Below are 229554 nucleotides of genomic sequence, written 5' to 3' on the forward strand. Positions count from 1 at the left end.
CTCGTCCGTCAGAGTTGCCAAGACAGCGTGCAGGCGCCCGGTATCAGTCACGCCCAGAAGCGTTTGCAGGGAGGCGAGCAGCCGGCTTTCCGGCAGAAAACAGTGCCCTTGGTCGGCGGCTTCCTGAAGCACGTGGAGGCAGGCCGCCCGCAGACGCATTTCCGCATCCGGCGCAATGCCCAGATTGACCGCAATCCCGTCGGCCGTTTTGAAACCCACCCCGTAGATGTCCCGCGCAAGCTGGTAGGGATTTTCGATGACGGTCTGAATCGCACGCGCGCCATACTGCCTGTATATCTTGGCGGCATAGTGGGTCGAGACGCCGTGCGACTGTAAAAACAGCATCACGTCTTTGATAGCGCGCTGCGCCTCCCAGGCCTGTGCAATCAGCTCAACGCGCTTGCGGCCGATGCCGGGCACTTCGCCCAGACGGTGGATGTCGGTCTCGATGACCTGCAATGTGGCTTCCCGGAAGTGGGCAACGATGCGCCGGGCCGTGACGGGGCCGATTCCTCTGATGAGACCGGAACCCAGGTATTTCTCGATGCCGGCCAGCGTTGCCGGCTGGGTGACTTCATGCTGGGTCGCTTTGAATTGCGGGCCGTGCGTGGGATGGGTCGTCCAGAACCCGGACAAACGGAGCGTCGCCCCTGGCGACAGTGCCGGGAAGTACCCGACCACCGTCACGGCCTCGCGCTCACTGTTCACCCGGAGGCGCAGCACCGTGTAGCCCGTTTCCGGGTTGGCGTAGGTCACACGCTCGACGGCGCCAACGAGAGCCGAAGGCGGCCGGGAGTTGTTCATCATGGGAGGTCAACCCAGATGTCGCCCTGTTCAACGGTCGCGGGAAAGGTCGCCAGCCCCTTGGGCGCCAACGGGTTGCTGGTACATTCGCCCGTCGCCACATCGAATGACCAGTGGTGCCACGGACAGGTCACTTCCGTCCCGATCAGCACCCCTTCATGCAACGACGCCCCCATGTGCGGACACCCTGCCTCGCTGGCATGAATGCTGCCATGGCAGTTGTAGATGACCACCTTGTGCGACGCCAACGCAAACAGACGCATCTGCCCCGGACGAACTTCCGTCAGTGCAGCAACTTTGATACGTGGCATGGATGAACTCCCGGAAAAAACCCCAAAAACGACAACGCCCCGGTTGCCCGAGACGTTGTTGAACAGATGTTTCCCAAAACAGGACAAGTCGTGTCGCCTTCCATCACCAGTTGACCACCAACTAGTTACAGGCAGAATCGGGGCAGATGCGGTCAGCCGGAACGCCGGGATGAAAGATGAAAATCAGACGCTTGTCGCCGGGAATTTCCTGCCCCTGACCATAGTCATTCCAGAGCGAAGCATTGTTGGTAATGTTGCCGTCCGCCGGCGCATTGCGCAACCCGGAGTAGCACAACCCAATGTAACGCGCGCCTGGCGCAATGGGGCTGTTGTGAACCTGGTAGTCAATGTTCCAGGTCGGCTGCTGCGAAGGATTGGAAAAGCCAAACCATGGCATGCCCGAATCGTTCTCCCACTTGACGGCATTCCCGCCGGGCGCTTCGTAGAACATGCCATCCTTTGGGTAGCGCCCCCGGTTGGTCTGGGCAAATATCTCCAGCGATGACCCAATGGCGCGGGCCGTGGACTGAAACCAGCCACGACGGGCGGCGTCCCGTGCCACGATGAGGTTGGGCACCGCAATGGCCGTGATAATCCCCAAAATGGCGACGACGATGATGAGCTCAATCATTGTGAAACCACGCTGCGCACGGTAAGGCATCCGACGACGGAACCCCAGCGAAAAGGTACTCGACATAACTTCTCCCCTTCCCTTTGACGAAAACCAGAGGTGGCAGTGGGCGCTCCCGACCGGGTCATGGGAGCAGAGTTGCCTTAAGTGATGAACATTGGCACGATGTGCTTTCTGCAAACCTGGATCCAAAATAACGGAAGCCTCCTGCTCCGGCAGTCCGGCGCATCTGCGACGAAAGACTCTAACTCTTTGGTCAAGAGAAGCTTATGCCAGAGGTGGCACATCGTGGACGGAAAGTGGGAGCACCAGAAAAAGCCCGGCACGTGGTTTTCCGGTGACGGATTTTTGTTACCACATTGTGGAAAGCTGACACGTTTTGTCAGCTTTCCCGGTCATGCTTCAGGGAAGGAAGGCACGCCGGTGGAGGGCTTGCCCTCTCCCGCCAGGATACTGCTATGAGATGTCCGCGCTGTTTTTATGAAGTACCGGTGGATGCCGAGCAGTGCCCGAAGTGCAAGCTGGCGACGCCCAAAGTACAGCAGGCCGGCGTCAGCACTGGCCTTGCCGGCAAATACGCCGCGCCCCAAGTCAAGGCAAAAACAGCCGCCGGCAAGACCGCCAAGCTCACCAAGGGCAAGACCGGCGCTCTGGCACAGGCTGAAGCCAAACCGGAACTCCCCCTCCCACAATGGCAGATCATCGCCCTGGTCAGCGGGGTGCTGCTCATTTCCGCCCTGCTTGGCTATGGAGTGGGTGAATACCGCTTCTGGCACACGCCCGCCCCAACGGAACAGCTCGGTGCGCTTCACCTCGTCGAGCGGGCGCCGGCCAGCGGAGGCGGAAACATCGGCGAAGCCATCACCGCCCACCTGACCCGCCTCGTCGAAGAGAAAAAACTTGAGCAGGTGGAAGGGTGGGAGGTCGAGTGCCAGGGCGCGAAGTGCCGGGTGACGTACACCATCAAACTCGTCAACCAGAAGGAGCCACAGGTGGCGGTCTGGGAAGTTGATCTCGAAAACCGGAAAATATCGCCTCAAAATGGCTGGGCCATTGATTTGACCAGGTAAGTCCACCACTGATTTCACTTCACACCCAAACGATGCCATCCATGCCAACCTCCTGCCCCGCCAAACCCCGCCAGGTCCTGCTCTACGACGGACTGTGCGGCTTCTGTAACTGGGCCGTCAGGTTCGTCATCACCCACGACACCCAAGGCACGATGTACTTTGCCGCCCTCCAGAGTGAATATGGCAACCAGGTCATCGCTCGCCACCCGTGGCTGGCCACGGTGGACTCGGTGGTGCTCGTCGAAACCATGGATGACGGGGCTGAACAGGTTTTCGTCCGCTCGACGGCCGCACTGCGGATTGCCGCCTACCTTGGCGGATGGTGGCGCTGGCTGACGCTGGGCTACGTCCTGCCCGGATTTCTTCGGGACTGGCTCTACGATGCCTTTGCCCGTGTGCGCTACCGGCTGTTCGGGCAGTATGAGACCTGCCTCGTTCCTTCGCCGGACATCCGCGCGCGTTTTCTCGAAGTGTCACCGTAAGTTCTCCCGTGATTTGCACTCCACTTGCCGCCCCAACCCCGGATGACCTGCTGGCGGCCCTGCCGGTGGCAGCCGCTGCGGCGGACTGGCTGGAACTGCGCCTCGATGCCCTGCACGACCTTCCGGTCGAGGCGGTGCTCCGGGCGCTCCACCACGTCCTGCCCCGTCGCCCCCGGCCGGTCGTGGTCACCTTTCGCCCCCGCGAACAGGGCGGCTTCCGGGACCTCTCCCCCGCCGACCGCCTGCGGTTCTGGCACACCGCCCTGACGACACCAGCCGAAGCCTTCGACCTTGAAACCGATCTCATCGCGCAGCTTCTGCCGACTTATCCGCCCAACCATCCGGTGTGGGCGCGGGTCGTGGTTTCCCACCACGACTTTCAGGCGACCCCGGCTGACATCCACGCCTTCGCCAAGGCACATTTCCCTCCCTTTGCCGGCACGGTCAAACTGGCGGTCAACGTCAACCAACCGGATGACGTATGTCGCCTGTTTGACTGGCTGACCGGGACGCCTTCCACCTGGCAGAAAATCCCGGTCGGCATGGGCGGGCTGGGTGTTTTGACGCGCATTCTCGGCCCGGCCTACGGCGCGCGCTGGACCTACAGCACGGGCCACGACGGCCGGGCCGTGGCTCCGGGACAACTCACCGCCACCGAACTCCGCGAAACCTTCCGTCTGCCCTCCCTCGACCGCCACACCACCGTGGCCGGGCTTCTGGGTTGCCCCGTCGCACATTCCCTTTCCAAAGACCTGCACAACGCCGCCTTTGCCCACCTTGGACTCAATTGGGTCTATGTCCCCGTTGAAGTCTCCCCGGACAACCTCGCGCCGTTTTTACGCGACGCCATCCACCCCCGCACCCGGCGTCTTCCCTGGACGGTTGGGGGCTACAGCGTCACCCTGCCCCACAAGATCGCCATCCTTCCCTACCTTGACCGGCTCACGGCAACCGCAGCGCGTGTCGGTGCGGTCAACACCATCCTGGTTTCCGGGCAGGAACTCATCGGCGACAATACGGATGTGGCTGGGGCAATGCGTCCGTTGCAGCAGCGGTTTGCTCTGGCCGGAGAGCCGGTTGCCGTTCTGGGCGCCGGTGGTGCGGCCCAGGCGGTCGTCAGTGGACTCGTCGGGGCTGGCGCCCAAGTCACCGTGTTTGCCCGCCATCCCGACCGCGCGTGTGACCTTGGCAACCGCTTTGCCGTCCCCATCGCGCCGCTGGACGATTTCCACGGACGGCGGTTTGTGGGACTCGTCAACACCACCCCGGTCGGCATGGCCGGCTATGCCGAAGGTGCCTGTCCGGTACCCCCAGAGCGGCTGGCAGGGCTGGCCTGGGTCTATGACCTCATCTACCGCCCACGACAGACCCCTCTTTTGCAGGCCGCCAGCCAGCAGGGCCTGGCCACGCTCGACGGGCTTCCCATGCTCGTGGCGCAGGCAGCGGAACAACTTGCCTGCTGGACCGGCCAGGACATTCCCGAAAGCGTACTCTTTGCCGCCGCCGAACGGGCGCTCGCCGACTTCAAGGCAGCAGGCTTCAAGTCAGCGCCTTGACCATCTTGAGGGCATCGTCGCCATCGGCGTAATAGCGTGTCAGGCGCTGGGTCACGCTGTATCCGGCGGTGGTGTAGAGCTGGCAGGCCGCAGCATTCGTGGCGTGGACTTCAAGGTGGACAATCATTATGCCACGGCGCCGGAACCCATGCTCGGCGGCTTCCAGCAGGCGGCGCGCATGTCCCTGGCGACGTGCTTCCGGTGCGACGCCAACGGCAATGATGTGTCCGCTGCCCAGCAGTTGCCCCCGTCCACGCCCCAGCGAAGCGTCACGGTCCACCAGTCCGACGAGAAAGCCCACCAGGCGACGCTGTGCATCCAGCGCCTTGTAGGACACTGAATCCGGTGAATCGAGCAGAACGCGGAAGGTCGCCAGGTCGTAGGTCTCGCGTTCAGGAAAACACCGCCGGTTGAGTTCCCAGCAGGCATAGGCGTCCAGCAGGTTCAGGGGCAGGACATCCACCGGTTCCATAGCCCATCAAGCCAGCCCATAGGCAGCCATGGTGGTGGGCGTTTCCCAGGCACGCACGAGCGTCACCTGATAGTGCGGCGTGTTGATGCGATTGGCGACCTGGTGAAACACGAAGGCGGCAATGTTTTCCGTCGAAGGGTTGAGTTCCTGGTCAAAGGGCGGCAGTTCGTTGAGGTGCTTGTGGTCAAGATAGCGCATCACTTCCTCGGTCGCTTCCCGCACGGCCCGAAAGTCAACGAGGATATGGTTCTCGTCGAGTTTTTCCCCCCGGACAAACACCTGAATCCGCCAGTTGTGTCCGTGTACGGATTCGCCCTGTCCCCGGTAGTGGCGCAGGGCATGGGCGGCCGAGAATTGGGTTTCGACCATCACCTCGTAAACATGCTTGCTCATAGCCAGTTCCGAAGCGGACAGCGCTCCGTGTGCGCCTGGTTTCCGTCGGGCGCCACGCCCCCCAGTGATGCTAAGTGGCACTCATCACCAGGTCGCGCCCCAGCGTGAAGGTGGGCTTGCGCCGGGCCTTGATCTGGCGGGCGGCGCTCTGCGTCAGTGCCGTCACCAGCATCGGGAGGGCAATGGTGGGATCGCAGTAAGTCGTTACGCTCCGTAGTTCCTTGGCGGCCCGGCTCCAGTTGTCAGCATCCTCGACCGGATGCCACATGGCGCCGCTCTCCAGCGTCACCTGCACGACGTACTTCAGCGGTCGCAGACGGGCATTGACGACCGTCCCGGTGGCCTGGGCCTGGCGCACGAAATCACTGCAGAGGCTGGAGCCAAAGTACAGCCCGCCGACATTGGTTGACCCCACCAGAATGTGGGCCATTTCCACCACGTCCTGAATGACATCGAACAGAAACGGCGACTTGCGGTCAATCCGTCCGGCGGCGATGCCGCGCACCAGCGGCGAGGTCGTCACGCCGGGACAAAACACCGGGACGCGCGCCTTGTACGCCGCCGTCAAAATGCCATCTTCGCTGGCAATCTCGGCCAGTTCGTGGCCGAGAAGGTTCAAAAACTCGCGGGTGGCGTATGGGCGCGTCATGTCCTGCATGTTGACGAAGCTGCGCAGCCACTCATCGGCTTCCCGCACCTCTTCTTCACTCAACAGCGTGTCGTACAGCCGGGCGATGCCATGCGACTGAAGCTCGCTTGGCGCCGTCAGCGGTGAGCCCTGGTAGTGCTGGCGTCCGAGCGATTCATGCACGTCGTGAAAGGCGGTCAGACCGTCAGTGATGACCACATCCACGTACCGGTTGCGAATCAGCCAGGCAATGAGCCGCCGCATCCCGGCCGGAATCAGCGGGCCACTCAGCCCCAGCACGATGGTGCAGGTGTCATCGAGCATGTTGAGCCAGATATTGTGGGCAATGGCCAGATTGCGGGCCTGAAAAGAAGTCGCCTCAAACTTGGCCAACAGCCCGGCAACGCTTCGGTCACGATCAATTTCGATGGGGTCGGTGGGGCGCTTCAAGTAAGGCGATGCTTTCGCTTTTTTGCTCATGATCTCTCGTTTCGTACGCCAGAGCGTGAGTTCGGCGCGCCGGCTTTCTCAACGTCAATACAGGCCACATCATCACCACCGCCGGAGTCCGCTCAGAAAAGCCGACGCGCGCGTTTCGGTTCAGCTCAGATAGGTATAGCAGGACACATAGCTTTCATACTGCCGGCACAACTCGTTGGCGCGTTCAGCCGAGAGTCGCCCACGCTTGACCTGCTCGGCCGCCAGTTCGCCAAAACCTTCCTGGAGCGCCGACCGCTCGTAACGCGCCGTCTCAACCGCCTCGCCCAGGGTTCCGCCCGGCACAACCTTCGTAATGAGGTAGCCTTCATCTTCAATCACGATGTGCGCCTCATTGAGTGCCCCGAACAGGTTGTGTCCACTCCCCATGACCTCCTGATAGGCCCCGACGAGAAACACGCCCAGAAAATACGGTTCTCCTTTGAAGGGATGGAGTTCGAGTGTTTCCTTGATGTCTTTCAGGTCCACGAACTTGTCAATCACCCCATCCGAATCGCAGGTAATGTCCACCAGTGTCGCCAATTCGGTCGGAGTCTTGTCCAGTTTGTGGAGTGGCATAATCGGAAACAGTTGATTGATGGCCCAGCTATCGGGCAGCGAACGGAAGATGGAAAAGTTGCACAGATACTTTGCGGCCAGCATCTGCCGCAGTTCCTCGTATTCCTCCATCATGCTTTTGTCGTTCTGGGCATACTTGGCCGTCCGTTCACAAACCTCCCAGAAAAGAATTTCTCCTTTGGCCCGGTCTTCCAGGGAAATCAGCCCCAGGTTGAACAGTGTGTAAAGTTCATCCTTGTGCTCGATGGCGTCGTGGTAGTACTCGGAATAATTTTTCGAGTTGATGCCCATGCACAGGTCCTTGAGTTCCACGATAACCTGGGGATCGTTGTCATCCACTTTGACAGCTTCGTACTCTCCCACCACCGTTTCGATTTCCGCCCGGATGTTGGCCACGAGCACGGCATGGTAGGAGGTCAGCATTCGTCCCGATTCCGTAATGATGTTCGGTTCCGGTACGTCTTCGTCCTCGCACACGCTCTTGATGGTATAGACGACATCGTTGGCAAATTCCTGCACGGTGTAGTTGGCCGAGGATTCCGAACTCGTCCGGCTGCCGTCATAGTCCACACCAAGTCCGCCGCCGACATCCATGTACTCAATGTTGATTTTCATGGCCCGAATCTTGGCATAGACCCGCGCGGCTTCCTTGATGGCGTTCTTGACCCGCTTGATGCTCGTGATCTGGGAACCGATGTGGAAGTGGAGCAGACGCAGCGAATCCACCATTTCGTGTTCGCGCAGCACGCGAATGACTTCCAGAATTTCGCTCGTCGTCAAACCGAACTTGGCTGATTCACCGCCGGATTTTTCCCACCGGCCGCTCCCTTTCGAATAGAGCTTGACGCGAATGCCAAGCAGCGGCGAAACACCGATTTCCTGCGCCAACTGGATGACGGTTTCCAGCTCACCGATTTTCTCGATGACGATGACGACATTTTTCCCCAGTTCCGTCCCCAGCAACGCCAGACGGATGTAACTTTCGTCCTTGAAGCCGTTGCAAATCATCAGGGAATCGGCCGATTGCTCATTGGCCAGCGCCGCATAGAGTTCCGGCTTGCTGCCGACTTCAATCCCGAAGTCGTAGCGCCGGCCGGCGCGCAGAAACTCCTCGACAACTTCCCGCCGGGGGTTGACCTTCATCGGAAACACGCCATAGTACCGCCCCTTGTAGTCGAACTCGCGGATGGCGCTCCGAAAGGCCCCGGTCAGTTTTTTCATCTGGTTGACGAGAATCTGGGGAAAACGCAGGAGCAGGGGGGCATGAATGCGGCGGCGCTGGAGGTCTTCCAGGATCTCCATGAGGTCGGCCCCACGGCGGTCATACTCGCTGGGATGCACGACCAGATGGCCTTTTTTGTTGATGCTGAAATATCCGGCGCCCCAGTTTTCAATGCCATAGGTCTGTGCGACCTCCTCGAGCTTTGCTTTCATTACCTGCCCTCGTGGCCTGGAATCACGTCTTTGGACAACGACGCAAACAAGCCCGTGAATGTAGCAAACACGACGTGCAGCGTCAAAAAAAAGTCCATCCCGGTCAATCGCACCCAAAGCCAGTCATTTCAAGGACATGGCCGTTGTTTTCAGGGTCTCTGCCGCCGCTGCCGTGCGCGTGCGTCCCGGGGTGTCTTTACATTCCACAGACTGGCTGACTATACTTCCGGGCTGCTTTTTCCGGCTGCCGGAGTGGTGGAATGGTAGACGCGCCGGACTCAAAATCCGGTGGGGGCAACCCCGTGAGAGTTCGAGTCTCTCCTCCGGCACTGTTTTCCCGCCACAGCCTGCTCACTGGGTCCCCCGGTCATGCACTCCGGGGCGCGTGGGCAGCCGTTCCGTTGCTCACTGGCAACGAACCCGGCCCGCTCTCCGCTGGACCGGCCTCCGGTGTCGCCACGCTGTCGAGGCGCTCGGCTACCGGCGACAGCCACGCCTGCACACTCTGGAACAGCCGCCGCACGGGGCTTTCCGCCGGACGCAGACGCGCGCCATTGACCACTGACCGCCCCGGAGCCTGTGCTGAAGCACCTGCCGGGCGTTTTTCTGCACGCCGGGAGGCGACACCACTCACCAGGTCTTCGAGCGCCGCCTGTATCCCGGCCCCGCCGTCGGCAATGACATTCCAGCCCGGCTGATAGTAGGACGCCACGCCTTCAAGCATCTGAATCAGGCGAAAGGCATAAGCCAGGTCTTCCGGCAGCAGAAACCGCACCCGGCTGCGCTCGACGGCCTCGCCGACGGCAGCAATGCGGTTTTTGGTATTCGATTGCAGGACGTTGATCTGGCCAATCTCGGCAATGGCAGCCCGGGCCTGGTCACGCGGCGTGTCGGGGGAGACAAGTCCCAGCCGGTAAAACCCTTCCACCACTTCGTCAGTGCGGCCGCGCAGGGCGGCACGCACCAGATCGGCCAGCGCCTGCCGGGTTTCCGCGCGGAGCGTCTGCACCATGCCAAAGTCGAGCAGCGCCAGGCGTCCGTCCGGCAGCACCAGAAAGTTCCCCGGATGCGGATCGGCATGGTAGTAGCCCTCACACAGAATCATGTAGGCATACATGTGCACCAGACGGTCGAGCAGACGCCGGGGCTGGCGGACAATCCGCCGCACGGCCTCCACATCGGCAATCCGGCAGCCATCCACAAACTCCAGCGCCAGCACCCGCGGCGTACACAGTTCGTCAATTGTCTCCGGCACGACGACATCGGGAAACGGCGCCAGTATCTCCCGCAAACGGATGGCATGCCGGCGCTCGGCGGCAAAGTCAGCCTCTTCCCGAAACCCGGCTTCAAAGCGTCCCACAACGGTCAAGATGTCTTCCCAGATGGGCGTTCCCGACACCCGGCGCAATGCGCCCGCCATCCGCCGGATCAGCTCGAAATCGGTTTCCAGCAACTGGAGCGTGTCCGGTTTGAGAAACTTGACGACGATTTCACGCCCACGCCACTGCGCCCGGTGAACCTGCCCGATGCTGGCCGTTGCCAGCGGTTCCGGGTCAAAACGCTCGAACAGTTCCGACAGCACGCGCCCGTACTCACGTTCGAGAAAGGGTTTCACCAGGTGGATGGGCACCGGGCGGACAGCATCCTGAAGCCGGGCCAGTTCAGCGGCGTACGGCGGCGGCAGGGTGTCCGTACGGACGCCGACGACCTGCCCTACCTTGATGAACACAATGCCCAACTGCTCCAGCGCCTCACGTAACCGGCGCGCCGCGCGGGCTTGGCGTGCCGCGCGGGACCCAAGGGGCAGGAAACTCACCAGCCAGGCGAGAAAAAAGGGCAGCAGAACCCGGAAAATGGTGACGAAACGACGAAACAGGTGTGTTGACATACCACGGATGCACTCCGGCGCGACGCAGCCCAGGAGCCTCATCGGCAAGCTTCAGCCGGGGGATAGACCAACTACTGATCACAGCCTAGCCCATGACGCCGGAAATTGACGCTGCCGGAAGCCGTCCGGCCAAAAAACGAATGAAATTCGTCACCAGCCCGGTGTAAAAACCTGTTTACGGTGTCACTTCCCACTTCACCAAGGACTTACGTTTATGAGCAACCCCCTCCTGTCCCTCTCCTCGCATTCACTTCCTGATCTTGACTCGCAACCGGACGGGAAATCGCGCATGACGCGCGTCGTGAGCATGTATTTCAACCGGGCGGCCGACATCCTGAACCTGGACCCCAACTACCGGCTCATTTTGGGTCTGCCCGGCCGGGAACTGGCCGTCAACCTGCCGGTCGAGATGGATTCGGGAGAAATCCAGATTTTCCCCGGCTACCGCGTGCAGCATCACGTCGCCATGGGGCCGATGCACGGCGGATTGCGCTACCGTCCTGACCTGACCCTCGATGACCTGCGCGCTCTGGCGCTCTGGGCCACCCTCACCTCCGCCGTTGCTGATGTGCCCTTTGGCGGCTCGATGGGGGGCATCATTTGTGATCCCAACCAACTCTCCATTCACGAACTCGAACGTCTGACCCGCCGGTATGTCGTTGAAATTCTCGACATCATCGGCACCGAGCGGGACATTCTGGCGCCGGATTTCAGTACCGATCAGCAGGTCATGGCGTGGATCATGGACACCTATTCGATGCATGCGCGCCAGACCGTCACGGCCATCGTTACCGGCAAACCACTCGAACTGGGCGGCTCCCACGGCTCGCACGAATCCGTCGGCTACGGCGTCTGGTGTCTGCTTGATGCCACATTCAAGCACCTGGGCAACAAACCGGTCCCACCACGGGTTGCCATCCAGGGGGCCGGACGCCGTGGCGGTTCAGCCGCCAAGCTGCTTCACCAGGCCGGCTACAAGGTCATTGCAATTACTGATTCCGGCGGCGGTGTCTATCATCCCGACGGCCTCGATGTCCCGGATGTGCTGGAATACTTCGCCCACAACGGCTCACTGGCCGGTTACACCGAAGCCGACACCCTCACCGACGAAGAACTGCTCACCATCGACTGCGATGTGCTCGTCCCGGCTTACCTGCAAAACCAGATCACGGCCAAAAACGCCTACAAACTCCGCTGCCGTATCCTGTGTGAAGCCGCGTACGGGGCCAGCACGGTCGAGGCCAGCCAAATCCTTGACGACTCGGACATTTACGTTATCCCGGCGATTATGGGCGAATCCGGCGGCACCATCGTGCGGTACTTCGAGTGGGTGCAGAACCGGATTGGCTTCCGCTGGCGGCGGCACGTCGTCCTGGAGCGTCTCCGCGACAAAGTCACGGCGATGTACCACAATGTCGTCAAGGCGGCCGAGACCTACGGCGTGAACCTGCGGGATGCCAGCTATCTCGTGGGCGTCCAGCACATGGGGCGCGACCTGGCGCTGCGCGGCATCTATGCCTGATGTCCTCGCCCAGTGGATGGCGCGGCTGGCGGGCCAGCGCGTCCTGGACATCGGCTGTGGACGCAACAAAACCCCCGGCGCGCTGGGGATGGATGCCAACCCCCACGCGGACGCCGATCTGGTTCACAACCTCGATGACGTGCCCTACCCCTTTCCCGCGCACGCCTTCGATGCCGTCATCGGGCGGCACGTCATCGAGCACGTTCAATCACCGCTGGCGGTCATCATTGAACTGCACCGCATCGTGCGTCCCGGCGGCTGGGTTCTGCTCGTGGCCCCCCACTGGACGAATCCCGACTTTGCCACCGATCTGACCCACCGCAACCATCTCAACAGTTATTCCTTTCGCAACCTGACCGTCGGGCAGGAAGTGTTTGACTTCTACGCCCCGGTGCGCTTTCGTCAGCGCCCGCCCTACGTTACGCTTCTGAACCTGTGGCGCGCCTGTGGACTGGAATGGCTCGTCAATCTGGATCGTCGCCATCCCCGCTGGCGCTTCCTGCGGCGTTTCTGGGAACAGTATCTGAATGCCCTCGTCCGGGGGAAAGAAGTCTATTTTGAACTCGAAGTCGTCAAACCGGACGGCGCTCCACCTGCACCATGAACCACCTTCCATCCGCGCCCACTCTTCGTGACCTTGCGGCTGCCTTTGGCTACACGGTGGAGGGCGCAGCCGACGCGGCCGGGACCGTCATCACGGGCGTGGCCGGCCTCGACGAAGCCGGGCCCACAGAGCTTACCTTTCTGTCGAACCCACGCTACGCGGCCAAAGCCCGGACAACACGCGCCGCCGCGATCATCGTCAGTCAGGGTGTTGCCACGGAAGGGCTGCCCTGCCCGGTCGTCCGTGCACCGGACGCCTACCTGGCCTTTGCCCGGATGGCTGGCTGGTTTTACCGGCCGCCGCGGCCTTCGTCGGGCATTCATCCCACGGCGATCATCGCGCCTTCGGCGCAGTTGGGAGCGGAAGTGTCTGTTGGCCCCTACGTGGTTGTCGGTGAAAACGTCGTCCTGGGCGACCGGGTCCGGCTTTTCGCCCACACGGTCATTTATGACGGCGCCCGCATCGGCGACGACTCGGTGCTTCATGCCCACGTCGTCATCCGGGAACAGGTCGAACTCGGCTGCCGGGTTATCGTCCACAACCACGTCACCATCGGCTGTGATGGTTTCGGTTACGCGAAGCGCCCGGATGGAAGCTGGGAAAAAATCCCGCAGGCCGGGCGCGTCATCGTTGAAGACGACGTGGAAATCGGCGCCGGTACACAGATTGACCGTCCCAGCGTGGGGGAAACCCGCATCCGGCGCGGCGCCAAGCTCGACAACCTCGTGCAGATTGGTCACGCCGTCGAAGTTGGGGAAGACACCCTGCTGTGCGCCCAGGTTGGGATTGCCGGCAGCGCCACGATTGGCTCACGGGTCATCCTCGCCGGGCAGGTTGGCGTCGCCGGCCACCTGACAATTGGCGACGGCGTTACGGCACTGGCCCAGAGCGGCATTCCGAACGATGTCCCGGCCGGGCAACAGGTCGCCGGCTACCCGGCGGTGGACCGCCGGCAGTGGCTGCGCGTCTCGGCGGCTCAGGCGCGACTTCCCGACCTGCTCAAACAGGTCCAGCATCTCGAAGCCCGCCTGAAGGCACTCGAACTGGCAGCGCGCGAAAATGAAACTTCCCGGAAAGGATAGCCCATGATGACACCCCATCGTTTCCACTTCCAAAAATATGGCATCGCGTTGTTGGCGGCGCTTGTGCTGCTTGTAACGACACTGCCCGGCCGCGCTGCCGCACCGGTGGCCTTTACCAGCGCCTACACCGACCTCAATCTGCGCTGCCGTTACGACAACACAGGGGCTTCAGAAGGCAGTGACGCGCCGATGTACTGCACCGGTTATGGCAACTATCGCCTCAAGGTGAGTTTCAGCGCCTTCGCAGCCGATATTTTTGTCGAATCGCGCAACCGGAGCTTTTCGCGTCTGCTTGCCGAGGGGCAGGCCCCCGGCTACACCCGCGAAAAAGGGCGCAAAGCCGAGTGGCGACTGGCCGATGGCAAACCCTTTGCCGTGATTTTGCGGGCCTTCACGTACCGCACCGGCCCCGATGATGCGCCGGATTTTTCCCGCAAGGTTGGCGAACGGCTGGCTATCAAGGGGCTGGCGGGCTTCGAGCACATTGATTTCACCGTGGACGCCCGTACAACACCCAACGCCAACGTCCGCGCCCGGCAGCTTGCCGATGACGGCTATTCTGCTGTTGGGAGAGCAGGTGTGTCGTGGTGAAACGAGCTTGGGAGCGCGGGCGTCCCGCCCGCGGGGATCTGTGAGCCGTTTCACGCGGGCGGGACGCCCGCGCTCCCAGGTGGCCCGTCGCGGCGCGATAATGGGGATGTCAACCCAGCGGTGTGGGGTTGGGGACGCGGGATGATTCAATTCAACCGTCGCTACGCGACGGGGGCGCTCGGGGGCGACGTGATCCGTGGGTTGAAAACCCACGGCTAAATTCATCCGTCGCTACGCGACGGGGGGATGTCAACCTGGTGGTGTGGTGGTTGCCCGTACGCGACGATGGGGGATGTGTGGGATGCCCGTGCCGTGGTGCAGAAACCCACGGCCGTGGAGGCCATTGGTCATTCGTTGGTCGTTACAACCGCATTTTTGCCGCTACGCGGCAAAAATTCCGTGGGTTGAAACCCATCGTGGGTGAACCCACGATCCGTGGGTTAAAACCCACGGCTAAATTCAGTTGCCGCTACGCGGCAGAAATGCGTTGCAGCCCACGACCAACGGCCCACGTCCACGGGTTTCCGTCCTACGGCGTAGGTATCCCAAAATCCACATCGTTATGTGCGGGCAATCACGACACCGCCGGGTTGAAATCCTCCCGCGTCGCGTCAGCGACGGTTGAATTTAGCCCGGCGTTTCAACGCCGGGGTACGGGTTTCAACCCACGGATCACGGTTGCCCACACACCCCCATGCGGGCGGGACGCCCGCGCTCCCAGCCTCGTCGCGTCAGCGACGGTTGAATTTAGCCCGGCGTTTCAACGCCGGGGTACGGGTTTCAACCCACGGATCACGGTTGCCCACACACCCCCATGCGGGCGGGACGCCCGCGCTCCCAGCCTCGTCGCGTCAGCGACGATTGAATACCATTCGTTAGAGTTCAGGCAGACAAAATGCCCACACCCCTGCCAAGGTGCAGGCGGGACGCCCGCGCTCCCTGGGGAAGCACCCATGCGTAAGGATCGCCGTTCATCATCTGCGCGCCGTGGATGGCAGGGTTGCCTGCTGGTTGTTGGCCTGCTCGGTCTGGCTGCGGCCTCACTCTGGCTGCTGTGGCATTTCCGTGACCGGCTCATTCCCGGACCGCCGCCGCTGGCCGGAAAACTGCTGCACATCCACGCCATTGACGTTGGCCAGGGCGACAGCTACCTCATCGTCACGCCGGAGAAGAAAACCATCCTCATTGACGCCGGGCCAGCCGAAGCCGGGTCAAAGGTGGTGGCATTTTTACGACAGCAGGGTATCGCCGAACTCGACCTCGTCATCGCCACCCACCCCCACGCCGACCACATCGGCGGCATGGGCTACGTTCTGGAAAGCGTCAAGGTCAAGAACTTCCTCGACAGCGGACAGGAACACACCACGCTGACCTACCGCCGCATGCTCGAAGCCGTCAAAAAGCACGTCGGGCGGCTCACGGTGGCGCAAGCCGGGCAGAAGTTCAACCTCGACAACGGCATCACCCTCTCCGTGCTCGGGCCACGGCAACCCTGGCTGCAAAATGTTTCCGGCAGCGACCTCAATGCCAACTCCGTCGTCGTACGGCTCGACTACGGACAGTTTTCCATGCTCCTGACTGGCGACGCCGAAGACGAAACCGAAGACCGGCTCATTGCCGACGGTGCACCGCTCCAGGTCACGGCGCTCAAGGTAGCCCACCACGGCTCCCGGCATTCGACCAGGGAGCGCTTCCTGCGCGCCGCCAAACCCTCCGTAGCCATCATTTCCTGTGGCGCGACGAACCGCTACGGCCACCCCACCCAGGCGACACTCGACCGCCTGCGCCGCCTCGATGTCGCGCTCTATCGTACCGACCTGCACGGTGACATCACCCTGACTACCAACGGGCAGGAACATCGCGTGACAACCACCCGTCAGGTGGCGGCAAATGAACTCTGGCGCGGACGCCAGCCCGATACCGCCAACGATTCCGGCGACGAAATGCCCCGCCGCCGCGCCGGGTAACAAACCCGGCCCCTGTGTTGCTACGGCGTATCTGCCGGACGGAGCCTGTCAAGGGCCAGGCGCGCCGGAGCAAAGTCCGGGTCCAGGCGCAGTGCGGCCTCAAAATGGCGCTCCGCTTCGTCCGTCCGGCCCTGCCGGAGCAGCACTGCCCCCAGGTTGAACCGAATCGTCGGCGTATCCACACCCAAATCCAGCGCCTCGCGCAGGAGGCTTTCGGCTTCGGCCGGCTGACCAAGGTTTACATAGGCGATGGCGCAGCTCGTCAGCGTCGGGGCATCCCGCGGCCCGTAGCGCCGCGCCTCGGCAATCTGTTCCAGGGCGTGGGCGGTGTCACCCTGCAGGGCAAGCGTCCGGGCATAAAGGGCGTGTACCAGCCCCCAGTCGGCGTCAGTCGGCACGACTTCCGGCGGTTTGGCAGCAACCATCTGACCCAACCTTGCATGGGCAGCTTCGATGCGTCCTTCACGCAGGTCGAGTTGTGCCAACCCCAGCAGCGCCAGAAAGAAGTTCGGCACGCGCGCCAGTGCCTGTTCATAGTAAGCACGCGCCTGTGCCGGGTCAGTCGTCTGCCAGGCGTGGGCCAGCGACGTGTAGGGCAATGGATGCTGCGGATCGGTTTCCAGAAAACGTGTGAACAGCCGCCAGTCGCTTTGCCAGTCGAGGTTGCGCCGACTCGTCCCGTAGGCATAACCGATGAACAACACCAGCGCCATGCCCACACTGACGCCGACCCGCCAGGCGGCTGCCGGCTGCTGGCTGGTCATTCCACCCAGTCTGACCAGCACCCAAGCGACGGCAATCGCATAAGCCACAGACGGCACATACAGCCAGCGTTCTCCAAGGGGCGTCCACAGTGGCGCAATGATGTTGCTCACCAGTGCCAGCGTGATGAACCAGAAGCCCACCGCAAAGGTCAGCAGCGGAAAACGTCGCACGGCCGCCACCGCCCCCACGACCAGACCAAGCGTGACCAATCCGCCAAGCCCTGTGCGCCAGCTCCAGACCGGTGTCAGCGCCAGATTGTGCGCGTCGTACCAGGGCTTGAGGGGAAACCCCAGAAACACCAGCCGATACCATTCCAGGGAAACGCCTGCCATGGTGACGAGCCGTTCCCAAAGCGTTTGGGCATACATGGGATTGCCCGACAGCGCCCCGGTTGGCTGAAACCCCTGCTGGCTCACGAGGCGCAACCCGGCATAAGGCAACCACGGAATCACCAGCCAGAAGAAAGGGCGCGTCGTGGCCCACCATGCCGGCCAGCCTGCGCGCCAGAGACGATGCCGCGCGCGCAATACCTCTGCCAGCCACAGCGCCGCCGGCAGCACGACCATGTTTTCCTTCGACAGCATCGCCGCCAGATAGCCCGCCGCCGCCAGGGCGCGCCACCATCCGGCACGCTCCGTATCCCAGCGCGCCTGCACCCAGCCCCACCACATCAGCCCGCCAAAGCACATCCCCAGCAACTCAGCCCGCCCGACGACATTCGCCACGGCCTCGGTGTGTACGGGATGCACGGCAAACACCAGCGCCGCCAGCAGCGCCAGCCAGGGCGCTGCGTGGTAGCACCGCAGCAGCCACCACACCCAGACCGTGTTGGCGGCGTGGAGGATAAGGTTGGTCAGGTGATAGCCGACCGGACGCAGCCCCCACAGGGCATAGTCCACCGCCAGAGTAGTTACCAACAGGGGACGGTAATTGTTGCCGCCGTCCTGCTGGTGATCCCAGTAGCCGGCCAAAAACAGGCGTGGCACATCGGCCAGCGACCGGATGGTAGGGTTGTTGACGATGATGGGCGTGTCGTCATACGTAAACCCATTGCCCAGGGTGTTGGCATAGACCAGCCCGGCCAGCCCAACGGCCAGCAGCCACGGCCAGTGCCGATATGCGGCAAACTTCTGGATGTTCACCATGAAAACTGTCGGACGAAGCCGCGCCGAATGAATGCGCCGATACGGATTGCTGTCCGCCCCTGGCGCAAACTAGGCTTCACTTTTGTTCTCCGCTTTGAAACAAGTGGCTCCGTCGAAGAAAACGAAGAAACCATGAAGCCTGTCATCTGCACCTTCTGCAACTCTGAAATCTACACCTACGTCGGCCCCGAACCGGTCGAACTCAAGGCCGCCCACTTCAAGCCGACCCGTCCGGGCTGGGCCGCACCCAAGCCGGGCGATCCGATGTACTGCCCGGTCTGCGGCAGCCGGTTCGTCGGCGTTTCCGTACAGAACAAGCAGCTTCGCATGGTGGTCAGCTCCGAGTATGCCGGTTCAGGCAACGTCGGCAAGCTGTAGGCGGCCCCCGGACTGCTGCACTTTCCCTTCGCGCGTCAGCTTCACGAGATGTGCCTGTACCGACCGTGCGGCCAGCGGGTGCAGCGCCGCCGGCGTGTCGGCATACACCACGGCCACCAGATCGGCGACCGTCGTCGCCCCGGAACGCAGTGCAGCCAGAATGGACTCTTCCCGCTGCTGGCGATGGGTCAGGTAAGCCGCCAGAACTGCCTGCGGCTCGCCCAGCGCCGGCCCGTGACCGCCCGCAATGAGCTGCACCGGCAACGACTGAAGCCGCCGCAGCGAAGCGAGGTATGCCGCCATATCGCCCTCATCAGGATCAATGAGCACGCTGCCCAGCCCCACCACCATGTCGCCGCTGAGCAGTGTGCCGGTCGTTTCCTCGAAAAAGCACAGATGGCCCGGCGCATGACCCGGCGTAAACACTGCGCGCAGCCGCCAGCCGGGCCAGCCCGGCGGCGTGGTGCTCCACCTTCCCATGGCCGGCGACGCCGGGATGAACTGCCCGTCGCCGTCGGCCAGCCACTGTGAAACCTGTACCTTGCCTTCCAGCAGCCGGGCAGTGATGGGATGGGCGGCAACCGGCACATTCCAGCGCCGGCTCAAGTGGGCGGCTCCTCCAACGTGATCGGGATGGTGATGGGTCAGCCAGATGGCCGTCACCCGCGCACCACATTGTTCGGCCAACCACGTCAGATGGGCATCGAGGCGTGCCTGCTCTTCGGGGTAGGGTGAAGCCGGATCAATGACGACCAGTTCCCGGTCGCCCACCAGGTAGCAGTTCGTATGCGTGGCCGGCGGCAGGGTCGGCGTACGAACCGGAAAGGTGACGATCCCCGGCGCCAGTTCGATAAAAGCTGGCGGCTCGCCATGAGCGGCAGGATGATCATGTAGCAACTCGCGCAGACGCTGGAAATCCTCCCGCCCGGCAAAACCTTCGGTCGTCCAGCGCAGCAGGCTGCGGACGCTGTGCAGGGTTGGCGGCACAAGCCGCACCGCGCCCTGCGCCCAGGCGGCCATGGCTTCCGCTGGCGTCACCCACTGTCCGTCCACCATTTCATCGGGCCAGAGTTCGGGTTCGTCCGCGCCGTCGAGCCGGCTGACGAAAAACGTGGTGTCGTAGCGGCGCGGGACACCCACCGGCGTCACCCATCGCCCGCCCGGGATGAGGCGGCGCGCGTCAATTTCGACGGCAAAACGCGCACACACTTCGGCAAAGGTCAGGCGGCCGGCCATCAGGTCGGCGCGTACGGCCAGCCGCGTTTCGGGCGCAGTCAACCGGCTTTCGGCCAGCAGGATGCCCGCTTCCTCGAAGACCTCGCGCACCGCACATGCACACTGGGCGGCGTGTTCCGGGTCGGTGGCGTGGCGTACGGGTACCTGTTCGTCTTCCGGGTCGCGGCGACCACCCAGAAAGGCGTGGTAGCCGCCGAGAAAGGGCGCAGCCTGGGCGCGCCGGGCCCAGAAAAAGCGCCAGTCGCCGGCTTCATTCCGGCGCAGTAGGATCACAGCCGATGCGTACTTGGGAACAACAGAAGTCATGGTGAATCAGAGGGCGCCGGTGTGGCCGCAACGTTCACAATACACGCTTGGGGCGCACCACGTCACGTATTGTTGGTTGTGGTTGTTGCTGGTTGGGCTGTGGGGAGGCTGCCTGTGGGCGCTGCCGGCCGGTGCCAGGCCGCTTCCGGCCGGGCTGTTTGTGTCGGATGAGCCGCTGACGGTGGCTGTTCTGCCGCCCGACATCGCCGACGACGTGGGCGGTGTTACGTCGGAAGGGCTGCTGGCGGCGCTGGAGCAGGCTTTGGCACGGGAAGGGCTGGAAGTAGTGCCACGCGCACAGGTGTTTGCGGCAGTCCCAGCCGGCAGGCCGCTGGATTTCAACCCGACCTGTACGGCGGCGCAGGCGCTTGGGGCGCGGGTGGGCAGCGAAGGCTACGTGCTTGTGCGGCTGCGGCGGGGCGAACGCAGCCTTTCCGACCGGCAAACCATAGTGGGCGGGACGCTGCATCTGTTCGCGGTGGAAACCCGTACGGGGCAGCTTGTCGCCAGCGAGCATGTGGATTTCATCGAGGGAAAAGAAGGGTTTTTGCCGGCGGTGGCAGCAGGCATCGAAGCGGCGGCGCAGCGTTTTGCAGCGGACTGGCGGCGGGTGCGGGGACAGACGCCGGGGATGGGGTGTGCGGCGGGCGGGGATGGTGCCGACGAGGTGCTTGACTTGCGGGACGGGGTGTTGCCGCCCGGCGTGACCGCGCCGGTGCCACTGGTGCGGGCGCGCCCGGAGCCGACCGGACTGGCGCGGGCGGCGGGTGTCACGGCGACGGTAATGGTTGAAGTGTGTGTTGGCCGGGACGGGCAGGTGCGGGAGGTGGCAGTGGTGCGTTGGGCAGGGTACGGGCTGGAAGCGGCGGTGGAGAAGGCGTTGCGGGCGGTGCGCTTCCGGCCGGCCTTGCGGCAGGGGAAACCTGTCGCGGCGTGGTTTGTGGCCGCGTTCAACTTTCGGTCATCGCCTGCGGATGACCGGTAGTGTGGAGGGGGTTATGGCCAACACATACAGTTCGTTGTTCTACCACGTTGTTTTCAGCACAAAGCAGCGGACGAAGTTCATTCGGCCGGAAATTGAGCAGCGTGTTTGGGCTTACTTGGGGGGTGTGGCGTCCCGGCAGGGGGCAAAGGCAGTACAGATTGGGGGTGTGGAGGATCATGTTCACGTGCTGCTGATGGCGCCGCCGACAGTTTCGCCGGCGGAGCTTGTCAGGCGGATCAAGGGGGATTCGTCGCGCTGGATACACGAGGTGTTTCCGGAGTTGCGGAACTTTGGTTGGCAGGACGGGTATGGGGTGTTTTCGGTGAGCAGGTCGAATGTGCCGCAGGTGGTGAAATACATTCAGAACCAGCGTGAGCATCACCGGGTGCAGACGTTTCAGGAGGAATATCTGTTGTTTTTGAAGAAGCACCAGGTGGCGTACGACGAGCGGTATCTGTGGGGGTGAGGAACAACCTGGGAGCGCGGGCGTCCCGCCCGCATCCTGGGAGCGCGGGCGTCCCGCCCGCATGAATCCAATGGATGGCATTTCAACCGTCGCTGACGCGACGGGGGGGGTTGGGGGGCGTCTGCGATCCGTGGGTTGAAACCCACGGCTAAATTCAATCGTCGCTACGCGACGATGGGGATTCCACCAGCGATGGGTGGTTGCCCGGATGCAATGATGCGGATTTTGGGATACCTACGCCGTGGGGCGGAAACCCATTGGGACGTGGGACGAAAACCCGTGGACGTGGAACGGAAACCCGTGGGACATGGGACGGAAACCCATGGGCCGTGGGTCGTTGGTTGTGGGTTGCAACCGCATTTTTGCCGCGTAGCGGCAACGGAATTTTGCCGTGGGTTTCAACCCACGGATCACGGTCGCCCCCAATCATTTTCCGTCGCGTCAGCGACGGTTGAATTCCACTGTGAATGCTAATCCGTTGTGTATCCGTACGGTGACGCCCACATTCCTGTGTGTGGGGGATGCCCGTGTTGTTTGGTGATATTCAACCGCGATCCGTGGGTTGAACCCATACCCCGGCGTTGAAACGCCGGGCTAAATTCAACCGTCGCTGACGCGACGGGGGGGGTTGGGGGGCGTCTGCGATCCGTGGGTTGAAACCCACGGCTAAATTCAATCGTCGCTACGCGACGATGGGGATTCCACCAGCGATGGGTGGTTGCCCGGATGCAATGATGCGGATTTTGGGATACCTACGCCGTGGGGCGGAAACCCATTGGGACGTGGGACGAAAACCCGTGGACGTGGAACGGAAACCCGTGGGACATGGGACGGAAACCCACGGGCCGTGGGTCGTTGGTTGTAGGTTACAACCGCATTTTTGCCGCGTAGCGGCAACGGAATTTAGCCGTGGGTTCAACCCACGGATCGTGGGTTCACCCACGATAGGTTTCAACCCACGGAATTTTTGCCGCGTAGCGGCAAATGAATTTTGCCGTGGGTTTCAACCCACGGATCACGGTCGCCCACCAATCATTTTCCGTCGCGTCAGCGACGGTTGAATACAACCCTTGTGATGTGAACGGAATGGCCACCGGAAACACCCCTTGGGTTGATTCCACCCGCACGAATCCCCGACGGACGGCATTCATCCGTCGCTGACGCGACGGGAACCAATTGGGGCGACGTGATCCGTGGGTTGAAACCCACGGCAAAAATCAACCGTCGCTGACGCGACGGGGGCATTGGGGGCATCGCGATCCGTGGGTTGAAACCCACGGCTAAATTCAATCGTCGCTACGCGACGATGGGGATTCCACCAGCGATGGGTGGTTGCCCGGATGCAATGATGCGGATTTTGGGATACCTACGCCGTGGGGCGGAAACCCATTGGGACGTGGGACGAAAACCCGTGGACGTGGAACGGAAACCCGTGGGACGTGGGACGGAAACCCATGGGCCGTGGGTCGTTGGTTGTGGGTTGCAACCGCATTTTTGCCGCGTAGCGGCAACGGAATTTAGCCGTGGGTTCAACCCACGGATCGTGGGTTCACCCGCGATGGGTTTCAACCCACGGCAAAAATCAACCGTCGCTGACGCGACGGGGGCATTGGGGGCATCGCGATCCGTGGGTTGAAACCCACGGCTAAATTCAATCGTCGCTACGCGACGATGGGGATTCCACCAACGATGGGGGGTTGCCCGGATGCAATGATGCGGATTTTGGGATACCTACGCCGTGGGGCGGAAACCCATTGGGACGTGGGACGAAAACCCGTGGCCGTGGGCCGTTGGTTGTAGGTTGCAACCGCATTTTTGCCGCGTAGCGGCAAATGAATTTTGCCGTGGGTTTCAACCCACGGATCACGGTCGCCCCCAATCATTTTCCGTCGCGTCAGCGACGGTTGAATTCCACCGTGAATGCTAATCCGTTGTGTATCCGTACGGTGGCGCCCACATTCCTGTGTGTGGGGGAGATGCCCGTGTTGTTTGGTGATATTCAACCGCGATCCGTGGGTTCACCCACGATGGGTTTCAACCCACGGAATTTTTGCCGCGTAGCGGCAACGGAATTTCGCCGTGGGTTTCAACCCACGGATCACGGTCGCCCCCAATCATTTTCCGTCGCGTCAGCGACGGATGAATCATCACGTGACAAACCCACCACATCGCCGGGTTGGAATCCCCCCTCGTCGCGTAGCGACGGAACTGGAACGCGGGCAAGATGCCCGCGCTCCCAGGGGAAAAAAGAGGGGCGGGTTGAAAACCCGCCCCTCCATCATTTCACCCGTTACGTACGGGCGGGATGATCACCCCGCCCGTACTGAGTGTGGTTACGGTACCCACTTGCCGATGACCGGTCGGTCAGTCGGCACACCGTAGTTCACCGTCAGGTTCGCCGGACCAGCCGAGTTGCTGTTCCGCAGGAAGAACGTCCCCGTACGGAACACCCCGATGGTCGTCACACCATCGCCATCCCAGTCGCCAGCCACCGCCACATCGTTCGGGTTGCCGAAGAAGAACTGGAGGTCAGGCGCACCGGACGAGTTCGTGTTGCGCAGCGCGAAGAACCCAACGCTCGCCCGGTACAGACCAATGGTCGTCACACCATCACCGTCCCAGTCGCCTACGATGGGCGTATCGGTCGGCAGCGCGTAGTTGATGATGATGTCCGCCGGGCCGGATATGTTGCTGTTGCGCAGCAGGAAGACCCCTGCCCGGAACAGACCCACGGTCGTCGAGCCATTGCCATCCCAGTCGCCCGCAATCGGAATGTCTCCCGGCTGCGTGCCGTCAATCGCAAAGGCTGGCACCGTCGCAAAGCCCGCCGAGTTGCTGTTGCGCAGGAAGAACTGACCGTTCCGGAAGATGCCGATGGTCGTGACGCCGTCCGCATCCCAGTCGCCCGAAAGCGGCACGTCATTCGCCGTACCATAGAAGAAGTCGGTATCGGCATTGCCGGAGGTGTTCGAGAAGCGCAGGTAGAAGAAGCCGTTCGACGGACGGAACATACCCACCGTGTCCGGACCGCTGTCCGGCGCCTGCGAGACCGTCACCGTCTGCGACGGCGCACCCTGCGTCGTCACCGTGATGGTGGCCTGCCGCGCCGCACCGCTGTTGCGGCCGACCGAGAAGGCAACCGTACCCGTCGGGCCACCCGACGCGCCACCCGTGATGACCAGCCACGGCGCACTGCTCGTCGCCGTGTAGGTGCATCCCGAAGAGGTCGTCACCGTGAACTGACCCGTGCCGCCCGTCACCGGAAGCGAAGTGCCTGTCGCCGTGCCGAGCGTCAGCGTGCAGGTACCCGCCTGCGTGATGGTGATGTTCTGCCCGGCTACCGTGACCGTCGCCGAGCGTGGCGAACCCGTGTTTGCCGCCACCGTGAAGTTCACCGTGCTCGAACCGGAACCGCTCAACGGACTGGCCGAAATCCAGGTCGGGAGACTCGTAGTCGGGATCGTCCAGGAGCAACCAGAACCGGTCGTAATCTGGAACTGACCCGTGCCGCCAGCCACAGGGAAGCTCGCCGGCACGGCCGTCGCCGTGTACGTGCAGCCCGAATCCGGACCCTGGGTGAATTCGAAGATGATGGTCCTCAATTCTGGCGGCGTGACGGTTTCACTCGGCAGCGTCACCGTCACCGAACCCGGCCGGTTCGCCCCTGTGTTGTTGGGGGAGAGATTCACCACGATGTCCACAAAGCCCGGATTCGTGCTGCGCGGCACCGCCCCCACGATGGTGACAAACGGCGAGTTCGTCGTGATCGTCGGGGTGAGGTTGCACAGCGAAACCGCGCTGCGGGTCATCGTGGCAATGACCATCTGGCCACCGGCCGGGTTCATTGCACCCAGGGGGATGGGGGGAGGCGGCGGGCCGGGCGGCGGAACCGGCGGGCCGGGCGGCGGAATCTGCGGGAAGGGAATCGGCTGGGAGGGCGGGAAGCTCGGCTGGACCAGCCCGTAGGAGCAGCCCGAACCGTTCTGCAACGCCGCGACACCGGGCCACCGGATGTCGAGGTTCAGCCCGTTGGGAGTGCCGGCACCGTCATTCTGGAAGTCGGCGCGCACCGACTCGAAGGTGTTGAACAGACCGCCAATGTAGGCCCGCCGCCGATCCGGATCGAGCGTGATGGTGTTCACCGTCATTCTCGTATCGGTGTAACGGAGACCGAAGGGTGGTGTCTGGTTGAAGGGCAGGTTGGGATAGTAGCTGATTTCTGAAGTAGCTCCTGGTGGTAGTGGTGGCGGTGGTGGCGTCAGGCCGCTACCAACTCCCGGGAAGGCACTGCCCGGGGCAAAAATGGAAGCCAGCGATCCCAGAGGAAGCACAGGCGGCGGGAACCCGCCAAACCCGGCCGCCAGGGCCACAGCATAGGGGCCAGGCTGGAAGACCAATGGCGCATTGGGGTTCTGCCCAACGCCCGGCGGCACCGCCAGCCATGTGGACAGAAAGGTTGCCTGTGGGACAGACGGGTTGTAAGGCGGCGCCGGGGGTGGCGGCAGGAAGGGGTTCAGGGCATCACCAAACTCCCCGTTGACACCCGTCCGGTGGACGCGCGCCCGCGTCCGGTTGTTGATGTAACCGATACCATCGGTTCCGGCAAGGTTCCGCGGCCCGATAAGGAACGGCCCGCCAATGATGGGCCTGTCATCTGACTTGACAACAATCGTCCGCACTGTTGCAAGAGGATCAAGGTTGACACCAAACGGAAACCGCAAACCGAAAATATCATATTCTGGTTGCTGACCTGGTGGCTGACTGCGGCGCCCCCCTAGGAAAGTGTTATCCAGTCGCCCGTTGTCTCCAAGCAATCGGGTAAAGGCCACACACACGGTGGGGGTTCCACTGCTGCCACCAGGATTGACAATGCTCCGGAACTGTCCGCCGATGAGAATCTTCCCAGCGTTGCTGCCAAGGGACTGCCGCGCCAAGGCAAAAACTTCACCGCCACGGCCGTTGGAGGTAGCACCTTGGTTTGGCCCCGTGGGTGGATCTGTCGGCTGAGGGGGAAGGAAAGCGTTTGGCGGCACAAAGCCGGAAGTACCCGTAGCGAAGTTTGCTCCAGCTTGGGCAAAGCTCGTATCCAGCGTACCATCACTATTGAAGCGGGCAATGTTGTAGCGGTCAACGTTATTGGCACGTGCAAACAATCCGCCAACCACAACCTTGCCATCCGGTTGCAGCAGAATGGCATTGACCCGCGCCCGGTTGTAAGCCACGAGTGGAATACCTTGGAAGGTAGCATTGCGCGCAATGCCTGTAACTACTGCCCCACCCGGATTGCCACAGAGCAGGTAGTCACCTACGCCGGGAATCGAGAAAGATGAATCGCCAAAGGTCGGGTCCAGCGAACCGGTTGACGTGAGACGGGCAATCCCACCGCGCGGCACTTCGTTGTAGCACTTGAACTCCCCGCCGATGAGCACCTTGCCGTCCGGCTGGAGTACAATGGCATTCACGCGGCCTTCGTTGGGGTTGTACTTCTCACCAGTGCCAGGGACGGGACTGGGGTTACTAGTACCGGGGTAAACCGGCGGGGCACCACAAGTACCGACCGGCAACGGCTGGATGCGCTCGGGGTCAACTGTAGTGAAACCAACGCCGGGTGCGCCAAAGCCGGTCGGACCGCCCTTGCGGATGGATGTGTAGCCCGGCGGCGGGTTGGGATCATCCTGCCCCACCTAGAAGAGCGGATCGATATTTCCGTTACTCATCAACCGCACCAGATTGTTCCACGGCACAAAGCCCGGACCGTCGGAAACCTGGTTGAACTGCCCGCCGACGTAAATCCGGCCCTGTGGGTCAATGGCAATGGCACGGATAGAGGCTGGGTCAGTCCGATCCACGCGCCGGAAGCCCATGTTAGGGGTACGGTTGATATCTTCCGACGGGTCAACAAAGGCACCATTGTCAATATCGTTACGGACAAGATAGCCCGCAACATTCCTGAACCGTGCGACAACTTGTACGTCACCACAGGGTGAGATGCGGTACAGCTCGGCTATATTTCCTAGTCCCGGGTCAGCATCAGTACCAGGATCGGGTCCAACATCTCCACCGATGTACAGGTTACCATTACCATCAATGGCTGAGGCATAGAACTGAGTGGGACCCAGTTGCAGCGTAAGATTCGCCAAGAGATCCAAAGATGGCAAACCTGTTGGGGTTGGTGGGTTGTAGTTGGAGTTGAAAGTCGCTACCAACTTCTCGCCATTGGAGTTGAGCAAATCCCCGCCAAACAGCGCCCCGTTGGTACTGTTGGCGGCCATGGCCCGCACCACCGCCGGGTTCGGCGGGAAGAAGGGCGAGGCCGTGCCAAGAGTGCCTAGATAAGCACCCGTCGTCACACTCAGGGCGGCATCACCAAAAGCGGTGGCGGTTTCCTGCCCGCCAGCGTGCAGCAAGGCTGTCCCGGTCACAAAGTTCGGCGGTCCAGCCGTCAGCACCAGCGCCCGCACCGGGTTGGGAATGAGCCCCCCTGATACGGACCCCACCGGCCCGGTCACGCCAAGGAAACCATCAAACCCGGCCACCCGGGCGCGCGGAACCGGTGCGCCGCCAAAGCCAAAAGCATTGCTGAACTCCCCGCCTGCATAAATAAGACTCGGAGCCAGTGTGTTGTTCACCGCCAAGGCATTGACCGGAGCATCAAAACCAGAGAAGAAGTTGCCAAAAAACAGTCCTGCGGGATCAGCTGCCCCAGTCAGATCAAAAAGGGTTACATTTCGGGTGTTGTTGAGATTCACAAGCCCACCCGAACTCTGGGTAAAGGCCCCCCCGACAACCACTCCCGGATTCCCAAACCCGGTGTCGTTGACATACTTGATAGCCCGGACAGGACCGCCGACACTGGCCTGAAAGAATGGAGCAGTCTGCGGCCCCCAGAAGAAAGTGTTGTCAAGAGTGCCCGTCGGGTTGAGGCGGGTGAAGAAGGGACGGGTGTCCAGCGGCGGTGCCGGTGGCGGTGGCTGGATGAAAGCGCCACTCCCCAATCCGACGTAAATGCGGTTAGCGGGATCTGTTTCCACCGCCAGTACCGGACCGGTAATGGCCATCGTCGTGTTGATGTTGTTGTTGAAGGCACCGTCAGCCATACCGGACGGCATTAACCGGAACAGCCGGGGCGCTGTCTCACGGCCGACCACGATGCGGTCCAGCGAATCCACGGCCAGGGCATTGATGGGGCCGGGGTCAGGATTGCCACCCGTCGTAGGTCCTTGAAATGCGGGTGGGGGCACAAAAGTCGTGTCTATCGTGCCGTTCGGATTCAACCGCATGATGTGGCGGTACACCGTCGTCGTATTCGGCACCCGGTACTCGAAATTGCCGGCAACGATGAACTTATTGGCGTTGATGCCTAGATTCTGCACCGCAATGGCGCGGATTTCACCTTTCCTGGCAACAATTCTTTGGAGTGTCCGCTGGATGCCGATCTTGTTAATCAAGGCAGTCGGATCAGTCAACAAGGTTGGCCTTGGATCGTTGTAGCCGGAGGCTGGATTGCCATACCCAAAACTCCGGTCGGTGCTACCCGGCCCGGCACCCAGACCTAAGATTGCAGGGGGATTGTTACCTGGTGGGCATTGCCCATACGCGGTTCCGCCGGCGCCAAAGACCAGCAGCACCGCCCACGCAAGCAGCCATCGGAAGGATGGCGCTCTAAGATGCTGATGAGAGATCATTGTGTCCTCCTCATAGAAACTTCTGCTGGTTGACTGAAGTACGGCTGCGCACGATACGCACACCGCGAAGCGATGTCAACCGAATGGTTTACTCGAATACCAGTCTTCATGTGCACGACTACGAACTGGTAGCCCCAAAAAATTTCCGCCAACGCTAGCCCTTCTGACATGTGCGCGTCAAGCCAGGCGTTGTGCCGGTCACGTTTGCTCCGAAGCGTTATGCCTTTGCCGGAACCATAAGGCCACTCACCTCCTCGAAGATTTCTACCCCGTGATCAGCGGTCACGTGGCGACCGCCCTCCGGTGCGGTTGAGTACCGGAGGGGCACAACGCCGCCAACTGGCCGGTTGTATCCCTGTCCACACGACACCCCCGGCGCGACGCCGGAAAGGAAGAGGGGCGCCGACGGACAGACCGGACGCGCTCCTAGCCAGCCGCGCGCTGCGGTTCGGCTGGAGAGCCAGTTCCACCTTGTGCCGGTATTGAATAGGTGGGACTGCCTGAAAAAGCAAAGGCAGCCAAAAAGCTTCACAGGACAATGTTATAGAAAGCACAACACGAGACTCCAGAAACAGCGCTGGACGGCAAAGCGGGTTTGCAATCCGAAGCTGACGACCTGGCCAACCTGGCGCCGCCCATCAGGATGCGGAGACGTTGTTGCATAGTTTCAAGATGACTCTGGGCGGCACTCTATTACAGCGTTTGCGGGCGTGTCAAAGGTTTTCTTGGCGGGTGTTACCGTGGGGTAACGCTGCGTGGGAGCGCGGGCATCCTGCCCGCGTGGGCGTTGGGCATCGCACGATCCGGGGGTTGGAATCCGTTACGGGTTTGAACCTACGTTATGTTCAGGCGTCGCTACGCGACGCGGGACGATTGGGGGGAACATCCTCCCCCGGCGTTGAAACGCCGGGCTAAATTCAACCGTCGCTACGCGACGGGCCTGGGAGCGCGGGCGTCCCGCCCGCACAAATCCCCAACGGATGGCATTCAACCGTCGCTGACGCGACGGGGGATGGCGGGGGCGCTGCGACCCGTGGGTTAAAACCCATCGTGGGTGAACCCACGATCCGTGGGTTGAAACCCACGGCTAAATTCATTTGCCGCTACGCGGCAAAAATTAGGTATCCTAAAATCCGCATTGTTGTGTGCGGGCAATCACGACACCGCCGGGTTGAAATCCTCCCTCGTCGCGTAGCGACGGCTGATTTTAGCCGTGGGTTTCAACCCACGGATCACGTCGCCCCAATTGGTTCCCGTCGCGTAGCGACGGATGAATGCCATCCGTTGGGGATTTGTGCGGGCGGGACGCCCGCGCTCCCAGGGGTTCCGGTGGCCATTCCGTTCACATCACAAGGGTTGTATTCAACCGTCGCTGACGCGACGGGGGGATGGGGATCGCCCATGATCCGTGGGTTGAAACCCACGGCTAAAATCAATCGTCGCTACGCGACGAGGCGGGTTTCAATTCGGCGATGTGGGTTGGGGTCACGGGATGATTCAACCGTCGCTACGCGACGGGCCTGGGAGCGCGGGCGTCCCGCCCGCATAAATCCAACGGATGGCATTTCAACCGTCGCTGACGCGACGGGGGGGGTTGGGGGGCGTCTGCGATCCGTGGGTTAAAACCCATCGTGGGTGAACCCACGATCCGTGGGTTGAAACCCACGGCTAAATTCATTTGCCGCTACGCGGCAAAAATTAGGTATCCTAAAATCCGCATTGTTGTGTGCGGGCAATCACGACACCGCCGGGTTGAAATCCTCCCTCGTCGCGTAGCGACGGCTGATTTTAGCCGTGGGTTTCAACCCACGGATCACGTCGCCCCAATTGGTTCCCGTCGCGTAGCGACGGATGAATGCCATCCGTCGGGGATTCATGCGGGCGGGACGCCCGTACTACCAAGCTTGCGGGCGGGACGCCCGCGCTCCCAGGGAAGGTGCCCGCGTTCCCTGGTGCTACGTGGCAACAACGGCCACCAACACCTCCCCCTGCGCGCCGCCTACCGCCAAACGCACACCGTCGCTGCGCCACGCCAGATATGCCACGCCGCCAGCCACGTCATACCGCCCCACCGGCGACACCGTCCGGCCGGGCTTCTCCGGCGGACGCCACACCAACACCCCATCCTCCGCCCCCGACGCCAACACTCCCCCATCAGGACAGTACGCCAGCGCCGTCACCAGCCCGCTGTGCCCTTCCAACACAATTGGCGTCGAACCCGCCGGCCCGTCTCCGGCAAAATCCCACAGCGTGACCGCCGCCCCACCACCCGTCGCCAGAAACCGCCCCGCCGGATGCCACGCCAACTCCCGCACCTTCACCATGTAGCCCGACATCACCAGGTCCTCTCCGGTCGTCACATCCCAGACGTGCACCGTGGCGTCCTGATCGCCCGCCACCAGATACCGCCCCTGCGGCTGCCACCGTACCGCCAGATGCGAACGCTTCCAGGCAAAGACTTCCGCCGGCAGGTCAGCGCCCGGCGTCCAGACCGTCAGCAGCCCATAACACGCCGTCACCAGACACCGGCGCTGCGGATGCCAGTGCAGGTCGGCAATCGTACTCGTGTGGCGCAGATGCTCACTGATGAGGTCGCCCGTGGGCGTCCAGAAACGCAGGACCTTGCCGGCCGCCGAAGCGAGCATCGCCGGCGCGCCATCCTGGTAAGGTGGACTCCACGCCACCCGCTCCACCCACGCCGCACCCGCCGGCAGGCTCGCCCGCTGGTCGCCGGTCGTTGGCTCCCACAGGCACACCTGCCGGTCCTGCCCGCCGGTGGCGAGTACCGTGCCGTCCGCTGACCAGCTTAGCGTCATGCCGCCCGTCCGGTGCGCCGCGCATGACCAGCGCTGCTCCCCGGTTGCGCCGTCCCAGACCGTCAGCGTCCCGGCCGCCGACAGGGCCGCCAGATGCCCGCCATCCGGCGCCCATTCCAGCGCCACGACGCCATCATCCAGCACCGCCTGCCAGTCCACTTCAAGCTGGCGGGTCGCCCCTTTCAGAAACGCGGCAATCGAAGGCAAACGCACGGCAGCCGCCTCCCCCCTGCAACGAAACTACGACGAAACCAGACACGACCGGAAGCCGGCTTCCAGCGCGGCGCGGTCAAGATGCCGCCCGATGAACACCAGCGCGTTGTGGCGCGGCTCGGCGCCCCACGGGCGGTCGGGGCGTCCGTCAAACACCATGTGGACGCCCTGAAAGACAAACCGGCGCGGGTCGCCGGCAAGGCTGAGGATGCCCTTCATGCGGAAGATGTCCGGGCCCTGCGTCTGAAGCAGCTCCCCAATCCAGGCATTCAGCCGCTTGGGGTCAAGGTCGCCCGGCAGATTGATGCCGACGGAAGTCACCTCGGCGTCGTGTTCGTGGTCGGGCTTGTAGGCGCGGCTGTGGAGCGGAGCGACTTCCCTGCCTCCCTGCCGCAGCACGGCTGCAAACTCTTCAGGATGATGCTGGGTCAACAGTACGTAATGCCCGGTCTGGGGTACGTCCAGCGTCAGGCGCGTCGGGCCGTCGGCAGCCAGGCGAAGCTGCCGCAGCCGGGGTTCGGGCGTCAGGCGGTGGCCGGTCGTCACCGGCTCCGGTTCTTCGGAAAACAGGACGATGGCCCGGTCGGTCAGCGCCGCCAGCGGGTCGTCCGCACCTTCCGGGGCCGGCAGAAACAGCAGGTCAAGCGTCGGGTCGGGGCCGGGCTGTAACTCCAGCGTCGCCTCGCCGGCCGTAAGCGCGTAGAGGCCGCCGTACTCGAAGGGATACTCCGGCTCCAGAAACTGCGGGTCCACGGCCAGCGCGCGGTCGAGGTCAAACGCGCCGATGTCCAGCAGGGCTTCGACGGGGGCGTTTGCCTGCTGTGTACGCCGGATGTTCGCCGTGGCGTTCATGGCGCGGATGCGCTGTTCGAGGCGCTCCAGCGTGGCGGCGTCCACGAGGTCGGTCTTGTTGATGAGGATGACATCGGCAAAGGCAATCTGTTCCTGGACTTCGCTGGTGTCAAAGTGTTCCCAGACGTGTTTGGCATCCACGAGCGTCACAATGCCGTCAAGACGGGTCTGACGCTGGATTTCCTCATCCACGAAGAAGGTCTGCGCCACGGGGCCCGGATCGGCCAGTCCCGTCGTTTCCACGAGGATGTAGTCAAACTTGTGGCGGCGCTTCATCAGGCTGCCCAGAATCCGAATCAGATCGCCCCGGACGGTGCAGCAGATGCAGCCATTGTTCATCTCGAAGATTTCCTCTTCGGCTTCGATGACCAGCTCGTGGTCCACCCCGATTTCCCCGAACTCATTTTCGATGACGGCAATGCGCTTGCCGTGCTGTTCGGAGAGCAGCCGGTTGAGCAGGGTCGTTTTCCCGGCGCCCAGAAAACCGGTCAGCACCGTGACCGGGACGCGCTGCGGCGCGGCAGGTGTGCCAGCCGACGACATACGTGAGTTCCTCCCTGGATGGATTTCCGGCACAGCCGGAGTGCAATCGCGTGAATTTCTGGAACGGCCGGCTTTGCCAGCCGTCCCAAAGTTGGGTAAAGTGCGGCACAGCCTGACTGTAGTTAGGAATAATCCTGGTCGCAACCTGGCGCGGTGCAGCCTGATGTTGAACGGCAACCCAGCCATGTCTCTGCTTCAGATACGTCAACTGCGTGTGCAGTATCCGGGTCCTGATGGCGAGCCGCCGACGCCGGTGCTGGACATCCCCGACTGGGGCGTAGCCGCCGGCGAACAGGTCGCGCTGGTGGGCGCCAGCGGTTCGGGCAAGACGACGCTGCTCCACGTCGTGGCGGGCATTGTCCTGCCGGACAGCGGCGAAGTACGGCTGGGCGATACGGACATCACGCGCCTCAACGAAGCCAGCCGTGACCGTTTCCGCGCCGCCAACATCGGGTACATCTTCCAGCAGGTGCACCTGCTGCCGGCCTTTACGGCGCTGGAAAACGTCCTGCTGGGGATGACGTTTGCCGACAACCGCGCCGGTACAGCCGAAGCGCTGGCGTTGCTCGAAAGCGTCGGGCTGCGGGAGCGGGCGCGGTACTTTCCCCGGCAACTCTCGGCCGGGCAGCAGCAGCGCGTCGGGATTGCGCGGGCGCTGGCGAACCGGCCCCGGCTGGTGCTGGCCGATGAGCCGACCAGTGCGCTTGATGCGCGCCACCGCGATGCCGTCATTGACCTGATGCAGCGCCTGTGCCAGGACATCGGCGCGGCGCTCATCGTGGTCACGCACGACGAAGCCGTGGCGCGCCGGTTCCCAACGACAATCCGCCTGGCCGACATCAATCACGTCCACTGAGGCGCACCAATGCACACTCTGACGGTCATCTACCGCAACCTGCGCCAACGCTGGCTTTCCACGGGTCTGACCGCCCTTTCCATCGGGCTGGGGGTGGCGCTGGTCACGGCCATTACGGCGCTGCGCCAGCAGGCGCAGGCGAATTTTGACAATGTGGCGGCGTCGTACGAACTCGTCGTCGGAGCCAAGGGGTCGCCGTTGCAGCTTGTGCTCAACACGGTGTTCCACCTGGATGTGCCGGTGGGCAACCTGCCATACAGCTACTACCGCAAGCTCAAGGCCGATGACCGCGTGGCCTACGCCATACCGCTGGCGCTGGGGGATAACTACCGGGGCTTCCGGCTGGTCGGCACGGAACCGGAATACTTCAATCTCGTGCGGCTCAAGGACGGGCAACCGGTTGCGGTGGCGCAGGGGCGTCCGTTTGCGGCTGACTACGAGGCGGTGATTGGCAGCGTGGTCGTGCGGGAAACCGGGCTGGGGCTGGGGCAGACCTTTGTGGCGCGGCATGGCGTCGAAGACACGGCGGCCGCTGAGGAACACGAAGACGCGCCGTTTACCGTCGTGGGCATCCTGCGCGAAACCGGTACGCCGCTGGACCGGGTGATTTTCATTTCGCTGGGCAGCGTGGATGAAATTCACCAGGAAAGCCGCGACAAGGGCGGGAAAAGCCTGCTCGAACAGCTCGAAGCCCTGCCGGCGGAACCGTCCGGCAGCCCGCCGGAAGACAGGCCAGAAGACAGGAACGATCACGATCACCATCATCACCACCGCAAGAAGCCGGCCGCGCCGCCGGTTGGCGATACACCGGGCGGCGACAAACCTGCCCTGCCGGGCCAGACAGCGCCAAACCAGACCGTGGCGAACCCAGCCGGCACGTCAGCGCCGGACATAGATGAAGTGACGGCGATCATCGTCAAGCTGCGCTCGCCGGGTTATCTGTTTCTGATGCACCGTGAAATCAACAAGGGCAAGGACGCTCAGGCGGCGCTGCCGGGCGTCGAGGTGCAGAAGCTGTTTACCATCGTAGGGACGGTTGACCGGGCGTTGCTTTTGATGTCGGTGCTGGTTGTGGTCGTGGCGGCGGTTTCGGTACTTGTGGCGATTTACAACTCACTGGCCGAGAGGCGGCGGGAAGTGGCCGTGCTGCGGGCGCTGGGGGCGCACCGGCGGACGGTTTTCGGCTGGCTGGTCTGGGAAGCGGCCATGACGGCGGCGCTGGGCGGCGTGGTGGGCGTGCTCATGGGGCACGCCCTGCTGGCGGTGGCGGGCAGCAGTTTGAAGTTCCTGAGCGGGCTGCCGCTTGATCCGTGGCGCTGGACGCGGCTGGAAGTCGGGCCGGCGTGGCTGACGGCTTACGTGCCATTTGAGGTGGCGGTCATTGCCGGGACGTTGGTGTTGGGAGCGGTGATGGGGCTGCTGCCGGCGGCGCTGGCGTACCGGACGAATGTGGCGCGGCATTTGAGCGAGTGAAGGTGGGCATCACCTGGGAGCGCGGGCATCTTGCCCGCAAGCCTGGGAGCGCGGGCGTCCCGCCCGCATGAATCCCCGACGGATGGCATTCATCCGTCGCTGACGCGACGGGAACCAATTGGGGGGCGACACGATCCGTGGGTTGAAACCCATCGTGGGTGAACCCACGATCCGTGGGTTGAAACCCACGGCTAAATTCCGTTGCCGCTACGCGGCAAAAATGCGGTTGCAACCCACAATCAACGACCCACGGGTCTCCGATGGCCCACGGCCACGGGTCTCCGCCCCATGGCACGGGTATCCGACGCCTCCCGTCGTCGCGTAGCGACGGATGAATTTTGCCGTGGGTTTCAACCCACGGATTGGGGCAACCCCATCCACCCGTCGCGTCAGCGACGGTTGAATCATTGCGTGACCAACCCACCACGTCGCCGGGTTGTCCCCATCGCGTAGGGAAACGCACCGCATCGGCCCGCGTCGCGTAGCGACGATTGAATTTTGCCGTGGGTTCAACCCACGGATTGTGTGATGCCCAATGTCCACGTGGGCGGGACGCCCACGCCTTACATTCACCCGTCGCTACGCGACGGAAACCAAATTGGGGGGCGCGGCGGTCCGTGGGTTGAAACCCATCGTGGGTGAACCCACGATCCGTGGGTTAAGACCCACGGCTAAATTCAGTTGCCGCTATGCGGCAGAAATGCGGTTGCAGCCCACGACCAACGGCCCACGTCCACGGGTTTCCGTCCCACGGCGTAGGTATCCCAAAATCCACATCGTTATGTGCGGGCAATCACGACACCGCCGGGTTGAAATCCTCCCCCGTCGCGTAGCGACGATTGAATTTAGCCCGGCGTTTCAACGCCGGGGTACAGGTTTCAACCCACGGATCACGGACGCCCCAATGCCCCCCCGTCGCGTAGCGACGGTTGAATATCACCAAACCACACGGGCATCTCCCACACACGGGAATGCGAATGCCACCTTACGGATACACAACGGATCAACATCCACGGTGGAATTCAACCGTCGCTGACGCGACGGAAAATGATTGGGGGGCGACCTTGATCCGTGGGTTAAAACCCACGGCTAAATTCAGTTCCCGCTACGCGACAGAAATGCGGTTGCAGCCCACGACCAACGGCCCACGTCCACGGGTTTCCGTCCCACGGCGTAGGTATCCCAAAATCCACATCGTTATGTGCGGGCAATCACGACACCGCCGGGTTGAAATCCTCCCGCGTCGCGTCAGCGACGGTTGAATTTAGCCCGGCGTTTCAACGCCGGGGTACGGGTTTCAACCCACGGATCACGGACGCCCCCATGCCCCCCCGTCGCGTAGCGACGATTGAATTTAGCCCGGCGTTTCAACGCCGGGGTACGGGTTTCAACCCACGGATCACGGACGCCCCAATGCCCCCCCGTCGCGTAGCGACGATTGAATTTAGCCGTGGGTTTCAACCCACGGATCGCGAGGACCCCATATCGGTTCCCGTCGCGTCAGCGACGGTTGAAATTAGGATGCGGGCGGGACGCCCGCGCTCCCAGGCTTGCGGGCGGGACGCCCGCATTCCAATGTCGCGCCAGGCATTGATGCCGGAAAGCGCACAGGCCGGTGTTCCCTGCCCTGGAAACACCGTGTCGCCCACCAGCCAGAAGTCGGGCAGGCCCACATCACGCGAACCAATCCCGAACAGGTTGCTGTTCCACAGGGTCGTCCGCAAACCGCCCACCATGCCCTGCGCGCGGCCCGTATAGCGCGCAAACGTGCGCGGCGTCCCCGGCAACGCACACTCGATGCCTTCCCGAAGATTCGGAAACACCCGCTCCGCTGCCGTCAGCAGCCGCTCCACCACGGCCGCCCGCCGCGCTGCATAGTCTTCCGGCGACAACTCCCACCACGGGGATACTTCCGTGTGGGTGGAAAGATTCAGTGTCCGGCGACCTGGCGGGGCGCTGGCGCGATCATCCACTTCGCTCAAACTGAGAAAGGCGCTGTTGCCGTCGTCAAAGGGCGCGCCGTATTCCAAAAGCACCTGGTGGTTGAGCGGCGTATCGTTGGGAATGACCTCCGCCCGGACGCCCAGATAGAGCGTAAATGCCCCCCAGCCCACGCCAGCCTTGTTCAGAGGACGCTTCAGCCGGCGCGACACATCCGCCGCCACCAGCGAGGACACGTTCCAGATGGGCAGGTTGGCCACCACCCGCGGCGCATGCACGGTCAGCCCCCGGTCAGTCTCCACCGTGTAGCCGCCACCCGCAGCCGGAGTGATGCGTGTCACCCGCTGGCGCAGCCGAAGTACGCCGCCCAGCTCACGGAACGCTGCCACATGCGCCTTGATAAAGCTCTTCATGCCGCCGCGCGCGCGCCGGATGCCGTGGCGGTAAATGTCCAGCCCGGCCGCGCCGTTCAGAAAAGGCGCCCGCGCCGCTGTTTCCTGCACCGTGATGAGCAGCAGCCCGTCAAGAAAAGCCCGCAGCGGGGCATGGTCAGCCAGCCGGTAGCGCCGCAGCACGTCTTCCACGGTCGAAAACAGGTAGGGCGCTGCGCGGAGAAAATCCGGCGAAACCAGACGCAGGTTGGCGACGACATCACGCCAGTGGCGCAGCGGCAGCACCGGCCGTTTGGCCGTCGCCGTCCAGAGCGTGTCGGCCGTCCGGTCCACAAGCTGCCAGAAGGCGCGCAGCCGCTCCGCCTCTTCGGGCGTCCGGGCAAAGCGCACCACGCGCTCATGCGCCCAAATTTCAGGATTGTGCGCGATGTGAACACAGCGGTCGGGCAGGTGCACATCCACCTGTTCGATGAGGGTGCTTTCGGGCAGCGGCCGTCCAAGCCGGTTGAACACCTGCGTGTGGAGGCCAACCGGGTCAAGGCCCATCAGCACCGTTGCGCCCACATCGAAGTTGTAGCCCTTGTGGAAAAAGTACCCGGCGCAGCCGCCGGCCTTGTCGTGGGCTTCAAGCAGCAGTGTCCGGTAGCCGTCGTGCTGGAGCAACAGGGCAGCCGTCAAACCAGCCACGCCAGCACCAATGACCACCACATCGAAGGTTGTTTCGGCTAAGGGACGCATCACCAGGCATCATAGGGAGGGCGATGCACTCGTGGGAAGCTCACCTGCCAGTTGAGTCCCCGGACGCACTGGCGCCGGCGCACGTAACAGCTCCAGCGCCTGCCGCTGCACTTCCGGGTCGCTGCCAAAGCCGGCCAGCCAGTGGGCCTCCGGCTCGCGTCGCCACCAGGAAAGCTGGCGTTTGGCGTAGTGGCGGGTGTCGGTTTTCATCTGCTCGACGGCCGAGACGTACGTACGCTCACCCCGCAGGTACTCGATGAACCGCCGGTAGCCATGCGCCTGGAAAGCTTCGGCGGCGGGCGGGACGCCGGCCGCCAGCAGCCGGCGGATTTCATCGAGCAGACCGGCAGCCACCATGGCTTCGACGCGGGCATTGATGCGGGCATAGAGTTCGGCGCGCGGCGGCGACAGCACCAGCAGCCGCATGCGCGCCACAAAGGGCGGCGGCGACGCAAGCTGCCGTTGCCGTTGGGACAGGGGCGTGCGCGTGCACAGGAAAAACTCCAGCGCCCGCATGGTGCGCGACCAGTCGTTGGGTTGCAGGCGCGCCGCCGTCGCCGGGTCAAGCCGCCGGAGCATGCGGTGCAGCCATGGCGCGCCACGACGGGCGCGGATGGCATGCAGACGGGCGCGCAGCCGCAGGTCGGTCGGGTCGTCTTCGGCAAAGAGGCGGCCGCGCAGGGCGTCGAAGTAGAGGCCTGTGCCGCCGACGAACACGGCCGTGCGTCCACGGGCTTCGATGTCGGCCAGACAGGCCGTGGCTTCGCGGGCGTAACGGCCGGCGGTGTAGTGCTCGGCCGGGTCGGCAACGTCAATCAGGTGGTGCGGCACGGCCGCGCGCAGCGCCGGCGGCACCTTGGCCGTGGCCACGTCCAGGCCGCGATAGACCTGAATGGAATCGAGGTTGATGATTTCTCCGTCCAGCGCCCGGGCCACAGCCAGCCCCAGGTCACTTTTCCCGGAGCAGGTTGGCCCGACGATGACCGGAATGGGGCGCGGGGTCATCCGTGGCGGCGGCGTATGTCACCGCGCCGCACTTCGGCAATCTCATCATCGGTGCTGCGCCGGCGTGGGCCGCGCCGTTCATCCACTTCACTGATACCGGAAGCACGCCGGACCAGGTGAATGGCGCGGTCACGGGTTTTTTTGGTTTCGCGCCGGCCATCCTCCCACTGGATTTCGATGGCGCCGTCGGGGCCGGGCGTGATGATGCGGACAACCTCACCGTACTGCATGCCATGCCCGGCGGCAAAGGAGACTTCATCGCCGATTCGGTACTCAAAATTCTGATGCTGCGCCATGGCGCGTAATCCTCGCTTGAAACGGACATCGCGCCGCCCCGGGGTTTCCGTCACAGACGGCCGTCCGGGACGGAAGCCGCGCGGCGGCAGGTGTGGATTGTAGCGCAATCTTGTCGGCGTGGCGCAGCCGGGCTATAGTCCGGGTCGCATTGGTCGCGGGTTATTCTGCGGAGGGTTGGCAGAATGGCTAATGCACCGGTCTTGAAAACCGGCGTCCGAAAGGACATGTGGGTTCGAGTCCCATGCCCTCCGCCATCTCCATCCCAATCTGCATCATTCGCCGCACGGATGCCGTCGCCCCAGAATTCGGACAACGACGAAGCGGTTCAGCGCGCCCGGATGCTGACGGCGGCCGGGCTGGCACTGGGGCTGCCGATGACCATGCTGGGTTCGTTTCTGGTGGGCTACTGGCTGGACCGCCAGTTTCAGACGGCACCGCTGTGGTTCTTTCTGCTTGGGATCGCCGGGCTGGTCAGCAGCGCCCGGCTGCTCTACCGCCTGTGGGAGCAGCTCCGGTAAGTCGCCCGCTCAGCGTCCTGCCGGCCAGAGCCACCACAGCAGCGCCAGCAGCACCAGCAGCGCCAGCGTGGCCAGCGCCACGTCCAGCCAGCGGTCCTGACGGGCAGCGCGCGCGCGGGCTTCAGCGTAGGGAATGCGCGTAAACGACACCATTGTGTAGAGCGGCAGAAACCGGTCGCCCAGCAGGTTCGAGAGGGCATATTCGAGACGCCGCCGCATCAGAAACCACGGCGAGGCCACCTTGGCGCGCATTTCCAGGTAGTTTTCGTAGGCGAGTTCGGCCAGGGCATCGGTGTTGATCTTGCGCTGCTGCTGGTAGTCCAGAAAGGCTGCGCTGGTGTCGCCGTTGTGCCGGCGGAGGCATTCATCCAGCACAAAGCAGTCTTCAAACGAGGCGTTCATGCCCTGCCCGTAAAACGGCACGACGGCATGGGCCGCATCGCCGACGAGCACGACGCGCCCGGCGTACTGCCAGGGAAAGCAGCGGATGGTCACCATCGAGCCGGTCGGGTTGTGCTGGAAGTCTTCCACCAGCGTCGGCATCAGGGGCGTGACATCGGGGAAGTGGCGATCGAAAAAGCGCCGGATGGCATCTTCATCGGTCAGGCTGGCAAAGCTTTCCGCGCCTTCGTATGCCAGAAACAGCGTGCAGGTAAACGAGCCATCCAGATTGGGCAGCGCAATGAGCATGAAGTCCTGGCGGGGCCAGATGTGCAGGTAGTTTTTCTCCAGCGCATGCTGGCCGCCAGGCAGGGCCGGGATGGTCAGTTCCTTGTAGCCGTGCGGGAGAAACGTCTGGGCATAGTCATAGCGGTCGGTGCGCTGAAGCGCCTGGCGGACGGCCGAAAAGGCCCCATCGGCGCCAACCACCGTCCGGGCGCTCACCTGACGGACGGCGCGCGTCCGGGTATCTTCAATCTCCAGCGTCATGGAAGAAAGGTTCAGCCCCGTGCAGCGCGACTGGAAGTGGATTTCCAGGTTGGGCCAGTGGGCAGCGGCATCGAGCAGGGCGCAGTTCAACTGGTGACGCGAAATGGAGAAGATGGTTTCTTCCGGCGTGCGTCCGTAGGGCTGGAACGTCAGCTCACCCTGCGGGCTATGGATCATGCGCCCACGCATAGGGATGGTCAGCGGATGGATGACCGGAGCGAGGCCAAGGGCTTCGAGGGCATGCAGCCCGCGCCGCGACAGCGCCAGATTGATGGAACGGCCGCGCGGTACGGGATGCGTCCGCATATCCGGCAGGCGTTCGTAGAGGGTGACGCGATTGCCCTGACGGGCAAGATACAGCGCCACCAGCGTTCCGGCCAGTCCGGCACCGCACACCGTGAAGCTGGGCGCAACCATCAGTTCGTCAGACATCGGGTAAAAACAGGCTCACAAAGGGGTTTGACATTCGGGGTTGGGTTTCCAACAATCAAGCCTGGCCGCACCACAGCTTTCAAGCACAAGTGACGCACGCCCAGGCAACCAGGCAGACCACAATGAAACAGTGTCCGGCATGTGGGCAAGAATATGAAGACAATGTGACCTTTTGCCCGGTGGACGGCAAGGGTCTCATTCCGCTGCTCATTGACGGCAAGTACCGCATCGAGAAAAAAATCGGTGAAGGCGGCATGGGGCAGGTCTATCGCGCCATCCACGTCGAGATTGGGACGCCGTTTGCCGTCAAGGTGCTGCACGCCCAGTTCGGCGAGGATGAAAAAGCCGTCGAGCGTTTCCGGCGCGAGGCGCAGGCCGCTGCCCAGATTCGCCATCCCAATGCGGTCAGCGTTACGGACTTCGGTGTGACGAAAGACTCCAACCTGGTGTACTTCGTCATGGAATACCTCGAAGGCGAGTCCCTGGGGGAACGGCTGCGGGAAACGCATGCGCTGCCGCTGGAAGACATCTACTTCATCTATTCCTGTGTGTGCTCCGCGCTGCACGCGGCGCATCTCAAAGGCATCGTTCACCGGGATGTCAAGCCGGACAACATCTTTCTGCTGCTTGATGAGGAGCGGAATATCAAGGATGTCAAGGTGCTCGACTTTGGCATTGCCAAGCTCAAGCGCCAGGACAAAAACACCCTGACGGCTTCCGGGACGGTCATCGGGACGCCCGATTACATGTCGCCGGAACAGTGCCAGGGCATCGAGCTGGATGCGCGCTCGGACATCTACAGTCTGGGGGTCATCCTCTATGAACTGTTCACTGGACGGGTTCCCTTCCAGAGCGAAAGCGCCATGACCACGCTCATGGCGCATGTCTCCCAGCCGCCACCGCCGCCAGTCACCATCAACCCTGCCGTACCACCCAGCATCAACCGTCTCATTCTGCGCACTCTGGCGAAGCAGCCCCATGAGCGGCCGGAGACCGCCCTGCACCTGCTCAGCGAACTCGAACAGGCATTGCAGGAAGCCGGGGCGAAGTTGGGCACGGCTTCACTGACGAATCTGCTCAAAGTCCAGCGCCACGCCAGCCGCAGCACTCTGGGCGATGGCAAAGGGTCCACGACCGACCTGGGTGAGAGAGCACCGACCACCAACCGTACGCTGGCGCTGTCGGGGTCGAATATCGCTGCCGAGCGGGCGACGGTGGAAAGCCAGCGGACGACGGGATCGAGCCGCAAGAGCACCTCCGAGCCGGGAGGTGAAACGCGGACGTATGTCACGGTGGATGGCAAGCCGGCTGCGGCCTCCAAGCCATGGCTTCCCCTTGCCGCTGCGGTGGGACTGGTGGTGGTCGGGCTGGTCGCCGGTGGCGGGTGGTATCTTTCCCAGCGCGCAGCCACGACCGGGCAGGGGGCCACAGGCGCTGCCAGCCCCAAACCGCCACCGGCGCCACCGGCGCCACTGGGAATGGTCTATATCCCCGGCGGGACGTTCACCATGGGCAACAACGCCAGCGCCGACGACTTTGAAAAGCCGGAGCACGAACGTCAGATCGCCCCGTTCTTCATGGACCGCACGGAAGTCACCAACGAGCAGTACGCCCGGTTTGTCCAGGAAACCGGACACCCGCCGCCACCCAACTGGAAAGGCGAGAAAACCTTTCCGCCAGGGACGGCCAAACTGCCCGTTGCTGAAGTGAGTTGGGAAGACGCCCAGGCCTTTGCCAAGTGGGCCGGCAAGCGTTTGCCCACGGAAGCCGAATGGGAGTATGCCGCACGGGGCACTGACCGCCGGCTCTACCCGTGGGGGATGGAGTTTGACCCGGCAAAGCTCAACGCCGGCCGGGATGTCAGCCAGCTCAAGGACCAGCGCCGCCAGGTGGGAAGTTTTCCGGGCGAAAGCCCCTTCGGACTGCTGGATATGGCCGGCAACGTGGCGGAGTGGACGGACAGCGGCTATGACCTCTATCCCGGCAGTCAGGCGGTCATCAAACCGCAGTTCCAGCCGCTCAAGATCATTCGCGGCGGCTGCTTTGCCGATGATGCCCGCAAAACCATGGTGACACGCCGCCTGATGAATGAGCGCACATTCCGCGATCTTTCAACCGGCTTCCGCTGTGCCAAGGACGCTCCGCCGGTCAAGGCACCCGCCACGCCGTAGCGCGGTGGACAGGTTTCACTTCCCTCGCACCATCCACATCGGTCATGCCGCGCCTGAAACTGACGGTCGAGTATGACGGCACGGAGTACGCCGGCTGGCAGGCGCAGGCGAATGCCCGCAGCATTCAGGCCGTGCTGGCGGCCGCTTTTACGCCCCTGCTGGGCCAGCCGGCGCAGCTCCACGCGGCCGGGCGGACGGATGCCGGAGTGCACGCCCTGGGGCAGGTTGTCCACACGGATGTCCATCAGGTGCGCGCGCCCGACACCTGGCGCGCGGCGCTCAACGCCCACCTGCCGCCGGACATCCGGGTGCGGCAGGTTGCGGTGGTCGGCGCTGATTTTCACGCCCGGAAATCGGCCCGGGGCAAGCTCTACCATTACGCCTTCTGGTGCGGACGGGTGGAAAGCACGCGGTGGCGGCGCTACAGCCTGCATGTTCCCCAGCCGCTTGACTGGGAAGCGATGCGGGAAGCGGCGCAGCACTTCGTCGGACGCCACGACTTTGCGCCCTTCAGCGTCGCTGACCGGACGGTACAGACCACGGTGCGCACCATCCGCCGGGTGACGTGGCATGGGGACTTCGCCCCGGAAGTCCCGGACGGGGATGGCTCCGGCAACGCTTCCTTCAGCCCGCCGGAGCTGCTGGCCGTGGCGTTTTACGGAGACGGATTTCTGCGGTATCAGGTCCGGCGCATGGTAGGCACGCTGCTGGCCGTAGGCCAGGGCAGGCTGCCGGCGGCGGCGGTGGCCGGGATACTTTGTGGAGCAAAGGAGTTTGCCGCAGCCGCCACCGCGCCAGCCCAAGGCTTGACGCTCATGCAGGTTGATTACTAGTATTCGCAGCGCTTTTTTGCATACCCGCACCGGCGTTCAGACGCCGTACTTTACCGGTCGGTTTCATCCAGCGAAGTTCTGAATGCACGAATTGGAAACCCTCATTGAACCCGGCTCGCCGGACGCTTTTCTGCTGCGCCAACTCGACCCCAACCGCCTGCCCAAACACGTGGCCATCATCATGGATGGCAACGGACGCTGGGCGAACCGGCAGGGCAAGGCCCGCATTGCCGGCCACCCGGCCGGCGTCGAAGCCGTGCGGGCGACGGTGGAAAACTGCGCCCGGCTGGGCATTCCTACCCTGACGCTCTACGCCTTTTCTTCGGAGAACTGGCGGCGGCCGCGGGTTGAAGTCACGATGCTGATGCGCCTGCTGCAACAGTGCCTTCGGCGCGAAGTGCCGCTGCTGAACCGCAACGGCGTGCGCCTGCGGTTCATCGGACGGCTGGAAGCGTTGTCGGCGGAGATTCGGAAAGCCCTTGACTATGCCGTGACCGCCACGGCGCACAACCAGCGGATGACGCTGAACGTTGCCTTCAACTATGGCGGGCGGGCCGAGATTGTGGATGCCCTGCGCAGCGTGGTGCGCGAGTTTATGGGGCTGGGGCGGCCGCTCGACACGCTGACCGAAGCCGACGTGGCCCGCCATCTCTACACGGACAGCGACCCCGACCTGCTCATTCGTACCAGCGGGGAAATGCGCCTGAGCAACTTTCTGCTGTGGCAGATGGCCTACACGGAAATCTTCGTGACCGATACCCTGTGGCCGGATTTCAACCGCACCCACCTGCTCGAAGCCCTCGTAGCCTATCAGCGCCGGCAGCGCCGGTTTGGCGGCGTTGAAACGGTTGGCGTTCCCGTGTCGGCGCTGGCATAGTGCAGGTGTGACCGACCTGAACGCCCAGCCTTACCACCGTATCCAGACCGAACAGGGTCGCTACTACTTTGCCGCCGGCCTGGCGTTGATGCTGTCGAGTGTGGCGTTTCGCCTTGGCGCGCCGGCCGCCGGAGTGACGCTGCTGGCCGCCTTTCCGCTGCTGCTCGTGCTGGCCCGCTATGAAGTGCTTGTCTTTGACGGAACGCACCTGCGGCGGCGTGGGCCCTACGCCTGGTGGCAGGCCCGGATGCTGGGCGGGACGACTTCCCTGCCCCTTGCCCAGCTTGAGTTGAGCATCACCGAGGTCGTCCATCTGCCGCTGACGCTGGCGCGGTACCGGTTTCGGACGATTCTCGTCGGCAACGGATTTGAAGCCGTGTTGTTCTCGAACACGGCTGGGTACGCGCCGTTCGTGACGGCCGTGTTTTCGGCTGTGGATGAGTCCAAGCTCGACTTTCATTCCCGTGCCTGGCTGCAATACGGCGCGCCGCCCCCGCTGACCGCAATAGCCGACGCCTTGGATGACCAGCATCTGGCGCAGTTTCCGGCGGTGCTGCTCCGCCGTACGGCCAACCACTTCACCCTGACCGGCCGCCTGCGGCTGGCGCAACGCTACTTCCGGCAGGCTTATGGGCGCGACCGTGGCAACCCGCATCTGCTGTGTGAAATGGGCTACTTTTTCCGCCGCTTTGCGCTGGCCGAGCATCCGCGCTGGCAACTCCGCGCAGCGGCCTGCCTGCGGCTGGCCGCCCGGTTGGCGCGGCATGAGCCGCATCTGCTGGAGCGCATCGGCGAGGCCTACTGCGAACTGTTTGACTTTGCGCGCGCCGAGCGGTGTTTTCGGAAGGCGTTGGAGCTGAACCGGCAGCTTTTTCGGGCCTATGCGGGTCTGGCCGAGCTGGCCTTTCGGGACGGACAACTGGCGCGGGTGGCGCACTTTTACTATGCGGCAGCGCACAGCACCAGCGACCCGGCCCTGCGGCGCCGGGCGCAGAGTGAGGCGCGTTATTACGAGCGGTTGAGTCAGGACGATGACTACCTCGAAGCGGAAGTGCGCCGCATCACATGGCTGCACCACATCCGCCAGATGCGCACCATGGCCGGCGGCATTTTTTTCGTGGCCTGGCTGGTCGTCGGCTTGACAGGCGCACGCTTCCCGGATGTGCAGGACATCGGGCTGGCGCTGATGGGGTCATCCGGGCTGGCGTGGCTTGGGCTTTCCTGCAGCCTGCACTGGCAACGGCGGCGGTCGGCGCTCCCGGAAACCGTCACTTGAGCGACAGCGGCGCCCCTCACCCAGTGGGCAGTGCAGCCCGCGCGTAGCAGGCGGTTAAAGTCTTTGCATCACAGGTCACACCGGCGGCAAGCCGGGCCGCCAACCGGGGTGCCGCGACGGGCGCCAGCCAGGGCGGTGGCGCGATCCGTGGCAGGTCGCCCACGAAAGCAGACACATTGCTATCGTCGAGCAGCGCCAGGGCGTCGCCGGTCAGAAGCCGTGGGCAGTCTTTCGGAACGTGGCGGAAAAGCTGCTCCAGGACGGTATGGACCTCTCCGGTCAGGGCAGCGGTGAGAGTCCGGGGTTCGGCGTCAGGCCCGGCGGAAAAAGCCTGCCCGTGGACTTCGCGCCGGTGGGAGACATTGAGCACCACGACCGTCGTTGGCTGCTGAAGCGGCAGGACGGCATCGGCGAGAACTTCCAGCGTAGTGGCCGTGGCAATGGGGCAGTTGAGCGGCTGCGCCAGTCCCTTGACGGCTGCCAGTCCGACGCGAATGCCGGTGAAGCTTCCCGGACCGATGAGCGCGCCGAGGGCGGCCAAATCCTTCGGGCGCAGGCCCGTACGTTCAAGCAGGTAGGCAATGTCGGCAACCACCCGGTGGGCGCTGGGGTGCAGGCTGCGGACGCCCCATTGCGCCTGGAGTTCATGTCCGCGCAGAAGGGCCAGACTCAGGCGCGGCGAAGCCGTGTCCACGACGAGCCACCAGCTTGTGGGCGTCAGCGCCACACCAGCCGCGGTCTCCACAGGTGGGGCATCCGGGGGCGGGGCATCCGGCGTCATGCACCGGCCGCTTTGACGACCGGCGACGGCCGCCAGCGCAGAACGGGCTGCCGCGCCGCAGCAGTTTCATCGAGCCGGCGCAGCCGCGCCAGATGGGGCGCGGTTTTGACGACTTCCGGGTTTTCCCTGCATTCCTGGGCAATGGCGCGCATGGAGGCGATGAACAAATCGAGTTCAGCGCGGCTTTCGCTTTCGGTCGGCTCGACCATAATCGCGCCCGGCGCAACGAGGGGGAACGACATCGTCGGCGGATGAAAGCCGTAGTCAATGAGCCGCTTGGCGATGTCGCCGTTGCGTACGCCGTGGGCCTGCTGCCGCCGGTCATTGAAGACGACCTCGTGGAGGACGGGGCCCTCGAACGGCACTTCGTAGTCGTCCTGAAGGTGGTGCTTGATGTAGTTGGCATTGAGGACGGCCGTTTCCGTGGCGGCCCGCAGCCCTTCCGCTCCCAGGGCGCGGATGTAGGCCAGCGCGCGCACCATCATGCCGAAGTTGCCATAGTACGCCTTGACGCGCCCAATCGAGTGGGGGCGGTCGTTGTCAAACACCACGGTCTGGTCATCCACCCGGCGCAGGGTCGGACAGGGCAGGTATGGCTCCAGCTCACGGTTGACGGCGACGGGGCCGCATCCGGGGCCGCCGCCGCCGTGTGGCGTGGAAAAGGTCTTGTGCAGGTTCAGGTGCATGACATCCACGCCCATGTCGCCGGGGCGCGCAATGCCAACCAGGGCGTTCATGTTCGCGCCGTCCATATAGACAAAGCCGCCACGGGCGTGGATGAGTTCGCAGGCTTTGGCAATGTCTTCTTCAAACAGCCCCAGGGTGTTCGGGTTGGTGATCATCAGCCCGGCGACTTCATCGGTCATCGCTTTGTCGAGCGCCGCCAAATCAAGCAGGCCGTTCTTCCTGGAGATAAGTGTGATGACCTTGTAGCCACACATCACGGCACTGGCCGGGTTGGTGCCGTGGGCGGCGTCGGGAATGAGGACGTACCGGCGGGCGTCGCCGCGCGCGGTCAGCGCTGCGCGAATCATCATCATGCCGGTGAGTTCGCCGTGCGCGCCGGCCGTGGGTTGCAGGGAAACCGCAGCCAGACCCGTGATTTCACAGAGGGCTTCTTCGAGCTGCTTCATCAGCAGAAGATTGCCGCGAACCGTCGCTTCCGGGGCGAGGGGATGCGACCGGGCAAAGCCGGGCAGTCGCGCCGCCCACTCGTTGATTTTCGGGTTGTACTTCATCGTACACGAGCCGAGCGGAAACATGCCGGTATCCGTGCCGTAGTTCCAGGTCGAAAGCCGCGTGTAGTGCCGGACGACTTCAGGCTCGGTCAGTTCAGGCAGCTCGGAGAGGTCATCCTGCCGCAGCAGGTGGGACGGAACCAGTGCAGAGGGCGCTACTTCGGGAACGTCGCTCGGCGGCAGGTGGTAGGCGCGGCTGCCGGGACGGGAGTTTTCAAAGATGAGGTTTTCGTTCTGGCTGATGTGCGGACGGGCTTTCTGGATGCGGGGTGTTGTGGGAAGCGCCATTGGAAGCAGAATGTTCGGGCGAACCTTTGAACTTTGAAATCGTCTGCGCGGCGGGGGCGGCACAGAGTGAGTATCCTAACCGAAAGCTTCCGGGCTTTTCCACCACGGACAGTCGCCGGGTTGGCGTCCGGTTGGGGCGAAGACCGGCGTTTCAGGGTGTGGGGACGCGGGGAAACAGGCGGAAAAACCCTTCGACATCCCACCGGTACTCGCCCGACCGCGCCGGCATCGGCGGCTCTTCCGGCCGTGGCACTGCCTGTTGGGCCAAACGGGCAAAGGTCTTGGCATCAAAACGGTACAGCAGGAGACCGGAGGTCATGACGCCTTGGGCGCCAGACAGTTCACGTCCCCAACTGGCATCCAGAGGGCGTAAAAACAGGAGCACAACGTTGTACTCTGACGTGGGGTAGCGGGAGACATCGGCGGCAATTGCCGCGAGGGACGGGGCGTAATAGACCCGTTTGCCCGCCAGTGCCAGCAGGTGGGGCGGATCGGTCGGGATTTCAAAATCCGGCGAAAACACAATGTCAGAAGGTGTGACGGCCTGCCGGACGGCATTGCCCAGCGGTTCGATGATGGGTGCCGGTTCTGGAAAGAGCGCCCGGAAACCCAGGTGAACCGGAAGGATGTATGCCAGTGCCGCCGTCAGCAGTACAGCCGCCACACCCATCCGCCGGCGCGCACAGGCTGACCACCGGGGCGCAAGGACGGTCAGGAGCGTGACCGGCAGCAGGACAAACGGCACGACGGCGATGACCAGCGAGAATTTGAGGGCGCTGAAGTCGTGAATGGCCGAGTGGTTGCGCAGGGCATAGACCTGCAGAAAGCATGGCACAGTGAGAAGCGCCATGGTCCAGACGGACAATGCCACACCGGGCAGCGGCGCCTGGTTGCGGGCAGCCTGCCGCCACCACCAGCCGCCCAGCAGCAGACAGCCGGCCAGCGCCACAAAGGACAGCGCGGGGCCGGCAGTGCCAAACTGCGCCGGGATGTATTCCCCCCAGAAGATGGCGTTGAAACGCGCCGTAAAATCGGCGTTGACATCCGTTGCGCCAATGCGTTCGAGAAAACGCTCCTTCAGGCGCGGCAGCATGCCCAGGAAGGCGAGCTGGACGAAAAACAGGCTCAGGGCCAGCAACCCGCCAGCGCCAAACTGGAGACTGCGCCACCACCAGGCTTTGACACTCGACCACGGCGGAGGGATGTCGCCGGTGGCCAGCCGTTTCACATAGGCAACGCCCACGAGGCACACGAACAGCCAGTCACAGGCGAGGCCCCAGGCCATCGTCAACGCCTGCCACCAGTTGCTGCTGGCACGGGCAGAAGGGTAGGCGTCACGGATGGCTTCCAGCAGGATGAACAGGACGTAAGGCAGCAGTACGGCCTGGTCGGCGAAATAAACGTTCTGGTGCCAGTAGAGCGCGCCGGGCAGCAGCAACTCCAGTGTCGGCGGCACGGTGGCCAGCAGGGTGGACGTGCCCCGGTCAAGGCCCAACCGGCGCAGCACAAGCAGGCTCAGGCCGCCGAGCGCCACGGCAATGAGGCCGTGGTTGATGAGATTCCAACTCATGAGGCTGCTGACCGTTGGCGCGCCCTCGCTGACCAGACTGTAGGCGTAGGCGGTCAGGACGAAACCCGGTGGGTATGACACATAGGGGTTGCGGCTCAGCAGGGTCGGAAACTCAACGGACCGGGGCTCATTGAGCAGGGCAAACCGCAGCGCCCAGGGCCCCTCGGCATGCCAGGCGCGGGCAAACCGCAGTGTGTTGGCCGTAAGCCACTGATGGTGCTCGAAGCTCAGCTTTCCAAACCAGGGGCGACGCGCCTGTACCGTATAGGCAAACAGGCCCACGGTGAAACCAAGCAGCACGAGGCAGGCGGCCAGCGATTTCGGGTGCAGGGTCAACCAGGACTTACGCAGCATGGCGGCATGGTGACACTGCCCCCTCAGCCCGACAAGGCGGTGGCCGGCAAGGTGGGGGGGAGGTGGCCCCACCGCCCACCACCGGCCGCAACCCGCCGCCGTCAGATGAACAACGGCGCCATCACCAGTGTGATCGTGGCCAGCAGCTTGATGAGCACGTGCAGGGAGGGTCCTGCCGTGTCCTTGAATGGATCGCCCACGGTATCGCCCACCACCGCCGCCTTGTGGGCATCGCTCCGTTTGCCGCCGTGCGCGCCGGTTTCGATGTACTTCTTGGCGTTATCCCACGCGCCGCCGCCGTTGTTCAGGAACAACGCCATCAGGATGCCCACAATCGTCCCGATAAGCAGCAACCCGCCGACGACTTCTGCGCCGGTGGCGCTGTTCGCGGTCATCCCCTGGGACAAATACACCTGGCGAAACACAATCCCGACGATGATCGGCGTCAGGACGACCAATGCGCCCGGCAGCACCATCTGCTTGAGCGCGCCGCGCGTCACGATGTCCACGCAGTGACCGTAATCCGGCTTGCTCGTCCCTTTCATAATGCCCGGATTGCTCCTGAACTGCCGCCGCACTTCCGTGATGACATCCTGCGCTACGGCTCCAACGGCCTTGATCGCCAGCGAAGCAAACAGCATCACCAGCATGGCCCCCACCATCCCGCCGATGAAGACTTCCGGCTTGGCAAGGTCAATCCGCTCCAGCGTCGGGCCGTAGGTAAACGGCCAGTAGCTGCGGACTTCATCCATGTAGGCCGAAAACAGCAGGAAGGCCGCCAGGGCCGCCGAACCCACGGCGTACCCCTTCGTCAGCGCCTTCGTGGTGTTGCCGACGGCATCCAGGCGGTCTGTCTTTTCACGCACTTCATCCGGCTGTTCCGACATTTCAACAATCCCGCCGGCGTTGTCGGTGATGGGCCCAAAGGTATCCATGGCCAGGATGTAACCGGCCGTACCCAGCATACCCATCGTGGCAGCGGCCGTCCCGAACAGCCCGGCCTTGGCAAAGCCCGAATTCATGCCCAGGTAGTAGGAAGTCAGCACGGCAATCGCAATCACCACGACCGGAATCGCCGTGGACTCCAACCCGACGGCAATCCCCATGATGACGTTCGTCGCCGGACCGGTCTGCGAGGCATCGGCAATGGACCTCACCGGACGGTAGCGATACTCCGTGTAATACTGCGTGATGAACACAAAGGCCAGCGAAGTCAGGATGCCCACGACGCCACATGCAAAGAAACTCAGGTAGGCATTGGGCGCGGCGGTGCTGGCCAGCAACCACTTCGACGCCACGAAAAACCCGGCCGTCGCCAGCAGGCAGGTGACGTAAAAGCCCCGGTTGAGCGCCTTCATCGGGTCGGATTTTTCATCCGTACGCACGACCATCACCCCGACGATGGAAGCCAGCAATCCAAACGCCCCCACCACCAGCGGGTAGAGCAACACGCCAAGCTGCTGCGACTTCTCGAAGGCCGTTGCGTTGGCGGCAAACAGGGACGACGCCAGAATGAGTGCGCCGATGTTTTCCGCCGCCATGGATTCAAACAAATCCGCGCCACGGCCGGCGCAGTCGCCCACGTTGTCGCCCACCAGATCGGCGATGACCGCCGGATTACGCGGGTCATCTTCGGGAATCCCGGCTTCGACCTTGCCCACCAGGTCCGCGCCCACATCCGCGGCCTTGGTGTAGATACCCCCGCCCAACTGCGCAAAGAGCGCCACAAAGGATGCCCCAAAGCCGTAACCGGCAATCAGCAGCGGGATTTTGCTCATTTCCGTAATCTTGAGCAGGCTGACAATGGCAAAGAGACCGGCAACACCCAGCAGCGACAGCGCCACGACGAGCAGGCCGGCGACGGCGCCCCCGCGCAGGGCCGCCTGCAAAGCGCCGTTGAGCGAGGTCAGGGCCGCCGAGGCCGTACGGATGTTCGTCCGAATGGAAATCCACATGCCGATGTAGCCCGACGCCACCGAACAGGCAGCCCCCAACAGGAAGGAAATCACCGTCACGAGCGCCAGCGTGCGCGGGTCCTTCACCGGGTCGTTGATACCTGGTGTTCGGACAAAGGCGTACAGGATGAAAATCAGCGCCGCCAGCGCCACGGCCAGATAGGCAATCGTCGTGTTTTGACGCCGCAAGAAGGCTTCCGCCCCTTCCTTGATGGCATCGGAAATCTTCCGCATCGCCTCCGTGCCGGTTTCGAGCGCCAGCACGTTCCTGGCCAGAAACGCGGCAAACCCCAGCGCGACGATGATGAGTCCAAAAATGACGGCATACTCCATAGATTGACCAAACCCCCAGAGCACGGCGCGCCGACCACCGGGCGCCGTACCAGTTTCGTTCACGAATCGAGAAGCAACGAACAAAACGTCAACTTTATAACGTTTTACAGACACACTTCAACCGGATGCGGGACAAAGGGAAACGCCGGCAGACGGATTGGGAAGGCGCTTACTTCACGGCCGGGTGGCTTGCCGGCCGGGGGCTGAGCCACATGGCCGCCACGAGGGTGAGCAGGTAGGGCAGGGCGAGGAAGAACTGGTAGGGAATGGTGTCCAGTCCCAGGGCCTGCAGGCGGAACTGGAAGGCGCTGGACGCGCCGAAAGCGAGTGCAGCCAGGCTGACGCCGACCGGATGGCGTCGCCCGACAATCACCATGGCCAGGGCAATGAACCCCCGGCCGGCGGTCATGCCTTCGACGAACGTGTTGGAAAGCCCCAGCGCCAGGTAGCCCCCGGCCAGACCGCAGGTGAGTCCACTGAACAGCAGCGCGCTCCAGCGCAGCCGCGCCACACTCAACCCCACGCTGGCCGCAGCGGCGGGATGTTCACCGGCGGCGCGCAGGCCGAGGCCATGGGAGGTGCGGAACAGCCAGTACCAGGTGGCAACGATCAGAACAAGCGCCAGAATGGGCACGCTCCACAGCGGCAGGGTTGGCACCACGAAGGCAGCGTTGGAGTCGCCGACGAGTTCCCGCCGCGCCACGGCCGTTGCGCCGAGGGCAAAGATGTTGAGGGCGGTGCCGACGAGCAGGGCATCACAGCCCAGGTTGACGGACAGCAGGGCAAAGGCGGCCGTCATGGCCAGCCCTCCCAGGACGGACGCCCCTAATCCAAGCCACGGGCCAAACCGGGTGTCAGCCGTCGTGGCGCACACGGCAACGCCGGTAAACGCTGCCACCAGCATGACGCCTTCGATGCCGATGTTGACGACACCCGCCCGTTCGGAGACGGCCTCGCCAAGCGCCGCCAGCAGCAGCGGTGTCGCCAGGGTCAGCGTTGTCAGCATCAGGCCGGTGAGGATGTCAGTCATGGCTTCTCAAAACATGGACTCCCAACCCGGCGCAGGACGCACCGACGCTTGCCAACCCGCAGCCGGTCATGGCTTACCCAGTGATTCCAACCGTTTCAGCCAGGTATCGAAATGCGGGCAGACAGCCCGAATGGCCGCGATGCCAATCCGGTGCAACAGCGTCGGGCCGTCTGAAGTTTCCCTGTAGTCAGCTATCAGAGCAGACAAGCGCGCCTTGGGATGCGTGGTCTGACCGTCGTTGATGAGTTCCGTCCCGCCAGCCCGCGACCGGATGGCATGCAGCCTGTTCGCCAGCTTGGCCTGCCCGAAATAGTCGGCAACGGTTTCAGGGTCGCTGAAGAGCCAGGCTTCAAATTCGTGCAGCGCCAGAAACGGAATAAACCTTTGATGGTTGATCGCTTGTGCAAAGCTGGCTTCCAACCGGGCAACTTTTTGCTGCGCCGAACCAGCCCCCTGTGCTGCCTGCTGTCCCGGAAAGCCCTTCGGCAGCCCGTAGTAATCAAGCATGGTCGTCACCCAGGCATCAGAATCTCTGAGCAAGCGCCGAAGGTCTCCCAGAATCTGTTGCCAACCCACCGCGCCGCCGCGAAATCCGCTTCCGGCAGGTAAACGTTTTGTCCACAAAACGACGGGATGGGCAACATGTACGCCGTATGACGCCAAGTGTGGCGTCAGTACCCGTTTGACAAAAATTTCTTCGCTTTGCCCTTCAACCAGCATCAGCAGCCGGGTCATGGACGCCCCCCCAGGACGTTCTTCTCCCACAACTCACCCAGGCTGTACGCTTCCAGCCAATCCCTGAGCCTGTCTTTGTTGAGTCGGTTGAAAGTCGTTTTCAGCCCGTCATGCTCGGCGACGATGACCTGCTCCGGCGCAAAGTGGTTGAGCAGGGTCACAGACTGCGTCGCCAGCAACACCTGTGACCGCCTGGAAGCCGCTTCCAGCATCTCGGCCAGCATCCGAATGGCAAAGGGATGCAGACCGAGTTCCGGCTCGTCGAGCAAAATCAGCGCCGGCGGTGAAGGCTGGAGCAGCAATGTCGCCAGACAGATGAAACGGAGCGTACCGTCCGAGAGGGAATAGGCGTCGAAGTACGCCGCCGAGCCTTTTTGACGCCACTCCAGCTTGATCTTCTTCTCGTTGAGCCGCGAGGGTGCCAGTGCAAAGCCTTCAAAAAACGGCGCGACGAGACGGATATACTCCTCGATCTGCCGGAAATGACGCGGATGCTTTTCCTGCAACCAGTACAGGTATGCCGGCAGGTTGGCCGCATCAGGACGCAAAAACCGGTTGTCTTCCAGGTCGGCCATCTGTTTTGCCGGTGAGCTGTCCGAGGTATCGTGAAAGTGATAGACGACGAGATTCCGTACCTTGGGGAAAACGAACCTGGGAATCTGGTTCTTGTAGGCGCCAGCCGCTTCTTCAAGCTGGCTTTCCTTGTGACCAACAGCGATTGGCTCACCATACGTCCAGTAGCCACTGTATTCGACGCGCTCGGACTCAAAGATGAGCGTGTCCTGGACCGCCTTGAGTTTGAAGCCGTAGGCATTTTTATCGAAGGTAAAGTCCAGCGACAGCGCCGGTGTGGTTTTTCGGCCGTGGTGCAGGAAACGATCCGGCTCACCGGCGACATACAGTTGCAGGTTGCGTGAGAGCACCCGCTCCAGCAACCGGAAGACGCCAATCAGGTTGGATTTTCCTGAACCATTCGCGCCAATGATGATGTCGAGGTCGGTGAAGGTCAGCTCGGCATCGGCAATAGACTTGAAACCGGCAATCCTGAGTTGGCGCAAGGTACGCATCGCAAGCCCCCAGCCATTCCATCATGGAAAGAAAAAAAGTGGCATCGAAAGGTTTTCCGATGCCACAAAGCCAGACTGGTAAAGCTCACCCACGAGCTATTCTAGTGCGGCACGTTACCGACATGTTGCCGACAGGTAAAAGTTTCCCAATCGCCCCGAACACGCCCCCTGAACGCGCTCCCTGAACATGCTACGGCTGCCGGTCACCGGGCTTGGGCGGCTCCGTACCTGAACGGGTTTCACTACCCGGACGGGTCTCGCTGCGGGAACGAGTTTCGCCAGCCGAACGGGTCTCACTGCCGGGACGCGGCCGCGGCTTGACTTCCATTGCCACCGGCCTGGCTTCGGAGGTTTTGGTTTCCGGCCCGGACTCGCCCTCTGCTGCCTTGGGCGTCGGCCTGGGCGACGTGGCCGCCGTGGGCGCGGGAGAAGCCGCCGGCGCGGTCGCGGAGGCTGGCGATGCCGCGAAACCGCTCATGCTCCGCGCCATGCCGGTCGCTACGGCTTCAAAGGCCAGAATGCCGCTCGTCAGGCTGGCATTGACAAACTGCGCCGTCAGCGTTGGCAGTTCGGCCACACCCTTTTCCTGTACGGTCTCCAGTCCGTTGAGCACGGCGGCGTAGCCGTGGCGGGCATGGTTGAGGAAGTCTTCCGAAGCGGCAGCCACCATGCGAAACCACAGTTGCAGCCCCTCGCTGAAGGTCAGCTTTTCAAACTGGGTGGCAATATCAAGCCGCTTTGCCGCCGGCAATGTCACCGTGAGGTCTTTCTGAACCTGAGCGCAACAGGCCAACCGCCGTCCGGCCGCCAGGTCGCCAGGGTCGAACCAGCGCCGCTCCTTGGCGTCCGGTTCGGACAGGGCCGCCGCCATGGACGCATCCACACGGATTTCACAGGTCTGACAAATGCCGTGGCCGCCACAGAAATGAAGCAACGGCTGGCCGGACTGCTGGGCGGCACTCAGTAAAGTCGTGCCGGGCGCGACTTCAACTTTCTGCCCGGACGGCTGAAACGTTACGGTCGGCATAAGGTCTTTCTCGCCAAAAGTTCAGGAATATACCGGGGACAGACAGGGAGCGGCAGAGCCTTCTCCACCCCGGAAGCCTACCCCAGACACCAGACGGTTTGGAAGCCGTGAAATCAGTGAAACTTCCTGCTAGAACATTGCGCGCTGCGCCATCGGCGGCAGGTTTCACCCGACACAGCCCCCGGGGCGGCCCTTCACACCCCATTCGCAACACGATGCCATGCCACACGACCTACCCAAAGCCTACGAACCCAAACACATCGAACAGAAGTGGTATCCGTTCTGGGAGCAGGGCGGATACTTCCAGCCCCAGGGAACGGGCCAGCCGTTCTGTATTGTCATCCCGCCGCCCAATGTTACCGGCTCGCTTCACATGGGGCACGCCCTTCAGCACGCCCTGATGGACGTGCTGATCCGCTGGCGACGGATGCAGGGCCGGTGCACGCTCTGGCTGCCGGGCACCGACCACGCCGGCATCGCCACACAGATGGTTGTGGAAAAACAGCTTGCCGCCGAAGGTATCAAGCGGACCGACCTGACCCGCGCCGGGTTTGAAGCCCGCGTCTGGGACTGGAAAGCCGAGTCCGGCGGCACCATCCAGCGCCAGATGCGCCTGGAGGGCGTCAGTGTGGACTGGTCGCGGGAGCGGTTCACCCTCGATGAGGGTCTCAGTCAGGCCGTGCGCGAAGTCTTCGTGCGGCTGTATGAGGAAGGCCGCATCTACCGTGGTGCCTACATGGTCAACTGGTCGCCAAAGCTTCAAACGGCCGTTTCCGATCTCGAAGTCGAAATGAAGGAGGTTCGGGGCAAGCTCTATCACTTGGCCTACCCGGTCATCGGACGGGAGGAAACAATCATCGTCGCCACGACCCGCCCGGAAACGATGCTGGGCGATACGGCCGTTGCGGTCCACCCGGCCGATGACCGCTACCGGCATCTCATCGGGCAGCGCGTCCGGCTGCCCATCGTGGGGCGCGACATTCCAATCATTGCCGATGAAGCCGTGGAAATCGGCTTTGGCACCGGAGCCGTCAAAGTCACCCCGGCCCATGACCCCAACGACTTCGAGCTGAGCAAGCGCCACGGGCTGGAATTCATCGTCGTCATCGGGAAAGACGGCACAATGACTGAAGCCGCCGGAGCCGGCTTCGCCGGTCTTGACCGCTTCAAGGCGCGCGAAAAGGTCATCCAGCAGCTTGCCGAACTCGGCGCGCTGGTCAAGGTCGAGGACTACACGCACAACGTCGGACACTGCCAGCGTTCCGGCGTTCCCATCGAGCCGCTCGTCTCCGAACAGTGGTTTCTCGATGTCAAGCCGCTGGCCGAAAAGGCCATTGTCGCCGTGCGCGAAGGACGCACGCGGTTTATCCCCAGTTCGTGGGAGAAGGTGTACTTCGACTGGATGGAAAACATCCGCCCGTGGTGCATCTCGCGCCAACTGTGGTGGGGGCATCGCATTCCGGCGTGGTATGCGCCGGACGGCCGCCTAGCCGTGGCGCGTTCGGAAGCGGAAGCGCGTCATCAGCTTGGTTTGCCCGATGACGCACCTATGACGCAGGACGAGGACGTTCTGGACACGTGGTTTTCTTCAGCCCTGTGGGCTTTTTCGACCTTCGGCTGGACGGGCGATCCGGCGCGCGACGCCGCCAACCCCGACCTGCAACGCTTCACCCCAACCGATGTGCTCGTCACCGGCTTTGACATCATCTTTTTCTGGGTGGCGCGCATGATGATGATGAGCCTGCACTTCACCGGCGATGTGCCCTTTCGCTGCGTCTTCGTCACCGGGTTGGTCCGCGATGCCCAGGGACAGAAAATGTCCAAGACCAAGGGCAATGTCGTGGACCCGCTCGAAGTCTTTGAGAAATACGGCACCGATGCCGTACGGTTTTCGCTCGTCTCGGCCGTGACCGGTGCCAACGACATCAAGCTCCAGGAAAGCAAGATGGAGGCGGCGCGCAACTTCGCCAACAAAATCTGGAACGCCGCCCGCTTCACGCTCGGCAACCTGCCCGACCCGGCCGCGCCCCTGCCCCGCCCGGAAGACAAGCCCGGACTGGCCGACCGCTGGATGCAGTCGCGTCTGACGCGCGTCACGGCTGAAGTCACCGAGGCGCTGGAAAACTTCCGCTTCCATGACGCCACTCTGACGCTTTACAAGTTCTTCTGGAACGACTTTTGCGACTGGTACATCGAACTGGTCAAACCCGTCGTCTCGGCGGCTGAGGACACACCGGAGCGAACGGCTGCCCGCGCCCGTCTGGCCGCAACGCTGGAACATGCCCTGCGGCTGCTGCATCCGTTCATGCCCTTCATCACCGAGGAACTCTGGCAGCAGGTGAGCCGCTATGTCTGGGCGGACGGCGAGCGGCCGTCCAGCCTGTGCATGGCTCCCTATCCAAAGGCCGCCGTTGCCGACCTTGACCTGGAAGCCGAACGGCAGATGGAAGCCGTCATCAACCTGATCAGCCGCGTCCGAAACATCCGTGCCGAAATGAACCTGCCACCGAGCGCCCAAGTCGAGGTGCACTTTGCCGCTGATGCTTCCCTGAGCCAACTGCTGCTTGCGCAAAAGCCAGCTATCCTGCGGCTGGCCCGCGCCACGGCCGTCGTCGCCCACGACGAACTGCCCGATCTGGGCTTCTGTGCGCGCAGCGTCACGCCGGAAGGCGTCCGGCTCGCACTGCCGCTGGCCGGACTCGTGGATGCCCAGACCGAACGCGCGCGCCTCGAAAAGGAAATCGCCAAACACGAAAAGGCGCTGCATCAGCTTCTGGAAGTGGTCAACCGGCCCGGCTTTGCTGAACGCGCCGCCCCGGAAGTCGTGGCGGAAAAGCAGGAACAACGGCTGGCGCTCGAAAACCAGCTTGCGGCCCTGCGGGAAACCCTCGCCACCTTTGGCTGAAAAGACCGTCAGGAAACCTGCGGTGCAGCCGTTCCAGCCGGCGGCTGCGCCCGTCAGCAAGCAGACATTGCAGCCGCCGGGCAAGGTGATACTGTAACGCGCTTCAATGACCAGCCCCCACAGGCAATTTCCCAGAGAAGGCTTTTTCAGGATATGACGGCACCAGCACTGGCAACGGCAACGGGCGGACGCCCGCGCGTGATCATCTGTGGCGGCGGTCTCGCCGGACTTGCCGCCGCCAAAACCCTCGTGGACAACGGCTTTGAGATTGAACTTCTGGAGCAGCGCCCCATTCTCGGCGGCAAGGTTTCAGCGTGGAAGGATGCCGACGGCGACTGGATTGAAACCGGTCTGCACGTCTTTTTCGGGGCGTACGTCGAAATCTACGAACTGATGAAGGAACTCGGCATCTACAACCGCATCCTGTGGAAAGAACACAAACTGACCTACACGCTCGCCGGCGGTGAACGGTTCAGCTTCCGCACGACAAAACTTCCCTCGCCGCTGCATCTGCTGCCGGCCGTGTTCGAGAACCACTACTTTTCGCTGCCCGAAAAGCTGACACTGGGCAAGTCGCTGTTCCCGATGGTGTTTGGCAATGAGCAGTACATGGCCGAGCAGGACCGTTACACCTACCAGGAATGGCATCGGCGCTGGGGCATCAACGAGCGCATGCTCAAGAAGATGTTTCTGCCCATGACGCTGTCGCTGAAGTTCATGCCGCCCGAAGAAATTTCGGCCAAAGTCGTGCTGGACGTGGCCGGGACGTTCCTGCGCGAGCCGCACGCTTCCCGCATGGGTTTTCTGAAGGGTTCGCCCCAGGAACATCTCACGCAGCCGCTGGCCGATTACATCACGAACAAGGGTGGCCGGATTCGTACCAACTGCAACGTCAAAACGCTGCTCCTCAATGAGAAGCGCCAGATTGCCGGCGTTGAACTCATCACCGGCGAGCGCATCGTGGGCGACTACTACCTGACGGCCCTGCCGATTCACAAACTCCAGCGGGTCATTCCGTCCGAACTCAAGGAAGACCCCTTCTTCGGCAACCTGGACCAGTTTGAGGGCGTCCCCGTCGTCACGGTGCAGATGTGGTTTGACCGCCAGATTTCCTTCATTGACAACATTCTTTTCTGCCCCGACGGCATCATCCCGGTCTATGCCGACTTCGGGAACACGACCCCGGATTACTTCCTTGACCAGAAGGCCGAAATGGCGCAGCGCCGCTCACGCATGGAGTTTGTCGTGGCGCCGGCGCGCGACATCATCGGACAGAGCGATGAAGAAATCGTTGGGCGCGTCTGGGAAAACGTCAAATCCTGCTTTCCCAACACGGCCCCGAAGGCCAACGTCACCAAAGCCACCGTCGTGCGTGTCCCCCAGTCGGTCTTTGCCACGAAACCCGGCATTGACCGCCTGCGCCCGACCCAAAAAACACCGGTGCCCAACTTCTTTCTGGCCGGCGGCTATACACAGCAACGCTTTTACGACAGTATGGAAGGCGCGGTATCCAGCGGCCGGCGCGCGGCGGCAGCCATTCTCGAAGCCCACCGGAGCCAGGGGGCGCTGGCGCGCGGCTGAATCCGAGACACAAGGATGGCGGCTTCTGCCTTGCACTCCCGGTTGAAAGCGTTTCCCTCCCTTACCTTCATCCTGGTCTGGCTGCTGGCGTCGGCCCTGCTGCTGACGCCCGGCCAGATGCGCGCGACCACCACCGTTGACCTGCTCGTGCGCGGCGGCACCGTGGTGACGATGGACGCCCAGCGGCGCGTCATCCCCGATGGTTTCCTCGCCGTGCATGGCGATCGCATCGTGGCCGTTGGCACGGCCGCCGAAGCCGGCCAGTATCGGGCGAAGACGGTCATCGAAGCCGGCGGCAAGGCCGTCCTGCCGGGCCTCATCAACGCCCACACGCACGTCCCGATGACACTGTTTCGCGGACTGGCCGACGATCTGGCGCTTCAGGAATGGCTGACGAAGTTCATCTTCCCGGCCGAAGCCAAAAACGTCACCCGCGAAATGGTCCGGGCCGGGACGCGCCTCGCCTGCCTGGAAATGATCCGCAGCGGCACGACCTGCTTTGTGGACATGTACTACTTCGAGGACGACATCGCCGATGTCACCGAAGCCGCCGGACTGCGCGCCATTGTGGGACAGACCATCATTGACTTTCCCGTGCCGGACGCCCTGACGCCGCAGATTGGACTGGCGCAGGCCGAGCGGTTTATCCAGAAGTACAAAACTGGCCATCCGCTCATCACGCCGGCCGTAGCACCCCACGCGCCCTACACCTGCGCGCCGGAAACGCTCATCGCCTGCCGCAAGCTGGCTGACAAGCATGGCGTTCCACTGGTCATTCACCTTGCCGAAGCCGATACCGAAACCCAGACCATTCTGGAGCGATACGGCAGGCGTCCGATTCCGCACGTCGAACGGGTTGGCGTGCTGGGCGCACGCACGATTGCCGCGCACGTCATCCAGACCCAGCCGGATGAATACGCCATTCTGAAAAAGTACAACGTGGGCGTTGCCCACTGCCCGCAGAGCAACATGAAGCTGGCGGCCGGTGTGGCTGCCGTCCCGGAGATGCGCGCCGCCGGACTCGCCGTTGGGCTGGGAACGGACGGTGCAGCTTCCAACAACGACCTTGACCTGTTTGAGGAAATGGACACGGCAGCCAAGCTCCACAAGGTTGTGCGCCGCGACCCGACGACGATGCCGGCGGAAGCCGTACTGGAAATGGCCACGATTGAAGGCGCCCGGGCCATTCACATGGCCGACCGGATTGGCTCGCTCGAAGCCGGCAAGCTGGCGGATTTCATCATCGTGGATGTGTCCAACCCGCGCCAGCTTCCCAACTACCAGCTTGCTTCGACGCTCGTCTATGCTACCAAAAGCAGCGACGTGGAAACCGTCGTCGTCAACGGCAAACTGCTGATGCGTGACCGGCGCATCCTGACACTTGACGAAGCGGCCATCCGCCGGGAAACAGCCACCTTCCGTACGCGGATTCTCGAAAGTTTGCAGAAGTGATCTTACGCCTGATGAACCCCTTATGCTGATTGAGTCGAAAATCAAAACCGACAGCGAAGAATTCCAGACCAACTACACCGCCATGCTGGCGCAGTGCGAACAACTGCAGGAGCGTCTGGAACTTGTCCGGCAGGGCGGCGGCCCGGCGGCTCAGGAACGCTTCCGCAGTCGTGGCAAGCTGTTGCCCCGCGAACGCATCGAGCAGTTGATTGACCCGCGCAGTGACTTCCTCGAACTGTCGCCGCTGGCGGCCTGGGAGATGTACGACAACGAAGCGCCATGCGCCTCGTTCATTGCCGGCATCGGGCGCGTCCACGGTGTGGAGTGCCTCATCACGGCCAACGATGCCACGGTCAAGGGCGGCGCGTTTTATCCGATGACGGTCAAGAAAAGCCTGCGCGCACAGCAAATTGCGCTTGAAAACCGTCTGCCCTGCATCTCGCTTGTGGAATCGGCCGGGGCCAACCTGTTTTACCAGGCGGAAATGTTCGTCGAGGGCGGCCGCGGCTTCGGCAATCAGGCGCGGCTGTCGGCGCGGGGCATTCCCCAGGTGGCCCTTGTGTTTGGCAGCAGCACGGCCGGCGGCGCGTATGTGCCGGGCATGTCCGATTACGTCGTCATGGTCCGGCGGCAGGCCAAGGTGTTTCTCGGCGGGCCGCCGCTGGTCAAAGCGGCCACGGGCGAGGACATTGACGACGAAACCCTGGGCGGCGCGGACATGCACGGGCGCGTGTCGGGCGTCAGTGACTACACGGCGGAAGACGATGCTGACGCCATTCGGATTGGACGCGAGATCGTCGCCAGCCTCAACTGGCGCAAACCGCCGGTGCCCAACTACCAGACGCCGGAGCTGCCGGCCTATGACCCGGACGAACTCCTGGGCATCATTCCGGCCAACCCGCGCAAAAGCTTCGACATGCGTGAGGTCATCGCCCGGATTGTGGACGGCTCGCGGTTTCTCGAATTCAAGCGCGACTACGGCCCGACGCTCCTGACCGGCCACGCCCACATCGAGGGCTTTCTCGTCGGCATCATCGCCAACAACGGCATTCTGTTTTCGGAATGCGCCCTCAAAGCGGCCCACTTCATTCAGCTCTGCAATCAGGCGCGCATCCCGATCATTTATCTGCACAACACGCCCGGTTTCATGATTGGCCGCAAGGTCGAGCACGAAGGCATCGTCAAGCACGGCTCGAAGATGATCCAGGCGGTGTCCAATGCCACCGTGCCGCAGTTTTCAGTCATCGTGGGCGGCTCCTACGGGGCCGGCAACTATGCCATGTGCGGCCGCGCCTACGACCCACGGCTGCTCTTTTCCTGGGTCAACAGCCGGATTGCCGTCATGGGCGGCGAACAGGCCGCCGGCGTCCTGGTGCAGGTACGGCTGGCGGCTATGAAAGCCCGTGGGCAGACGCCCAACCCGGAACAGTTGGAAGCCATGCGGCGCGAAGTCGTCCAACAGTTCGAGGCGCAATCGTCAGCTTACTACGCCACGGCGCGACTCTGGGACGACGGCATCATTGACCCGCGCGACACCCGGCGCGTCCTGGCCATTGGCATTTCGATGTCCTACAACTCCGGCTTTGCCGAGGAACCGGCGCCCCGCTATGGCGTCTTCCGCATGTAGCTGCCGCACATGGGCAGGTATGCGCATGTGCACATGGGCAGGTTCCCATACCTGCCCCTACACATGCGCACAGGCGGGCACCTCATCCAGGGCTTCTTCCGGCTCCGGCAGCCACTCGCCGGAGGCTTCCCGTTCACCCATGCGGGTAAAGTAGTCGGTAATGCGTTCGGTGAGTTCCGTCCGGGTCTGGGCGTGAAACACCTGGGTACGGAAGATGGCCCCGCCCGGCAGGCCCTTCGTAAACTGCGCACAGAGCTGCTTGACCTTGCCCATGGCGGCCGTTTCCGTCGGGCACTCCGCCAGCATCAGGTCAAAGTATTCGAGCAGGACATCCCGTTTGTCGTAGAGCGTCGGGCGGTAGGGCGTTTCGCCGCGCATGGCTTCGGCGGTTTGCCGGAAAATCCACGGGTTGGCCATGGCGCCGCGGCCAATCATGACGCCATCCACGCCGGTTTCACGGAAACGGCGAATGGCATCCGCCGGCTGGCGGACATCCCCGCAGCCGATGACCGGAATGGAAACCGCCTGTTTGACCTGGGCGATGATGTCCCAGTTGGCGAACCCGCTGTAGCCCTGCATGCGCGTCCGCCCGTGAATGGCAATGGCCTCAACGCCGCAATCTTCCGCCAGCTTGCCGACTTCCACGGCCACAATCGAGTTGTCGTCCCAGCCGGTACGAATCTTGATCGTGAGCGGAATGGTGATGCGCCGGCGCATTTCCCGCAAAATGACGGCCAGATGCGGCAGATCACGGAGCAGCGACGAACCGGCCCCGCGTCCGACGACCTTTTTGGCCGGACAGCCGCAGTTGACATCCACAATGTCGGCGCCGGCTTCCTGGGCGACTTCGGCGGCATCGGCCATGCGCTTCGGATCAACCCCAAAGAACTGAATCGAGATGGGACGTTCCGCGTCGGTGAACTTCATCATCTTGTGGGTTTTGAGGTTGCCGCGCGTCAGGCCCTCGACGCTGATGAACTCCGTCACGATCAGACCCACGCCCCCCAGCCGCTTGATGAGTCCCCGAAAGGCGGAATCCGTCACCCCGGCCATAGGGGCCAGCACCAGCGGCGGTTGAATGACGACGTTCCGAATGGAAAAAGCGGTCGGCAGTGCAAAGGTCATGGCAGGTCTTCGTTCGAGAGAGCCGTTTCGATTTCCGCCGCCGAGACGGTCGCCGTGCCACGCTTCATGACGACGATACCGGCGGCAATGTTGGCCAGATGCATGGCCGTTTCCCAGTCAGCCCCGGCGGCCAGCGCAGCGGTAAAGGCCACGAGGACCGTATCGCCTGCGCCGGTCACATCCACCGGCGTCCGGCTGCCGTGAACCGGGATGGACAGCGGGGCCGCTCCACACCGGGCCAAGGTCATGCCGTCCGCACCGCGTGTCAGCAGCAGGGCATCGAGTGCAAGCTGCGCCCGCAACCGTTCTGCATGGTAACTGGCGGCGTCAAGGTCATGGAAGGTCGCCCCGGCCAGCCGTTCGGCTTCTTCCTGGTTGGGCGTTGCGGCGGTCAGACTGTGAAAGTCTGCCAGCCGGTGCCGTGAATCCGCCACGACCGGCAGGCGGGTGGCCTTGTGCCAGGCCCGGAGCAGCGCAATCACTTCGGGCGGTGTGCTGCCGTAGCCATAGTCGGACAGCACTACGCCGGTCGCCGTGGGCAGGGCGGCGCGTACCCGGGCCGTCAGGGTTTCGACGACGCCCGGCGGCAGAGGAGATGTTTCCTCGCGGTCCAGCCGAATCACCTGCTGGCGCGCGGCATTGGGCAAGCCGGCCAGGACGCGGCTCTTGGTCGGCGTCGGACGCCCCGGCAGCACCACCGCCGGTGTGGTGCCGATGCCACGCCGGCGCAGGTCAGTCAGGACGCGCCGCCCGGAACGGTCACGGCCGATGACGCCAATCCAGGTCGTCGGGATGCCCAGGGCAGCCGCATTGGCCGCGGCATTGGCGGCGCCGCCGGGGATGATTTCCGTGAACTCGTGCCGCAGGATGAGCACCGGCGCTTCCCGCGACACGCGGGCAATCGTGCCGTGGATAAACTCATCCGCGATGGCATCGCCAATGACAAGCAGGTGCTGCGCCGGAAAGCGCGACAGGATGAAACGTAAGGACGCAGACAGCGGCATGTGGAGAGAACCTTTTTGCGGACAGGCGCGCGCTCACCGGCCGTTGCGTGGCGCGGCACGGGGTAATCGTTAGCCGACCAGCAGGGCATCCGCAATACGCCGGGCAGCATGGCCGTCCCACAGCTCCGGGCGACGTGGTTCCAGCGGAAAGGAACCGGACAGGCAGGCTTCGGCTGCGGCCAGAATCGCAGCCGGTTCGGTGCCCACGACCTGATTGGTGCCTTCCCGGACTGTAATCGGGCGCTCGGTCGTCGTGCGCAGGGTCAGACAGGGAATGCCCAGCACCGTGGTTTCTTCCTGCAGGCCGCCGGAGTCGGTCAGCACCAGCCGCGCCTGCCGCCACAACTGGAGAAAATCCAGATAGCCCAGCGGAGGCAGGCAGCGCAGCCGCGTAAGGTCCGGCAGGTCAAGGGTTTCCATCCGCGTCCGGGTACGCGGATGGACCGGAAAGACCACGGGCAGTCGCCGTGCAAGCTGGATGAGTGTCTGCACGAGACGGCGCAGCGTGGCCGGATCGTCCACGTTGGAGGGACGGTGCAGGGTGACGACGGCATACTGCCCCGGCGTCAGTCCCAGTGTGTCGAGAATGGGAGATTGGGCTGCGCGGGGCAGGGCCGCCAGCAGGCTGTCCACCATGATGTTGCCGACGCGACGGATGCGCGCCGGATCAATCCCCTCGCGCAGCAGGTTGGCGTCGGCGTCGGCGCTGGGTGTCAGGAGCAGGTCGGCGACGGCATCCACCAGCCGGCGGTTGGTTTCTTCCGGCATCGTGCGGTCGAAACTGCGTAGTCCGGCTTCAACGTGGGCGACCCGAAGGCCGCACTGCACGGCCGTCAATGTCGCCGCCAGCGTGGCGTTTACGTCTCCGACGACCACCACCCAGTCCGGCCGCCGGGCCAGCCAAAGCGGCTCCAGTGCCAGCATCGTACGGGCGGTCTGGTCCGTAGCCGTTCCTGACCCGATGCCCAGCGTATGGTCCGGGGCCGGTATTTCCAGATCACGAAAAAAGGCATCGGTCAGGGCCGGGTCGTAGTGCTGTCCGGTATGGATGATGCAGTGCGTGACCTGTGGGCGCTGCGCCAGTTCGCGGGCAAGCGGAGCCAGCTTGACAAAGTTGGGACGCGCGCCGACGACGCTACAGATATTCATGCCGGCGGCCCCGTCCTGCCGTGATTGTGTCTGCCGAAGCACATTCAATTCCAGAAAAGGCGCGCAGGATGAAGCTCCCTTCAGAAAAGCCGGGAAACCTGTGTACCCAAGACGAACGTTTTACCTGGCGTGATGTCATATTGAGCAAGAGACCAACGGAGGTTCCCGACCATGAATGAACCGATGTATGCCATGCAACGTGCCAACGGTGAATGGCTGATGACCGAAATCGAGGGGCAGCGTTGCCTGCCGGTGTTTCAGAATGCTATGGCGGCCCGCCGCGTTCACCAGCGGGTCGGCACCCTGATGGTGTATCGTCCGCAGCCACTCGATAGCGAGGTCATTACCAAACTCCAGCGCCAGACACCGGACCTGCGATTCTGGCTGGTGGATGATTTTGCTCCCAATCCCGACCTTACTCCGGGCCGCTGGCTCTCCCCGGATGAGATCATCACGGCGGGCGATGCCGGCGACTACGCCATGACGGCATGACGCAGGACCATACCCACGACATTGATCCCCAGACCCAACTGCACACGACGTATGTCTATGGCCCGGTGCCCTCGCGGCGGCTGGGCGTCAGTCTGGGGGTCAATCCTCTGCCCGTCGAAACGAAAGTCTGCAACTTCGATTGTCCCTACTGCGAATGCGGCTGGACGGTTTCCGACCGTCCGGCCGGAAACATGCCGCGCCTTGAGACGCTGGCCGCCGAACTCGAAGCCAGACTCAGGCAGTGTCAGGCGCAGGGCATCCGGCTTGACGCCATCACCTTTGCCGGCAACGGCGAACCCACGCTTCATCCACGCTTCCGGGATTTAGTGGAAGAGACCTGCCAGTTGCGTGACCGCTATGCACCGCAGGCTAAGGTCGCCGTTCTTACCAATGCCACCCGGCTGCGCCGACCGGAAGTGCGCGCTGGCTTGCAGCGGGCGGATATTCGCCAGTTCAAGCTCGATGCCGGCACGGAAGCCATGTTCCGGCGTGTGGATCGCCCCTACGGACAACTCACCCTGGCGCGCATCGTGGAAGACATCTGTGCCTTTGACGGCCCTAAGATGCTTCAGAGCATGTTCTTCCGTGGTGTCTCAGCGGGTGCGCCGATTGACAACACCACGCCGGAAGAAGTCGCCGCCTGGCTGGGTCACGTAGCGCGGATTCAGCCCACAGAAGTGCATCTCTACAGCCTTGACCGTACACCGGCTGAAGCGACGCTGGAAAAGGTCTCCCGGGCCGAACTCGAAGCCATTGCCGGGCGGGTCCGCGCGCTGGGCATCCCGGCTGAAACCTTCTGAACCTGTCTCCGAAGAGAATAAAGCGGCTCGCCGCGCCGGCTGACTGGGCAGTGACCGCGTAAAGAAAAGACCGTCACGACGCGGTAAGGATTTTTTGGTGCAAAAACCTCTGCCCGGCGTTAGAGTCCTTTGTCGCCCCACAGTTTCAATCCTGTTTCAAGGACGGTATGGCTTATGGACGTTGCCTACATCACCAATGCCGAGCGTCTGGCAGCTCTCCAGCGGTATGACATCCTTGACACGCCGCCAGACGGGACATTTGACCGCGTCGCCCGGATTGCCGCCCGTATCTTTCACGTTCCGATTGCCCTTGTCTCCCTGGTTGACCAGGACCGCATCTGGTTCAAAGCACGGGAAGGTCTCAGCGGCGTTACTGAAATTCCCTGCGCCCCCGGGTTGTGCGCCTCCGTGGTTTGCCAGGATCAGACCTACCTGGTTACAGATGCCCTGCAAGACCCCCGGACACGGGAAAATCCCCTCGTGGTGGGCGAGTTTGGGCTGCGCTTCTATGCCGCCGCGCCGCTCATTACTCACGATAGATACCGGCTGGGGACCGTCTGTGTCATTGACCGGGAGCCACGTCCGGCGCTCAAGCCGGAAGAGCTGGCCATTCTCGAAGACCTCGCTGGCATTGTGATTGACCAGATGGAAATCCGGCTGGCAGCACGGCAGACACTTGAATCTCTTGTTCTGGCCGAGGGCGGTTCAGACAATCTGGCCAACCCGGAAGCCCTCATCACGATTTGCGCCTGGTCCAAGAAGGTGCGGATTGACGGCGAGTGGGTCAGCTTCGAGGAATTCCTCGAACGGCGCTTCGGGATGCGGGTCACCCACGGCATCTCGCGCGAAGCCATGCGGCGGGCGCTGCTCGAATGGAAAAGCAGAAGTGCATCCACAGCGCCACAGGCCGCAGCCGCCGATTAACCTTCGGGTGCGCCCTGCATCCGGGACTCAAAAAAACGCCGAGGCAGCCCGTCATTGCAGGCTGCCTCAATGTTTTTCACCGGAGTGTGGTGCACCCGACAGGATTCGAACCTATGACCTTCTGATTCGTAGTCAGACGCTCTATCCAACTGAGCTACGGGTGCCAAAGTGGTGCGGATGAAAGGACTTGAACCTTCAAGGGCCGAAGCCCACATGGTCCTGAGCCATGCGCGTCTGCCAATTCCGCCACATCCGCATTGTCAAACTCACTGCTTTCCGGGAAAGCAGCACGAAGTTGTACCTTGCCTTACCAAAGCTGTCAAGTTGCCGGTGCAAGCCCCAAAAGCAAAACTCAAAATTCGAGGCGTGGCAGGCGTCCCGTGGTTGAACGGGCGGCTTCCTGCCGGCCGCGTTCGACTTCAAGCATGAACGTTTGCAGCTTGATGCGGTCCTTACGGCCCGGCGCGGATTCAACCCCTTCGCGCACATTGACGGCGTAGGGTTTGACGGTCCGAATCGCCGTGGCGACATTTTCGCTCGTCAGTCCGCCGGAGAGAATCACCCGGACATACTGCTTGGCGGCGGCAGCAAAGCGCCAGTCGAACAGGCGTCCCCCCTGCCCATCCGGCGAGTCACCCTCCAGGAGGATCGCCGAAACCGGATAGGTTTTCACCCGCATCACATCGAAATCATCGCCGACGCGCAGCTTTTTGACGAGGCGCCAGGCGCTGAACTGGCGGCAGTAATCGGCGCTCTCGTTGCCGTCAAGCTGCACGACTGAAACCTTGGCCGCCTCCACCATGGAGTGCAGGGCCTCGAAGTTGAACTCGTTGTGAAAAATGCCGACCACCGGCACGAACGGGGGCAGACGGTCGGCAATCTCGCGGACGGCCGCCGGGGCAATGTGGTATTCGCTGCGTGGATTGAGGTCGAAACCAAGGGCATCAGCGCCGGCATCGAGTGCCAGCACAGCATCCTGGTAGGTCATGATGCCACTGATTTGCGTCTTGACCATGGTCACACCTCCTTGGTTGTGCAGCCCGGCGGTTTCGTCCCACGACCCGACGCTTGGCTGGTGTCTTTCTGAACTGACTTCCCACAAGCGCCTGGCCCAGTCCCGGATCCTTCTTCCATTATCCGCCAGGCGGGGATGTCCGACAAGCACGACGTATGCCACACGGCCGGGGCAATCGCCGGTTGTAGGGGCGACCAGCGGTCGCCCCTACAACGTTGCGCTGGCGGGCTGATTTACGCCACCATCGGCGGCGGAGTTCCGCGCCCACTGCCTGGGAATCTTGTGAACCGGGGGCCACACTCACATGCCAACTCGCTACGACATCGTCGGGGGACGCCCGTTGCAGGGCACGCTACGGGTTTCAGGCGCCAAAAATGCTGCCCTGAAAATGATCGTGGCGGCGCTCATCGCCGACGGCACGACGACACTGCACAACGTGCCGCGCATTACGGATGTCGAAATCACCCTCAAACTGTGCGAAGAACTCGGCGCGCGCTACCGGTGGCGGGACGAAACGACGGTTGAGATTGACGCCCGCAACATCAACAACGCCGTCATTCCCCTCAAATACAGCGGCTCGACCCGTACGCCGATTCTGTTTGTGTCGCCGTTGCTGCACCGGCTCGGCAAAGCTGAACTGACCACCATCGGGGGCTGCTCGATTGGGCCGCGCCCGATCAACTACCACATCGCCGGCCTGCGGCAGTTGGGAGTTCAGGTTGAAGAAGCCTCCCGGACGGCCTACCGGTTTCAGGCCGACCGGCTCCACGGCAACATCATCACCCTCGAATACCCCAGCGTCGGGGCAACGGAGAACCTGCTGATGGCGGCCGTCGGCGCGCGTGGGCGGACGGTCATTCGGAACGCCGCCATCGAACCGGAAATTCTCAATCTGGCCGGGATGCTTCAGGCCATGGGCGCGGTGGTCTATCAGGATGTCAACCGGACGTGGATTGTCGAAGGCACGACCCGTTTTCGGGCCGTCGAATACGAAGTCATGGATGACCGCATCGAAGCGGCCTCCTTTGCCGCCTGCGCCGTGGCGACGGGCGGTGAAGTGCTGGTCAAAGGGGCCATCCAGCGCGACATGGTGACGTTCTTGGACTGGCTGCGCAAAGTCGGCGGCGAGTTTGACATTTACCCGGATGGCATCCGGTTTTACCGCCAGGACCGGTTGCGTCCAGTCAATCTGGAAACCGACGTGCATCCCGGCTTTATGACGGACTGGCAGCCGCCGTTCGTCGTCCTGCTGACCCAGGCGGAAGGTATTTCGGTCGTTCACGAGACGGTCTATGAAAGCCGTTTTGGCTACGTCGAGGCCCTGGTTTCGATGGGCGCGCACATCCAACTGACGAACGACTGTCTGGGCAGCCGGGAATGCCGCTTCACCAACAAGAACTACCTGCACAGTGCGCTGATTTCGGGGCCGACGCTACTGCGAGGCGGGACACTGCACATCCCGGACCTGCGGGCGGGCTTTGCCTACGTCATGGCGGCGCTCATTGCCAGCGGAGAGAGCCGGATTTATGGAACCGAGTTCGTGCAGCGGGGTTATGCCAACCTGATCGGCAAACTCCGCGAGATTGGAGCCGACATCAGCGAAACACCGGTGGAAACGGCTGAATCACCGTGAGCATGGGCAGACACAGACAGGGGCGTACCGGCATTTGGTGGCGACGCTGGTGGCAGGCCGGGCGGCTGGGTGGCCGGGCCGGATGGCTCTGGCTGGTGTCCCTCTGGTTTGTAGCCCTCTGGTTTGCGGCTGGCGGGGCAGTGGGTTATGCCCAGTCGCCGGGCAGTAATGGCCGGGAGTTCCTTGCTGACCGCATGGTAGCCACGGTCAACGGGGACATCATCACCCAGAGCGATCTGGTGTGGTTTCTGGCCTTTGATCCCGATGTCAACCTGGTCTCGATTTCGGAAGCTGACCTGCAACGGGTTCTGACGGCGAAGATTGACCTGCTGTTGCTGGCGCAGGAAGCCGCCCGCTTTCCGCTGGCCAACCTGACCGCCGAAGAAGTGGCGGCGGCCAAACAGCGCCTTATCAAACGTTTTCCCTCCGAAGCCGCCTTCCGGGAGCGGTTGGAATCCGTGGGGCTGGATGCGGAAACCTTCGAGCGGCTCATCCGCGAGCGGTTGCAGGTGGAAAAATACATCAGCTTCCGGTTTCAGACTTTCGTGCTGGTGACGGATGACGACGTGCTGGAGTATTACGCAACGCGGGTGCGCCCAGCGCTGGCGGCTTCCGGCACTGTGACCCCGGAAACACCCAACGACGAACAGCGGGCGCTGATTACGGAGATTCTGTCACGGGAACGGGCCGAGCGGGAGCAACGGCAGTGGCTGGAAGCGGCCCGGCGGCGGGCCGATCTGGTGCCCATCGCGCCCTACGCGCGGGCTGTCATTGGCGGGCAGGAGTCCAGGGGCGCAGCGACGCCGGAAGCTGGGCCGCCCCCCGCTCCGTAACCGGCAGGCGCACATGTCACGTCCGTATTGGTTCGATTGTGTCCTCGGGTGGCGCTCAATCCGGGCGACCGGACTGGGCAACGGCGCGCAGATGTAAGCGCCTGCCAGACGCAACTCTCTGTCAAAATCTACTCGCTGACACGGCGAACACGAAATATCCCTGGCATGATGACCGCAAAGGAACGTGGAAGTTCACTCAGGTGCTCCCTGACAGCCAAAGCCACCAACTCCGCTTTGCGAACGGGTGTCACGCCTGCCAGACGAATCAGTATCACTCCATGCATGTGGAGGCGCTGACGAAATACCAGCTCGCCGAAATCCTTGTCTGTAGTCAGCAACAATGCCGTCTCCTGATTCGCCAGGTTCAAGACAGCATCATCAGGTATCCCTGGCTTCAATTCAGCAATGTATAAAACCTGATGCCCCTCCTGGCGCAGACGTTCCACAATGGGGCGGTCAACACTTTCGTCAGCCAAAAACTTCATGAAAGTGTCTCAAGCCAGGGGGTAAACAACATCGGCACGCAGGGCGTCTCTGGCAAATGCCAATGCGGACAGGATGGCTTCGCGGGTCAGGTGGGGATGTGCCTCAAGAACCTGCTCTATTGTTTCGCCCGCTGCGAGTTTCTCCAGGATGAGTTCAACGGTAATGCGTGTCCCAGCAATGACAGGTTTCCCCATCATCACCTTTGGGTTTGATACGATCCACTGCTTTTGCATCTTCTCATCTCCACGATTGTTGCGTCGCACCCGACGACTCGCACTTCAGCCGCGCCGCAAAGCACAGCGGGGCGGCGTCGGATGAAAGCGCATGCCGGGAGGCGTCTGTTTCTGATTCTACTGTGGCGAATCACGCATAACGATTAGAGAACACCGATTTTGGTGGACCAAACCGCCATCAGACATTCAGACATACTGAAGCTGACCTGCAACGGGTTCTGGCAGCGAAAATTGACCTGCTGTTGCTGGCGCAGGAAGCCGCCCGTTTTCCGCCGTACCTGGTTTCGTTGTGGCTTTTGGTGGCGCTCAATCCGGGCGACTGGGCTGGGTGCCAGGCTGGGCGATGGCGCGCAGTTTGTCCAGCGCCCGGGTGTAGCGCATTTTGGCTGCGGACAGTCCCAAGTCAAGGCTCGCGGCAATTTCGGAAAACTCCAGCCCCACGCTCAGGCGCAGCAGGACGATGAGCCGGTCTTCTGGCGTGAGGCAGGCCAGCAGGCGTTCGGCGTCAAGGCGGGCTTCGGTCTGCTGGAGCTGGCGTTGTTTGTCATCGGGCAGGTGGGCGGTTTCTTCACTCTCCAGGGTTTCCAGCCGGTGGGTTTTCTGGCGGCGCTGATAATCCAGGCAATGGTTGGCCGTGACGCGCCACAGCCAGGTCTGGAAAGCCGCTTCGCCACGAAAGCGTGGCAGTTCAAAAAACACCTTGAGCATGACTTCCTGGGTGAGGTCTTCAGCTTCTTCGGTCTGGCGGGTGAAGCGCCGGCACAGGGCCTGGATATTGGGTCCGTGCCGGCGCATCAGTGTCTCGAAGGCACCGGTGCGATAGGGTAGTTCCTGCTGTGCGCGGGAAACGAGGGTGGCATCATCCTCACCGGTCATGATCAACCCCCCAGAGGTTGCCTTCAAACTTCCCGGTCAACGGCTTTCCGTCAACGCCGGGCGATAGCGACTTCATCGGCTATCAGGCGGGAGTTGGCGACGGTCAACAGCCGTCCGTCGTCGAGCTTGACGCTGGTCTTGATGGTGCCGACTTCGTGAACGGTCGCCTTGATGCCCTGCCACTCGATGCGGTCGCCTTCCTGCAGAAGGTCGCGCATATACACACCGGACACAATTTCACCGGCCAGAGTGCGCGTGCCCAGCCCAAGGGACAGCGCCAGCGCCGCGCCGATGGCAATGAGGGCAATGCCGATGACTTCCTGGAGCAGCACCGTACGGATGTCGAGCTGCTCGACAGAGAGCAGCACCACCAGCGCCGTCAGGACGCCCATGGTGATGCGGGACAGGGTTTGGGCGTACTCGATGCCAGCACCGTCAGCCACCCGGCGGACGAGTTCAGCCAGCCAGCCGGCCACCATCAGCCCCACGACGAGTACGATCACGGCCGCCAGAAACTTGGGCAGAAACAGCATGACGGAAGTAATCGCGACCCCGGCAGCGGTCAGGCCCAGGGCATCGGCAGCCGAGATGGTGAAGGCCAGCATCACAAAGGCAAAGACAAAGGTGCCCAGGACGGAGGAAAGCGGGCGGGTCATGCCCCACTGCTGGGCAAAGGACGTCAGGCCGGATTTTTCGGACAGGCGATCCACGCCGAGGCGTTCGAGCAGCCGCCGGGCCACGGAGCCGGCCACCTTGCCGAACAGGTAGCCGAAGGCCAGCAGAAGCAGGGCACCAAGGATATTGGGAATGAGGCTGGCAAAGCGTTGGTAGAGGGCAATGAGCGGGGCGCTCATCCAGGCCAGGGTTTGGTTCAGGGTTTCCATGGAGTCCTCCTTTGGGTCTCGGTCGGGTAGGGTTGCAGGGTCTGTTGGTGGACCCAGATGAAGAGCGGGGCGAGAAAACGCGCCAGAGCCAGCCACAGGCGGCCGAGCATCCAGCTCAGGATGTCGCGGGCGGCCACGCGGCGGCGTGCTTTACGGATAACTGGCGTAAGGTATGGCGGCGCGGGCGGCCCAACTCGGCGCAGCGCGGCCGCCAGTTCAGCTTCAAAGGGGTCTGGGTTGGAGGGCATAGACCGCAGCCGTCCTTTCTTCAGGGTGGTGAGGCTGTCTGCCTGGAACAGCCATCACCCGGTATGACGGCACGGCGGGGCGAAAAGTCACAACCGGCAGACACAACCTGCCGATGCCCTTTTCCGAATGAAGAACGGGGAATCGGGGAACTTCCGGCGTCAACGGCTTACTTTGCGGCAGAAGATGGTTTCAGGCCGCAGACCAGCCTGCCTGCTGCCGGGCCGAGTACCTGCTGCCAGGCCCGGCTCAGGCAGACCTGGCTCAAGTCAGCCTTGATGCACTGTAAAAAGTTTCGGAAAGCGTATGCGGGAAAGCCATTTGCGGCTTATCCGTTGTTGAAATAGTCGGAATCAACCCGCTTGAGCTGGTAGGTTGTCACAGGAGTAACGCCTACATCGTAGTCAATCATGAGTTCTGCCAGGCGTTTCCCGTCAATAAGCACAATCCTGGCTTCAATGGTTGATACGTATCTTACAGCTTCCTGGGAGAACGAAGAAGTCGTGATAAAAACACCTTTTTTGGCCCGTTTTCCGGCAAGTGCGCCAACAAATCTCTGTATCTCCGGCCTTCCTACACACTGATCCCACTTCTTTGCCTGGATATAAATGGTGTCGAGTCCCAATCTGTCCTGATCAATAATGCCATCTATCCCTTCATCCCCGACCTGGCCGACCGCCCTCGCCGCCTCGCGGCGCGATCCTCCATATCCCATTCTGACCAAAAGCTCAACAACCAGTCTTTCAAAAAAGGCGGGGGTGCTTTGCTTGACAATGTCGAGCAACTCCTGCGCCAGACTGTCCCTCAGCTCTGCGTAAGCTTCTTCCAGTACCTCCTCTGGAGTTTTTTCCTCCTTGCAGATTCCCTTTTTACTTTGCGTCTCTTTTTGTACTTCGCATCTTCTGAACTCAGTGAACTCAGGGAATTGGGCGAGAAATTCGTTTTTGATTTCCGAAGGATTTTCATTCAAAACTTCTCTTCCCCTTCTGGTAATCACATAATGTGAGCGGCGTACTTTATCAATGAGCCTTGCCTTTACCAGGTAGGTCTTTGCCCATCCTGCACGGGAATAAAAGACAGGCTGCTTGCCACTTGGCAGAAGCTCTCTTAGCTCCTCTTCGGTCAGGGAAAATTCTCTGGCCAAAGTGTTCACCACATCCTGAACCGAATGTTCTTTTCCATCAGCGAAGCACCGCAGAAGCGGCAGCATTAACGTCTGGTAGTCAGGTATAGGCATCAGACTTCTCCCGGCGACAGGCCGTACGAGGTTTCACTTCGCTTCCAGCCAGTTTGTCCCGATGCGCGCCTCGACCACCAACGGCACGCGCAGCGTCGCCACGCCCTCCATCACCGACCTGACCAACGCCGCCACCCCCGGCGCGTCATCCGCCGGCGCCTCCAGCAACAACTCGTCATGCACCTGCAACACCAGCCGCGCCCGCGGAAAAGCCGCCGGCAGCCGCCGCGCGACCTCAATCATCGCCAGCTTCATCAAATCCGCCGCCGTCCCCTGAATCGGCGCATTGATCGCCTCCCGCTCCGCCCGTGACCGCACCGTGAAATTCCGACTGTTCAGGTCCGGCATCCGCCGCAAACGCCCATACAGCGTCCGTACCACACCCGTCCGCCGCGCGTTCTCCGGCGTCTCCTCCATGTAGCGCCGGATGCCGGGATATGCCGCAAAATATGCATCTATTGCCTTTTTGGCCTCCTTGCGCCCGATGCCCACATTGCGCGCCAGACCATACGCCCCAACCCCGTAGGCAATCCCAAAATTCGTCGCCTTCGCCAGCCGCCGCGTCGCCTGAAGTTCCTCCGGCGTCTGCGCCCCAAACACATCCCGCGCCGTCCGCTCGTGGATGTCCTCCCCGGCCTGAAAGGCGGCCGTCATCCGGGCATCCTCCGTGATGTGCGCCAGCAAACGCAGCTCAATCTGCGAATAGTCCGCCGAAATCAGCCGACAGCCTTCCTCCGCCACAAACGCCCGGCGCGTACGCCGTCCTATTTCCGTCCGAATCGGAATGTTCTGCAGGTTCGGACGTACTGATGACAACCGCCCCGTCGCCGTCACCGTCTGGGTGAAGGTCGTGTGCAAACGTCCCGTGGCCGGATGCACCAGACGCGGCAGGACTGTCACATACGTGTTCAGCAGCTTCTCATGCTCCCGATATTCGAGAATCAACCGGGGCAGGTCATACCTCTCCGCCAGTTCCTCCAGCACATCGGCGCTGGTCGAAATCCGGCCCGTGGCTGTCTTTTTTGAAGTCTCGTAGTTGAGCTTCTCAAAAATGTCGGCCACCTGCTGCGGTGAGTTGATGTTGAACGGCTCCCCGGCCAGTTCATAAATTTCGGTCGTCAACCGCTCCAGTTCCCGGCGCAGCTCGGCTTCAAGCTCAACCAACGGGGCGGGATCGATCCTGACACCGGCACATTCGACATCGTAGAGCACCGGCGTCAGCGGCAGTTCCATCGTCTCGTACACTGTCAGCAGCCCCTCGCTTTCCAACTTCGGGCGCAACACCGCCTGCAACCGGCTGACCACATCCGCCGGGTCAAGAGCCTGCACGGCCCCCGCCTCCAGCCCCAGATACGTTTCAGCCAACCCGGTCAGCGTCAACCGCTCGGCCTTGATGCCAGGATCAAGCAGATACCCCGCCAGATGTACGTCGTCACGCAGACTCTCAAACCGGAAGTCATGCCCGGAAGCCAGCGCCCCCGTCGCCGGTACGCCGCTGTGCGGCGGACAGTTGATGAGATACAGCGCACGCTTGGCGTCATGGCAGGCCTTGTTGACCAGCCCATTGGCCAGGATTTCCAGCAGGCCGTCCCGCGCCCCGGCATCCAGCGCGGCGCGTTCAAAGCGCAGGGCATGCCCCGGGCCAAACGACAGGCTGCCGCACGTCATCACGCCGGCGTCGTCCTCAAAGTGAAACGCAAAGCTGTCCCGCGCATAGACGCTGTCAAAGGCGCGGCGCAGGGCCTCGGCCGTGGTCAACCCGTGGTAGCTGGTCGTCACGGCAGCGGTCGGCGTCGCGGCCGGAACCTGCTCCGCTGCCGCCAGCAGTTTGGCAAATTCGGTCGTCAGCGCCTTGAACTCCAGCGCCGAAAAAAGCTCATGGCAGGCGGCGGCGTCCGGCGGCTGACTGCGAAACGCCTCCAGGTCCAGCGTCACAGGGGCTTCCTGGCAAATCGTCACCAGCCGTTTCGCCAGCGCAATGGTCGCCTGGTGATCGCGCAGGGCTTCCCGGTACGTCTTGCGCGACACCTCCGCATGACGCGCCAGAGCTTCATCCAGTGAGCCAAACTGGCGGATGATCTGTACCGCCCCTTTTTCACCAATGCCGGGCGCGCCGGGGATGTTGTCGGAGCTGTCCCCCCAGAGCGCCAGCACATCCACCACCTGCTCCGGCGGAACACCAATCCAGGCCTCGACGCCGGCCCGGTCGCAAAAAACGAACTCACCCGACTTGTTATCCACCCGCAGAATGCTGACGCCGTCGCGGACAAGCTGCGTCATGTCCTTGTCATTGCTGACAATGACCGCTTCCAGCCCCTGTTCCACGGCCAGCCGTGCCAGCGTCCCGATCAGATCATCGGCCTCGTAGCCATCCACCTTGACACGCGGAATCCGCAGCGCATCACAGACCTTTTCGATGACCGGAATCTGCTCCTGCAAATCCGCCGGCATCTCGGCCCGGTTGGCCTTGTAATCCTCAAACCACGCCTTGCGAAACGAAGGCGCGGCCGAATCCATCGCCACCACAAGGTACTCCGGCGCGTAGGTCTTTTGCAGCTTGCGCACAATCGAGGTAAAGCCAAAAACGGCGTTGGTCGGCTGGCCGGACTTCGTCGCCAGACCCCGTACGGCATAGTAGGCGCGATAAATGTGCGCCATGGCATCAACCAGAAACAGGCGGTGACGGGCGTTCGGTGAAGTCGGCATACACAAGTGGCGTGCCCGCGTGCGGGCCAGACAACGGCGCTAGGCTGGGCGCCGGCGGAGATACGCTCCCAAGGCCGCCAGCCCGCGCCCGATGGCTTCCAGTGACAGCGAATAGCTCAAACGCAGGTGCCCTTCGCCGGCGCAGCCAAAGGCCGTCCCCGGCACGGTTGCCACCCGCGCTTCATCCAGCAGCCGCATGGCAATTTCGGCGCTCGTGCCCCCCAGCGCCGACACGTCGGGAAACACGTAAAACGCTCCGTCGGGCACGGGCGTCACCGGCAGTCCGAGTTCGTCCAACCCGGCCATGAGCCGGTCGCGCCGCTGCCGGTAAGCCGCCCGGCATTCCTCAAAAAAGCTCTCCGGGATGTCGCGCAGGGCCGCCAGGGCCGCCCACTGCGTCGGCGTGCTGACCCCGTTGGTCGAGTAGAGCACCGAAGTCTTGATGCCAGTAATGAATGGCTCCGGCGCGACGGCATAACCCAGCCGCCAGCCCGTCATCCCGTAGGACTTCGACAGGGTATAGACCGAAATCGTCCGTGCATACATCCCCGGCAGGCTGGCGATGGAGATGTGTTCGCCGTCATAGACCAGGTCCTCGTAGGCTTCGTCCGATACCACCACGAGATCGTGCCGCTGGGCAAACGTCGCTATTGCCTCCAGGTCGGCGCGGGTCAACACCTGCCCGGTGGGATTGTTGGGCGAGTTGACCAGAATCGCGCGGGTGCGTGGCGTCAACCGCGCCCCCAGCACCGTCCCGACGCCTTCGGCCAGCATCCGGGCCGTTTCGACACACACGGCCCGCCCGCCGGTCATGTGGATGAGATCGCGTGTGGGCGTCCAGTAGGGCGACGGCAGCAGAACTTCATCGCCCGGATCGAGCAGGGCATTGAACGCGCCATACAACCCCTGCATTCCGCCCACACCGACGACCACGTGCGCCGGCTCGGCCGGAATGCCATTTTTTGTCCGTACCTTGTCCACAATGGCTTCGATGAGCGGCGGAATGCCACTTGACGGCGCATAGCGCGTCTTGTTCTCGGCCAGGGCACGGCGCATGGCTTCCTTGATGGGTTCCGGGGTCTCAAAGAATGGCTCGCCGCCCTCGAACTGATGGATGGTTTCACCGGCCGCCTTGAGTTCCAGGACGCGATTCCGAATGCGCACGATTTCGGAAAACCCGACGTCGGCAAACCGGGCGGACAAGCGCAGGTTGGAGCTGGTTGGCAAAGGGGTGGGTGCGGACATCACTTCTTCCTCGACTTGGCCTGGGGTGAGCAGTACGTATGTTCCATCACACTGGATGAACATCCAACCTTACGCCATACCGGGCAGCGCCTGCCAGTCAAAAGGTTCCGGCCGGGGGCCGCAGGGCTGTCCACACCGCCTTGTGAAACATCTGTCCTTCAAGCACTTCTACGTTTTGGGCTAAAGTTTTGCTTTCGCTTTGACAACCCCCTGTGGCTCTGCTACGGTCACGGCTTCAGAGTCAAGGCATCGTTCGACCAGGGATTCACCGGCTGCCCGCACCGATGGGTCTTCGCAACGGTGCCGGGGCGCGTTTTCCACAAATGCGAAAGCGTCATGATTTGCTCTGTTTGCGGGTACATCCAGGCCGACACGGAACGGGTGTGCCGGCGCTGTGGTCACATCGTTTCAGTTCGTAAACCTGCTTCTCTGGCACGTATGGAAAGCAACCTGCCACCGACGAGTACCGAAGTGCCGGGCGCTGGCGGGCCCTTCCCGCGCGAAGTGCAGCCGGCCGGCACGGTTCCGGCCTGGCGCGCCGAGTTGAGCGCCCGGGTGCGGCAGGTCAAGGCGCGGCGGATGATGGAATCCGAACTCGAAGCCGCCCGCCGTGACCAGCGTGGCAGCGCCAGGCAGCCAACAGAACCGGACGCGCCCCCTGCATCCGACCAGGCTTCGGAAGTCACCACGGCAGCGCCACGGCCGGACGAAGAGACACCAGCGGACAACCTACCGCTGGATGACCTGGAAACCATTGAGAATCCTCTCGTGCGGGGCGCACTGCGGCGCGTCCGCCGGGCAGCCGAATCACCGCGCCCCCCTGTCAGCTTTCCGCCCCGGCGGGCAAGCAGCCTGACGCCCGAAGTTCTGACGGTCACAGCCACGGCCGTGACCACAGCCGCGCCGGTGGCTGAAGCGCCTTACCTGGACATCAGCGAAATCGCCAGCGAACTCGATGCCGCACTGGGCGATTTCGACCTGCTCACCGAACCTCCGGCCACCGAAACGAAACCTCCGGCCCCACCCGCTGCGGCCCCGGAGCCGACGCCACTGCCGACGACGGCGGCCGCTCCGAAACGACACCTGCGGCGCATCCGTCCGCTCGTGCGCGAACGGGTTCTGGCCGGCGTCGTAGATAGCGCTGTCGTGGCGCTCTCGTGCCTGCCGCTGCTGTTCGTGGTCGTCCTGACCGGAACGCCCCTGATTCATCCGGGCGTGGCCGTGATTGTCGCCTGCGCGGCGGCGCTTCTGGCGGGCATGTACCTGTTCGGCACCGTGACGGTCGCCGGGCAGACTTTCGGCATGATGTACATGGGCCTGCGCGTGGTGAGTATCTACGAAGACCACGACCTCAACCCCGTTCAGGCGTTGCTCCGTACCCTTGGCTGCGGGCTCTCCCTGCTGCCGCTCGGCGCGGGTTTTCTGTGGGTTCTCATTGACCGTGACCAGCGCGGTTGGCATGAATACCTCTCGGCGACACAAGTCGTGCGCGAGTGGTACGTCGAGACACTTCCTGAAGCGTGACGCGCGGGAGTGAAAACGGGCCGGGGTGGCGGAATGGTAGACGCAACGGACTTAAAATCCGTTGCTCCGCAAGGGGCGTGCGGGTTCGAGTCCCGCCCTCGGCACTTCCAGCAAAGGTTCCAGCAAAGGTTCGGTGCGCAGTTTCATGCCCTGGCCGCTGGCGGCCATTTCCGCTGAAACCCTGTCTCCTGCTGCGCGGGCGGCGCTGTACGTCCCGGCCAAAGTCTATGAACTGGGCGTGCGGCTGCGCATGGCGCTCTACGAGACGGCCTATCTCAAACCCCGGCAGCTCAGCAAACCGGTCATTGCCGTCGGCAACCTCACGGTTGGCGGAACGGGCAAAACACCGCTGGTCGAATACATTGCCCGTTATCTCACCGACGAAAGCCATGAAACCGTCATCCTGACACGCGGCTACGGGCGTACGGCGACGGCCCGGGCGCGGGTGGTGCTCAACGATGGACAGCCTCTGCCGGACTGGTCGCTGGCCGGCGATGAGCCGCTGATGCTGGCGCGCCGGTTGCCCGATGTCAAAATCATCGTTGGCGCTGACCGCTACGCCAATGGCCGCTTTGCCGAAACGACCTACGGTTGTGATGTGTTTGTTCTCGACGACGGTTTTCAGCACCTTCAGCTTGCGCGCGACCTCAACATCCTCGTCCTGGACGCCACTGACCCCTTCGGCAACGGGGACCTGCTCCCGTTCGGCCGCCTGCGTGAGCCGCTCTATGCCCTTCGACGAGCCGATGCCATCGTGGTCACACGGACAGACCGCACCTTTGACCAGGAACACCTGTTGAGCGTGCTGGCGGCATGTGAAGTCACGGCTCCGGTGTTTTTTGCCTACCACGACATTGTGGGCGTCCACGAACTGGGAACGCGCCGGGCGCAGGCGCAGCGCAGCCTCATCGGGACGCCGCTGGGCATGTTTTCGGCGCTGGGCAATCCGACCATCTTTGAAGACGACCTGGCCAACCTGGGGGCCAATCTCGTTTTCAAAAAGCAATTTCCCGACCATCACCGCTACACGGCCGCCGACATCGCCGCCCTTGTCGCCGATGCCAAAGCTGCTGGCGCACAGCGGCTGGTGACGACCGAAAAGGATGCCGTCAAGGTCGAAGGCTTCGACTTTGGTGGTCTGCCGGTCTCGGTCGTCGAAATCAAGACCATGTTCGACGAAGAAGTGGGCTTGAAAAGTTTGCTGCTGCGAACGATTGTGAAAAAGAAGGGCAGGTTGGGTCGCCACGCAGGCAGTGCAGGCGGGAACAGTCGGTGATACTGTGTTTATATCTTGGCGTTTTCAGGAGTCAGGGCCGTGACAAAAGCATTCAAAATCATCGTGGAAAAGCACTCCGACGGCTATGTTGCCTACCCCCTTGGTCTAAAAGGTGTGGTGGTTGGTCAGGGAGATACCTATGAAGAAGCACTTGCCGATGTGAAATCGGCGATCAGCTTCCATATTCAGACATTCGGGCCGGATGTTATTGAAGGTGAAGAAGCCATCCTGGAAGCGTTTATTGCAGAGACAAGCGTAGGGGTCTGATGCCCAGGTTCCCAGTTGATGCGCCTGTTGAGCGAGTCATCAAGGCGCTGGAAATCCTGGGCTTTCGCCTACTCCGAGAAGGCAACCACATCGCGATGGCGCGCGAAAACCCGGACGGGACGCGAACGCCTTTGACAATCCCTAATCATCGTAAGATCAAGGGGTCAACGTTGCGGACAATTCTCACTCAATCCAGCATACCCAGAGAAGACTTCTTGAGAGCCTACGATGCTACATAATAGGGGGCGGCCCAACCTGCGCTGCAACCAACCGCCCTTCGCGCTGGCCTCCGCTGTGCTTCGGCTTTCTGCGCTTCGGGCGGCGGCTGAGCGCGAACGTTCTACCGCAAGTAGTTCCGTATCTTCTGCCAGTCGCCGTCCGCGCCCTTCGCTGGCGCGTTGCACACTGGCGGCGACCACGGATGCACGTCACTATGTTTGTTATTCGCGCCACTTTACGGCGTATCTTCGAGGTGCCGGCCTCTATCGGGGAACTGTGTGAATTCTTCGCCGACCCACGCAGTTTCGCCCGCCACATGCCGATCATCGAGCACATCACCCCAGTGGCCGACAGTGATGATGTCACCCGCTGGCGCTTCTGCGTCCGGGTGCCCATCGTGGCGCCCATCACGTGGGAGTTCGTTATGTACCGGCGCATCCGGGCGGAAACCGGCGAGATTGCCTACTCGGCCGCCGAAGATTCACCCGACTTCTTCCAGTGCGACGTTCACGTGCGCCCCAACCCCAATGGCGCTACGGATGCCGATGTGCGCCTGCACATGCGCGTCTGGCGGCCGCGCGCGCGGGACATCCATCCGCTAGCCGGCATCGTTGGCGAACAGTGGATTTCACGGGTCGTCACCGACCGGATGGACAAAATGGCCACGGCCTTTGTCACCAGCGGACTGCGTGAAATCCAGGCCCGCGCTGCGGCCGCCCACACCACATCCCTATCGGCAACACCCCTGCCCGATGCCGGTGCAACGTCTGAAGATCAGCCCTTGTCGCCACTAGTGGCGGCGACATTTGCCACAGCGCCGCACGCAACGCATGTCAACGGGTACGGTGAAGTCCCTCCCCCACTTGACCCGGAGCCGGTTCCAGCGTCCGCTGACCAACCTCAGCCGATGACGCCCAGCGTGCTGGAAACAACGTCGGCGTCCGACGATGCAACCTCTGAAGCAGAAGCCGTTGGCGTCACGGAAGGCTTGTCATCGAAGCGTACGGAGAGCAGTTTGGAGACGCCCGGCTCCGGCATGGTCACGCCATAAATCGAGTCGGCGGCTTCCATGGTGCGCTTGTTGTGCGTGGCCACGAGAAACTGCGTGTGCCGACTCATCGCCCGTACCTTTTCGGTGAAGCGGTCAATGTTGGCTTCGTCAAGCGGTGCATCCACTTCATCCAGCACACAGAACGGACTCGGCCGGTAGCGGAAAATGGCCAGTATCAGCGCCATGGCCGCCATGGCCTTTTCGCCCCCGGAAAGTAGCAGCACCGACTGCAACCGCTTGCCCGGCGGCTGGGCGACAACCTCGATACCGGACTCCAGCGGGTCATCCGGCTCGATGAGCAGCATTTCGCCCCGGCCGCCTCCGAACAGTTCCTGGAAAATTTCCCCGAAATAGGCATTGATGCGGTCAAAAGCCTCGCGGAAGCGATGCTTCGTGCGCTGGCGGATTTCCCTGAGCGTCTCTTCCGTTGCCGCTATCGAATCCAGAACATCCGCCCGCTGCGCCGTCAGAAATTCGTGGCGGCTTTCGGCTTCAGCCAGTTCTTCCAGCGCCAGCATGTTGATGGAGCCAAGGGCCGCAATGGACTCCTTGAGTGTCGCTATCCGTTCTGACAGTTCCCGTTCCAGTGGCTCCGGGTCCGATGTCGGGACCTCGGCCGGTGGCAGTGCCTCCAGCGTACAGCCCAACTCGGTCTGGCAGTGGCGGTCGAGATACTCCAGTTCAGCCGCGATTTTGGCGGCACTGACTTCAACCGTCGCCAGCCGTTCCCGAAGGTCACGTTCCACGGCCTGGGCCGCCTGCTGTTCACCGTCGAGACGTTCCAGTTCCCGGCGGCTGTCGGACAAACGGGCTTCGGCAGACGCTACCTGCTTCAGGACTGCGACAACGGCCGCTTCCGCTGCCACTTCCTGGCTCAGGCACGCGGCAAGCTGCTGCTGACAGTCACTGAGGCGCGTCTGAAGTGTGGCGCGCTCAACAGCCAGGTGCGCCAGGCGTTGTTCCAGTTCGCGCCATTCCCGTTCGAGCCGCCGCAGTTCCCCTTCGGCGGCGCGGTGACGTTCCAGCCGGCCGGCCGCCTGGGTACGCAACTCGGCCAACGCCTGCGCGGCCGTCTCAACCGCCGGACGAAGCTGCGCCAGGCGTTGCTGCCCGGCCAGCACAGCCTGTTCGGCGGTTTCCCGCTGGGCAATGGCTGCGGCGAGTTCGGTTTCCAGGGCGGTGCGCCGGGGCGCAAGCTGTCCGGCTTCAGCGTCGAGCTGGCGCTGCTCGGCGGCCACGACAGCGACGTGCTGGTTGGCCCGCTCCACGTCCCGGCGGCGCTGGGCAACCTCCACGGCCTGGGCGGCCCGGTGGGCTTCAAGCTGGCGCAGTTCGGCATCCAGGGCGTCGCACTGCTGCCGCGCCGCCGCCTGCCGGGTCGCCAGTTGCGCCTGTTCCTGCTCCAGTGTTGCCAGGGTTTCGGCGGCGGCCCGTGCCTCGGCATGCAGGGCGCGCAGTTCACGTTTGACACGCAGAATGCTCTTGGCCGTTCCCCGTCCGGCCGTCAGCCGCAGCGCACCCAGAACCTGCTCGCCGGCCGGAGTGATGAACAGCCGCGCCGGGTCATCGGCGGATGCTTCCAGAGCCGCCTCCAGCGACGGTACCAGCCGGGCTTCGGCCAGATGTGGGAAAGACTGCCGTACGGCGGCCGCAAGGTGCTCCGGTACACCCAGCACATCCCAGAAATGCGTCGGCGGCGATTCCGGTCTGGTGGCGGCCGCGCCGGCCCCATCGGCGCCGCCATGAATGCCCGTCACGAGCAGGGTGGCGCGTCCGGCCTGGGCAGCGGTCAACCAGTCGGCGGCCGCCCGCGCTGCGGCTACCGTTGGCACGATGACTGCCTGCAAAACTTCGCCCAGCACATCTTCCACGAGGCTTTCGTAGCCATCCCGCACCACGAGAACGTCAGCCAGCGTGCCAAGCGGCTGGAAACCGGGAATCTCCGCGGCCCGCTCAAAGAGCAGCCGCACCGTGGATGTGTAGTGGGCATGCTGCCGGTCGAGTTCCTCCAGTGCCTGCCGGCGGTCTTCGGCGCGCTGGTGCGCCCGCCGGACTTCAGCCAGCCGGTCGGTCAGTGCCCGGTGGGCGGTCTGCACTTCAGCAAGTGTTGTCTGCGCCGCCGTCAATTCGGTCTGAACGGCGGCCAGCCGTTGCTCGTGATCGTGCAAAGCGGCCTCCGCCGCGGCGCATTCGGCCAGTGCCTGGGACTGCCGTTCGGCCGCGCGGCGCTGTTCCTGTTCCAGCGATTGCCGCTGCCGCGCCAGCCGGGTGGCTGCCTCGGTAAGCTGTTCAACCTGGTGCCGGAGTCGTTCGGCGCGGGTCAGGGCCGTCAAATGCTGCTGGCGGGCTTGTTCATAGTCCGTTTCGGCAGTGTGTACCTCGGCGACGGCCGCCTGATGCTTCCGGTTGGCCTGGGACAGTTCGGCCTCGATGGCCGCCAGTTCCGCAGCCAGTTGCGCCGTCTGTGTCTGCGCCTGTGCCAAAGCGCCCTGCAACCAGCGTTGGCGTTCAGCCGTCTGCTCGCTGGCGGTGGCCAACTCGGCCGCCCGCTCATCGAGACGCAGCACCTCGGCTTCCAGACTGGCCTTGGCGTGTCGCAGCCGTTCGCGTTCGCGTTCGGCGGCCGACGCTGCCGAACGCGCGGCGGCAAGGTCATCTTCGGCCTGCCGGGTTGCCTCACGTGCCGTGGCCAGAGACGCAGCCAGGCGGGACAGTTCAGACCGGCACTGCGCATGCTCAGCCGCCAGTGCGGCCTGGGTTTCCGCCAGAGATGCCCGGCTGGACTGCAAGCGCGCGTAAGCCAGCGCCAGATATTGCCGCTGGGCCGCCCGGAGTTCTTCCCGCAGGGCGACAAACCGGCGTGATTTCTGCGCCTGACGCTTGAGATTGGCGATGGAGCGCTCAATTTCGCCGATGAGATCGGTGAGCCGGGCCAGGTTCTGGCGGGTGGCTTCGAGCTTGAGTTCGGTCTGGTGGCGTTTGGCTTTGAAACGTCCGATGCCGGCGGCTTCTTCGATGAGTGCCCGGCGTTCCTGGGGCTTTGCGGAAAGCACCTGTCCGATGCGTCCCTGCTCGATGATGGCATAGTGCGCCCGGCTCAGGCCCGTGCCGCTGAAAAAATCTTGGATGTCACGCAGCCGGCAGAGGCGGCCGTTCATCAGGTAGTCGCTGTCGCCGCTCCGGTACAGCCGGCGTCCGATGGTGATTTTCTCCCCGGCGAGCAGGCGTGGCAGCCGGGGACGCCGCCGGGCCGCAGCCGCCGGGGGATCGGTTGCCGTGGCGTCTTCCTGCACTGACTCGTTGGCGGCCAGCAGGGCGCCGGTCGGATCGTCGGCTTCCGCCAGCGGACGCCCCTCGGCAAGGTCCTCCACGGCGGTGAAGGTCAGCGTGACTTCCGCCAGGCCCAGCGGCTTCCGCTGCCGGGTTCCGTTGAAGATGACATCCTCCATTTTGCCGCCGCGCAGATTTTTGGCCGACTGTTCCCCCAGCACCCAGGTGATGGCATCCACGATGTTGCTTTTGCCGCAGCCGTTCGGGCCCACAATGGCCGTGACGCCGGGATGGAACAGGACTTCGGTGGCGTCGCAGAAGCTTTTGAAACCACGGAGTTCGAGTTTATCGAGACGAAGCATGGCGGGTTCAGACCGGGCGCCGGTGGAGGCCGTTCGCGCCGCAAAGCGCAAGATGTGCGCTTTCAAGCGATGCCAGACACTAAAGGTTGCGGCCACGGGCTGTCAATTGTTGACCTGCCGGGCGTTTCCGCCAGCGCGGACGACACCCGTGAACCGGCTTGGCGTAAGGCACACCTTGGGTTACAATCGCCGGTTACGGGCCGCTATGGTGTAACCGGTTAACACGCCGCCCTCTCACGGCGGAGAGTACGGGTTCGAGCCCCGTTAGCGGTACCACCCCGACCGCCTTTTCATCCCATCCTGTCAGGTTGGCTTTCCCGCACATGGCCTTGCTCGTCGTCGAAGGGCTGCGGACGCACTTCCCTACCCGCGCGGGTGTCGTCCCGGCCGTGGATGACGTGTCGTTGACCATTGAACGGGGCGAAACGCTGGCGCTCGTGGGCGAGTCGGGTTCGGGAAAGTCCGTGACGGCACTTTCGATCATGGGTCTGGTGTCGCCGCCCGGACGCATCGTTGCCGGCCGTATCAGCTTTGCCGGACGTGAGTTGCGTACGCCGGCCGAAGCTGCCGCGCTGCGCGGTTCGCACATGGCGATGATTTTTCAGGACCCGATGACCTCGCTCAACCCGGTCTTTACCGTCGGGGAACAGATCGCGGAAGCCCTCCGCCGCCACAAGGGGCTTTCGTCCCGTCAGGCCTGGCAGCAGGCCGTGGAAGCGCTGGCGTCAGTGGCCATTCCCGATCCGGCACGGCGCGCCCGCCAGTATCCCCACGAAGTGTCCGGCGGCATGCGCCAGCGCGTCATGATTGCCATGGCGCTCAGTTGCAACCCACAGTTGCTCATCGCCGATGAACCAACCACGGCGCTCGATGTGACGATTCAGGCGCAGATTCTGGAACTCATCGCCGTCCAGCAGCGGGAGCGCAACCTGGGCGTGCTGCTCATCACGCACGACCTGGGCGTGGTGGCGCAGGTGGCCCACCGGGCCGCCGTGATGTACGCCGGGCGCATTGTCGAGACCGCACCGGTCGAAATCCTGTTTTCACGTCCGCAACACCCGTACACGCAGGGACTTCTGGCAAGTGTGCCGCGTCTGGGGCGGCAGGAAGCGCGCCTGCCAACCATTGAAGGCGTCGTGCCCAAACTGACGGCCCTGCCGCCCGGCTGCGCCTTTGCCCCGCGCTGCCCGGAAGCCCGGCCGGAGTGTCGGCAGGGCGAGCTGGCCCTGAAAGTCCTCGACGCACAACAGGGCCACGCCGTCCGCTGCGTCCGACGCTAAAGCCTTTGCCATCAGGTTGCCGCCAGCAGCCGGAGTTGCTTTGGCGTGAGAAACCACCGCAGCGTCGCCTTGCCGCCGCCCAGCCCGAAGCGCCCGTCCACGCGGCACAGAGCGCCTTTTTTGAAGTCCAGGCGGTCGGCATCGAGGCTTCCCCAGACCAGAAAGGCCACCAGCCGGCTCAGGTCAGGCTCATGCCCGACCAGCAGGACGCTGCTGCCGCGCTCCAGACGCAGCAGCGCCCGGATGACCCGCTCCGGCGCAGCGCCCAGAGCGAGTTCCGGGACTTCCCGCAGGCAGTGTGGCTTTTTGAGGACTTCCGCCACGATGTCCGCTGTCTGGCGCGCGCGTGCCAGCGGACTTGTCCAGATGGCGTCGAAATCAAGTTCCAACCGGCGCATGGCCTGGGCGGCCGCCCGCGTGTTGGCACGGCCTTCCGCCGTCAGTGTCCGTTCGGCATCCGTGCGCGAGCCATCGGCCCCCACGTCGTGGGCAATGGCGTGGCGCATCAGGTACAGTTCCATCGGAAATCACCTCGCTTGCGTGAGAAAGCAGCATTGGCCGGCAGGAGCGCCAGGCAATGACGATTGAAACCAACCTACCACCTCCGGCTTCCGCGCCGCGTGTGGCGTTTCAGGGCGAACCGGGTGCGTACAGTGAAATGGCCGCGGCCCGGTTCGGGCTTCCACAGCCCTACCCGACCTTTGCCCGGGTGTGTGCCGCCCTGCTCGCACGGGAGGTCGAGTTGGGCATCCTGCCGACGGAAAACGTCATTGCCGGCCCCGTTCCTGAAGTGCAACAGCTTCTCGCCACCCAGCCGCTGGTCGTGGTCACGACGCTGTGGCTCCCCATCGAACACTGCCTGCTGGGGCTGCCGGACGCCACGCTGGCCACGGCAACCCACGTCCTGTCACACTGGCAGGCGCTGCGGCAGTGCCGCCGCTTTCTGGCCCGGCATCCGCACCTGCGCGCCACAACGGTCTATGACACCGCCGGCGCAGCGCGGCTGGTGCGGCAACAGGCGCGGCCCAACCTGCTGGCGATTGCCTCGCGCCAGGCCGCCCGGCACTACGGGTTACAGGTTGTGGCCGCGCAGATTGCCGACCGCCCGGACAACGCCACCCACTTCGTTCTGTGCCGCGCTGCGGCAGGCACTCCATAACAGCCGGGCAGGCCGTCTCCGACGGCGGCGCACTCAGATTGCCTCTCCGTTCCGGGACGGGGATGGAAGCGCCACACGGAATCCGAACACCGTGATGTCATCCCGTTGGGCTTCAGCCCCCATGTGGGCCGCCAGCTCGGCTTCGAGCCGGACACACTGCTCGGCCGGCAGCAGCCCGGACACGCTGACCAGCACTTCCAGCAGGCGGCGCGTCCCATACTTCTTTCCCCGGTCATTCGGCTGGTCGGCAAAGCCGTCCGTGGTGAGATACAGCATCATCCCGGGCGTCAGCGTCACCTGCTGCGGGGTGAAGCGCCGGGGGCTTCGCTCGCGGCCGCCGCCCCCCACCGTTGCCCGATCACCTTTGAGTTCCGTCAGTACGCCGTCGGCCACGAGGTAGAGCGGTCGGCGCGCCCCGGCAAAGACCAGCCGCCCCGTTTCCCGATGCAGGGTGCAGACGGCGGCATCCATCCCGTCCATCAGCGTCTGGCGTTCGCCCTGCCTGAGCACGCGCTGAATTCCGTGATGAAGCTGGTGCAGAATCTCGGCTGGCTGCCGTACGCCCTGGTCAGCCACGATTTTCTCAAGCAGGTCGTTCCCAATCGTGGACATAAACGCCCCCGGCACACCGTGACCGGTACAGTCGGCCACGACCAGCACCACCTCCCCATCCTGCTCGTGCAGCCAGTAGAAATCACCTGATACGATGTCCTTCGGCTTCCACAGGACGAAATGCCCGCCCAGCGCCGCTGTCAGCGTCTCCGTCGAAGGCAGCATCGCCTGCTGAATGGTCTGGGCATAGCTCAGGCTTTCCAGCATCTCGCGCCGCTGGGCGGCGAGTTCCTCGTTCTTGCGCGTCACTTCATGCGTTCGTTCGGCAACCTTCTCCTCCAGCCACCGGGTACGCGCCACCAACTGCCGCAGCCGCCAGCGCACGCCGCCGTACAGCGCCAGCCCGCCCAGCGTGACAAACCCGATGTAGGCCGGCCAGGTCTGCCACCACGGCGGCCGTATCTCCAGCGTCAGCAATGGCTTTCCAGTCCCCCACACGCCGTCGTGATTGGCCGCCATCACCCAGAACCGATACTGCCCCGGCGGGAGATTCGTGTAACTCACCTCCCGGCGCTCTCCCATGTCGCGCCACTCACGGTCGAAGCCTTCCAGCCGACACCGGTAGCGATTGTCTTCCGGGACGTGAAAATCCAGCCCGGCGTAACCAAGGTCAAGGGCATTCCGGTCATGCGGCAGCCTGAGCGCCATACCTTCCCACGCCGGCTGCGCCACGCCGCTGACCCGCACCTCCGTCAACACCACCGGCGGCGGGACCGGGTTGTTCACCAGATTGGACGGATGAAACACGTTGAGACCATTCGTGCCACCAAAAAACAGTTCCCCACGGGCATTGCGGAAGGCCGAAAAGCGGTTGAACTCCGGCCCCTGAAGCCCATCCGCCACGGTGTAGGACCGGAAGCGCATCCTGACCGGGTCGAAGTGTACGATGCCGGCATCGCTGCTGAGCCAGAACGTCCCGTCCGCGTCGGGAAACATTGCGTAGCAGTTGTTGTGCGGCAGCCCGTCCCTCTCCGTGATGTGGGTGAAGGTTTCCCGCGCGGCATCGAAGCGGCACAGCCCGGCCCCTTTCGTCACCATCCACAGCGTTCCCTCCCGGTCCTCGGCAAAGTGCGTGACATAAGGCGTGCCATATTCCGGTCGTGTGTCCACGCGATACTCCCGGTACGACTGGTGCACCGGGTCGTAGCGCAGGGCGCGATAGGCCAGGCCAATCCACATCTGTCCATCCCGTGGCGAGACATGGATGGTCTGAACTTCAATCCGTCGTACGGACGAGGCCTGCTGCACATCAGGCGTGTGGTCCCGGCATTGCCGTCGGTCGGGTGAGATTTCGTACAGGCCTCCTACGCCGCCGACCCAGAGCGCGCCCCGGGCGTCTTCATATATGACATATACCCACACCTTGCCCGGCAGCGCCGGCAGGCTCTGGAAGCTTCCCCGCACCCGGTCCAGCCGCTGGAGGCCGACCTTTGTTCCCACCCACAGGTCGCCCCGCCGGTCTTCATACACGGCCCGGACCTCATCTGAACGCAATCTCCGGGGATCGGCAGGGCGGGCGCGGTATCGCGTCACACGGCTGGTCTGCCGGTCAAGGCAGTTAAGGCCGCCGTGCTGGGTCGCCACCCAGACGTTCCCCTGCCGGTCTTCAAAGATGCCCCGGATGTAGTCATTCGACAGGGAGTTTTCGTCAAAAGGGTGATGCCGATAGAGTTCAAACCGGTTGCGGGTGGGGGAAAACCGGAACAGCCCGGCAACCATATCGCCAAACCACAGCACGCCGGCACGGTCGCGCAACACGCAGGCCAACTCGGACGTGACCAAGGCGCCCGGGCGTTTCGGATTGGGCGCAAATGTCTGACAGGTACGGCGGCGGAGATCGAGTTGCTGAAGCAGGCCGCCGGACCTGCCCAACCAGACGGTCTGGTCCTCCCACAGCAACACATACGCCCCGGATTGTCCCACAGCCCCTTCCGTCGGCAGGGCATCCAGTGTCCTGCCCATCGTATCCAGTTGCATTACGCAACGCTCCCGGACCGGGTCAAACAGTGCCAGGGCGGAATCCCCCACGGCCAGGCGTAACCAACCCTCCGGTGTCACTCCATGGATTCGGCATCGTCCGCCGCCAGCGTTTGAAACCAGCGCCGGAAACACCACCCTTGCCGCCCCGGTTGCCGGATCGAACCGCAGCAATCCCCTGTTGCCGGTAATCCAGAACTGCCCCGCCTGATCCTCGCAGACCTGATACACATCGCCGCTGTCGGGTATGTTCAAATCGCAGCGGCGGAAGTCTTCCCGCTGGCGGTCCAGTCGCCACAAGCCACCTTCGGCGCACACCCACAGGATGCCCTGCCGGTCTTCATAAAAACTTTGGAGCTGTTCATACCGCGACTGGCTCTCGTAGCCAACAAAGGTGTCGGTGTGGTGGTCGTAACGGCAAAAACCGAACTTACTCAAGGCAACCCAGAGCGTGCCGTCACGGGTTTCATATAGCTGATGAACAAAGTTGCCCGGCAGGGAGCCGGGTTGGTCGGGCTGGTGGCGATACACCCTGAAGGTCCGCCCGTCGTAACGATTCAGCCCGTCTTCCGTGCCAATCCAGAGAAAACCACGCTGGTCCTGCCAGAGGCAGTGAACCGCATCACTGGACAGCCCTTGTTCACGGGTGAACCGCTCGAAGATGGCGGTCGCCGGACGTGGGTCGCCCAGGGCAGACAGAAGCGCCATCTGCCAGCCCATCAGCAGTACCAGACCACGTACCAACCACCACCGCATGGGAAACCTGTACGCTGCGCAATCCATCCCCGCTTCCGGGTGGTGCGCATCACAGAAATGGCCTGCCAAGAGTGCCAGCTTACACACGCCGGGGGCACGAGTGTAACCACCGCCACACAACCGGGCAGCACTTTTTCACAGCCCTGGGCTGATGTCTATCCAGCCGTGCCCGGGTCAGCCGGGCATCTCGCTGAGGGCGGCAGCAAAGAGCGGAATGAGCAGCTCGTGATGCCCCGTCAGGGCAATGCCGCGGCCGCGGCTGCCGGCCACCGGACGGCGTACGACGTTGGTCAGCGGGCGATAGTGCTGGATGAAATCAAAGTTGACCGTTGTGAAGTCGGTCAACGGGTAGCCCAGATTGCGCACCGTCGTCACGGCCTTGAGAAAGACCTCCGGCAGGATGACGGCCGAACCGAAGTTCAGGTACACGCCGCCGTCGTGCAGTTCCCGCACGAGGCTGCACAGCAGGCGAAAGTCGTGGTGGGTGGCCGCGCCGATGTGCGCCCCGACGGCCGTAGGGTGAATGTGGGTGATGTCCGTGCCGATGGCGACGTGCACCGTGACCGGGATGCGCCGCCGGTACGCCTGAACAAGCACCGATTGGTCAGCATAGGGCGGCTGCGCCGCTTCCAGCCAGCGGCCAAGCGCCTCGCCCAACCCGATGCCATCCGCCGCCGCCGCCGTGCATGCCGCGTTGACGCCCTGCCCGGTTTCTTCCGCACCGCCAAAAGCGCCGCGCCCCAGGGTGGCATCCACGTCTTCCGAAGTCGCCCCGACGAGCGCAATTTCAAAGTCGTGAATGGCGCTTGACCCGTTGCCGGCAAGGGCCGTAATGAACCCCCGCGCCATGAGGTCAATCAGGATGGGGCCCAGCCCACACTTGATGACGTGGCCGCCGAAACCGGCAATCACCGCGCGCCCCCGGCTCCGGGCAGACCGCACGGCCGTAACGGCGGCGCGCAGTTCATTGACGGCAAGCAGGTTGGGCAGGGAAGCGAAAAAGGTCTGGAGACTCGCCCCCGGCGGACAGGGACGGGACAGATCACGCGCCGAAACCTTGCTCGGACGTTCCGCCAGCGGATAGGTGTTCAGCCCCGTGAACTCCAGCGGCGGCGTGGCATAGCAACTTTTCGGCGGCAGATCATCCACGACAACGCACCTCAACTCCCGGCAGGGGCCGCCTGCAACAGCTCACCGCGTGGCAGGAAAATGCGGAAGGTTGTCCCTTTGCCGACTTCGCTTTCGACGGTGATGAACCCTTTGTTCTGGGCAATGATGCCTTCGACCACGGACAAGCCCAGCCCCGTGCCCTTACCGACGGGTTTGGTCGTGAAAAACGGCTCGAAGATGCGCTGGCGCACCTCCTCGCTCATCCCCGTGCCGGTATCGGACACGGCCAGCATGACGTAGGGGTGCATCTGCATGGTTTCGTCGCGGACGGCCTTCCGCCGAAACATTGCCCGGCTGCGCGTTTCCGGCCGGGACTCATGCCAGACATTGAGTGTCATCAGCGTGAGCGTACCGCCCTTGGGCATGGCATCCCGCGCATTGACGGCCAGGTTTGTCAGCACCTGCTCCAGTTGTTGCCGGTCAGCCACCACGATGCCCAAATCCGGCGACAGGTCGGTGACGAGGGTGATGTGCGGCTCCAGCAGCGGGCGCAGCATACGGACGGCATCGAGTACCAGTTCATTGAGGTTCAGCGGCGCAAGCTGCTGCGGCTGTTTGCGCCCGAAGGCCAGCAACTGGCCGGTCAGGACGGAAGCCCGCGAAACGGCCGTCAGAATGTCCCTGGCGTAGCGGTGGAGCAGATCGGGCGAGGAACGCTCGACCGAAGTCGGCGCAAGGCGGCGTTCGAGCAAACCGGCGTACCCGGCAACGACCGTCAACAGGTTGTTGAACTCGTGGGCAATCCCGGCGGCCAACTGCCCCACGGCTTCCATTTTCTGGGCATGCCGCACCTGTTCTTCCAGCAGGCGCTGCTGGGTGATGTCCTCGATCATGCCCAGCAGGTACTGTGGCTGCTCCTCACCGTTGCGCAGGGCCACGACCGTCAGCCGTCCCCATACCACCTGACCATGTTTGGTAAGGTAGCGTCTTTCTGCCTGAAAACTAGACAGCTTGGCGTCTTCGACCAGCCGGCGGGCCAGGCGCATGGACTCTTCAGTGTCTTCAGGCGGAATGAAATCCGTATGCGGCCGTCCGACGATCTCTTCCGGCGCGTAGCCCAGCCACTCACACAGGGCGCGATTGGCGCGCAAAATCTGTCCGGTCAGCGACACGAGGACAATGCCCAGCGGGGCGGCATCGAAAATCCGGCGGAAACGTTCCTCACTTTCGCGCAGGGCGCGTTCGGACAGCCGCCGCTCGGTCAGATCCCGCCCAATCCCCTGAAAGGCCACCGGCGTGCCGTTTTCCAGCACGAGCCAGGTGATCATCTCCAGGGTAATCCGGCGGCCGTCACGGGCCAGCAGGGTTGCCTCATAGCGAACCGTTGTTTCCGTGCCATCGAGCAGGGGTTTGATGGCCGCCAGTGCAACCGGGCGGCTTTCCGGCAGGAGGAGGTCCACCACATTGATGGAACGCGCCTCGTCCCGCCGATACCCGAACAGCTTTTCCGCTGCCGGATTGATGTCCAGAACGTGACCCTGCAGGTCATGGCAGTAAATGACATCCTGGGCGCTGTCAAACAGGGTGCGATAGCGCGCCTCGCTTTCGCGCAGGGCTTTTTCCATCTGCCGGCGCTTGGTCACGTCCCGCGCCGTGCCGTGGATGCCTACCGGTACGCTGTTCTCATAAAACAGCCGGGAGCTGATTTCGAGCGTCACGCGCTGTCCATTTTTGGCAATGACATCGAGTTCGTACTGTGTCGTTTCCGTCTTCCCGGCGAGTTTGTCGGCAATGGCTTGCAGCGCCCGCGCCCGGTGCTCCGGCGTAACGATGTGGGTCAGCGTCAGGTGCCTGGTATCCGCCGGGGTGTAGCCCAAAACCCGCTCGACCTTGCGGTTGATGGAGAGAAAACGGCCCTCGAAGTCGTGGACATAGACGATGTCGTTGGCATTCTCGAACAGGTCACGGTAGCGCGCTTCGCTTTCACGCAACGCCTGCTCGATGCGCTTGCGGTTGGTGATGTCGCGCAAGATACCCTGGATGGCCACGGGACGGCCGTCCCGAAACAAAAGCCGGGAGTTGACTTCAAGCGTCACCCGCCGCCCATCCTTGGCGGTGAAATCCGCCTCGTAGTGCGACTCCACCACCCCATCTTCGGTTTTGTCGCGCAGCGCCCGGCGTACCCGTTCGCGGTGCTCAGGAACGACGAGGTGTGAAAACTCCCGCACCGACATCGCCTGAATTTCCTCGGCGCTGTAGCCCAGAATGCGCTCGCCGGCCGGACTCCAGGCCAGACGGCGGCCATCGAGTCCCAGTACGAGGATGATGTCGGAAGCGCCGTCAAAGATTTCCCGGTAACGCAGTTCGCTTTCGCGCAGGGCCTGAATCGTCCGTCCGGCTTCCTGCAGGGCCGCTTCAAGCTGGGCGATGCGCTGCTGCGCCGCCGCCAAAGCCATGTCTCCGGCTGGCAGCGGCTCACACTGACCTTCAAAACCGGTTGCCGTCCCAGCTTCGTCCATCATCGGCTTACGCGCGCTCTTCCACCGTGGTCAGACGGTCGCCAGCGTAGAAGCCATAGCGCCCCGCAATCTGCTCGTAGCCCGGTTTTGGGCTTGGATACACCCAGGCCACCTGCGGCGTCGCATGTGCGCCGTCGTCAAAGTTCACCCAGTTGCACGTGCCTTTGTAACCGCACGTGTAGGTGTTGGCCGTCACCTTGAGCACGTCCTGATTGACGGCCGCCGGCGCAAAATACCAGTTGCCTTCAAAGGCAAGCACCTGGTTGGGATCATCCGTTGTGGCAAGCACAGTTCCCGTCGCGCGTTCCTTGATTGTCACCCGCATATTTTGACACCACTGACTGAACCTACGGTTTCGGGAACGGCCGTCTGCCGGCCGCAAAACATCGTGATAGTAACACTTGAAGGCGTTCTGGCGCTGGTTGCGTTCCGCATCATAGCGCGATTTGCCGCTCATGCCAGCACGGGCAGTCCGAACATCTGGCAGCAGCGGCTACCCTCGTGGCAACGTTTGGCGTACAGTTACGCCCACTCACGGACCGTCCACAACGGTCACTGGCAGTCTGGAGGTTGCGCTGCACGATGACGGACCCGGCTTCAACGTCACCCCCCGCACCGGTCGTTTTTCGCCAGACCTTTCTTTTTGTCGGGCTGTGGTATGGGTTGGCTGTGGTGCTCACGCTGATTCTGGTTGTTCTGGGTGGCATTGTGGAAGCCCTCATCTGGACGCGCCTGGCTCCGGCTGTTCCCTTTCTCACGATTGGCCTCTGCCTGGTGCCCTTTGGCGTGGCGCTGTGGAAACATGCCCACCAGTGGGCTGAAACCTACACGCTGACACCGGACAAAATCGAAATCAGCACCGGGATTTTCTCCAAAACGGTACGCAACATCCCCCTCTCCAAAGTGCAGGACGTGACCGTGGAGCAGACGCTGCTGCAACGCCTGTTCGGGTTGGGCCATGTGATTGTGGACAGCGCCTCCGCGACAGGAAACATCACCCTGCGGCATATTCATCAACCGCGCCTGGTGGCGGATCAGATTCTCCAGCGTGCCGGAGTCCCACACCCATGACGCAGGTATGGTGCTCGCGGCAGAGAGACGGTCTGCGGTGGTGCGTGGTGTGGGGCTGGCTGCTCCTCAGCAGCGTCACGGCACTTTCCGGGCCGGCGGCTCCAGGGCAGCGCGTCATGCGCGACGAAACCGCCGGACGGCCGTTTCCCACCCGCGAGTTGGGCATCCGCCAGAGCTTTTCGCCAGACGCGCCGTGGCCGGCCGACATTGCAGCCGCTGATGAGCGTGCTCTGGCACGGGAATTTGGCGTGACCTGGCTGCACCGCGGCCGGCGGGAGGGCATCACCTTTGTGCTGTACCGGTGTCCGAACCAGGGACGCGCCATGGGACTGGCCAGGCTGATTGGCGGCGAGGCCCTGGGCGACACGGTGCTGACCGTCGCCGCCGGTGACGACACAGAAAAACGCGCTGCCGTCCGGTCTTTTCTGCGGGACAAACTCACGGCCTGGCAGGCGACGCTTCCGCCGGAAGAAACCGACCCACGTCCGGTCGTGCTGCGCAAGCTCCCCACGCAGGCCCTCCAGCCCGACACGGAGCACTATGTGGTCGGGACACTGGGACTGGCACGTGCCAATTGGTTGCCGGCCCCGGCTCTGCTGACGCCGCCGGGCAGCGCCTTTGCCTGGGCCGACTACACGCCCGCCGCGCCCTTTGATCATTTTCTGGTGGCGGAATATCCCACGCCACAGGACGCCACCGCTGCGCTGGAGGCCGCCCGGCCACTGGCTTCCACAACCTGTCTGGTGGCACGCCGGGGCAATTTCATCGTGATTGCCGACGGCATCCGGGACATGCTCCGCGCACAGGCGGCGGTGGAGCGCGTCGAATACGACTATGTTGTACGCTGGTTAGGGGAGCCCCCACCCCGTTTTGGCACGCCAGCCCGAACGCCGCAACAGGACATTCGCAACGTCGGCCAGCTTCTGATCAGCATTGCTTCCTTCGTCGTCCTCGCCGGGTTTGGCATGGTGCTGCTTGGCGCGGTCGCCGGCGGGGCATTCTTCTACTGGCGCCGACAGCGGGCCGGCGATGGCTTCATTGCGGCCGACACGATGCTGCGGCTCGATCTTCACGAAAGCCGGACGCTGCCCGACGCCGGGAGGGCGTCCGTCAAGCGGTTGACCGATTGACCACCCAACCAGAGTTTGTATTTGCCACCGAAAAGTTCTGCCGCCATCTCGATGAGCTTGCCGCACGGGAACGGCGTGAAACTGCCCCGCTCCAACTGGCGGTCCTGGCCACGATGCGCGAGTTTGCCAGCCGGGCCCGGTTTATCCGGCTGGGCGGTATCCGGCATCACGCCTATGAGTACGGCCCGGTGGACGGCCCTGCCGTGATGCTTCTGCACGGCTGGGACTGTTCTTCCTACTGGTTCTATCGGCTTGCCCCCGCGCTTGGGCAGCACGGCTTCCGGGTCATTGCCTTCGACTTTCGCGGCCATGGCTTTTCCGACGCCGATCCACAGGATGACTACACCCTGCCCACCCTGGCGCAGGATACACTCCGCCTGGCTGACCTGCTGGGCATCCAACGCTTTCACCTGGTGTCGTTTTCGCTCGGTTCGGCCGTGGCGCTGCTGGTCGGCAGGCTGGCGCCGGAGCGCGTCGGACGCCAGGTGGTGATGAACTTTGGACTCTTTGACTACAGCGCGCTGCGGGCGCAGCTTTTGCCTCCCATTCTCAAGACGATCTTCGACACCCTTCGGCGCATCCCTTCAAAAACCCTGGTGTATCGCTACGTTTCCCTGACACTTGCGCAACGGGAAGTTACGTGGTGCGACGTTGAAATGGGATTCACCAGCCTGGTGTACTGCCATTCCCAGGCCGCTTTTTTAGCCGTTACCGACCTGGTCCGCCAGGAACGGGTGGCACAGGTGCAACAAGCCACCGGACAGGCGCATCCGACGCTGGTCATCACGGGCGAATTTGATCCCGTCGTTCCCTTTGCCGACAGCTTACGGCTGGCCCAGACCATCCCGGTGGCCCGCCTGCACATTCTGCTGCGCACCGGACACCTGGTGCTGTTTGAGCGGCCGGACGACATTGAACGGCTGACCGCCGAGTGGCTGGCGGCTGACTGAGGCACCGTTGGCGCGGAGCCTACCCATGAGAGACGATCTGCGTGGCATCATCGCCCTGACGGCACTGACCTTCCACGAAGCGCGCCAGCGCAAGGTGCTTCTGCTGGCCTTTCTTCTGGGTCTTCTGTTTTTGGGGCTGTTCGCGTGGGGCGCGCACGCCACGGCCCGGCAGGCGGACGACCTGCCGCCGGCCATTGCCCGCATGCAGTTGAATTTTCTGACGCTGGCCGGGCTGTACGTCGTCAACTTCCTCGTTGCTGTCACCGCTGTGGCGCTGCCGGTGGACACGCTGTCGGGCGACATGGCTTCGGGCATCATCCACACCCTGCTGACGAAGCCGTTGCACCGTGCGGCGATTGTCATCGGCAAGTGGCTGGGCTTTCTGGTGCTGCTGACCCTGTACTTCGGCTTCATGGCCGGCGGCGTCCTGAGCGCGACGTGGCTGCTGGCCGGGTACGTCCCACCCGGCGTCCCCACGGCCTTTCCCCTGATGTGGCTGGGAGCCGTGGTGCTGCTGACGATGACCATTGCCGGCGGCACACGGCTTTCGACACTGGCCAACGGCGTCGTCATCTTCGGGCTGTACGGTATTGCCTTCATCGGCGGCTGGATGGAACGCATTGGCACGGTTCTGGGCAACGCGACGGCGCGGAATCTGGGCATTGTCTCAAGCCTGCTCGTGCCGACCGAAGTGATGTGGCAATACGCAGCAACCTTCATGCAGCCCGCCCTGCTGCGGCAGGCGGGACTGACGCCCTTTTCGGCAGCTTCCACACCGTCGCCGCTGATGGTGACCTGGGCCATAGGCTGCATTGCCGTCAATCTGGCGCTGGCCATGTGGTGGTTTGCCCGGCGCGACCTGTGACCGATTTGCTGTGCTCCCGCGTCGGACGTATGGTGGAAGAAAGGCTTGATCTTTCCCCGTGGAGTTTTCCCCATGCTCGTACTTCCTGAACGGCCACGGCGTAACCGGCGCACGGAAGCCATCCGCCGCATGGTACGCGAAACCTCGCTGACGCCGGCGCATCTGGTCGCGCCGCTGTTTGTCGTTGACGGCGACCGCGAACGCCAGCCCATTCCCTCGATGCCGGGCTGTGAACGGCTTTCGATTGACCTGCTGCTGGAGAAGTGCCAGCAGCTTGCCGACCTTGGCATTGGCGGCATTGCCCTGTTTCCGGCGCTGCCGACGTACAAAAAGGACAAAACCGCCTCGGAAGCCACCAACCCGGACGGTCTCTTCCCGCGCGCGGTCAGCGCCGTCAAGGAGCAGGTGCCGGAACTGACCATCTTCACCGATGTGGCGCTTGACCCCTATTCCTGCGACGGCCACGACGGGCTGGTTTCGGAAACGGGTGAAATCCTCAATGATGAAACTGTCGAAGTGCTGGCCCGGATGGCCGTGCTCCACGCCCGCGCCGGCGCCGATTACGTAGCGCCGTCCGACATGATGGACGGGCGGGTTGGGGCCATTCGGGAAGCCCTCGATGTCGAGGGTTTTCCCAATGTGGGCATCATGGCGTACTCCGCCAAGTACGCCTCGGCCTTCTACGGCCCGTTCCGGGACGCGCTCGATTCAGCGCCCAAATTTGGCGACAAGAAGACCTACCAGATGGACCCGGCCAACGTCCGGGAAGCCCTGCGGGAAGTGCGGCTCGATCTGGCCGAAGGCGCGGACATGGTGATGGTCAAACCGGCGCTGGCTTACCTCGATGTCATCCGGGCGATCTGGGAAATTTCGGACGTGCCCATCACGGCCTACCAGGTCAGCGGCGAATACGCCATGGTCAAGGCCGCGGCCGAGCGGGGCTGGATTGACGGCGACCGCGTCATGCTCGAAATCCTGCTGGCCATTCGCCGGGCCGGGGCCGATGTCATTTTCACCTACTTTGCCGAGGAAGCCGCACAACAGTTGGGATGACCCGCGAGGCGCTCAGGGAACTGCTGCTGGCCGTCCGGCAGGGAAGCTGCACACCGGAGGCGGCTCTGGCCCAACTGGCCGGACTGCCGGCGGAGCCGCTTGTCGGAGACGACGGTCAGCCCTTTGCCACCCTTGACCACGGGCGTGCGCTGCGGCAGGGCTTTCCCGAAGTCGTCTATGGCGCCTCGAAAACGCCGGAGCAGGTGGCGGCCATTGTCGGCCGCCTGTACGCGCATCACCCCAACCTGCTCGTCACACGTGCGTCGGAAGCGGCTTACCAGGCCGTGCAGGCGCTGGCACCGGAAGCCCGGTGGGATGCGACCTCCCGCCTGCTGTTCATCCGGCGCGATACGACCCGCCATGGCATCGGGCGCATTGTCGTTGTCTGCGCCGGCACGACCGACCTGCCGGTGGCGCGCGAGGCGCTTCTGACCTGCGAGGTCATGGGCAACGAAACGACGCTGGTGGCGGATGTCGGCGTTGCCGGACTGCATCGCCTGCTGGGCCACCTGGAAACGCTGCGGCAGGCGCGCGTCATTGTCTGTGTCGCTGGCATGGAAGCGGCGCTGGCCTCGGTTGTCGGCGGACTTGTGGCCGTCCCGGTGATTGCCGTTCCGACCAGTGTCGGCTACGGGACGGCCCTGGGCGGCCTTGCGGCACTGCTCGGCATGCTCAATAGCTGTGCGCCGAATGTCACCGTGGTCAACATAGACAACGGGTTTGGCGCCGGCTACGTTGCGGCGCTCATCAACCGGCAGCCGGGTATCCGGGAAAGCACCGGCTGACGGACAGGCCTTCCGGGCCGCGGCCCATTGGCTGCAAATTCGCTCCAAATGGCTGTTGCACCGGGTGAAGCCAAAGGCTTACCGTGACGGTTTGCAGGCCGTGTCGGTTTGCAGAACCTTCACCCCCGTGCCTGATGCAGCCAGCCTGCGTCTTCACTGTGTCTGTTTTTGGAGGAAAGTAACCCTGATGCCTGATACCCAGCAGCATGAGATGCGACTCAAAACCGGTCTGGCGGAAATGCTCAAAGGCGGCGTCATCATGGATGTCGTCAACGTCGAGCAGGCGCGCATTGCTGAAGAAGCCGGCGCCGTGGCCGTGATGGCGCTGGAGCGCGTCCCGGCCGACATTCGCCGCGATGGCGGGGTGGCGCGGATGTCCAACCCGCGCATGATCCGCCAGATTATGGAGGCCGTCTCGATTCCCGTCATGGCCAAGGTACGTATCGGACATACCGCCGAGGCCCAGGTGCTTGAAGCCCTTGGGGTGGACTTCATTGACGAGTCGGAGGTCCTCACTCCGGCCGACCCCTATCACCACGTCAACAAGTTTGCTTTCCGCGTCCCGTTCGTCTGCGGGGCGACCAACCTGGGTGAGGCGCTGCGCCGCATTGGCGAAGGTGCGGCCATGATTCGGAGCAAGGGGGAAGCCGGGACGGGCAACATCATCGAGGCGGTGCGCCACCTGCGGGAAATCCGCCGCGACATCCGCCTGCTGACCGTTCTCGACGAAGACGAGCTGATGGCCGAAGCCAAGCGGCTTCAGGCCCCCTATGAACTCGTGCGCTACGTGGCGCAGCACGGCAAGCTGCCGGTACCGCTCTTTGCCGCCGGCGGCGTCGCCACTCCGGCCGATGCGGCGCTCTGCATGCAACTGGGCGCTGAAACTGTGTTCGTTGGTTCGGGCGTCTTCAAATCCAATGACCCGGCCCGCTTTGCCCGCGCCATCGTCAAAGCCGTGACGTTTTATCAGGACCCGGCCAAGGTCCTGGAAGCCTGCGAGGAAATCGAAGACGGACAGCCCATGCGCGGGCTGGCAATTGAAACCCTCCCGGCCGAACAGGTGCTTGCCGCGCGCGGCTGGTAGCCAAACCTTCCTGACCGTCTGCGAACCACCGCAGACGGCATTGGACATCCATCCCGGACGTTGCCTATGCTGTAAAAGCTTCCCGGCAACGTCCTTTTGTTTTGGGATGCCTGCGATGTCACTGCGTGAAATCAGAATTACCCGTGTGACACCGGTCGGCCCGGCGCCAACCTACAACGTGACCATGCGGGCACCGCTGCACAACTATTTTGTCAACGACCTTCTGACGGCCAACAGCCACTCGGTCTGCTACGGTGTGCTCGCCTACCGCACGGCCTATCTCAAGGCACACTATCCGGCGCACTTCTGGGCGGCGGTGCTAACCAGCGAGCTGAACGACAGCGACAAGGTTGCCCGTTACATCGAGCGGGCGCGGGCGCAGGGCGTCGAAATTCTGCCGCCGGATGTCAACATCAGCGAGCACGGTTTTACGGCGACCGAGGGCCGGATTCGGTTTGGCCTGATGGCCATCAAGGGCATCGGGGAAGCCACCGTGGATGCCATCCTGGAAGCGCGTGAGCAAAGCGGCCCGTTCCGCTCGCTGTTTGACTTTACCGAGCGGCTTGACCCCAAGGCGCTCAACCGGCGGGTGCTGGAAAGTCTGGTCAAGTCCGGCGCACTGGACGGCCTGCCGGGGACGCGCGCCCAGAAGTTTGCCGCCATCGAAGCTGCACTCGAACATGGACTACAGGCGCACCGCGATGCCGTCGCGGGACAGGTCTCCCTGTTTGACACACTGGCGGCTGACTCCGACCAGCCCCCGGAAACTGAACTGCCCAGGGTTCCCGACTGGACGGCCAAGGAAAGCCTGGCCGGCGAAAAGGCCACCCTTGGGTTCTACCTGACCGGCCATCCCCTGGCCGGTTTCCGTGAAGCCCTGGCGGCGCGCAAAAGCCTGTCCTACGCCCAACTGGCCGGCCAGCCGTCGGGCGATACGGTCAGCATGGGGGGCGTCATCAGTGACTTCACCGTGAAAAACACGAAGAAAGGCGACCGCTTTGCCGTCTTCAGCCTCGAAGACGAAACCGGGAGCATCGAGGTCATTGCCTGGCCCGAAACCTTCAGGCGGCTGGGCGAGCAGGTCACGGATGGGGTGGCCGTACTGGTCACCGGCCGGCTGGAAATCGAAGACGGCAAAGCGACCAGAATCGTGGCCGAAGCAGCCGAACCGCTGGAAGGGCTGCGGGAGCGGCATGCCAAAAGTGTCATGCTGCGTTTTGCGGCGGACGCACTCGACACCGCACAACTCGAAAAGCTCCGTGAGGTGCTCGACCGCCATCGCGGAGAACGCCCCCTGATCTTCGCGCTCTCTCTGCCGAATGGTGTGGAAGCCCGCCTTCGCGCGCACCACACCTTCAGCGTGCGGCCCTCACCGGCGCTCGTGGAAGAACTGCAAGCCGGCTTCCCCGGCTGCACCGTTGTGCTTCAGTGAATGAAGCGCGCCGTTTCTGGACGCAGGTTTGCTTATGACATCCCAGGTTGCCTCGCCCCAGCCCGAACCGGCAGCACTGACCCCTGAACCGGCAGCGTCGGCCGTCGCGCCGGAGCTGCCGCCGGAATTCAACAGCATCATCAACCTTCAACTCCCGGTTGAGGACGGTGTTCCCCTGGAAAGCGTCTGGCATCGGCTGCAAATCAATCTGCTTGACGACTGCCTGCACCAGCACTGGCGTGGGCGGACGGACTTTTTCGCCAGCGGCAATATGTTTGTCTATTACAGCCTGCAACAGGTGAAGACGATGGACTACAAGGGGCCGGACTTCTTCGTGGTGAAGGATGTGGACGGCTCCTTCATGCGTGGGGCGTGGGTGGCCTGGGAGGAAGGCGGACGGCTCCCGGATGTCATTGTCGAGTTGCTCTCGCCTTCAACCCAGGCGGCCGATCTGGGTCAGAAAAAACAGCTCTACGAGCGGGTCCTTCGGACGGCCGAGTATTTCTGCTACGGCCCCGATCCGACGTTTGGCAAAACGCCGACCCTTCAGGGCTGGGGGCTTGTCCACGGGCAGTACGAAGCCATCGAATCCGATGCCCGTGGGTGGCTGTGGAGTAACCAGCTTGGGGCCTGGCTCGGTGAATGGGAAGGGCAGTACCACGGGATGCAGAACCGGTGGCTGCGGCTTTACGACTCCACGGGGCAGCTTATCCCGACCCGGGCCGAAGCGGCGGAAGCCGAAGCTGAACGTGCGCAGGCCGAAGCCGAACGTGCCCAGATGGAAGCCAGGCAGGCCCGCGACGAGGCGGAAGCCGAACGCGCCCGCGCTGAAGCCGCCGAGGCCCGGGCCGCCGCCCTCGCAGCGGAGATAGAGCGTCTGCGGTCCGGTCTGAAGGGAACGGACCAGGGCGCCGGCCCTGACGAGCCGGCTTAGTCCGCCCCGGACTCCTCCCCGGACGACTCCACCAGGCTCGCATCCACCACCCGGTCGTCTTCAGCCAGGGTGATGATCTTGACCCCCTGGGCATGGCGTCCGGTTTGCCGGATTTGGGCCACATCCACCCGGACAATCTGCCCCTGCTGTGTGATGACCATCAGCTCATGGCTCTCCCGGACAGGAAGCACCTTGACCACACCGCCGGTTCGCTCCGTGACATGCAGCGTGAGCACCCCCTTCCCGCCCCGGTGCTGAACGGGATACTCCGTGATGGGCGTCCGCTTGCCGAGGCCCAGTTCAGACAGGGAAAGAATCTCTTCGGTTCTCCCGACGACGGACATCCCCGTGACGTAATCGTTCTCCTCCAGCCGGATGCCAATCACGCCGTGCGCCGGGCGGCCCATCGGGCGCACGTCACTTTCGTTGAAGCAGATCGCCTGACCGCCAAAGGTCGAGATGAGAATGTGCTGGTTGCCGTCGCTCTTCTGGACGGCAATGAGTTCGTCATCCTCCGCCACGCCCATGGCAATGAGACCGTTGGAACGGATGTTGGCGTATTCCGACAGTTCGGTTTTCTTGATCATCCCCCGGCGGGTCACAAAGACGATGAACTGCCCCTCCGCAAATTCACGCACCGGGATGGTTCCGGCCACCCGTTCCCCTTCCGGCAGTTCGATCAGGTTGACGATGGCCCTACCGCGCCCGGCCGTGGCGGCATCGGGAATTTCATGCACTTTGATTTTATAAACCTGCCCCTTGGCGGTGAAAATGAGCAGAAAGCTGTGCGTTGAGGCCGTGTAGAGGGATTCGACGACATCCTCGGCTTTGGTCGTCATTCCCCGCCGTCCCATGCCGCCGCGTTTTTGTGTGCGGTAGGCCGAAACCGGTGTGCGCTTGATGTAGCCGCTGCGCGTAATGGTGATGGCCACGTCTTCATCCGGGATGAGGTCTTCAATCGTGAAATCCGTGCCTTCATCCACAATCTGGGTCCGGCGGGGTGTGCTGTACGCCTTCCGCACTTCCTGTAGTTCCTGCACGATGACCGCCCGGAGCCGGGCTTCCTTTTCCAGAATCTCCCGCAGTTGGGCCATGTGTTTGAGGAGATTTTCATACTCGTCCAGCAGCTTCTGGCGCTCCATTCCGGTCAACCGCTGAAGCTGCAATTCGAGGATGGCCTGCGCCTGGACCTGGGTCAGGGCAAAGCGCGTCATCAACCCCTCGCGGGCTTCGGCGCCGGACTTGGCCCCGCGAATCAGGGCAATGACCTCATCCAGGACATCCAGGGCTTTCCTGAAGCCCTCCAGAATGTGCGCCCGCTGCTCGGCTTTGCGCAGCTCAAAGGCCGTCCGCCGCCGGACGACCTCACGCCGGTGCTCGATGAAGTGGCGCAGTATCTCCGCCAGGTCGAGAATCTGCGGCTGTCCGTTGACGATGGCCAGCATGATGATGCTGAACTTGCTCTGCATTGGCGTATGCTTGAACAGGTTGTTGAGCACCACCTGAGCAATCGCGCCACGTTTCAACTCGATGACAATGCGCATGCCTTCCCGGTCGCTTTCATCCCGCAGGTCGGCAATGTCCTCGATTTTTTTCTCGCTGACCAGTTCGGCAATCTTTTCGAGCAGACTGGCCTTGTTGACCTGGTAGGGCAACTCGGTCACGACAATCGCCTGGCGCTCCCGTTCCCCCTTGCCGGCGACGTAATCAATCGCCGCCCGGGCGCGCATCGTCACCGAGCCACGTCCGGTCAGGTAGGCATCCCGAATGCCCTTGCGCCCACATATAAAACCGGCCGTCGGGAAATCCGGCCCCTGGACAAAGGGCAGCAGGTCTTCCACGGTGGCGGATGGATGGTTGACGAGATGGATGGTGGCATCGAGCACTTCGGCCAGATTGTGCGGCGGGATGCTGGTGGACATCCCGACGGCAATTCCGGCCGCGCCATTGACCAGGACGTTCGGAAAACGGGCCGGCAAAACCACCGGCTCCAGCAGTGAGCCGTCGTAGTTTTCCCGAAAGTCAACCGTTTCCTTTTCGATGTCGGCCAGCAGCATCCCGGCGATGGGCGCCAGACGCACTTCGGTGTAACGCATGGCCGCCGGCGCGTCGCCATCCACGCTGCCAAAGTTGCCCTGCCCGTCAATGAGCGGCACGCGCATGGAAAAGCTCTGGGCCAGCCGCACAATCGTGTCATACACCGGCTGGTCGCCGTGCGGGTGGTATTTACCAATGGCATCCCCCACCACGCGCGCACTTTTCTTGTATGGCTTGTCGTGGGTGTTGCCCAGTTCGTGCATCGTCCACATGACGCGCCGCTGCACGGGTTTGAGGCCATCGCGGACATCCGGCAACGCCCGGCTGACGATGACCGACATGGCATAGTCGAGGTAACTCCGGCGCATCTCATCTTCGATGTTCGCCGGGATGATTTTTTGTTCTGTCATAACGCCACTTCAGAAAACAAAGTTGAACCAGCCTGGAAAAACATCATCGGCTCAGACGCAGGGCAGACTGGCGCATCTGTCAGAGGGGCAGCCGCCAGGCCAACTGCCCGACTTGTCACCACTGCGCTGGCTTCAATGGCTTGCTTCACACCTCGGCGAACTGGCTCGGCAAACTGCTGAAGCAACCCACGATCACTCACACCTGTACTCCTTGAGTTTGATGGGATACGCCTTTCCGTGCCCGTCTGATCCGCACGGCACAACCCAAACTGCAGGGACTACCCTAGCCGCTCGATGAGGGCGCGGATGTTTTCGACGCCACGCTGCAGGTTGTCGAGCGAATTGGCGTAGGAAATCCGCAGGTAGCCCCCGGCTCCGAAAGCCGAGCCGGCCGTGACAACGACATGCGCTTCTTCGAGCAGACGTTGGGCAAAGTCCACATCGCGCAGCCCGGTTTTTTCCAGAACGGCCGAAATGTCGGGAAAGGCATAAAAAGCCCCTTCCGGCATCCGGCACCGTACCCCCGGCAGGGCCGCCAGCGCCGGCACGATCCAGTCCCGCCGCGTGCGATATTCCGCCAGCATGGCAGCGACCGAATCCTGGCTGCCACGCAGGGCCTCGATGGCGGCCCACTGGGCAAAGGTCGTCGGATTTGAGGTCGAATGGCTCTGCACCTTGGTCATCTCAGCCACCCAATCCGGGTGCGCCAGAGCATAGCCAATCCGCCACCCCGTCATGGCGTAGGTCTTCGACAGCGAGCCGGACACCAGCACCCGCTCCCGCAGCGCCGCCGGCAACGCTGCCGCCGAAAACGGACGCCCCGGCGGATAGACAAACCGGTAGTAACACTCATCCGAAATGAGCCACAGGTCCCGTGCGGCGCACAGCTCGGCAATCTGGTGAATGTCCTCCGGCGCGATGACCGCCCCCGACGGATTGGAGGGTGAGTTGAGGATGACGACTTTGGTACGTGGCGTCAAAACGCGCTCCACCATCGCAGCCGTCAGCCGGAAATCGTGCTCGTGCGTCGGAATGAAGACGCTGACGCCGCCGCAAAAGGCGACGATTTCGGGAAATGTCACCCAGTAGGGCGCCGGAATGACCACCTCATCCCCCGGATTGACCACACTCACCAGGGCATTGAACAACGTCTGCTTCCCGCCGGCTGACACGATGACGGCGCTGGCGGGATAGGTCGTTCCCGTCTCGCGCGCCATGTAGTCCACAATGGCCTGCTTGAGTTCGGCAATACCCGAAGCTGGCGTGTAGCGCGTCTTGCCTGTTTCGAGCGCCTGGATGGCTGCCCGGCGGATGTTCTCCGGGGTGTCGAAATCCGGTTCTCCGGCCCCCAAGTCAATCACCGTATGCCCTTGGGCGCGAAGCCGGGCCGCCGCCGCCGTGGCGGCCATGGTTGAAGAAGACTGCATGTGATCGAGCCGCAGGGCACGCCGAAACACCACCATAGCCAAGCCTCAGACAACCTTGTTTTGCAACTGCACAGACTGCAGATTGTGACCGAAAACCCACGTGGTGTCGAGTCAGGGCATCGCACAGGGCTTCATTTCCGACGCCCCGTGTTGATCACGACGAGGATGCCACCGGCAAAAAACGGGCGGCGGTGAATGGAAACCATCCACCGCCGCCGTACTCTTCAGACCTGCCCGGTGACATCAATCAAACCGGCCGTTGCCGCGTCCCTGCTGCCAACCCCACTCACGATTGCCGCGCCAGTCGGGACCTCAGTCATTGCCGCGTCCGCGTCCCCGTGGTCCGCGTCCCCGTCCGGGTGCGCCACGCAGATCGTTGTACCCCTGCTCATAGCCGGCGCGATAGCCATCACGGAAGCCGCGCCGGTAGTTGCCATCATGCCGCCACTCACGCTGGAAGCCCTGCATGGCGTTCTCATAGGTTGCATTGCGGAAGTTCGGCCGGAATCCCTGGCGGCGGTCCTGGCGTCCCTGTTCAAAACCAAGCTGAAATCCGATGTCCCGCCCGCGCTCGCGTACCCACTGCTCCGAAGGTGGGCGGCGATTGAAGCGCGGGTCACTGACGCCCCACGGGTCCCAGTTTTGCGCCACAGCCGGTTGTGGTCCGCGTCCCCGTCCGCGTGCGCCACGCAGATCGTTGTACCCCTGCTCATAGCCGGCGCGATAGCCATCACGGAAGCCGCGCCGGTAGTTGCCATCGTGCCGCCACTCACGCTGGAAGCCCTGCATGGCATTCTCATAGGTTGCATTGCGGAAGTTCGGCCGGAATCCCTGGCGGCGGTCCTGGCGTCCCTGTTCAAAACCAAGCTGAAATCCGATGCCCCGCCCGCGCTCGCGTACCCACTGCTCCGAAGGTGGGCGGCGATTGAAGCGCGGGTCACTGACGCCCCACGGGTCCCAGTTTTGCGCCACAGCCGGTTGCGGTGTTCCAGCCAGAAACAACACACCAAACAACACGGCGCTCCAGATGAAGATTCGGCTTCGCAGGGTGGTCATCATCGCGTTGTCCTCCACGATCAAAGATGTTCACCTGCCATGGAGAATAACCCGCGTGCCACAGCCCGGACATGGGCGTTTTTCAGGCGTTTTTCGGGTTGACCGGCGGGTTCCTCCACCGTCTTGCCCAAATGACTAACCCATATCGTGCAGCGCCGTTTGGACGGACACCCCAAACCGTCACCGGCCAGCCAGCCGTTGTCTGGCAGCATGTTCAGAGCAGGATGCAAAAAAACTGACTTTGTGCCCTTCTACAGCATCCAACCGCACTGTGTTGGCATACGCTGCCGGAAGTTCCGGGAGCACCCGGCCGACCAAAGGAAAGGCGACTGATGACAGACTCCGCCGGGCTTTCGGGCCATTATTCCGTGAGGAAAAGCCCTATGACCTTCCGTTTCATCCTGTGGCTCAGTTTGTGTGGGTTGGTGAGCGGCTGCCTCACCGCCCACCCGGCGCAGTCCCAGGCCCTGCCCAATCTCACCCGACACACCCTGTCACACGGCGGTCTGACACGTACCTACCACCTCCACCGGCCCAGCCGCCTGGCCACGACGCCCGCGCCAATCGTCTTCGTGCTGCACGGCGGCGGCGGCGCTGGCGCTGAAGAGCTGGAACGCCGCCTTGGTTTTGCCCGGCTTGGCGAACAGAAAGGCTTCATCACCGTCTATCCGGCCGGCGTGGACGGGCAGTGGAATGACGGACGTGGCAAGACCTTCCGCCGCGCACGCGGCAACACCGACGTGGACGATGTCGGCTTCTTCCGGGCGTTGATTGACCACCTCGTGAAAACCGGGCAGGCGGACCCACAGCGCATCTATGCCACCGGCTTTTCCAACGGCGGCATGATGACCTACCGCCTGGGCATCGAGCTGGGCGACAGGCTGGCCGCCATCGCCGCCGGGATAGCCAACCTGCCGACCCGGTGGCGCGATACCACGCCGCCGCACCCGCTGCCTGTTCTCATTATGAACGGTACGGATGACCCGATGATGCCCTGGAACGGCGGCGAAGTACGGGTTCTCGGACGGGGCTACGGCACAGTGCTTTCAACCCGGGAAACGGCTGATTTCTGGCGCCGGGCCGCCGGACTGCCGGAAGAGCCAGCCGTGGAACGCCTCCCTGACCGCATACCGGATGACAACTGCCGGGTGGAGGTGCGCCATTGGGCCGGCCGGGACGCGGCCCGTGAAGTCGTGCTCTACGCCCTGCTGGGCGGCGGACACCAGATACCCGGCGGCCAAACGCCCAAAGCCCCCCGTCTTGTCGGCAACCAGTGCATGGAGATTCAGGCCACTGAAGTCATCTGGGAGTTCTTTGCCCGCCATCGCCGCCGGTGACAGAGCCGGCACCCGGGCCGGACGCCAACCCGCTTTCCGGCTTGTTCTCCGGCCGGCGGATTTGCAGCATGGACACCAGACCCATTCCGCAAGGCAGGTGGCCGTCCCGTGGTGCACGTCGTCAACCGCCAACGCCATGAACGCCTTGACCGCGCCGGACTGGCGCAGCTTGCCCAGGCAACGCTGGAAGCCGTCCTCGGCCCCCGTCTCGCGGCTGCCGTGGACGTCAACCTCGTTTTCATTGGCGACACCGCCATGCGGCGGCTCAACCACACCTACCGGGGCGTGGATGCCCCAACGGATGTCCTGTCTTTCGTTCACCTGGAACTGCCTTCACCCTACACCCACCGGCCGGCCCAGCGTGAAACCTGGTTTTTCAGCCAGCCGGCAACGGGTCTCAATGGCGAACGTCCGCTTTTGGGCGAAGTCATCATTTCCACACCGACCGCGCGGCGCTATGCCGAACGCCATGCCTTGACATGCGCGGAAGAAATCCAAAGACTCGTCATCCATGGCATCATTCATCTGTGTGGGTACGACCATGAGACCGATACCGGGCAAATGACGCGCCTGGAACGTCGGCTTCGGCGGCGCTTCCTGCCTGCCGCCACAAACGCGCTGCCGGCTCATCAGCCGTGAGCCGCACACCGGCGCACCGGGTGGAGTAATGTACGTCGCTCTATGGAGTATGAGCTAGCCTTTGCGCTTCTGACCATTGGCGGCCTGTTTTTCCTGGCTCTCGTCGAAAGCGCCCACGGCTCGATTTCTGAAGTCACCCTCCGCTCACTGGCTGCCGAGTTGCCCGATCCTTCGCCGCAGCGCGCCTTTCTGCGCCATCTGCTCAGCCACCGGCTGGATTTCTGGTTGAGTCTGTCGCTCGGTCTCCAGTCGGGAACGCTCATCCTGACGGCGCTGGCCGTTCTGCTGGCCGATCGTTTTTCCTCGCCATGGGCATTGCCCGTGGCACTGGTCACGACGCTGTTTCTGGTCATCCCGGCCCGCCAAATCCTGCCGCGCATCCTTGTCCAGAATCAGCCCGAAGCCTATCTGCTCCGGCTGCTGCCCTGGTTTCGGTTGTACTTCCAAGCCGTCCAGCCCCTCGTCCGTCCCATGCGGCAGCTTATCCAGTGGTTTCGCATCGAGCCGGAGCGCAGCCTGGTTCCTGACTCGACGCCCCCCACCGAAGAGGAGAGCATTCAGGCGCTGATTGATGTCGGCGAAGAAGCTGGCATCATCGAGGAAGACGAAGGCGAACTCATCCAGTCAGTCATCGAGTTCAGCGACACAGCCGTGCGCGAAATCATGACGCAGCGCCCGGAAATCATTTCAGTTCGTGCGTCAGCCACTGTCCGTGAAGCCAGTGAAACCATGACGCGCGAACGGCACTCGCGGCTGCCGGTTTTCGAGCAGGACTCCGATGACATCGTGGGTTTTGTCTTCATCCGGGATGTCCTCGATTGCCTGCTCAACGGACGCGACCAGGAGCCGGTACGCAACATCGTCCGCCCGGCCTACTTCGTCCCCGAAAGCAAGAGCATCGCCGATCTGCTCGAAGACATGCGCAAGTCCGCCATGCAGATTGCCCTCGTCATTGACGAATACGGCGACGTGGCCGGACTCGTCACCATTGAGGACATCCTCGAAGAAATCGTCGGCGAAATCGAAGACGAAGACCAACAGTCAGAAGAAGCAGAAGTGCTTCAGGAAACCGATGGCGCGTGGCTGGTGCGCGGCAATACCGAAATTCGCAAGATCGAACTCGTCACGGAGCGCGAGCTGTCCGGCGACGACTTCCAGACGGTCAACGGCTTCATTGTCTCCGAGCTGGAGCGCGTGCCTTCGACGGGCGAACACTTCATCGTCCGCGGGCTGGAAGTTGAAGTCCTTGAAAGCGACGGGCGCGCCATCCGCCGCGCGCGGCTGCGCAAAGCCGCCCCCACGTCACCAGCGACTGAAGAAACTTAGCGTGGATTCACCCTGCTGGACGGCGCGGAAGCGGCGCAAGTCGCCAATCGTTTCCACCACGGCATGCTTGGCGTGGTGCTCGACGATGAACCAGCCGTCCTCGTCCAGAAGCGGCTGGGTTCCCAACAACTCAAACAGCGGATCGTACAGCGGTGAAGCGTAGGGCGGGTCACAGAAGATAAGATCGAAGCGCCGCCCGACCTGGATGAACTGTTTGACGGCGCTGACGGCATCGCGCTGGACAACTTCCGCTTCCTCACCGATGCCGCACCGCGCCAGGTTTTCCACCAATGCCACCAGCGCGCGGCGCGAGTGTTCCACGAAGGTTGCCCGCGCCGCCCCCCGGCTGAGCGCCTCGATGCCTACCGCGCCCGAACCGGCGCACAAATCCAGAAACGTCGTGTCGCCGATGCGCGGAGCGAGGATGTTGAACAGGGTCTCGCGCAACCGGTCAGACGTGGGACGCACACGCAAACCCGGTTCACTTCGCAGGCGCCTGCCTTTGTGAATCCCCGCGATGACACGCATAAGCTACTCGGCCGCCAAGACCAAACCGACGGCGTTCCAAAACCGTTGCCCGTGGGCCATCGGCAAGCATGCCGCGCCCGGAGACCGGCTTCAAGCCACGACCGGCGTCAGTTGACCACGTTCCAACCGCCAGACCTGCTGACAGGTGGCGGCCAGCCGGCTGTCGTGCGTGACAAGCACCAGCGTCAGACCCTGGTCGCGCTGAAGTTCATGGAGCAGACCGAGAACGTCAGCCGCTGTCCGCTCATCGAGGTTGCCGGTTGGCTCGTCGGCCAGCAGCAGCGGCGGCGCATTGGCCAGCGCCCGCGCCAGCGCCACCCGCTGACTTTCCCCGCCGGAAAGCTCTGCCGGCAGGTGATGCTGGCGCTGCTCCAGACCGACGCGCTCCAGCAGCCGCCGGGCCCGCCGGCAGCTTTCATCCCATCTGACGCCGGCCATCCGCATCGGCAGGGCGACGTTTTCCAGGGCCGTGAACTCCGGCAGCAGGTGGTGGAACTGAAAGACGAAGCCAATGCTCCGGTTCCGAAAGCGCGCGCGCTCCGTTGGCGACAGTTCCCACAGGGACGTGCCGCCAATGCGTACTTCACCGGCCGCTGGCGCATCGAGGCCGCCCAGAACGTGCAGCAGCGTGGACTTTCCCACGCCCGACGCGCCCACAATGGCGGCCGCCGCTCTGCCTTCCACCGCCCACGACAGGTTTTCAAAAACCACGAGCGGCGGCTGTCCGGGCGACGCTGGCGGATAGCGGTAGGTCAGTTGGTGGACGGTGAGCACGGCTGACAGAACATGACGGCTGGACTCCGGCCGGGCCCGACACCGGGTAGGCGCTGCCGGTCATTCCTTGCGTTTGGGGCGCAGGTTGGATGCCAACACCCGCTTACGCAGACGAATGGACTTGGGCGTGACTTCAACCAGCTCATCCTCAGCAATGAACTCCAGGGCCTGTTCAAGCGAAAGCTCCCGCGCCGGCACGAGCCGGATGCCTTCATCGGCCGTCGAAGCCCGCATGTTGGTGAGCTTTTTCTCGCGGATGACGTTCACATCCAGGTCATTTTCACGGGAGTTCTCACCCACGATCATGCCCTCATAGACGGGCGTGCCGGGCTTGATGAACATTTCGCCGCGCTCCTGCAGGTTGTAGAGCGCATAGGCCGTCGCCTCGCCGGCGCGGTCGGCCACCAGGACGCCATTGAGCCGGGAAGGAATCGGCCCCAGCCAGGCGTCCCAGCGCAGAAACATCGTGTTGAGCAGGCCCGTGCCTTTCGTATCGGTGAGAAACTCGGAGCGGAACCCAATCAGTCCCCGCGAGGGCACTTCAAACTCCATGCGGACGCGGCCCGTGCCGTGGTTGATCATTTTGGTCATCACGCCACGCCGCCGGCCCATCGCCTCGGTGACGACGCCCACGAAGGTGTCGGGGCAGTCCACCACGGCCAGCTCAATCGGCTCCTTGAGGGTTCCCTGTTCGTGGCGCGTCACCACTTCCGGCTTGGAAACCTGAATTTCATAGCCTTCGCGGCGCATCTGTTCGATGAGGATGGCAAGCTGCAACTCCCCGCGGCCCGTCACCTTGAAGGCATCGGGTGAGTCGGTGTCCTCGACGCGGATGGAAACATTGCCCAGCAGTTCTTTTTCCAGCCGTTCCCGAATCTGGCGCGAGGTCACATACTTCCCCTCACGTCCGGCAAAGGGCGAGGTATTGACGCCAAAGACCATCGAGATGGTGGGTTCGTCAATCTGAATGAGCGGCAGGGCCCTGGGCTGTTCGGCATCGGCAATGGTTTCACCGATGTTGATGTCGGGCACCCCGGCCACGGTGATGATGTCCCCCGCTCCGGCGCGCTCACATGGCACGCGCTTGAGGCCCTCAAAGGTGTAGAGCTGCGTGATGCGGTGCTTCTCGACCGAGCCATCCCGCTTGCACAGGCTGACCGCCTGCCCGGCCGTCAACTCACCGGCGACGATGCGGCCAATCCCCAGACGGCCCACATACTCGTCATAGCCGATGTTCGTCACCAGCACCTGCAGGGGGTCCTCCCGCCGGTCAATCGGCGCCGGGATGGTTTCAACAATCTGCTCAAACAGCACCCGCAGGTCAGAAGCGTCATCTTCCGGCCGCCGCTTGGCAATCCCATCGCGCCCAATCGTATAGACAATCGGAAACTCAATCTGTTCCTCGTTGGCGTCAAGGTCAATGAACAGGTCATAGACTTCGTTGACGACTTCCTGAATGCGCGCATCGGGGCGGTCAATCTTGTTGATGACGACAATGGCCTTGAGATTGAGTTCGAGGGCTTTGGAAAGCACATAGCGCGTCTGCGGCAGCGGCCCTTCCGAGGCATCCACGAGCAGGATGACGCCGTCCACCATTTTCAGAATGCGCTGCACCTCACCGCCAAAATCAGCGTGTCCCGGCGTATCCACGATGTTGATTTTGACATCGCCATAACGCACGGCCGTGTTTTTGGCCATAATCGTGATGCCGCGTTCGCGTTCGAGGTCCAGGTTGTCCATGACGCGCTCGGCCACTTTTTCATTGGCGCGGAAGGTGCCTGACTGGCGCAGCATGGCATCCACCAGCGTGGTCTTTCCGTGGTCAACGTGGGCAATAATGGCGACATTACGCAGATCGGCGCGGGTTTTCACAGCATCTACCTCATCTCAGGCTTCAGCCGTCGGGCATCCGGCTGGAAAGTTCAAAAAAGGGCGTAGGCTAGCGCACTTCCACCGAAAACGGCTACCAGACTTTCCACGAAAGGCGCTGCCGGCAACGTCTGTCGCGCGAAGCCGGCTTGGTGACTTCCGTATCAGCGCGGTAGATTGTGCCCCTGTGGGTGGTGGGCGGGGCGGAGGGTTCAATACACCGGTTTGAGCGAGGCAGGACCAATGACCGAACGCATTGCCGTGGCGATGTCAGGGGGCGTGGACAGTTCCACTGTGGCGGCCCTGCTGGCAGAGCAGGGGCACGACATCATCGGTTTCTCCATGCAGCTTTGGAACCAGCGCCGCATCAACGTGGATGCCGACGGCAATCCGCTGCCGTCCCGGTGCTGCTCCCTCGACGACCTCTACGATGCGCGGGCCGTGGCCGAGGCGCTGGGCATTCCTTTCTACGTCCTCAACTTCGAGGATGACTTCGAGACCCGCGTGGTACGGCCGTTCGTCGTGAGCTACCTCAACGGCAACACGCCCAGTCCGTGTGTGGCCTGCAACAGCCGGATGAAGTTTGACACCCTCGTGGCGCTGGCCCGGGATGTCGGCGCGGCGAAAGTCGCCACCGGACACTACGCCCGCGTGCAGTTCAACACCACGACCGGACGCTGGGAACTGCGCAAGGGCCGCGATGCCCGCAAGGACCAGTCCTACTTCCTCTTTGAACTCACCCAGGAGCAGCTTGCCAGTGCGCTGTTTCCGCTGGGCGAACTGTCGAAGGCTGAAACGCGCGCCATTGCGCGCCGCCATGGTCTGCCGACCGCCGAAAAGGCCGAAAGCCAGGAAATCTGCTTCATTCCCGACGGCAACTATGCCCGGTTCATCGAACGCTATCTTGCGGAAGCCGGTGGTACGGTTGCCGGCGAGCCGCAGTCTCCGGTAGCGCCGCGGCTGGTTCAACTTGGATTGCGTCGCAACCTGCCGCAACCGGGCGAGATTGTCACCACGGACGGACGCGTGCTTGGACGGCACAACGGCATTCATCGCTACACCATCGGCCAGCGCCGCGGCCTTGGCGTCACGGCCGGCGACGGCCGCCCGCTCTACGTCGTCGGCCTCGACGCCGCCCGGGGGCAGGTCATCGTCGGGCCCGAAGAAGCCCTGCCGGGCAAAACCCTGATAGCCACGCGCGTCAACTGGATTGCCCTGCCGGAGCTGACGGCTCCCCGCCGCTGTGCCGCACGCATCCGCTACCGCCACGAAGAAGCGCCCGCGACGCTTCACCCGCTGCCCGACGGCAATGTGCAGGTGGTTTTCGACACTCCACAAAAGGCCATCACGCCGGGACAGGCCGTGGTGTTTTACGACGGTGAGCTGGTGCTGGGCGGCGGCTGGATCACTGCACAAGACTGAAACACCTGCGCTGCCGGGCAGAGGTTTCAGGGACAACCGCGCCACGGATGGACGAAGACCCGGAAAAACCTTTCAGAGTGTAAGATTTTTGTTGCCTGGCGGGAGACGGCTGTTGCAGAGTCAGAAATCTTCAACGACGCATAGGTTTCAAACAAGCGCCATGGCAACGACCTCGACAACCTGTGTCTGGCTGCACGGCGACGGGCTGTCTCCCTATGATGCTGCGTTGCAGGCCTATCCGGCCGCGCCGGTCATTTTTGTCTTTGATGAACCGCTGCTGACGGAAGGCTATCACCTGACGTTCAAGCGGCTGTTTTTCATCTACGAGTGCATCGTGGACCTGTACGAACGCATCCCGAATCCGGTCAAGGAACTGCGGCGCGGAAACGTCGTCGAGGAGGTGCTCGACTTCTGCCGGACGCACAGGGCCACGCATCTGGCCGTCACAGAGACCTATGCCCCACGGTATCGGGAGTTCGTGCGCCTGTTTGAGCAGCAGGGATTGAACGTGCAACAGTTTCCAAAACCCAAACTCGTGCCGTATAGTGGGATTGCGCCCAAACGCTTCATGTCTTTCTGGAAGAACATCGAGCGGGCGGCCTTTCGTGACTGAAGCCATTGTGATGTGCCCGCGTGCCATCTTCATTCTGACTCCTGGTTGACCATGCCTCTCGCACGCCTTCTTCACCGCACCACGGCCAAGCATCCGCGCAGCCTCAAGCAACGGGATGCACTCATCGAACTGACGGCTGACCTCATTGAGCGGGCCAACCTGGAAGTCAAGGAAACCTACCGTTTTCAGATTGACCGGCAGGACATCGTGATTCCCAATCTGCCGGATGATTTTCACGGATTCACGATTGCCCAGCTTTCGGACATCCACCACAGCCCGTACCTCTCGCTGGAGCACCTGACTGAAGCCGTGACGGAAACCAATGCGCTGCGCCCGGATGTCATCGTCCTGACGGGAGACTACGTCACGCACACGGCGCGCTATGTCGAGCCGTGTGCTGAGTGTCTGGGCGGGCTGCGGGCACGTTTCGGCGTCTTCGCCGTTCTGGGCAACCACGATGTCTGGGTTGGAGCCTCTGCCGTCACCCAGGCTTTCGAGCGGCACGGCATCCCGGTACTGCACAACACCAACCTTCCGCTCTACATCGGTGGACGGTTCATTTACCTGTGCGGCCTCGGCGATACGACGACACGCAACCACGACCTCGTTGCGGCCCTCAAGGGCACCCGCCGCCGGGACGTGCGCATCCTGCTTTCACACAATCCCAACATCATCAAGGAAGCTTCACTCGCCGAGTGTGATCTTGTGCTGTCGGGACATACGCACGGCGGGCAGGTCAAGCTGCCGGTCATTGGTGCCCCGATTTCCTACAACCGCCACGGCAAGCAGTACACCCGTGGCTGGGCGCAGATGAAAAAGACCCAGATTTATGTCAACCGTGGGCTGGGAACAATCTTTCTGCCGATTCGCTATCAGTGCCCACCGGAAATTTCCCTGCTGCGGCTTCTTCGGACGCCTGACCAAAGACCAACCTGAACCAACTCCATGACGCACGGACGACCACGACAACGCGGCGCCGAGCGGGGAAGCGGATTTCAGGAAGCGATCAACCATACCAACGAAGCGTATGAGAAACTCGGACGGGCGTGCATTACACGCAAAGCCATTCCGGGAAAATACGTTGTGCCCATCGGTATCCGTCGCCGGGGGCTGGCAGTGCCGCTTCCTCCCTCGCTTGCGCCCCTGAAAACCGGGGATGCCCTCACCACCACGGCATTTCGGCAGGCGCTGGCCGCCGGCCGGGAAGGCGACCCGCGCGCGTTCATCCCGGAATCGCGCGGCGAACCGGATTACGGCGGGGTTGTGGCCCCGCACGGACGGGGCATCTTCTACGATGCCAAGACCACCAGGCGCGACCTGCTGGACTTCGACAACCTGCACCCCCACCAGGTGACATTTCTGGAAAGAATGGCCGCCTGTGGGGCCATTGCCGGGTTTCTCGTCGAGTTCGCCAAACACGGAGCGGTTTTTTTCATCCCCATTCAGATGGTCACGCTCTTTCGCGCCGCCCGTCGCCGCAAGAGCATTCCCTACCACGTCTGCGCCGCGCACCTCACACCGGTCCGGGCCGGGCGCGGATTGGTCATTTACGACTACCTGCCAGCCATCGAGCAGCAGGAACAGCGGTATGGGCCGGACTACGCCTGCCTGTGCTCCAGCATCAAAGGTGCGACACCCTCCCTGACAGCCCCAAGGCACGAGTGATGACCCCGCACCAGTTCCCCGCCTGCCGGAAAAGCGAAGCTAAAGCCGATGCCGAAGCCACTCATCCTCATTGCCGACGACGAAGAAATGCTGTGCGAGCTGTATGCCGAACTGCTTCAGCCGCACTATGAGATTGTTCTGGCGCACAATGGCACAAAAGCCAGGGAGAAAGCTCTTTCCACGCCGGGTCTGTGCGGCATCCTGATGGATGTCCAGATGCCCGGCATGAACGGCCTGCAGGTTGCCAGGGAAGTTCTCGTCAAACGTCCCGAAGTGCGGATCATCATCATGTCCGGCACGGACGTGACCTACCGCGTACGGCAGATGTTTGCCTCTGAACAGGTGGCTTTTCTCGTCAAGCCCTTTGAGCTGGAAGCTCTGCTGTCGCTGGTAAAACAGCATTTCAACCCGCCGGTCCCGGAGTAAACCGGAGTAAAACCATGCTCAGCGGTCAAACCCCACAATCAGCTCCGGCATTTCGGCGGCCAGAATCCGTTTGACCAGCGAGAACTTGTGTTCCTGCCACCGCTGCTGGAACACCTTGACGGTCGGTGCTTCCGGCGTGGCGTAGGTGGGATCAAATAATGGATTGCTGCCGCCAAAGGACAGCCCATCGCCAGCGCGCCGGATGTAGCCGCCACCCACCGTAAAAAACTCGACGATGAGTTCATCAGCCTTTTCACCCAACTGGTTTTCGATGAGCTGGCGCAGGCGTCCCAGGGCCGGCGTGGTTTCTGTCGTCTGACTCGGCAGCACAACCAGAAACAGGTGATCAGCCAGAATGACCAGGAGAAACCGCAGGGTGGCTTCGCCGGGATGAGTCTTCATAAGCCGGAGCAACGCCTGCCGGTCATCGGGCGGCAGCGAGGGGAAATCCTCCATGGCCTTGTCCACGTCGAGACGGAACATTTCCGTGCCATCGAGGTGTTTCTCCACCTGGTCGCGCTTCATCACCTGCACGGTGTTGCCCTCGGCCCCATAGCTCTGCGACAGGTCAAACATCATGCTGTGCAGGTTGGACAGAACGCCGGGAAAGCTCAGCAACAGGTCGCGCTGGCGGATGTTGGGCATGGCGCTCTCGAACATCGTCCGCAGGACCATCGTTTCGCGCACAACGTCGCGCAGATCGCCCCGGCGCAACAGCGTACCGACCTTGAGAAACGACATCGGATCGTCGAGACGCTTGCCCAGGAAATCCACGTAGAAGCGATTGAACAGCTCAATATCCGCTTCGGTAAGAGGTGAGTCACTGGCCTGACGGTGTTCCATAGTGAATCTGGTCGTACTTCAGGACATTGCCCTTTGAAAGCCGGGGCCTGCCGAAGAAAATGTGCAACCACACGATAAAAACAGCGTGAAGATAGGAACATCATGGTAATCATCCACTCCGGGAGTGTCCATACGGGATGTGGTGGCATCAGCGACACAGCAGCGTGATGTATCGGCGCTGGACTCCACACGGGTGGAGTCTCCTGCTTGCTGTGTGTCTGACCGGAATGTGTCTGACTGGAACGGCGTGGGCGCAGGAAAGCCGACGGCCCTTCGCCGAAGATGAAGAGGCGCAGACCCGCCTTCAGCGCGGGATTTCACTGTATCAGCAAAATCAGTATGCAGCGGCGCTGGAAGTGCTCGAACCGCTCGTCGTTCACCATCCTGAACAGGCGGTCGCCTATCGAATGCTCGGTTTGTGCTACCTGCAACTCAAGCAGTACCAGCCGGCCGCGACGGCGCTCCGCAAGGCGATTGAACTGACACGTGCCCAGGAAAAACGGGAGGATGCCGTTGCCCGCCTGGCACTGGGCAGGGCGCTGTTTCTGGCCGGAGACCCGGCAGCCGCCCTCCCCGAACTGGAATACGCGGCGCAGCGCCCCGAAGCCGACGCCGCAACCCTGACGCTGCTGGGCTATGCCTACTACCGGCAGGGCAACGAAGCCGCCGCACGGAAAACCCTGCTCCAGTCCGTGGCGCGGGACGAGCGGCAGGCCGAGGCGTGGCGGCTGCTGGCCGAACTTGATGTTCAGGCGGTCACGGCGACCCCGGACGACCCGGCCGCCGTCAAACGCGCTCAATCCAGTATCGAGAAAGCCAACCGTTTCGAGCCGGCCGTCGCAACCGGACTGCGTGGGCGACTGCTCGTGGCCCAGCGCCAGTTTGCCAGGGCCATCCCGGAACTCGACCGCGCCCTGATGACCCAACCTGATGATGCGGCGCTCGTGTTTGCTCTGGGGCTGGCGCTGTCCCGCGAGGGGCAGCTTGAGCGCGCCACAACCACACTGACCAGGGCGACTTCCCTGTTGCCGCAGGAAGCCGGCGTCTGGCGGGAGTTGGGTTACGTCCACGAACGTGCCGGGCGTACCGAAGCGGCCATTGCCGCCTATGAAAAGGCCGCAGCGCTGACCAACGGCCAGGATGCCTTCGTCACGCGCGCCTTGGAGCGGCTCAAAACGCCTTGAACCGCTTATGCCTCCTCGCCGGGCGAGCCATTCCAGATCAGGCGGAGGGCTTCCAGGGCATCGGCGCGCACCAGCTCGTTGTCATCTTTCACCACCGCCCGCCGCAGCGGACGGATGGCTTTCGGATGCCGGATGCGGCCCAGTGAACGGGCCGCGCCGGCGCGCACGAGGTAATCCACATCACCGGCCAGCAGGGGAATCAAAGCATCCACGGCGCGCACGTCTTCCAGCTCCCCAAGGGCAACAGCGGCGGCATAGCGTACCCAGTGGTGGTCATCGCCCAGCATAGCCAGCATCGTCTCAAAGTTCGGCTTGTGGCGCAGCCGTCCGAGCGCCAGCGTGACTGAACTCCGCACCAGTGGATCAGCATGTTGCAGGTCAGGCAACAATGCCTGGGCCGTCGTTTCGTCGCCCAGTTCGCCAATGGCATCAGCCACAGCCACCCGCACCCACCAGTCCGGGTCCTGCAAAAGCGGCAGAAGTTTTGGCAGGGCAGATACTTCTCTTTGCAACCGCAACGCTTCCACCGCATGCAGGCGAACTTGGGCAGACGCATCCGACAGTTGCTCGATAAGCAACTCCACAGATGGAGACGAGGAAGAATCGGTGGCGTGACTCATACAGGCGATGACCGTTACAGGCTATGACCGTCCGAGGCGATGGCGACCGGTCCAACCGGACTGATAGCCGCATCGGCAATTCATGGTGTGTTGACGTTCGCAGAAAGCAAAACTTACACTTTATGCTGCTTTGTGAACAAGCACCCGCCGCCTGCCGGCGACCGCACCAGAGCCAACCACCCGCAGCTCTTTATTCGCTGTGAAATCTTCTGACAAAGCCACATGACGACAACGTACCTGGCGCGCAGACAACCCGGCTTCGCCCTTACCCGACGGGAGAAAGTCACCCGCTGGATCGCGGTCATCCTGGGTTTTTGTCTGGTGGCGGCATTGGTCAGCGCCGGGATTCTGCTCTACATCCGGTATCCGTCGGCCCTGGGTAAGCTGGATGTGGTGACAACCCCACCGGGCGCTGAAATCTGGCTCGATGGGCGGCGCGTGGGCACGTCCCCCTGCACGATCGAACGGGTGGGCTTCGGCTTGCATACACTGCGGGCGGCCCACGCAGGGTTTCTGCTGGCAGAACGCGAAATCCTGGTTGAGTCAGGCGAGCAACCGGAAGCTGTCAGCTTCGTCCTGCAACCCATCAAGGCCGACCCGCCACCGGCGCGCACCAGTGGCAGCGCCCCAACGGAGCGGATAGCTGAGTTCATGCAGCGCGCGGCGGAAGCCTTTCAGCGCGGCGACTGGGTGACACCGGCCAATGACAACGCGCTGTACTACGCCGACGCGGTGCTGCTCATTCAACCAGATAACGAGCCGGCGCGCGCCATGCGCACCAGGGTGCAAAACGCCCTTGTGCGGCAGGCTGAACTGGCTGCCGGCCGCGGCGATCTCGCCACGGCCCAGTCCACCTACCACCTGCTGCTCAACCGCTTTCCCAGCGACGAACGCAGCCAGGCCGGCATAACGCGCATTGCCGACCTGATTGATGCCAACCGGGGGCAGGCCACACGCTTTCTCGCCCTGGCAGAAGCAGCCTTTGCGGCCGGGCGCTATCTCGATCCGCCCCACAACAACGCCTACTTTTACCTCTCGCAGGTCCTGGCGCATGAGCGTGGGCATCCGCAGGCGCAGGCCCTGCGGGCGGAAGTCCGCCGGCGCGTGCAAGCGCAGGCCGAAGCATGGGTGGAGGAAGGCGCGCTGGAACAGGCCGTTGGCGAATACCGGCGGCTGGCACGCCTTTTCCCGGAAGACCGGACATTGCTCTACCGCGCCGGACAACTTGAAAGGCAGCGGATGGCTGACCGGTCACTGGCGGTCTCGGCCGTGTCGGTGCCGGCAGTCCGTCAGACGCCAGGGACTCGTTCCGAAACCACCGGAACCCTGCGCTTTTCCGCTACGGGTCTGGTGTTCGCCGCCCCACGTGGCGCGGAAAGTCTTTCCCTGGCAACGGAAGACATTGCCGGGTGGCGTCTCCTCCGCAATGAGCTTGCCGTGACCACGACCACCGGCGCCGTGTATCGGTTCACCGGACGCGACCTCAAACACGGCGTCACCCTCTGGCAGACGCTGCGCCGGGCCCCACGCCCGGCTTCCCCACCATCCGAACAGGAATCTTCGCACACCCCAACCACCAACCCGAATGAATTCACACGACGACAACAACCGACTCCCACGCCCGACGGACAAACTCACCGCTTTCCTCAGTGACCACTTCCCAGCGGCGATTCTCTCCATCGAACCCCTCCTGGGCGATGCGTCAACCCGCATGTACTTCCGCATTCGCCGGGAGCAGGAAACCTTCATTGCGGCCGTCTATGCCGAACCGTTTGATGTCACGACCTTTGCCTATCTGGATGTCACCCGGCTGTTCCAGTCGGCCGGCATCCCTGTGCCCCAGGTGTTCGTGGTGGACGGCCGCCGGGGCGTGGTGCTCCAGCAGGATGTTGGCGACTGGCGGCTTCAGGATGTTCTCGCAGCCCAACCGGAAGCGGCCCGCCGCGTGGACTACGACGTGGCGCTCCACCTGATTGTGGACATCCAGAAAACAACCCCACTGGCCCAGGCCTGCAACTCTGTTGCCTGGCGGCAGGCGTTCGACGACGAAAAGCTGTTCTGGGAAATGAACTACTTTTTCCGCAACTACGTGGAACGGTATTGCGGCTGGGCGTTGCCGGCGGAGCAGGAAGCTCTGGTACTGGGTGAACTCTTTGCCCTCACCTACCGTCTGGCGCGGGTTCCGCGCGTTGTCTGTCACCGCGACTACCACGCACGCAACCTCATGCATCACGCCGGACGGCTCTGGGTCATTGATCATCAGGATGCCCGTATGGGGCCGGCCACCTACGATCTGGCCTCGCTTCTGGGCGACCCCTACGCGGCACTGGACGAGGACTTTCAGGCCACACTCAGGGAGCGGTTCTGGCAGCTCCACCAAGCCGCCTTTGGCGCGCAATACTACGCCTCCCGCCGCCAGTTCGAGCAGGAATACCAACTCATGCTGGTGCAACGCCTGCTCAAGGCCATTGGGACCTATGCCTATCAGTTCGCCGTGCGCAACAATCCGGTTTATTTGGGCTACATCCCGATTGCCCTGCGCACGACGGCCCGTGCTCTGGAAGGCATTGCCGACCTGCCCATGGTGAAGTGGCTTGTCGAGTCGGCTATCGAGCGCGAGGCGCAACGGGCTACCGCTGCGCCGGAAGTGTCCTCTACGGCAATCCTCTCCACAACACCTCTGGCCGGTACGTGAAACAGAACCACGCACCGGCCAGAGACAAAGGGCATCCGATTGGGCGCATCCGGTTTGGGAACCAGCCCTTCAGCGCTGCGCCGTGGCTTCCGCCGCCGGCGGTTCAGTTGGCGTCGTTGTGCCGGAAGGAATACCCGCCGTGATGGGCGCTGCGTCCGTGCGCTTCTTCTCGAAGCGCCGGATGTATTCGACCAGATAGTTGATCTGCTGCAGGGTCAGCTTGTCCTTGTAGGCCGGCATGACCTTGCCCTTGCCGTTGACAATGGAAGTGACCATCCCCGGTGATGAGTTATTGGCCTGCCAGCCGGCATCATGGAAGTTCGTGGCATTGATGGCTTTGTTGCCTCCACCGTTGACCTGATGGCATCCGGCGCAGGCCGCGTAGTTGCGGGTTTGCAGCTCGGCCAGCATCGCCTTGTAGTGGGCGATTTCATCCGCCGGCGTGTCTTTGGGAAGACCGTCCGTTGAGCCTTCGTACAGCACTTGCGCCTCCCGCAGATAGGCCGGGGCCGTACGCGAAGCGGCGATGGAAGAACTCCCCAGACGCGGTTCACTGGCATTGCGCGCGCCAACAAAACACCCCGTGGCCATCACTGCCGTCAGGCCCAGCAGGGCGACTGTTTTCACTTTGTCCGTCATGATCGTACTCCTTGTGCAAGCCTCCGGGTCGTAAGGCATAAGCCACGCTTCCTGCCGGGTGTCAACCGGGGATTCCCGGCACACGCGCCCCGTTTGACCACTGGGGGACCACGCCAGCACTAAGGCTTGTTCTGGCGCTCGGCCACCATGCGCTCAACATCGCTCAGGGTCGGCAAACCATTACACTGCCTTCCCTTGAAGGCGCGCAGATAGGCCACCAGGTAGCGAATCTGCTGGGGACTCAACTGGTTGTAGTAGGCCGGCATCGCGCCGCCGCCGTTGCCAATCCCCTTGCCGTTGTAAATCGAGGAATAAATCCCGCCGTCCGAGTTGTTTTCCTGCCAGCCGGGGTCGGTGAAGTTCGTCGAGCGTGGCACGTTCCCACAACCGTTGTGCCCGTGGCAGCCGACGCAGTTGTTCTGAAAGAGCGCGCGTCCTTCGCGGTAGATTTCAACCGGATCACGGTACATTTCGCCCTCATCCAGCACCACCCGCGCCGGCGTGCCCAGGGGGGCATTGCCGGCCACGTCCTGCTCGTTGACCTGTTGCAGGTTGAGCGGTGTCACCCGGTCACGCAACGCCGCGGCTTCGCGCGCGCCCGGCGTGTTCTGCGCCACACTTTCGCGCCGGATGTCCTCGGCGGTCTTGAGGGTTGATGTCTGGTTCTGAAGCGGCATCGGTTCCTTCGGGTAGCGGGTTTCATTCGGGTCACGCGAACCGACGAAACAGCCACCGACCAGAAGCGCCAGGGCGCCGCCAAGGACAATGATTTTGATACTTTTCATGGTCTCCACCTCACACAAGTCGCGGGACGCCATCACGACAAATCAGGCACTGGCCGGGGAACGCCGCAGCCGTGTCAAACGGGGGGGTTCAGGTTCACGCGCCCGTTCACGAAAGGTCACGGTGAGCAGCTCGCCGTCGGCGACATAGCCCACCATGTCAGAGTTCGACAGGATTCTCGGCAGCGAAACACTGCGGGCAATCCGGCCGACGCACATGTACAGGTCCATGCCTACCCGCTGGACCTCGATGTGCTCGTTTTCGGTCAGGAACGGAATCCGCACGACGAAACGCCGGATGTCCGGGTCATCCGTGGGCCGGCGCTCCTCGACCCACATGTTTTTCTTGCTGTAGAGCACCTGCCCCATGTCGGTTTCCCCGAACGCCTTGGCGCCGACCTGGCGCAGGGCTTCGACCCCCAACGGCTCACAGGGTTCCAGAAACAGCCTGAAAATCGGCAACGGGGCAAACGCTGACTCAATATCTTCGAGATACCGCCCGTGCAGCTTGGCCCAGTAATCGAAGTAGCTGCCAAGCTGCGCCCCGTGCAGTGCATCACCCACGGGGTAAATCTTGTTGACGACGACGGCATCAATCGTCAGACCGTAGATGTGGGTGAAGGTATAAGCCCGCTTGCTTTCGAGAATCGAAAGCTTTTCCGGGTTGATCACCAGGCGCAAGGTGACGTTTTCTCCGGTCAGAAACGCGCTGACCTGGTTCATCGAATCCAGCAACTGGTTGACTTCATTGAAGAATTCCGGGTCAGGCCCATTCGACGAACCAAACGGCTTCATCATCGAGGACATCCCCTGATACACCCGAAACAGCTTTTTGCCGGTGCTTCCGCCGACGATGAGTTCGGGGTACGCCAGCAGCCGCAAGGTGTTGCCGGTGGGCGAAGTGTCGAGGATGACCACATCCCACTGACCCGACAGCGCCTCGCGGTGGAGGCGTACCAGGGAGAAAATCTCATCGAGACCGGGCTGCGTGGAAAGCTCCGAGGCCACCGAGGAGCGGATACCCCGTTTTTCGTAGCTTTCAGACACGAACTTCTCGAAGTTGCCCATGTTGCGCCTGGCTTCGTAGAGCGTGTCGATTTCGAGGCCAAACAGGTTTTCGGCAATGGGGGTCGGCTCCGTCCGCGAAAGCGACACCTGAAAGACATCCCCCAGCGAGTGGGCCGGGTCGCTGGAGATGACCAGCACCCGCTTTCCAGCCGCTGCCAGGGTCACGGCGGTGGCCGCCGAGACGGTTGTTTTGCCTGTCCCCCCCTTGCCGGAGTAAATGATGACTCGCGTGTTCGTCATGATGTCCCTTTCCGGTGTATGCAGCCGTTTGCCCTGACACACCGGGACGAAATACCGGTGATGACACCCATCAACCAAAGAAAATGTCGAAGGGTGAGTAACTGCCCTTGCAGATACCCTCCGCCCAGGCTTTGTAGCGCCCACCCGTGAAGACCCGGACGTTTTCCGCCACCCGGTCCCATTCAAAGCTGTTGGCCGTCTCGACGAACTTCTTGCCCTTCGGAATCGAAACCTTGAAGCGAATGGCCAGATCGGCCGGCTCGGAGTTGACGGCAATGCCATGGTGGGCCAGCGGGACGAGCGGATGGTTGAGGATTTTGCGCTTGCCACCCTCGATGGGCACGGTGAAACCCGGCAGTTCGACGAAGAGCTTGACTTCAACGCCCTGCACGCTGGCGTTGAAGTTCCCCTGCAGGCGGGCCACCCGTCCGCCCTGATTGACCGGTTTGCCCAAGCCATCAATGGGGAACAGTTCGAGCCAGCGACTGATGGAGTCCACAATCCCTGTGCCGCCGCCGGCAAACCGGAAGTCAATGCGCGATTTCTCGCCACCCTCGACTTCCGAGAAGTAATACACGTCAATGTTGTCGAGGCTCTGTCCGGTTTGCTCCAGCGCGTTCCACAGCGGCCCGATCAGCCATACATCCTTGATGTAGTCGCCAAAGTTGGGCGAGTTGCGGAAGGCGTCCTGCATCTCCAGCCAGGTGTCAATGACTTCCTCGCTGTCGAGCGGCACGCGCACCGACAGGTCGTGAAAGAGGTTGCCGCACAGCAGGCGCTGTTTCCGCGCGATGATGTTGTCGTCTATCGCTTTCGACCGCCAGTACCGCAGACAATCCACAACGCCTTCAAACTCAAAGCGGTGTGAGAACTTGCCGACCGTAATCTTGCCATCCCCGGCGGCCACCCGGCGCGTCGGTGACTCGTTGGCAATGTCGGATTCCCCTTCCACCCGGCCCAGAATGCCATCCACGATGGATTGCCCAAAGAAGGTGAGCCGGACAACATCATCCTCAATCTTTTTGGCTTCGAGCTTCAGCTCGCCGTCAATCGGCAACAGAGGCGAAGCCGATGGTACATTGGAAATTCGGGCTTCGGCCCGCAGCGTTCCCCAACCCGTGGCATCTAGGTCGAGGTCGTAGTTTGAAGTGGTGAGTTTGCTTGCCATACAGCGGTCTCCTGCGGGAGGAACTCAAAGAAGGAAATCTCGGCTGACAACCGACATCAGCCCTCGGCCCCGGTTCTGCGACACGGGGCGGAGTATCAACACTGGCAGGGGACGCAAAGGGCGGAAGCCTTGTTTTCGGACGTGGCTCCCATCCGTCCACGTCCGCAGTCGCCGTCAGGTGTTACCATCGGGTGGCTGCGGACGACTCCGGGGTTGAGGTCTCACGGCATTTGAAGCCGCTTGGGGAGGTTTACACTTCCAGTGTACTTCACAGGATTGAACCAATCCGCGACAATTCGCTGCGTTGACGCCAGTAGGGCTCATCCACCATCTCGATGTGCAGGTAGTCCTCCATGTACTGCGTCCGCGACACTCCGCCTTCCGTAAAGACGACGGCATCGGTCGGGCAGGTGCCGGCCACGAAGCACAACGAACAACTGATGCACCGGGCCTGGTCAATCCAGTAGGTTTCACCACCATCGAGCACGGCTTCGACATCCCGTGGCAGAATGGCATTCACCTTGGGCGGACATTCATCCGTGCAGAAGCCGCACCCGATGCACAGCTCCTCGATGATGGTGTAAATCTGCCGCTCGCGCTTCCTTTTCGGTGCGGCCGTTTTGGGACGCGACAGGCGATTCGGCGGCCCCGGAATGGGCGGTGGCGCGGCCTTGGCCGGCGCCTTGGCGGCCGCTTTGGCCGGAGCTTTGGCGGCTGTTTTGGCGGATGCCTTGGCCGGCGCTTCCGCCGGCGTGCCATTGGTCGTTTCTGCTTTTTCCTCTGCTGCCATGGTGACTTTGCCTTTCACACCGTGAAAATGACGGAGAGTTTTTTCAAGCTCCGTGTTGAAAAAATGTCCACAACCGTCACCAGCGGCAATGTGAACTTTGTTACATGCTTCGGCACAGGGCCGGGAAAGAGCCGGCGGATGACGGACAGACGGCCATCCGCCGGTTTCGGCTGCCTACCGGTTCTGGAAGAAACCATCGGCAAAGTAGAGGAACACCAGCACAAAGGTTCCGGTATAGAAGAACACCGTACCCCACAGCTTGGCGGTGGCCAGGTTCGAGACCGGGAAGCGTACTTCCTGGAGGGTCTTGATGCCCAACCGTTTGCCCACCAGACGCACCCAGCGGCTCTGGATGTCACCTCCTTCTGCCCGCGAGCCGCGATCCTTGAACCAGAGCGCGAAGCTGACAAACCAGATGAGGTGACCAAGCAGCAGCATGGCCGTCAGGTGATTGTCGGTCCAAATCCAGGTTGTTTCGTTCCACATGTAGAGGAACACCCCGCCCGTGTGACTGATGTTGTGCGTGAGGTAGTAGGCTTCATTGCCCCGCGCCATCATCGTCGCAATCCAGCCGCCATCCAGATACCAGGCAATGGCCGAGAGCGGCTTGATGGAGAACAGGATACAGAACCACAACTGGTCCTGAATCGAAACGCCGCACGTACCGCCCTTGACCGGCCCGATGCACGGGAAGTCCGGCGACTGTTTCCGCCACTCAAAGTCGCGGTACCACGGGCTTTGATAGTTGTGGAAGGCAATGCGCAGCAGCGGAATGAACCCGAACAACCAGCCGCCGATCATCAGCCAGAAGAAGATGGCGTCGTTGATCTCGCCATCGCGGTGCTGATCACGCAGGTTGGAATAAAGCACGGCCGGCGTGCTGGCCAACCGCTCGTTCCATTCGAGCATGCTGGCGTGCACCTTTTCGAGTTCCGGGCGGAACTTGTCCAGCTCGGCCTGGGCCTTGTTCTTCGCGTCTTCCGTCTGGGCTTCGTCAAGCTGGTTGAGCAGGCTCACCGCCTTGAGATGCGCAGCCAGGTAGGCTTCATCGGCCTTGCGGGCCGCTTCAAAGGTCTTCTGGTTCTGGAGATACCAGATGCCCTTGTCCACCCAGAACAGGGGGTTGACCTTGCGCAGGAAGTGCGTCCAGCTTCCCCACTGCACGGCATACAGTTTCGGCTGCCCCCATTCCGGCTTGTAGTTGATTTCCTCGATGGTCGTGAAACTGTAGGTTGGAGACGACCCGATGCCGAGTTCTTCATTGAGGATGCGGTCGCCAACCTGGAGGTTACGTGCCTTGACCAGCTTGGCGGTTCCGTCCGGGTTCTTCACCCAGTCTCCGCCGGCCGTGGGGTCCCACGGATTCTTCGGACGAAACACCCGGTAGCCGACATTCCCCGCCTCACCGTCCATCTGAATCGCCCGGTAGGAACGGAACTGATAGATGCCGAAGTTGAGGTCGAGCTCTGAACCGGTGTTCCAGCAGATCATCCCATAACCGAACACTACGGTCACGAAACTGACGAACATGGTCGTCCCGACAATCTTGGTCTGGAGGTCGGGATTCTGGAACCAGGTGATGAACTTCGAGCGCGCCTGCTTGTACGCGCCGGAAATGTTCAGCCCATGCAGGTACTGCCCGCCGTGGAAGACGCCCGCCGCCACATAGAGCAACCCGACCTGCACGTGGTTGAACGTGATCATGTTGTGAATCATCCGACCGGGATTGACGATCTTCTTCCCGTAGATGATCACGTTCATGTCATTGAGCATCAGGTACGACGGGTGATTGCGCAGCGCCAGGAAACCAACGATAGCCAGCGCAAAACTCACGTACCCAATCGCCGTCAGGTGCACGTGGAAGACAGCCTTGGTGTCTTCCAGGTGCGTAATGTTGATGCTGCGCGGTGGGCGATACCACCAGTAAGCCCCCAGGGCCACAAACAGCACCCCCCAGACGAAACACATCGTGGTTTCGCCGTTGATGGTGTTCATCGGGTGCATGACCTGGTTGAGGTAGGGGTCAAACCAGCCATAGGGGAACTGTGCCTGTTCAATGGGCATCAGCCCGTTGGGCGTCATCACCTGTGCCGGCTGAAGCGGAACTGGCGGCTTGTCCAGCACAAACCACAGCACAAAGCCCCAGATGAAAAACAACAACCCGATGTACACCGTGTGTGGGCTCAGGGCGTCGGCGTAGGTGCGCCGCAGAATGGGCCAGGGTGTATTGGCAAAGCTCCCCCACGGCAGCCCGACCTTGTACCACGGCCCTTCCGGCGTGAACCACTTGATCTGGCACAGTCCCTTGAGTCCGGGGACGTAGGGCAGCAGCCAGAAAATTTCACCGATGGTGGCGCCCCCCCGCGCCCCGTAGTAGTGGGCAGCGCCGGCATAGACGAGCCAGAGTCCCAGGCCAATGTGGAAGCACCCCCAGCCAAAGAGCCGGAAATCGGTCATTGTCAGGGGATACTGTCCAAAAAACGGGAGCTTACTGGTGCTGAACTCACCAATGAGCGGCAGCCACACCCTCTGAATCTGTTCTGTGTCGTACGGGTCGTAAATCCCCAGTGAAATGAGACGTGGACGCAGCGTGAGATTCACATACCCGTCGTTCCACATCGTCATACTGGCGAAAAAGTACGTCCCAATCAGACATGCCAGCCCACCAATCAACATCATGTGCGCACCGAAAATGCGCTCTGGTGGCATCGGTAGTTCCAGTTTCTGGTACCACCGCTTCACCCCGTTGGCGTAGGACGAAAAGCTAGCCATAAGCAACTCCCTCTACAGAGGACTTTCTCACCAACCACATCGGCCGCATGGGGACGCCATGGGCTGCCTGTGGTGTCGTCAGCAACTTGACTTACGGGGACGTCGAAGCGGGGACGGAAACAATCCAGGACGGCGCGAGCGCGCCTGATTGCAGTCCTGCTGCCGTCGCCCGTTCATCCTGGAATCAGTGCGTAAAAAGTATCGGTGGCGACCGGCGGAGAAGCTTGGACTGTGATGGTTTCAACCTACTTTGACCGTCAACCAAGGTCAAACATTACTTCAGTGTCAGGCTTTGTCTGACGGGCTGACTGGGCTTTCGGGGTTCTGCCCCGGAGTCTGCGCTGGATTGGTCACAGCCCGGCCGCCGTGCTAGGCTTCCCAAGCTATGAATGACCGGCAAACCATTGGCGTCCTCAGCTTTCAAGGTGACTTTGCGGCCCATGCCGAGGCGCTCCGGCGGGCCGGCGCGACCCCGCGTTTCGTGCGTCACATTGCGGACCTCGCCGACCTGGACGGGCTCATCCTGCCGGGTGGGGAGAGCACGACCATGCTGCGCTTTCTCCAGGCCGAGCCATGGTTTGCGGCGATACGGGAGTTTGCGGCAGCGGGGCGACCGCTGCTGGGCACCTGCGCCGGGGCCATTCTGCTGGCGCGCGTTGTCACGCACCCGGCGCAAACCTCACTCGGCCTTGTGGACATGACCGTACGACGCAACGGCTACGGGCGACAGGTGGACAGCTTTACCACCACGCTGACCATCCCGCGACTGGGACCCGACCCGCTTGAACTCGTCTTCATTCGCGCACCCATCATCGAGGCCGTCGGCCCCGGCATCGAGGTGCTGGCCACCTGGGGCGATCATCCGGTGTGGGTTTGCCAGGGACAGATTTTTGCGGCCACCTTCCACCCGGAAATGACGAACGACGCCCGCATCCATCAGTTCGTCTTTGGCTTGAACCGGCCCTGAGCGCCCGCACGGGCGCTTGAACCATTCAGGAAAAAACAAATGGCACGCGGTAGCCGCGTGCCATGGTTACGGGTGGTGCCGAAGGGGGGACTCGAACCCCCACGGTTGCCCATACGCCCCTCAAACGTACGTGTCTACCAATTCCACCACTTCGGCATTGTTAGATTCTGTCCGCCCACTATATGCCCCGGCCGGGGGTGAAATCCAGAAAACCTGGCACCCCCTACTGATTTTTCCCTAGTGTTTCCGGCGGGCTGCCAGCCTTTTGCCCGCCCTTTGATTCGGGTTGGGACTGGGCTGGCTTGGCGTCTTTGTTTTCCTTGTTTTCCTCTTTGGGCTTGTCCTCGCTTGCGGCTGGAGCCGCCCCGGCGGGGGTCTCCGTCGCGCCGGCATCTTTCTTTTCTTCCGGCTTCGATTCCTCTTTCGGCTGCTCGGTCTTGGGCGGCGGTGGGGTGTCTTTGATCCCCGAAGCCACCGAACGCGGCAACAGCACTCCCGGAATGGAAAAGGTGAACGCCAGCACCATGAACAACCCGCTCAGGACGAACGTCACCCGTTCCAGGGGCTTTTGTGCGCCGCGCGGGCCGAAGGCGGTTTGGCTGCCGCCACCAAACAGGGCGATGTCGCCCTTGCCGGGCTGAAGCAGCACGACGCCGATAAGCAACAGGCAGACAAGGGCAAAGAGCGCATACAGCGCGTAAGCATACCAAGGCATGTCCTAAGACTTCACTCCACGACTCAACATTACCGCTTCTTCGATCCGGCACGTCCGATCGGGCACGGCACGCGCCTGCCTACGCCGATGCCACCTGCGACCGTTGTATGAGCTGGGCAAAGCCGTCCGGCGCAAGACTGGCACCGCCGACCAGCGCTCCGTCCACATCGGGCAGGGACGTAAACGCTGCGATATTGTCGGCGGTCACGCTTCCACCATACAGAATGCGCAGGGCCGCCGCAGCCGGGGCGTCGAAACATTCCTCCCACGTGGCCCGCAGGTGCCGGTGCATCGCCTGCGCCACTTCCGGCGTGGCGGCCCGGCCGGTGCCGATTGCCCATACCGGCTCATAAGCCAGCACTATACGAGGGGCCTCGTCTGGTGTCAACGTACCGGCAATGGCCCGGAGCTGCCGCTCGACGACGGTCAGCGCCGTTCCGGCTTCGCGTTCGTCCAGCGTCTCGCCCACACAGGCCACAGGCAGAAGTTGGGCATCGAGGGTACGTCGCACCTTGGCCGCCACGATGGCATCGGTTTCGCCGTAGTAACGGCGCCGCTCGGAGTGCCCGACGATGACCCCGTAACAACCCACTTCCCGGAGCATTTCGGCTGCCACTTCTCCGGTGAAGGCCCCGGTTGGACCTTCGGTGGCGACATCCTGGGCCAACACCCGGAGGGTGCTCCCCTTGGCAGCCGTTGCCACGGAAGAGAGCGCCGTGAAAACGGGCGCAATTCCGATCTCAACGTCCGTCACCTGTGCGACCCGGGGAAGAAAGGCGGTGACATAAGCGACGGCCTCCGCGACCGTCTTGTGCATTTTCCAGTTTCCGATGATGAGAGGGGTACGCAGTGCCATGGGACCTGAACATAAAGAGACTCACTGGCGACACGTCATTGACGAGCCGACGGGTTCGTGGGATGACTTTAGCGTGCGCCCCCAAAATGACCAAGCAAAACCGAATCGAGGGAAAGCACGAAGCAGCACATCAGACAGGACGGGTTGGGATGGAAGTCGGCAACTTTTCACACTTTCCAACCGTAAGCCAGGCTCAGGGCGTCGGGGCGTGCATCCGGCACCGGAAATTTGGATCGGCGTCAACCATGTTTTCTTTGCGGAGACCGCCCGCCACGGGCTGACCACCACGACTTGGGGAGAAACCACGATGATTCGTTACACCTTCTGGCTGCTGACCACCACCCTGTGGATTATTGCCCTGGCCGATGCACTGCGCAGCGGTGGCACACTTGGCCGCAAAATTGTTTCCGTCGCGCTCATTGTCGCGTTTCCGGTCATCGGCTCGCTGGTTTACCTCTTTATGCTCCGGGACTGGGCCCAGGGGCGAGCCTGACACCGCGCCCACCACATCCAGCCTGCTGCCGGGCCGGCATCACACGCCAGCGTCAACGCCACGTGTGTCGGACAGAGTCCACGCGGCCGAACCGGCGGCCACGTCCCGGACGTTCCGGGGCGGGGGGGCTGTGCCCGGGCCGGCCCTGAAACCACAGAACTGTTGACCGGAAAGCGGCTTGCCCGATGTAAGGTTTTGGCTATAATCGGTGACTGCTTTGGCTTCTCGACAATCATCCACAGCAGTTCAAGATGAGGTCAGGTGCGATGATACGTTGCCCGCAGTGCGGTACGGACAATCTCGACGGCTCTGAGTACTGCGACGAGTGCGGCTATCAGCTTTCCGCCATGCGTGGTGCGCCCGCGTCAGGTGTGACACCTCACGGTGGTGGGCCATCCGCTCCACCTCGAACCGCACCACCCGCTGCAGTCCCGCCGCGCGACCAGGTTCCCTACGGGGCGGCCTCCCTGGCTGGCGGGCCGGAACCCAAGATGACACCGCTGGGAATGGCACCGGCCGATTTTTCGCCCCCGCCGCCGAACGTTCCTTCGGTTGCCATGGCGCCGCAACCCTATCCTGCCGCGCCACCGGCAGCCGATGTCTTTGCTGTAGCGCCGCCACTGTTTTCGGCCGGAGCCAGTGCCCCGTCCTCCATGACGCCGCCAGCACCGCCGGTTCCACCACCGATGCCGGCTCCGCCGGCCATGTCGTCACCGCCGGTCACGCCGGCCCCTCCTCCGGTGGCGGCTGTTCCGACAGCCAGCCATCCCGCCCCTCCCCAGAAAACGCCTACGCCCGGTTCACCGCCACCGGCGACATCCTCCACGTCGTCCTCGGTGCCACGCGCCAAACTGGTCATCCAGCGGGGTGGAACGGTTGGCAAGGAGTTCCTGCTGACCGAAACGGAGTCCAATATCGGGCGCTGGGATGCGGACGGGGGTATCTTTCCGGATGTTGACCTTGATCAGGATGACCCGGAAGCCAAGGTTTCGCGCCGCCATGCCCGCATCGTCTGCCAGGATGGGCAGTATGTCCTCGAAGACCTGGGCAGCACGAATGGAACGTTTGTCAACCGTGGACGACGCCTTCTGCCTGGCAACCGGCATCCACTCAACGACGGTGACGAAATCATCGTCGGCAAGACGTTTTTGAAGTTTCACTACATTCGCTGATTCCCTGTCGCGCCCGGCCGCCGCAGGGGACAGGGTGATTTGCCTGCCACCGCGTTGCCAACCCCATGGTGAACCAAAAACAACTCGCGCCGGAGACCATCCTTGAAGGACGCTACCGCATTGTCAAACGCATTGGCGGGGGCGGCATGGGCAGCGTCTATCTGGCGTATGACCAAAAATTCGGGCCAGCCAACGACAAGACCCGCCGGGCCGTGAAGGAAATGTACGACCTGTTCACGGACCCTGCCCAACGTCAGAAGGCCATCGAGGATTTCCAGCGCGAGGGGCAACTGCTTGCCAGCCTGGAACACCCCTCCATTCCCACCGTCTATGATTACTTCGTCAACGATGGCAAATACTACCTGGTGATGAAGTACGTGCCGGGGGGGGACCTGGCCAGAAAGCTCAAGGAAAGTGATGCGGGCTATATTGACGAGCGAACCGTGACCGAGTGGGCCATTCAGGTCTGTGATGTCCTTGATTACATCCACAACCAGAACCCACCCGTCATCTACCGCGACCTCAAACCGGCCAACCTCATGCTTGATGACACCCGGACGCCGCCGCGTGTCATGCTGATTGACTTTGGCATTGCCCGTTTCGTGTCGCCCACCCAGAAAGGGGTCACCGCCATTGGGACCATGGGGTACGCCCCACCCGAACTGTTTTCGGGGCAGGTCGAACCACGCTCAGACCTCTACTCCCTTGGGGCGACGATGTTTCACCTGCTGACCGGGGCCGACCCGCAGGACAATCCGCTCCTGATTTTCGACTTTGACCGTAACCCGCGTCCGCGCGACATCAACCCTAAACTGACCGCGGGCATTGAGACGATTGTCATGAAGGCCGTCGCGCACAAGGCGCAGGACCGTCCGGCTTCGGCGGCTGAAATGAAGCGCATGCTGGAAGAGCATCTGCGCCGGCTCGACAGCCCGCCCATGCCCAATCTCGATTTGACCTTCTGCATTGCCTGCGGTGGCAGTATTGCGCCGGACGATGCCTTTTGCCCCCACTGTGGCGCAGCCCAAGGACAGGGAGGTGGTGGACGCAAGGCAACCCCCAACCGCCAGATCGCCCGCCTCCAGGTGCTCGATGGGCACGGCAGCCCCAAGGCCGCCTACGAACTCATCAAAGATACGATGCTGCTGGGACGGACCGACCCACATACCGGCAACTTCCCGGAAATCGATCTGACCCCGCACGATGCCGAAACCAAGGTTTCGCGTCGGCACGCCCGGTTGTTTCAGGAAGGTGGGCGGTTTTTCATTGAAGACCTGTCGAGTGTCAACGGTACGTTCCTGAATGGCAACGTGCGGCTGATACCCAAAACGCCACATCCCCTGCAAGACGGTGACGAGCTCAAACTCGGTGAAACGCGCGTGCGCTTCACGATCCGATGACTGAGACGCGGCCCCTGCCCGTTGTTCGCTCGCAGGGTAGCCATGGCCAGGCTGCATGACGTCACGCAAGCTACCCCCGGCGATTCATGTCCGTCCACCATCGGGGGCGTCTTTTGAAGTGCCGCTCAGGAGCGTCCGGCTGACGATTGGGCGGTCGTCACGCAACGACATCTGCCTCAACGACCCCTTCGTGTCACGTCTCCACGCTGAAATCCGGCGTGACGGCGAGTTTTTTGTTCTCTACGACAGCGGCAGCGCCAACGGCACCTATCACAACGGACAACGCATCGAGTCGAGCGCGGCGCTCCACTTTGGCGATGTCATCCGCATTGGCGAAACCGAGCTGCGGGTGGCGGACGGACTGACCACGTCCTCCGGCTCCTACAAAACACCGCCGGCCTTTCGCTTCACTGAAGGTGGACAAAGTGCGCCGACCGAAATTCTCGCCTTCCCCAAGGGCAAGGATTTTCTCCCGGGGCCGGACCAACTCGTGGCCGTAACCACGCCTCCCATGGCGCCTCCGGCCACCCAACGGCTGGCGACACCCAACTGGTTGCCGATCTTCAGCAAGGTCGTGGAAACCCTGTCCATGGATCAGTCTCTGGAAGAAACCCTCGACACCATCCTGGGACTGGCGTTCGAGGCCATTGCCCCGGAGCGTGCGTACCTCCTGCTCCGGGATGAGCACGGACAGCTTCAGCTACAGGCCCACCGCACCACCCAACAGACGGCACATCTGGAGGTGATGCTTCCATGGTCCATCCATGCCCATGTGCTGCAGGATGGAAAACCCATTCTGGTCAGTCATGCGCGGCACGAGGGGCCGCACGGCGCCGACACCCCGGCCGCCTCGCTCATCGCGGCCCCCCTGCTGGCCGGAAGCGAAGTGCTGGGCATGCTGTATATGGACAGCCCCTTCACGCCAGCCTACTTTGGCCAGAATGCCCTCGACCTGCTGACCACGATTGCCCGTGTGGCCGCCATCAAAATCGAAAACACCCGTCTGCTTGAGGCCCGCCTCGAAAAACGTCGCTTTGAAGAAGAGCTCCAGGTCGCCAGCGAAATTCAGCTCAGCCTGCATCCGACCCGCCCCCCGCAACTGGCCGGCTGGGACATCGCCGGACTCAGCTTTCCCTGCCGTGAAATCGGCGGGGACTACTACGACTTCATTCCCCGTGGTGACGACAAGCTCCTGCTGGCCGTCGGCGACGTGTCCGGCAAAGGCATGGGGGCGGCGCTGATGATGTCGAGCGTCCACGCGGCGCTGCGCGCCCAAGCGCAGACGGCGCGGACGCTGGCCGACATCGTCGCGGCCGTCAATGATTACCTGGTCGAAAATTCCCCCGAAAACAAGTTTCTCACCCTGTTTTGCGCGGAACTCGACCCGGCCACCGGCATCCTCCACTACACCAGCGCCGGTCATGACCCGGCTCTGCTCGTGCGCGCGGATGGCACCTATACCGAACTTGCGGCCCAGGGGATTCCCCTTGGGATTCTGCCCAACATCGCACCGGCGATTCACCAGGTCAGTCTGTTGCCCGGCGATGTGCTTGCCATCTACACCGACGGCCTGACCGAAAGCCTGAACGAACAGGGCGAAATTCTGGGACTGGAACGACTTGCCCAAACCATCCTCAAACACCGGGGCCTCAGTGCCTCGCGCCTGCGCGATCGGGTGGAGGAAGCCGTGAGCCGCTTTGTCGGACGCGCACCCACGGCGGATGACCTGACCCTGCTGCTGCTGCGCCGCCTTCCCGCCTGAGCCGGTTTCCCACGCCCGTCCACCGGAAGGTTGACCGGGCCGGAACCGGCCCGACTCACGGGCGGTAGGCCGGCAGCGATTCCGTCCGAAAGAAGTTCTGGAGCAGCTCGGCGCACTCGTCAGGGTATTCCAGGGTTGGCAGGTGACCGGCCTCACGCACCGTTGCCGTCTGTCCCCGCTGGATGCAGTCAAACATATCCCGGTGGGTTGTGGGTGAAAGCACATCATCCAACGCCCCCCGCACCAGCAGGATGGGCAGGGGAACCTGCCGCAGGGCCTCCCAGAACCGCAGGCGGATGACGACATCGCGGATGGATTGCGCCAGTCCATAGGCAGCGCGGGGGTCGGTCGCCGCAAAGTCTTCATAGAGCTGCGTCCGGTGCGGTTCGGGCACCCGCCGGTAGCGCCACAGCAACAGTTGGCGCACATAGGGCAGGGTGGCGGCTTCCTGCAAAAGCACCCGGGCCTGGGTCCAGAGCAGGTCTGTCTCGGCCTCCCGGTCGCGGCCCGTCGGGGGAGGAAGACACTCCGTGCCAATCAGGGTCAGCGAGGAAAAGTTTTGCGGGCGCTCGCGGGCGGCCAGCAGACTGACCACCGCCCCGGTTCCCTGCCCGACGACGTGGGCATCCCAGCCCTGGACATAGCGCAGCACGGCGTGGAGGTCGGCCACGGCGTCCTCGACCTCAAAGGTCGTGCCGAGGGCGGTGGCCAGCGAGCGCCCGGTGCCCCGTGGGTCGTAGAGCACACACCGATACGACCGAGACAGGCGCTTGACCAATGGCAGCCACATCTGACACGTTGCGGCCCAGCCATTGACAAAGATGATCGGCAGGCCCCTGTCGCCAATGACCTGCACATACAGTCGGACACAATCCGTATCAAGAAAAGGCATCGTGGCTGTCGGGTTGGCGTCCGCCGCCAGTTGGAAATGGCTCCTCCCCGGTTGGGGTGCTGTTCAGACAGGAACTACATGCAATGTTGGAACGAAAATTTGAGATTCGCATCCCGGCGTCAACGGCCAACCTGGGTCCGGGATTTGACACCATGGGCCTGGCTCTGGGTCTCTACCTTCACGTCCGGGGACAAATCCAGCCGGCGGGCCAGCCTTGGCGGCTGTCGGTTGGTGGGCAACATACCGCGGGCATTCCCCTCGATCCGGCAGACAATCTCATCTGCCGTGTCGCACGCCATACGGCAGCCGGGGCCTATGTCAATTTACCTTCTCTCGACCTGCACATCAGCAACGACATTCCGCTGGGCAGCGGTCTGGGAAGCAGCGCCGCCGCCATTATTGCCGGGGTGTCGCTGGTGGAAGCCGTAACGGGGATGGAGTTCGCACAACCGGAACTGCTGCGGCACGCCATGGTGTTTGAAAACTATACGGATAACCTCGCCCCGGCCCGCTACGGTGGATGGATTACCTCTTGCGGGCGCGCGCACGGCACCCCCATTCTCTTTCATCGCACGTTCCCTGCCGACATCCATCTGATTATTGTTACGCCGGACTTTGCGCTTCCCACCGAGCAGATGCGGGCCATCCTGCCGGACGCCATCCCCCGCGCCGAAGCCATTTTCCAGATGCAGCACGTGATGATGTTTGTGGGGGCGCTGGAACATCACCGCTATGAGTTGCTGCGTGAAGCCATGCGCGATCACCTGCACCAGCCCTACCGTGCGCCGTTCGTGCCCGGACTGGCGGAAATCCTCGAACTCAAACAGGACGGACTCTGGGCAACGGCGCTCAGCGGCGCCGGGCCGTCCGCACTGGCCCTGGCTTCACATAACCAGGAGCGCATCGCCACGGCCATGCAGCAGTGCTTTGCCGCACATGGCCACCAGTCGGTGGTGTATTACCCGCGGATTGATACCATCGGGCGCACGATTCGCTACCTGCGCCCGGACGAAGACCTTCGCGCACCCACATCGGAGGCCCCGCCCCGCTCCCTCCGGGTGGGACAAGCCACAGCCGACAGGGACTAGGGCAGACGCGCCAGAGCTTCCTGCACCTGGGTGCGCCAGAAGGCATCCGTCTCTTTTTCGGTCAGCTTCAGAACGTTTTCATAGCTGCGGCGCGCGTCGGCATAGTTCCCCAGAGCGGCCTGGATACGCGCCAGATTCCACTGCACACCGGTTTCCAGGGCCGGGTCTGACAACTGGCGGATGGCAGTGAGTGCCTCACGCTGGAGTTCCAGCGCCTTTTTCAGGTCGCCGGACTCGCCATAGACCATCCCCATCCAGGCCAGCAGGGCGATTTGCAGACGCGCTGACCGGGCTCCGCGCTGGACACTGCGCCCCGCCTCAATGGACTGCTGGGCTTCAGTGCGTCGGCCGAGCGTCCCCGCACAGCGTTCCAGCCAGACCGCATTTTCAACGACCCCACGCGCCCCGTCATCCAGCTTTGTGTAGGCATCGAAGCCAAGGTCAAAAGCCTGGTAGGCCGTTTCCATGTCCCCCAGCCGGAAGAACAGCCGCCCGGACAGCGTGACGAGCATCGCATCCAGTTCCCGGTCAATGAGGGAACGACTGCTCAGATTGGTGCGTGCGGTGGCTTGTCTGAAAAAGTCCAGTCCGGCTGCCGCAGCGCGCCGGGCGGTCTCCGGGGATTTCCCCTCCAGTGCGTCCAGGTAGGCAAGGCTGACCTCAGACAGCACAACGGCCCGCTGGTTGCCGGCGTTTTGGCCGAAATCACGGGCGCGCTGGAAGGCCTCCCGCGCCCTGGCGGTCTGCCCCAGATCGAGATAGGCCGCGCCGAGCATATAGAGCGCTGTAGCCTCACGCCCGGCGTATTCAACCTCATCGAAAATACGGGTAGCCCAGGCAAAGCGCACCAGCGCCAACCGCGAGTCATCCGGGTTGGCCAGAAAGAAATACCCGATCCCTTCGCGGAAGAGGCGTTCGGCCTCGATGGCACGGGACGCCGGGTTGAGCGTGGTGATGTTGACCGGCACCGGGGGAAGCCCCGCCAGAAGCTGGCCGAGCTTGCCGGGCCCGGTCGCCACCGGCGTCAACCGGCGGGCAATCACCAGCCGCCCCACCTCTGACCAGGTCGCCTGAAGCTGATGACGGGCCAGGACGACATCCAGAACCTCGTTCCACGGCTCCTCGTTGACGACCACCGTATCGGCGACCCGCTGCCACTGCTGCGCCTCTGGAAACTCGAAGCGGAGACCCGCCTTGGCCAGAATGCCCTGAATGACATCCGGGAGCGAACAGCTCTCACATTTGAAACTAATCCGTGCCCCGACATAGCCGGGGTCGCCATAGCGCAGCTTCGGCTTGGGGGCCGAGTTGGGATCCGCCGGGGATTGTGCCAGGGAAAGTGTCGTCAGCAGGCAAAGCCAGAGGCCAAGTAAGCGCAGATAAGCCATGAGTGAATTCATGTTTTTTTGTCTCGTGGTGTCTCTTGTCCCGTGTGTGATGGCCGAGGGGGCCCGTTCACGAGAAAAGATACATCAGAAGGGCAACGAGCAGGACCAGGAAGACCACAACCGCCGCCACCACCCAGCGCAGCCAGAGTTGACTGTCGGCTGATGACTGCCCGTAGGTGGCCAGGCTGCTTCCGTCCCAGGCGGTGCCCGCGGTCGGCGGTGGGGCAGCCGGCAGCGGCGGTGCCAGCGAAGGTGATGGCGACGGCACAGGCGCGGACGGCACAGGCGCGGGAGATGGAGGCGTGGAGGCTGGACGACGCTCAACCGGGCGTTGTCTCACGGTGGAGGGAGGCGGGACAGGTGAGGCCGCCAGTGGCGGGGCGCCGTTGGAAGGCGTGAGGGAGGCATCCAGAATTTTCTCGACCAGCGGCGTGACCGGATCAAATGACGGGCTGACCAGCCGCGCCACCCGCGCCAGCTCCTCTGCAAACTCGCGGGCGCTGGCCGGGCGGTCGGCCTTGGACTTCGCCAGGGCGCTCATCACAAGGTCATCCAGGGCCTTTGGGATTTCGGGATTGAGTTTGCGCAGGCTGGGCGGGGGTTCATTCGCGTGGAGCAGGGCCACCGCCACCGGTGTTACCGCCGTGAAGGGCACCTGCCCGGTCAGCATCTCGAACAACACAATGCCCAGCGAATAAATATCCGAACGGGCGTCCAGTTCCTGCCCGGTGCACTGCTCCGGCGACAGGTAGTGCGGCGAACCGATGATCATCCCCTGACGGGTCAGCGGCGGGCCGCCCTGCGAGGTATCGGTCACAATCTTGGCAATGCCAAAATCTATGACTTTGACGAAGTAGGACCCGTCGGGCTGGGGCGACAGAAAGATGTTTTCCGGTTTGATGTCGCGGTGGATGACGCCGCTGCGATGGGCGGCTTCAAGCGCCCCACACACCTGACGGGCAATGGCAATGGCCGTGGCATAGGGGAGCTTTTTTTCGCGTTCGAGGACCTTGCGCAGCGATTCCCCCTCGAACAGCTCCATGACGATGTAGTTGATCTGGTCTTCCGTAACGCCAAAGTCTGTCACGGCAATGGCATTCGAGTGCCGGATGCGGGCCATCGCCTGGGCCTCGCGCTGGAAGCGCGCCACCGAAGTGGCATCGGAAACCAGCGACGGATGCAGCACCTTGATGGCCAGATGGGTGTCCATCAGCACGTGCCGCGCGCGATACACCGCCCCCATCCCGCCCTCACCAATCTTGGCTTCGATGCGGTATTTTCCATCGAGCGTCTGACCGATGAAAGCGTCCTGTTCGATAGTTTCCAAAGCGCCGCCATCAAACGGACAAAACCGCATCTGGTCATGGAATTCCTTGCCACAGATGACGCAGCGCTTCATAACCGTCGTGCCTGGAGCGTGGGAGGGAGGGGCAACGGAACGACCGTTGCGAAACATCAACCGCCGATGTGCAGAACGTGTCAAACTCTACAGAAGCCATCTTTCGCTTGTCAAACAGACTCTCGGCGCACCGCACCACCCCACTGGCGGGGGGAACATCATCACCATTAGCAATGTGGCAGTGGATTCGTCAGGCGTGGGAGCGCAGTGAACAGGCGCTCGACATACTCGCCCAACTTCACCGGGACAACACGCTGGCGCGCCTGGCGGCCGGGGAAATCCGCGTGGATGAGACCCATCTGAACAAGGCGCTGGCGACGACACCCATGCGCGGCGTGCGGGAGGTCACACTCCAGACCCAGGAGGGAAGCTTTACCATCTCGGCCCGCAGCGAACGGTTTTTCCTCGCCCGGGTCAGTGTCCCGCTGCGCATCGAGCACGTCACCTTCACGCGCTATCGCCGGCGCATCTATCTCGCGCCAGCCGGCCCGGTGGCCGTCCAGGGCACACAACTCTGGCAACGGGCCGCCGCCCACCTGCTGACCCTGCTCTTTCACCACGTGCTGGGCGAGGCGCATGCCCTGCGCGAGGCCGGCGACCCCTCGGCCGGGCTCCACTTCGACGGGCGCGGACTGGAAGTCAACCTCAACCAGATTCCCGAAATGCGGGTGGCGCTCAATCTGGAATACACGCTGGCCGGACGGCGACTGCGCCCACTGCATTTTGTTACCGTGGACTCGATTACCCCCGTTCCGGGGCACTTTCTTGTCCGCACCTCGGTCAACTGGACAGAATTGACCGAGGCGCTCCGGCGTCCGACGGTCTGATATGGTCCACGTCGCAGCCCACCAACCCCATGCTCATTGACACCATCACCAGCCGCAGCAACCCATTTGTCAAACGCTTCGTCGCCGCCCGCGAGGGACGTGATCGGCACGTCATCTTCATTGAAGGTGTACGGCTGGTCGAGGAAGCCCTGCGCAGTCACCTCGTCTTTGAAGCCATCGCGTACAGCCCACGGCTGTGCGACACCCCGCGTGGCGCACAACTGCTCGCCGACCTGCAACCGCAGCCCTGCCGGGGCGCCATGCTGACCGAGGCCGTCATGGCACATATCAGCGATGTGGAAACGCCGCCGGGCATCGTGGCGCTGGGACGCCGTCCGGTGTCCACCCTGCCGGACAGCACCGCCCACCCGACGCCACTGTTCATTCTGGCGGATGGCATCCAGTCCCCCGGCAACCTGGGCGCGCTGATTCGTACCGCCGAAGCCGCCGGCGCGACGGCAGCCCTGGTGACCGTCGGCACCGTGGACCCCTTCCAGCCCAAAGCCCTGCGGGCCGCCGCCGGCTCAGCCTTCCGGCTGCCCATCATCGCCGGACCCGACGTGGGCGATGAACTGCGGAAGCTCCACCGGCAGGGCGTCCGCCTGGTTGCGGCGGACAGCCAGGGCGACACCCCCTATGAGGCTTTCGACTGGTGCCAGCCGGTGCTCATCTGGCTTGGGTCGGAAGGCCACGGCCTGCGCTCGCTGACCGATGAATGGCAGGCCCAGCTTGCCGCCCGCCTGGTGATTCCCATGGCCGGACCGGTTGAATCCCTGAATGTTGCCGTGGCCGGCGCCATCCTGCTCTACGAAGCCCGGCGACAACGCCAACCGGCTGCCGGGTCTCCGCCACCTGCCCCTCAGCAACCTCCGGCCGGAGGGACGACCGATGCGCCGTAAGCTCATCGTCAATGCCGACGACTTCGGGATGTGTGTCGGCGTCAACACCGGCATTCTCCGCGCCCACCAGACCGGCATCGTGACGAGTACCACCCTCATGGCCAACGGGCTGGCCTTCGATGACGCCGTGGCGCGTCTCCGTGATGCGCCCCGGCTGGGCGTCGGCATCCATCTCGTTCTTTTGGGAGGCCAACCGGTTGCTCCGCCGTCTGACGTGCGCAGCCTGCTCGGTCCCGATGGCACCCTTCCCAACGACTTCGGCCTGTTCCTGCGCCGCCTCCTGCGCCGGGAACTCCGCCCGGCGGAAATCGAAATCGAGTTCCGCGCCCAGGTGGAAAAAGTCCTCGCCGCCGGGCTGCAACCAACCCATCTGGACAGCCACAAACACACGCATGCCCACCCACAGGTGCTGGACGTGATGCTCCGGGTCGCCGAAAGCTACGGCATCCGGTCTGTGCGGCAGCCGCACGAGCGCCTGACATTTGCTCCGCTGGCCGGGCTGCGTCCCGGTCAAACCCTGACCTTCATCAAGCAGAAAGCCAGTACGCTGGCGCTGACCCGCTATGCGGCCGACTTCCGGGCGCGGCTGCGGACAGCCAGCGTCCGCACCCCGGATGCCTTCTTCGGCTTTGCCCACACCGGATTGCTCAATCCCGCCCTTATCTGCTATATCCTTCGCCTTTTGCCCGTCGGGACGAGTGAACTGATGTGTCACCCGTCTGAGATGGATGATACCCTGCGGCACTACCCGACCCGCCTCAAGGCATCGCGCGTCCGGGAACTCGCCGCCCTGACGGATGCCCGGGTGCGGGCTGAAATCACCCGGCAGAACATTCAGCTCGTGAGTTTTGCCCATCTCGATCACTGTGACGAACCGCGTACGACCGACCATGCTCGATGAAACCGACCAACTCCCGCCGCCGGAAATTTCGGTTGTCATCCCGATGCACAACGAAGAGGGCAGCGTCGAAAAGCTCTACGAACGCCTGTGCGCCGTTCTGGAAGCCCACTACCCCTCGTTTGAAATCATCTTCGTGGACGATGCCAGCCGCGACCGGACGTATCAGCTTCTGACCGACATTGCTGCCGGTGATTCCCGGGTGACGGTCATCAAACTCAAGCGCAACTTCGGACAAACCCCCGCCCTGGCCGCCGGTTTCGATTACGCCCGGGGCGACATCATCGTGTCCATGGACGGCGACCTGCAGCATGACCCCAGCGATTTGCCGGCTCTGGTGGAACCCATTTACGCCGGCTATGACCTGGCCAGCGGATGGCGGCACAAGCGGATTGACAACCTTGTGCTGCGCCGCATTCCCTCACGGGTGGCCAACTGGCTGATGGCCAAGCTGTCAGGCGTTGAGCTGCACGACTTCGGCACGACCTTCAAGGCCTACCGGCGCGATACCATCAAGCGCATCCGGCTGTATGGCGAACTCCACCGGTTCATTCCGGCCCTGGCAAGCTGGAATGGCGCGCGCATCATCGAAGTCCCCATCAGAAACATCAACCGCGAGGACGGGCAATCCCACTACGGCATCTCACGGACCTTCCGGGTGCTGTTTGACCTTGTCACCGTGCGGTTTCTGCTCAAGTACGTCACCCGCCCCCTGCACTTCTTCGGCATGCCGGGACTGCTCAGCCTCTTTGTCGGGATCGGCATCTGGGTGGTGCTCGCCGCCAAGAAGCTCTGGACAGGCGGCGATGTTTTCACGGTTCATGCCCCCTGGATGATGATGGGCACGCTGTTGATTCTGGCCGGCATCCAGCTTTTTTCGACGGGCCTGGTCGCCGAGTTGCTGGCGCGCACCTATTTTGAGTCACAGGGGCAGCCGATTTACACCGTTGAAAAGGTGGTGCACCATCCCTCGGCGCGTCCGCCGGCTTCGGCTACCGCGCTTCGCACCTAGCCTCCCCCCGGACGGGGCGCACCGGTGAGACGTGCTTCGTCACCACCGATGTTGACCGCTTCCGCCGGCCAACCGCAAATCCTGTGGGCGCCATGTTCGATAAACTGAAAGCAATTGAAGAAAAATACGATGCTCTCACGGCACAGCTCAGCGACCCGGATGTGGTGGCTGATGCGGCGCGCTACGCCAAGCTGGCCAAGCAGCACAGCGAACTGACGGAAGTCGTGGAGAAATTCCGGGAGTACCGCACCATTGACGCCAACCTGGCCGGGGCGCGGGAACTGCTCAGCGAAGCCGATGACGCCGAAATGCAGGCCCTGGCGCGGGAGGAAATTGCGCTGCTCGAAAAGCAGCGGGCGGAATGCCAGCTCGAACTGGAGCGCCTGCTCACGCCCAAGGACCCCAACGACGGCAAGAACGTCCTGCTTGAAATCCGGGCCGGAACCGGCGGGAACGAGGCCTCGCTTTTTGCCAGCGAGCTGTTGCGCATGTATCTGCGCTATGCCGAACGGCAGGGCTGGCGGGTGCAGATTCTGGATGAATCCCTGTCGGAAGTCGGCGGCCTCAAGGAAGGGGTGGTGCTCATCGAAGGCGCACGGGTCTATTCCCGTCTCAAGCATGAGTCCGGCGTTCACCGCGTCCAGCGGGTGCCGGCCACGGAATCGGCCGGGCGCATTCACACCTCGACGGTGACGGTGGCCGTCCTGCCTGAAGCCGAAGAGGTGGACATCGAAATTGACCCAAAGGACGTTCGGATTGACACGTTCTGCTCTTCGGGACCTGGAGGGCAGTCGGTCAACACCACCTACTCCGCCGTACGGCTGACCCACCTGCCCACGGGGGTCGTCGTCTCCATGCAGGACGAAAAATCCCAGATCAAGAACCGCGAAAAAGCCTTTCGGATTCTCCGCGCCCGGCTGCTCGATCTGGAGCGGCAGAAGCAGCACGAAGCCATTGCCGGCGAACGCCGCGCTCAGGTGGGGACCGGTGAGCGCAGCGAAAAGATTCGCACCTACAACTTCAAGGAAAATCGCATCACCGACCACCGCATCGGACTCACCCTGCACCAACTCGACACGGTGATGGAGGGCGACCTGGACGGACTGCTCGATCCGCTCGTGGCCCACTTCCAGGCGCTCAGGATGCAGGCCGAAGCCGCCGCCTGAAGTTCTCCGGCAGAGCATGGTCGCAACGCCCCACCCAACCACGACGCTGGTGGTCGCTGCCGTCTGTGTGGACGGCCCGCACGTCCTGCTGACACAACGGCTGCCCACCGGACGGTTTGCCAACCAGTGGGAATTTCCCGGTGGCAAACTCCACTGGAACGAAGCTCCCGAGGCTGGACTCCGGCGCGAACTGGACGAAGAACTCGGCGTGCAGATTGCCGTCGGACACCCCCTGCACATCATTCACTATGCCGTGGATGCCCGGCAGGCCTTCGCCGTCATGTTTTACTGGGCGCGCATCACCGGCGGCGTCCCGGCCTTGCGTGGCGTTCAGGCCGCCTGCTGGGTGCGGCCGGAAGAGATGACCACGTTGGACATTCTGGCCCCCAACCGCCCGGTGGTTACCCGCCTGTGCCAACTCGCGGCCCGCCCCGGTGGGCTGTGTCCGCAGTTCGATTGAGACAGTCCGGCCGGCAGCGCCGGCGTCCGGCCGGGGCGCGGATGGTGTGCAGGGCATCAGGCCGACGAAAGGGTGTTCCCCGGGTCCGGCTGGTCCGGCACTTTCCAGAAGCCGCTCGGACGGGGTCGCCCAAGGGCTTCACTTTCGACCACGCAGACGCGATTGCGTCCATTTTGCTTGGCGCGGTACAGCGCGCGGTCAGCCAACTCCAGAAGCTGCTTGGGCCCGCTGGTGTCCGAGGGCAGGGCGGCCACCCCCAGGCTGACGGTCAGGCGCCCGCCGGGCTGCGACTCCCGCCCGGCAAAGGGATATTCGGCCACCCGCCGCCGCAGCCGCTCGGCCAGCACCGCCGCCTGGCTCTTGGGGGTGTTGGGCAGCAGCACCACGAACTCTTCGCCACCGTACCGCGCCAGAACATCACTGCGCCGGAAACAACGTTCCATCAACCGGGACAGGTCTTTGAGCAACTCGTTGCCGGCTTCGTGGCCATTGGTGTCGTTGAAGTGCTTGAACCGATCTACATCAAGCATGATGATCGACAGTGGGTGTCCGCTTCGTTCTGCGAGTTCAGCCTCACGGGTGAGTTTTTCCAGAAAGTAGGCGTGATTGAACAGGCCCGTCAGTCCGTCGGTGATGGCCCGGTGCCGGGCACTGTGATAGGCCCGCAGCATCGCTTCAAATTCACGCTTCTGGGCAATGAGCGCCTTGACGCGCATGAGGAGTTCCCTGCGGTTGATGGGCTTGGTGAGGACATCCGTCGCGCCGACTTCCAGCCCGCGCAGTTTCTCCGTGGTCTCCGGCGAGGCCGTCAGCATCAGGACCGGCAGATAGCGGGTGGCCTCGGTTTGCTTGATGAGGCGACACAGTTCGTAACCATCGGTCATCGGCAGGGAGGCATCGAGGAGGACGACATCCGGCAGCCGTGTGGCTGACTCGAAGTAGTTGGCATGGAGCATGGCCGCCGTGTCGTTGCCGGACGCCACGACAAGCTGCGCCCGGAGATTTTCGCTCTCCAGAATCGTGCGCAGAAGATTGCCGCTTTCGGCACTGGCATCCACGATGAGCACCTGGGACATTTCCAGTTGCGAGGCGGACAAGCGGTGTGGGAGACGGAAAATCAGACGGCAGCCCTGCGTGGCGTCGCCCTCGACCGTCAGGGTCGCGCCGTGGAGTTGCAGGATGCGATAGGTCACACTCAGCCCCAAGGCAATACCACGGGAGGGCACCTGGCTGGCCGCGTTTTGCAGGGCACGATAGGTGGCCAGCCGCTGCTCGGCCACGATGCCGGACATATCATCCTGAAGGGTGATGACCAGGCTCTGGACATGGCTGGAAACACGCTGTAACTCACCGGTCAGGCGCAGCATCCCACCCCGTGGGATGTACCGGAGAGCGTCGTCCAGAAGCTGGGAAAGGGCTTCGTACAGCCGGGCTTCATCGCCCACAATCATGCCAGCCGCCGGATCGAGCCGGACTTCCAGCCGGACCTGCCGGCGCTCCGCCAGGGGTGCAAAGGCCGACTGGACGGACTGAAACAGGCGCGCCGCCGAAAATTCACGAATATCCAGGGCATCCCCGCCTCGTTCGAGCCGAACCAGGCGCATGAGATCATCCACAATGTGGAGCAACGCCTGTCCGCCAGCTTCAATGTGGCGCAGAAAACTGCGCTGGGTATCGGTCAGTGGCCCATAGGTGGCATCCTGCAGCATCTCGCAGTAACCCAGCACCGTCGTCAACGGAGCGCGCAGCTCGTAATCCACGTTGGCAATGAACTTTTCGCGGTCGCGGATGGACTGCTCACCCAACTCGGTCAACCGCTCGATGGCATGCCGCGCCGCTTCCAGTTGGCGGCTCATCTCCACCACCTGGGCTTCCGCTTCGGTCAGGCGGGCGCACCATCCGCTTTCACGGATGAGAAACGACCAGGACAACTCCTGTCCGGCCAGGGCGGCTTCCAGTTGCTCATCTGCCGCCGACTCCACCAGCAGGACGCCACACAACAACTGATCAAGGGTAAACCGCCGCAGCAGCAGCGTCGTGCTGTCAGCCACCGCAAAGGGAAAGCCGGGCAGCGCAGCACGTGGCGCGCAGACCAGAAGATTCGCCTGAATGGCGTTGAGCCGTTCGGTCAGCGTTGTTTCAAGGGTCTCACGGGCAAACTCCTCGTAGCCCACCGAGGCCAGCAGACGAAACCGCTCATCATCAAAAAAAGCCACAGCCAGCGGCGCCCGCGCCAAGTGGACAGACAGAGACGTGGTTGCCTGCTGCAGGCGGTAGATCAACGTCGGCGTGAGTGATTTGGAAACCCAGGTCTTCAATGTCTTCAGGGACAAGCCACCACCCCCTCAACCACAGCGCATGGGCGCTTCCCCCGCTGGACGGCACAGAGCCGGGACCGGCTGCAAGGCTGAACTGGCGCTTGCTGCGCATTATGCCGACGGCTGGGAGCTTGCCGCAAGCATCCCGCAGGCGGCGAAAATGTCCCGCCCGCGCGGGCGGCGGAGATAGGTCGGCAAGCCCTTCGCCCGCAGCAGCGCCTGAAAGCGCAGCACCCGCTCCGGCGGCGGCGGTTGAAAGGGAAGTCCCGGCACGGGATTGTGCGGGATGAGGTTGACCTTGGCCGCTTCCCGGGCCCGCAGTGGCGCCAGCCAGCGCAGCAGTGCCCGCGCCTGCTCATCCGCGTCATTGACGCCACCCAGCAGCACATACTCAAAGGTGATCCGCTCGCCCGGATGCCGTGGAAACATCAGGCACGCCTCACGCAAGGCTTCCAGCGGGTAGGTCAGGTTGACCGGCATCAGCCGCGCCCGCAAGTCATCGGTTGCCGCCGTCAGCGAAACCGCCAGGCGCGGACGGTCCGGCTCGCGTCCCAGAGCCATGATCCGGGGAACAATCCCAACGGTTGAAAGCGTCACGCGCCGGGGGACGATATGCAGCCCTTCCGGGTCCGCCAGGACACGGAGCGCGTGGAGCACATGGTCGTAGTTGAGCAACGGCTCCCCCATCCCCATCAGCACCAGATTGATGCCAGCCGGACGCGGTTGTTGCCGGCGATGGACAGCATCCCGCAGCACGTACAAAACCTGCGCGACGATTTCGCCCGCCGTCAGATTCCGCTGCAACCCCAGGGTCGCTGTGGCGCAAAAGGCGCAGCGCATCGGACAGCCCGCCTGCGAAGAAAGGCACAATGTGATCCGTCCACCATCGGGAATCCAGACGGTTTCAATGGCATGCCCGCCGCGTACGGTGAACAGGTAGCGGCGTGTCCCATCCGCAGCCTCAAACACTTCTGTCAGCGACAGCGGCCGCAGATCAGTCCCGGCGGCCAGCCCGGTGCGCAGCGCACGGGGCAGCTCCGGCACGTCTTCCAGTGTTTCGACGAGCCGCCGGTGGAGGGCCTGGAAAAGCTGCCGCCCGCGATACGCCGGCAGCCCACGCTCCACCATGAAGGCGCACATCTGCTGGCAGGTGAAGCCCAACAGGTCGTGGCCCGCCACGGCGACGGATGCAGATGACACAGGCGCCGACAACCTCCCTTCAATCATGGCTTCAACCCGGATTCCACGTGCACGGGCAACAGCCTATCAAAGCATGCCTGTGACTACTGACCAAGCCGGTCCCGTGCCCGGACGGCAGCCGCCCAAAACATCCGCCCTGGGCTGGAAAGCGTACGCGCCGAAGCACAAAGTACGTTAGCCTACGCACAGGACGACCGCCGCTGGCTTACATTTGTAAAAAAATGTTTTGACCTGCCCTCCGGTCGGTCATCCACCAGAACCGACAGAGCAGCTTTACTGAGTCTTGTGCTTTCCTTGGCGGCTGTTTCCTTGACCGTTATGCTTTCCTTGCCTTTCTGTCCAGGGTGAAACGACGATGCCGACGCGAGCTTTCTGCGACTGCTGTGACGAACCGACCCGGCAGCTTTTCGACATCACGCGCATCCCGGAACTGGCTTCCGTGGTACGCCAGTTTGGCTACCGGGCCGTGTGTCAGGCTTGCTATGACAATCTCTTTGAGGAACTCGAACGCGAACGGGAACGCGAGGAAGAAGACGTGGATGCCTAGCCTGGCCCCGCGCCGGGTGCCCGTTCGCCATCCCGCGAATCGCTGAAACCGGCGCTATCAAGCCCGGCGCAAGGTCTTGAAACCATGAACGAACGAGCTGAAGTCGTCATCATCGGTGGCGGCGTGATCGGATGCAGCATTGCCTATTTTCTGACTCGGCACGGGTGCCGCGACGTGCTCATTCTCGAACGTGAGAACTTTCAGGGCAAACACTCCACCGGACGGAGCGCCGGCGGTGTTCGCCAGCAGTTTGCCACCCCGGTCAACATCCGCATGTCGCGGTTTTCGATTGATTTTTTCACGCACTTCGAGGAACTCACCGGACAGGACCCCGAATACCGGCGCTATGGCTACCTGTTCATTGCCACCGAGCCGGCCCACGTGGACTACCTGCAACAGAATCTGCGCGTCCAGCAGGCGGAAGGTATCCCCGTGGAGTTTCTGACCCGCGAAGACATTGCCAAACTCGTCCCCCAGCTTTACGTCGAAGACGTACTGGGTGGCACCTACTGCCCGACGGATGGCTTCGTTGACCCCTACAGCATCATGCAGGGCTTCAACCGCAAGGCCCGCGAACAGGGAGCGCGCATCGAACTGGAGACCGAAGTGCTGGATTTCACCGTGGAGCACGGACGAATCACGGGTGTGGTCACGAACCGGGGACACATTGCAACGCCGGTAGTGGTCAACGCCGCCGGGGCCTGGTCGCATCTGGTCGGACGCAAACTTGGCGTGGACATCCCCATCCGTCCCACCAAGCGGCAAATCGTGACGACCGAACGCTTCGATGAACTGCCCCGCGAATTGCCCATGCTCGTGGATTTGAGCACCGGCTGCTACATGCGCAAGGAAGGCGACGGCGTCATGCTGGGCTGGGCCGATCCCGACGAGCCGGAAAGTTTCGATACGACCTTCAACCCGGACTTCATTGACGCCATTATCGAACGGGCGCTTCCGCGCGTGCCCTGCCTGGAAAACGCCGCGATCAACCTGCGCCGCTGCTGGGGCGGACTTTACGACATCTCGCCCGATCACCACGCCATCGTCGGCCCGGTGCCGCAGGTGGCGGGCTTTTATGTCTGCACCGGCTTCAGTGGGCACGGCATCATGCACTCGCCGGCCATGGGAACGGCCATTGCCGAAATGATTTTGTTCGGCGAATCCCGTACCCTCGACGTGAAACCGCTCTCCATCGAACGCTTCACCACCGGCGAACTGCTGCACGAAACGGCCGTCATCTGACGCCCCATGGCCCCTACCTACGCCATCTTTGGCGCCACTTCGGGCATTGCGCGGGCGGTCACTGCCGAACTGGCCCGGCGCGGCACCACCCTGGTGCTCGCCGGACGCAACCTGCCTGAAGTCGAACGCATTGCCGCTGACACTCACCTGCGCTACGGCGTTCCAACCCACAGCCTGGCGTTTGACGCCTGTGATCTGTCCAGCCACGGCGCAGTCTGGACGGCGGCCGTGGCCTGTACCGGCCGCCTGGATGGCATCCTCGTGGCTTTCGGAACGCTGACCGACCAGAAACAGGCCGAGCAGGATGTTGCCGCTGCCGAAGCCATGCTGGCCTCGAACTATGTCGGCGTGGTGTCGCTGGTGACGCACGCCGCCAACTACTTTGAAAAGGAACGCCGGGGCGTCATCGGCGTGATCTCCTCTGTGGCCGGCGATCGCGGACGCCAGAGCAACTACATTTACGGCTCAGCCAAAGCGGGCGTCACGGCCTTTTGCCAGGGGCTGCGGCAGCGACTGTTCAAAAGCGGCGTACGGGTCGTCACCATCAAGCCGGGGATTGTGGACACGCCGATGACCTACGGGATGAAGCTCCCCCCTCTGGTTGCCAGACCGGAGCGCGTCGCGCGGGACATTGTGCGCGCCCTGTACCGCGCCGACGGCGACATCTACACCCCGTTTTTCTGGCGCTTCATCACGCTGGTCATTCGGATGATTCCCGAACCCATCTTCAAACGGCTCTCATTATGACCGATTCCTGGCCTCGCTGGTGGTGGCTGCTGCTCCCCATCAGTTGGATGGCGGCGATTTTTGTGTTTTCAAGCGACTGGCTTGCCTGGCGGAACACCGCGCCGGTGGCCTATGGCTGGCTGCGGTGGTGGCTGCCCAACCTGGGGGCGGCGCAGCTTGAAAGCCTGCACCTTCTCCTGCGCAAGCTGGGACACGTCACTGAGTATGCGCTGCTGGCCGTGCTCTGGTACGTGGCCTTGCGCCGGGCCCACCGGTGGCAGGCGTGGCAGGCCGGACTGGGCGCGGGCGTGGTTTCCATCCTCTATGCCGCGCTGGACGAATGGCGGCAGACGTTCACGGCGGAACGCAGCGGAAGCCTTGCCGATGTGCTGCTGGACAGCCTCGGCGTCGGGCTGGCCATCGGCAGCATTGGACTGCTCTATGTGGCGCGGAAGCTGCGGGAGTGGCGGCGGTCTTACCTGGTTCAGCGCAGACGCTGGCGCAGGCGTCCGAGATATTCGTACATAGCCCGCTCGGACTGATGCAGCCCGGCGCCGCTCGGATAGATGTCGCCCGGCGTCCATACGCCATCTGATCCTGCGGCCTGAAAGTCGGTCGGCGCCGGCAGCGCGTGCAGGCCCTGCTTCCGGCAGGCTTCCAGCGCGCGCGGCATGTGCGCGGCCGAAGTGACGAGCAGAAACGAGTCCTGTCCGACGAGTCCGGCCACGGCGGCCACTTCCTCGACGGTATTGCGCCCCACGGGCTGGACGGCAATCCGTTCGGGGGAAACACCAAGGGCGCAGGCGGCGTCCCGCATCACCTCGCCGGCCGGGCGTGGCGTGAACACGGCTCCGCCGGATGTTACCAGCCGGGCCGCCGGCAACAGGCGGTGCAGACGGATGCCTTCGACGAGCCGCCGCAGGGAGGCGTCCGAAAGACATTCCGTAGGCGGCAGGTGTTCATCACCGCCCACGCCGCCCCCCAAAACGACAACCCAGCGGATGTTGTGGGCATCCGGCGGCACTTCGCCCCGTGGGGCAAACGTGACCTGCCCCTGCTCCAGGGGCGTCAGCAGGGCATTGGCCGTCCAACCGTGACCGGCCACCACCAGAACCACGGCGGCCACCGTCACCACGGCTTTGCCTGCCCGTTGCCAGCGGGAAAACCACAGCAGCCCCAGTCCCACTCCCAGCCCCATCAGCACGAGGGACAGCGGAAACAACAGCGGCGCCAGAAACTTTTCGAGAGCGAACACACACTATTCCACCGTCACGCTCTTGGCGAGATTGCGTGGCTGATCCACGTCGCAGCCGCGCCGTACGGCAATGTGGTAGGCCAGCAACTGCAACGGCACCACGGCCAGCACGGCGGAGAGCAGTTCACTTGTGGCCGGAATGGGAATGACATACTCAGCCAGCCCGGCAGCCTCGGTATCGCCTTCCGTGACAATGGCGATGACACGCCCATCGCGGGCTTTGACTTCCTGCAGATTCGACAGCGTCTTTTCGTACCGCAGCTCGGAAGCCGCATTGCCAACTTCCCGGGGCATCACCATGACAACCGGCAGGCGCTCGTCAATGAGCGCGTTCGGTCCGTGCTTCATTTCCCCGGCTGGAAAGCCCTCGGCGTGAATGTAGCTGATTTCCTTGAGCTTGAGTGCGCCTTCCAGCGCAATGGGAAAGTTCACGCCGCGGCCGAGGTAGAGAAAATCTGACGCCCGGAAAAACTCTCTGGACAGTTCGGCAATGGCCGCGTCCTGCTCCAGCGCAGCTTCCAGTTTGACCGGCAGGGCCAGCAGTTGTTCGACGTGCTTCATCACGGCCGTCGGCGATAATGTCCCCCGGCACTGCCCCAGATGCAGTGCCAGCAGGTAGAGCGCCACGATCTGGGAAGTAAACGCCTTGGTGGAAGCCACCGAAATTTCCGGCCCGGCATGGGTCAGCAGGACGCCGTGGGCTTCGCGCGCGGCCATCGAGCCGGGCACGTTGCAGATGGCGAAGGTGTGGCAGCCACGCTGCTTGGCTTCGCGCAGCGCTGCCAGCGTGTCGGCGGTTTCGCCGGACTGCGTGATGACAACGACCAGCGTCTGCGCATCGAGCAGCGGATTGCGGTAGCGGAACTCACTGGCGTAGTCCACCTCGACCGGCAGGCGGGCCAGTTCTTCGATGAGGACTTTCCCAACCAGCGCCGCGTGCCAGCTCGTCCCACAGGCCGGAATCACGATCCGGGTGAATGCCTGCCAGTCGGCGTCGGGAATGTCCGTCGGATCGAGATACACCCGCCCTTCATCCAGGCTGACCCGCCCGGCCAGGGTTTCCCGGATGGCGTGCGGCTGCTCGTGAATTTCCTTGAGCATGAAGTGCTTGAAGCCACCCTTCTCGGCCAGGACAGGGTCCCAGGTGACGCGCTGCACCGTCGGCGTCACCGGCCGCCCGGCAAAGTCCGTGAAGGTGACTTCGTTGGCACGTACAACGGCCACCTGCCCGTCTTCGAGAAACACCACCTCCCGGGTGTGCTGGAGAATGGCCGTGACATCGGAAGCCACGAAGTTTTCCTCCTGCCCCAGCCCGACAATCACCGGCGGGCCAAAGCGTGCCGCCACAATCGTGTCCGGCTCGTCGGCTGCAATCACCGCCAGGGCGAACATCCCCGAAAGCTCGGCAATGGCCTGCCGGACGGCATCCGCCAGCCCCAGACCCGCCTGCTGATACTTGCCGATGAGGTGGGCAATCACCTCCGTGTCCGTCTGCGTCGCGAAAGCGTGGCCTTCCTGTTCCAGCGCCCGCTTCAGGGAAAGGTAGTTTTCGATGATGCCGTTGTGGACGACCACCACCCGTCCGCTGGCGTCGCGGTGCGGGTGGGCATTTTCCTCAGTCGGGCGTCCGTGGGTGGCCCAGCGGGTGTGCCCGATGCCGTAGCTGCCGGCAAGCGGCGCCCGCTGAATGACCGCTTCCAGGTTGTAGAGTTTTCCCGATGCGCGCCGCAGTTCAAGCTGCCCATCGGCCACAACCGCCAGTCCGGCCGAGTCATAACCCCGGTACTCCAACCGCTTGAGACCATCGAGCAGAACCGAAACGACCGGCTTGGCGCCAACATAACCAACGATACCGCACATGGACGGAAGCCTTCTTTCAGGGCAGGGAATTCGTCTCCGGCGCGTCATCCGGCGCGGCGTCACCGGGTGACGCATCAATGGACTGCCCGTAGCGTTTTTCGACCAGCCGCCGGTTGCCCAGGCGAAAAATCAGGCGGTTTGGCTCAATCTTTTCGAGGACGCCATCGTAAAAACGCATCCCGGCGCGCACCACGAGGGTCGTTTCATCCTCGACGCGGATGAAGGCCGTCAACCCCCGGGGCGATTCCGAAATGCCCAGCACTTCGACCCCGGCGATGAGATAGGGTAGGGTGTCCTCGCGCTTGATTTTTTTGGCTTCGAGCTGCTCGCGGTAGGCCGCCACCCGCGCTTCGACCGGAGGGTACTTGTCTTTGGCCGGACGTGATGGAGCTTCCGCCGGCGCGGCCGGGCGGTCAGGCGTGGCAGCCGGACGCGCTGACTTGCGCCTGGCGCTCGCCGGGCGGGTCGTCTGGGCCAGTCCACTGGCGCTGTCCAGGGCCAGCAGCAGGGCGCCAACCGCCAGCGGTTTCCACCACGCGGCGTAGTGCCAACGATACCAAGGGAAAGTATCTGTCTCCATGGGGGGGGTACATCACTCACTGGGATTGGTGTAGTAACCGGCGCGGTGGCGCACTTTCCAATCGGGATGGCGCGGCACTTCAATGCGGATGGTGCGGAACGTGGCCGCTTCATTCGCCGGTGTATAGGCCAGAACGAAGCGTTGCCGCAAATCGGTGTCAATCTGCTCGAACGCCGTAAAAAACTCACGGTCCAGCCGTGGGAAAAAGGCCTGTCCGCCGGTTGCCGCGCACAGTCGTTCCAGGTCCGCCCGATTGACCATCCGGTTGTCATCGGTTGCGGTCAGCTCCGGTTGCCCAATGCCCAAGGCGTAGAGGCTCACCTGATTCCGCCAGGCGTGTTCGATGACTTCCCCGATCCGAACCAGACCTTCACTGTCAAAGCCGTCACTGATGGCGACCACCACCCGCCGCCGCTCGTCCGTTGCTTCCGGGATCAACTCGATGGCGGCATACAGGGCCGCATAGAGCGCCGTTCCCGGCGGTGTGTCCTGCCTGGGATCGAAGGGCATCACCCGTCCCAGTGGTGACGGCAACCGCTCATCCAGAGTCGCCAGCGACTGCCGCAGGGCGTCCAGGCTGCCCGTCAGCGGCTGCGCCAGCAGCAGGTCCTGCTGACAGGCCAGCAGGGCCGCGCGGTCCTGTGGCAATCGCAGGATGCGTTCGAGAAACGTCAGCGTCGCCCGTTTGGCGAGTGGCAGGCGGCCCACCATACTGCCGCTGCAATCGAGCACCACCACGACCGTCGTGGGCAGGTCAGGTGCCCGCCCCAGCGCGACGATGTCCTGCTCGACGCCATCTTCAAAGAGCCTGACATCGGCGGCCGTGATCGTCGTAACCGGACGATTGAGCCGATCCACGACAGTAAACGGCACAAGCACCTGCTGGGCGCGCAGCGTCACCAGGGTGTCATCCGGCACCACCGCCCGCTCCTGGGCCACGGCTTCCACAGCCCCCAATCCCAGGCTACACAGACCCAGACTGCACAGAGCGACCAGCCCCTTCAGCCACGGCCTGCCGCCCCACGCCCGCATCTGGTCCGGGGCGTGCCGCAGGCTACGACTCCGGGTCCGGGTCGCCGAGTATGCCCCGTGAGCTGTGTCCGTTGGTTTTGGCCAGTTCATTGATGGCAGCCCGCAACTCGTACTTTTCTGCCGCCGGCAACAATAACCGCCGCAGGCGTTCGAGACGTTCCCTGGTGTCGGTCAACTCCATCAGTGCCATCTTCTGCTCTTCGCTCATCTGCAACAGCGACGCCACAAGAAATGACAACGCCCGTGGGTCTTCCGGCAGTTCATCCGGGAAGTTGTCGTCTTCCCGGCTCATCGCGCGAATGGCCTTGACCGTTCGCTTGAACGTCACGCGCACGGTTTCAGCCATTTCGGTGAGGTCTTCCCGCACCGGCTGATCATCAAAAAAGGTGACGAGACCTTCCAGATAGGGCTCATCCTGAAAGTATTCGAGGGCATGGTAGCGAGCCAGTCCGGTTGTGAGGATGTTCATCCGTCCCTCTTCCAAGGGCACTGTTGCCAGGATGAAAGCCGCACACCCCACCCGCCCTACGGGCGGCGGGAAACCTTCGCGTCCTCTGACAAAGGTCACGCCGAAGATTTTTTCCCCGGCCAGACAATCACGCACCATAGCCTTGTACCGCTCCTCGAAAATGTGCAGCGGCAGCATCATCCCTGGAAACAAGGCGACCGGGAGCGGAAAGATGGGAATCCGCTTTGTACCTTCAAGGATGGGCAAGGGTTGGTTCATAACACATCATTGACAAACACGGGTTTCGACCAGCGTATGATTTCACACCCGGCCGGGTTTTGTCGAAGTCGGATGCCCTGACGCAGCCGGGAAACGACCACGACCATAGTCGCAGCCTGACCTGGCGATTCAGAAACGGATGGTGTAGCGCACGGTCAGATTGCGCCCCGGCGCGTCTATCCCGGAGGAAATCGTGCGGTAGTTCTGATCGAGCAGGTTGTCAAAAGCAATCAGCACGTCATGTCGCTCGCCAAACCGGTATCCCCCGCGCAGGTTGAGCGTGGCCCATCCGGGCAGACGCGGGAACAGCGGCGCACTGGCGGCTGTTCCCAACACGCGGGCTTGAATCTGCGCCAGGGTTTCGCCGGTCAGCCGCAGCCGGTCATCGGCCGTGCCCAGCCGCCCGTCGGGGCCGGCTTCGACAAATCCCCGCACCGTGGCGCCCCGACGGAAAAAGTTTTGAATCTGGGTGCGCGTCCGGGCCGCACCAATCCGGCGGTCATCGAGATTGAGCGACGACAGGCGCGTTTGCCGGTGGGCAGCCGCCACAACGCCTTCCACCCACCATGTGCGACCGGGCGGCTGATAGCGCAGCCGCAGCAACCCCTGTGGCGGCGGGGTTCCACCTTCCACATCGGGCGGCCGCCCGGTGGCGCGGTCTTCCGCATGCAGCCAGGTAAAGTTGCCGCCAAGTGACCAGCTTGCCGTCAACCTGACGCCCAGCGAACTCTCAACGCCGTAGATACGCGCATCGGTGAAGTTGGCCCGGACGCGCACGGGACTCGTTGCCGGCGCAACGAACACCGCCCCCGTCGGCAGTTGCGCCGTGATGATTTCCGTCCCCAGGCGCGTCCCCACTGCCCCCGGCGGCAGGATCAGGGTCTGTGTCGTGAGCAGGTCATTGATATTCGTCACAAAGCCGGTCAGATCGGCATCCATCCGTCCATTGCGGTAGCGCAGGCTGCCTTCGTAGCTCAGACTGCTTTCCGGGATGACCTGTCTGACCGGCAGCCCGGTTGACACGGCGGAGGCATCGGCCGTCGTGCCGATGAAGGCCTGCCGTCCGGCAACGGCTGGCGCAGCGATTTCAAAAACGCCATTCCCCTGCAGGCCCAGCGATCCCAGGTCGGTCATGTTGGGTGGACGAAAGCCACGGGCCACATTGCCGGCCAGCACCCAGCCGCGCCCCAGTTGCCACGCGCCGCTGAAGCGGAACGTCCAGGCTGCCGTGCGTACGCTGTCGTCCTCGACCACGGCACGCCCTCCGACGAGCGCATTGTCGCGGGCGCGGGCGCGGTAGGAAGCCACGCCATAGCGCAGGCTGGCCGCTAGGCGCAGCCGATTCGGCACGGCCTCCCACACGTCCTGCACAAAAAAGCCGTAGTTGTTGAAATACGCGCCGTTGGGAACACGTGGACGGGCCGCCGTGGCGATGCCGGTCACAGGATGGGCATCGAAGGCGCGCGCCCGCATGACATCGCGGTAGGCATCCGCGCCACCCAGCACCGTGTGCCGTCCCGGAAGCGTCTTTGCACCAAATAACGACAGGCCCACAGCCCGGGTGCGTTCATACTGGGCGTTGATGAGCGCCCGGGGATTGCCCTGCCCGCCCTGATTGATCCGTTCTTCCCGCTGGATGTTGAAACTGCCGGTGACGGTCACACTGTCCAGACCGCCCACCCGCTGGCCGTCATAGCGCAGGTAGCCAAAGTCCAGCATCAGGTTGCCCAGTTTCGCCAGCAGGTTGCCGTCACCGCCCAGCAACTGATCGGAGCGTTGGCCGCCGTCCTGCTGTCCACGCTGGTAATGGACGACGAACTGGTGTCCGGCGCGGGGTGTCGCCACGGCCTTGAGGCTGCCGGCATATTCGGTGAAGGCGGTATCCGGTTGGCGCGTGCCGTAGAAGCGGTTTGAAGGCAGGTCAAAAAACCGGGTCACGGCTGCGCGCGAATCTATGCCGCCGCCAGCGCGCAGGGTATTGATGCGCCGTCCGGCCAGATTGACCACGCCACCGAAGCGTGGGGTGCCGAAGGACAGACGGGTGGCGTGGCCGAAGCCGGACGTGGCACTGATGCCAAAGAAGGTGCTTTCTCCCTGAAACACAAAACCGCCGGTGGTCAGAGGCGCGGTGGCCGTGAGCAACTGGGCGCTTCCCCCCAGGCTGTCGCTGCCGTACTGCGCGCCGTGCGGCCCGTGCAGCACCTCCACGCCGCGCAAGCTGCCTGGTTCGAGCAGGTTGAAAAACGTACTGATGCCGCCCCGCTGCGCACCTGTCGTGTAGCGGACGCCATCCACGAACACCGACACCCGGCTGGCCACGAGTCCGCGCACGAAGACGCCGCCCAGCGTGGCGCTGGTCTGCTGTACGGATAGCCCGGCTTCCTCGGCAAAAGCCTGGGCCAGCCCCTGGGTGGCGCGTTCCTGCAGGCGTCCGGCCGGAATCACCGTGACGGTCTGCCCCAGTTCATCCTTGTCCTGGACAAGGCCAACGTCGGCCGTCACTGTGACGGTCTCGGCGACCGGCGTGGGCAGTACGGTGAGATCGCGCACCGTGGTGATGCCAGCCGCGAGTGAAACCGCCAGCCGCACCCCAAGCCCATCGGAGGTGGCCGCAACGAGTTCATAGGTTCCGGGCGTGACATCATCGAACAGGTACCGCCCATCAGCGGCGCTGACCGTGGTGGCCGCGACCGTCTGGCGCGCTGTCAGAAGCGTCAGCCGCGCTTGGGCAACAGGTGTACCGTTCACGTTACGCACGTAACCGGTCAGCGTCGCCGATTCCGGGACTGGCGTTTTGGCGAGCGTTGTTGCACAAGCGCCTCCCAACAGCCAGGCGAGAAACAGCAGGCAGGCCAAAAAAGGCTTGGTGTCGGCTTGGTTCACTTGGTTCATTGAAGGAAGCCCCAAGCGACCACCGCCTGGTCAGCAGTGCAGGCAGCGTACATTTCGCTTGGGGCGCAGCGTTTTGAGGAAAGACTGAAGAGGAAGGTGGCGGAGAAGGAGGGATTCGAACCCTCGGTACGCTTTCGCGTACACCGGTTTAGCAAACCAGCGCACTAGGCCACTATGCGACTTCTCCGCGCGCGCTAACGATGCACAATGAGTATCAAGCGCCTTGCCACAAGCTGTCAAGAGACTTGGCGACGACCAATCCCTGCAGGAAAAATGGCAAACGGCTGCCAGGCCAACTCCCTCACTCAAGCCCTGATGTCCCCGGTTTTGATGCGTATGAACTTCAATGTACCGCGCCAGCTCAGATTGACTTTGGGAATCAGCCTGACGCTTCTGGCCATGCTCTTCACTGGTGGACGCCTGGCCGCCGACCGGCAACCCCAGCCGGAGTTTCGCCTGACGCCGGCTGGGACGCTCATCCGGGACGCCGCCACCCACCAGCCCGCCGTCGGGGCACTTCCCGTCAACCTCATCCGCTCACCCGATGGGCGCTACCTCATTGCCGTCAACAGCGGCTTCGGCATCCAGCGCAACGCCACCCACAAACTGCACCAGTCGCTGGCCGTGATTGACCTTGCCGCGCGTCCCGCGCCGACCGTCATCCAGAACGTCTATGTTCCCGTTCCGCAAAGCGTCTGTGTCGGGGCCGTGTTTGTCCCACCGCCTCACCCCGACGGCACCTGCACGTTTTATGTTTCCGGCGGCCACGAAAACAAAATCTGGCGCTTTCAGTTTGTCCCCGGCGCGCGGCAGCCGCTCCAGCCCGGCGTCAGCAACTTCAACACCCCGCTCGAAGCCCCGTTTATCGAAGTGTCCGGCCTGGCCGCCGAGCCGCCTTCGCCGCGCTACAACAACAACCTGGCGGCCGTCTTTCCCCTCGGCCTCGCCCTCAGTACCGATGGCGAAACGCTCTACACCGCCAACAACCTGGGCGACAGCCTGGGTCTGATTCACCACCATCAGGGCAAGCCAGAACTGGAAAGCCTCAAGCTCCAGAACCCCAAACGTCCGAACCAGGCCACGTACCCCTACGAAGTCAAAGTCGTTCCAACCGGGCAAGGCGACAAGGTATATGTCTCCTGCTGGGGCGATGGCTCGCTGGCTGTCGTTAACCCAACGACGAAAGCCGTCCGTTTCGTGGACATCGGCCGGCATCCAACCGCCATGACACTTGACCGCGCCCAAACCCGACTCTACGTGGTCAACTCGGACGGAGATGCCGTGAGCGTCATGGACACAGCCACGGATACTGAAATCGAACGCATTGCCCTGCGCCTCGATGAACGGAACCAGGGCGGAACAAGTCCGCAAAGCCTTGCCCTCGACGAAGACGAAACCACACTGTACGTTGCCAATGCCCGCGCCAACTGCGTTGCCGTCGTCAGGCTGGGCGCGCAGGCACGGCCAACCGCACAACGTCATGACGCATCCGAAGCGCGTCATCAGTCTGCGTCAAAAAAGCCTTCTCGCAAAACGAAAGTCCGTTCCGAACCGGAGTCCACCGCCGAGCCTGAGAGACGGCAACAAGCCTCCGTTGTCAAAGGCTTCATCCCAACCGGGCTTTATCCGTCGGCCGTTGCCGTCGTCGGCAGGACGCTGGTTGTCGGCAATGGCAAAGGCACCGGCTTTGAAAACTCCTCGGTTGTAGCCAACACCTCCGGGCGGTTTCCCAACGCGCCCAACGATCGCTTCCCGGCGGAAGCGGAATCGGGAAGGCAGGGCGGGCAGTACAGTGTCGCCCTTGTGGCCGGAACGCTCAGCCGCATCCCGCTGCCGGATGACCGGCAACTGGCGGACTACACGCGCCAGACACTGCAAAACAACGGTCTGCTCGGCCCCCACAAAACGCGCCTTTTCAAGGGCCCGTCGCCCATCCGGCACATCATCTACATCATCAAGGAAAACCGTACCTACGACGCCGTTTTTGGCGATCTGGAGCGCGCCGGGAACGGGCTTCCGGCCGACGGCGATCCCTACCTTGCCATTTTCGGAGCCGGAGAGGCCGCCATCGCGCGGGACGGCACCCCGCAGGACATCACCCCCAACCACCGCGCCCTGGCGCTGCGCTTCGGTCTGTTTGACCGCTTTTTTGTTAACTCCGAAGCCAGCCCCGACGGACACAACTGGGCCACGGCCGCCCTGTCGAGTGACTACACCGACAAGGCTTTTCGCTGGGAGTATTCCCGGCGGTCACGCACCTACGACTACGAAGGTTTCAACCGCCTGCCAAACTTCGCGCCGCGTCAGGGTGTTCCCCCGGCTTTCGACCTGCCGGTTACGGCGGATGACATTGAACGTTACCTCGTCCGCTTCATCCCCTACCGCCAGGGGGCCCGTGACATTGCGGAACCCGACACCCTGTATCTCTGGGACGCCGCCGCGCGCGCCGGATTGACCTACCGCAACTATGGCGAATTCGTCGGCACGGTCTCCCAGGTGGAGTTGGACGCCATCAACCGCAACCAACGACGGAGCTACCCCGACCTGACGCCCAACGTCACGGCCACCCCGACCAAAAAAACCCTCGAAGGCCACGTCTGCCCGACGTTCCGCAACTTCGACATGCACACCCCCGATGCCATGACGACCGACTCCTACCTGGCGGCGTTGAACAGCCATGGACAGACCGACCCGCTCATCACCGTGCAGCACCCTGATGCCCGCTTCCGTGGCACATCGCGGCTTGGCGCCTGGCTCGCTGAGTTCCAGCAGTGCGTGGAGACCCGGCAGACCACCGGACGCGATGAACTGCCAAATTTTTCGATTGTCCGGCTGCCCAACGATCACACCAGCGGAATGATGCCCGGTCTTCCCACTCCGCAGTTTCACGTGGCGGACAACGACTATGCTCTGGGGCGTCTGGTGGAAGCCGTCTCGACCTCACCATACTGGAAAGACACCGCCATCTTTGTCGTCGAAGATGATGCTCAGAACGGCCCCGACCACGTGGACTGTCACCGGTCGGTGGCCCTGGTCATCAGCGCCTACAACCGGCCGGGCCAACTCATTCACGAATATCACACGACCGTCAGCCTGATTCGGACCATGGAACTTCTCCTGGGGCTGCCGCCAATGAATGCCCTGGACGCCAACGCGGTGCCCATGGACATCTTTCAGGACAAACCCGACCTCCGCCCATACCGGGCAATCCTGCCGCGCGTGGCGGCCGGTAATCTTCTCGTCGCGCCGCCACAAACCGCCCGCGAAGCCGCCATGGTGCGGTGGTGCCAGGCGATGAACCTGGCGCATGCCGATCTCGAAGATGCCGATGCGCTCAATGCCATCATCTGGTACGCCACCTGTGGCAGCCACCGTCCCCCGCCGGCGCAAAGTCCTGATTTGCCGGTGTTTGCCGCCCTCGCTCAGGGGGTTGCCGGGCGCGATGAGTGACGCTCCGGCGCAGAAAACGTTGGTAAAAAACTTGACACTGCGGATGACAACGGGATAGAGAACGCCCGTCCTTACCATTATTCCCGTAATTTTGAGAGTCAACGAACCATGGTGCTTCGCTTGAAGAAGCAACTTCGTCGCTTTTTTGTGATGACAGTTGCCGTACTCGGTCTGGCCACGGCAGTCACGGCCCAGGTGGAAGACAACACCCATCAACCTTACAAAGGGTTTAGCTGGGGCTATTGCACATACTACGCCGCGCAGGTTTTCGACCGCTTTGCGGCGGCGGAAGGCGGCATTGACTGGCGCGGCAACGGCGGCATGTGGCTGCGCGCCGCACAGGAAAAAGGCTGGCAGACGAGTACCAACCCGCGCGATGCGCGCGTGGGCGCCATCATCGTCTGGCAAAATGACGGTCGGGGACACGTCGGCGTTGTGGATGACGTGTATCCAGATGGCATCCTCATCAGCGAGATGAACTGGCGCGTCAACAGCGATGGCGACGCCACGGGTGGTTTCAACCGCATCAGCCAGTCGTTTTTGCCGTTTTCGACCAACCTCGACCGTGGCGTGCGGCGGCGGTACTTTTTTGCCGGATTCATCTTCCCGGAAAGGGCGGCAACGGCGCGCAAAAGCTTTTCCACGCAGGACGCACGTGGGAGGGGCCGCCAGATTCGGACGGTGGATGCCGTTTCGCGGCCGCGTGTCGTCCGCAAGGGCCGCCCCTAGAGCGACCCGACCTGGGATAAGGCGGTTTTCCGGCCTCGAACCTTCCCCCCCTGGGACAGGTGTTTTTCTGAGCTTTCCGCAGCCTGCGCGGCTGGGTTAGCCTCTTTTTGTGTGCTGACCTGCACGGTTACGTCGGTCTCCACAGGGTCGTATCGTGCGGCCCGGGACGCGGGCGGTTTGGATGGTCAAAAGGGGAGAAGTTTCATGAGCACCACCCCGTTGCCCCTTTGGACACGCGAGGTCTCCGCCCGGCGTTCAGCCTGGTATCTTGGGCTGACGACGTTCAGCATCCTCGTGCTCGAACTGGCCGCCATCCGGTGGATTGGCTCGCAAATCCGGGTCTTCGCCTACTTTGCCAACCTGGTACTCATGGCGGTTTTCCTTGGGATGGGCCTTGGGGTGGCCCTTGGCCGCCGGTATCCGCATCTTTTCGAGTGGGTGTTCCCGGCGCTGCTCGTCCTGGCCGCAGTTCTGGCTTTGTCCAAGCAGGTCGGGCTGATGGACTTGGGATTCCCTGACCCATCCATCAGCCTCTGGGGAGCTGATGTCAGGATGGTGTCTTTCGGCCAGTTCTGTCTGGCGACGCTGGTTGTCGTTGGACTGTTCTGGCTGGTGGCACTGGTGTTTTTGCTCATGGCCATTCCGGTGGGCTGGTGGTTCGGGCAGCTTCCGCCCCTGCGGGCTTATACCTATGACCTGCTTGGCTCACTCCTCGGCGTGCTGGCGTTCACCGCGGTGGCGGCGCTGCACCTGCCACCGGCCGTCTGGTTCGGACTGGGGTTGCTTCCGCTCGCCTGGGTCAGCCGCCGGTGGTGGGCAGCGTTCGGCATCGGCGTCATCCTGCTGACCGGCTGGGCCAGCCAGGGGGCTTACTTTTCGCCCTACAACCGCATTGATCTTGCAACCGACGATTTTTTCACCGGGGAGGGCCAGCCCCCCAACCCGGTTGCGCGCCCGGAATACAAGCTCAGTGTCAACCGGGACTTTCACCAGCACCTGCTCGATCTTTCCACCGCCACGGTCAGCCAGGAACCGCCCGATGCACTCCGGGCGCGGATTCAGAAAATCTACGAAATCCCGTTCCGTCTTACGTCGCGGCGCGACCGCGCCCTGGTCGTCGGGGCCGGCACGGGCAACGATGCCGCCGCTGCCCTGCGGGCCGGATTTGCCCACGTTTCCTGTGTCGAAATCGATCCGGTGATTTTACGCCTGGGGCGTGAGAAACACCCGGAACAACCATACACCCGCCCCAACGTCCGGCTCATCAACAACGATGCCCGCGCCTACTTCGAGCAAAACCATACCGACCAGTACGATGTCGTCTGCTACGGACTCGTGGACTCCCACGCCATGTTCTCGGCCCTGTCCACGCTCCGTCTGGACAACTACCTCTACACGGTCGAGGGGCTTCGTTCCGGCTGGAAGCACGTCGCACCGGGCGGCATCATGTCCGTTTCCTTCTCGGTTTTCGCCGGCGACTGGATGCTCTACCGCCTCAACAACACCCTTCTGGAGGCGACCGGCCTTCAGCCTTTGGTGATTCTGCACGGCTATAACTACGGGGTGACGTTTCTCGTAGGGCGCGAACTGATGCCCCAGACGGTGCAGGCCACAACGGGCTTTCCGGTTCACGTCCTCCCTGAAATGGAAATCCGCATTCCAACCGACGACTGGCCGTTTCTTTATCTGCGCCCCAATACGGTGCCCTATGCCTACCTGACCGTTCTGACGCTGATCCTCGTCACGGCCCTGGTGGCTGTCCGGCAGACGTTCGGGGCCGACCTGCTCACCTCGCGCCGGTTTGACCCGGTGCTGTTTCTGATGGGTGCGGCCTTTCTGTTGCTTGAAACGCGGATGGTCACGGAGTTGGGTCTGCTCTTTGGTTCGACGTGGGTCGTCAACGCCTCCGTTTTTGCCGGCGTTCTTGTCATGGTGCTGCTGGCCAACGGCTACGTCATCCGGCGGACGGCCTCCCGGATTCAGCCGTGGTACGTCCCCTTGGTCATATCCCTGCTCGCGGTGTAGTGGTTGGGGGCTGGGACGCTCAATCAGTTTTCGCTACTGACGCGCGGCATCCTGGGCGGACTGCTCTTTGCCCTGCCGGTGTTTTTTGCCGGGGTCATCGTCTCCACCCTTCTGAAGCGGGCCCAGGATGTCCCCGGTGCGCTGGGATCCAACATCCTGGGTTCAGTGGTCGGCGGCTGCCTGGAATACCTTTCGATGTACGCGGGGTTACGCAAGATGACCTTGCTGGCGATGGCGCTCTACCTGACGGCGTATCTCATTCTGGCGCGGCAGGCGGCCCAGCCGGAAGCGGCTGAAGCAGCGCTTCCCCGCGAAGCCGATGCCTGATGGGGTCAGAACGGACACCCTAGCGACGGGGCAGGGCAACGGGCGCTTCCGCCACCTCCGCTGCCGGCTTCAACCCCTGAGTCAGTTTCCGAATGTCACTTTCTTCCAGGGTTTCGCGTTCAAGTAACTCGCGGGTACAACGCTCCAGCACCTCGCGGTTGCTTTCGAGAATGCGGTAGGCACGCTCAAAAGCGCCCATGACAATGTCCCGGATGGCTTGGTCAATCCGCGCCTGCGTGGACTCGGCCACCCGGCATCCGCCCGGCGCCAACTCCGGCACGTCCAGAAAACGCGGCTTCTGCGCCTCAAAGGCAACATAGCCCAGCCCTTCGTCCATGCCGTAACGGGTGATCATGTCGCGGGCAATGTCGGTTGCCCGCGCCAGGTCATCGGCCGCGCCCGTCGAAATTTCCCCAAACACGAGCTTTTCGGCTGCCCGGCCGCCCAACAGCACGGCAATTTTGTTTTCCAAATCGGCGCGTGTCATCAGAAACCGGTCTTCGGTTGGCCGCTGCAAGGTGTACCCAAGCGCCCCAATCCCACGGGGAATGATCGAAATCTTGTGGACGGCATCCGCCCCCGGCAAAGCCAGCGCGACCAGTGCATGCCCGATTTCGTGATAGGCCACGGTTTCGCGCTCTCTGGGGTTGATGACGCGGTTTTTCTTTTCCAGACCGGCCACCAGGCGCTCCAGCGCCACCGTAAAATCCACCAGCTCGACCGCTGCCGCCTTGCGCCGGGTTGCCGCCAGTGCGGCTTCATTGACGAGATTGGCCAGATCAGCACCGGAAAAACCGGTCGTCAACGCGGCGACCTGCTCCAGGTCGAGACCGGGTGCCAGCGTGATCTTCCTGGCGTGAACTTTGAGAATCTCCAGCCGTCCCTTCTTGTCGGGACGGTCCACGAGCACCTGCCGGTCAAACCGGCCGGCGCGCAGCAGCGCCGGGTCAAGAATCTCCGGTCGGTTGGTTGCCGCCAGAATGATCAGGCCCACTGACGTATCGAAACCATCCATTTCAGTCAGCAACTGATTGAGCGTCTGCTCGCGCTCGTCGTGTCCGACCAGCGGGCCGCCCGCGCCGCGCGCCCGTCCCAGCGCATCCAGTTCGTCAATGAAAATGATCGCCGGTGCGTGCGTGCGCGCCTGCTCAAACAGATCACGTACCCGGGCAGCGCCCACTCCGACAAACATTTCAATGAACTCCGAACCCGAAATCGAGAAAAACGGCACGCCGGCTTCACCGGCAACGGCCTTGGCCAGCAGGGTTTTGCCGGTGCCCGGCGGGCCCACCAGCAGCACCCCCTTGGGAATCCGCGCGCCCAGACGACCATATTCCTGCGGCGCTTTCAGAAAGTTGACGACTTCCTCCAGTTCGGCTTTGGCTTCATCCACCCCTGCCACGTCGCCAAACGTCACGCCGGTTTTTTTCTCGACATACACCTTGGCGCGGCTCCTGCCGACGCTCATGAAGCCGCCCATGCCCTGCTTTTCAGCAAACCGCCGGAACAGGAAAAACCACACCCCGAAGAAGACCAAAACCGGCAGCACCCACGAAAGCAGGTCACGCACCCAGGTGCTTTCCACGATGCGGCTGTACCGGACGCCATACCCCGACAACCGCTCGGCCAGTTCCGGCTCCACCCGCGTCGCCGCAATCGAGGTCTTGCCGCGATTGTCCGGCGCTTTCAACCGCCCGGTTATCGTCCTGTCCGTGACGATGACCTCCTCCACCCGCCCTTCCGCCAGGGCCTTTTCAAACTCACTGTAAGGAACGGGCTCGACGGTACTTACCCGCTGCCAGTACTCCTGGAACACCAGCAGCGCCAGAATGGCCACCATCCAGTATCCGAAATTCCAGCGACTTTCCTGCTTCATCCCTGATTCGTCCTTGACAACGCGGGGCGTGGTGGCTGGTGCAGACGTACCCTGCCACAGCTATGCCTCGTCTCCCAAAGGTAACAAAAAACGCCGCCCCTGGAGCGGTGTTTCGGGCGGCGTGCTGAACTTCGGCGGCTCCGCAACCGCCTAACTCTCAATGGGAATGGGACGCCCCCGCTGCGGCCGGCTCGGCGTCCGCTTGCCAATCGTCAACGTCAGGACACCGTTCCTGAAACTGGCCTTGATATTGTCAGCATCCGCATCGTCGGGCAGGTTGAGCATCCGCTGAAAAGCGCCATACGTACGCTCGATCCGATGCTGCTGCCCGTCTTTGTACTCCTGCTCGTGGCGCTTTTCGCCCTGAATGTACAGCACGTCTTCGTCCAGCGTGATGTTGACATCCTTCGGCTCTACACCGGGTAGCTCCAGTGCAATGTGGTAGTGCGTCTCTGTTTCGTGAATGTCGAGCGCCGGGCGGAGCAGCCCCTGCCAGTCGGAAGCCGGCCAGTCCGGCATTGTCATGGATGGCCACGCCAGTCCAAAGTTGCGCAACGCCTCGTTGAACAGCCGGTCAATCTCGCGTTGCAGTTGCACCACCGGCAAAAAGGGCGTGGGAGGAGCAGGTTCTGCCGTCCCGCGCGATGTCCCCGAAGACTCTGCTTTGCGGACCGGGAGCGTTGTCGGTTGGGTTTCCTGTTCTTTCCTGAACCAGTTCCAGGGGGCCAGTTTTTTCAGGTCCATGGCAGTTCTCCTCGATATGAAAGTCCTGTCTGTAAACATACACCCGGTGAATAGCGAATAGCGAATAGCAAGGCGGTTTGGCCCCTTCGCTGAAGCTCGTCATCAAAGCTCGTCGTCGTTCCCCCAGCCTGAATTTTGGCGGTCAACGGTGAAGCGGTTCGGGCAACCGGAGTGGATGGACGCGCCGGGCTGCTTTACGGCGGAGCCGGCTTTTTCTGTGGCAGCCGCAATCTGGTGGCTACCGTTGAAACCAGCTTCCGAGCAGCGTGACGAGACCCAGCAGGGCAAAGACAGCGGCGGCCACGGCGTGAACCAGCTTCATCGGGATTTTGGACGCCAGCCTGTCCCCGACAAAGATGGCGGGCACGTCGGCGATGAGCATCCCCAGGGTGGTGCCAAGGATGACCATCCAGGGCGCGGCATAGTGGGCGGCAAGGGCCACGGTGGCGATCTGGGTTTTGTCACCCATTTCCACGAGGAAAAACGTCAGCAGCGTTGCACCGAAGACACCGAAGCGCCGGGCAACCTGGGTTTCTTCCTCTTCGATGCGGTCAGGGATGAGCGTCCAGATAGCCATGCCGATAAAGGACAGACCAAGCACCCAGCGCAGCACATCAGGGCTGACGACGCGGGTGAGCCAGGCTCCCAGCGCACCGGCCAGTCCGTGGTTGAGCAGGGTGGCCACCAGGATGCCCAGAATGATGGGCAACGGCTTTTTGAACCGCGCCGCAAGGATGAAGGCGAGAAGCTGGGTTTTGTCGCCGATCTCCGCCAGTGCGACAACGGCCGTTGAAACGAGAAGGGATTCCATGGAGAGCCTGAAGGGAAAGCCCGGAGTGGTGCCTTGCCGGGATGCCCGGCATCCGCCTCTGGGAGATGTCGCCAGGAACGGCGGCCGGGCAGCCCGAAAGCCTACATATCAGGGCTATCGGGGCGCGTTCAAGAAAAGAGCGCGGCGTATGCAGCAGCCTCACATCAAGCTGGCGTCCTGGGAGGGCGGGCTTCCAGCCCGCCAAGGACGTGGGCGGGACGCCCGCGCTCCCAGGCATTCACCCGTGGCCACCGTGGATTTGTCGCAGGCGATCACCGGCCCGGGCAGGGACATCTGGGCCTTCAATAGTTATGCTCGAAGTGTATGTAGCGAACTGGTTGAGTCCGGCAGGAGGCATGAAGGTGGTTGGCTGGATTCTGGTGGCGTTAGCGACCACGGCGGTTGCTGTGTGGACAGCGGGCTATTGGCGCTGGTCATACAAAACACGGGTGCTGCTGCAGCGGCTCGAAGCCGCCCGGGTGAACACCCCGCCCGCGCGTTTCGACCTTCGCGAGCTCGACGGCTTGCCCGAGCCGGTAGCCCGGCACCTGCGGCAGGTCTTGCCGGAGGGTGCATCAATCATCCGTGCGGCTGATGTGGTGCACGCCGGCACCTTCAACCTGAGCCAAACCGACGAACAGTGGAAGCCATTCACTTCACGGCAGAGGGTTGTCACGCAACGGCCGGGTTTCGTCTGGGACGGAAGGGTGGCAATGGCACCGGGACTGGCCGTGCATGTGCACGACGCCTACGTGGATGGCGAAGGCATCCTCGAGCCCGCCATCCTGGGGCTGTTCACCCTGGTGAATCTTCGGGATCGCGGCGAGGTGGCGCGGGGTGAGTTGGTGCGTTTCATGGCAGAGGCTGCCTGGTACCCCACCGCCCTGCTCCCGAGTCAGGGCATGTGCTGGGAACCCATCGACGACCGAAGCGCGCGCGCCACACTCAGCGATGGGGATGTCCGACTGACCATGACGTTCCATTTCGGCAACGACGGTCTCATCGCCACGATCCGCGCCGAGGACCGTGGGCGTACCGTCGGCGACCGGGTTATCCCGACCCCGTGGGAAGGAAGAATGTTCGACTACCAGCGGCGTCAGGGACTGCTCGTCCCGATCCGGGGAGAGGTGGCCTGGCTGACCCCGGAAGGCCGGCTGCCATACTGGCGCGGCACGATCAAGGAACTCAGATTCGAGTATTGACCCGGATCATCGGATCGCTGTCATGTCGCCTGGACTGCCAATCCAAACGCGATAGACAACCGATGGTCATGACGCAGCGGTTCGGCCTGAAGACCCAAAAGTTCACAGGGTGTCGTTACCGGACTCAACTCACGCCTGCACCGGTGGGCAGGATGCACTGGTTGTGGGGTCAATGTACCTGATTGGCCCATTCTGGATTGGGCCATCCTGGTGAGAGAACGCGGCCTATTGTTCCAGGCGTTTCTGCCGATGAACACCCGAAGCCCTGATGGGCGGGACTTGATGACTGGAACGCTCCCCGGCGCAGGGGTGGCTGGCAAGCAAAAAGGGCCCGGAAACTATCCGCGCCCTTGGAAGTGGTGGAGATGGAGGGAGTCGAACCCTCGTCCGTGAACCTTCGGCGCCGGAGACTACGTGCGTAGTCGCTTCCGTTGTATCTCGTACCCCGGCCGCCGGAACAGCGACCTGAAGCCGCCGGGATACCAGCCCAGTGCTATCTCGCGGTGACGCCCCAGGCGTAACATCACCACCAGCTCGTGAACGTCACGCCCGCTTCATTCGGCACGAGCCACCAAATGAGCAGACGGCTCAGCAGTGATTAGGCTGCGAGAGCGAATTCCTGCGTTTCGGCAGGTAATGGTTTCCACGCTTTTTGACGAGCGGCATGGTCGCCCGGCACGCCTCACGTGCACCTCACAATGTCCACGTCGAAACCGTGTCATCCCCACATTCTCAAAGAGCCATGTGCTGCCCGACAGCACAGCCATCCGCAACTATACCACAGATGTGTATGCCCACCACACCAAGCCTGACCTGAAAACCCGGCCGGCAACTGGCAGCCACACCGGGCAGCTACCCTGCCCCTGATGGCTACGGCTGGCAGTGATTCGTGAAATACAGGGCCGGCGCGTGCTATCGTTGCCCCAACTCCCGATTTTGTGTCGTGTCTGCACGCTTCATGGATATTCAGCACATCCGCAATTTCTCCATTATCGCCCACATTGATCACGGCAAATCCACGCTGGCCGACCGCCTGCTCGAACGCACCGGCGCCCTGACCCAACGTGAGATGGCCGAGCAGGTTCTCGACGCCATGGACCTCGAACGGGAGCGTGGCATCACCATCAAGGCCCACGCCGTCCGTCTCAACTACCGGGCGCGCAACGGCGAAGACTATGTCCTGAACCTTATTGACACCCCGGGCCACGTGGACTTCAGCTACGAAGTCTCGCGCTCGCTGGCCGCATGTGAAGGCGCACTCGTCGTCGTGGACGCCACCCAGGGCGTCGAAGCCCAGACGCTCGCCAACGCCTACCTGGCGCTCGAAAACAATCTCGAAATGTTCCCGGTCATCAACAAGATTGACCTGCCATCGGCCGAACCGGAGCGCGTGCTGTCCCAGATCGAACAGGTCATCGGGCTTGACCCCACACATGCCGTTCTCGCCAGCGCCAAGACGGGCGTGGGGACGGAAGAACTCCTTGAACGCATCGTGGAAAAAATCCCGCCCCCGCAGGGTGACCGCAACGCCCCGCTCAAGGCGCTTATTTTCGATTCCTGGTTTGACAGCTACAAAGGTGTCATCGTGCTCGTCCGGGTCGTGGATGGCGTGCTGCGACCGGGGATGAAAATCCGCTTCATGGCCACGGGCCGCGACTACGAAGTGGAAGGCGTCGGCGTCATGACGCCCAAGATGCGTGAAATCAGTGAACTGGGCGCCGGAGAAGTCGGCTTCTTCTTCTCCAACATTAAAACCGTCGCCGACGTGCGCATCGGCGACACGGTGACCGAAGCAGCCCGTCCAGCCGCCGAGCCGTTGCCCGGCTTCCAGGAAGTCAAGCCCATGGTCTTTGCCGGGCTGTACCCGGTTGAAAGTGACCAGTACGAAGCCCTGCGCGACGCGCTCGACAAGCTGCGCCTCAATGACTCGTCCTTTCTCTACGAACCGGAACACTCCGCCGCCCTCGGCTTTGGCTTTCGCTGTGGCTTCCTCGGACTGCTCCACATGGAAATCGTCCAGGAACGACTCGAACGGGAGTTCGGCCTTGACCTCATCACCACGGCGCCCAGTGTCCGCTTTGATGTCTATCTGACGAACGGTGAGAAGCTCACCATTGACAGCCCCTCCAAGCTGCCCGATCCGGCCAAGATCGAGCGCATCGAGGAACCCATCATCCGCGCCACCATCATGACGCAGGATGATTACCTTGGTCCAATCCTGACCCTGCTCGACGAAAAACGCGGCGTTCAGCGTGGCTTTGACTACATCGGCGAAAAGCGCGTCATGCTGACTTACGACATTCCGCTGCTCGAAGTCGTTCTCGACTTCTTTGACCGGCTGAAATCCGTATCACGCGGCTATGCTTCGCTCGATTACCACCTGAAAGGTTACGAACCGGCCGATCTCGTCAAGCTCGATGTTCTGGTTTCCGGTGAGCCGGTGGATGCACTGTCGCTCATCATTCACCGCGACAACGCCTACACCCGCGGACGCGCCCTTGCCGAGAAAATGAAGGAACTCATCCCCCGGCAACTTTTCGAGGTGCCCATTCAGGCAGCCATTGGAAACCGGGTCATTGCCCGCGAAACCGTCAAGGCCATGGGCAAGAATGTCCTCGCCAAATGCTACGGCGGTGACATCACGCGCAAGAAGAAACTGCTCGAAAAGCAGAAGGAAGGGAAAAAGCGCATGAAAAAGGTTGGGCGCGTGGATATTCCGCAGGAAGCTTTTCTGGCCGTGCTGCGCGTTGGTGACAACAAGTGAAAGCGCGTCAATTCTTATAACGCACCCGATGAGGCGATTTTGCACCACGCACAAGGCAGTCCCTGCATGGCTGCCTTTTCAGCGCGCATAAACCCGGTAATCCATCTCCGGGAAAATCGTGTCGCGTTTCTCCACTTCGGCCAGCCAGTCTTCATCCACCGTCTCGCTGGTGAGCATTTCATACAGGCGGGTGAAGCGGTGGATGTGGTCACGGAAGCGCTTCTCGGCATACTGGACCATGGTTTTGTTGGTAATGATGAACGCCCAGTCGCTTGACTGCGCCAGCAACAGTTCCCGCGCCGCCTGATTGAGCGCCCGGTGCACAAGCGGACTGCCCGGTGTGGGAAACCGCCGGGCCAGTTCCTCCATGCGCCGTTCGGCCTGGTGCTGGTGGCGATACATCCACTGCGTATCCCGGTTGAGCCAAACCCGGTTGTAACCCTCTGCGCCCCACGACGAAGCCGATGGCACCTGGGGCTGGTTGTGGGGAAACATCTGCAGGTAGTCGCTCGGTGTGGCCAGAACGACCTCATCCTGGTCAAAGTGGATTTTGCGGATGAGGAAGTCCAGAAACTGCGGCCCCTCATACCACCAGTGACCGTACAGCTCGGCATCGTAGGGCGACACCACCAGCGGGGCGCGCCCGATGACCGTCCGCAGGTGGCGCATCTGGGCCTGCCGGGAAGCGAGAAAATGCCCGGCGTGTTCGGCGGCGGTTTCAGTGGCCCAGGCCGGTATGTAGGGCTGCTTGTGGTGCAGGTCCACCTTGCCCGTGACGCGAAAGTATTTGATGCCGATGTTGCGGCGCACCCCGTCCGCGTGCAGGTAGGGCTTGATGTAGTCGTAGTCGGCTTCATAGCCCAGGTCTTTGTAAAACTCCCGGTAGTTGGGATGGCCCGGATAACCGACCAGTGAACTCCAGACCTGCTCGCTGGTTTCCACATCGCGGGCAAAGGCCGCAACGCCCGAAGGGGTGATGGTCGGCGCAAAGATGCCCCGCGCCGGCCGCGGCGAACCAAACATGATGCTGTGCGAGTCCACGATAAAGTAGCGCAAGCCGACTTCGGCCAGCAGCGCATCAATGCCCGGTTCGTAAGCACATTCTGCCAGCCAGATGCCGGAGGGCAACCGGCCGAAATGCTTTTCGTAGTTGCGTACCGCAACCCGGATTTGCGCCCGCCGCGCCGATTCATAGCGCATCAGTGGCAAAAACCCGTGTGTGGCACAACAGGTGATGATCTCCAGCACGCCCTCATCCTGCAATCGCCGGAAAGCGCCAACCAGATCACGGTGATAGACGTTTTCATACAGGTTTTGGACAGCACGGAAGTGTTCGTGGTGCGCCTGTGCCGCCGGAGCAAAGGGAGTGCCTTTGGTACGAACGATTTCCTTCTCGGCCAGCTCGACGAGTTTGCCCAGATGACGGACGTACCGCTCGCGCAAAAGGTCATCCACGAGCATTTCGCACAGCGGCGGCGTCAGGGTCATGGTCAGCCGGACGCGCACCCCAGCCCGGTGCAGGCTCTCGAAAACGAACAACAGCGGGACGTAGGTTTCACTGATGGCTTCGTAGAGCCAGTCTTCCTCCAGAAACTCCGGGTATTCTGGATGCCGCACAAACGGCAGGTGGGCATGCAGAATCAGTGACAGAAATCCGGTGGTCATGCGTAGGGTATGGACTGAAACGGCTTTACCGTTGTCTCCCGAATGGCTTGCCGTAGCGGTATGGTGCTCTCCACCGAACCGGCAACCAGCCCGGTGGCTGCCTGGAGGCGGGCATCAGATGTGAATGGGACTGCCAAAAACTCCGTGCGCCGCCTCCATAACTGACTCCGATAGGGTTGGATGGGCGTGAATCGTGCGCACAAGTTCTTCGGTTGTCAGTTCACCACGGAGCGCGACACAGGCTTCGGCAATCAGCTCTGTGGCGCGGGGGCCGATGATGTGGACGCCCAGAATTTCGTCATACTTCGCATCGCTGACGATTTTCACCATGCCTTCCGTCCGCCCCAGAATCCGCGCCTTGCCGCTGGCGGCAAAGGGAAAGGAACCAACTTTGACCTCGTAGCCCCGTTCGCGGGCTTTGGCTTCGGTCAGGCCGACGCTGGCGACTTCCGGCTCGCAGTAGGTGCAGCTTGGCACACGGTCATAGTTGATGGGCTCGGTGGTGTGTCCGGCCATGTGTTCGACCGCCACGATGCCTTCCGCCGAGGCAACGTGGGCCAGCCAGGGGGTGTTGATGACATCCCCGATGGCATACACATTCGGTTCTGCCGTTTGCAAGAAGCCATTGACTGCGATGTAACCACCCTTTTCCACCACGGCCCTGGTGTTTTCGAGGCCAATTCCATCGCTGATGGGGCGTCGCCCGACGGCCACCAACAGTTTTTCGGTTTGCAACGTGGTGCGTTCACCCTGCCCATCCACAAGTGTCACCGCTACGCCCTGGTCATTGACCTTGGCAGCTTCACATTTGGTGCTGGTTTTGACCGTGATTTTCTGCGCCCGTAGTGCGCGCTCCAGTTCGGCGCTGATGGCGGCGTCCTCGATGGGCAGCACACGCGGCAGCATTTCGACGAGCGTCGTTTGAACGCCAAAGCGCGTCATGACGGAAGCAAACTCCACACCTACCGCGCCGGCCCCAAGAATGACGATGGAAGCCGGCAGCTCCGTCATCTCCAAGGCATGGTCGCTGTTGATGATACGCACACCATCGGTCGGAAAGAGCGGAATGTCCCGCGGCACCGAACCCGTGGCCACCAGAATGAACCGCGCCGTGAGGTATTCCTTTGTATCGCCATTGGTCACGCTGACGGTGTGCGGGTCCTCGATAAAGCCAAAGCCCTTGAAGACGTTGACCTTGTTTTTGTTCATCAGGTACTCGACACCCTTGGCCGATTTGATCACAATTTTGTGCTTGTATTTCCGCACGCCCTCGTAATCGAGTTTCACATCCGAAACGATCACGCCATAGTCAGCCGCGTGTTTGGACTGCTCATAGATGGTCGCACTTTCGAGCAGCGCCTTGGTGGGAATGCAGCCGCGCAGCAGGCACGTCCCACCCAGATGTTTGTCCTTTTCGACAATAGCCACACTCAGCCCAAGCTGCGCCGCCCGGATGGCCGCCACATAACCACCCGGCCCGGCGCCGATAATCACCACATCAAAGGAAGCGTTGGAAGAACTCACGGTTATGCCTCATATCACGGGATGGCAGACGGACCGGGGAGCAGCCAGCACTGCATTTTTCCGGAGTTGGGAAGGCGCTTGGACGGGAAGCCCGGCATGCTGGGGGCGCCTGTGACCCGATAGCCACCATCCGACATCATCAGACATCATCAGAATGGAAAAAACGGATGCCAAGCGGCATCCGTTTTGTATGGGGAGGGTTGGCTGGGAGACAGGGATTCGAACCCCGATACTCTGGTCCAGAGCCAGATGTCCTACCATTGAACGATCTCCCAACAAGGACTGACCGCAGCCAGCAGTGGCTATGCTGGCTGAAAAGCCCCCGGAAAGTCAACCCAAACCTCACCTGAAACTGGCTATCCGCTTGACAAAACACACCTGTGCAGCCATATCCCACCTCTGGCACTTTTGGCTCCATGTGGTATGGATGAAGGGCCCGCACAAGTTCTCCACAGGAATTTCAGGAATTGTACCAATGGACAAAGTCGCGCTCATCACGGGCATCACCGGACAGGACGGCTCCTACCTGACCGAGTTGCTGATCGCCAAGGGGTATGCTGTCCACGGCATCGTTCGGCGCAGCAGTTCGTTTTCCACGGGACGCATTGACCACCTGTACCGTGACCCGCATGACCCACTGCGTCAACTCACCCTGCATTACGGCGATCTGGCTGACAGCACCAGCCTGCGGCGCATCCTTGAAGCCGTCCAGCCGGATGAAATCTACAATCTCGCTGCACAGTCACACGTCAAGGTATCCTTCGAGCAGGCGGAGTACACCGGCGATGTCGTCGCCACCGGAACGTTACGGTTGCTGGAATCCATGCGGGATGTCGTGGCCCGTACCGGCAAGCCCATCCGCTACTACCAGGCCGGTTCATCGGAAATGTTTGGTGCAGCCCCGCCACCGCAAAGCGAAGCCACGCTGTTCTATCCCCGCAGTCCTTATGCCGTGGCCAAAGTGGCTGCCTACTGGTACACTGTCAACTACCGCGAAGCCTACGGCCTTTTTGCCTGCAACGGTATCCTGTTCAACCACGAGAGCGAACGACGGGGCGAGACCTTTGTGACGCGCAAGATTACGCGCGCCGTCGGGCGTATCAAATACGGGCTTCAGAAAAAACTCTACCTGGGCAACCTCGACGCCAAGCGTGACTGGGGCTTTGCCGGCGATTACGTCGAAGCCATGTGGCGGATGCTCCAGCAGGCAGCCCCGGATGACTACGTCATCGCCACGGGTGAAGCTCACTCGGTACGGGAGTTTCTCGAAGCGGCGTTTGCCCACGTGGAGCTCGACTGGCGGGATTACGTCGAGATTGACCCACGGTATTTTCGCCCGACGGAAGTCGATCACCTGCTTGGCGACGCCAGCAAGGCGCGGCAACATCTGGGCTGGCAACCACAGGTTTCCTTCCCGGCGCTTGTCGCCCGCATGGTTGACCATGATCTGGAATTGGCACGGCGCGAAGCCCTTGTGCGCGCCTCCCTCTGAATGACGGGGTTTGCCCTATGGAAAAAGACGCCAGAATCTATGTGGCCGGACACCGGGGACTGGTCGGTTCAGCCATCGTACGCAGGCTCCGCGCGGAGGGCTTTACGAACCTGCTTCTGCGAACGCGGGCGGAACTTGATCTGACACGGCAGACGGAAGTTGAAGCCTTTTTTGCCGCTGAACGTCCGGCGTATGTCTTTCTGGCGGCAGCCAAGGTCGGCGGCATCCTGGCCAATGACACCTACGGCGGGGATTTCATCCGGGACAATCTTCTTATCCAGACGCATGTCATCGAAGCTGCCCGCCAGACCGATGTCCAGAAACTCCTGTTCCTCGGCTCGTCCTGTATCTATCCCAAGTTTGCACCACAGCCGATGCCGGAGAATTGCCTGCTGACCGGCATTCTGGAACCGACCAATGAGCCTTATGCCGTGGCCAAGATTGCCGGGCTGACGATGGTCAAAGCATACCGAAAACAGTATGGTTTCAACGGCATCTCATTGATGCCAACGAACTTGTACGGTCCGGGCGACAACTTTGACCTGACCTCGTCGCACGTTCTGGCGGCGCTTCTGCGGAAGTTTCACGAAGCCAGGCTGACCAGCGCCCCTACTGTTACCGTGTGGGGCACCGGGAAACCACGCCGCGAGTTTCTTCACGTGGACGATCTGGCGGATGCGGCTTTGTTTCTCATGCAACGCTACGAAAGTGAAGACCCCATCAATGTTGGCGTCGGTGAAGACATCTCCATTGGTGAGCTGGCGATGATGATCCGCGACATCGTGGGTTATACCGGCGACATCATCTACGACACGGCAAAGCCGGACGGCACGCCGCGCAAACTGCTCGATGTCTCCCGGCTGCATGCCCTGGGCTGGCAGGCCCGGATCGGACTTCGCGAAGGAATTGCGGCAACTTATGCCTGGTATTGCGCTCACCATGGCGGATGAAATGCACACCATACCGGAAGGTGTCTCACCGGAGCGTCCACAACGCCTGCCCTTCGTTGCGGATCGGGATGTGCCGTTGTTTCGGGCGCAGTTGACCGTGGCGCTGGCAAACCACGGGATAGCCATGGATGCCGCGCAGGTGACGGCACTCGTCACCCACTACCATCTGCTTGGTGAGGCGAACAATCGGTTCAACCTGACCCGGTTGATAGCTCCCGCCGAGGCCGTTCGCTGGCACTACCTCGATGTTCTGGCAGCACTACCGTGTTTGACGGCTCCTGATTTACCGGATCGGTGGGTGGACATCGGCTCCGGCGGTGGTTTTCCTGGACTGGTTCTGGCTGTCGCGCGCCCGGACTGGCAGTTTATTCTCACCGAACGGCGCGCCAAAAAAGCGGCGTTTCTTCGCCACTGTGTGGCTGAACTTGATCTTGGCAGGCGGGTTCAGGTCTTTGCCGGCGACATCGAACCGGGCACCGTCAGGCGGGCGCTGAGTTCCTGCGGGACGGATGTTTCACGTGAAACGTGCGGTATCCTGGCGCGGGCTGTCGAGGACGGCCCGCGCCGTCTGCCACGGCTGTTGCGTGTGTCCCCCTTTGTGAGCGCTGCCTTCTGGTTCGGACAGGAAGATGCCCGGGCACTGGCCAGCCGTTTGCCTCCAACCTGGGAACTACGCCAGCACCACCCGCTCCCGACGGGAGACCGGCGTGCAGTCATTCTGCTAACCCGGCGCACCAACTAATCCTTTTACGCTCCCCCGGCGGCTGCGCTACAATGCCCCTCCGGGTAGCCAACACAGGCAGCTAACACAGGTAGCCAACAGAAACAGCCAAATGGTTACAGCGGAACTGGCGGAAGCCGGAAGTCGCTGCCGGGTGTTTCACGTTTCACATTTTGAGCACGAACAAGGGGGACGGCATGGGGAAAATCATCGCCGTTGCCAACCAGAAAGGCGGCGTTGGCAAGACGACGACAGCCATCAATCTGGCGGCAAGCCTGGCTGTCAATGACCAGCGGACACTCCTCGTGGACGCCGATCCACAGGCCAATGCCAGCAGTGGCGTCGGCATCCGGCGTGGTACGCTGCGGCGCACGCTCTACCATGCCCTCATTTTGGATGAACCGCTGCACAATATCATCCAGACCACGGAACTGCCGGCGCTCCAGGTTGCGCCAGCCGACCGCAACCTGGCCGGAGCAGAAGTCGAACTCGTCAACCTCGAAGAACGCGAATTCGTCCTGCGCCGGGTACTTGAAAATCATCGGCAGCAATACGACTACATCATCATTGACTGCCCGCCCAGCCTGGGACTGTTGACCATCAACGCCCTCAGTGCTGCTGACTCTGTCCTGGTGCCAATCCAGTGCGAATACTTTGCCCTGGAGGGTGTATCGGAGCTGCTCGACACCCTGGCGCGCATCCGGCGCAGCTTCAACCCAACCCTGGCCATCGAGGGTTTTCTGCTCACCATGTTCGATGAGCGGACGAATCTTTCCAACCAGGTCATGGCCGATTTGCGGGACTTTTACGGCAAACAGGTCTTCGATACGGTCATCACCCGCAACATCCGTCTTGCCGAAGCGCCAAGCCACGGGAAGCCCATCATCCTCTACGACATCAAGTCGCGGGGGGCAAATGCCTACCTACAACTCGCCAAGGAGGTCATCTCGCATGACAACCAGAAGGGCGCTTGGACGCGGACTGAGCGCGCTGCTTCCTGAACGTACGCCACCCGCCAGCGAAACCCTGCTCGAACTCGACATCGAGCGTATCCTGCCCAACCTGGAGCAACCGCGCGTCACGTTCCACGAAGGAAAGCTTGAGGAACTGGCACAGTCCATCCGGGAACACGGTCTGCTTCAGCCCATCGTCGTACGGCCACAGGGCGACAACTTCCAGATCATTGCCGGTGAACGCCGGTGGCGGGCCGCCCAACGGGCAGGACTGCACCGCATTCCGGCGGTGGTGCGGGAAGTCCCCGACGGGCAACTGCTTGAACTGGCGCTGGTCGAAAACATTCAACGTGAAGACCTGACGCCCATCGAGGAAGCCCAGGCCTACCGCCGCCTGATGGACGAGTTGGGACTGACCCAGGAACAGGTGGCCGCCCGGTTGGGCAAGGACCGGGCCACCATCGCCAATGCCATCCGGCTGCTCCGGCTTCCGCCTGACATTCAAAAACTGGTTGAAGACCGCCTGCTCAGTCCCGGTCATGCTCGTGCCTTGCTCGCTCTGGAAAATGAGGCGCTCCAGCGGCGTGTCGCCGAAGGCGTCATCGAGCGGGGGTTGTCTGTCCGCGAAACCGAGCGTTTCGTCAAACGTGTCCTGCGTGGCGAGCCGGTTCTCGTGGGCAACGTCCATCCGACGGATCCGAATGTCAAGTTTGCCGAGTCCAAGCTCTCCAAACTGCTCGGCACAAAAGTTCGCATTGTCGGACGGGGACGCGGCGGCTGCATCGAAATCGAATACTACAGTGCAGAAGACCTCGACCGGCTCTACAACCGGCTGCTACGGCTGACTGACAGCCAGTGAACCGACCGTCTGTGAGCGGCAGGCTGTTTCACGTGAAACACCGGCTGCAATGCGTCGCCCACTTCACCACGGCATTCCCCTGTGGTTACAATCCGCGGCTTCGATGTAACCCGACACTTGGACGCATGTCCTCTGGGAGGCTCCTGGCCCATGGCCTCTGCACCTGAAGCAACAGCGACACTGGTCGTCACCCCTGAACTTCTGGCTGTTCACCGTCTGACATCCGAGGAGTATGCCCGGCTGTGCCAACTTCTGGGACGCACACCAACCCTGGTTGAACTGGGCATATTCTCGGTTATGTGGTCTGAACACTGCTCGTACAAGTCTTCACGGACGTACCTGAAGACGCTTCCGACGACAGGGCCGCGGGTGGTACAGGGACCCGGCGAAAATGCCGGTATCCTTGATATTGGCGAAGGCTGGTGTATCGCCTTCAAGATTGAGTCACACAACCACCCTTCATTCATTGAGCCCTTTCAGGGGGCTGCCACCGGCGTCGGCGGTATTCTGCGCGATGTCTTTACCATGGGGGCGCGTCCCGTTGCCCTGCTCAACTCCCTGCGCTTTGGTCCACTTGATGCACCCCGGCACGGCCCGCGCAACCGGGCGCTTCTGGACGGGGTCGTACGTGGAATTGCCCACTACGGCAATGCTTTTGGCTGCCCAACCATCGGTGGCGAGGTCTATTTCGAGGACTGTTACAGCCTGAATCCGCTCGTCAATGCCTTTGCCTTGGGGCTTGTTCGTCATGACCAGATTTTTTTGGGCAAGGCGGCTGGGATTGGCAACCCCGTCATGTACGTCGGCGCGAAGACCGGACGTGATGGCATTCACGGCGCGACCATGGCCTCGGCCGAGTTTGACGACAACGCCCTTGCCAAACGCCCAACCGTCCAGGTTGGCGATCCGTTCTGCGAAAAACTGTTGCTCGAAGCCTGTCTCGAAGCCATGCGGGCTGGTTGCATTGTCGGCATTCAGGATATGGGCGCGGCCGGGCTGACCTCTTCCAGTTGCGAAATGGGTGCCCGTGCCGGAACCGGTATTGACCTGGAGCTGTCCCACGTCCCGCAGCGCGAAACCGGCATGACACCTTATGAAATCATGCTCTCGGAGTCGCAGGAACGCATGCTGCTGGTGGCCGACAGCGGGCGGGAGCGGGAAGTACAGGAGATATTTGCCAAGTGGGGGCTTTCAGCCGTCGTCGTCGGGCGCGTCACCGATACCCAACGGTTGCGGGTCTATCACCACGGCCGGATCGTTGCTGACATTCCAAACCGGTTTCTCACCGATGACGCACCGCGTTACGAACGCCCGGCAGCCCCTCCGGCCGGGTGGATTGCGGATGCCGCCGCCCGTCAGTCCGCCCGGGAAGCCGAGCTGGCCCGGATATTTCCCGTGGCCGAACGGCGGCTCTCTGCCGCACAAATCCAGACTGACCTGCGACAGTTGCTCGGCTCGCCCAACCTCGCTTCACGACAGTGGATTTACCGGCAGTACGATCACATGGTGCGCACAAACACCATCGTCCTGCCCGGAGCCGATGCCGCCGTCATCCGCATCAAGGAAACCCGCAAGGCAGTGGCCATGACGCTCGACGGCAACGGACGCTACGTAGCCATTGACCCCCGCCGTGGAGCCGCTCTGGCCGTTGCCGAAGCCTGCCGCAACCTGGTGGCCGTCGGCGCTGAACCCATCGGATTGACCAACTGCCTCAACTTTGCCTCTCCAGAGCGCCCGGAAGTGATGTGGCAACTCCGGGAAGCCATTGCCGGTATGGGAGAGGCGGCAGCGTTCTTCGCCACGCCCATCGTCAGCGGCAACGTCAGTCTCTACAACGAAACAGAAGGGCACGGCGTCTTCCCGACCCCAGTCATTGGTGCAGTTGGTCTCATCGAGGATGTGCGGCTGGTCATCCCCCCCCGCACGCTGGACGAAGGGGCCGCCGTGTACGTGTTGGGCGCAACCGGCGAAGACTTGGGCGGCACAGAGTATCTCCGACAACGTTTCGGCGTGATCACCGGTCCGTTGCCGGTGCTGAATCTGGACGCGGAACGCCGACTCCAGCACTGCGTCCTGGAGGGCGCACAGCAACGCCTGTGGGCAGCCGCACACGACTGTTCAGACGGCGGGCTGTTGGTGGCGCTTGCTGAACTGTGTTTTTCTAGCCACGGTAAAGCCCTGTCTGGTATGGATTTATGCCTTTCAGCCGAAGCCCCTGGACTTTCCCGGGCCGGACTTCTGTTCGGCGAAACACCCGGACGGATGCTGGTTGTGGTTGCGGCATCCCACCGCGCTGAAGCGGAAGCGCTCTGTCAGAAGCATCAGGTTCCATGCCATCCGCTGGGCATCGTTCGCGGCAACCGGTTTACGGTTACGCTGGATGGTGAACTGGCGCTCGATGAACCCGTCGCAGAACTGGAGCACCTCTGGCGGACGGCACTGTGCCTGTAGCCCCTGCCTTGTCCCAACAGGCAGCGATTGCAGGGCGCTTTCAGAACGTCAGCCGGTGCTCTTGAGGCCGCTCGAAATGGCGTTGATGGTCAACAGCAAGTCCACCAGCAGACTTTCGCTTTGCGTGTCATCCGATGCCGCGCGGGCCGCGCGCCATGTCTTGAGAAGTTCAATCTGCCGCTGGTGCAGCGCCGCCAGCCCGGCCCGCCGGAGTTGCATGGTGAGTGCCGTCCGCTGGCGACGTTCGGTAAGCGGTACGCCAAAAACCTGCTCGACGCCGCGGCGCGTCCGCTCGAACTCAGCCAGAATGGTTGAAAGCACGGTCGTTCGGGCGATGGTATCAGGCACCAGCTCCGCATAGGCCTGCATCCAGGCCGCATCGGCCAGAAGAAGCTGACTGCCGGCATTCATCAGAAGCAACCGGGTTGGATACCACCGCATGGCGTCCTGGCGCAGTTGGGTCAGCCACGCCGGATGGTGCGTGGCCAGCATGTCCAGCGCCGTGCCAAGTCCGTACCAGCCGGAGAGAAAAAACCGTGCCTGGCTCCAACTGAAAACCCAGGGAATGGCGCGCAGGTCAGCTAGGGTACGCTTTCCGGTACGGCGTGACGGGCGCGATCCGATTCGGCTGGCCTCAATGGCGTCTATCGGCGTGGCGTGGGCAAAAAATTCCAGAAAGCCGGGTAGTTCCAGCAACGCCCGGTAGGCGCGGTGACTTTCGTCGGCGAGGAAGTCAAGCACCGGTTCAAGGGGGTGGGGCGTTTTCGCAGTGGATTGCGCCAACAGGTAGGTTTCAAGCATCCCAGATGTGAGCAGTTCGAGTTCATAAGTGGCCGTGATGAGGTTGGCATACTTTTGTGAAATCGTTTCGCCCTGCTCCGTCAGCCGCAGGCGTCCTGACACTGACTCCGGCGGCAGAGCGTTGAGAAAGCGATGGGTGGGGCCGGCGCCCCGGCTCGGCGTGCCACCACGACCGTGAAAGAAGCGCAGCAGTACGCCACGCGCCTGTGCCACAGCCGACAATACCTGCTGGGCCCGGTAAAGCCCCCACAGACTGGCAACAGCGCCGGCGTCCTTGTTGCTGTCGCTGTAACCAATCATGACCTGCTGCACAGGCGGCTGTCCGGGGCGCTGCATCCAGGCCAGACTGCGGCGCGTCATCGGATGGTCCAGAAAAGCTGACAGAATGTCCGGGCTGTGCCGCAAATCATCGAGGGTTTCAAAAAGCGGAACAACCGGCAGCGGGCATACCAGTCCGTCGGACGTGGAGATGGTGAGCCCGGCTTCACGTGCCAGCCCGTACACAGCCAGGAGATCGGAAGTCGCGCGGGTCATGCTCACAATCAGCGCGCCCAGCCCTGACCAACCGTATTGCTGGCCGTACTCAGCCGCCACCTGCAGGGCGCCAACCACACGCCCAGCGGCATCACCAGGCGGTGCGCCAAGTACGGCCAACGGTCGCGTCTGGGCCAGTTCCGTTTCCCAAAACGCGCAGCGGCGGGCTTCATCCCACTGGTCATATTCGGCTTCTACGCCAGCGGCCCGGAGCCATTCGACAACCGCCTGTTCATGCACGGCGCTGTTTTGCCGGATGTCAAGTACCGCCAAGTGAAATCCAAACGTTTCCACCAGACGGAGCAGCGGCCAGACTTCTGATTCACACAACCGTTTTGCGCCAACCGCAAGCAACGTCTCGCCCAGCAGGCGCAGATCGGCAGCCAGCTCCGATGCCGCAGTGTAGGGCTGGCGCGCTGTCGGCCAGCCCAGTTCTGCGCCTGGCAGGCGGGCCAGCATGACGTTGACCGCCTGCCGCCACGACTCGTAAGGGTTTCGCTCCAGCGCCGACTGGAGAACCGGGTCATGCGCTTCCCGTGCCGTGGACAGGTACGCCATCAGCGCCGCCGGCGGCGACTGGCGACGATCCGAAAGGCTCATCCGCGCTGCCAGTTCGGTCAGCCGGGAACGGAACAACCGCAGTGCAGCCTGGCGGAGCGTGTGCAGAGACTCACGGGTCGTTTCCGGGGTGACGAGCGGGTGGCCATCACGATCCCCTCCAACCCATGTGCCAAAGGTGATATGCGGCAGGTGTGCCGGGTCTGTCGGGCGCATCGCAGCCTCCATCCCCAGTTCATCCCAGGCATCGAGCAAGTGCCGGTCCATCCAGCCAATGGCTTCTGGCAGGGTGGTTGTCAGGTAATGGAGAACGTTGCGGAGTTCGTCGGCGACCGTCGGTTTTTCGAGATAAATTTCACCGGTCCGCCACAGACGCTCCAGTTCGCGTTTGATCTCGTCCCGGATGGCGCGGCGTTCATTGGGCGTCCACACCGAGTTTTCGAGCTTGACCAGAAGCAGGTAAAGCCGCCGGTGGTGCTCCAGTACGGTCGCCCGCTTGGCCTCAGTGGGATGGGCGGTCAAAACCGGTTCGACATGAAGCTGCGCGAGCGCCGTCAGGATGTCTGCCGCAGACCGTCCCCGGCGACGTAGCTTGTGCAGCACCGCGCCCCACAGCCCCGGTTCGGCAGCACAGCCGGCGCTGGCTTCAAGCGCCCGCCGGTTTTGCGCGGCGGCATTTTCTTCGGCCATGTTGAGCAGTTGGAAAACCACCGAGCAGGCCTGGACAAAACGCTCATGGGAGGTATCTGGCAGGGGCGCCGTTTCCTCTATCGGAAGGGACTGCGCCAGCTCTGGAGCACCTGTCTCCGACAAAACCTCCTGAAAACACGCCACGAGAAACCGATAGTCGCGCTCAGCACGGGCCAGATCGGCCAGCGCCGATGAAGCTGTAGGCACAGTCATGACCTTTTATGCCTCCCTTTCCCTGCCGAAGTGGCGCCGGTCGCGCCCAGGCCCGCATGAGCTGGCGAAAGGAAATCTCCCGGCAAGAGAAGTTTCCAACCTGAGCGTTACAACGATTCGGCCACTTCCGGGATGACTGTGTGCAGCACATCCACCAGTTCGTCTATCTGCGCCGTTGAAATCGCCAGCGGCGGCATCAGAACGACGACATTGCCGAGCGGCCGGAGAATGACTCCGTAATCACGGCAGCGGTTTGTCACGCGATAGCCCATGAGCTGGTCAGGCGGAAAGGGCGTTCGGGCTGCGCGGTCGGCCACAAGTTCAATGCCCACCATCAGGCCCCGCTGCCGGATGTCCCCCACGAGCGGCAGCGTCCGCAGTTCCTCCAATCGCAAGGCCAGGTGATTGGCAACTGTCCGCACGTGGTCGAGCGTCCGGTTTCGCTCAAACAGGTCGAGATTCGCCAGCGCCACAGCACAGGCGAGCGGGTTGCCCGTGTAGGTATGCCCGTGAAAGAACGTCCTGAACTCACTGGCTTCACCCAGAAAAGCCGCGTAGATGGCCTCTGTGGCAAGGGTTGCCGCCAGCGGCAGGTAGCCGCCCGTCAGCCCTTTGGCAACACACAGCAGGTCCGGTGCAACCCCTTCAGACTCACAGGCAAACATCCAGCCGGTGCGACCAAAGCCGGTGGCCACCTCATCGCATATCAGCAGCACGTCATGGGCTGTACACAGTTCGCGCACCCGCCGGACGTAGCCTTCCGGTTGGGCCAGCATACCGGCCGCGCCCATCAGGACCGGCTCGATGATGACCGCTGCGACTTCGTCGGCGTGTTCGGACAGAATACGTCCCAGTTCCTCTGCACAGGCCAGCCCACAGCCTGGACGTTCAAGCTTCAGCGGGCAGCGATAGCAGTGCGGCTCCGGCGCTGTCAGCGTCTCGAACAGCATCGGACGGTAGAGGTCATGAAAGAGCGCAATCCCGCCGACAGAGACCGCTCCCACCGTATCGCCGTGATAAGACTCGCGGAGGTGAATGAACTTCGTTTTCCGTGGGCGCGGGTCAGAACGCTGCCGCCAATACTGGAAAGCCATCTTGAGGGCAATCTCGACGGCCGTCGAACCGGAGTCCGAGTAAAACACTCTGGTCAGCCCAGGGGGCGCCATCTGCACCAGTCTGGCAGCCAGTTCAATGGCCGGTGGATGCGTCAGCCCCAGAAGCGTCGTGTGCGCCACCCGGTCAAGCTGGTGGCGGATGGCGGCATCCAGTTCAGGAGTACGGTGCCCGTGGGTTGTCACCCACAGGCTGGACACCCCATCCAGGTAACGCCGGCCTTCAACATCGTAGAGATAGCAGCCCTCGGCGCGTTCAATGATGAGCGGGCGTGCCGCCTGCCATCCCTGCATCTGCGTGAAAGGATGCCAGAGATGGGCCTTGTCGAGGGCTTCCAACCGCAAAAGGGCTGACGGGCTTTCAGGATGGGCAGCAGACATGGGCGCTTGTGACCTCACGCCGGTCTGTTTTAACGAAAAGGCTGGCAAAAATGAAGGCCGTTGCCTGCATCCAGGCAACGGCCGGTGAAATCAGGTGCGGGTGGGACTACTCAGCGCCGTCGTTGCCAATGGCTTCTACCGGGCAGGCATCCATGGCTTCCTGGCACTGCTCCATTTCCTCATCGTTTTCAGGCTGCTTGAAAACGTAGGAATAGCCACCATCGTCGTTGCGCGTGAAGTTGTTGGGTGCCGTATCGCGGCACACGTCGCAGTCAATGCACTGGGTGTCCACGTAGAACATCCCAGGTACGTTGTCTGGATACTTGTCGTCAACCGATGCCATTGCTTTGGTACCTCATTCAGGGAAGTTGAGTCGCCAGAAGTGGCAGAACCCCGGCACGGTAATGCTTCCGGCGTTCGTCACTCCGACTGCCGGATACTGCCGATGCCGTGAAGCTAGTGCAAGACGGGAAGTTTTTTCAATACTTTCATTGAAAAACTTCCGGGCTTTTGCCTGTTCAGCGCCGTGTCCAGGTCCGGCCGCTCCGCAAGGCAGGTGTGATGTGCCCTGCATTTGGGCAGCAGCATAACGAATTGGCTGAAAAATGAAGCCAAAATCCGCATGTTTCCGCATGGTCATTTGACGAAGGGCGGCCACATGGATAGCGTGCAACCACGCATCTAGCTTGTAACCAGACCGTTCCGTTCGACCAAATATGTCTTTCGAGACCATCATGCATGGCGTGCTCGACCGGATTGAAGGAGCACGGGGTTGGGCGTTCCTGGCCGATGACGGGGAAATCGTTTTTCGCCAGACCGTTGGTGACTTTGAAACGCTGCCCCTGCTGGCGGCCTACCACGGCATTACCGTGGGCAACTACCGCCGGTTTGGACTGCGAAGCCTGCTGGAGAACATTCGCACCATCGTTTGTACGTACGACGAGGCCGTTTGTATCCTGAAGCTTTTCCCGGAAAACTACTTTCTGGTGCTCGTTCTGGCGCGTGAGTCCAATGTCGGCTATGCCCTGTGGCTGCTGGAGCAGGCGATGCCGGCCCTGCTCGAAGAAATCGGGTGACAGCGCCGGCCGGGATCAACGCTCAAGCCCAAGGCGGCAGGTCACACGGCACTCAGGCTGACTTGATGAGGCGGGCAAAGGCCCGCAGTCCGTTGACAATGTCCTGCTGGTCAAAGGTGCGGGTCAGGGAGCGTTCGATTTCATCGCTCATCTGGCCAATCCGGCTTTTGAAGGACTGCTCAGCCCGCTCGATGGTGTGCTGAAGGGCGAGAATATCCTGGTGGGTTTTGGCGCTGGTGGTGGTCAGGGTGGCCAGTTCCTCGGCGATTTGCCTGACCTGGCTGTGAAGCCCCTCCAGGTCAGCTTTGACCTCGGCAATGTCGTTTTTGAGCTTCATGGTGTCGTCGCGTGGAAACCGGGCCTCTTCGCTGATGTCCGTCAGCTTGCGGTGCAGGTAGTCATACGCCGCACCAAACGGACGAAAGACCATCGTGACCAGGTAGAACCCGGCAAACCAGTACCCCACGCTGCCTTGGGTGAAATAGGCAAGACCGCCAATGATGAGGGCCGAAAGCACGTGCAGCCCAAGGGCCACCCAGAGCGTCGTGCGTTGCGTCCGTTTGACGTAAGCCAACCGTTCGTCATTGACGGTCAGCCCGGCTTCACGCGAGCGCTCCAGCTCGAACTGGACGGATTTGGCCTGGAAGTGGATGTCCCATGGAACGGTCAGAATGAGCAACAGCCATATCAGGCAAACGACACCCATGCCGATGTCGAGCGCCAGCCTTGGGGTGAGCGCCGGCACCTGCCAGCCGCTCATCCAGGCGGTGACGGCAAACACGATGAGCAGCCCGATACCGATAAAGGCGGTGGTGAAAAGCACTCTCAAAAATCGCTCGAACACGACTTCCCCCTTTTCACCGCCAAGCCGGTCTCTGAAGGCGCAACCAGACCTGCATGCAACGACTGGAACCGCTGTCCGTCAGCGCGCGCTCATCAAAGCCCTGTGCCCCATCAGGCGTTATTGGGCGCGTCCGTGTCAGGAGTCGGCTCCGGCGGCGGCCACCTGTTCGGCAGAGGCCGTCGCACTGCCCTCCGGGCGGTAGAAGAGAATGCGGCCGCAACTGTCACAGGTGTGAATACCAATCCCCTGCCGCACCAGACTGTAAACCTGTGGGCGCAGTCGCATCCGGCAGGCCGAGCAAGTGCCGTTGATGACCTGCGCCATAACGTGTCCACCCCGAAGTTTGGCCACGCGGGTATAGTTGGTGAGCCAGGTTTTTGAAAGCTTGGTCTCCATCTCGCGCCGCCGAACGCGGATGCGTTCGACTTCCGCCAGATAGGCGGCCTCGGCCCGGGCATTCTCGGCCAATGCGGCATCCGTTTCAGCCCGGCGCTTTTCGATTTCCGGCGCGTGCAAAGCGACTTCGGCTTCAAGTTTGGCCGCTTCGGCGCGGGCTTCGGCAATTTTGGACTCGCACTGCGCCACGGATTTTTTGGCCGTGTCTATTTCCCGGATGGCCGTTTCGTACTCGCGTTGGTTGCGGACGCGCTGGAGGTCCGCCGTGTATTTGGCAAACTGGGACTGGAAGTGCACAAGATCGCTTTCGAGGTCACGGAGGCGACGACGAACAGCGTCGAGATTGGTCTGGGCTGTGGTGTAAGCCGCAATATGGTGCTGGAACTCGGATTCGATCCGCTCGCGTTCAATGGCAAATTGGCGGGTTTTGGTCTGACATTCAGCAAGTTGACGGTCAGTTTCCTGTAGGGCGATGAGCAGTTCCAAGTCCTGACTCACGGATACCTCCTATCGGGATGGGACAGGAATGCGGGATTGGAGACTACTACCTTGCTCCGGGCGAAGCAAGGAACCGCAACCCCGGCGGCGGCGGCCGCCTTCCCGGATGCCGGCCGCCCAAGTGCAGCAACCACGAATCACCGAAAACCGGTTACGTTTTGCTGGTTGAACCACTGCGGTGAATGGTTCGGACAGCACCTTCTTTGAGAGGCCACTCCTGCTCAGGCTCATGGCAGGAACCCGCCGGTAGCTCATTCAATTTCGTCAGGCGTCAGGCAGAGGCCCTCGGACGTGACCGGGGTTCCGGTACTTGACCAAAACTCAAAGGTCAGCGTCCGCCGGCCGGCTTCGGTGGCGTATTCCATGTGCAGCATGTCGCGTGGGTGCTCGCCTGTGTTGCGGTAGAACCGCAGATTGCGTGCGGCTACGAGCTGGTAGTCCCGCTGGCGCCAGGTGAGCTGGTCCGGCGGCGATTCCGGGTCAAGCTCCAACGCTTCCACTTCGCCGTATTCGGTCGGGTCAAGGGGAAAAGAAACCACGGCGCGTCCGGCCGTGGACTGTGGATTCGGACGGTGAACCTCGACGAAGTGGCGCCGTTCGCCGTCCGTCACTTCAAACTGCCAGAACACGAGGGTTTGCTGCTCGATGTCCACGAACCGGTGGGCTTTGTCAATGACCCACCGGCCCGGAAGCGGACTTGTCGGGGAGAGAACGATGGTGTCTCCGGCACTCAAATCGGCCAGGGCGCGGGTCTGACGCCTGGGTGCGGCGTCTTTTTTTCCAAAGAAAGAAAGCCAGCCCACGTATGTCACCTCCGAGTCGCCTGACGGTCGTGCCCTGTCGGGGACTGTCAGGCACGTGCCGTCCGTTCCGCCACCCGGCGCAACAGATCGGCTATCTCGAAAGGTTTACGCAGGCAATCGTCAGGGGCAAGGTTGAATTCCGACGTGGCCAGAACCTCATCAATCTTTTCGGACGCCGAGCAAATCAGAATCGGCACCTGCCACATTTCCGGGTTGTCGGCGGAGCGAATGACCTCGATCAGGTGTGTTCCATCAATCACCGGCATCATGATGTCGAGGATGATCAGGTCCGGGACGCGCTTCTTCAACAGCATCATGGCACCGATGCCGTCTTCCACAGCGGTCACTTCATAGCCATCGTGGGTCAGCAGTTCGGTCAGCAGTTCACGGATATCGGCATCGTCATCCACAACGAGAATGTGCTTTCTGGTGTCAGTCATGGGTTTGCTGTCGGAATGAGAGAGTGTATTCACCGTCCCAGGGATCAGAAAAAGATACCTTCGCGCTCTTCAAGTCCGCGATCGATAAGGCGCCGAATTTCGCGTTTGACCCGGTCCACCTTGCGTTGAATGACCTCATCGCGGTCATCCGGGTCGCCGCGAAAGACGAGCGGTTCGCCGAAGTAGATACGATATTTGGTTGGAAAAGGAATCATTCCCAGCACGCCCAGCCATGGAAAGGTCGGCGTAATGGGAAAATAGGGCATGCCAAGCAGCCTGGCGAGCGGTTTGCAGTCCACGAAACTGGGGGCCTGTTCTTCGCCGCCAACCACGCCAAAGGGAACGATGGGCGTGTTGGTGGCCAGCGCCAGCCGCATGAAGCCCAGCCCGAACCGGACGAGTTTGTAGCGGTCTTTCCAGACCTTGCCGGAGCCGCGCGCGCCTTCCGGGAAAACCAGGATGGCTTCGCCTTTCTGAAGCAGGCGCTCACAGTTGAGCGGATCACCGACGATGGCGCCGCTACGCTGGATGAAGTTGCCCAAAAGCGGCATCGTGGTGAACCACCGTTCCACCATGGCGCGGCACAGCCGGGGGGGATTGGCTTCGAGCAGCATGGCAACCGACACCATGGCCCCGTCAATGGGCAGTTGCCCGCTATGGTTGCCAATCAGCAGCACACGTCCCGGAGGGACATGCTCGATGCCGTAGGTTTGTACCCGCCAGTAATGCCGGTAGAGCCGTGCAAACAGTGAATATCCATAGCGCGCCGTTCCGGGGTGCAGTCCCCAGGAGTCATAGCCATACTCGTTGACCGCCGTTGGAATCTGGCGCATCCTGGCATCCACCTCAGCATCCACCAAACGGTCGGCCAGGGCGGCCATCCAGCCGCTCGAGGTGACGGTAGGCAACAGGTTGCGCGGTTTGGCCCGACGGCGTGACCGGGCCGCGGCAGGTGTCGCTGCTGGTGCGGGCGGCTCCGGCGTGGGCAATAACCGAAGCGTGGGTTCGTCGTCCAGACGTTGAATGGTAAGGACTTTTTTCCGGGGCGCCCGCCGGGGCTTTTCCGGCGCCGTGTCCGCCGGGGGAACGACAGCGAGTGGTGGCAGCGTCGAACGTTTACGGGCCATGGTGACGTTTCTCCTGTGGGCGCACGCCCGGCACACAGAGACGGCGCGACGCTGAACAGCATTACCACACGGACAACAATGGTATGAGCATAAGCCGTGCTCTTGGCCGTAAGCAACGGTTTTTCACGGCGATGGGAACGAGGGATGGCTTATTCCCGGTCGGAACTTCCGTCAGGGCTGGTGGCATCCTCAGCCGAGGGAACGAACTCCAGCCCGTACTGTGCGCCTTCCGCGGCAATCCATTGCTGTTGATGCTGTTCATAGATAGCAAGACGCGCCCGCATCTGCTCAACGGCCTGGGGTGCGACAGGCTCTGTCAGCATCCGCGCCTGCTCTTCCAGCAGGTCATGCAGCTCATCGGCAAGACGGGTTGCGCCAGCATTGAACGGGCGCAGTTGCTTGAGCCGTTGACGGGCAGCCGCACTGGCCGCCAGCACCTCCGGCGGGACGGGCTGCCCGGTTTCGAGGTGCCGTACAATGCGGCGGTACACCCGCTCCCCTTCATTGCAGGCCTCGGCAAAACGGCTGATCGCCTTGTTTTCCGGGAAGACGTTCGCCCCACCCAGAAAGTGCGCCAGCGACGGCGGATTGCCCCGGTAATTCCAAAACATGAACCCAAAGCAGAGCACGACGACGGCACCGATCACGATTTGCCACACGTGCCAGACGGTCGGCGTCTTCCGTTCGTGCGGCGGCGAGTAAGGAATGAACAGTGCCAGGCCGATGCCGGTCAGCAGTCCACCCACGTGACCCGACCGGCTGACGAAAGGGATGGAAAAAGTGATGATGAGGTTGATGGCCAGAGTGAGCCAGACGCCGCGTTGCATCGTGGCCCGTACCATGGGCGGAATTTCAGCGCGGTACTTGTAAACAAACACGAGCAGCGCGCCGAACATACCAAAGAGCGCCCCGGAGGCGCCGGCCCCGATGCTTTCGGGATGGGCGAAAAAATAGCTTGCGACGAACCCGCCGATCCCGGAAAGCAGATACAGGATGGTGAAACGCGCCGAGCCGTAGAGCGATTCCAACTGCGGGCCGAGCACCCAGAGGGCGTACATGTTGGCCAGCAGGTGAATTATCCCGATGTGCAGGAACATGGGAACGACCAGCCGCCACACTTCCCCCTGGTCAATGAGCTTCCGGTTACAGGCCCCAAAGGCCGTCAGCACCTCCGGATCTGTTGAGCCGCCAGCAAAGGCCGTCAGCAAAAACATCGCCACGTTGATGCCGATGAGCACGTAACTGAGCGGGGCGCGCCGGAAAAACACCGCTTCGACAAACCTGGCAGCCCGCTGGCGTTCCCGTTGCTCACGTTCCACTTCCGGCGGCAGCGCGCCACATTCCAGGCAACGCAGCACGCCGCTGGGGGTAAGCAGTCCGCATTGGTGGCAGACGCGCAAAGGGCGTTCGGTCACTGGTTCCATCGCTAATCCACGAGGTACTTCGCCCGTGCGCGGTACTGCCGGTCCACGGCTTCCAGGAACGGCTCCGGGTCCAGTGGCGGGGAGACGCCCAGCCGCTGACTGATCGGGGCGGCAATCCGGGCCGCCATCCACGGACGCGCTTTTTCAGGGAGGGTTGAACGGCGCAGGAGAAACCGCTCCACAGCCGCAATGTCGTCGGCCGTCAGGGCGTGGACATTGCCAATGTCATCCATCACGGCTGGCGGCTGACGCCGAACTTCCACGGCATGCGTGGCCAACACCTGATCGAGCACCGGGGTCGTGCCCAGACGCTCTTTGACAACCACCGTGCCAGCAACGAGATCGCCCAACCGCCGGGCTTCCCGGTGGAGCATGATGCTCATGACCCCCAGGGCGTAGCCACTCGGCAGGAAATCCATGGTGCGCAGGACATTGCGCACCAGCGCCTCAAAAAAGCCAATCGGACGCCCGTCAATCCGAATCACCCGCAGCCGCATCCACCGCTTGCCTGGGGTTTGACCGTTCCACACCGTTTCAAAGATGGCAAAGTAGCCGAAATACATCAGAAAGGACACGAGGACCAGGAGCGCCAGCAGCCACAGCTCAACGGAGCGGCTCAACTGGAGGTCGCGGAGAACGTCACTGATCTGGGCGACAACAAGGCCAAGAACAAACAGAGTCAAAAACTGAATACCGTGATCGATGAGGGCCGCCAGAAAGCGGCTGCCGACGTTGGCGAGCGCAAACCGCAGCTCGACGCGCTCCGGGGTTTCGATGACGAGTTGGTTGTCGAGCCGCATGACAGAAGTGATACTGCCGTCCAGGACCTGCCTTGGCAAGCGACCCGGACGGCAGTCTGCCGTTCCCATTACTGGAAACAGCTACAGTTACTGACCATCATCAAAGAAGGTCTTGAGTTTCCGGCTCCGCGACGGATGGCGGAGCTTGCGCAGGGCCTTGGCTTCGATCTGGCGGATGCGTTCCCGCGTGACGGAGAAGTGCCGCCCGACTTCCTCCAAGGTTCGTTCCTGGCCATCTCCATCCAGTCCGAAACGCATCTTGAGGATTTGTTCCTCACGTTGGGTGAGCGTGCTGAGCACCTCCAGCGTGGCTTCCCGCAAGCCCTTGCCGACGATCATTTCTGCCGGATTGAGACTGTTGCGGTCTTCGATGAAACTGCCCAGGTTGGATTCGCCGTCATCACCGATGGGCGTTTCCAGGCTGATGGGCTCCTGGGCAATCTTGAGCGCCTGCCGAACCTTGACGACCGGCAAATCCGTGCGCTGGGCCAGCTCTTCGTGCGTGGGTTCACGGCCCAGTTCCTGAACCATCAGACGCGCGGTGCGAACAATCTTGTTGATGGTTTCAACCATGTGCACCGGAACGCGAATCGTCCGCCCCTGATCGGCAATGGCGCGGGTCACCGCCTGCCGAATCCACCACGTGGCATAGGTCGAGAACTTGTAGCCCCGCCGGTAATCAAACTTCTCCACCGCACGCATCAGCCCGATGTTGCCTTCTTGGATGAGGTCGGAAAACTGCAAGCCCCGCGAACGGTTGATGTAGTTTTTGGCAATGGAGACGACGAGCCGCAGGTTGGCCTCGATCATCTCGCGCCGGGCTTTTTCGGCTTCCTCGGTCGAAGCGAAAATTTCCCGCAGCGAACCTTTGATGCGGCTGGCCGGTTCAAGGTAGCGCTTCTCGATGTCCGCAATAACCTTCTGCGCCTGCTCAATCTGGGCGCGTGTTTCCGCTTCATCAAGGCGTGCGCGCCGCTGCTTGTTTTTCAGCGCCGCCTGGGCGTTTTCAATCTTGCGCTCGGCATCCTGAATCTGGCGCACCACAGCCCGGATACGGTCGTTGAACTTCTGCCGTATCTGGTCAGAAAAGAGCACGCTGCGGATGAGCCGCGACAGCTCAACCCGCTTGCGGAGATACTTCCGGTAGCGCTGCTGGGCTTTGCGCGGCGTGCGCTTGCGTTCCTTCTCGATTTTGGCCGCCTCTTCGCGGATGTGCGCCAGCGTGCGTGAAATCGTCTGGAAACGCTCGATGGTCTCGAAAAGGTAACGTTCTTCGTTTTCCAGCGTGATGTCCTCGGCATCCGAGTCCGAGGTGTCAATGACCTGCCGGATGCCAATTTTGCGTTCCTTGAGCTGCTCGGCGAACTCTTCCAACTGCTCGGCAACGATGAGTGACCGCGAGTGGGCTTTGTAGAGCCGCCGGCGGCCGCGCTCGATGCGCTTGGCAATGTTGACTTCGTCCTCGCGGGTCAGCAGGGCAACATTGCTCATCTCGCGCAGGTACAACGTCATCGCATCGAGCGAGCGGTCGCTTTCGGAAGCCGACAGGTCAGGCGGTGGGACAACGCCACCGTTTTCAGCATCTTCGACAGCCTCTTCGAGTTCTTCCGTATCTTCCGCTTCGCTGTCCAGGATGAAGTCATCCTCTTCGGACGCCGTGGAGTCTATCTCGGCCAGAAACTTTTCGAGGTCAAGGGTTGGAAGTACGCCTTCCGCTGTCGGGTCAGCGTCGCTGTCCATCATATTTTCTTTGAGGTCGAGTCGCATGGCTGTGTGGGTCTGGAACAGGAAATGCTTGCTCTTGTGGCTGCAGTTGGTAAACTTGGATCAATCACCGTCAGGATACGTTGCGCCGTTTGTCGCATCAACCGGGTTTTCATCGGGCGCAAGGGTCTCTGCCAAGCATACTGTTTTCAAATTGCGGACACTGTGCGTTCTGTGACGAAGGGGACACCTTTCCTTTCCCGGCTTACGCGCGGTTTTTTCGCGCATAGGTTCATAGACGCTTGTACAGGTCTCAAAGTTTCCTGTCCTTGCTGCTTTTGCCGGTGTTCCTGAACCCGGCTGGGGCCGTACCATGTCTCTTTCCGCGCCGCTCATCCTGGCCACCCGGAACGCCGGGAAATTGCACGAGTTTCGCCACCTGCTCGCTGGCGTGACCACGGAAGTCATCGGCCTTGATGCTTTCCCGTCCCTGCCCCCTGTGCCCGAAACCGGCAGCACGTTCGAGGCAAACGCACGGCTCAAGGCACGTGCCGTTCAGGAGCAGACCGGCGGCTGGGTCATTGCCGACGACTCCGGGCTGTGCGTGGATGCCCTGGGTGGCGCGCCCGGCGTTTTCTCGGCACGTTATGCCGGTGAGCAGGCGTCCGATGCCGACAACGTGGCCAAACTTCTGGCGGCCATGCGTGACGTGCCCGCCGAACAGCGTACGGCCCGGTTCGTCTGCGTCCTGGCGCTGGTCACGGACACCGAAGAAGCCTGTTTCACCGGCGTCTGTACCGGTACGCTGACCGCGTCCCCGCGCGGCTCACACGGGTTTGGCTATGACCCGCTGTTTATTCCCACCGGCGATACGCGCACCTTTGCCGAGATGACCCCGGCGGAAAAGGCGGTTTACAGCCACCGGGCGCGCGCCGCCCAGGCGCTCGTGGACCATCTTCGGGCGGGTTTTGGGAACCGTCTTCCGTAACGGGCAGCGCGGCTGGCGGCAGATCGCCGCGTTCGCACTTCCACCGGCAGGACTTGAGACAACCGGCCGTTCCAGGCATGGTTTAGGACGAGCGTTCTGCCTTCACACGAGGAGTCTGGCCGATGTCTTCCATCCTGTCTGAAATTTTCGAGGCGGCAAAAACCGTCCGCGCCATTGCTCAGGGCATGGCCGTGACCCTGAGCTACATCCCGAAGCAAAAACTCACCCGCCAGTACCCCGACGTACCGGTTGAGCTGTACCCACGTTTTCGGGGCGAGCACTATCTGGCGCGGGACGAAAACGGCAAAGAGCGCTGTGTTGCCTGCTTTCTCTGCGCCGCGGCCTGCCCGGCCGATGCCATCTACATTGAAGCGGACGAAGACCTCCGGCCCTACGCCGAGCGTCCGGGCATGGAGCCGCGTTACGCCCGCGTCTATAACATTGACTACGGGCGGTGCATTCTGTGCGGCTACTGCGTCGAGGCCTGCCCGAAAGACGCCATCAAGCACGGCCACAACTTTGAAATGGCCGTGACGAACTTCGCCGAGCTGGTCAAGGACAAAGAGTATCTGTTGTCCAACTTGGAGCGCGAAAAGACGCGAAACCTGACGATTCGCAGCGACGCCTGACCGCCAACCCCCAAAGTGCAGGCCCCCAAAGTGCAGGCTGCTTACGCACCAGTAGCGGCATTTGCCGCGTTTTCCTGGGTCTCTTCTTTTTGTGATTGGTAGTGTGCCAGCAGGGCCCGACCCTCGCGGCTGCGGGGATCAATGGTACGAATGTGCTTGTTGCCAACCATTTCCCAGATTGCGGTGACAACGCCGTTTTTCTCGACGGCGCTGTAGGTCTTCTGCTCCGGGCTGATTTCTGACTGAGCTGCTTCGGACATAGGGTCAAACGCTATCCAAACCTGATTTCGTCGTGTTTTGGGATGCTCGCACCTTGCCTGGCGCACGTGCGAAAGCGCATATTCCCATGGGCATTGGTGTTCTGTCCAGAATGCCGGACGCCTTTCTCCCGCCGCCACACTGACTCCGGCGGGCAGAAACGGTGTGGTCCACAGATGTTTTTCACACGGCCAAGGAGGTGATGCTCCATGGTTTTGCGCTGTCCGATTTGTGGCGCCGTAACCACATGGGCTGGAAATCCCACCCGTCCCTTCTGCTCCGAAGCCTGCCAGATGCGGGACTTGGGCAACTGGCTGACTGAACGCTACAGCCTGCCGGTGAGCGAGCCGCCGACACCGGAAACCGAACCGACACCGGAAACCGAATCGTCCCTTCAGGATGAGTGAAAGGGGAAACTGCCCGGCAAGGTAGCGCCTTGATGCCAGCCACCTTGCACGGGCGCTCCACTGAGGTGGACCGGCCAACGCTGAGCGCCAGAGGCTGCCTCTACGCCGTGGACAGACCCAACCCATGAGGCACTGACCACCATGCTCCGCATTGTTCTCTGGGTGGACACCAAACGCTACGAAGTCGGTTCCCCGTCCTTCTTCCACTGCTTTTTCTCAACCATCGCCTACCGTCTGGAAAACGATGCCTGGGGCAGTGTGTATCCACGCATCATGCTGGACTTTTACAAAGGGCGACTGCGCTACACCGACGCCCCCCAAGCTCTGAGCGAACTCGATGCCATCCAGCTCGGCTTTGAGATGATGCCGCCGGAGGACATCATCTGGGACTACGACGACCTCGACCGGCAGCCCCCATGGGCAGAAGGCGCGCTGGAAAACACCTCCTGCGCCGCCGAGTGCTTCTTTACACCGACCGAGGAGCACCTGTTCGCCGTACTCCGGCAGGCCTTCAATCGCAGCATCGAAGTTCGCCATGACGTACGCATCCGCCGTATGGCATAACCCATCGTTTTACACTTCAACCTGCTGAGGAAACCGACACCTTATGCCTGCATCCCGTGTCACGCCGGGCGACCTGACGCGCCTGAAGGCTGACGGCAAGCGCATCGTCGCCCTGACCGCCTATGACCGCCCGACGGCCATGGTCTGCGAAGCCGCTGGCGTGGATGTCATTCTGGTTGGCGACTCCCTGGGCAACGTCCTGCTCGGCTATGAAACGACCCTTCCCGTGACCATGGACGACATGCTTCACCACGTCAGAGCCGTTGCACGCAGTACGCATCAGGCGCTGGTCGTCGCCGACCTGCCGTTTCTGTCCTATCAGGCCGATCAGGCGGAGGCGCTGCGCAACGCCGGGCGGTTTCTCAAGGAAGGCGGCGCCCAGGCTGTCAAACTTGAAGGCGGCAGCCGCAGCGCCGAAACCATCGAGCGTATGGTCACAGCCGGCATTCCGGTCATGGGGCACCTTGGCTACACCCCACAATCGGCCCACGTCTTCGGAAGGAACGTTGTCCAAGGACGCGATGTGGATGTGGCCACGACGCTCGTCCACGATGCCCTGGTTCTGGAGGAGGCCGGTTGTTTTGCCATCGTTCTGGAATGCGTTCCCCACGAAGTTGCCCGGGCCATATCCGAGCGACTGCGGATTCCCACGATTGGCATCGGCGCCGGCAACGGCTGTGACGGGCAGATTCTTGTCTTTCACGACGCCGTTGGCTGGGGGCCGGGCGCGAACCTGAAGTTCGTCAAACGCTATGCCAATGTCGGCGACATCCTGCGCCAGGCCGTCAGCGACTATGCCCGCGAAGTACGCGAAGGCGTTTTTCCGGCGGCGGAACACTCGTTTTCGATGTCCGCCGAAGCCCGCGTGCTGTTTGAGCAGGAACTGGAGGAAATGGACGCCACTTGTGACGAGTAACCTTCACCCGGGAGCGCGGGCATCCTGCCCGCTCCGGGTTTTCTGGAGCACCCTCAATGACCACAATCAAGTTTGGTACGGATGGCTGGCGCGGACGCATTGCCCGTGAGTTTACCTTTGCCAATCTGGACCGTGTGGCCCAGGCCACGGCCGAGCAGTTCCTGGCCGACGCCGACGGAACGGCCCCGCTGGTCTATGTCGGCCACGACCGCCGCTTTCTTGGTGAGGATTTCGCAGCGCGCGTGGCCGAAGTCATGGCCGGCAATGGTTTCCAGGTACGTGTGTACGACCAGTTCGTGCCGACGCCCATGGTGTCCTACGACTGCTATGCCGAACGTGCCCGGGGCGGGATCGTCATCACGGCAAGCCACAATCCGCCACAGTTTTCGGGCTTCAAAATCAAGCTGCCCTTTGGCGGTTCGGCGCCGCCGGAATACACCCTCCAGGTGGAAGCCCGCCTTGACGCCAACCCGCCGCGCACGACAGGGCTGCGCGCGGCGCTGGCCAGCGGACAGGTGCAGTACGTGCCCCCTTCCGCGCGCTACCTGGCACGGATCGGCGAGCTGCTTGACCTCGACCGCCTGCGCGCCTTCGACGGCGAAGTGCTCGTGGACTCGATGTACGGCGCCGGCGGACGATACATCGAGCAGTTGCTCCAAGGCGGCCGGCTGCGCGTCACCACCCTGCGCGCCGAGCGGGACCCCTACTTTGGCGGCATTCACCCGGAGCCGATGATGCCGCAGCTCCAACCCCTGTGTGATGAGGTGGTCCGCCGCCGGGCCTTTCTGGGACTGGCAACGGATGGCGATGCTGACCGTATCGGCGCGGTGGATGACACCGGCGCTTACCTGAACACCCACCGCATGCTGGCCATTCTGGCGCTGTATCTCATCCGCAAGCGCGGACTGACCGGCGGCATTGCCCGGACGGTTTCCCAAAGTGTCGTCGTCAAACGCATTGCCGAGCGCCACGGGCTGCCAACCTATGAAACGCCCGTTGGCTTCAAGCACATTGCCGCCCTGATGCGAACCCACGACATCCTGTGTGGCGGCGAGGAATCCAACGGCCTGGGCTGCAAACTGCACATCCCGGAGCGGGACGGCATCTTCAGCGGGCTGCTCTTTCTGGAAGCCATTCTGGCCTTTGGCAGGAAGCCGTCCGAGCTGGTGGCCGACATTTCGGAGGAGTTTGGATTTTTTGCCTACGACCGGCGCGACCTGGCACTTGACCACATCGAGCAGGGATTGGCGTTCATCGAGCGCCTGAAAGCCGACCCGCCGGCGGCTGTCGCCGGGTATCCGGTGCGCGAGGTGGGACTGCTCGACGGCGTGAAACTCCACTTCGAGGACGAAAGCTGGCTGCTGTTCCGGGCTTCGGGCACTGAGCCGTTGGTGCGCGTCTATAGCGAGGCCACGACCGTCGAAAAGATGTCGGCGCTGCTGGCTTTCGGCGAACAGTTGGTGCACGAGTCACTTTGACGATGTGGACAGGCAGGTGGCGACAGCCGCCCTTCCACGAAAGAAGCCGGGCGAATGGACGCCGTTTGGTTTGAATGGACAGCGTTTATCCTCTTCGGTGTCGTTGGTCTCATCGTCTCCGGGCACGCGCTGCTCTACAAACGCGAAGCACGCTCGGCCCTGCTGTGGCTGCTCGTCGTCTGGTTTCTGCCGGTTCTGGGCGCGGTACTCTACCTGCTGATCGGCATCAACCGCCTCCAGCGCCGCGCCCAGCGTCTCCGGGACGCCACGGCCCTGCCACCGGCGGCTGAACAGATTGCCGGTGAAGACCAAACCGAACTGCTGGCGGATGATGACTTGGGTGGACTGGCGCGGCTTGTCCAACAGGTCACAGGACAACCGCTGCTGGCCGGAAATCACCTCACGCCACTGGTCAACGGTGTGCAGGCCTATCCGGCCATGCTTGACGCCATCGCCCAGGCCCGGCACAGCATCGCCCTGGCCACCTACATTTTCGACCGCGACGGCATCGGCGACCAGTTTGTACACGCTCTGCTGGCAGCACAGCAGCGCGGCGTCAGCATTCGCATTCTCATAGACGATGTGTACGTGCGCCTGGTACGCGGCTCAGCCTTCAAGTTTCTCAAAGCCGCTGGGCTGAATGTGGTCTCTTTCAACCCGCCGGTACTTCCGGCGCGGCTTCACGCCGCCAACCTGCGCAATCACCGCAAGCTGCTCATTGTGGACGGCCAGATTGGCTTTACCGGCGGCATGAATATCCACCGCCCCTACTGGCGGCCGGAAAACCCGGCGACTGCCTTTCGTGACCTGCACTTTCACGTCCGGGGGCCGGTCGTCCGCCACATGGTGGAAACCTTCACCGACGACTGGTACTTCACCACTGGCGAACGCCTGGATACCAGGTTCTGGGGGGAGGAAGGCCCCCAACCGGCCGGACCGGCACTGGCGCGCGGCATCGAAGCCGGCCCGGATGAAACCCTTGACCGCCTGCGGTGGGTCTTTCTGGGCGCGCTGAATGTGGCGCGGCAGAGCGTCAGAATCTGGACGCCTTATTTCGTCCCCGACCAGTCCCTTCTGGCCGCATTGAGTGCGGCGGCGCTGCGTGGTGTCGAAGTGGACATCCTGACGCCGGTTGAAAACAACCATCCGCTGGTTCAGTGGGCCGGACGGGCGCACTACTGGCAGGTACTTGAACACGGAGCGCACATCTGGGAACGCCCCGGCCCGTTTGACCACAGCAAGCTCATGGTTGTGGACAGTCGCTGGGTGTGCATCGGTTCAGCCAACTGGGATGCCCGCAGCCTGCGGCTCAACTTTGAGTTCAACCTGGAAGTCTATGACACGGCCTTGGCGCAGCATCTGGAGGCGCTGTTCCAGGCGGCCCGCCGGGAAGCCACACTGGTTACCGCTGCCCAACTCCGGGAGCGTCCGCTGCCGATTCGCCTGCGTGACGGTGCGGCGCGGCTGTTCTCTCCGATGCTGTAGGGCCGCCGGCTCGGTCAGCTTTGCGCCGTCGCAGGGCGGTTGAAGCGCAGCGCCAGCGACACCAGCAGAATCGCCGGAAGACCGAGCAGCGCTGTGCCGACAAAAAACTTTGTGTAGCCAAACGTCGCCACGGCCGATCCCGAAAAACCTGCCGCCCACTTTGGCAACAGCAACATCATCGAGCTAAGCAGGGCATACTGCGTTGCCGAGTATCCGACGTTCGTCAGCGACGACAGGTAGGCGACAAAGGCCGCCGAAGCCAGCCCCGTGGCGAGATATTCCGCAGAAATGACCACGACCAGCGCCGCCAGGTGCGGGTCCGTGAGACTGAGCGCCGCAAAGAGGAGATTCGTGCCGCTGCTCAGCAGGGCCCCCAGCCACAGCGGCCACAAGCTCCCCCGGCGCGACACCAGAACCCCACCCAGGAAGGCGCCGGTGAGCGTCATGACGACGCCATAGACGTTGCTTACGGCTGCAATCTGGTCTTTCGTGTAACCCATGTCCACGTAAAACGGGTTGACCATCACGGCCAGAACGGTATCGCTCAGGCGGTAGGTCGTGATGAGCAGCAGCGTCAGCACCGCCTGCCAGCGGTAACGGCGCAGAAAATCGGCAAACGGTTCGAGGAGGGCTTCGCGCAGCCACGCCCAAAGGTTTCCGGCAACAGAGACGCGCCGGGTGTCCGGTTCGCGCGAACACAGGACCGTAAGCACACCAACTGCCATTGAAGCCGCCATGACAAGGTAGGCCGCCTGCCAGCCAAACTGGTCATAGCCGTTACGGCTGCCAAGCCGGGTGGCGATCCAGAGCGTCCCGGCGCTGCTCCACATCATGGCCAGCCGGTAGCCGGTCTGGTAGGCCGCGGCCAGAATGCCTTGGCGCGTCACATCGGCAGATTCGATGCGGTAGGCATCGAGGGCAATATCCTGGGTAGCCGAGGCAAAGGCCACAAACAGCGCAAAGCTGACGGTTCGCCCCAGCGCCTGACGCGGGTCAGTCAGCGCGAGGCCCACAAGGCCGCCCGCCACGGCAAGCTGCGCCAACAACAGCCAGCCCCGGCGCTGGCCGAGCCGTGTCGTCAGTCCGGGAAGCGGCATGCGGTCAACCAGCGGCGACCAACACCACTTGAAACCATAGACCAGTCCAACCCAACTGGCGTAACCGATGGCGGTCAGGTCAACGCCCGCCTCGCGCAGCCGAAAGCTCAGTGTGCTAAGCGCCAGCAGCAACGGCAGCCCGGCCGCAAAGCCAAGGAGGAGCATCCGTACGGTCGGCCCTTCAAGGTAGGGCGCCAGCGTCGTGCGCCAGTTTGAAGGCGGAGAAACAGTCGGAGATGACAACGGCGTGGGCTGAAGCCGGGAACCAGACCTGCAACGCCGGCCCGGCTCCGGTTGCTGGTTTCACCACTGCTGCGGGCGCAGGTTTTCGTCAAACAACAGCCGATAGCAGCGGTAGTTGGTCATGACCTTGAAAACATAGTCCTTGGTTTCGGCATAGCCGACTTCAGAAGCAAAGCGCGCCTGGTCGTCCGCACCGGCCCGTGCGCACCAGCGCGCCACAGCGGTCTCACCGCCATTGTATGCCGCGACAACGGCTGCCGGATGGTTGGGAAACAAGGTAAACAAATCGGCCACATACTGGGCCGCAAACTGTATGGCAAAGCGTGGTTCGTAGAGGTCCGTCTGGGTCACGTCCGGCAGCCCCAGCTTTTGGGCAACCTGTTCCGCCGTGGCAGCAATGAACTGAAACATGCCGCGCGCGCCGACCGGTGATTTGACGGTGGGATTGAAACGCGATTCCTGCCGGGCAATGGCCAGCAACAGACGTGGGTCCACACCACGCCGCCGCGCATGTTCAACCAGTTCATCGCGGTAGGGCGCAGGGTAAAGCAGTTCGGCCACAAGGCGCGGCATGACTTCCAGCCGGAAGTCTTCCGGCAGCGTGCCAAATGTCGGCTCTCCGTAAGCCATGGCTTTCCACGCCTGATTGCCACGTCCGGCATAGACGGCCTGAGCCAGCGCCGGCCCGCTGCCGCCTTCCAGAAAGGGCAGGGCGTCGTCGAAGAGCCGGAGAAACGACAGTTCTTCGGCCAGGTTGCGGCTCGCCGGAGCAGCTTCAGCACGGAGAATCACCTGCCGGCCCGGTTCGGGCACGCTGACCTGCCAAGCACGGGCATAGGCCGGAAGCTGGCGATAGATGGTTTCAAGCTGGCCCAGCAGAGCGCGCCGCGTATCCGGGTCGGAGGTCAACCGCAGTGCCTGGTGCAGCCCGTCCTTGGTCTGGCTCTGGCGGAAGTAGCTGAGGCGCTGGGCAATCAGGGCTTGTGCTTTACGGTTTTCAGCCAGCGCCAGAAGCCGCGCGGTGGCTTGCTGGCCGTAGTAGCTCGTCCGGGTGTCAGGCAGCGAGAGATAGACTTCGATGGCTTCCGCGAAACGCTCCAGACGTTCCAGACAGAGGGCGCGCAGGAAAGTGACTTCGTTGGCATTGGTCGAACCGGGACCGCGCCGGTGCAGCGGCAGGCGTTGCAGGTCTTCCAGCACACTGAGCGCCGCGCGCCAGTTGCTCTGGGACATGAAAATCTTTGCCCGTTGAAAGCGCGCCGTCACGCCGGCCAGCTCACGCGGGAAGCGTTTTTCCGCGCGGTCGCACCATTCGAGAGCTGCCTTGAAGTCACCGGCCAGGCGCAGGGCGTCAATGGCATTCAGATACGCGCCGCCCAAAAACTCACTGTTGTGATAGGCCGCAATGAAGGCTTCGTACCGCGCAACGGCTTCCTGATAACGTCCGGCATTCTGGAGCGCGTGTCCGACCTGGTAGTAGCCTTTTTCGCCTTCCGGTGACGTGGGATATTCCTCGTGTGCGCGGTCCAGCCAGCGGATGGCTTCATCCCAGTTTTCCTCGATAAAGAAAGCGCGCCCCAGGCTCCACAGGGCTTCAGGACGCTCTGGAACGGCCGGGACATGCTCCACCAGCGCGCGGAAATGGCGTTTTGCGCCTTCGGTGTGGCGATTGGCCAGATAGAGCCGGGCGCGCACCAGGCGCTGGGCTGGCGGCAAGGTGGTGTCTCCCTGGGCGTCAAGCTGTTCGGCCGCCAGCAGGGCCGCATCATCTTTTCCGGTGGCCAGCAGCCGCCGGAACAGCGTCTGCGCCTCTGTTTCCTGGCCAACCCGGCGCAGGAGCACGCCGAGCCGGGCCTCATATTCACGGCTTTGGGAAGCCATCTGGCGATACAGCCCAATGGCGCGGTCAAGCTGTCCCGTTGTCGCGTAGCTTTCGGCCAGACGCAGGCGGGCGCTGCGTGCGGCCGGATGGATTCCGAACCGCTGCACAAGCTCGGTCAGCCAGCGTTGTTCATCGCGGCTGGCAGCCCGGTTGCCGGACTGGGCTTCCTGACGCGCCAACTCGGCCAGGTATTTCAGGCAGTACGGTGCGAACATCTGCCCGCCGGGGCGTTGCATGACCTGTTCATACAGGGTTCTGGCGCCTGCCAGATCGCCGGTGCGGTGGAGCAGGCGCGCCCGCAGATAATCGTAGTTGTTGACCGTGTAGAGCTGCGGCGCAGCACTGGCAAACTGGGCGAGATCGCGCAGCGCATCGGCATAACGCCGGTCATCCACGGCCTTCTGGATGCGGAGCGTTGCCGTTCGGGCCTCGAATGGCGCGTGGGAGACGGATGTTTCAGCCGGGCCGGGCGCCGGAAGGTCAGAAGTCGTACCGGGCGGCACGGGCAGCGTCGGAAGGGTTGTCAGCAGGGCGACAAAGACGGTGCTGCGGGCCAGCAGGCGTTGTCTTCCGGGCGTGAGCATGGTGACATCCGTTGAGAACTGTCCTTGGGCGCGTCTTCGTTGCAGCGACGGCCATCGCTGATGAAGTACTGCGTATGGCGTGGACACCGGTGAACTGGGCGAGCAAAGGCAATGGCGTACGACAACCTGTGCAAGTATCTGGCAGAAACCTACCCGGCGGCTTTCGTCCGCTGGCTCGCCAGGCATTATCCTGAGCTTCCACACGACATGGAAGCCGCTGAAGTCGAGGTTCTCAAAACCGAACTGCCCGTCGAGCCGATTCGCGCCGATTTCGTCACCTTCATCCGGGCCGCAGGCGTGCTTCTGCACATCGAGTTTCACCTCGATCCGGCTTCCGACCCACCGCTGGCGTTTCGGATGCTGGAGTACTGGGTGCGTCTTTTCCGCCGCTACCGCACTCCGGCCCGGCAGGTGGTTCTGTTGCTGAAGAGTACACCGGCGGCCCGGGAGATGCCCAGCACGTTCACAGCCGGTATGACACACCATGGTTTCCACGTGCTGCGTCTGTGGGAAGTTGAAGCGACTGAACTTCTGGATGACGAAGCTTTGTTGCCGCTGGCTGTTCTCGGAAAAGCGGACTCCGACGAGGCACTTTTGCGGGAAACTGCGGCGCGGGTCGAGCAGATGACAGACGCCAGCCAACGCGCTAACGTGTCAGCCTGTGCGCAGGTGCTGGCCGGATTGCGCTTTGACCGGGAGTTGATCCGGGCTTTATTTCGGGAGGAAGCGATGCGGGAATCGGTCATCTATCAGGAAATCATCGAACGTGGGCTGGCGCAGGGTGTCGAACGCGGGCTGGCGCAGGGCAGTCATCTGGAAGCCATCCGGCTGGCCCGCACGCTGCTCGAACGCCGCTTTGGCCCGCTCCCGGAAAGCATCGCCGCCCAGGTTGCCCTGCTGTCACGGGAACAGGCTGAAAACCTGGTTGTTGAAACTCTGAAATTCGACAGCCTTGACGCGGTACGTACCTGGCTGGCCGTCCAGCCTACGACTTCCGAAGCGACTGAAGACCCGTCCAGTCCTTCGTAACGGCCAGGCTTCAGGCTACACCAGCACGCGCTGCCAGAGTTGCAAACTCGCGCCGGGCCCAAACTCAAATCCCGGCTGCGTCTGCCTAAGCAAGGGCAATGGCGTACGACAACCTGTGCAAGTATCTGGCAGAAACCTACCCGGCGGCTTTCGTCCGCTGGCTCGCCAGGCATTATCCTGAGCTTCCACACGACATGGAAGCCGCTGAAGTCGAGGTTCTCAAAACCGAACTGCCCGTCGAGCCGATTCGCGCCGATTTCGTCACCTTCATCCGGGCCGCAGGCGTGCTTCTGCACATCGAGTTTCACCTCGATCCGGCTTCCGACCCACCGCTGGCGTTTCGGATGCTGGAGTACTGGGTGCGTCTTTTCCGCCGCTACCGCACTCCGGCCCGGCAGGTGGTTCTGTTGCTGAAGAGTACACCGGCGGCCCGGGAGATGCCCAGCACGTTCACAGCCGGTATGACACACCATGGTTTCCACGTGCTGCGTCTGTGGGAAGTTGAAGCGACTGAACTTCTGGATGACGAAGCTTTGTTGCCGCTGGCTGTTCTCGGAAAAGCGGACTCCGACGAGGCACTTTTGCGGGAAACTGCGGCGCGGGTCGAGCAGATGACAGACGCCAGCCAACGCGCTAACGTGTCAGCCTGTGCGCAGGTGCTGGCCGGATTGCGCTTTGACCGGGAGTTGATCCGGGCTTTATTTCGGGAGGAAGCGATGCGGGAATCGGTCATCTATCAGGAAATCATCGAACGTGGGCTGGCGCAGGGTGTCGAACGCGGGCTGGCGCAGGGCAGTCATCTGGAAGCCATCCGGCTGGCCCGCACGCTGCTCGAACGCCGCTTTGGCCCGCTCCCGGAAAGCATCGCCGCCCAGGTTGCCCTGCTGTCACGGGAACAGGCTGAAAACCTGGTTGTTGAAACTCTGAAATTCGACAGCCTTGACGCGGTACGTACCTGGCTGGCCGTCCAGCCTACGACTTCCGAAGCGACTGAAGACCCGTCCAGTCCTTCGTAACGGCCAGGCTTCAGGCTACACCAGCACGCGCTGCCAGAGTTGCAAACTCGCGCCGGGCCCAAACTCAAATCCCGGCTGCGTCTGCCTAAGCAAGGGCAATGGCGTACGACAACCTGTGCAAGTATCTGGCAGAAACCTACCCGGCGGCTTTCGTCCGCTGGCTCGCCAGGCATTATCCTGAGCTTCCACACGACATGGAAGCCGCTGAAGTCGAGGTTCTCAAAACCGAACTGCCCGTCGAGCCGATTCGCGCCGATTTCGTCACCTTCATCCGGGCCGCAGGCGTGCTTCTGCACATCGAGTTTCACCTCGATCCGGCTTCCGACCCACCGCTGGCGTTTCGGATGCTGGAGTACTGGGTGCGTCTTTTCCGCCGCTACCGCACTCCGGCCCGGCAGGTGGTTCTGTTGCTGAAGAGTACACCGGCGGCCCGGGAGATGCCCAGCACGTTCACAGCCGGTATGACACACCATGGTTTCCACGTGCTGCGTCTGTGGGAAGTTGAAGCGACTGAACTTCTGGATGACGAAGCTTTGTTGCCGCTGGCTGTTCTCGGAAAAGCGGACTCCGACGAGGCACTTTTGCGGGAAACTGCGGCGCGGGTCGAGCAGATGACAGACGCCAGCCAACGCGCTAACGTGTCAGCCTGTGCGCAGGTGCTGGCCGGATTGCGCTTTGACCGGGAGTTGATCCGGGCTTTATTTCGGGAGGAAGCGATGCGGGAATCGGTCATCTATCAGGAAATCATCGAACGTGGGCTGGCGCAGGGTGTCGAACGCGGGCTGGCGCAGGGCATTGAACGCGGGCTGGCACAGGGTGTCGAACGCGGGCTGGCGCAGGGCAGTCACCTGGAAGCCATCCGGCTGGCCCGCACGCTGCTCGAACGCCGTTTTGGCCCGCTCCCGGAAAGCATCGCTGCCCAGATTGGCCTGCTGTCACGGGAACAGGCCGAAAACCTGGCTGTCGAAACTCTGAACTTTGACAGCCTCGACGCGGTACGTACCTGGCTGGCCCTCCAGCCCACGACTTCCGAAGTCACCGAAAACCCGGACAAGCCTTCGTAACGGCCAGGCTTCAGGCCACACCAGCCCGCACCGCCAAGGCGGTAAACTCACGCCGTGCCTGGGCCTGCACGTCTGCGGCATTGAGTGTCGTCAACGCTCCGTCGCGGACGACGACGCGACCGGCAATGACCACATGCCGTACGTCAGAAGCCATAGCCGCATAGACCAGGGCTGAGAGTGGATCGGGATGCGGCGCGGCATGCAGGGTGTCAAGCGTCACGACGGCTATATCGGCCGCTTTTCCCACGTCAAGACTGCCAATTTCGTTCTCCAGTCCAAGCGCCCGTGCTCCGTGCCAGGTTGCCATCTGAAAGGCGTCCAGCGCGGTGAGTTTTCGCGCGCCACAGCGCATTTTCTGAAGCAGCGCGGCTGTCCGCATTTCCGTGAAGGCATCGAGCCGGTTGTTGCACGGTGCGCCATCGGCGCCCAGGGAAACTGAAATACCGCGCTCCAGCATTTCCACGACTTTGGCGATGCCGGAGCCGAGTTTCAGGTTTGAGGACGGGCAGTGCAGCACGTGGGTTCCGGTCTCGGCCAGAAGCTCCTGCTCGGTCTCGTCAAGCCAGATACAGTGCGCGATGCCGACGTGGGGGCCGGTCAGGCCCAGCGCGTGCAGGTGTGCCAGGTTTCGCCGTCCGGTCAGACGTTCGACCAGCGCCACTTCATCCCGGCTTTCCGAAGCGTGCGTGTGGATGCGTACGCCCTTTTCACGCGCCAGGGCTGCCACTTCCCGCAACAGCGTTTCGGTGCACGACAAAACGAAGCGGGGCGCAAAGGCCATGTGAATCCGGCCCCCGGCCTGGCCGTGCCAGGCGTCGAGCAGGCGGAGGGATTCAGTACGCGCCTGCGCTGTCGTCTCACGAAGGCCCGGGGGCACTTCATCGCCGGCATCCATCAGGCACTTCCCGACAACCGCGCGAAAACCGGTTTCGGCAACGACCTCCAGGGCCGCTTCCGTGTGGTGGACACTCTCCATCGTCATGGCGCAGGTCGTCCCACCGGACATCATTTCTGCGATGGCGAGTTGCGCCGAAACCCGGAGACTGTCAGGTGTGTGGGCGGCCTCGAACTTCCAGATGCGCGTCTTCAGCCAGTCGAGAAGTTCAAGATCGTCGGCCGCACCCCGGAACAGAGTCTGGCACAGATGAATGTGCGATTGGACAAAACCCGGTATCACCACGCACCCGGAGGCATCGAGTGTCTCATCGGCTGTTTCAGGAACTTTGCCCAGGTGCGTGATGCGGCCGTCCTGCACATAGAGATCGCCGTTGATGACTTGGTGGTGTGGGCCGCCCGTGAGCAGTGTGCCGTCGATAATCCGCAGCGTCGGCATGGTTTTACTCCGTCGTGGGTGGGGCTACGGTCTGGCGCTCGACCTGGATGTGCGGCAACAACCGCAGCCCATCGGCCAAGGGCGCCGGCGCCGACGAAAGCCACAGGACATCCCCCCGCCTGGCCGTGCTGAAGGCTTCATTACCGGCGTGGCGGTCACGCTTGAAGCGCGTCAGCAGCGTACAGCGGTCAGGGCCACAGACAAGCCGTTTTTCACGTCCCTTTTCACGCTGGAGGTCGCCAATGACGCGCCACGGCGTCCAGCCCGAACGAGCTTCCGTCGCGCGTTTTCCATCCCGCCGCAGTACGAAGTAAAAAAACTTCTGGACGCGACTGGACAGCCCGCTCATCGCATCGAGCTGTGCAACGAGCGGCGTTGGTTGCCAGGTCAGCGCGACATGACACCAGTCCCGTTCCGGTTGCCCGGCCAGCATCCGACAGGGCCCGTTGGCCGTGCAGGGCGCGAAAATTCCACATTCTGAAAGATCTTCGAGGAGCGCGTCACGAAGCTGCATGGCCGCACGCGCACTTGCGTGCAGGGCCGGCTCAATGACGCACAAACTGCCATCCGGTGCAAGGTGATCCCGGACCAGTTCCCGCACCCAGGCAGCCGGCGGGACGTCCTCCGGGGCGCACTCGTTGAGAACGTTGGAAAGCCAGATGAAATCAGCCGCAGCGTGCGGTGGGTATCTGCCCGTACTTTTGGCGTCGCCGGTGTGTGGCGTCACGTGCAGCGTCATAGCTTCACGACGCTCGGCATTGAGCCAATCGGCAGCCTGCCGCAGCAGGTCCGTCGCTTTCTGGAGGGCGGCTGGCGACATTTCGACCAGAACGATCCGCACCTGGAACGCCGCCGGCTGCAATGCCGCCAGAAATGACAGCGTTGCCAGAGCCGAAGTACCCGGCCCGCAGCCCACATCCAGGACAGTGAACCGGGATTTTGCTGTGAGTTCTTTGGCAACATCTGGATGCCCGCCAAGCTCGGCCAGCACCCGGGCAACTTTGACATAGTTGCGCGGCAGAAAGTGGAACAGGTAGGCCAGACGGCGCGTGTCGTGCCAGTAATCTCCAGGAGCAGCCTCCGCGAGGTTTTGGCGCTCCCGGGTAAAATCATCGGAAAGCCGCACCAGGGCACTGGCCGTCGGGCGCAGAAATGCCTTACCGACCGGCCCACGGTCGTACTGGGCCAGCGCCTCCGGGCCAAGCAGATGCCCTACCAGATGGCGTTCCACGTGCTGTAACAAGTCGTTGTTCATCAGGGTGCTGGCGTTCATGGTCTGCCGGGGCGCAAGCCCTTTCCGGGGAAGTGGTTGTTTTGCCCGGCAAGGCCGCTTATCGTTGCAAGTCCTGATCTCATCTGCCGGGAGTATGGAAGCGCCGTATGATTGAAGCCTACTTCGCGGAAAAGGTTCCCGAAGTCAACCGCTGGCTTGACCAACTCATGCCGCCAGTGACGACCCCGCCGCCGCGCATTCACGAAGCCATGCGGTACAGTCTGATGGCTGGTGGCAAGCGGCTGCGCCCCATACTCGTGCTGGCTGCTGGCGAGGTTTTTGGCGGCGCACCAGAGCGGCTCTATCCAGTGGCCTGTGCCTTCGAGATGGTTCATACCTATTCTCTCATCCACGATGACCTGCCGGCCATGGACAACGACGACCTGCGGCGGGGTATGCCAACCTGCCACAAGCAGTTTGATGAAGCGACCGCCATTCTGGCCGGAGACGGGCTGATGACCCATGCGTTTCGGATTCTGGCTGAAATGGATGCCCCTGCCGAACAAAAAGTGCGCGTCATCCGGGAACTGGCCGTTAGGTCCGGTACGGTTGAAGGCATGATTGCCGGCCAGATTGTTGACCTCGAAGCCGAAGGAAAGCCCATTGATGCCGGGCGGCTGGCATTCATTCACCGGGCCAAAACCGGCGCGCTCATCCGTGGGGCGCTGGTTTGCGGCGGGATTGTCGCCGATGCCACCGAAAGTGACCTGGCACTCCTGTCCGCCTACGGCGACCGGGTGGGGCTGGCTTTCCAGATTGCCGATGACATTCTCGACGAAACGGCCACGGCTGAGCAGTTGGGCAAAACCCCCGGCAAGGACGCGGCAGCCGGCAAGGCGACCTATCCGGCGCTGTACGGGCTGGAGGCTTCGCGGAAACAGGCCGAGTCCCTGGCTGAGGAAGCCATTGAAGTGCTTGCGCCGCTCGGCCAACGGGCGGAACTGCTCATCGCGATGGCGCGCTTTGTCGTACACCGCACTTCGTAGCCCGGCGGGCTCGGTGCTTCGTCTTTCACTTTCTTTCGTCCGTGCGGAGAGCTTCTATGCGATACATCATGAGTTACATCATGAGTTGGTTTCTGGTGCTGTTTCTGGCCGCAGGCGCATCCGTTGCCGCCACCCAGTCCGGGGTCAAGCGGGATACTCCCCGCCCCGGAAACTCCAGTTCCGAAGAGGCAGCGCCAGCGCCGGATTTCACAGTGCCAAGCCTGACCGATGACACCTCCATCCGCCTTTCTTCCCTGCGCGGCAAGGTGGTGGTCATGAACTTCTGGGCAAGCTGGTGTCCACCCTGCCGCGCCGAATTCCCGCTTCTGGCCAAGCTCTATAACCAATACAAGGAACGGGATGTCGTTTTGTTGTCGCTCAACCTGGCCGAAGAAGCCGAAACGGCGCGTCATTTCATCCAGCAGACAGCGCCGCCCTTCCCCGTGTATGCCGGCGCCATCGCCGCCGCCAAGTACAATGCTTCACGGCTGCCGACGACCTATTTCATTGACCGGGCCGGGCGCATCCGGCGGCAGGTTTCCGGGTTTCATCCCAAGCGCACGGAAGCTGAATTCTCCAGCCTTATTGATGAGCTTCTGGCCGAGCCGGCCCCGGTGGCCCAGCCATGAAAGCCATGTCGAAACCTGCTGCCCCATACCGTTTTCTGACCGCGTGCTTCGTCCTGCTCGTTCTGGCCGGCTTTGGTGGCTCGTCGCCGCTTCCGTCCAACCTGGATGCCGTCAGTGTCGTTCAGCTCAAACGGCATCTTTCCTTTCTGGCCTCAGCCGAGCTTGGCGGGCGCTATACCCTCAGTGCCGGCAATCGCATCGCAGCGCGTTATCTGGCTGCCCAGCTCGAAGCCTTTGGCTACCGGGGGGCAGCCACGGACGGCTCGTTTTTCCAGAAAATTCCATTTGTGACGCGAACCGGCGGGCAGGACTCCAGGCTGATGCTGGAGGGTGCCCCAAAACCCTTTGTCCATGGCGAGGACTTCATTCTGCGCGATCCGGCGGCAACCCTGCCCAATCTGTCGCTGGAAGCTGAGATGGTCTTTGTTGGGTACGGGGCATCCCACCCAAAAATGGATGCTTACCAGATGGTCAATGCCGAGGGACGGATTGTTCTCTGCTTGGCAAGCGGCACGCCGGATGTTCTGGCCGGGGAAAGCCTGCCAAACGATTGGCGCGAGAAAGCGGCTCTGGAGCATGGCGCACAAGCCATGTTGTTGATCCCGGACGAAAAACTGGCTGAGGGGTGGGCGCAGGCAGCGGCTTACGTCCGTCGCCGGTCCGTTCCGCGGGTGCGCCCGAAAGCCTCCGCTGCAAAGCCAGACCAGCCAGCCATTCCAACCTTCCTGCTGAGTCCAGCCGCGGCTGAGTCCTTTCTGTCCCCGTTCAATCTCACCCTCGCACAAGTGCACGAAGCAGCCAGAACCGGTGCAGCGTTGCCATCCGTTGCCGCCCAGCGCCGCTGTACCATCCGCACGACCGAAAACGAACGGGTCGAATACAGCCAGAATGTCGTCGGTATCCTCGATGGCGCTGATCCAAAGCTCAAGCAAGAGTTTGTCGTTCTCAGCGCCCACTATGACCACCTGCCGGCGCAGGGTGACGTCATTTTTCCCGGAGCCGACGACGACGGCTCCGGGACGGCAGCCGTTCTGGAGCTGGCCCGGGTGTTTGCCGAAGGTGAGCGCCCAAAACGCTCGATCTTCATCCTGTTCAACACCGGCGAGGAAATGGGACTGCTCGGCTCAGGCTACTTTACCGACCAGGAACCACTCGTGCCGCTGGAAGCCATTGTGGCGAACTTCAACATTGACATGATCGGCCGCTCCCGCGCGCCCGGTGACGACCGGCGTGAAAATGCCGAACTGACCGACCGCGACAGTGTCTTCCTCATCGGGCCGGACAAACACAGCCGCCAGCTCTTTGAGCTAAGCGAGCAGACCAATGCCGCCACAGTTCAGCTTCGGCTTGACTACACCTACAATGACGAAGCCCATCCGATGCGGCTTTTCTATCGCAGCGACCACTGGAACTTCGCCAAACGTGGCATCCCGATTGTTTTCTATTTCACCGGTTTGCATGCCGACTACCACCGACCGACCGACACGGTGGACAAGATTGACTTCGAGAAAATGGTCCGCATCACCAAGCTGGTCTATGCAACGGCCTGGCGAACGGCCAACCGTGAGCAGCGTTTCGACCTCGATGTGTGGAAAAGCCGGGAGCGCGCCACACCAAACCGGTAATTGGACCACAAAAAGGCTGGCAACCACTCAACCCGTGTCGCTGCCAGCCTGTCCCTGTCCGGTTGCCTGTCGGCCAAAAATGGATGTCCGTCCGGGCTATCCAATCTGGAGTGCCATTTTGGAGCCTTTCATCTCGATGCGGGCAATTTTACGGGCGCCATCCTTGTTTGTGAACACCACCGTGTCAGCCGTTGCCGGCTTGGGCAGCTCGACCAGGGTATAGCTTGTCCGGGCGACTTCCCGGCTGCCGCTCCGAATGATCAACTCCCCAGGTTGTTCGTCGTCGTACTCAAGCGTGTAGTTGCCCGTTTTCACTTCCTGCCCCTGCACGACGCAATCCCGTGGAATCATTGTCTCCCGCTTCCGTTTGGCAGCCCAGACGGGAAGGCTCAACAACATCATGGCCAGAGAAACCAACATGACCTGTCGCATGGCTTTCACTCCTCTTGTCAACCGCAGCGCGGTTTCGTGGGGTATGTCCGATCTGACATGAACCTGAGTTTTGGTTCATATCGCCTATACGACAAGAATATGAGTTTAGGTTCATGTTTTACAATCCCCTTCTTCCGAACCTTTCCCGTCACATCCAAAAACCCGGCCCCAAAAATGTCTTGGAAGCGGCACACAACCGTTTGCTAGGATGGAGTGCCAACCTGACCGGTATCTCCAGTACGGATCATGAACGCGCCTATGAAATGTCCTCTGACCGTTGGTTCAGAGCTTGGAATCGCATTACCAAAGCAGGAACGCAGCCGTCGCACCCGCGAAAAGCTCATCCTGGCTGCTGCCCAGCTCTTCGAGGAACGAGGCTTTGAGAAAACAACCTCCAATGACATCGCGGCAGCCGCCGGTGTCAGCATTGGATCGTTTTATGCCTACTTCTCAGACAAGCGGCAGATTCTGCTTCTGTTGTTTGAGCAGCTCATTTCTGAACGCCTGGACGCCGTCTTCAGCAATTTCACCGAAGAAGACCTGACCGGCGGCGATCTTCGGGGCTGTATCGAACGCTGCATTCACCGCACCTTTGCCAACAAGGCGGCGACGCCAGGGCTGACCCGTCTCATCTACGATTTAGCCCCCAAAGATGAAGCCGTTGGGGCGCTGTGCCGGCGCCTGATGGAAGATTCAGTGGAAAACCTTGAGAAACTGCTCCGCAAGGCCATGGCGCTGGGGCTCACAGGCCTGACCGACCCGCACACGGCAGCGACAACCATCGTCCACGCCGTCGAAGCCGTGGCCCGCAAATGTGTCTTTGAAGATGAATTGCCGGAAAAGGACTGGCCGCCTTATATCATCTGTCTGACGGATATGACCTATGGCTTTGTCTTTGGCGCCGGGTCTCAGCTTCCGGCATAAAGGCCGCCAGCGTGCCTGCAAGTGCTCAGGGAAAGACTGGTTAGACACTTTTTCCACAAGTTTTCCACAGGCTTCCTTTTTTTCTCCCGACGAAAAGGCTTTGGATACATAGCTCCAAATATAAGCAAAAAAAAGATCTAACCTAAAAGCCCATCCAGCGGGGAAGGCTCTGGGGGCTGACAGGAGCTGTTACCCTGTGGTTTTCCACAAGTTTTCCACAGGTGGGGGCGTCCGTTATCCACAGTTGCTGACGGACCTGGTGGGTTGATTAGTCACCTTTGCGCGGGGTGTAGCCGGAGCGGGTACGTACCACGAGCTTGCGTTTTCCGTCTTCAGCCCGGACGGTGACGCGCCGGAAGCCGCTCCCCTGCGGCTGGTCCTGACTCGGAACAAATCCAATCGAATACTGGGTACGCAAATCGGCATTGATGGTACGCACAATTTCTGGAAGCTCGTCCAGCGTCTTCGGGAAAAAGGCACGGCCGCCAGTTTCCTTGGCAATATCTTGGATAAGCTGGACGGAACGCTTCCGTGTCGAGCGGCCGAACAGACCGCCATCGTCATCTTCATCGGGAAAGCCGACGATGTAGACCTGTACCTGATACTCCTGAAGCAGCTTGAGCATCTGCTTGCGGTCGTAGTAGCTGTCCCGCTCATCGCCATCGGAAAAGACGACGATTGCCTTGCGGCGGTTTTTGCCCTCCTTGTCGGCATACTCGGCAGAAAGCTGAATGGCATCGAGCAGGGCCGTTCCGCCTCCCCACACGATGTTGTCCACGGCGTCCTCGATGTCTGCCGGCCGGGGCGTAAACTCCTCGGCCAGTTCAGCTTTGTTCTTGAAGTCCACCAGGAAGAACTCATCGCCTGACTTTGCCGCACGTGCGAGGAACTTGACGGCTTCGACCACTTTTGTCCGCCGTGGACGCATGGAACCACTCGTATCCACGACGAATCCCAGGCTCACCGGGGCTTCATCACGGCTGAAGTACTCGATTTGCTGCTCCACCTGTTCATCATAGACACGAAAGTTTTCCTTGCGCAGGTCACCGACAAAGCGGTTGTCCTGGTCGAAGACAGCCACATCGAGAACCACCAGGCTGGTATCTATGTTGAACACCTCGTCCTGGGCTGCCGGGGGATTGGGTTTTTGGGGCCGCTTGGGCGCACGCTCCTGCCCGATCAGGCCAAGTGAGGTGCCTTGGAGCATGGCAAGGATGACACCAGCCACCAGCCAGAATTTCGTTCCTGTCATTTTGTGCCTACCTCCCGGAATCTTGCCTTCAGTGGGCTGAACTCCGTACGTTGCCTGTGGATTTTTCTTGTCGCTGTGTTTTCCATGTGCTAGGTTGAGCGCCTGACAATGACGCTTTAGTATCCATAAATAACTGCAAAAAAAGACTTTAGGGATTACGCCAAAGATTTCCACAGGGACGTGGGGTATCTGTGGAAAACCTGTGGAAAACTTCTTTTCCCTATCGAAAACGGCTCTTACCTGCCGCGCGTTGTGTTGACTGTCAAGGGTTTGGCC

At 62.5% G+C, this 229554-nt stretch carries 191 protein-coding genes, 9 tRNA genes, 1 other RNA gene and 1 pseudogene (1 of these 202 running past the window's edge); 101 read left to right on the plus strand and 101 right to left on the minus strand.

Annotated elements, in window-relative coordinates:
* From recD2 to J8C05_RS10110, 3 genes are all read right to left on the minus strand, one after another.
* Positions 1-807, minus strand: partial view of an SF1B family DNA helicase RecD2 gene (gene recD2, locus J8C05_RS10100; RefSeq protein ID WP_343316627.1) — the 5' portion only. 1398 nt of this gene lie to the left of the window's left edge; 807 of the gene's 2205 nt are visible here — the first part of the coding sequence; its start codon is at positions 805-807; its stop codon lies off the left edge, out of view.
* Positions 804-1115: a Rieske (2Fe-2S) protein gene (locus tag J8C05_RS10105; RefSeq protein ID WP_211422062.1), complete on the minus strand. Its 312-nt coding sequence runs from the start codon at positions 1113-1115 to the stop codon at positions 804-806. The genes recD2 and J8C05_RS10105 overlap by 4 nt, the downstream gene beginning before the upstream one ends.
* A 121-nt stretch (positions 1116-1236) precedes the next feature.
* Positions 1237-1812 (minus strand): type II secretion system protein, encoded by a 576-nt coding sequence (locus tag J8C05_RS10110; RefSeq protein WP_211422063.1) that lies wholly within the window; start codon positions 1810-1812, stop codon positions 1237-1239.
* A 392-nt stretch (positions 1813-2204) separates the two neighbouring features.
* On the opposite strand from J8C05_RS10110, the gene J8C05_RS10115 reads away from it, so the two are divergent.
* From J8C05_RS10115 to aroE, 3 genes are read left to right on the plus strand one after another with little or no spacing between them, the layout of a single operon-like run.
* A complete protein-coding gene (locus tag J8C05_RS10115; protein ID WP_211422064.1) occupies positions 2205-2816 on the plus strand; it encodes a hypothetical protein in 612 nt (203 codons plus the stop codon).
* Between the two features lie 41 nt (positions 2817-2857).
* Positions 2858-3298 carry a thiol-disulfide oxidoreductase DCC family protein gene (locus tag J8C05_RS10120; protein WP_211422065.1) on the plus strand — a complete coding sequence of 147 codons (441 nt, stop codon included), beginning with the start codon at positions 2858-2860 and terminating at the stop codon, positions 3296-3298.
* An 8-nt stretch (positions 3299-3306) separates the two neighbouring features.
* The gene (aroE, locus tag J8C05_RS10125; RefSeq protein WP_211422066.1) at positions 3307-4854 is read left to right on the plus strand and encodes a shikimate dehydrogenase; all 1548 of its coding nucleotides are present in this window, start codon (positions 3307-3309) and stop codon (positions 4852-4854) included.
* Here the strand turns inward: aroE and J8C05_RS10130 are convergent.
* The 4 genes from J8C05_RS10130 to speA all read right to left on the minus strand — a co-directional run bounded on the left by J8C05_RS10130 (position 4838) and on the right by speA (position 8837).
* A complete protein-coding gene (locus J8C05_RS10130; protein WP_211422067.1) occupies positions 4838-5326 on the minus strand; it encodes a GNAT family N-acetyltransferase in 489 nt (162 codons plus the stop codon). The genes aroE and J8C05_RS10130 overlap by 17 nt on opposite strands.
* A 6-nt stretch (positions 5327-5332) precedes the next feature.
* A complete protein-coding gene (gene queD, locus J8C05_RS10135; protein ID WP_058868027.1) occupies positions 5333-5719 on the minus strand; it encodes a 6-carboxytetrahydropterin synthase QueD in 387 nt (128 codons plus the stop codon).
* A gap of 70 nt (positions 5720-5789) precedes the next feature.
* A complete protein-coding gene (locus J8C05_RS10140; protein WP_211422068.1) occupies positions 5790-6827 on the minus strand; it encodes a deoxyhypusine synthase family protein in 1038 nt (345 codons plus the stop codon).
* A gap of 120 nt (positions 6828-6947) precedes the next feature.
* Positions 6948-8837, minus strand: coding sequence for a biosynthetic arginine decarboxylase (gene speA / locus J8C05_RS10145; RefSeq protein WP_058868025.1), 1890 nt, complete (start codon positions 8835-8837; stop codon positions 6948-6950).
* Positions 8838-9083: 246 nt separating this feature from the next.
* On the opposite strand from speA, the gene J8C05_RS10150 reads away from it, so the two are divergent.
* Positions 9084-9166 (plus strand) — tRNA-Leu (locus J8C05_RS10150).
* A 38-nt stretch (positions 9167-9204) separates the two neighbouring features.
* On the opposite strand, the gene J8C05_RS10155 is transcribed toward J8C05_RS10150, so the two are convergent.
* Positions 9205-10725 (minus strand): ABC1 kinase family protein, encoded by a 1521-nt coding sequence (locus J8C05_RS10155; protein WP_211422069.1) that lies wholly within the window; start codon positions 10723-10725, stop codon positions 9205-9207.
* A gap of 289 nt (positions 10726-11014) precedes the next feature.
* Here J8C05_RS10155 and J8C05_RS10160 point away from each other — a divergent pair, with 289 nt between their 5' ends.
* The 5 genes from J8C05_RS10160 (at position 11015) to J8C05_RS10180 (ending at position 16491) form a co-directional block, all read left to right on the plus strand.
* The gene (locus tag J8C05_RS10160; protein ID WP_211422070.1) at positions 11015-12247 is read left to right on the plus strand and encodes a Glu/Leu/Phe/Val family dehydrogenase; all 1233 of its coding nucleotides are present in this window, start codon (positions 11015-11017) and stop codon (positions 12245-12247) included.
* Positions 12240-12851 carry a class I SAM-dependent methyltransferase gene (locus tag J8C05_RS10165; RefSeq protein WP_211422071.1) on the plus strand — a complete coding sequence of 204 codons (612 nt, stop codon included), beginning with the start codon at positions 12240-12242 and terminating at the stop codon, positions 12849-12851. The genes J8C05_RS10160 and J8C05_RS10165 overlap by 8 nt, the downstream gene beginning before the upstream one ends.
* A complete protein-coding gene (gene lpxD / locus J8C05_RS10170; RefSeq protein ID WP_211422072.1) occupies positions 12848-13933 on the plus strand; it encodes a UDP-3-O-(3-hydroxymyristoyl)glucosamine N-acyltransferase in 1086 nt (361 codons plus the stop codon). The genes J8C05_RS10165 and lpxD overlap by 4 nt, the downstream gene beginning before the upstream one ends.
* A 3-nt stretch (positions 13934-13936) precedes the next feature.
* Complete coding sequence (locus J8C05_RS10175) at positions 13937-14524, plus strand: hypothetical protein (RefSeq protein ID WP_211422073.1); 588 nt, start codon at positions 13937-13939, stop codon at positions 14522-14524.
* A 953-nt stretch (positions 14525-15477) separates the two neighbouring features.
* The gene (locus J8C05_RS10180; protein WP_211422074.1) at positions 15478-16491 is read left to right on the plus strand and encodes a ComEC/Rec2 family competence protein; all 1014 of its coding nucleotides are present in this window, start codon (positions 15478-15480) and stop codon (positions 16489-16491) included.
* A gap of 20 nt (positions 16492-16511) precedes the next feature.
* Here J8C05_RS10180 and J8C05_RS10185 read toward each other — a convergent pair whose 3' ends face one another.
* A complete protein-coding gene (locus tag J8C05_RS10185) occupies positions 16512-18401 on the minus strand; it encodes a tetratricopeptide repeat protein (RefSeq protein WP_211422075.1) in 1890 nt (629 codons plus the stop codon).
* Between the two features lie 132 nt (positions 18402-18533).
* Here J8C05_RS10185 and J8C05_RS10190 point away from each other — a divergent pair, with 132 nt between their 5' ends.
* The gene (locus tag J8C05_RS10190) at positions 18534-18779 is read left to right on the plus strand and encodes a hypothetical protein (protein WP_058868017.1); all 246 of its coding nucleotides are present in this window, start codon (positions 18534-18536) and stop codon (positions 18777-18779) included.
* Here J8C05_RS10190 and J8C05_RS10195 read toward each other — a convergent pair.
* Positions 18756-20321, minus strand: a complete 1566-nt coding sequence (locus J8C05_RS10195; protein ID WP_211422076.1) for an MBL fold metallo-hydrolase — start codon at positions 20319-20321, stop codon at positions 18756-18758. The genes J8C05_RS10190 and J8C05_RS10195 overlap by 24 nt on opposite strands.
* Between J8C05_RS10195 and J8C05_RS10200 the strand changes: the two genes are divergently transcribed.
* Positions 20320-21306, plus strand: a complete 987-nt coding sequence (locus J8C05_RS10200) for an energy transducer TonB (RefSeq protein ID WP_211422077.1) — start codon at positions 20320-20322, stop codon at positions 21304-21306. The genes J8C05_RS10195 and J8C05_RS10200 overlap by 2 nt on opposite strands.
* A 13-nt stretch (positions 21307-21319) precedes the next feature.
* Positions 21320-21772 carry an IS200/IS605 family transposase gene (gene tnpA / locus J8C05_RS10205; protein WP_211422078.1) on the plus strand — a complete coding sequence of 151 codons (453 nt, stop codon included), beginning with the start codon at positions 21320-21322 and terminating at the stop codon, positions 21770-21772.
* 2333 nt (positions 21773-24105) lie between these two features.
* Here tnpA and J8C05_RS10210 read toward each other — a convergent pair.
* The 4 genes from J8C05_RS10210 to J8C05_RS10225 all read right to left on the minus strand — a co-directional run bounded on the left by J8C05_RS10210 (position 24106) and on the right by J8C05_RS10225 (position 33881).
* A complete protein-coding gene (locus J8C05_RS10210) occupies positions 24106-27234 on the minus strand; it encodes a BACON domain-containing protein (RefSeq protein ID WP_211422079.1) in 3129 nt (1042 codons plus the stop codon).
* A gap of 222 nt (positions 27235-27456) precedes the next feature.
* Positions 27457-29457, minus strand: coding sequence for a delta-60 repeat domain-containing protein (locus tag J8C05_RS10215; RefSeq protein WP_211422080.1), 2001 nt, complete (start codon positions 29455-29457; stop codon positions 27457-27459).
* Between the two features lie 1955 nt (positions 29458-31412).
* The gene (locus J8C05_RS10220) at positions 31413-32486 is read right to left on the minus strand and encodes a WD40 repeat domain-containing protein (protein WP_211422081.1); all 1074 of its coding nucleotides are present in this window, start codon (positions 32484-32486) and stop codon (positions 31413-31415) included.
* 27 nt (positions 32487-32513) lie between these two features.
* On the minus strand, positions 32514-33881 hold the full coding sequence (locus tag J8C05_RS10225; RefSeq protein ID WP_211422082.1) for a CobW family GTP-binding protein: 1368 nt from the start codon (positions 33879-33881) through the stop codon (positions 32514-32516).
* A 184-nt stretch (positions 33882-34065) separates the two neighbouring features.
* On the opposite strand from J8C05_RS10225, the gene J8C05_RS10230 reads away from it, so the two are divergent.
* Both J8C05_RS10230 and J8C05_RS10235 read left to right on the plus strand, forming a co-directional pair.
* Positions 34066-34737: an ABC transporter ATP-binding protein gene (locus tag J8C05_RS10230; protein WP_211422083.1), complete on the plus strand. Its 672-nt coding sequence runs from the start codon at positions 34066-34068 to the stop codon at positions 34735-34737.
* Positions 34738-34746: 9 nt separating this feature from the next.
* Positions 34747-36210 (plus strand): ABC transporter permease, encoded by a 1464-nt coding sequence (locus tag J8C05_RS10235; protein WP_211422084.1) that lies wholly within the window; start codon positions 34747-34749, stop codon positions 36208-36210.
* A 1457-nt stretch (positions 36211-37667) separates the two neighbouring features.
* Here the strand turns inward: J8C05_RS10235 and J8C05_RS10240 are convergent.
* From J8C05_RS10240 to J8C05_RS10250, 3 genes are read right to left on the minus strand one after another with little or no spacing between them, the layout of a single operon-like run.
* Positions 37668-39281 (minus strand): phytoene desaturase family protein, encoded by a 1614-nt coding sequence (locus J8C05_RS10240; protein WP_211422085.1) that lies wholly within the window; start codon positions 39279-39281, stop codon positions 37668-37670.
* 9 nt (positions 39282-39290) lie between these two features.
* Positions 39291-40286: a tRNA (adenosine(37)-N6)-dimethylallyltransferase MiaA gene (gene miaA, locus J8C05_RS10245; protein ID WP_211422086.1), complete on the minus strand. Its 996-nt coding sequence runs from the start codon at positions 40284-40286 to the stop codon at positions 39291-39293.
* Positions 40283-40636: a hypothetical protein gene (locus J8C05_RS10250; RefSeq protein ID WP_211422087.1), complete on the minus strand. Its 354-nt coding sequence runs from the start codon at positions 40634-40636 to the stop codon at positions 40283-40285. Before J8C05_RS10250 ends, miaA begins: the two co-directional genes overlap by 4 nt.
* Before the next feature lie 115 nt (positions 40637-40751).
* On the opposite strand from J8C05_RS10250, the gene J8C05_RS10255 reads away from it, so the two are divergent.
* Both J8C05_RS10255 and J8C05_RS10260 read left to right on the plus strand, forming a co-directional pair.
* Positions 40752-40837 (plus strand) — tRNA-Ser (locus tag J8C05_RS10255).
* 33 nt (positions 40838-40870) lie between these two features.
* A complete protein-coding gene (locus J8C05_RS10260; RefSeq protein WP_211422088.1) occupies positions 40871-41101 on the plus strand; it encodes an AtpZ/AtpI family protein in 231 nt (76 codons plus the stop codon).
* Between the two features lie 9 nt (positions 41102-41110).
* On the opposite strand, the gene J8C05_RS10265 is transcribed toward J8C05_RS10260, so the two are convergent.
* The gene (locus J8C05_RS10265; RefSeq protein ID WP_211422089.1) at positions 41111-42463 is read right to left on the minus strand and encodes an FAD-dependent oxidoreductase; all 1353 of its coding nucleotides are present in this window, start codon (positions 42461-42463) and stop codon (positions 41111-41113) included.
* Between the two features lie 164 nt (positions 42464-42627).
* On the opposite strand from J8C05_RS10265, the gene J8C05_RS10270 reads away from it, so the two are divergent.
* The 4 genes from J8C05_RS10270 (at position 42628) to J8C05_RS10285 (ending at position 47620) form a co-directional block, all read left to right on the plus strand.
* Positions 42628-44634, plus strand: coding sequence for a bifunctional serine/threonine-protein kinase/formylglycine-generating enzyme family protein (locus J8C05_RS10270; protein WP_211422090.1), 2007 nt, complete (start codon positions 42628-42630; stop codon positions 44632-44634).
* Between the two features lie 44 nt (positions 44635-44678).
* Positions 44679-45467 (plus strand): tRNA pseudouridine(38-40) synthase TruA, encoded by a 789-nt coding sequence (gene truA, locus J8C05_RS10275; protein WP_211422091.1) that lies wholly within the window; start codon positions 44679-44681, stop codon positions 45465-45467.
* An 82-nt stretch (positions 45468-45549) separates the two neighbouring features.
* Positions 45550-46344: an isoprenyl transferase gene (locus J8C05_RS10280; protein WP_058868003.1), complete on the plus strand. Its 795-nt coding sequence runs from the start codon at positions 45550-45552 to the stop codon at positions 46342-46344.
* 7 nt (positions 46345-46351) lie between these two features.
* Complete coding sequence (locus J8C05_RS10285; RefSeq protein WP_211422092.1) at positions 46352-47620, plus strand: tetratricopeptide repeat protein; 1269 nt, start codon at positions 46352-46354, stop codon at positions 47618-47620.
* A 16-nt stretch (positions 47621-47636) separates the two neighbouring features.
* Here the strand turns inward: J8C05_RS10285 and tsaB are convergent, their stop codons facing one another.
* The 8 genes from tsaB to J8C05_RS10325 all read right to left on the minus strand — a co-directional run bounded on the left by tsaB (position 47637) and on the right by J8C05_RS10325 (position 57998).
* Complete coding sequence (gene tsaB / locus J8C05_RS10290) at positions 47637-48401, minus strand: tRNA (adenosine(37)-N6)-threonylcarbamoyltransferase complex dimerization subunit type 1 TsaB (RefSeq protein WP_211422093.1); 765 nt, start codon at positions 48399-48401, stop codon at positions 47637-47639.
* The gene (gene gcvPB / locus J8C05_RS10295) at positions 48398-49927 is read right to left on the minus strand and encodes an aminomethyl-transferring glycine dehydrogenase subunit GcvPB (protein WP_211422094.1); all 1530 of its coding nucleotides are present in this window, start codon (positions 49925-49927) and stop codon (positions 48398-48400) included. Before gcvPB ends, tsaB begins: the two co-directional genes overlap by 4 nt.
* Before the next feature lie 151 nt (positions 49928-50078).
* Positions 50079-51851 (minus strand): hypothetical protein, encoded by a 1773-nt coding sequence (locus J8C05_RS10300; RefSeq protein ID WP_211422095.1) that lies wholly within the window; start codon positions 51849-51851, stop codon positions 50079-50081.
* Between the two features lie 101 nt (positions 51852-51952).
* Positions 51953-54139, minus strand: a complete 2187-nt coding sequence (locus J8C05_RS10305) for a sodium-translocating pyrophosphatase (protein ID WP_211422096.1) — start codon at positions 54137-54139, stop codon at positions 51953-51955.
* 169 nt (positions 54140-54308) lie between these two features.
* Entirely contained in the window at positions 54309-55169 is an 861-nt protein-coding gene (locus J8C05_RS10310; RefSeq protein ID WP_211422097.1) for an ABC transporter permease, read from the minus strand.
* A 66-nt stretch (positions 55170-55235) separates the two neighbouring features.
* The gene (locus J8C05_RS10315; RefSeq protein ID WP_211422098.1) at positions 55236-55904 is read right to left on the minus strand and encodes a DUF4276 family protein; all 669 of its coding nucleotides are present in this window, start codon (positions 55902-55904) and stop codon (positions 55236-55238) included.
* Positions 55901-56971, minus strand: coding sequence for an AAA family ATPase (locus tag J8C05_RS10320; RefSeq protein ID WP_211422099.1), 1071 nt, complete (start codon positions 56969-56971; stop codon positions 55901-55903). The genes J8C05_RS10315 and J8C05_RS10320 overlap by 4 nt, the downstream gene beginning before the upstream one ends.
* A 190-nt stretch (positions 56972-57161) precedes the next feature.
* Positions 57162-57998, minus strand: a complete 837-nt coding sequence (locus tag J8C05_RS10325) for a 2Fe-2S iron-sulfur cluster-binding protein (protein WP_211422100.1) — start codon at positions 57996-57998, stop codon at positions 57162-57164.
* A 220-nt stretch (positions 57999-58218) separates the two neighbouring features.
* Here J8C05_RS10325 and J8C05_RS10330 point away from each other — a divergent pair, with 220 nt between their 5' ends.
* The 4 genes from J8C05_RS10330 (at position 58219) to J8C05_RS10345 (ending at position 65563) form a co-directional block, all read left to right on the plus strand.
* Positions 58219-60903 carry a valine--tRNA ligase gene (locus J8C05_RS10330; protein WP_211422101.1) on the plus strand — a complete coding sequence of 895 codons (2685 nt, stop codon included), beginning with the start codon at positions 58219-58221 and terminating at the stop codon, positions 60901-60903.
* Positions 60904-61056: 153 nt separating this feature from the next.
* Positions 61057-62484, plus strand: a complete 1428-nt coding sequence (locus tag J8C05_RS10335; RefSeq protein ID WP_211422102.1) for an FAD-dependent oxidoreductase — start codon at positions 61057-61059, stop codon at positions 62482-62484.
* A gap of 15 nt (positions 62485-62499) precedes the next feature.
* Positions 62500-63936 carry an amidohydrolase gene (locus J8C05_RS10340; protein ID WP_246840696.1) on the plus strand — a complete coding sequence of 479 codons (1437 nt, stop codon included), beginning with the start codon at positions 62500-62502 and terminating at the stop codon, positions 63934-63936.
* Positions 63937-63958: 22 nt separating this feature from the next.
* Positions 63959-65563: an acyl-CoA carboxylase subunit beta gene (locus tag J8C05_RS10345; protein ID WP_211422103.1), complete on the plus strand. Its 1605-nt coding sequence runs from the start codon at positions 63959-63961 to the stop codon at positions 65561-65563.
* 57 nt (positions 65564-65620) lie between these two features.
* Here J8C05_RS10345 and dusB read toward each other — a convergent pair whose 3' ends face one another.
* The 3 genes from dusB to wecB form a co-directional block, all read right to left on the minus strand.
* The gene (dusB, locus tag J8C05_RS10350) at positions 65621-66688 is read right to left on the minus strand and encodes a tRNA dihydrouridine synthase DusB (protein ID WP_211422104.1); all 1068 of its coding nucleotides are present in this window, start codon (positions 66686-66688) and stop codon (positions 65621-65623) included.
* Entirely contained in the window at positions 66685-67692 is a 1008-nt protein-coding gene (locus J8C05_RS10355; RefSeq protein WP_211422105.1) for a bifunctional heptose 7-phosphate kinase/heptose 1-phosphate adenyltransferase, read from the minus strand. Before J8C05_RS10355 ends, dusB begins: the two co-directional genes overlap by 4 nt.
* Positions 67693-67761: 69 nt before the next feature.
* Positions 67762-68841 (minus strand): non-hydrolyzing UDP-N-acetylglucosamine 2-epimerase, encoded by a 1080-nt coding sequence (gene wecB, locus J8C05_RS10360; RefSeq protein WP_211422106.1) that lies wholly within the window; start codon positions 68839-68841, stop codon positions 67762-67764.
* A gap of 171 nt (positions 68842-69012) precedes the next feature.
* On the opposite strand from wecB, the gene J8C05_RS10365 reads away from it, so the two are divergent.
* The 3 genes from J8C05_RS10365 (at position 69013) to J8C05_RS10375 (ending at position 71057) form a co-directional block, all read left to right on the plus strand.
* Entirely contained in the window at positions 69013-69333 is a 321-nt protein-coding gene (locus J8C05_RS10365) for a hypothetical protein (protein WP_211422107.1), read from the plus strand.
* Entirely contained in the window at positions 69330-70133 is an 804-nt protein-coding gene (locus tag J8C05_RS10370) for a radical SAM protein (protein ID WP_211422108.1), read from the plus strand. Before J8C05_RS10365 ends, J8C05_RS10370 begins: the two co-directional genes overlap by 4 nt.
* A 174-nt stretch (positions 70134-70307) precedes the next feature.
* Positions 70308-71057, plus strand: coding sequence for a GAF domain-containing protein (locus J8C05_RS10375; protein WP_211422109.1), 750 nt, complete (start codon positions 70308-70310; stop codon positions 71055-71057).
* 87 nt (positions 71058-71144) lie between these two features.
* On the opposite strand, the gene J8C05_RS10380 is transcribed toward J8C05_RS10375, so the two are convergent.
* From J8C05_RS10380 to J8C05_RS10390, 3 genes are all read right to left on the minus strand, one after another.
* A tRNA-Arg gene (locus J8C05_RS10380) sits at positions 71145-71221 on the minus strand.
* Between the two features lie 5 nt (positions 71222-71226).
* Positions 71227-71313 (minus strand) — tRNA-Leu (locus J8C05_RS10385).
* A 96-nt stretch (positions 71314-71409) separates the two neighbouring features.
* Positions 71410-72072, minus strand: coding sequence for a phosphoribosylanthranilate isomerase (locus tag J8C05_RS10390; protein ID WP_211422110.1), 663 nt, complete (start codon positions 72070-72072; stop codon positions 71410-71412).
* Between the two features lie 304 nt (positions 72073-72376).
* Between J8C05_RS10390 and murA the strand changes: the two genes are divergently transcribed.
* Together murA and J8C05_RS10400 are read left to right on the plus strand one after the other, a co-directional pair.
* Entirely contained in the window at positions 72377-73705 is a 1329-nt protein-coding gene (gene murA / locus J8C05_RS10395) for a UDP-N-acetylglucosamine 1-carboxyvinyltransferase (RefSeq protein ID WP_211422111.1), read from the plus strand.
* Positions 73706-73707: 2 nt separating this feature from the next.
* Positions 73708-74538 carry a SurA N-terminal domain-containing protein gene (locus J8C05_RS10400; protein WP_211422112.1) on the plus strand — a complete coding sequence of 277 codons (831 nt, stop codon included), beginning with the start codon at positions 73708-73710 and terminating at the stop codon, positions 74536-74538.
* A gap of 128 nt (positions 74539-74666) precedes the next feature.
* Here the strand turns inward: J8C05_RS10400 and J8C05_RS10405 are convergent, their stop codons facing one another.
* The 8 genes from J8C05_RS10405 to J8C05_RS10440 form a co-directional block, all read right to left on the minus strand.
* Entirely contained in the window at positions 74667-75023 is a 357-nt protein-coding gene (locus J8C05_RS10405; protein ID WP_014100607.1) for a DUF5615 family PIN-like protein, read from the minus strand.
* A 9-nt stretch (positions 75024-75032) separates the two neighbouring features.
* Entirely contained in the window at positions 75033-75257 is a 225-nt protein-coding gene (locus J8C05_RS10410; protein WP_014100608.1) for a DUF433 domain-containing protein, read from the minus strand.
* 306 nt (positions 75258-75563) lie between these two features.
* A complete protein-coding gene (locus J8C05_RS10415) occupies positions 75564-76133 on the minus strand; it encodes a sigma-70 family RNA polymerase sigma factor (protein ID WP_014100609.1) in 570 nt (189 codons plus the stop codon).
* A gap of 50 nt (positions 76134-76183) precedes the next feature.
* Positions 76184-77017 (minus strand): mechanosensitive ion channel family protein, encoded by an 834-nt coding sequence (locus J8C05_RS10420; RefSeq protein ID WP_211422113.1) that lies wholly within the window; start codon positions 77015-77017, stop codon positions 76184-76186.
* Positions 77005-77265, minus strand: a complete 261-nt coding sequence (locus tag J8C05_RS10425) for a hypothetical protein (protein WP_211422114.1) — start codon at positions 77263-77265, stop codon at positions 77005-77007. The genes J8C05_RS10420 and J8C05_RS10425 overlap by 13 nt, the downstream gene beginning before the upstream one ends.
* 326 nt (positions 77266-77591) lie before the next feature.
* A complete protein-coding gene (locus J8C05_RS10430; protein ID WP_211422115.1) occupies positions 77592-78500 on the minus strand; it encodes a restriction endonuclease in 909 nt (302 codons plus the stop codon).
* Between the two features lie 33 nt (positions 78501-78533).
* Positions 78534-81206, minus strand: a complete 2673-nt coding sequence (gene polA / locus J8C05_RS10435; protein ID WP_211422116.1) for a DNA polymerase I — start codon at positions 81204-81206, stop codon at positions 78534-78536.
* A gap of 39 nt (positions 81207-81245) precedes the next feature.
* Positions 81246-82451, minus strand: coding sequence for a pyridoxal phosphate-dependent aminotransferase (locus J8C05_RS10440; RefSeq protein WP_246840697.1), 1206 nt, complete (start codon positions 82449-82451; stop codon positions 81246-81248).
* Between the two features lie 438 nt (positions 82452-82889).
* On the opposite strand from J8C05_RS10440, the gene J8C05_RS10445 reads away from it, so the two are divergent.
* The 5 genes from J8C05_RS10445 (at position 82890) to J8C05_RS10465 (ending at position 85757) form a co-directional block, all read left to right on the plus strand.
* Positions 82890-83975, plus strand: coding sequence for an RDD family protein (locus J8C05_RS10445; RefSeq protein WP_211422117.1), 1086 nt, complete (start codon positions 82890-82892; stop codon positions 83973-83975).
* A 19-nt stretch (positions 83976-83994) separates the two neighbouring features.
* Positions 83995-84079 (plus strand) — tRNA-Leu (locus tag J8C05_RS10450).
* Positions 84080-84120: 41 nt separating this feature from the next.
* Entirely contained in the window at positions 84121-85251 is a 1131-nt protein-coding gene (lpxK, locus tag J8C05_RS10455; protein WP_211422118.1) for a tetraacyldisaccharide 4'-kinase, read from the plus strand.
* A gap of 39 nt (positions 85252-85290) precedes the next feature.
* Entirely contained in the window at positions 85291-85518 is a 228-nt protein-coding gene (locus J8C05_RS10460; protein ID WP_014100616.1) for a type II toxin-antitoxin system HicB family antitoxin, read from the plus strand.
* Positions 85518-85757, plus strand: coding sequence for a type II toxin-antitoxin system HicA family toxin (locus J8C05_RS10465; RefSeq protein ID WP_014100617.1), 240 nt, complete (start codon positions 85518-85520; stop codon positions 85755-85757). Before J8C05_RS10460 ends, J8C05_RS10465 begins: the two co-directional genes overlap by 1 nt.
* Before the next feature lie 880 nt (positions 85758-86637).
* Here J8C05_RS10465 and smc read toward each other — a convergent pair.
* Entirely contained in the window at positions 86638-90420 is a 3783-nt protein-coding gene (gene smc, locus J8C05_RS10470) for a chromosome segregation protein SMC (protein ID WP_211422119.1), read from the minus strand.
* A 199-nt stretch (positions 90421-90619) separates the two neighbouring features.
* Here smc and J8C05_RS10475 point away from each other — a divergent pair.
* Both J8C05_RS10475 and J8C05_RS10480 read left to right on the plus strand, forming a co-directional pair.
* Positions 90620-90696 (plus strand) — tRNA-Glu (locus J8C05_RS10475).
* 47 nt (positions 90697-90743) lie between these two features.
* Positions 90744-91700, plus strand: coding sequence for an ABC transporter ATP-binding protein (locus tag J8C05_RS10480; protein WP_211422120.1), 957 nt, complete (start codon positions 90744-90746; stop codon positions 91698-91700).
* An 11-nt stretch (positions 91701-91711) separates the two neighbouring features.
* On the opposite strand, the gene sixA is transcribed toward J8C05_RS10480, so the two are convergent.
* A complete protein-coding gene (gene sixA / locus J8C05_RS10485; protein WP_211422121.1) occupies positions 91712-92221 on the minus strand; it encodes a phosphohistidine phosphatase SixA in 510 nt (169 codons plus the stop codon).
* Between the two features lie 56 nt (positions 92222-92277).
* Between sixA and J8C05_RS10490 the strand changes: the two genes are divergently transcribed.
* Positions 92278-92859 (plus strand): prephenate dehydratase domain-containing protein, encoded by a 582-nt coding sequence (locus J8C05_RS10490; protein WP_211422122.1) that lies wholly within the window; start codon positions 92278-92280, stop codon positions 92857-92859.
* Positions 92860-92892: 33 nt separating this feature from the next.
* On the opposite strand, the gene J8C05_RS10495 is transcribed toward J8C05_RS10490, so the two are convergent.
* The 4 genes from J8C05_RS10495 to J8C05_RS10510 all read right to left on the minus strand — a co-directional run bounded on the left by J8C05_RS10495 (position 92893) and on the right by J8C05_RS10510 (position 100158).
* On the minus strand, positions 92893-96204 hold the full coding sequence (locus J8C05_RS10495) for a two-component regulator propeller domain-containing protein (RefSeq protein ID WP_211422123.1): 3312 nt from the start codon (positions 96202-96204) through the stop codon (positions 92893-92895).
* A 174-nt stretch (positions 96205-96378) separates the two neighbouring features.
* On the minus strand, positions 96379-97353 hold the full coding sequence (locus tag J8C05_RS10500; protein ID WP_211422124.1) for a GSU2086 family protein: 975 nt from the start codon (positions 97351-97353) through the stop codon (positions 96379-96381).
* 11 nt (positions 97354-97364) lie between these two features.
* Positions 97365-99836 carry a PAS domain-containing hybrid sensor histidine kinase/response regulator gene (locus tag J8C05_RS10505; protein WP_211422125.1) on the minus strand — a complete coding sequence of 824 codons (2472 nt, stop codon included), beginning with the start codon at positions 99834-99836 and terminating at the stop codon, positions 97365-97367.
* 4 nt (positions 99837-99840) lie between these two features.
* Positions 99841-100158, minus strand: coding sequence for a DUF427 domain-containing protein (locus J8C05_RS10510; protein ID WP_041569906.1), 318 nt, complete (start codon positions 100156-100158; stop codon positions 99841-99843).
* A gap of 257 nt (positions 100159-100415) precedes the next feature.
* On the opposite strand from J8C05_RS10510, the gene J8C05_RS10515 reads away from it, so the two are divergent.
* The 9 genes from J8C05_RS10515 to J8C05_RS10555 all read left to right on the plus strand — a co-directional run bounded on the left by J8C05_RS10515 (position 100416) and on the right by J8C05_RS10555 (position 109137).
* Complete coding sequence (locus J8C05_RS10515) at positions 100416-100904, plus strand: PH domain-containing protein (protein ID WP_211422126.1); 489 nt, start codon at positions 100416-100418, stop codon at positions 100902-100904.
* Positions 100901-102034: a hypothetical protein gene (locus J8C05_RS10520; protein WP_211422127.1), complete on the plus strand. Its 1134-nt coding sequence runs from the start codon at positions 100901-100903 to the stop codon at positions 102032-102034. Before J8C05_RS10515 ends, J8C05_RS10520 begins: the two co-directional genes overlap by 4 nt.
* On the plus strand, positions 102031-102984 hold the full coding sequence (locus J8C05_RS10525; protein ID WP_014100631.1) for an alpha/beta fold hydrolase: 954 nt from the start codon (positions 102031-102033) through the stop codon (positions 102982-102984). Before J8C05_RS10520 ends, J8C05_RS10525 begins: the two co-directional genes overlap by 4 nt.
* 25 nt (positions 102985-103009) lie before the next feature.
* Entirely contained in the window at positions 103010-103849 is an 840-nt protein-coding gene (locus J8C05_RS10530) for an ABC transporter permease (RefSeq protein WP_211422128.1), read from the plus strand.
* A 72-nt stretch (positions 103850-103921) separates the two neighbouring features.
* Entirely contained in the window at positions 103922-104902 is a 981-nt protein-coding gene (gene hemB / locus J8C05_RS10535; RefSeq protein ID WP_211422129.1) for a porphobilinogen synthase, read from the plus strand.
* Positions 104899-105687 carry a nickel pincer cofactor biosynthesis protein LarB gene (gene larB / locus J8C05_RS10540; RefSeq protein WP_058867964.1) on the plus strand — a complete coding sequence of 263 codons (789 nt, stop codon included), beginning with the start codon at positions 104899-104901 and terminating at the stop codon, positions 105685-105687. The genes hemB and larB overlap by 4 nt, the downstream gene beginning before the upstream one ends.
* A gap of 187 nt (positions 105688-105874) precedes the next feature.
* Entirely contained in the window at positions 105875-106771 is an 897-nt protein-coding gene (gene pdxS, locus J8C05_RS10545) for a pyridoxal 5'-phosphate synthase lyase subunit PdxS (RefSeq protein WP_014100635.1), read from the plus strand.
* Positions 106772-106886: 115 nt separating this feature from the next.
* Positions 106887-108203 (plus strand): helix-hairpin-helix domain-containing protein, encoded by a 1317-nt coding sequence (locus J8C05_RS10550; protein WP_211422130.1) that lies wholly within the window; start codon positions 106887-106889, stop codon positions 108201-108203.
* A gap of 34 nt (positions 108204-108237) precedes the next feature.
* Positions 108238-109137, plus strand: a complete 900-nt coding sequence (locus J8C05_RS10555) for a Uma2 family endonuclease (protein WP_211422131.1) — start codon at positions 108238-108240, stop codon at positions 109135-109137.
* On the opposite strand, the gene gyrA is transcribed toward J8C05_RS10555, so the two are convergent.
* The 3 genes from gyrA to J8C05_RS10570 all read right to left on the minus strand — a co-directional run bounded on the left by gyrA (position 109134) and on the right by J8C05_RS10570 (position 114070).
* Positions 109134-111584, minus strand: a complete 2451-nt coding sequence (gyrA, locus tag J8C05_RS10560; RefSeq protein ID WP_211422132.1) for a DNA gyrase subunit A — start codon at positions 111582-111584, stop codon at positions 109134-109136. The genes J8C05_RS10555 and gyrA overlap by 4 nt on opposite strands.
* A 278-nt stretch (positions 111585-111862) precedes the next feature.
* On the minus strand, positions 111863-113047 hold the full coding sequence (locus J8C05_RS10565; RefSeq protein ID WP_211422133.1) for a pyridoxal phosphate-dependent aminotransferase: 1185 nt from the start codon (positions 113045-113047) through the stop codon (positions 111863-111865).
* A gap of 276 nt (positions 113048-113323) precedes the next feature.
* Entirely contained in the window at positions 113324-114070 is a 747-nt protein-coding gene (locus J8C05_RS10570) for a hypothetical protein (protein WP_211422134.1), read from the minus strand.
* A 380-nt stretch (positions 114071-114450) separates the two neighbouring features.
* Between J8C05_RS10570 and J8C05_RS10575 the strand changes: the two genes are divergently transcribed.
* From J8C05_RS10575 to J8C05_RS10585, 3 genes are all read left to right on the plus strand, one after another.
* Positions 114451-115404 (plus strand): CE1 family esterase, encoded by a 954-nt coding sequence (locus J8C05_RS10575; protein ID WP_211422135.1) that lies wholly within the window; start codon positions 114451-114453, stop codon positions 115402-115404.
* A gap of 108 nt (positions 115405-115512) precedes the next feature.
* Complete coding sequence (gene ybeY, locus J8C05_RS10580) at positions 115513-116043, plus strand: rRNA maturation RNase YbeY (protein ID WP_211422136.1); 531 nt, start codon at positions 115513-115515, stop codon at positions 116041-116043.
* A 42-nt stretch (positions 116044-116085) separates the two neighbouring features.
* Positions 116086-117369, plus strand: a complete 1284-nt coding sequence (locus J8C05_RS10585) for a hemolysin family protein (RefSeq protein WP_211422137.1) — start codon at positions 116086-116088, stop codon at positions 117367-117369.
* Here J8C05_RS10585 and rsmD read toward each other — a convergent pair.
* From rsmD to typA, 3 genes are all read right to left on the minus strand, one after another.
* Positions 117346-117897, minus strand: coding sequence for a 16S rRNA (guanine(966)-N(2))-methyltransferase RsmD (gene rsmD / locus J8C05_RS10590; RefSeq protein ID WP_211422138.1), 552 nt, complete (start codon positions 117895-117897; stop codon positions 117346-117348). The genes J8C05_RS10585 and rsmD overlap by 24 nt on opposite strands.
* A gap of 90 nt (positions 117898-117987) precedes the next feature.
* Positions 117988-118671, minus strand: coding sequence for an ABC transporter ATP-binding protein (locus J8C05_RS10595; protein ID WP_211422139.1), 684 nt, complete (start codon positions 118669-118671; stop codon positions 117988-117990).
* A 60-nt stretch (positions 118672-118731) separates the two neighbouring features.
* Positions 118732-120543: a translational GTPase TypA gene (gene typA, locus J8C05_RS10600; protein WP_211422140.1), complete on the minus strand. Its 1812-nt coding sequence runs from the start codon at positions 120541-120543 to the stop codon at positions 118732-118734.
* Positions 120544-120783: 240 nt separating this feature from the next.
* Here typA and mnmA point away from each other — a divergent pair, with 240 nt between their 5' ends.
* The 5 genes from mnmA to J8C05_RS10625 all read left to right on the plus strand — a co-directional run bounded on the left by mnmA (position 120784) and on the right by J8C05_RS10625 (position 124666).
* A complete protein-coding gene (gene mnmA / locus J8C05_RS10605) occupies positions 120784-121962 on the plus strand; it encodes a tRNA 2-thiouridine(34) synthase MnmA (protein WP_211422141.1) in 1179 nt (392 codons plus the stop codon).
* Positions 121963-122122: 160 nt separating this feature from the next.
* Positions 122123-122575, plus strand: coding sequence for a hypothetical protein (locus tag J8C05_RS10610; RefSeq protein WP_211422142.1), 453 nt, complete (start codon positions 122123-122125; stop codon positions 122573-122575).
* Positions 122576-122626: 51 nt separating this feature from the next.
* Positions 122627-123511 carry a metallophosphoesterase gene (locus J8C05_RS10615; RefSeq protein WP_211422143.1) on the plus strand — a complete coding sequence of 295 codons (885 nt, stop codon included), beginning with the start codon at positions 122627-122629 and terminating at the stop codon, positions 123509-123511.
* Positions 123512-123520: 9 nt separating this feature from the next.
* Positions 123521-124240, plus strand: coding sequence for a Holliday junction resolvase RecU (locus tag J8C05_RS10620; RefSeq protein WP_211422144.1), 720 nt, complete (start codon positions 123521-123523; stop codon positions 124238-124240).
* Between the two features lie 48 nt (positions 124241-124288).
* The gene (locus J8C05_RS10625; protein ID WP_211422145.1) at positions 124289-124666 is read left to right on the plus strand and encodes a response regulator; all 378 of its coding nucleotides are present in this window, start codon (positions 124289-124291) and stop codon (positions 124664-124666) included.
* Between the two features lie 18 nt (positions 124667-124684).
* Here the strand turns inward: J8C05_RS10625 and J8C05_RS10630 are convergent, their stop codons facing one another.
* Positions 124685-125509 carry a hypothetical protein gene (locus J8C05_RS10630; RefSeq protein WP_211422146.1) on the minus strand — a complete coding sequence of 275 codons (825 nt, stop codon included), beginning with the start codon at positions 125507-125509 and terminating at the stop codon, positions 124685-124687.
* Positions 125510-125736: 227 nt separating this feature from the next.
* Between J8C05_RS10630 and J8C05_RS10635 the strand changes: the two genes are divergently transcribed.
* A complete protein-coding gene (locus tag J8C05_RS10635; protein WP_211422147.1) occupies positions 125737-126693 on the plus strand; it encodes a tetratricopeptide repeat protein in 957 nt (318 codons plus the stop codon).
* Positions 126694-126698: 5 nt separating this feature from the next.
* Here J8C05_RS10635 and J8C05_RS10640 read toward each other — a convergent pair whose 3' ends face one another.
* A complete protein-coding gene (locus tag J8C05_RS10640; RefSeq protein WP_211422148.1) occupies positions 126699-127313 on the minus strand; it encodes a HEAT repeat domain-containing protein in 615 nt (204 codons plus the stop codon).
* Between the two features lie 222 nt (positions 127314-127535).
* Between J8C05_RS10640 and J8C05_RS10645 the strand changes: the two genes are divergently transcribed.
* Together J8C05_RS10645 and J8C05_RS10650 are read left to right on the plus strand one after the other, a co-directional pair.
* Positions 127536-128966, plus strand: a complete 1431-nt coding sequence (locus tag J8C05_RS10645; RefSeq protein ID WP_211422149.1) for a PEGA domain-containing protein — start codon at positions 127536-127538, stop codon at positions 128964-128966.
* A complete protein-coding gene (locus J8C05_RS10650) occupies positions 128899-130008 on the plus strand; it encodes an aminoglycoside phosphotransferase family protein (RefSeq protein WP_211422150.1) in 1110 nt (369 codons plus the stop codon). The genes J8C05_RS10645 and J8C05_RS10650 overlap by 68 nt, the downstream gene beginning before the upstream one ends.
* Positions 130009-130077: 69 nt before the next feature.
* Here the strand turns inward: J8C05_RS10650 and J8C05_RS10655 are convergent, their stop codons facing one another.
* From J8C05_RS10655 to J8C05_RS10680, 6 genes are all read right to left on the minus strand, one after another.
* Entirely contained in the window at positions 130078-130647 is a 570-nt protein-coding gene (locus J8C05_RS10655; RefSeq protein ID WP_211422151.1) for a c-type cytochrome, read from the minus strand.
* 119 nt (positions 130648-130766) lie between these two features.
* Complete coding sequence (locus J8C05_RS10660; RefSeq protein ID WP_211422152.1) at positions 130767-131432, minus strand: c-type cytochrome; 666 nt, start codon at positions 131430-131432, stop codon at positions 130767-130769.
* Positions 131433-131474: 42 nt separating this feature from the next.
* Entirely contained in the window at positions 131475-132737 is a 1263-nt protein-coding gene (locus tag J8C05_RS10665) for an ArsA family ATPase (protein ID WP_211422153.1), read from the minus strand.
* 70 nt (positions 132738-132807) lie between these two features.
* On the minus strand, positions 132808-133905 hold the full coding sequence (locus J8C05_RS10670) for a hypothetical protein (RefSeq protein WP_058867937.1): 1098 nt from the start codon (positions 133903-133905) through the stop codon (positions 132808-132810).
* Positions 133906-134173: 268 nt separating this feature from the next.
* A complete protein-coding gene (locus J8C05_RS10675) occupies positions 134174-134695 on the minus strand; it encodes an indolepyruvate ferredoxin oxidoreductase subunit alpha (RefSeq protein ID WP_211422154.1) in 522 nt (173 codons plus the stop codon).
* Positions 134696-134869: 174 nt separating this feature from the next.
* Positions 134870-137467, minus strand: a complete 2598-nt coding sequence (locus tag J8C05_RS10680) for a hypothetical protein (RefSeq protein WP_211422155.1) — start codon at positions 137465-137467, stop codon at positions 134870-134872.
* A gap of 385 nt (positions 137468-137852) precedes the next feature.
* Between J8C05_RS10680 and pdxT the strand changes: the two genes are divergently transcribed.
* On the plus strand, positions 137853-138434 hold the full coding sequence (pdxT, locus tag J8C05_RS10685) for a pyridoxal 5'-phosphate synthase glutaminase subunit PdxT (RefSeq protein WP_211422156.1): 582 nt from the start codon (positions 137853-137855) through the stop codon (positions 138432-138434).
* A gap of 73 nt (positions 138435-138507) precedes the next feature.
* On the opposite strand, the gene J8C05_RS10690 is transcribed toward pdxT, so the two are convergent.
* From J8C05_RS10690 to tpiA, 3 genes are all read right to left on the minus strand, one after another.
* A tRNA-Leu gene (locus tag J8C05_RS10690) sits at positions 138508-138590 on the minus strand.
* A 67-nt stretch (positions 138591-138657) separates the two neighbouring features.
* Positions 138658-139149 carry a preprotein translocase subunit SecG gene (gene secG, locus J8C05_RS10695; RefSeq protein WP_211422157.1) on the minus strand — a complete coding sequence of 164 codons (492 nt, stop codon included), beginning with the start codon at positions 139147-139149 and terminating at the stop codon, positions 138658-138660.
* A 79-nt stretch (positions 139150-139228) separates the two neighbouring features.
* Complete coding sequence (tpiA, locus tag J8C05_RS10700; RefSeq protein WP_343316628.1) at positions 139229-140005, minus strand: triose-phosphate isomerase; 777 nt, start codon at positions 140003-140005, stop codon at positions 139229-139231.
* Between the two features lie 307 nt (positions 140006-140312).
* Between tpiA and J8C05_RS10705 the strand changes: the two genes are divergently transcribed.
* The 5 genes and pseudogenes from J8C05_RS10705 to J8C05_RS10720 all read left to right on the plus strand — a co-directional run bounded on the left by J8C05_RS10705 (position 140313) and on the right by J8C05_RS10720 (position 144832).
* Positions 140313-140498, plus strand: coding sequence for a PLDc N-terminal domain-containing protein (locus J8C05_RS10705; protein ID WP_211422158.1), 186 nt, complete (start codon positions 140313-140315; stop codon positions 140496-140498).
* Between the two features lie 266 nt (positions 140499-140764).
* Positions 140765-140833, plus strand: a pseudogene (locus tag J8C05_RS15740) (zinc-ribbon domain-containing protein); the annotation flags it as partial.
* 156 nt (positions 140834-140989) lie between these two features.
* Complete coding sequence (locus tag J8C05_RS15640; protein ID WP_281503753.1) at positions 140990-141670, plus strand: FHA domain-containing protein; 681 nt, start codon at positions 140990-140992, stop codon at positions 141668-141670.
* A 65-nt stretch (positions 141671-141735) separates the two neighbouring features.
* Positions 141736-143070 carry an FHA domain-containing serine/threonine-protein kinase gene (locus tag J8C05_RS10715; protein ID WP_211422159.1) on the plus strand — a complete coding sequence of 445 codons (1335 nt, stop codon included), beginning with the start codon at positions 141736-141738 and terminating at the stop codon, positions 143068-143070.
* 55 nt (positions 143071-143125) lie between these two features.
* On the plus strand, positions 143126-144832 hold the full coding sequence (locus J8C05_RS10720; RefSeq protein WP_211422160.1) for a SpoIIE family protein phosphatase: 1707 nt from the start codon (positions 143126-143128) through the stop codon (positions 144830-144832).
* 55 nt (positions 144833-144887) lie between these two features.
* On the opposite strand, the gene J8C05_RS10725 is transcribed toward J8C05_RS10720, so the two are convergent.
* Positions 144888-145724, minus strand: a complete 837-nt coding sequence (locus tag J8C05_RS10725) for an alpha/beta fold hydrolase (RefSeq protein WP_211422161.1) — start codon at positions 145722-145724, stop codon at positions 144888-144890.
* 83 nt (positions 145725-145807) lie between these two features.
* Between J8C05_RS10725 and thrB the strand changes: the two genes are divergently transcribed.
* Positions 145808-146812: a homoserine kinase gene (gene thrB, locus J8C05_RS10730; protein WP_211422162.1), complete on the plus strand. Its 1005-nt coding sequence runs from the start codon at positions 145808-145810 to the stop codon at positions 146810-146812.
* On the opposite strand, the gene J8C05_RS10735 is transcribed toward thrB, so the two are convergent.
* Both J8C05_RS10735 and J8C05_RS10740 read right to left on the minus strand, forming a co-directional pair.
* Positions 146809-148212 (minus strand): tetratricopeptide repeat protein, encoded by a 1404-nt coding sequence (locus tag J8C05_RS10735; RefSeq protein WP_211422163.1) that lies wholly within the window; start codon positions 148210-148212, stop codon positions 146809-146811. The two genes, thrB and J8C05_RS10735, sit on opposite strands and share 4 nt — an antisense overlap.
* A gap of 55 nt (positions 148213-148267) precedes the next feature.
* Positions 148268-149599, minus strand: coding sequence for a serine/threonine-protein kinase (locus J8C05_RS10740; RefSeq protein WP_211422164.1), 1332 nt, complete (start codon positions 149597-149599; stop codon positions 148268-148270).
* Positions 149600-149772: 173 nt separating this feature from the next.
* On the opposite strand from J8C05_RS10740, the gene J8C05_RS10745 reads away from it, so the two are divergent.
* From J8C05_RS10745 to J8C05_RS10770, 6 genes are all read left to right on the plus strand, one after another.
* Positions 149773-150426: a hypothetical protein gene (locus tag J8C05_RS10745; protein ID WP_211422165.1), complete on the plus strand. Its 654-nt coding sequence runs from the start codon at positions 149773-149775 to the stop codon at positions 150424-150426.
* A gap of 29 nt (positions 150427-150455) precedes the next feature.
* Positions 150456-151325: a TrmH family RNA methyltransferase gene (locus J8C05_RS10750; RefSeq protein WP_211422166.1), complete on the plus strand. Its 870-nt coding sequence runs from the start codon at positions 150456-150458 to the stop codon at positions 151323-151325.
* On the plus strand, positions 151315-152226 hold the full coding sequence (locus J8C05_RS10755; RefSeq protein WP_211422167.1) for a carbohydrate deacetylase: 912 nt from the start codon (positions 151315-151317) through the stop codon (positions 152224-152226). Before J8C05_RS10750 ends, J8C05_RS10755 begins: the two co-directional genes overlap by 11 nt.
* A complete protein-coding gene (locus J8C05_RS10760; RefSeq protein WP_211422168.1) occupies positions 152216-153235 on the plus strand; it encodes a glycosyltransferase family 2 protein in 1020 nt (339 codons plus the stop codon). Before J8C05_RS10755 ends, J8C05_RS10760 begins: the two co-directional genes overlap by 11 nt.
* Before the next feature lie 92 nt (positions 153236-153327).
* Positions 153328-154401, plus strand: coding sequence for a peptide chain release factor 1 (prfA, locus tag J8C05_RS10765; protein WP_211422169.1), 1074 nt, complete (start codon positions 153328-153330; stop codon positions 154399-154401).
* A 16-nt stretch (positions 154402-154417) separates the two neighbouring features.
* Entirely contained in the window at positions 154418-154861 is a 444-nt protein-coding gene (locus J8C05_RS10770) for a (deoxy)nucleoside triphosphate pyrophosphohydrolase (protein ID WP_211422170.1), read from the plus strand.
* A gap of 56 nt (positions 154862-154917) precedes the next feature.
* On the opposite strand, the gene J8C05_RS10775 is transcribed toward J8C05_RS10770, so the two are convergent.
* Both J8C05_RS10775 and rlmN read right to left on the minus strand, forming a co-directional pair.
* Positions 154918-157194, minus strand: coding sequence for a diguanylate cyclase (locus tag J8C05_RS10775; RefSeq protein WP_211422171.1), 2277 nt, complete (start codon positions 157192-157194; stop codon positions 154918-154920).
* Between the two features lie 96 nt (positions 157195-157290).
* Positions 157291-158379, minus strand: a complete 1089-nt coding sequence (rlmN, locus tag J8C05_RS10780) for a dual-specificity RNA methyltransferase RlmN (protein WP_246840698.1) — start codon at positions 158377-158379, stop codon at positions 157291-157293.
* 355 nt (positions 158380-158734) lie between these two features.
* Between rlmN and J8C05_RS10785 the strand changes: the two genes are divergently transcribed.
* From J8C05_RS10785 to J8C05_RS10800, 4 genes are all read left to right on the plus strand, one after another.
* Positions 158735-158926 carry a hypothetical protein gene (locus J8C05_RS10785; RefSeq protein ID WP_014100684.1) on the plus strand — a complete coding sequence of 64 codons (192 nt, stop codon included), beginning with the start codon at positions 158735-158737 and terminating at the stop codon, positions 158924-158926.
* A gap of 84 nt (positions 158927-159010) precedes the next feature.
* Complete coding sequence (locus tag J8C05_RS10790) at positions 159011-160168, plus strand: NAD(P)/FAD-dependent oxidoreductase (RefSeq protein ID WP_211422173.1); 1158 nt, start codon at positions 159011-159013, stop codon at positions 160166-160168.
* A 6-nt stretch (positions 160169-160174) separates the two neighbouring features.
* Positions 160175-160915 carry an SDR family oxidoreductase gene (locus tag J8C05_RS10795; RefSeq protein ID WP_211422174.1) on the plus strand — a complete coding sequence of 247 codons (741 nt, stop codon included), beginning with the start codon at positions 160175-160177 and terminating at the stop codon, positions 160913-160915.
* Positions 160912-161436: a VanZ family protein gene (locus J8C05_RS10800; RefSeq protein WP_211422175.1), complete on the plus strand. Its 525-nt coding sequence runs from the start codon at positions 160912-160914 to the stop codon at positions 161434-161436. The genes J8C05_RS10795 and J8C05_RS10800 overlap by 4 nt, the downstream gene beginning before the upstream one ends.
* On the opposite strand, the gene J8C05_RS10805 is transcribed toward J8C05_RS10800, so the two are convergent.
* The 7 genes from J8C05_RS10805 to J8C05_RS10835 all read right to left on the minus strand — a co-directional run bounded on the left by J8C05_RS10805 (position 161379) and on the right by J8C05_RS10835 (position 169427).
* A complete protein-coding gene (locus J8C05_RS10805; protein WP_211422176.1) occupies positions 161379-162149 on the minus strand; it encodes an ElyC/SanA/YdcF family protein in 771 nt (256 codons plus the stop codon). The genes J8C05_RS10800 and J8C05_RS10805 overlap by 58 nt on opposite strands.
* A 3-nt stretch (positions 162150-162152) precedes the next feature.
* The gene (gene glmS, locus J8C05_RS10810; RefSeq protein ID WP_211422177.1) at positions 162153-164009 is read right to left on the minus strand and encodes a glutamine--fructose-6-phosphate transaminase (isomerizing); all 1857 of its coding nucleotides are present in this window, start codon (positions 164007-164009) and stop codon (positions 162153-162155) included.
* Positions 164010-164025: 16 nt separating this feature from the next.
* Positions 164026-164589 carry a hypothetical protein gene (locus tag J8C05_RS10815; RefSeq protein ID WP_211422178.1) on the minus strand — a complete coding sequence of 188 codons (564 nt, stop codon included), beginning with the start codon at positions 164587-164589 and terminating at the stop codon, positions 164026-164028.
* A gap of 12 nt (positions 164590-164601) precedes the next feature.
* Positions 164602-165537, minus strand: coding sequence for a VWA domain-containing protein (locus J8C05_RS10820; protein ID WP_211422179.1), 936 nt, complete (start codon positions 165535-165537; stop codon positions 164602-164604).
* A gap of 106 nt (positions 165538-165643) precedes the next feature.
* Positions 165644-166348: an LON peptidase substrate-binding domain-containing protein gene (locus J8C05_RS10825; protein ID WP_211422180.1), complete on the minus strand. Its 705-nt coding sequence runs from the start codon at positions 166346-166348 to the stop codon at positions 165644-165646.
* Positions 166349-166477: 129 nt separating this feature from the next.
* On the minus strand, positions 166478-169240 hold the full coding sequence (locus J8C05_RS10830; RefSeq protein WP_211422181.1) for a TonB-dependent receptor: 2763 nt from the start codon (positions 169238-169240) through the stop codon (positions 166478-166480).
* 97 nt (positions 169241-169337) lie between these two features.
* A tRNA-Ser gene (locus tag J8C05_RS10835) sits at positions 169338-169427 on the minus strand.
* 149 nt (positions 169428-169576) lie between these two features.
* Here J8C05_RS10835 and J8C05_RS10840 point away from each other — a divergent pair.
* The 4 genes from J8C05_RS10840 to J8C05_RS10855 all read left to right on the plus strand — a co-directional run bounded on the left by J8C05_RS10840 (position 169577) and on the right by J8C05_RS10855 (position 175771).
* Complete coding sequence (locus J8C05_RS10840) at positions 169577-172690, plus strand: bifunctional YncE family protein/alkaline phosphatase family protein (protein WP_211422182.1); 3114 nt, start codon at positions 169577-169579, stop codon at positions 172688-172690.
* Between the two features lie 108 nt (positions 172691-172798).
* Positions 172799-173419, plus strand: a complete 621-nt coding sequence (locus tag J8C05_RS10845; protein WP_211422183.1) for a CHAP domain-containing protein — start codon at positions 172799-172801, stop codon at positions 173417-173419.
* A 204-nt stretch (positions 173420-173623) separates the two neighbouring features.
* Complete coding sequence (locus J8C05_RS10850; RefSeq protein WP_211422184.1) at positions 173624-175444, plus strand: spermidine synthase family protein; 1821 nt, start codon at positions 173624-173626, stop codon at positions 175442-175444.
* Between the two features lie 3 nt (positions 175445-175447).
* On the plus strand, positions 175448-175771 hold the full coding sequence (locus J8C05_RS10855; protein ID WP_211422185.1) for a hypothetical protein: 324 nt from the start codon (positions 175448-175450) through the stop codon (positions 175769-175771).
* 19 nt (positions 175772-175790) lie between these two features.
* Here J8C05_RS10855 and ftsH read toward each other — a convergent pair whose 3' ends face one another.
* The 3 genes from ftsH to J8C05_RS10870 form a co-directional block, all read right to left on the minus strand.
* Positions 175791-177647 carry an ATP-dependent zinc metalloprotease FtsH gene (gene ftsH, locus J8C05_RS10860; RefSeq protein WP_211422186.1) on the minus strand — a complete coding sequence of 619 codons (1857 nt, stop codon included), beginning with the start codon at positions 177645-177647 and terminating at the stop codon, positions 175791-175793.
* A 150-nt stretch (positions 177648-177797) separates the two neighbouring features.
* The gene (locus tag J8C05_RS10865; RefSeq protein WP_211422187.1) at positions 177798-178391 is read right to left on the minus strand and encodes an Hsp20/alpha crystallin family protein; all 594 of its coding nucleotides are present in this window, start codon (positions 178389-178391) and stop codon (positions 177798-177800) included.
* Positions 178392-178629: 238 nt separating this feature from the next.
* Entirely contained in the window at positions 178630-179202 is a 573-nt protein-coding gene (locus tag J8C05_RS10870; RefSeq protein WP_211422188.1) for a TMEM165/GDT1 family protein, read from the minus strand.
* Between the two features lie 311 nt (positions 179203-179513).
* Here J8C05_RS10870 and J8C05_RS10875 point away from each other — a divergent pair, with 311 nt between their 5' ends.
* Positions 179514-180404: a DUF6920 family protein gene (locus J8C05_RS10875; RefSeq protein ID WP_246840699.1), complete on the plus strand. Its 891-nt coding sequence runs from the start codon at positions 179514-179516 to the stop codon at positions 180402-180404.
* A 357-nt stretch (positions 180405-180761) separates the two neighbouring features.
* Here J8C05_RS10875 and ssrA read toward each other — a convergent pair.
* Positions 180762-181130, minus strand: a transfer-messenger RNA (tmRNA) gene (gene ssrA, locus J8C05_RS10880).
* A gap of 232 nt (positions 181131-181362) precedes the next feature.
* On the opposite strand from ssrA, the gene lepA reads away from it, so the two are divergent.
* A complete protein-coding gene (lepA, locus tag J8C05_RS10885) occupies positions 181363-183168 on the plus strand; it encodes a translation elongation factor 4 (protein ID WP_211423254.1) in 1806 nt (601 codons plus the stop codon).
* A gap of 78 nt (positions 183169-183246) precedes the next feature.
* Here lepA and J8C05_RS10890 read toward each other — a convergent pair whose 3' ends face one another.
* The 3 genes from J8C05_RS10890 to J8C05_RS10900 all read right to left on the minus strand — a co-directional run bounded on the left by J8C05_RS10890 (position 183247) and on the right by J8C05_RS10900 (position 186632).
* Positions 183247-184833: a glycoside hydrolase family 57 protein gene (locus tag J8C05_RS10890; RefSeq protein WP_211422189.1), complete on the minus strand. Its 1587-nt coding sequence runs from the start codon at positions 184831-184833 to the stop codon at positions 183247-183249.
* Between the two features lie 114 nt (positions 184834-184947).
* Positions 184948-186357: a dihydrolipoyl dehydrogenase gene (gene lpdA, locus J8C05_RS10895; protein ID WP_211422190.1), complete on the minus strand. Its 1410-nt coding sequence runs from the start codon at positions 186355-186357 to the stop codon at positions 184948-184950.
* A 201-nt stretch (positions 186358-186558) separates the two neighbouring features.
* Positions 186559-186632, minus strand: a tRNA-Gln gene (locus J8C05_RS10900).
* A gap of 200 nt (positions 186633-186832) precedes the next feature.
* Between J8C05_RS10900 and gmd the strand changes: the two genes are divergently transcribed.
* The 6 genes from gmd (at position 186833) to purL (ending at position 193783) form a co-directional block, all read left to right on the plus strand.
* Positions 186833-187849 carry a GDP-mannose 4,6-dehydratase gene (gene gmd, locus J8C05_RS10905; RefSeq protein WP_211422191.1) on the plus strand — a complete coding sequence of 339 codons (1017 nt, stop codon included), beginning with the start codon at positions 186833-186835 and terminating at the stop codon, positions 187847-187849.
* A 17-nt stretch (positions 187850-187866) separates the two neighbouring features.
* Complete coding sequence (locus J8C05_RS10910; protein WP_211422192.1) at positions 187867-188799, plus strand: GDP-L-fucose synthase family protein; 933 nt, start codon at positions 187867-187869, stop codon at positions 188797-188799.
* Positions 188768-189541 (plus strand): 16S rRNA (guanine(527)-N(7))-methyltransferase RsmG, encoded by a 774-nt coding sequence (locus J8C05_RS10915; protein ID WP_211422193.1) that lies wholly within the window; start codon positions 188768-188770, stop codon positions 189539-189541. Before J8C05_RS10910 ends, J8C05_RS10915 begins: the two co-directional genes overlap by 32 nt.
* A 176-nt stretch (positions 189542-189717) precedes the next feature.
* Positions 189718-190521, plus strand: coding sequence for a ParA family protein (locus J8C05_RS10920; RefSeq protein WP_211422194.1), 804 nt, complete (start codon positions 189718-189720; stop codon positions 190519-190521).
* Positions 190472-191332, plus strand: a complete 861-nt coding sequence (locus tag J8C05_RS10925) for a ParB/RepB/Spo0J family partition protein (RefSeq protein ID WP_211422195.1) — start codon at positions 190472-190474, stop codon at positions 191330-191332. The genes J8C05_RS10920 and J8C05_RS10925 overlap by 50 nt, the downstream gene beginning before the upstream one ends.
* A gap of 150 nt (positions 191333-191482) precedes the next feature.
* The gene (purL, locus tag J8C05_RS10930) at positions 191483-193783 is read left to right on the plus strand and encodes a phosphoribosylformylglycinamidine synthase subunit PurL (RefSeq protein WP_211422196.1); all 2301 of its coding nucleotides are present in this window, start codon (positions 191483-191485) and stop codon (positions 193781-193783) included.
* A 48-nt stretch (positions 193784-193831) separates the two neighbouring features.
* Here the strand turns inward: purL and J8C05_RS10935 are convergent, their stop codons facing one another.
* The 4 genes from J8C05_RS10935 to J8C05_RS10950 form a co-directional block, all read right to left on the minus strand.
* On the minus strand, positions 193832-196579 hold the full coding sequence (locus J8C05_RS10935; RefSeq protein ID WP_211422197.1) for a phosphoenolpyruvate carboxylase: 2748 nt from the start codon (positions 196577-196579) through the stop codon (positions 193832-193834).
* A gap of 107 nt (positions 196580-196686) precedes the next feature.
* Complete coding sequence (gene bioA, locus J8C05_RS10940) at positions 196687-198072, minus strand: adenosylmethionine--8-amino-7-oxononanoate transaminase (RefSeq protein ID WP_211422198.1); 1386 nt, start codon at positions 198070-198072, stop codon at positions 196687-196689.
* A 106-nt stretch (positions 198073-198178) separates the two neighbouring features.
* The gene (locus J8C05_RS10945; RefSeq protein WP_058867887.1) at positions 198179-198415 is read right to left on the minus strand and encodes a ferredoxin; all 237 of its coding nucleotides are present in this window, start codon (positions 198413-198415) and stop codon (positions 198179-198181) included.
* A gap of 12 nt (positions 198416-198427) precedes the next feature.
* Complete coding sequence (locus tag J8C05_RS10950) at positions 198428-198808, minus strand: hypothetical protein (protein WP_211422199.1); 381 nt, start codon at positions 198806-198808, stop codon at positions 198428-198430.
* On the opposite strand from J8C05_RS10950, the gene J8C05_RS10955 reads away from it, so the two are divergent.
* Positions 198789-199148, plus strand: coding sequence for a roadblock/LC7 domain-containing protein (locus J8C05_RS10955; protein WP_211422200.1), 360 nt, complete (start codon positions 198789-198791; stop codon positions 199146-199148). The two genes, J8C05_RS10950 and J8C05_RS10955, sit on opposite strands and share 20 nt — an antisense overlap.
* 52 nt (positions 199149-199200) lie before the next feature.
* Here the strand turns inward: J8C05_RS10955 and J8C05_RS10960 are convergent, their stop codons facing one another.
* The 8 genes from J8C05_RS10960 to rpoD all read right to left on the minus strand — a co-directional run bounded on the left by J8C05_RS10960 (position 199201) and on the right by rpoD (position 207223).
* Positions 199201-199971, minus strand: coding sequence for a hypothetical protein (locus J8C05_RS10960; RefSeq protein WP_211422201.1), 771 nt, complete (start codon positions 199969-199971; stop codon positions 199201-199203).
* Positions 199972-200127: 156 nt separating this feature from the next.
* Complete coding sequence (locus J8C05_RS10965; RefSeq protein WP_211422202.1) at positions 200128-200886, minus strand: zinc ribbon domain-containing protein; 759 nt, start codon at positions 200884-200886, stop codon at positions 200128-200130.
* 251 nt (positions 200887-201137) lie between these two features.
* Positions 201138-201689, minus strand: coding sequence for a hypothetical protein (locus J8C05_RS10970; protein WP_211422203.1), 552 nt, complete (start codon positions 201687-201689; stop codon positions 201138-201140).
* 47 nt (positions 201690-201736) lie between these two features.
* Positions 201737-202129, minus strand: a complete 393-nt coding sequence (locus tag J8C05_RS10975) for a response regulator transcription factor (protein WP_211422204.1) — start codon at positions 202127-202129, stop codon at positions 201737-201739.
* Positions 202130-202173: 44 nt separating this feature from the next.
* Positions 202174-203256, minus strand: coding sequence for a lysophospholipid acyltransferase family protein (locus tag J8C05_RS10980; protein ID WP_246840700.1), 1083 nt, complete (start codon positions 203254-203256; stop codon positions 202174-202176).
* A gap of 149 nt (positions 203257-203405) precedes the next feature.
* On the minus strand, positions 203406-204671 hold the full coding sequence (locus J8C05_RS10985) for a rhomboid family intramembrane serine protease (protein ID WP_246840701.1): 1266 nt from the start codon (positions 204669-204671) through the stop codon (positions 203406-203408).
* An 11-nt stretch (positions 204672-204682) separates the two neighbouring features.
* Positions 204683-205480, minus strand: coding sequence for an RDD family protein (locus tag J8C05_RS10990; RefSeq protein WP_211422206.1), 798 nt, complete (start codon positions 205478-205480; stop codon positions 204683-204685).
* Between the two features lie 87 nt (positions 205481-205567).
* Positions 205568-207223 carry an RNA polymerase sigma factor RpoD gene (gene rpoD, locus J8C05_RS10995; RefSeq protein ID WP_211422207.1) on the minus strand — a complete coding sequence of 552 codons (1656 nt, stop codon included), beginning with the start codon at positions 207221-207223 and terminating at the stop codon, positions 205568-205570.
* Between the two features lie 334 nt (positions 207224-207557).
* Here rpoD and rdgB point away from each other — a divergent pair, with 334 nt between their 5' ends.
* Complete coding sequence (rdgB, locus tag J8C05_RS11000) at positions 207558-208172, plus strand: RdgB/HAM1 family non-canonical purine NTP pyrophosphatase (RefSeq protein WP_211422208.1); 615 nt, start codon at positions 207558-207560, stop codon at positions 208170-208172.
* 122 nt (positions 208173-208294) lie between these two features.
* Positions 208295-208801, plus strand: coding sequence for a NuoI/complex I 23 kDa subunit family protein (locus J8C05_RS11005; protein ID WP_211422209.1), 507 nt, complete (start codon positions 208295-208297; stop codon positions 208799-208801).
* Between the two features lie 41 nt (positions 208802-208842).
* On the opposite strand, the gene J8C05_RS11010 is transcribed toward J8C05_RS11005, so the two are convergent.
* Complete coding sequence (locus J8C05_RS11010) at positions 208843-209061, minus strand: hypothetical protein (protein WP_014100726.1); 219 nt, start codon at positions 209059-209061, stop codon at positions 208843-208845.
* Between the two features lie 207 nt (positions 209062-209268).
* Between J8C05_RS11010 and J8C05_RS11015 the strand changes: the two genes are divergently transcribed.
* From J8C05_RS11015 to cls, 5 genes are all read left to right on the plus strand, one after another.
* The gene (locus tag J8C05_RS11015; protein WP_211422210.1) at positions 209269-209466 is read left to right on the plus strand and encodes a DNA gyrase inhibitor YacG; all 198 of its coding nucleotides are present in this window, start codon (positions 209269-209271) and stop codon (positions 209464-209466) included.
* A gap of 141 nt (positions 209467-209607) precedes the next feature.
* Positions 209608-210030 carry an Imm70 family immunity protein gene (locus tag J8C05_RS11020; protein ID WP_211422211.1) on the plus strand — a complete coding sequence of 141 codons (423 nt, stop codon included), beginning with the start codon at positions 209608-209610 and terminating at the stop codon, positions 210028-210030.
* 43 nt (positions 210031-210073) lie between these two features.
* On the plus strand, positions 210074-210946 hold the full coding sequence (gene panB, locus J8C05_RS11025) for a 3-methyl-2-oxobutanoate hydroxymethyltransferase (protein ID WP_014100730.1): 873 nt from the start codon (positions 210074-210076) through the stop codon (positions 210944-210946).
* Between the two features lie 56 nt (positions 210947-211002).
* Positions 211003-212424 carry a phosphoglucomutase/phosphomannomutase family protein gene (locus J8C05_RS11030; protein WP_014100731.1) on the plus strand — a complete coding sequence of 474 codons (1422 nt, stop codon included), beginning with the start codon at positions 211003-211005 and terminating at the stop codon, positions 212422-212424.
* A gap of 54 nt (positions 212425-212478) precedes the next feature.
* Positions 212479-213909, plus strand: coding sequence for a cardiolipin synthase (cls, locus tag J8C05_RS11035; protein WP_211422212.1), 1431 nt, complete (start codon positions 212479-212481; stop codon positions 213907-213909).
* Between the two features lie 14 nt (positions 213910-213923).
* On the opposite strand, the gene J8C05_RS11040 is transcribed toward cls, so the two are convergent.
* Positions 213924-215249 carry an AmpG family muropeptide MFS transporter gene (locus J8C05_RS11040; RefSeq protein WP_211422213.1) on the minus strand — a complete coding sequence of 442 codons (1326 nt, stop codon included), beginning with the start codon at positions 215247-215249 and terminating at the stop codon, positions 213924-213926.
* A 60-nt stretch (positions 215250-215309) separates the two neighbouring features.
* Positions 215310-217715, minus strand: coding sequence for a tetratricopeptide repeat protein (locus tag J8C05_RS11045; protein WP_211422214.1), 2406 nt, complete (start codon positions 217713-217715; stop codon positions 215310-215312).
* A gap of 111 nt (positions 217716-217826) precedes the next feature.
* On the opposite strand from J8C05_RS11045, the gene J8C05_RS11050 reads away from it, so the two are divergent.
* The 3 genes from J8C05_RS11050 to J8C05_RS11060 all read left to right on the plus strand — a co-directional run bounded on the left by J8C05_RS11050 (position 217827) and on the right by J8C05_RS11060 (position 220824).
* Positions 217827-218744 carry a DUF4351 domain-containing protein gene (locus tag J8C05_RS11050; RefSeq protein ID WP_211422215.1) on the plus strand — a complete coding sequence of 306 codons (918 nt, stop codon included), beginning with the start codon at positions 217827-217829 and terminating at the stop codon, positions 218742-218744.
* A gap of 98 nt (positions 218745-218842) precedes the next feature.
* A complete protein-coding gene (locus J8C05_RS11055) occupies positions 218843-219760 on the plus strand; it encodes a DUF4351 domain-containing protein (protein WP_211422215.1) in 918 nt (305 codons plus the stop codon).
* Positions 219761-219858: 98 nt separating this feature from the next.
* Positions 219859-220824 carry a DUF4351 domain-containing protein gene (locus J8C05_RS11060; RefSeq protein WP_211422216.1) on the plus strand — a complete coding sequence of 322 codons (966 nt, stop codon included), beginning with the start codon at positions 219859-219861 and terminating at the stop codon, positions 220822-220824.
* Between the two features lie 10 nt (positions 220825-220834).
* On the opposite strand, the gene J8C05_RS11065 is transcribed toward J8C05_RS11060, so the two are convergent.
* Together J8C05_RS11065 and J8C05_RS11070 are read right to left on the minus strand one after the other, a co-directional pair.
* Entirely contained in the window at positions 220835-222157 is a 1323-nt protein-coding gene (locus J8C05_RS11065; protein ID WP_211422217.1) for a 5'-deoxyadenosine deaminase, read from the minus strand.
* A gap of 4 nt (positions 222158-222161) precedes the next feature.
* Positions 222162-223430, minus strand: coding sequence for a small ribosomal subunit Rsm22 family protein (locus J8C05_RS11070; protein ID WP_211422218.1), 1269 nt, complete (start codon positions 223428-223430; stop codon positions 222162-222164).
* 107 nt (positions 223431-223537) lie between these two features.
* On the opposite strand from J8C05_RS11070, the gene J8C05_RS11075 reads away from it, so the two are divergent.
* Genes J8C05_RS11075 through J8C05_RS11085 form a run of 3 tightly spaced genes read left to right on the plus strand, consistent with a single transcriptional unit; the run spans position 223538 to position 226670 of the window.
* Positions 223538-224416, plus strand: coding sequence for a polyprenyl synthetase family protein (locus J8C05_RS11075; RefSeq protein ID WP_211422219.1), 879 nt, complete (start codon positions 223538-223540; stop codon positions 224414-224416).
* 56 nt (positions 224417-224472) lie between these two features.
* A complete protein-coding gene (locus J8C05_RS11080; protein WP_211422220.1) occupies positions 224473-225045 on the plus strand; it encodes a TlpA family protein disulfide reductase in 573 nt (190 codons plus the stop codon).
* Between the two features lie 5 nt (positions 225046-225050).
* Positions 225051-226670: a M20/M25/M40 family metallo-hydrolase gene (locus tag J8C05_RS11085; RefSeq protein ID WP_211422221.1), complete on the plus strand. Its 1620-nt coding sequence runs from the start codon at positions 225051-225053 to the stop codon at positions 226668-226670.
* 96 nt (positions 226671-226766) lie between these two features.
* On the opposite strand, the gene J8C05_RS11090 is transcribed toward J8C05_RS11085, so the two are convergent.
* A complete protein-coding gene (locus tag J8C05_RS11090; RefSeq protein ID WP_211422222.1) occupies positions 226767-227102 on the minus strand; it encodes a hypothetical protein in 336 nt (111 codons plus the stop codon).
* 258 nt (positions 227103-227360) lie between these two features.
* Between J8C05_RS11090 and J8C05_RS11095 the strand changes: the two genes are divergently transcribed.
* Positions 227361-228026 (plus strand): TetR/AcrR family transcriptional regulator, encoded by a 666-nt coding sequence (locus J8C05_RS11095; RefSeq protein ID WP_211422223.1) that lies wholly within the window; start codon positions 227361-227363, stop codon positions 228024-228026.
* A 268-nt stretch (positions 228027-228294) separates the two neighbouring features.
* Here the strand turns inward: J8C05_RS11095 and J8C05_RS11100 are convergent, their stop codons facing one another.
* Positions 228295-229278: a VWA domain-containing protein gene (locus tag J8C05_RS11100; RefSeq protein ID WP_211422224.1), complete on the minus strand. Its 984-nt coding sequence runs from the start codon at positions 229276-229278 to the stop codon at positions 228295-228297.
* Positions 229279-229554 lie beyond the last annotated feature (276 nt).

Origin of the sequence: Chloracidobacterium sp. N, assembly GCF_018304765.1 — a bacterium.
GTDB classification, from domain to species: domain Bacteria; phylum Acidobacteriota; class Blastocatellia; order Chloracidobacteriales; family Chloracidobacteriaceae; genus Chloracidobacterium; species Chloracidobacterium aggregatum.

Excerpts from the sequence above, each read along its gene's own strand:
- J8C05_RS10105 (WP_211422062.1), bottom strand. The coding sequence starts at position 1,115 with ATGCCACGTATCAAAGTTGCTGCACTGACGGAAGTTCGTCCGGGGCAG.
- J8C05_RS10110 (WP_211422063.1), bottom strand. The coding sequence starts at position 1,812 with ATGTCGAGTACCTTTTCGCTGGGGTTCCGTCGTCGGATGCCTTACCGT.
- J8C05_RS10115 (WP_211422064.1), top strand. The coding sequence starts at position 2,205 with ATGAGATGTCCGCGCTGTTTTTATGAAGTACCGGTGGATGCCGAGCAG.
- J8C05_RS10120 (WP_211422065.1), top strand. The coding sequence starts at position 2,858 with ATGCCAACCTCCTGCCCCGCCAAACCCCGCCAGGTCCTGCTCTACGAC.
- J8C05_RS10130 (WP_211422067.1), bottom strand. The coding sequence starts at position 5,326 with ATGGAACCGGTGGATGTCCTGCCCCTGAACCTGCTGGACGCCTATGCC.
- queD (WP_058868027.1), bottom strand. The coding sequence starts at position 5,719 with ATGAGCAAGCATGTTTACGAGGTGATGGTCGAAACCCAATTCTCGGCC.
- J8C05_RS10140 (WP_211422068.1), bottom strand. The coding sequence starts at position 6,827 with ATGAGCAAAAAAGCGAAAGCATCGCCTTACTTGAAGCGCCCCACCGAC.
- speA (WP_058868025.1), bottom strand. The coding sequence starts at position 8,837 with ATGAAAGCAAAGCTCGAGGAGGTCGCACAGACCTATGGCATTGAAAAC.
- J8C05_RS10155 (WP_211422069.1), bottom strand. The coding sequence starts at position 10,725 with ATGTCAACACACCTGTTTCGTCGTTTCGTCACCATTTTCCGGGTTCTG.
- J8C05_RS10160 (WP_211422070.1), top strand. The coding sequence starts at position 11,015 with ATGACGCGCGTCGTGAGCATGTATTTCAACCGGGCGGCCGACATCCTG.
- J8C05_RS10165 (WP_211422071.1), top strand. The coding sequence starts at position 12,240 with ATGCCTGATGTCCTCGCCCAGTGGATGGCGCGGCTGGCGGGCCAGCGC.
- lpxD (WP_211422072.1), top strand. The coding sequence starts at position 12,848 with ATGAACCACCTTCCATCCGCGCCCACTCTTCGTGACCTTGCGGCTGCC.
- J8C05_RS10175 (WP_211422073.1), top strand. The coding sequence starts at position 13,937 with ATGATGACACCCCATCGTTTCCACTTCCAAAAATATGGCATCGCGTTG.
- J8C05_RS10180 (WP_211422074.1), top strand. The coding sequence starts at position 15,478 with ATGCGTAAGGATCGCCGTTCATCATCTGCGCGCCGTGGATGGCAGGGT.
- J8C05_RS10185 (WP_211422075.1), bottom strand. The coding sequence starts at position 18,401 with ATGGTGAACATCCAGAAGTTTGCCGCATATCGGCACTGGCCGTGGCTG.
- J8C05_RS10190 (WP_058868017.1), top strand. The coding sequence starts at position 18,534 with ATGAAGCCTGTCATCTGCACCTTCTGCAACTCTGAAATCTACACCTAC.
- J8C05_RS10200 (WP_211422077.1), top strand. The coding sequence starts at position 20,320 with ATGGTGAATCAGAGGGCGCCGGTGTGGCCGCAACGTTCACAATACACG.
- J8C05_RS10195 (WP_211422076.1), bottom strand. The coding sequence starts at position 20,321 with ATGACTTCTGTTGTTCCCAAGTACGCATCGGCTGTGATCCTACTGCGC.
- tnpA (WP_211422078.1), top strand. The coding sequence starts at position 21,320 with ATGGCCAACACATACAGTTCGTTGTTCTACCACGTTGTTTTCAGCACA.
- J8C05_RS10215 (WP_211422080.1), bottom strand. The coding sequence starts at position 29,457 with ATGATCTCTCATCAGCATCTTAGAGCGCCATCCTTCCGATGGCTGCTT.
- J8C05_RS10225 (WP_211422082.1), bottom strand. The coding sequence starts at position 33,881 with ATGTCGTCGGCTGGCACACCTGCCGCGCCGCAGCGCGTCCCGGTCACG.
- J8C05_RS10230 (WP_211422083.1), top strand. The coding sequence starts at position 34,066 with ATGTCTCTGCTTCAGATACGTCAACTGCGTGTGCAGTATCCGGGTCCT.
- J8C05_RS10235 (WP_211422084.1), top strand. The coding sequence starts at position 34,747 with ATGCACACTCTGACGGTCATCTACCGCAACCTGCGCCAACGCTGGCTT.
- J8C05_RS10240 (WP_211422085.1), bottom strand. The coding sequence starts at position 39,281 with ATGCGTCCCTTAGCCGAAACAACCTTCGATGTGGTGGTCATTGGTGCT.
- miaA (WP_211422086.1), bottom strand. The coding sequence starts at position 40,286 with ATGACCCCGCGCCCCATTCCGGTCATCGTCGGGCCAACCTGCTCCGGG.
- J8C05_RS10260 (WP_211422088.1), top strand. The coding sequence starts at position 40,871 with ATGCCGTCGCCCCAGAATTCGGACAACGACGAAGCGGTTCAGCGCGCC.
- J8C05_RS10265 (WP_211422089.1), bottom strand. The coding sequence starts at position 42,463 with ATGTCTGACGAACTGATGGTTGCGCCCAGCTTCACGGTGTGCGGTGCC.
- truA (WP_211422091.1), top strand. The coding sequence starts at position 44,679 with ATGCCGCGCCTGAAACTGACGGTCGAGTATGACGGCACGGAGTACGCC.
- J8C05_RS10280 (WP_058868003.1), top strand. The coding sequence starts at position 45,550 with ATGCACGAATTGGAAACCCTCATTGAACCCGGCTCGCCGGACGCTTTT.
- tsaB (WP_211422093.1), bottom strand. The coding sequence starts at position 48,401 with ATGACGCCGGATGCCCCGCCCCCGGATGCCCCACCTGTGGAGACCGCG.
- gcvPB (WP_211422094.1), bottom strand. The coding sequence starts at position 49,927 with ATGGCGCTTCCCACAACACCCCGCATCCAGAAAGCCCGTCCGCACATC.
- J8C05_RS10300 (WP_211422095.1), bottom strand. The coding sequence starts at position 51,851 with ATGCTGCGTAAGTCCTGGTTGACCCTGCACCCGAAATCGCTGGCCGCC.
- J8C05_RS10305 (WP_211422096.1), bottom strand. The coding sequence starts at position 54,139 with ATGGAGTATGCCGTCATTTTTGGACTCATCATCGTCGCGCTGGGGTTT.
- J8C05_RS10310 (WP_211422097.1), bottom strand. The coding sequence starts at position 55,169 with ATGACTGACATCCTCACCGGCCTGATGCTGACAACGCTGACCCTGGCG.
- J8C05_RS10315 (WP_211422098.1), bottom strand. The coding sequence starts at position 55,904 with ATGACCCGGCTGCTGATGCTGGTTGAAGGGCAAAGCGAAGAAATTTTT.
- J8C05_RS10320 (WP_211422099.1), bottom strand. The coding sequence starts at position 56,971 with ATGCGTACCTTGCGCCAACTCAGGATTGCCGGTTTCAAGTCTATTGCC.
- J8C05_RS10325 (WP_211422100.1), bottom strand. The coding sequence starts at position 57,998 with ATGCCGACCGTAACGTTTCAGCCGTCCGGGCAGAAAGTTGAAGTCGCG.
- J8C05_RS10330 (WP_211422101.1), top strand. The coding sequence starts at position 58,219 with ATGCCACACGACCTACCCAAAGCCTACGAACCCAAACACATCGAACAG.
- J8C05_RS10335 (WP_211422102.1), top strand. The coding sequence starts at position 61,057 with ATGACGGCACCAGCACTGGCAACGGCAACGGGCGGACGCCCGCGCGTG.
- J8C05_RS10340 (WP_246840696.1), top strand. The coding sequence starts at position 62,500 with ATGGCGGCTTCTGCCTTGCACTCCCGGTTGAAAGCGTTTCCCTCCCTT.
- J8C05_RS10345 (WP_211422103.1), top strand. The coding sequence starts at position 63,959 with ATGCTGATTGAGTCGAAAATCAAAACCGACAGCGAAGAATTCCAGACC.
- dusB (WP_211422104.1), bottom strand. The coding sequence starts at position 66,688 with ATGACCTTTGCACTGCCGACCGCTTTTTCCATTCGGAACGTCGTCATT.
- J8C05_RS10355 (WP_211422105.1), bottom strand. The coding sequence starts at position 67,692 with ATGCCGCTGTCTGCGTCCTTACGTTTCATCCTGTCGCGCTTTCCGGCG.
- wecB (WP_211422106.1), bottom strand. The coding sequence starts at position 68,841 with ATGAATATCTGTAGCGTCGTCGGCGCGCGTCCCAACTTTGTCAAGCTG.
- J8C05_RS10365 (WP_211422107.1), top strand. The coding sequence starts at position 69,013 with ATGAATGAACCGATGTATGCCATGCAACGTGCCAACGGTGAATGGCTG.
- J8C05_RS10370 (WP_211422108.1), top strand. The coding sequence starts at position 69,330 with ATGACGCAGGACCATACCCACGACATTGATCCCCAGACCCAACTGCAC.
- J8C05_RS10375 (WP_211422109.1), top strand. The coding sequence starts at position 70,308 with ATGGACGTTGCCTACATCACCAATGCCGAGCGTCTGGCAGCTCTCCAG.
- J8C05_RS10390 (WP_211422110.1), bottom strand. The coding sequence starts at position 72,072 with ATGGTCAAGACGCAAATCAGTGGCATCATGACCTACCAGGATGCTGTG.
- murA (WP_211422111.1), top strand. The coding sequence starts at position 72,377 with ATGCCAACTCGCTACGACATCGTCGGGGGACGCCCGTTGCAGGGCACG.
- J8C05_RS10400 (WP_211422112.1), top strand. The coding sequence starts at position 73,708 with ATGGGCAGACACAGACAGGGGCGTACCGGCATTTGGTGGCGACGCTGG.
- J8C05_RS10405 (WP_014100607.1), bottom strand. The coding sequence starts at position 75,023 with ATGAAGTTTTTGGCTGACGAAAGTGTTGACCGCCCCATTGTGGAACGT.
- J8C05_RS10410 (WP_014100608.1), bottom strand. The coding sequence starts at position 75,257 with ATGCAAAAGCAGTGGATCGTATCAAACCCAAAGGTGATGATGGGGAAA.
- J8C05_RS10415 (WP_014100609.1), bottom strand. The coding sequence starts at position 76,133 with ATGACCGGTGAGGATGATGCCACCCTCGTTTCCCGCGCACAGCAGGAA.
- J8C05_RS10420 (WP_211422113.1), bottom strand. The coding sequence starts at position 77,017 with ATGGAAACCCTGAACCAAACCCTGGCCTGGATGAGCGCCCCGCTCATT.
- J8C05_RS10425 (WP_211422114.1), bottom strand. The coding sequence starts at position 77,265 with ATGCCCTCCAACCCAGACCCCTTTGAAGCTGAACTGGCGGCCGCGCTG.
- J8C05_RS10430 (WP_211422115.1), bottom strand. The coding sequence starts at position 78,500 with ATGCCTATACCTGACTACCAGACGTTAATGCTGCCGCTTCTGCGGTGC.
- polA (WP_211422116.1), bottom strand. The coding sequence starts at position 81,206 with ATGCCGACTTCACCGAACGCCCGTCACCGCCTGTTTCTGGTTGATGCC.
- J8C05_RS10440 (WP_246840697.1), bottom strand. The coding sequence starts at position 82,451 with ATGTCCGCACCCACCCCTTTGCCAACCAGCTCCAACCTGCGCTTGTCC.
- J8C05_RS10445 (WP_211422117.1), top strand. The coding sequence starts at position 82,890 with ATGGAAAGCAACCTGCCACCGACGAGTACCGAAGTGCCGGGCGCTGGC.
- lpxK (WP_211422118.1), top strand. The coding sequence starts at position 84,121 with ATGCCCTGGCCGCTGGCGGCCATTTCCGCTGAAACCCTGTCTCCTGCT.
- J8C05_RS10465 (WP_014100617.1), top strand. The coding sequence starts at position 85,518 with ATGCCCAGGTTCCCAGTTGATGCGCCTGTTGAGCGAGTCATCAAGGCG.
- smc (WP_211422119.1), bottom strand. The coding sequence starts at position 90,420 with ATGCTTCGTCTCGATAAACTCGAACTCCGTGGTTTCAAAAGCTTCTGC.
- J8C05_RS10480 (WP_211422120.1), top strand. The coding sequence starts at position 90,744 with ATGGCCTTGCTCGTCGTCGAAGGGCTGCGGACGCACTTCCCTACCCGC.
- sixA (WP_211422121.1), bottom strand. The coding sequence starts at position 92,221 with ATGGAACTGTACCTGATGCGCCACGCCATTGCCCACGACGTGGGGGCC.
- J8C05_RS10490 (WP_211422122.1), top strand. The coding sequence starts at position 92,278 with ATGACGATTGAAACCAACCTACCACCTCCGGCTTCCGCGCCGCGTGTG.
- J8C05_RS10495 (WP_211422123.1), bottom strand. The coding sequence starts at position 96,204 with ATGCGGTGGTGGTTGGTACGTGGTCTGGTACTGCTGATGGGCTGGCAG.
- J8C05_RS10505 (WP_211422125.1), bottom strand. The coding sequence starts at position 99,836 with ATGATGGACGAAGCTGGGACGGCAACCGGTTTTGAAGGTCAGTGTGAG.
- J8C05_RS10510 (WP_041569906.1), bottom strand. The coding sequence starts at position 100,158 with ATGCGGGTGACAATCAAGGAACGCGCGACGGGAACTGTGCTTGCCACA.
- J8C05_RS10515 (WP_211422126.1), top strand. The coding sequence starts at position 100,416 with ATGACGGACCCGGCTTCAACGTCACCCCCCGCACCGGTCGTTTTTCGC.
- J8C05_RS10520 (WP_211422127.1), top strand. The coding sequence starts at position 100,901 with ATGACGCAGGTATGGTGCTCGCGGCAGAGAGACGGTCTGCGGTGGTGC.
- J8C05_RS10530 (WP_211422128.1), top strand. The coding sequence starts at position 103,010 with ATGAGAGACGATCTGCGTGGCATCATCGCCCTGACGGCACTGACCTTC.
- hemB (WP_211422129.1), top strand. The coding sequence starts at position 103,922 with ATGCTCGTACTTCCTGAACGGCCACGGCGTAACCGGCGCACGGAAGCC.
- larB (WP_058867964.1), top strand. The coding sequence starts at position 104,899 with ATGACCCGCGAGGCGCTCAGGGAACTGCTGCTGGCCGTCCGGCAGGGA.
- pdxS (WP_014100635.1), top strand. The coding sequence starts at position 105,875 with ATGCCTGATACCCAGCAGCATGAGATGCGACTCAAAACCGGTCTGGCG.
- J8C05_RS10550 (WP_211422130.1), top strand. The coding sequence starts at position 106,887 with ATGTCACTGCGTGAAATCAGAATTACCCGTGTGACACCGGTCGGCCCG.
- J8C05_RS10555 (WP_211422131.1), top strand. The coding sequence starts at position 108,238 with ATGACATCCCAGGTTGCCTCGCCCCAGCCCGAACCGGCAGCACTGACC.
- gyrA (WP_211422132.1), bottom strand. The coding sequence starts at position 111,584 with ATGACAGAACAAAAAATCATCCCGGCGAACATCGAAGATGAGATGCGC.
- J8C05_RS10565 (WP_211422133.1), bottom strand. The coding sequence starts at position 113,047 with ATGGTGGTGTTTCGGCGTGCCCTGCGGCTCGATCACATGCAGTCTTCT.
- J8C05_RS10570 (WP_211422134.1), bottom strand. The coding sequence starts at position 114,070 with ATGATGACCACCCTGCGAAGCCGAATCTTCATCTGGAGCGCCGTGTTG.
- J8C05_RS10575 (WP_211422135.1), top strand. The coding sequence starts at position 114,451 with ATGACCTTCCGTTTCATCCTGTGGCTCAGTTTGTGTGGGTTGGTGAGC.
- J8C05_RS10585 (WP_211422137.1), top strand. The coding sequence starts at position 116,086 with ATGGAGTATGAGCTAGCCTTTGCGCTTCTGACCATTGGCGGCCTGTTT.
- rsmD (WP_211422138.1), bottom strand. The coding sequence starts at position 117,897 with ATGCGTGTCATCGCGGGGATTCACAAAGGCAGGCGCCTGCGAAGTGAA.
- mnmA (WP_211422141.1), top strand. The coding sequence starts at position 120,784 with ATGACCGAACGCATTGCCGTGGCGATGTCAGGGGGCGTGGACAGTTCC.
- J8C05_RS10610 (WP_211422142.1), top strand. The coding sequence starts at position 122,123 with ATGGCAACGACCTCGACAACCTGTGTCTGGCTGCACGGCGACGGGCTG.
- J8C05_RS10615 (WP_211422143.1), top strand. The coding sequence starts at position 122,627 with ATGCCTCTCGCACGCCTTCTTCACCGCACCACGGCCAAGCATCCGCGC.
- J8C05_RS10620 (WP_211422144.1), top strand. The coding sequence starts at position 123,521 with ATGACGCACGGACGACCACGACAACGCGGCGCCGAGCGGGGAAGCGGA.
- J8C05_RS10625 (WP_211422145.1), top strand. The coding sequence starts at position 124,289 with ATGCCGAAGCCACTCATCCTCATTGCCGACGACGAAGAAATGCTGTGC.
- J8C05_RS10630 (WP_211422146.1), bottom strand. The coding sequence starts at position 125,509 with ATGGAACACCGTCAGGCCAGTGACTCACCTCTTACCGAAGCGGATATT.
- J8C05_RS10635 (WP_211422147.1), top strand. The coding sequence starts at position 125,737 with ATGTGTCTGACTGGAACGGCGTGGGCGCAGGAAAGCCGACGGCCCTTC.
- J8C05_RS10640 (WP_211422148.1), bottom strand. The coding sequence starts at position 127,313 with ATGAGTCACGCCACCGATTCTTCCTCGTCTCCATCTGTGGAGTTGCTT.
- J8C05_RS10645 (WP_211422149.1), top strand. The coding sequence starts at position 127,536 with ATGACGACAACGTACCTGGCGCGCAGACAACCCGGCTTCGCCCTTACC.
- J8C05_RS10650 (WP_211422150.1), top strand. The coding sequence starts at position 128,899 with ATGAATTCACACGACGACAACAACCGACTCCCACGCCCGACGGACAAA.
- J8C05_RS10655 (WP_211422151.1), bottom strand. The coding sequence starts at position 130,647 with ATGACGGACAAAGTGAAAACAGTCGCCCTGCTGGGCCTGACGGCAGTG.
- J8C05_RS10660 (WP_211422152.1), bottom strand. The coding sequence starts at position 131,432 with ATGAAAAGTATCAAAATCATTGTCCTTGGCGGCGCCCTGGCGCTTCTG.
- J8C05_RS10665 (WP_211422153.1), bottom strand. The coding sequence starts at position 132,737 with ATGACGAACACGCGAGTCATCATTTACTCCGGCAAGGGGGGGACAGGC.
- J8C05_RS10670 (WP_058867937.1), bottom strand. The coding sequence starts at position 133,905 with ATGGCAAGCAAACTCACCACTTCAAACTACGACCTCGACCTAGATGCC.
- J8C05_RS10675 (WP_211422154.1), bottom strand. The coding sequence starts at position 134,695 with ATGGCAGCAGAGGAAAAAGCAGAAACGACCAATGGCACGCCGGCGGAA.
- J8C05_RS10680 (WP_211422155.1), bottom strand. The coding sequence starts at position 137,467 with ATGGCTAGCTTTTCGTCCTACGCCAACGGGGTGAAGCGGTGGTACCAG.
- pdxT (WP_211422156.1), top strand. The coding sequence starts at position 137,853 with ATGAATGACCGGCAAACCATTGGCGTCCTCAGCTTTCAAGGTGACTTT.
- secG (WP_211422157.1), bottom strand. The coding sequence starts at position 139,149 with ATGCCTTGGTATGCTTACGCGCTGTATGCGCTCTTTGCCCTTGTCTGC.
- tpiA (WP_343316628.1), bottom strand. The coding sequence starts at position 140,005 with ATGGCACTGCGTACCCCTCTCATCATCGGAAACTGGAAAATGCACAAG.
- J8C05_RS10705 (WP_211422158.1), top strand. The coding sequence starts at position 140,313 with ATGATTCGTTACACCTTCTGGCTGCTGACCACCACCCTGTGGATTATT.
- J8C05_RS15640 (WP_281503753.1), top strand. The coding sequence starts at position 140,990 with ATGACACCGCTGGGAATGGCACCGGCCGATTTTTCGCCCCCGCCGCCG.
- J8C05_RS10715 (WP_211422159.1), top strand. The coding sequence starts at position 141,736 with ATGGTGAACCAAAAACAACTCGCGCCGGAGACCATCCTTGAAGGACGC.
- J8C05_RS10720 (WP_211422160.1), top strand. The coding sequence starts at position 143,126 with ATGACGTCACGCAAGCTACCCCCGGCGATTCATGTCCGTCCACCATCG.
- J8C05_RS10725 (WP_211422161.1), bottom strand. The coding sequence starts at position 145,724 with ATGCCTTTTCTTGATACGGATTGTGTCCGACTGTATGTGCAGGTCATT.
- thrB (WP_211422162.1), top strand. The coding sequence starts at position 145,808 with ATGTTGGAACGAAAATTTGAGATTCGCATCCCGGCGTCAACGGCCAAC.
- J8C05_RS10735 (WP_211422163.1), bottom strand. The coding sequence starts at position 148,212 with ATGAATTCACTCATGGCTTATCTGCGCTTACTTGGCCTCTGGCTTTGC.
- J8C05_RS10740 (WP_211422164.1), bottom strand. The coding sequence starts at position 149,599 with ATGAAGCGCTGCGTCATCTGTGGCAAGGAATTCCATGACCAGATGCGG.
- J8C05_RS10745 (WP_211422165.1), top strand. The coding sequence starts at position 149,773 with ATGTGGCAGTGGATTCGTCAGGCGTGGGAGCGCAGTGAACAGGCGCTC.
- J8C05_RS10750 (WP_211422166.1), top strand. The coding sequence starts at position 150,456 with ATGCTCATTGACACCATCACCAGCCGCAGCAACCCATTTGTCAAACGC.
- J8C05_RS10755 (WP_211422167.1), top strand. The coding sequence starts at position 151,315 with ATGCGCCGTAAGCTCATCGTCAATGCCGACGACTTCGGGATGTGTGTC.
- J8C05_RS10760 (WP_211422168.1), top strand. The coding sequence starts at position 152,216 with ATGCTCGATGAAACCGACCAACTCCCGCCGCCGGAAATTTCGGTTGTC.
- prfA (WP_211422169.1), top strand. The coding sequence starts at position 153,328 with ATGTTCGATAAACTGAAAGCAATTGAAGAAAAATACGATGCTCTCACG.
- J8C05_RS10770 (WP_211422170.1), top strand. The coding sequence starts at position 154,418 with ATGGTCGCAACGCCCCACCCAACCACGACGCTGGTGGTCGCTGCCGTC.
- J8C05_RS10785 (WP_014100684.1), top strand. The coding sequence starts at position 158,735 with ATGCCGACGCGAGCTTTCTGCGACTGCTGTGACGAACCGACCCGGCAG.
- J8C05_RS10790 (WP_211422173.1), top strand. The coding sequence starts at position 159,011 with ATGAACGAACGAGCTGAAGTCGTCATCATCGGTGGCGGCGTGATCGGA.
- J8C05_RS10795 (WP_211422174.1), top strand. The coding sequence starts at position 160,175 with ATGGCCCCTACCTACGCCATCTTTGGCGCCACTTCGGGCATTGCGCGG.
- J8C05_RS10800 (WP_211422175.1), top strand. The coding sequence starts at position 160,912 with ATGACCGATTCCTGGCCTCGCTGGTGGTGGCTGCTGCTCCCCATCAGT.
- glmS (WP_211422177.1), bottom strand. The coding sequence starts at position 164,009 with ATGTGCGGTATCGTTGGTTATGTTGGCGCCAAGCCGGTCGTTTCGGTT.
- J8C05_RS10815 (WP_211422178.1), bottom strand. The coding sequence starts at position 164,589 with ATGGAGACAGATACTTTCCCTTGGTATCGTTGGCACTACGCCGCGTGG.
- J8C05_RS10825 (WP_211422180.1), bottom strand. The coding sequence starts at position 166,348 with ATGAACCAACCCTTGCCCATCCTTGAAGGTACAAAGCGGATTCCCATC.
- J8C05_RS10830 (WP_211422181.1), bottom strand. The coding sequence starts at position 169,240 with ATGAACCAAGTGAACCAAGCCGACACCAAGCCTTTTTTGGCCTGCCTG.
- J8C05_RS10840 (WP_211422182.1), top strand. The coding sequence starts at position 169,577 with ATGAACTTCAATGTACCGCGCCAGCTCAGATTGACTTTGGGAATCAGC.
- J8C05_RS10845 (WP_211422183.1), top strand. The coding sequence starts at position 172,799 with ATGGTGCTTCGCTTGAAGAAGCAACTTCGTCGCTTTTTTGTGATGACA.
- J8C05_RS10850 (WP_211422184.1), top strand. The coding sequence starts at position 173,624 with ATGAGCACCACCCCGTTGCCCCTTTGGACACGCGAGGTCTCCGCCCGG.
- ftsH (WP_211422186.1), bottom strand. The coding sequence starts at position 177,647 with ATGAAGCAGGAAAGTCGCTGGAATTTCGGATACTGGATGGTGGCCATT.
- J8C05_RS10865 (WP_211422187.1), bottom strand. The coding sequence starts at position 178,391 with ATGGACCTGAAAAAACTGGCCCCCTGGAACTGGTTCAGGAAAGAACAG.
- J8C05_RS10870 (WP_211422188.1), bottom strand. The coding sequence starts at position 179,202 with ATGGAATCCCTTCTCGTTTCAACGGCCGTTGTCGCACTGGCGGAGATC.
- J8C05_RS10875 (WP_246840699.1), top strand. The coding sequence starts at position 179,514 with ATGCTCGAAGTGTATGTAGCGAACTGGTTGAGTCCGGCAGGAGGCATG.
- lepA (WP_211423254.1), top strand. The coding sequence starts at position 181,363 with ATGGATATTCAGCACATCCGCAATTTCTCCATTATCGCCCACATTGAT.
- J8C05_RS10890 (WP_211422189.1), bottom strand. The coding sequence starts at position 184,833 with ATGACCACCGGATTTCTGTCACTGATTCTGCATGCCCACCTGCCGTTT.
- gmd (WP_211422191.1), top strand. The coding sequence starts at position 186,833 with ATGGACAAAGTCGCGCTCATCACGGGCATCACCGGACAGGACGGCTCC.
- J8C05_RS10910 (WP_211422192.1), top strand. The coding sequence starts at position 187,867 with ATGGAAAAAGACGCCAGAATCTATGTGGCCGGACACCGGGGACTGGTC.
- J8C05_RS10915 (WP_211422193.1), top strand. The coding sequence starts at position 188,768 with ATGCCTGGTATTGCGCTCACCATGGCGGATGAAATGCACACCATACCG.
- J8C05_RS10920 (WP_211422194.1), top strand. The coding sequence starts at position 189,718 with ATGGGGAAAATCATCGCCGTTGCCAACCAGAAAGGCGGCGTTGGCAAG.
- J8C05_RS10925 (WP_211422195.1), top strand. The coding sequence starts at position 190,472 with ATGACAACCAGAAGGGCGCTTGGACGCGGACTGAGCGCGCTGCTTCCT.
- purL (WP_211422196.1), top strand. The coding sequence starts at position 191,483 with ATGGCCTCTGCACCTGAAGCAACAGCGACACTGGTCGTCACCCCTGAA.
- J8C05_RS10935 (WP_211422197.1), bottom strand. The coding sequence starts at position 196,579 with ATGACTGTGCCTACAGCTTCATCGGCGCTGGCCGATCTGGCCCGTGCT.
- bioA (WP_211422198.1), bottom strand. The coding sequence starts at position 198,072 with ATGTCTGCTGCCCATCCTGAAAGCCCGTCAGCCCTTTTGCGGTTGGAA.
- J8C05_RS10945 (WP_058867887.1), bottom strand. The coding sequence starts at position 198,415 with ATGGCATCGGTTGACGACAAGTATCCAGACAACGTACCTGGGATGTTC.
- J8C05_RS10955 (WP_211422200.1), top strand. The coding sequence starts at position 198,789 with ATGTCTTTCGAGACCATCATGCATGGCGTGCTCGACCGGATTGAAGGA.
- J8C05_RS10950 (WP_211422199.1), bottom strand. The coding sequence starts at position 198,808 with ATGATGGTCTCGAAAGACATATTTGGTCGAACGGAACGGTCTGGTTAC.
- J8C05_RS10975 (WP_211422204.1), bottom strand. The coding sequence starts at position 202,129 with ATGACTGACACCAGAAAGCACATTCTCGTTGTGGATGACGATGCCGAT.
- J8C05_RS10980 (WP_246840700.1), bottom strand. The coding sequence starts at position 203,256 with ATGGCCCGTAAACGTTCGACGCTGCCACCACTCGCTGTCGTTCCCCCG.
- J8C05_RS10990 (WP_211422206.1), bottom strand. The coding sequence starts at position 205,480 with ATGCGGCTCGACAACCAACTCGTCATCGAAACCCCGGAGCGCGTCGAG.
- rpoD (WP_211422207.1), bottom strand. The coding sequence starts at position 207,223 with ATGATGGACAGCGACGCTGACCCGACAGCGGAAGGCGTACTTCCAACC.
- rdgB (WP_211422208.1), top strand. The coding sequence starts at position 207,558 with ATGTCTCTTTCCGCGCCGCTCATCCTGGCCACCCGGAACGCCGGGAAA.
- J8C05_RS11005 (WP_211422209.1), top strand. The coding sequence starts at position 208,295 with ATGTCTTCCATCCTGTCTGAAATTTTCGAGGCGGCAAAAACCGTCCGC.
- J8C05_RS11010 (WP_014100726.1), bottom strand. The coding sequence starts at position 209,061 with ATGTCCGAAGCAGCTCAGTCAGAAATCAGCCCGGAGCAGAAGACCTAC.
- J8C05_RS11015 (WP_211422210.1), top strand. The coding sequence starts at position 209,269 with ATGGTTTTGCGCTGTCCGATTTGTGGCGCCGTAACCACATGGGCTGGA.
- J8C05_RS11020 (WP_211422211.1), top strand. The coding sequence starts at position 209,608 with ATGCTCCGCATTGTTCTCTGGGTGGACACCAAACGCTACGAAGTCGGT.
- panB (WP_014100730.1), top strand. The coding sequence starts at position 210,074 with ATGCCTGCATCCCGTGTCACGCCGGGCGACCTGACGCGCCTGAAGGCT.
- J8C05_RS11030 (WP_014100731.1), top strand. The coding sequence starts at position 211,003 with ATGACCACAATCAAGTTTGGTACGGATGGCTGGCGCGGACGCATTGCC.
- cls (WP_211422212.1), top strand. The coding sequence starts at position 212,479 with ATGGACGCCGTTTGGTTTGAATGGACAGCGTTTATCCTCTTCGGTGTC.
- J8C05_RS11045 (WP_211422214.1), bottom strand. The coding sequence starts at position 217,715 with ATGCTCACGCCCGGAAGACAACGCCTGCTGGCCCGCAGCACCGTCTTT.
- J8C05_RS11050 (WP_211422215.1), top strand. The coding sequence starts at position 217,827 with ATGGCGTACGACAACCTGTGCAAGTATCTGGCAGAAACCTACCCGGCG.
- J8C05_RS11055 (WP_211422215.1), top strand. The coding sequence starts at position 218,843 with ATGGCGTACGACAACCTGTGCAAGTATCTGGCAGAAACCTACCCGGCG.
- J8C05_RS11060 (WP_211422216.1), top strand. The coding sequence starts at position 219,859 with ATGGCGTACGACAACCTGTGCAAGTATCTGGCAGAAACCTACCCGGCG.
- J8C05_RS11065 (WP_211422217.1), bottom strand. The coding sequence starts at position 222,157 with ATGCCGACGCTGCGGATTATCGACGGCACACTGCTCACGGGCGGCCCA.
- J8C05_RS11070 (WP_211422218.1), bottom strand. The coding sequence starts at position 223,430 with ATGAACGCCAGCACCCTGATGAACAACGACTTGTTACAGCACGTGGAA.
- J8C05_RS11075 (WP_211422219.1), top strand. The coding sequence starts at position 223,538 with ATGATTGAAGCCTACTTCGCGGAAAAGGTTCCCGAAGTCAACCGCTGG.
- J8C05_RS11080 (WP_211422220.1), top strand. The coding sequence starts at position 224,473 with ATGCGATACATCATGAGTTACATCATGAGTTGGTTTCTGGTGCTGTTT.
- J8C05_RS11085 (WP_211422221.1), top strand. The coding sequence starts at position 225,051 with ATGTCGAAACCTGCTGCCCCATACCGTTTTCTGACCGCGTGCTTCGTC.
- J8C05_RS11090 (WP_211422222.1), bottom strand. The coding sequence starts at position 227,102 with ATGCGACAGGTCATGTTGGTTTCTCTGGCCATGATGTTGTTGAGCCTT.
- J8C05_RS11095 (WP_211422223.1), top strand. The coding sequence starts at position 227,361 with ATGAAATGTCCTCTGACCGTTGGTTCAGAGCTTGGAATCGCATTACCA.
- J8C05_RS11100 (WP_211422224.1), bottom strand. The coding sequence starts at position 229,278 with ATGACAGGAACGAAATTCTGGCTGGTGGCTGGTGTCATCCTTGCCATG.